This is a genomic window from Pseudoflavitalea rhizosphaerae (genome assembly GCF_003991355.1).
Taxonomy (GTDB): domain Bacteria; phylum Bacteroidota; class Bacteroidia; order Chitinophagales; family Chitinophagaceae; genus Pseudobacter; species Pseudobacter rhizosphaerae.
In genome coordinates this window covers 173,015-403,700 of record NZ_RCSU01000002.1, presented here as the reverse complement: position 1 = coordinate 403,700, position 230,686 = coordinate 173,015, and the positions used below count along the sequence as shown (strand labels likewise).

The following is a 230,686-nucleotide window of genomic DNA, read 5'->3' as shown; positions in this document are numbered from 1 at the left end:
CGCTCAGCAGTCCCTGTGCGGTGGTAAGATGACGGAAACTGAGTGGTTGCGCGAACAACTGGTTCGCACAAAAAAGTAGAAAAAAGGAAAATAATCGCAGGATAGCGGCTCCGCTCATTGCTTAAAAATAAGGAGAAACCGCAAGAATCTACATTCCGGGAGTCGCCTGCATCTGCCGGCGCATTTTCTGGAAGCGTTTAAGTTCTTTTATTCCCCATACTAGCCAGAAAATGGAAATAGCGGGCAGGGCTACAAACGACCACATATTGTAGGCAAATGCTTCCTCAGCCTGGAAGTGAAGCAGGTGCATGCAGCCGCGGGTGAGGCCGCAGGCAGGGCATTCTATGCCAAAGAAGAGCTGGCTGGCGCAAACGGTTTGTCCATGATCGAAGAAATCAGCAGGAAGCAGGATCAATGTAAAGGGCACCAGAATAATGATGGCCAGCTTAACGATAGTATAATAATAACGGAATTTCATGTTGAGGGAATTCTTTGAAAATCGGGGAGCAGTCGCTCGCCTCTGGCTAGTGACTTTTATTTCGTAGCCTCCGGCGACACGATGCTCGCCGGAGGCGAGCAAATATCCGTCACTCGCGGGGACGCGAGCGACTGCTCCCCGATTAAATTCGATAGCCCTTAGGGCGCAACCGGATTACAAAGTAGTTTCGTAATCTTCATACTTCGGTTGCAGGTCTCCGGTAATGATGCGGATCAGATCGATCAGCGCCCAGATCCCGCAGCCACCCAGTGTAAGGAGCTGCACAACGCCCTGCCAGGTGTAACCCAGGTAGAACCTGTGGATACCCAGGCCGCCGAGGAAAAAGCAAAGGATCAGCGCAACCACTTGCGATTTTCCGGCAGTATTGGCGCCAGTGAAGGGAGCATCGGTTTTGGACGTGATCTTCTTACCAAAGAGTTTCAGGCCGATCCTTTCTTTCAGGGTCAGTTTCGCGCCTTTTGCTTCAGTAGCGATCGATTTCAGTTCCTTGTAGGAAACGTTACCATCAGCGGAAGCCAGTTTCAGTGAAGCCATAGCTTTCTGCAGGTTTTCGGGCTTAATGGGTTCTGATTTACCAACAGGAATGGCGGCTGTCAGCAAAACAATGCACAAAGCAGATAACATCAGTAATGATGCATTCTTTACTCGTTTCATGCAAATCTTGGTTTGGGGTTAATGCTTATGCTTACTCTTCAGGATTTTCAGCACACTCCGCCTGACTTTTATGGATTTCGGCGTTGTCCGTCATTTGAATGATGAAAATTGTATGCACCTGGTAAACCCCGAATAAACTCCGGATCTACTTAGCACAAGGGATGTATAACAGGTGGGAATAATCTCAGCGAAGGGTGTTGCTGAGCGTTAGGCGAGTGAAGATTTTTTCATTTGCTAAGGTTTAGGGTTAAGCTGGGCTGGCTTAATACTGGGCTAAATATAGGATAAAATATTTACGCTCATAAATCTTCATTATTTTTTTCATGAGCAACAGCGAGGGTACAGCCATTAATTGCAAATATCGCTGCATTAAAAACGGATATGGATTGTATCAGGATCGAACAGTAATTATTTTACCGTAAAGTTTAGTTTATTGCGTCTGAGCTGTTTATAATTCTGGCACCAGATTAGTCCATTATCCTTCATCCACCGTAACAACAACAGCGCTCTATGCTCAAAAGCTACTTCAGATCGGCCTTCAGAACCATTACCAGGAACAAATTGAGTTCCTTCATCCATGTATTTGGACTGGGACTGGCCATGACAGTAGGCCTGATGATCATGATCAGGTTACAGGATGATCTGTCCTGGGATCAATTCCATCCCAATTCACAACTGATCTACCGTATCACCAGCGAAGTGAGAACAGCAGATGGCCCGGTCTACCTGATGGCCAGTTCGCCCATACCACTTCATGAGGACATAGTGCAGCACTCATCACAAATTAAGGCTGCCGTTAATATCTATCCTGTGCTCAATGGCATGATCAAATCAGAAGGCAGGGAGTTCAGCATCAATGGTGCTTACACCGATCCGTCCTTTTTTACTGTTTTTGGATTTGAGCCGGAAAAAGGTAATATCACTACCGCACTTCAGCAACCCAATTCCATTGTGCTCACTCGGTCCACCGCGGAAAAGTTCTTTGGTGATACAGAGCCGCTGGGCAGGCTGATCAGTACTGCATCCGGACAAACTTTTTCGGTTACAGCAGTTTTGAAAGACCCACCAGGAAAAACACAATTTCCATTCGAAGCCTATGCGTCCATGAATAGTCTCAGTGCCGCCAATCCCGTAGAGATATCGAACTGGTTTGCTTTTCAATCAAGCTACAATTATGTTTTGCTGAAAGATGCAGCTGCTGCCGCCCCGTTCAGGCAACACCTGAATAGTACAGCGGCTATGCTGAACCGTCAGCAATCAGGTTTGCAGATAGCATTTCACCTGCAATCATTTGATGACATAACACCGTCTCACGACCGGTTGCTGAATGAAATGGGCGGAGCCAGTTCCTGGTCCAAGATGATAGCGGAATGTGGCGTTGCTTTGCTGATCTTAATGGCCGCCTGTTTCAACTACACCAATCTCACCATTGCAAGAGCCCTGAAAAAAGCAAAAGAGATCGGCATCAGGAAGATCATCGGCGCCAACCGTGCACAGGTTTTCCTTCAATGTATATCCGAAGCTATGTTACTTTCCCTGTTATCACTTTTGTTTGCCTGGCTGATCGTAAGTTTCGTGGTGAGGTATGCGCCTTTCAACGATGGCTATGAGTTCATCCCATCTGCCTTCAGGTACAATCCGGCAATCATCGGGTATTCATTGGCGTTTGCCCTGTTCACCGGACTGCTGGCAGGAGCTTCGCCAGCCTGGTTGCTTAGCTCTTTTACACCACTGAAAGTGTTGCGCAATTTCGCTTCACTGAAGATCATGGGAAGGACAGGGTTGCAGAAAACGCTGATCGTATTCCAGTACAGCCTTTCGCTGGTGATGATCATCTTCCTGGTTACTTTCTACAGGCAGTTCGATCATATGGCCAAACTGGACCCGGGTTTCAGAGTAAAGGATGTAATGTCTGTTTCCATTTCCGGCAAAAATAATCTGGTGCTTCAGAAAGAGATCAGCTCATTGAGCGGCATCACTTCAGTCTCACTAAGTACCGCCAATCCTGGCGCGCAATTCCGCGGAGCGGCGGGCAGTGCCTGGCATAATGAAAAACAATCTTCTTTTTCCCTGAAATATATTTACACAGATGCGGATTTCATTCCACTGATGCGGCTGAAATTACTGGCGGGAAACAATTTCACTCAATCGGCTGAAAGCGATACGGAAACTGTTGTGATCATCAATGAGGAGGCAGCAAAAGCCATGGGGTTCCAGGATCCCGAAACTGCCATTGGCCAACTATTGCATGTAAACGATAGTGTCCGGTTGAATGTTTGCGGCGTGATCAAAGACTTTTATTTCGAAGGAACCGGCAGGGCCATTACGCCGCTGGCATTGCGATTCAATCCGGGAGCTGCCAATACATTGTTTGCAGTTGCTTCGTCCCAAACCAACAGGCAGCAATTGAAAGCAATGTTGGAAGCAGTTTGGAAAAAGACAGGCGCCGCATCACAACCAATCCGGATCAATTGGCTGGATGAAGAATATGCAGGAAATTATTCGCAGGGCGCAACCATTTCTTTACTGGCGTATCTCTGTTTCATTGCTGTTGTGATTGCCACTTTGGGCTTGCTGGGTATTGTTATCCATACCATTGAAACGAAAAAAAAGGAAATCACTATCCGGAAGATCATCGGGGCAGACCGGAAACAGCTGATCAGGATCCTGTCATCGGGATTCGTAAAGTTATTGTTCATCGCCGGATTGATAGCCATGCCATTGGGATATATATTAGGTTATATGTTCCTCTTCAATTTTGCGGAAAGGGTCGATTTTGGATTCCCGAACGTATTGTTTTGTTTCCTTTTCCTGTTGGGAGCGGGGTTGTTCACCATCATTCCCCATACCTGGGCGGCAGCAGGTAGTGACCCCGTTGAAGGTCTCCGCTCTGAATGAGTATTTCAAAATGGAAATCTATATTCCGAATCGACATACTTTATAGAAAGGGTATCAGGTATCGATGAAGGAGTTGTATGAACTGTTTGTGCCGGGCCATGGTATTTAAGCCGGTAACAGTTTAAAAAAGGGAAAGTCCCCGGGAACGAGGACTACTAACCATACCTGATCGTGTGGTTCCTATGTAAATCTTGAAACAATAGTCTGCTGCAAAAGTAATTGCTGGAGCGTGTCAAATTATAGACCCCGGGGTTCTGATTTTATTCTCTTTTTTATTAAGGTGATGCGCCAAAATAATGCACCTTTGTGCGCATGACCCCGCTCCGTCCTCTGAACCTGCTATGCTGCTGCATAATGCTGCTGTTTTCTATGGCGGCAAAGGCAGATACGCTCATGATCAGGGAGCCACAGCTCAACGGAAGTCATATCGTACTTCTTCCTTATTTCAAAGCCTGGGAGGACCCTCATAAGAGTCCGGATACCACCAATCTCTTTCAGCGTTCCAATTCTTTCAAACCACTCGATCAGCTTCAGCCGGAGAAGCGCACCAGCTTCTACTGGCTGAGTATGGACTTAAAGAATGCAACCAATACCCTGCAAGACCTGACCCTTGCCTTTTCCCACCTCACTTATGTGGACGTGTATCTTTACCAGGGCGGGCAACTTATTCAGCACAGCATCACCGGTCATTTCAGGGAACATAAATTCATCGGACCGGGCGATACCAGGCTGAGTGTACAACTGAACCTGGAACCGTCACAGACCTACCGGCTCATTCTCAAAGTGCATCATTCGAAAGGATACAAACCTGTTTTCAATTTCTACCTGCAGCCCAAATATGACTATATGGAGCAGACGCATCGTAAAGAGATCATCGATGCCTTCTTACATGGCGCAGTTTTACTGTTTTTCATTTATGCATTATTATCGTTTATCGTCAGTCGTTTCAGACCTTATCTCTGGCTGATGTGCTTCATTGCAGGCATTGGTCTTTATGGCGCCTGCTCCGCGGGGTATTTTATCGAATGGTTCTTTCCAAATGATCCGCCTTCAGGCTGGCTGTTCAATACACCTTCGGCGCATCTCGGTAGTTTCGGTATTTATATGCTTTTGCTGGATTTCTGGCAAATGAAAAAACACAATCCGATCCTCTACAGGCTTGGCAATATGCTGATCATTGAAGTGACCCTGCTCACCTGTTTCGGCATTACAGTAAATGCCATCTCCGGTAATTTCAACCTGGTGAACACCATCAACCTTTGCAGCTTCCCTTTGCCGTTTGCTTTCATGTGCGCATCCCTGTGGGTTTGCTGGAAACGACTTACACGTCCGCAGAAATATCTCGGTTACGGACTGTTGCTTTTTTTCCTTGCTGCTGCTTATACCGTAGCAACTTCCGCCATCCTGCACGAGAAAAGTCTGCAGTTTGCTCCTTATGTTTCCAATTTCACCACACTGGCCGTGTTTTTGCTTTTCGCAACCGGACTGAAAGAGGAACTGCGTCAGCATGAGATCGATAAGAACGCAGCGCTTGGTGCGCTTAATGAATTACAGCAACACCAGAAAGCCATGCTGGAGCAGGAAGTGGAAGACCGTACATCCGAGCTCAAGATCTCCAACAGCCGCCTTACGGAACAAACGGCGCTGCTGGCCGACCGTAATACGAAGATCGAAACACTGATCAACGAGATCAATCACCGGGTGAAGAACAACCTGCAAATGTTGTACAGCCTCATCAGCCTGCAGGTGCCCAATATTCCGGACAATGCCAGTCGCGAGATCCTCAAAGGCAATCTCGGCAAGATCAAAGCCATGATGCTGGTGAACCAGAAACTATTCCGGTTTGATGAAGGCTCTTCCGTGAACGTGGAAGATTTCACCATGGAGCTGACGGCTCACCTGAAAAAGATCTACGACAGCAAGAACAGGATCCGCATTATACAGGAAGTGGAAAAAGGAGTGATGCTGCATGGTAAGATCACACTATCTTTCGGCCTGATACTTTCCGAACTGCTGACCAACTCGTTCAAATATGCATTCGCCGATCACGAAAACCCGCAGATCAGTATCCGGGTGGAAACAATGAACAACGAGATCCGGTTCGTGTATGCCGACAATGGCGCTGGAATGGAACTGAACAAGCCGCTTGAGCACCTGACCATGGGCGTTTCCCTGGTACATGACCTCGCCCGGCAAATGAATGGTAAATTGCAGGTGAGTAACCAGGATGGACTCAGGTATGAATTCATAATCCCCGTGTAAACTTTTATGATACGTGTACTGATAATAGAAGATGAGATCATTATTGCCAGGTTCATCGAATTGCAATTGCTGAATAATTTCGATTGCGAAACACGAGTGGCCATTTCCCCGAAAGAAGCCAGGGAAGCCATGCCCGAGATGCAGCCGCACCTACTGCTCTGTGATATCAACCTCTGCGATGAGATCACCGGCATCGAACTGGTAACTGAACTGAAGGATAACTACAGCTTTGAAACCATTTTCATCACTTCGTACCAGAACAAGAATATCATAGAGCAGGCATCGGCCACCAATCCCGCTAATTATATCATCAAGCCGGTGGATGAAGCACAGCTCTTTGCGGGCATTCAGCTGGTGATGACGAAGATCGGCCTCCAGCAACCTGTTGCAAAGGAGAAAGCCAGCCAGGCCATCGGGCAGCTCAACAATACGGAGTTCATGATCCTGCGTGAGATCCGCAACCAGAAAACCACCAAGGAAATTGCGAAGGCATTACACCTTAGCCCATATACCATCAAGAACCATCGTCATAATATCTGCAGGAAACTCAACCTGGAAGAAGGAAATAATGCGTTATTGAAATGGGTGATGCAGCACCAGCATTTACTGAAGTAGAAAAGTGGAAAAAAGAACAAATCCGGAGCATTTGCGCCAACCAGAATTCGATAAGCTTCCGGACCACTGTCAACCGTACTTGAAAATGTTCCTGAAACATCACATTGAAGCTGCCACTCCAACGATCCCGGCACCGCTCTCCGGACCTGTTCACAAATCATTGATCAGCCTTAACCGGCTTTGATCACACTGCAATACTAATAAAGAGAACATGCGTTGTTGTAGACCCCGGGGTTCTGATTTACATTGATAATCATCAATGTTGTTCAAACAATATATTGAGAAAGGGCGCCATTTCTTCTGCGTGCAAAATGTTATCGACCTCCACATGAGTAATGGCCTGCAATGGCATATACGCTACGTCTGCAGTATCGGGGTCCTGCACAATACAGGCGCCTCCGGCAGATTTGATATTCTGCATTCCTTCCTGTCCGTCTGCGTTGGCGCCGGAAAGCAGGATGGCAAGAACAGCAGGTCCGTACACTTCTGCTGCAGATTCGAAAGCGATATCGATACTGGGCCTGCTGTAGTTCACTTTTTCTGAAACGTCAAGTGAAAAAGTAAAATCGGATTCCACCAACAGGTGATAATTGGCAGGAGCTATGTAAATATGATTGGGGAGGATGGGCTCTTTCTCTTCCACTTCGCGAACGGGCCAGCTGGTTTTGGAAGACAGCAGGTCTACCAAAGTTTCATCGTGTGATGGTTTTCGGTGAAGTACTATCACTATAGTAACAGGCAGCTGTAAACGAAGTTCAGGCAGTAACTTCAGGATCACCTGCAGGCTGCCTGCAGATCCGCCGATGATGATCAGCTTGAATGTTCTGTTTAAGAGATCTTTCTCCATATTCTTTCCCTGTTTTCCAGTTGACGGTATTTACGGTAGATACCGGAATATTTCAGGTTCTCTTTTCCGCCGAGCGCCAGGAAGCCAAGCATATCCAAACTATCATCGAACAGATGGAGCGCCCTGTTCTGCAATGGGCGATCGAAATAGATAAGCACATTGCGGCAGAAGATCAGTTGGAATTCATTGAAGGAATGATCGGATACCAGGTTATGCGGCGCCACAACCATTCGCGCTGCAAGCCTTTCATCAAAGCGTGCCCAGTCGTACCGCGCTGAGTAATACTGACTGAAATCCTGTTTGCCGCCACTCTGGATATAGTTTTCAGAATACTGCTTCATGAAGCGAAGCGGGAAGATGCCTTTGCGCAATTTCTCCAGTACGCCGGGATTGAGATCTGTTGCATAGAGCAGGCTCTTGTGCAGGAGATTGGCTTCTTCCAGCATGATGGCCATGGAATACACTTCTTCACCGGTGGAACAGCCGGCATGCCAGATACGGATGAAAGGATGTGTGGCCAGCACGGGCAATACATCTTCACGAATGGATTTATAGAAAGATGGGTCCCGGAACATCTCGGTCACATTCACGGTGATCTCTTCCACAAACCGCCGGAAATAAGTGGCATCTATCAGAACATGCTGGCGGAATGCGGCAAAATCATTGAACTTATCCAACGCAAAAAGCCGGTTCACCCTGCGTTTCAGGGATGCCTTGGAATAGCTGGTGAAATCATATCCATACTTCACCAGCACATCCTGCATCAGCAGGTCTATTTCCGCATCATGTATTTTGTATTCCAAATGGTAAGCCGTTTATTTTGCCGAATCGTATAGCCATACACGCAATAAAGATAACAACTGATCGATATCCACGGGTTTGCTGATATAGTCCGAAGCGCCTGCCTCGATACATTTTTCCCTGTCGCCGATCATTGCTTTGGCAGTAACGGCAATCACGGGCAACTTTTTGAATTTCGGATTGCTCTTGATACGGCGGGTGGATTCGTATCCGTCCATTTCCGGCATCATCATATCCATCAGCACGATATCGGTTTCCGGATGGTCCTGCAATTGCTGCAGCGCTTCCCTGCCATCTGTAGCCGATACCACTTTCATCTGGTAGGTTTCAAGCGCCCTGGTGAGCGAATAGATATTGCGGATATCATCGTCTGCAACCAGTACTGTTTTATTCTTCAGCACCTCCTGTAAGATCCCCAGGTTATTGGATGGTTTGGTTGGGGTATTCTTTTCTTCCACCAGGTGCAGGAACAGGCTCACCTCATCGAGTATGCGCTGGTAGGAGTGGGCTGTTTTGATAACGATACTGTCTGCATATTGCTTGATCTTCACTTCTTCTGCCTTGCTGAGATTGCGACCGGTGAAAATGATGATCGGAATATTTTCCAGTCCTTGCTGTTTCTTCACCTTTTCCAGTGTATCATAGCTGCGTTGGTTGGGAACGCCCATATCCAGGATCACGCAGTTCACTTCCTGTTTCTGCAATGCTTCCACGGAGCTGTTCACGGTATTACGGATCTCAGTGTTCACGGAATAGTTTTCCAGGTAGAAGGCAAGCGCTTTAGCATGTTTCAGGTTCTCTTCCACAATCAGCACCTTGCGCGGATTGTTGTTGAGCATGAATTCGATCCGCTCGAAAATATTCTGCATCTGTTCGTATGCCACGGGCTTATTGATGAAGTCTACAGCGCCTTTGGACAGGCTTTTGTATTTGCCATCGTATGCGCTCATCATATGAACGGGAATATGACGGGAATCGATATTGTTCTTCAGTTCCTCCATTACTTCCCATCCATCTTTGACTGGCAGCTGGATATCCAGCAGGATGCCTGCCGGTTTGAATTTAACGGCCAGGTCAAGGGCTTCATCGCCGCGGACCGCCACCACGCCTTTGTATCCTTTGCGGCGCGTGAATTTGAGCAGGCTCTCTGCAAAATTCGTATCATCTTCCACGATGAGGATCACACGATCTTCGGGGAGGATTTCATTGCGGTCGTCCGGAATGGGATCAGGGATCACTTCGCTGATAAAACGCTGGCGGATCTCTTTCTCTGATGTCAACGGTTTCAGTGTGGGTATTTCCGGGACTGCGCCGGCAGGCAATTCCTCTCCGGTTGTGCTGTGAATAGCGGCAGCAGCTTTTGATACAGGTATATTGATGGTGAATACGCTGCCTTTGCCGGGCTCGCTCTGCAGCTGGATCTCTCCGCCCAGTAACCGCGCCAGCTCGCGACTGATACTGAGCCCCAGCCCGGTTCCGCCGTACTTCCGTCGGGTGGACCCATCGGCCTGGCGGAAGGCTTCAAACACGAGTTGCTGTTTTTCCGGCGCAATGCCGATGCCGGTATCACGAACAGAAAAGGTGATATGATGACTGTTCCTGTCGGTCATGCTTACCTGTAGTTCAACATATCCCTGGGATGTGAATTTGAGTGCATTGGCGATGAGGTTCCTGATGATCTGCTCCACCCGCAGCCTGTCTGTTTCGATGATGCGCTGCGCAAACTCATCAATTGTGGTCCTGAATTCGATGCCTTTCTCTTTAGCGATGGGAGTGAAGAGAGCAGACATATCTTCCAATACATCTTTCACGGGAACATCCGAATAAAGCAATTCCATTTTTCCAGCTTCGATCTTGCTGAGATCGAGGATCTCGTCTATCAGGGCCAGCAGACCCTGTCCCGATCCCTGGATCACGCGGGCATATTCGATCTGTTCACTGTTCAGGTTGTTCTCGTTGTTCTCCGCCATCAGCCTGCTCAGCAGCAGGATGGAGTTGAGAGGCGTTCGCAGCTCGTGGCTCATATTTGCCAGGAATTCGGATTTATAGCGGGTGCTTTGTTCCAGTTCTTCGGCTTTGCGCTGGATCTCGATATTACGCTCGAACACCAACTGGTTCTTTTCTTCGAGTAATCGTGCACGTTCTTCCAGTTCTTCATTCGCTTCCAGTAACTCTTCCTGCTGTACTTTGAGTTCTTCTTCGGAGGCCTGGAGTTTTTCGGTCTGTGCCTCCAGTTCACTGTTGATATTCTCCAGCTCATTGTGCTGTGCCTGTAATTCTTCGGCCTGGCTTTGTGTTTCTTCCAGGAGCTCCTGTAGCCTCTTCCTGTTTTCCACACTGTTGAGCACAGTGCCGATAATATGCGAAATATTTTCGAAGAATGCCATTTCGCTGGTATTGTACTCCCTGATGGAAGCAAGCTCCATCACGCCCATCACTTTTCTTTCATGTAAAAGTGGAATGGCCACGATATTTTTCGGAAGTATCTGACCAGAGGCATAAGACACCAGCATCTGGTCAGCCTGCACATTGCTGATCCGCATCATTTTACTTCCGGAGGCGGCCTGACCTACCAGGCCTTCTCCGATATTGAAAGCGGACCTGCCCTGGCTTTCGTCGAATGCAAATCCCCTGGTGAATTTCAAAGTGGCATCTGCATCAATAATATAGAAAGCGCCCACCTGGCTACCTGTGTATTCTGCCACGAATTCTATGATATTGCGGGTCAATACAGGCAGCTCGTATTCGCCGAGCATTTGTTCGTTGAGACTGGCAATACCTGCCTGTAACCATTCTTTATCGGCCAGTGAATTGAAGGAGGTTTCCAGCGCATGCGCCATATGATTGAGGGATATCGCCAGGCTGCCTAGTGTATCCTGCTGGTCTGTTTCCGTTACACGCACGGAGTAATCGCCGGTAGAAACTTTTTCGGCCACTTCCTGTATGATGTTGATGCGGCGGCTGATCTGCTGGTCTTTTTCCTGTAATGCCAGCTGCAGTTGTGTTGTTCTTTCAAAGTCGCTGCTCACGCGGGCAAAAGAGATCACGGTGAGTATGATGCTCAGGAAAGCGGCTATCACGATGAGAGTAGGGGTGTAGCCTGCAAACCTGTTCATCTTCGCCGTGCGTTCAGATAGCAATTGGTTTTCCCTGTCAACCATTCCTGCAATGATTGCCCTGGCCTGGTCCATATGTTGCTTTCCTTCCTGCAGTTCTTCCGCAGTAGGCTGCTGACCCCGCTGTTTCTTCATGATGAATTTCTGCAGCATGCCCAGTCTTAATACCACAATTTCCTGCAATTGATTCAGGCTGAGTTGTTGCGCATGGTGGTCTATCGTCAGTTTTCTTACATCGGCAATTGCTGCTTTGGCATCATCGATGGCGCCCTGGTAAGGTTGCAGGAAATTATCTTCACCGGTAAGCAGGTAGCCGCGCTGACCGGTTTCTGCATTGATCAGTTGTGTAATTACTTTGTCAAGTCCCCGGATCACCTGGTTTGTATGTTCCACCTGCTCTGCGCTTTTCAGCAGGTTGCGTATGCTCATATAACTGGCCACAGAGCTGATCACGAGCAGCAGGAGGGAGAACCCGAATCCTATGACGAGGTTACGTTTGAAAGAGGAATTCATTGACCGTTGTTTTGTGCTTTATTTTCGGAGAAGGTTTGTGTAACTGGCAATACCACGATGAAGGAACTGCCTTTTCCTTCTTCGCTTTTGGCGGTGACGATGCCGTTATGCTTTTCGATGATCTTTTTTACGATGGCCAGACCGATACCGGTGCCTTCATATTCTTCGCGTGAATGAAGGCGCTGGAAGATAGCGAAGATCTTATCTGCAAAGATCTCGTTGAAGCCGATGCCGTTGTCTGTAACCGTGATCCGGCAATAGTTTCCGGCAGGATCGGCAGGGCTGTCTGCATCCCTTCCTTTCACCAGCGCCGCGGTGATGCGGATGGTTGGTTTTGTGGTTTTACTGGAAAATTTCAGTGCATTGCTGATGATGTTCTGGAGCACCTGTCTGATCTGTGCGGGGATCACTTCCAGTACCGGTATAGGGTCTACTTCAATATCGGCCTGTTTTTCCTGGATCAGCAACTCACTGTCTTCAATGATCTCCCGCAATATTTCATTGATATCGGTGGGCAGAAAATCGGCGGAGATGCTGAGTTTGGAATAATTCAGCACATCGGTGATCAGCATGATCATCCTGTCTGATGAATTGATCAGGCGGTCCATATAATTGATGGCGCCCGGATTATCGGAGAGGAATTTTTGTTTCACGAGATGACTGAACACCTGGATCTTTCGCAGCGGTTCTTTCAGGTCATGTGATGCCACATAGGCGAACTGTTGCAACTCGTGGTTGCTGGCTTCCAGTTCCTGGTTGCTTTGCATCAGTTCCTGTGTTCTTTCCTGCACGCGTTGTTCCAATACCTGGTTCACCATTTTCTGTTCATGGATATCGGTACAGATGCCTACCCATTTCGTTATCCTGTCGTCTTTTTTCACAGGTGTCATAGTGAACAAATGGACGCGGTATTCTTCGGATTTCAATGGCCTGATCCGGATCTCGGTGATGGTTTGAATGCCGGAACTGACGGCTCTTTGAATGTAATCGGCAATGGTTGGGGTACCCGGAGGCGTTTGCGGGAACATGTCCATCCCAAAGGAGAACTGGTGCCAGTAACGGTTCACGAATTCTATATTTCCATTTGCATCTGAAGTGAAGGCGATCTGTGGAATGGACTCCAGCGTGGAGCGTAATTCTTCCACGCTCTCGTGTAACTGGGCCTGCGCCTGCTTTCTCACCTCGATCTCTTCGCGAAGGGTTTTCTGAATTTCATTAAGTTCCCTCGTCTGTTGATGCAGCCTGTAAAAATTCTTCACTTTCAACAGGAGGATATCCGGGTCAAAAGGCTTGGTCACATAATCGATGGCGCCGGAAGTATAACCCCTGGCTATGAACCGTTTTTCTGTATTTACGGCAGAGAGGAAGATGATGGGAATATCGCGGGATTTGCTATAGCCTGTAACTGCTTCTGCAACTTCGAAACCATCCATGCCCGGCATCTGTACATCGAGGATAATAAGGAAATAAGTATTCTTTAAGATCTTGCGCAGGGCATCTTCGCCGGAAGAGGCTGAGTCTACGGCAAAATGGTTTAGTTCCAGGAGTTTCTTAAGAGAGTAAATATTTTCCGGCCTGTCGTCAACAATAAGTATCATAATTACATATCAGCTGATAGATTATGCCAAAAATATTGCAGGCAACAATACCAACGGTGTGGATTGTTATACCCAGCGCGGGGAGGTTTTTCGTCTATAAAAATCATGCCAGGGCTGAAATGCCCGTCAGGGAACGATTGTAGTGAAAAGATAGGTAGCCAGTATTATCAGCAGTACGATGCCCTGCAGGATATTCGTTCTGCCGGCGCCGAAAGATATACTGATGGTGAAAAGTGATAATATCAGCAGCAGGGTGGATTTGGTATCGATGCCCAGGGTGATGGTGAAGCCGGTAAAATAACCCACGATGGCTACAGCGGGAATAGTGAGACCGATAGAAGCGAGTGCAGAACCGAGGGCCAGGTTGAGACTGGTTTGTAGCCTGTTCTTTCTGGCAGCCCTGAGTGCGGCTAGTCCTTCAGGTAAGAGAATAACAGCAGCGATGATGATACCTACCAGGCTTTTAGGAGCGCCGAGGTCTACTACGATACCTTCAATAGCGGGCGATAATTTTTTGCTGAGGATCACTACCACTGCCAGCGCCAGTACCAGCAACAGTAAACTGGTGGTGGCTGTAAAATTGGATGGCGGCGCGGCGTGCACGTTCTCGTCCTCCTCCGAAGCATCTTCCGGTAGAAAATAGTCGCGGTGACGCACAGCCTGCACCATCACAAATCCGAGATACAACACCAGGCTCACGATTGCCACAAAGATCAGCTGGCTGGTGGAGTAAACAGGCCCGAGGGCGCTGGTGGTGTAATTGGGCAGTACAAGTGTTAGGATAGTGATGGCCGATAGTGTCACCAATGCAGCGCTGACCCCCTGTTTCACAAATACCTGTTCCTTGTAGCGGTAACCACCTATCAGCAGGCATAATCCAATAATGCCGGTCAGGATCAGCATGATGGCGGCAAAAACAGTATCGCGCGCCAGCGTGGAGCTTTCCTCTCCGCCTTTGCTAAGCATGATGGTAACTATCAGGGATACTTCTATAACGGTGATGGCTAAGGCCAGGATCAAAGTACCATATGGCTCACCCACTTTATGCGCCACCACTTCCGCGTGATGCACGGCAGACAATACCACACTGATCAGCACCGCGCCCAATATGATATCCATCCAGCCGGAATGTTCTGCACCTACCGCCAAAATAAAAACCAGGCCTATCAATGGGCAGGCTACAGACCACAGGGGTAAAGCCAGTTTCATCGTACGGTATAATAATCCTTGATGAGGCATAATACGGAATTTAAGGTGACAGGAAATGTAGGACAGTAACGGCTTGCAGGACGGGATAAGCCCATTTGTGCAATAATAAACAAAAAAAATTACCTTTTTTACTGTCTTCCCTGTCAACTCTTATTTTCAATTCTGCTCATTTCCCTTCCATAGAAGGATTCCGGCTCCGCTTAAAATTTCATTAAACTGCTTACTATATAGGATCAGCTCCAGATGCCTGTGGGAATATTTTTCTGAACGAAGGAAGAAAAATCGGAAGGCTCCCTGTTCAACGCCTGCTGTACACCTTTGGTGAGGGATGCATTACGTCCGTCGAACAATTCGGTGAAAAGATAGCTTATGAACTGTACATAGTCCGGGGGGAGTCCGAACCCTTCGAGTGTTTTACAGTATTCTTCAATGGATACATCCTGAAAGCGTATGTCCCTGCCTGTTGCTTTGGCTATCTCTGCCGTGATCTCTTTGAAGGTCATCAGTCGGGGACCTGTGAGCTCATACAGCCTGTTGGCATGTTTTGCATCAGTAAAGGCAGCAACAGCCACTTCTGCGATATCATCCGCATCCACGAAAGGCTCTTTCATATCACCTGTGGGGAGGGCCAGCAGTCCTGCCTGCAATGGTTCCTGGAAAACGCTTTCACTGAAATTCTGGAAGAACCAGCTGCAACGGAGGATGGTATGATCGATACCTGATTGTTGAATGATCTCTTCACAGGCCATCGCTTCCGGCTCGCCGCGGCCGGATAATAAGACCAGTTTCTGAATACCGGCTTTGGCTGCCAGTTCCGCCAGGTATCGGATATCGTCTGTTGCGCCTTCAACGGCCAGATCAGGCTGATAAGAAATATACACTGCCTTCATCCCTTCCAGTGCAGGAGCCCAGGTACTGCGATTGGTCCAGTCGAACGAAGGATCGCCGCTTCGCGATCCAACGCGTACTGGTATGCGCAATTCGTTCAGTCTTTGCACGATCCTTTTTCCTGTTCTTCCGTTTCCTCCGATCACGAAAATGGGAGCTGCGATGGCTGTGGTAACGGTTTTGTTCGTATTCATTGCTTTTGATTTTTAACCAAAATTAGCAGCAGGGCAGTCCCTCCCATAGAACAAAACCGACAATCAGCTTACTCAATTCAGGACCTCACCTGCGCCATCACTTTGAGGTAATTCCAGATACTCCAGTGTTCCAGGTATTGTCCGTTCTGCACGCGCACAATTTCCAGCATTTCGATATTGATTCGTTTGTTGGTGGCCGGCATGCCGAAGAATTCACCCACATGCACACCGCTTATTTTTTTGCGCGTGCATATTTTATCGCCTTCACCTACCTGGTCAAGGATATCGATACGGATGTCTGAAAACGCTTTCCAGAGTACATTCTGAAGGAATGCGATCATGCCGTCTGCGGCCGGTGAAACACCGGGAGGAGCTGAATGGTTCACAAAATCCGGCGCCATCAGTGCATCGAATGTTTTCAGGTCTTTACCGGCAATAACTTCCCTGTTGAAGCGGGCTACCACTTCTTTGTTGCTGTTGATTGACATATGTTTCAGTTTTATATTTTTCTGAAGGAATGCAGTTTTTCTGGATTGGTCTGCAGATAGATATTCCGGATATGGTCGTCTTCCGGTTCGATGGAGATCAGGCTTAGTGGTTCGTCTCCGGAACTGGTGAGGACCGAAGGAAGGCCATTCGCCATGATCAGTTGCTGCGAAAATGCAGGAACGTATTGCCGCATTTTGAGTACTACTGAAGCCAGTAGCCTGCTTACATGTTCTTTCCCATGTACTGGTTTGAGTGCGGCTGTGAACCGTCTGCCATTGGCGTGAAGAACGGAGCCCCCGCCATCAGCATAGAGAACGATATCTTCTTTGAGGAGATGGATCAGTTCGTCCATGTGTCCATCTTTGAGTGCTTGCAGGAAATTGTTCAGAACTTTCCCGTGCACTTTCAGGTCTACCTCAAAACGCCGGGTATCGTTGCCTAAATGATCTTTGGCGCGTTTGAAGATCTGCCTGCAGTTTTGTTCTGATTTATCGAATATTTGCGCCAGTTCAAAATAATCGTACGCAAATATTTCCTTCAGCAGGAAGATGGCCCTTTCCTGTGGCGTTAGTTTTTCCAGTAAAACGAGGATACCGATGGAGAGTGCATGCCAGGATTCAATGCCGGCGCTGCCGGAGCGTGTATCGGATTGTTGAAGGGGCTCGGGCAGCCAGATGCCCACATAGGATTCGCGGCGCATTCTTGCGCTGTTGAGGTAGTTGATGCAGAGATTGGTGACTGTTTTCACCAGGTACGACTTCACGAACCGGATATCCGTTTCTTCGGAAGCCATCCATTTCAGGTAGCTGTCCTGTACCAGGTCTTCCGCTGCATCCACACTGCCCAGCATATTGTAGGCGATGGAAAAGAGGAGCGATCTGTATTCCAGGAATATGTCTGTTTTATCGGCCATGATTGCCTTTTAGCATAAGACAAGGTAGGTTTTTTGAATGTGACAGCCGGTGCAAAAAAAGGGACTGACTAAAGGGGCAGAGAGCTGGCAGTCGCTCGCCTCCCGGCGAGTGACTTGTATTTGTTCGCCTCCGGCGAACACCGCGTCGCCAGAGGCGACTAAACAAAACTCACTCGCCAGAGGCGAGCGAGTGGGCACAGCGAAATGAAATGTAACAACGGCGTACTTATCGAAAACATCTTTCTGGTCACTACTATATTCCAGCAATGCAAAGCAGAAAGCGTCTTCTTTCAGGACCATCTTGTGATAGAATATTTTCCCATTTTTATATTCTCCTGAGATTACGTAGAAATCGTTGCCGCTTTTTTTGTACTTGATGCTTGCTTGTTTTGCAGCCTCTTCAAATCATTGCCATACTGTTTGGAAAGCGGGATCACTTCTCCTTCACTGTCGAGGTTCAATCTTCCGAAAACAGTCAATACTACTTCGCCATCCCGGTTGGTAAATTTTCTTCTGTCACCATTTGCTGACTCGTAATGTGGTGAAGTTGCTGATAGGGGAGTGAATATCGATTTCCACAGTTACAGGAATTCCAAAATGTCACTGATCTTTTCCACCTGCCTGAAATTCGGATGCACCACATCCTGGTCATGCACTTCATGCACCCAGGTAGTATGATAGGGAATATGAACGGCATGACCATTCAGTTCCAGCACGGGCAATACATCCGATTTAATGGAATTACCAAGCATCAGGAAATGTTCAGGAGCGCAATCCAGGTGCTTCAGCAGTTTATGATAATCCGGCACTTTCTTGTCGCTCATGATCTCGATATGATGGAAATAGTCCATTAATCCTGATTTCTTCAATTTTCTTTCCTGGTCCAGCAGATCACCTTTGGTAGCCACTACCAGCCTGTATTTCCCTTTCAGGTGTTGCAATACTTCCTGAACTCCATCGAGCATTTCAATATCTTTTTGCAGAAGCTCGTTCCCGAGCCTGATCACTTCGTCCACCATTTTGATGGAAGCCCTTCCTTCAGTGACCCTTGAGATGGTTTCGATCATGCACAGGAGTACGGTTTTGATCCCGAAACCATAAAGCGGAAGCCGCTGCAGTTCTGTTTTATACAATTCCTTTGATACGGAATGGTGTGGGAGATAGTCTTCCAGCAGTCCGCAAAATTTCTTTTCCAGTTCCTGGAAATAAGGTTCATTTACCCACATGGTATCATCTGCATCGAAGGCTATCACTTTTATCTGGTTGTACATTAGTTTTGTTTTCGTGTTGCAAATTTGATTGAAGGTTTCAGGTTTTTGAAGGACATTTGTCCTAATCCGAAAATATGCTCAGGACAAATCCTACATTTCTGCAATTTATTCAAAACCTGTTTGCCTCCAATCAGCATCATGAGGCTTTTGCACTCCGGACCTGGCCTAAAGGCAGTTTATTGCTCAAACAGGGAACAGCCGCAGTGAAGGTATCTGTGATCAGGGAAGGGATCACCAAATGCTATTTCAGTGAGGAGAATGGTAAGGACTTCATTATTGAATTCCTGAGCGAAGGTGAAATACTGGGCGACCTGGAAGCGATCCGCAACAATGCGTGCCTTTGCAATGTGGAAGCGCTTACAAACGTGCAGGTATACTCGATCAATATCGATTATTTCCGTACACTTTTACAGAAAGATCTTATGCTGAACCAGCTATTGCTGGATGCATTGGCTGGGCGGGTGATCAATACCAGCCAGCGATCCTCCCTGCAACAATTGTACACTGTTGATCATGCTGTAAAACGTTTGCTGGAATTGCAGACCAGGCAGCAGCTCGATTTTTCCAAAGAAGATATGGCCGCATACCTGGGCATTACCCTGCGGAGTCTGAACAGGGCGTTGAAGCATATTTCCGAACAGGAATAGTTATTCGCTTTTCAATGATTTTACCGGGCTCATCATGGCAGCTTTCAATGTCTGGAAACTGATCACCACTACTGCAATCACCAGTGCAATCAGCGCTGCCCAGATAAACACCATGGCGCCAATATTGATGCGGTAACTGTATTGTTTCAACCAGCCTTCCAGGAACCAGAGCGCCAGTGGAGAGGCGATCACACAACTGATCAGCACCAGTAAAAGAAAATCCTTCGACAGCAACAGTAATAATTGTGTGAGTGAAGCGCCCAGTACTTTGCGGATCCCGATCTCCCTGGTGCGTTGTTCCGCGATATATGCTGCCAATCCGAACAACCCCAGGCAACTGATGAAAATGGCCAGTGAAGCGAATATAGCCGCCAGCTTACCGATCAGGACTTCCATCCTGAATTTGGCTGCATGGTTCTCATCTGCGAACGAATACTCGAAAGTGAATGCAGGACTGTATTTATTGAAAATGGAACCGAGTTTGCTTATCGCTTCCTGCGTGCTTATTCCCGGTGCGATCCTGAATAGAAGGGCGCCTGCAGCATTGTAGTCTATCATGAACATAGTTGGATCTGCTGAATCGAAAGGAGAGAGCATCAGGGCGTCCTTCACCACACCGGCAATCGTAAGATTGTCGCCCTGCCAGCGGACTACCTGGTTAACGGGGTCCTTTATGCGCATTTTATCGATGGCGGCTTCATTGAAGATCACGCTGAAGGAATCATATTCATTCCTGAATACACGACCTTCTTTCATTTCCATTCCCATTGTTTTGAAGTAATCCGGAGTGGTAATGATCACGCCCATTTCAATTGTTTCCTTTTCTGTTTTTCCAGGCCAATGTTCAACATCGGAGTGCCAGTAAATATCAGTGGCGGGGCTGGATGCCGTTGTCATGGCGGAAACGATGCCAGACTGCAGGGCCTCATTTTTGAAAGCGTTGTAATTGCGTTTCAGATCGGGGTTCATGTCCAATTCCACGAGTCCGGCAAGCTCATAACCATTCGGCCTGTTTTTCGCATAATTGATCTGACGGTAGATCACGATGGTGCCGATGATCAGCGCCACAGAACAACTGAACTGAATCACCACAAGCGTTTTACGGAAAAGAGAGTGGCTGCTTCCCTGTCCTAAACTGCCTTTCAATACTTTCACAGGTTGAAAGGAGGAAAGATAGAAAGCGGGCCTGCTGCCTGCCACCAATGTTGTGATCAAAACCAGGCCAGCCATCAGGCTCCAGAAAACAAGGCTGTTATAGGGGATTTGCAGGCTGGCTTCCGTCAATGCATTGAATGCAGGCAACAACAGGTGCAACAGCAGTAATGCGCAACCGAAAGCAACCAGGATAAGTAAGAATGATTCCAGCAGGAACTGGAACACCAGTTGTTTTTTTGCAGATCCGATCGCTTTTCTCACACCAACTTCCCGCGCTCTTTTTTCAGAACGGGCCGTAGTCAGATTCACGAAATTGATACAGGCGATCAACAATACCAGCGATCCTACCAGCGTGAAGATCCTCACATATTCCAGGAGGCCTTCCGTATCTTTTCCATTTACATAATTCGAATAAAGATGCCAGCGATCCATGGGCTGGAGCGTAACATAAGAGTTTTCTCCATTGATGGATTGCTGTATATGGGTGATCAGTCTGATCTTTGGTGCGAGTTGCGCGTAGGGAATATCTTTTTTCAGTTTTACAAAAACCTGGTAGGCGTTATTGTCGAAATTGGTATGATTGAGCTGGCCTTTGGGGCTGGAAAGTTCCTTGTATTGAAAAGGTACCAGGTAGTGGAATTGAAGGGAAGAATTGGAGGGGATGTCTTTCAGGATCCCCGTCACTTTCAGATCATGCTTATTATCGATGCGCACCATTTTGTTCACGGGGGCTTCATTTCCGAAAAGTGCTTTGGCCGTTGATTCTGTCAAGACGATGGAATAGGGATCGTTCAAAACTGTACCGGCATTTCCTTTCAGTAAGGGAAAACCGAACATCTTCAGGAATTCTGTTCCCACCATGCCGCCCTGCTGGTAGATCTTTTTTTCACCCACCATCAGCCCGTGAGCGCCCATCCAATCAGATTCGGCTACTGCTTCTATTTCATCATAACCGCTGCGAAGGGCATCTGCCAGCCGGAGGGAACTTGTCCGGAAGGTAAGGGTATCCCCGTTGCTGTTGAAGTTCCTTTGCACCCGGTACAATCTTCCATGATCAGGAAGGAACTTGTTATACGAGTACTGATGGTAGACCCATAGACCGATCAGCAGCGTAACGGTCATACCGGCGGCCAGGCCGAACACATTTATGGCGCTGTAAGACTTGTTTTTGAGCAGGTTTCTCCAGGCGGTTTTGAAATAGTTGCGGAACATAAACGGGATTTGTACAGGTATTGAACCAAGCAGCATGCCAGTTGACAAGGGGTTGAAAATAAATAATTTACTGAAAAAGATAAATCCCGCCTGTTCATTTCCGGACAGTTTTTGTCCGGGTATGGACAGCCTGTTTCAGAAAAAATGAAAAATATTTTTGTCCACTTGTCCAGTTTTGCCTTTCCCGCGCATTACTGAAGTATAAAACAATAAAAACTCAGTATTATGGAAAGAATGAATTTATTCGCAAAGGGTGGTAATGTATTGAGAGCATTGAATGGTTTCCATTCTTATCTCTCCAAATCAACCATCGATCCCAAACTGCAGCACCTGATCTATATCCGCGTTTCACAGATCAACGGATGTGCATTTTGCCTCGATATGCATACGAAGGACCTGCGTGTAATGGGTGAAACAGAGCAAAGGATGCTGATGCTGGGCGCCTGGCATGATGCCACTAAACTTTATACACCAAGGGAGCGCGCAGCCCTGGCCTGGGCCGAAGCTGTGACGTTGATCGCGAAAGGCCCTGTTTCGGATGCGGTATATGCTGAAGCAACTGCGCAATTCACGGAACAGGAAATGGCTGAGCTCACTGTTTGTGTGATTGCCATCAACAGTTACAACCGCCTCAATGTGGCATTCCGGACGCCGGCAGGAGATTATCAACCCGGTCAGTTTGCAAGTGCGCAATAATCGGTCAAAAACAAATAATTTCACTTTTCAATTCCAGTAAAAATGAAAGAGTTCGCGCTGTTGTTCAGACAACCGGATTATGATTACAGTAATGTATCGCCTAAAGATTTTGAAGCCATTACCCGCAAATGGCAGGAATGGATCGGTCACCTTCAATCCAGCGAAAAGATGGTGAACATTGGAACAAGACTGGCCAATGAAGGTAAGGTGCTGCGCGCAGGCGGTGTGATCACAGATGGTCCTTTTGTTGAGATCAGGGAAAGGCTTGGCAGCTTTATCATTGTGAGAGCAGCGGACCTGGAAGAAGCCACTACGCTGGCGCATGGTTGTCCTGCCCTGGATGCAGGAGGTAGTGTAGAGATCCGTCCATTATTTGAATATTAAGTGATGCAGCAAAACGGAGATTCATTGAAGCAGTTGTTCCAGCAGGAATTTGCGAAGATGGTGGCTGTGATCAGCAAGCTGTACGGCCTGGAACATATCGAAACAGCAGAAGATATCGTAAGCGATACATTTCTCACCGCATCTGAAAGCTGGGGAACGAAAGGTATGCCTGCCAATCCCTCAGCCTGGCTGTACGCGGTGGCCAAACAGAAAACACTCTACCATTTCAGAAGGAAAAAATTATACGATCAGAAAGTAGCGCCTGCTATCCGTAATGCACAACCGGAAATGGATGCTGCAGAACCTGACTTCTCTCCACAACATATCCGCGATAGCCAGTTGCAGATGCTTTTTGCCATCTGCAACCCGGCTATTGCTGCCGAAGCGCAGATCGGCCTGGCCCTGCGCATACTTTGCGGTTTTGGGATCGATGAAATTGCAGAGGCTTTCTTCTCCAACAAGGAAACCATCAATAAGCGGTTGTTCCGAGCCAAAGAAAAATTGCGCACAGAGAATATCCGCATTGAATTCCCGCCCGATTCGGCCTTGCCGGCAAGACTGGAAAATGTACTGCGCATCATTTACCTGTTGTTCAATGAAGGCTATTATTCAAAAACGAACAATAGTGTTCTGCAGCAGGAACTCTGTGTGGAAGCCATCAGACTCTGCCTGATGCTGACGGAATACGAAAAGACCAATCAGGCGGAAACCAGTGCACTGCTTGCTTTGATGTGCTTCCATGCTTCACGGTTCGAAGCGCGCATTACACCGGATGATGTACTGGTACTCTATGAGCAGCAGGATGAGTCCAAATGGGACCAGGGACTTATCAGGCAGGGCATTCATTTCCTGGAGTTATCTGCCCGCGGGGACCGGATCAGCACCTGGCATATCGAAGCGCGTATCGCTTCCTGGCATTGTATAAAGGAAGACTACCCTCAAAAATGGGAGCAGATCCTGCAGTTGTACGACCAATTGCTGGTAATCAATTTTTCTCCCGGCGTAGCGCTCAACAGGGTATATGCATTGTACAAGGCAAAGGGCAGGGATAAAGCTATCAAAGCCGCACTGGAACTGGATTTGCCACAGCATCATTTCTACTGGTTATTGCTTGGTGAATTGCAGTCAGGCATCGATAATGAACAGGCGCAGGTGTGTTTCAAAAAAGCCCTGACGCTGGCTAAGACTATTCCCGAACAACAAGGGATAAGGGAGAAAATGCGGAAATTATCAGAGAAGTAGTTATTCGTTTGTTGATCACTGTTGCAATGCAAACCTGCATTGACTGGTACACGGTTAGTCCAGCTGTTTTTTCTTCAAAGGCGTGGATCGATTACATGTTGACTTGTTTACATGCAGGTCATAAATCAATTTAATCAAGGCGGAAACCCAGGCAATTGCCCCGTCAGGGGAGGGTGGAAAAAAAATATTGCCAAAAAGTGTAGCCATTTCCCGACGTTTATGTAATTTAGTAGCCAAATGACTACCTAATGGAAAAACGCAGAGATGTATTTCAGGCTATTGCAGATCCCACCAGGCGTGGCATCATAGATCTGTTGAGCAGGCAATCCCTGAACCTGAACAGTATTGCGGAACATTTCGATTCCAGCAGGCCCACTATTTCAGAGCATATCAAGATCCTGCATGAATGCGGGCTTGTCTTTATCACCCAAAAAGGGAGGGAAAGGTTATGCGAAGCGAAACTGGAAGGCCTGAACGAAGTAACGGGATGGATTGAAAATGCCCGCAAGTACTGGACTGAAACCCTGGATTCAATGGAGCAATATCTTAATTCAATACAAACAAAAAAAAATGATCATGTTAGCACAAAAAGAAAACAAACCGGCAGCAAAAGAAAATGAGCTGGAGATTGTCCGCATTCTGGATGCGCCGCGTGAGCTGGTGTACCGGTTGTGGACCACAGCAGAACATCTGGAAAAATGGAATGCGCCTCAGGGATGCAGTATTCATTATTCAAAAATAGATGTAAGGCCCGGAGGTGAATTCCTTTCGGTAGTGAAAAATCCAGCTTATCCGGATTGCTGGGTGAAAGGTGTTTATCTTGAATTACAGTCTCCTGAGCGGATTGCCTACACCATGGAAATGTCGGATGAGCAGGGCAATATCAATCTGCCACAGTACCAGAATGCCGACTGGCCGGCGTCCACCATCGTAACGCTCAGATTTGAGGAGCTGCCGGAAAACAGGACCAGGCTCACCTTACGTCAATCCGTTTCCGAAGCGGCGGCTATGCGTAAAGGCGCTTACCAGGGCTGGCTTTCCAGCTTCGATGTAATGGACCAATACCTGGCTGGTATTACAGGGAAAAAATAAGCCGGTCCATTTCTCCGGACCCGCCAGTGACTGTTTTTCGATAGTTCAAATTATCTGGCAGCTGCATTTTCCAGCAGTATCATAATCTCTTTTTATTATTTTTCCGGGCATGCGCCAACGGAATGGCCGGCAATGTTCAGGTCAACCCTGTATCGACCCGGAGTTGTACGATCTTCGTATGTGCCTTACCGCCATTACACGGCATGGTGGCTTCCGGAAGGGCCCGGAAGAGGAAAGGCCATTGCCTGGTATCCGGCAGGAAATCCGGTCCGAACATCAGTTGTGTTCCATTGGTGGCGGGCCGGAATTTCCAGTGAAAACTGAATGACTGCTTTTTGAAAGGGGGGCTTCGATACTGAAAAACAGGAAGAGGCATTCTTTCCGTGTAATAAAATATTCCAGGAAAAATGGTAAATTGGAATAGTGGAATTTCAATACATGGATATCGATTACAAAAGATCGAAAAAAAAACTCATCAGGGATTGTAACCGGCTACTCTTCACATTTGCCATGCTGTTGGTATTCATGCAGGTGTTTTCCAACAGGGCAGCAAAGCACAATGTGACAATGAAGAACGCCGATACGGTGGCTGTTTACAACAGGAGTTCTGTACACAGCACCTTTGGAATTCTGTCTGCGCTGGAGCCTGGCGAATCATTGCAGGTGTGGTACCAGTTTAGCAGTTGTTTCGGTGGCAAAGGATACAAGTTGGACATCATCAGAAAAGGGAACAGTTTTGTAGCAGAACTCTTCCAATGGGAAAAAACCTTGAAGCAAAGCTTACTTAATATTTACTGGCCCGGCCATTTTATGCAATCCGCGCGATTAGATACCTCCGCCCTGATTGCGTTCAGGGAGTTCGAAGCCAACTGGCCAAAATTCAAATCCGGAGGTTGCTCCAGCTCCAGAATCATTTCTTACACAATCAGGAGCAATTACATGAACACAGAGCTCACAGATGGCAGCTGCGAAAATTATGATTTCGACAAACTGCTTAAAAAAATATTTCACAATTAGATTTACTTTTATAGTTTTGCACCGCATTCCTTTATTATTCACACTTAAATCAAAGGAATCATGACAGCATACTCTTCCATATCATCATCTGCAAAAGCTGCCTGAGCGGCACGCGTTTGAATTTCCTTTTTTTATTCTGAAAGTACGTAAAACCCGCTAAGGGCCTGGGTTCTCATTACCTGTTGTCAGGCAGACCCGAGGTCCGGCAATCCGTATAAACAAAAACCGGTTCATCTCATTTTGCAGGAAGCCGGAAATGAAAAGTAGAATCATGGACAAGATAATCATACAGATATCATCCGGCCGTGGCCCTGTGGAATGTTGCAGGGTTGTAACGCGCATCAAAGAAATAATGCTGGTGCAATCGCGCAAGGCCGGATATGGAACAGAACTGCTGGAAGAAACGGCAGGACCTGTGATCGGAACAAACTATTCCATCACATTACAGTTGCAGGGCAGGGAATTTGAAGGATTCATCCGGGAATGGAGCGGGACCATCAAGTGGATCGCACAGAGCCCTTATCGAAAAAACCATAAACGCAAGAACTGGTTTGCAGGTGTAGCGATCTTTGACGTACAGGAATTGCCGCAATGGAATGAACGCGATGTGAAGTTTGAAACTTGCCGCGCATCCGGACCAGGAGGACAGAACGTAAACAAAGTGGAATCTGCCGTACGCGGTACGCATATACCCAGCGGTATCCAGGTGCTGGCGATGGACAACCGTTCGCAATTGCAGAATAAGAAGCTCTGCCTGGAACGGCTCCGCGCCAGGGTAATGGCCTGGCAGATGGAAAAAATGATCCAGGAACAGCAGTGCCGCTGGCAACTGCACAATGTGCTGGAAAGAGGTAATGAAGTGAAAACGATCACAGATACATTGTGAGCAGCAGCATTTCATTTTTCCTGAAAACAAAAGCCGGATTGAATATCAATAGTATTTCAATCCGGCTTTGTCTATTCCCTGGCAGCATAATTGTGCCGTGTATCAAAAACTAAACATGCAGGGCTAAACCTATTTTCCCTGAACAAATTTCGGCCAACATTGTTGTTGGCGGAACGCATATCCATAACCTGGGCTGAAAGTCCCTCCGGCAGGCATTTTTGCTGCTTACAACCCAATAAAAATATTTATTTGGATAAAATATACCGATTGGTATAATTTTGCGGGGACATTGCATATCATGACAAAAAGTGAACAAACAAAAGCTTTCATCATCGAGACCACTGCGCCCCTTTTCAACAAGAAAGGCTATGCCGGTACTTCACTGTCTGATATCACAAATGCCACACATCTTACCAAAGGCTGTATCTATGGAATCTTCGCCAATAAAGATGCAGTGGCGCTGGCGGCTTTCGATTATAACCTGAACAAGATGAATTCCATTTTTCAAAGCGAAATGGAAAAATGTAATACGGCCAAAGAGAAACTGATGGTCTATGGAAAAGTATACGCAAATTTTAAAGATTATCCTTTTCCATCCGGTGGTTGCCCCATTCTCAATACAGCCACCGAGTCGGACGATACACATCCGGAATTGAGAAAGAGAGTAAGGGCAGCGCTCAATGCCTGGAAAAAAAATCTGACCAGGCTGGTAGAAGAAGGCATTCAGGCAAGAGAGTTCAGCAAACGCACCAACCCGGAGCAGGTGGCCCTCACCATTATCGCCATCATTGAAGGTGGCATGATGATAGCGGGGATCCTCAATAAGCCGGACTACAGGACCAGCATCATGCATTCCATCACAGCATTCATCAATAATTTAGAATAAAATACATCATATCATATGAAAAGGGTAGTTATTACCGGACTGGGAGCTATTACACCACTTGGAAATTCAGTGTCGGAATTCTGGACAAACATCATCGCCGGTAAATCCGGAGCAGGCGCCATCACAAAATTCGACGCCTCCAAATTCAAAACACAATTCGCCTGCGAAGTGAAAGGCTTCATTGCAGAAGAATACATCGAGAAAAAAGAAATCAAAAAATATGACCTGTTCACACAATACGGCATTGCCGCAACAGACCAGGCTATCAAAGATGCAGGTATCGATTTCAGTACCTGGACAGAAACTCAAAGGAACGATGTAGGGGTTATCTGGGCTTCTGGTAATGGTGGTATCGGCACTTTCGAGGAACAGCTCAGGGATTTCCATGCAGGCGATGGCACGCCGCGATTCAATCCTTATTTCATCCCCAAAATGATCGTGGATATCGCAGCGGGCGTGATCTCCATCCGCAATAAACTCTATGGCCCCAACTATTGTACTGTTTCTGCCTGTGCATCTTCCAATACAGCTGTCGTGAATGCATTCGATACCATCAGGTTGGGCAGGGCCAGGATGATGATCACCGGTGGTTCCGAAGCTGCCATCACGCCAAGTGCCATAGGTGGTTTCAATGCAGCGCAGGCATTGTCTAAAAGAAATGATGATCCGCAGACGGCTTCCCGTCCTTTCGATAAAGAGCGCGATGGCTTTGTAATAGGGGAAGGCGCTGGTGCGTTAGTGTTAGAAGAACTGGAACATGCTGTAGCACGCGGCGCACGCATCTATGCCGAGATCGTTGCAGGGGGAATGGCGGCAGATGCCTATCATTTGACCGGCACTGCTCCAGATGGCTACGGCGCAGGCGTAGGAATGGAATACGCTTTCAGGGAAGCAGGCATCGAACCTTCTGCCATCGACTATGTGAATACGCATGCTACTTCAACAGGTCTTGGAGACGTAAGTGAAATGATCGCTATTCAGCGTGTGTTGAAAGGCCACCCCGCCGTGATCAGCGCTACCAAGTCTATGACAGGCCACCTGCTGGGTGCGGCCGGAGCTATCGAAAGTATCATCAGCATCCTGTCTATCAGGGATAGTATCGTTCCTGCCACCATCAATACTACCGTTATCGATGAGGAGATCCCGCAGGACCTGAATATCCTGCTTGGTAAAGCAAAACCAATGGAAGTGAATTATGTGCTGAACAATACTTTCGGGTTTGGAGGACATACTGCCACTACCATTTTCAAAAAGTTCAACGCTTAGGAATACCGGACCCGCGTGGAGTCAGTATTCTTCAAATAGCTTTCATGCCAACGATATTTCGTAAATTATGTGATCTTTCATAAATAATCCATCGGACTATGGTTGAGAACAAAGAACTGAGCATACGGATAAGACAATTGACAGTTGATGATTTTGATGAAGTGGTAGCCATGCAACTGGCCGCTTTCCCATTAATGAAGCCATGGAAAAAAGAACAATGGGAACAATGCGTTACCACTTTTCCTGAAGGACAGATCGGAGTGATACTGAACGAAGACCTGGTGGCTTCCTCCAGCTCACTTATATTGAATTTCGATGAATTCTCCATCAATCATTCCTGGTCAGAGATCACAGGTAATGGAACATTGAGCACACATAACCCGCTTGGGGACACGCTTTATGGCATCGAGATCATGGTTGATCCTGAATACCGGAATATGAAGCTGGCCAGGAGATTGTACGAAGCCAGGAAAAAGCTGGCCCGCGAAATGAACCTCAAGCGCATCGTGGTGGGAGGGCGGCTTCCCAATTATCATCTCTATGCAAATGAAATGGATATCCGGGAATATGTACAGAATGTAATGGACAAAAAGATATTCGACCCTGTGCTTACCACTCAGTTGTCCAATGGTTTTACCCTGAAACGGATCATCAAGGATTACTTGCCGGGAGATAAGGAAAGCGGTGGATTTGCCACTTTCATGGAATGGGTGAACCTGGATTACCAGGCGGAAGGAGAACAACAATTCAACACTTATGTGCGCGTCTGCGCCGTGCAGTATATGATGCGGATGGTGAACAGCTTCGAGGAATTTGCGCAGCATTGCGAATATTTTATCGATGTGGCAGCTGATTACAAAAGTGATTTTGTATTGTTCCCGGAAATGCTAACTATGCAATTGCTTTCCTTTCTGCCGAACAAAAGACCCGGTACGGCCGTCCGGCAATTGTCTGCCTTCACCACTCAATACATCGAATTCTTCCGCCAGATGGCCATTAAATACAATACAAATATTATCGCAGGATCTCACCTGCAAACGGAAGAAGACGAAGAACTGTACAATATTTCTTACCTGTTCCGTAGAGACGGAAGCTTCGATAAGCAATACAAACTTCATATCACGCCGCATGAATTAAAATGGTGGGGCGTGAAACCCGGCGATAAAGTGGAAGTATTTGATACGGATTGTGGTAAGATCGCGATTTCCATTTGTTACGATGTTGAATTCCCTGAGCTGTGCAGGATCGCTACCAGCAAAGGAGCTCAGATCATTTTTGTTCCCTTCAATACGGATGACCGGAGAGCGTATAACCGTGTTCGTTATTGTGCACAGGCAAGGGCCGTGGAAAACCAGGTATACGTGGTACTGGCGGGCGCCGTGGGTAATCTGCCGCAGGTTGATAATTTGGATATCCAGTATGCCCAGAGCGCTATCCTTACTCCATCAGATGTGGAATTCCACCGGGAAGCCATTGCTGCGGAAGCCGAGCCCGGCGATGAAACGCTGATCTACCAGGACCTCGACATGAACCTGATCAAACGCAACAAACTGGCAGGGAATGTACGCACCTGGTTCGATCGCCGTGATGACCTTTACAGGATCCACTATTTTGAAGATGGTAAGGAAAAGTTACTTTGATCATCGATGCTGCTAAATGCTACCATCTTGGAATTCCTGGGAGCCCATACGCTCGCCTCCGGCGAGTGAGCTTTATTCAGTCGCCTCTGGCGATGCGGTGTTCGCCGGAGGCGAACAAATACAAGTCACTCGCCGGGAGGCGAGCGACTGCCAGCTCTCTGACCTTTTTAGTCAGCCCCGGTATTACTGGCCGTGACGCCGCCACTGTTTTTCCCGGATAAGAATAAACGACGACCAAAAACTGCGATTGGGACCGCAATAGTGTGTATTCGAACTCTGAAACCGGCGATTGACACCAGCTATAACAATTCATGTGCAACGGAAGATTTGATTCAAGGGTCAGATCATAAAACCTGTGAGCATATGAAACTTTCCATTTTCCTGCTCTGTGCTTCCGCACTCAGCGTTGCAGCCTGTAAAAAGAGCAAACATGATTCCGGTCAACTTTCGGGACTCTATACAGAAGTAACGCCTGTAGCAGGCAATACAACTTTACATTTCATCTCCGGCGGACGAATGGTGAGGGGGGAGTCCGGCAGCAGTTTCAAAGACACTTCACTGGTTACTTTCCCGGAGAACAAGATCAGGCTTAGATCCCAGAGAGGTGAATATCCGGACATCACACTGGACTTCATGATCATTGATGGCAATACGATCAAGATCGAGTACTTCGGGCCCATGATCCCGGAATCGCCGAAATCATACATGGTACTCCGTAAGTGATCAATAAAAAGCCACAGCAAGTTGCTGCGGCTTCCAGGTTTCTATTTGTGTATTATTATCCTTTTATCTTTCTCGAGTTGAACCAGGGGATCAATGCCAGCACCAGGATAACCGTGGCAATCCCTGAAACCATTCCGGATGCTTTGGAGGTAAGCGCGCTCAGCACAAACAGCAACACGGCGGTGAAAGCCAGTGAGAAAGCAATGATGCGTAAGCCGAATTTGTTTTGTCTTCTCACGGCACTCAGCTCTTCTTCGCTGACGGCAACAGCTTCCTGTTTCCTACGCAGTTTTCGTTGCTGCATGTCTGCATATTCAGTACTGACGGAGCCTTTGGAAGCAGCGTAGAGCTCATAGAGCACCAGCAGGATTGCGGGTAAGAGAACGCCGAGCAGCATTTCATTGCCCCTGCTCAGTTTATAATCGATCACAAATGGAAGGATCATTTTGAAGAGAAGGTTCACCAGCAAGCTTACGATCGTAATTAGCAGTGTAGCCTTTCCCGTTAGTCTTTTTGAGAACAGCGCCCAGATAGGCGGGGCCAGCAACGGGCCTCCGGTAATGGCGCCGATGCTCAGCGTGAATTCCACAATTCCACCGATATAAGGAACTATCAGTGCTATGGCGATCATTCCGAATCCGAATAGCCAGGAAGAAGTGCGTGCCACTTTCATCAGTTTTTTGTCGGATGCGTTGGGATTGATACTGCCTTTATAGATGTCGTTGGTGAATACTGCCGATACTACGTTCAGTGCAGTATTCGCAGATGCAGAAGTGGAAAAATACATTCCTGTAAGTATCAGCCCCATAAGACCTGCAGGTAATACCTGCTTGCATACCATCAGGTAGGCGTTCTCCGTTTCCAGTCCTGTGAGGGTTGGGTTGATGGTTTGGTAAACCATTGGCGGCAGCATCCACAGGATCGGGCTGATCAGGTAAAGTGCAGCAAACAGGAAAGCCACTTTGCCGGCGGATTTCGGGGTATCTACACTGGTGTATCGTTGTACAAAAGTCCAGTTCCCTCCTATATAGAAAATATGATAGATCGCAAAGGCGGCGATGAATCCCCAGGTGTATTCGCCATTCACCACATCGAAGAACCCTTCCGGTTTCTTTGCCATGAAATTGCTGAAGCCACCAGCTTCCTGGAATACGAGAGGAATGATCAGCAGCACAGCAGCCGTGAGGATCACAAATTGCAGGATATCTGTTACCATTACAGCCCACAATCCACCAACGGCCGTATAAGCGATCATGAGAATGCCCAGTACAACTGTTACGGGCACCAGTGGAAAATCGAGTGATGACCCTACCAGTCTCGCAACGGAATACAGCACAGAACCTTTGATGAATAAAGACACCAGCATGAAAATATAGATATAGGATTTCTGCACTTTCTCTCCCAGTCGCTCCCTGATGAATTCGGCAGCGGTAAGATTGCCTGTTGCTTTCCATTTGGGCGCGAGAAAAACACCTGTGATCAGTCCGCCGATACACATCGTCCACTGAATGGTAATAGCCACCCAGCCATACTTGTAGGCGATGGAACCCCAGGCCACAAAAGTACCTGCGGAGAAGAAGCTCATGAAGAGGCTCAGCCCCCCGATACTCCAGGGAACGGCTTCACCACCGGCAAAGAACGACTTCAGATTGCGGCCGGTACCGGAAAACGAGAAACCCACCAGCATGATAAAAACGGAAAAGATCACTATTACGGAAGCATCGATGGCTGAATTCATGTTGCTAATTTAGGCGATTGAATGGCTAATAACATCTCACGGAAAAAATTGCGGCAGGCACATCAGCTGAAGGATGTTCCACTTCAATGGTGAGGCTGCTGGTAGATACCGGTTGTGTTAACCTGATATTGTTCACTGTTTGATAATTCTCTTTTTGTTGATGTACAATGTTTCCCTGATCGTCTTTCACTATATAGTTTCTCACACAGAAAGGCATCACATCTTCCGGATGCCCCATCAGTACAGTTTCCATCGGATGATCATAGTCTGTATCGAATAACAGATCGATAGTGGAAATTTGTTTTTTCTCTTTCCATCTGATGGTCAGGTGCGGATTGGGATCATTGAAATCTGCTACCCAGGCATTGGGGGATGATACCGGCCTGTCTAAACCATTGGCAATATTGCCGGCGCGGAAGAGATCGATTCCGGAAAGATATTTAAACGCGATATTCTCTCCATCAGGTCTTCTTTTGGGGCACCAGAATTCGAATGTATCCACACCCAGGTCCTCAGGCGGCGTTTGTTTTCCAAAATTCGATACTGCCTTGTTGATGGAATTGAAAACGGACAATACACCTGTTACACGTTTAGTGGAAAAATGTAATTGTATGTCCGGGTTTTTCAGGAAGGTCACAAATGCATAAGCTTGTTCTTCCATCACTGCATCGAAGCTGAGATGGATACAGTTTTTCCCGGGATGGATGGGAATTGTTTTCTTTTCAAGCGTTACATCGGGGGTGTGGTTGTATGGTTTGCTGCTGATGCGCAATTCCACTTCCAGTTGAGTGGCTGAATTTCCCTCAGCATGGAAAATGAAATCCTGTACTTTTCCTGCTTTGAGTGGAACCATCTGTGCCGCTGCCGTTTCCAGGCTTTTCAACAGTTTGGATTCAGGAAGTTCCTTCAGCACCAGTTCGCTGGAAGCCGTAATGGAAGCTTGTTTCACCAGGTCTTTTTTATCGTTCAGGAGCAGCCCGGGAATATGGTGGCCGGTCTTCAGTAATTCGGTTTGCAATGCCCCTATATGTTGCCGGTGATAGATTTCTGCCGGAAGTATTTTCTTATCCAGGCAAATAACTGCCGCCATTGCAACCGCCTGTGCAGCATGTGCAGCGGTAGCCATAACGCGCGAAGAACCGAATGCCACATGCGTTGCGCTGATGATCCTTCCGGCGAGGAAAAGGTTTTTGATATTCCTGCTGTAAAGCGAGCGGTAAGGGATCTGGTAGAGCCCCTTGCCATGCCATTGATTACAGCCGGGTTTTTCACTGAAAACGCCATCGGCAGGATGGAGATCGATGCTCCAGCCACCGAATGCTACTGCATCTTCATGGAAGCGTTGCTCCACAATGTCCTGCTGCTTCAGCATATACTCACCTTCGAAGCGGCGGCTTTCTCTTTTTCCGGGGATAGTTCCCACCCATTCGAGCGTAAGGTTTTCCGCTTCAGGAAAATTACCGGAATTCTTTATATAGTTCCAGGCGCCGTATGCCACTTTCCATAATTCCCATTTTATCTTTTCGGTATCGTGTACAGTATCCAGGCGGCCGCCATATTCCAGCCACCAGAGCTTACAACCGTATTCTCGTGTATTGAAATTTTTGAATCTTGGAATTGTGGTAATGTCCTGTAATGCATAGGAGGGGGGGACAAATTTTACAGGCCTGCCCACATCCTTGCTGTAGAAATAGAGGCTATGCCCCAGCAGTTCTCCGTATTCTTTCGATGGCGCGAATTTCTCACCGAACTCATCTTTGCTTTCTGCGCCCATTCTGAAGGCAGCGCCTGCAAGAAATCCAACGATGCCGTCTCCTGATGCATCCACAAAGAGTGGGGCCTTTACAATGTACTCAGTGGAATTCTGGCTGCAAAAGGCTTTCACGGCACTGATCTCATTGGCGGCGGACTTTTCAAGATGATATACTACTGTGTTAAGCAGGAGCGTGATATTGGGTTCAGACTTTACCATATCAAGCATCACTGTGTCAAAAATGAGGGGATTGCCTTCTTTGTTGCGGTACATATTTTCCACCATCAGTTCATCCACCACACCGCCTTCGCGGGCCCACCTGTTGTTATTGCCCATATGCGAGGTTGCCCCGAGCATCCACAACCGGACTTCGCTGCTGGCATTACCGCCGAGCACCGGCCTGTCTTGCAGCAACACCACTTTTACGCCTTTCCGGGCCGCTGTGATGGCTGCGCAAACGCCGGACACGCCGCCGCCTACTATCACCAGCTCTGTTTCCAGTTGTTCTAAAGCCAGTGCTCTCTTTTCTCCACCTTCGCTAAAAATCATATTTCTATTTTTTTCGGTTATTCTTTTAAGTGTTATCTGATCTATTGGATACGAACCGTCTTTCTTAACCTGATGTCCTCTGCCGAAGCAGCCACAATGATCTCATATTCGCCTGCATCGTGCACAAATCCATGTTTCTCCGTACTGTAATACTGGAATGCAGTAGCATCCAGCGTGAGACTGATCGTTTTCTTATCTCCTTTTTTCAGGAATGTTTTGGAGAATGCTTTCAGCTCCTTATAGGGACGCGGGACTTTTGCATTCAATGGCCTTACATATACCTGCGCTACTTCAGCGCCATCGGCTTTTCCTGTATTGGTAAGGGTGAACTGCACCTGTACCCTGGGGTTAGAGGCGGCATCATCATTTTTTACAAGCAGTCCATTGTATTTGAAACGGGTATAAGAGAGGCCGAAACCGAATGGGAACATTGGTTTCACCGGGCCGCGGTCGTAGTGACGATAGCCCATGAAAATCCCTTCCTTATAAGCCACTCGTTTGGTATTGGCAGGATCATAGTAGTAGTTGAACGCAGGATTGTCTTCCCATTTTTTCTCGAAGCTTACAGGTAGTTTGCCACTGGGATTTGTTTTCCCGAACAGGATCTCTGCGATGGCGGTGCCGCCTTCCTGTCCGGCATACCAGGTATGCACAAGCGCAGGGATCTTTGAAATCCATTTTTGCATGTCCACATTTCCACCGGCATTCAGCAGTACGATGGTATTGGGATTTGCTTTGGCGATAGATTGAATGAGACTGTCCTGGAATTGAGGGAGGGCGAATGTTCTGTCGTTGCTTTCGCGTTCACTGCTTTCATTGAATCCGATGCATACGATGGCGGCATCCGCTCCTGATGCTGCACTGATGGCGTCTTCAAAGAGCAGTTTATCCTCTCTCCATGCAAAGCTGATATCCACAGGATGCACGTTGGCAAAGTATTCCAGACGGACCTTGTATTCTTTTCCCGCTTCTAGTTGTACAACAGCTTCACGGGTGGTGATGCCCTGGTCTCTCCATTCGTTGATCACGAGCGCGGTATCTACATAAAGCCTGAAGCCGTCGAATCCGCGAACGGTGAAACGGTAGCCGCTTGTTTTGCCGGGGCGCACCACGCCGGTCCAGCGCATGGAGCAATGATCGAAAGGAATACCCTGGTTTTCCGCCGCGATATGCCAGCCATTGTTGATGCTGACGATGGAGTCAACAACAGTTTTTGCAGGTGTACCGCTCAGTCTGATATTGCTGAAGTATTCGCCTTTCAGTCCTTTTGTTTTGCTGCCAGGCCCAGTATAGAAAACGGATTGCGCCACCATATCCGGCAGGGTGGGCAGGCCGGGGGCGTAAATCGTTTTTACATTTTTCTCTAATTGCTGAATTCCCTGTAATGTAGAAACGGAGTGAAAAGGAAAAGTGTATGAGCTGCCACCCCCTGAAATGTATGCGTTGGCATTGGGGCCGATCACTGCCAGGGTTTTCACTTTTTCACTGTTCAGTGGCAGTACATTTCCTTTGTTCTTCAGCAGTACGATACCTCCCCGGGCCAGTTCCAGTGCGGCTTTGGCTGCATCAGGATTGTCGAGTGGAATATTTTTGTCCAGTTGTACATTATCGAAGAAGCCGAAACGGAAAATGATGCGGAGCATCCTTTTCACTTTATCATCGATGGTGGATTCCTTCACCAGTCCCTGTTGTATAGCCGGGACCAGTTTCTCTTTTGTCATGAAACGTGCGCGTGGCATTTCCAGGTCCAGGCCACCATTGGCGGCGCCAACTGCGTCGTAGGTGGAAGACCAGTCGCTCATCACAAAACCATCGAAGCCCCACATATCCCTCAATATTTTATTATTAAGCTCATCATGCTGTGAGGCGTGTACGCCGTTGATGAGGTTATAGCTGTTCATGATGGAGCCTGCTTTGGCTTCCTGTACAGCAGCTTTAAAAGCGGGAAGGTAGATCTCATGCAAAGTGCGCTCATCTATATCGCTGCTCACGTTATGCCTGTCCCATTCCTGGTTGTTGGCTGCATAATGTTTTACAGTAGCAACTACCTTTTCATCCTGCAATCCTTTCACATAAGCAACGGCCATACGTGCATTGAGGAATGGGTCTTCCGTAAAATATTCGAAGTTCCTGCCACCCATGGGAGCGCGGAGGATGTTCATGCCGGGGGCCAGCAATACATGCACGCCACGTGCCCGGGAATCACGCCCTAACTGTTTTCCCAATTCATATACAAGGGCCGTATCCCAGGTGGCCGCTGATAATACGCTGGCAGGGTAGGCGGTGGATTTTCCATCTTTGTGAGTACCTACGGGGCCATCGGTAAGTTTGATCTCAGGCAGTCCCAGTCTTTCGATCCCGCGAATATAAAATCCCTTGTAGCCGCCGATATAATCGATCTTTTCTTCCAGCGTCATCCTGGAAGCCAGGTCATTTACACGCGATTCCACCGGTGCATTTTTATCCTTGTACACTTGTGCATAGGATGCCGTAAAAGACATCAACAGAACAACAGTAGCTATCCGCTTCATTAGATTGTATTTTGAATCCAGTCTTATTATTTGATGATCTCTCCGCGCAGCAGTATCTTACCCAGGTACAATACAGTTCTGTTGTACTTTTCCGGGTTCTCCGTAATATCCCTGAGTTGTTTTTCACCTAATATTTTTTCCTTGTCGGATTTCAGCCCTGAGATGGTGATGGTAACTGTGTGTTCTCCATCTTCCGTTTCAATGAAATCATATTGCCCGCGATAACGGTTATTGCAAAACGAATTGAACAGGTTCAATACATCGGCGCCTGTATTTTCATTGGCTTTGTAAAGTCTGAATCCCCTGCCTGACACTTCCTGCAGCTTCATTTCCTTTCCGTCCACTTTTACTGAAAGTTGTCCAACTTCAGGGCCACCCACATCGAAGATGCCGAACATCGTTCCTTTGAAACGGAAACTGAATGAGCTTCCTGGTTTTTCTCCTTCCATCACGTAAGGGAACCAGGAGTTGAATTGTTTCAGTGCTGAATGTCCTTCCGTTTTTATCTTCTTCCATCCTTTGCTGAATCTGGCAACTTCAAGCGGGTCAAGCATTTTAGCGTCTTCCCAGTTGCCGGGGATCAGCGCAGCAGGCAGTACATGGTTAAATGCCGTTGCATTGTTAGCGAGTTTTGTAAAGCTTCTTGCAATAGCTGCAGCATAGAGATTACCACCTTCGGTGAAGGGGTGGATACCATCACCGGAGAAAACTATTTTGTCCTGAATTGCCTTTGCATCTCCTTTCCATACCAGTTTATTTTCAGCTTCCAGCATGGCTGCTTCGATGCCCAGGTGAATGGAGGGGATACGATAGTGATCAGCAATTTTTTCCAGCCTCTGCAGGTTTTGGGGTATTGCTCCGGGTTGGAGATATACTTTTGCCTGCGGGTTGAGTACAGTATAGATCAGGCAAATATCCGTTTCGGGATTGTTTCGGATGATCTGGCGAATGATGCCTTCCATGCCTGCTTCATAACCGCCATTCACGGCAAACTCTACAAAAACCAGGTCAGGATCGTGTTTCAGGATCTGTTCGCCAATGCGGCAAGCGCCCAGGTCTGTTCCGGTTCCGGAAACGCCTGCATTCATCCATTTAAAATTAGCCTGCGGAAACTTCGATTGTATGAACTGTGAGGTCTGGATGCGATAGCCGTACAATGCCTGTGTGATGCTGCCGCCGATAAAACCAACAGTAACGGTTTTGCCGGCATTGATCTTTGCAAAGAAATTGGGCAGTCCGTTACGGGCGCTCAGTTCGCGCGCATCATGGAATGCGCTAACTGCAATGCCGGGGATCTTTTGTGCAAACGGATCAAAGAACAATGGAGATGCACCAGCCTGTGAGGCTGCAATCTTTGCACGGTCAGCATCGGATTGACCAAGGGTACAGACACATCCCATTGTAAGGATCAGGGTTAAAATAAACAGGGAACGGATCATGGTCTTTTTACTTTGGATGAATGAATCAGTTTCCTTCCAGCATTACCGTTTCTTCACGCACCTTACCATCGCTGGTCTGCAACTTTATTTTCAGTTCCATTTTTTCATTTGTGCCCATCTTTGGAATGCTCCACTCGAAAGGGTAGGTATTTTTTGTGATGGTTTGTTGCCGGGTTGTAACGCTCACAACAGCGCCATCGATGGGAGCGGTTTCCAGGAATCCATAAATGGAATCCCATCCGAATGGAGAGCGGATCCTGAACATGAACAGCCTGCCCCAGGGCTCACCCAGTTCTATCACTTTCATTCCATTTTTGATGGCTGGAATCTCAGTCTCAGTGCTGGTTTCGGCCAGCGGGAAACTCACTACTGTGATTCCTTTACCGGCAACGGTCAGTGGCAGTTCAAGATCATTCAATACAGCCTTTGCAGGTTTCGATTTTTCGTTTGTATATACTGCAGCAGGTGCATTGGCGGCAACGCCTGCCTCTTTTCCAATTTTCAATGTTACAGGCAAAGTGTTCGCTGATTCACTCAGCAGGGCCACCCAGAATTTGTCTTTGGATACTCCCGTGATATAATTGATCTCCGGAGTATTCACAGCCACCAGTCCGCGTTTCATCCGGAGACGAACATTCTTGTCGTTGTACATGGTCCCTGCTGCGGCGCCATAATGCCTGTTGGTGAACCACACAAATCCATCCTGCTGGCTATATGGAAAACTGATCCTGTTATTGGAACGCTGCACAGCTTCCGTGATCAGGTAATCCCAGCTGAACGAAAGATGGGCAGGAATATGGTGATAATAGATAGAGCTCACATCAGGGCCCTTGTAAGGGAAATCGGCTTTCATGGTGATATCGGTAAAGCCAGTTGCATAATAGCCGGGATAATTGGTGAACCTTCCGATCACCGCATTGCGGGCATATGTAAGGAAGATCTCTCTTTTTGTATATTGGTAAAGTCTCAGCAAATGCGGAGCCCAGCTGCTCATGAAGACGGGGCGCACGGATTTACCGGGTTCGAAATAAGTGAATGGTTGCTCAAAACCAAGCCCTACAGGACTTACAAGGCTTTCGGCAACCTGCTTTTCAGGAGCATCTCCTGCCTTGCGCGGGAAACCAAGCCTGTATCGTTTTTCACCTTTCCACCAAAGGGTGGTATTGCCTTCATATTTGTTTCCCGGGTGAATGGTCATAACGGTGTCCCTCACCTGTGGAAGAGACCTGATGCCGGCAATGGTTTGAAACGCGCTTTGCTCGGCGGCTTTCAGGTATTTTTCGTCCTTCGTTTGTTCATAGAGGTCCAGCAGGTTCCACCAGTATGCATAGAACTGCGAATTGTAGAAAGGACCCTTGGTCATCGGCGTAACAGTATTGTTGAATACTGCCGTGTTGAGGAATTTATCGGCGTTGGCAGTGGCGCTGTTCAGCCATTTGTTTTCACTGGTCAGGCGGTATGCTGCAAGTTCCTGCACCCAGGCAGGAATGTTTACGGAGTATCCGCTTGCGCTCCTTAGTTTTCCCTCAGGCAATGCGATATTGTTGATCCAGGGATTGGCGCCTGCAGTGAACTGGTAAAGTCCTTCGTAATAAGCAGTAGTGAATTGCGAGTTGAAAGGATTCAGGAAAAGTGTTTTCCTGGAATTGTTGTAACCGGTTGGCACAACATTCTTTGCCCAACGGTAACCGCTTCTGCTCAATGTATATTCGATCACTGGTAGTGCACGCTTCAGGTAGAAGTCTTCATCGTTCATGATCACGGCTGTAGACAACATTGTGAGGGGAGAAGGATGCACTACTGTAGCGGCAGTTTTGGGATCGGCTTCAATATCGTAGAACCCTTTGAGTTCATCACTCCATCCTGAGGCGGTATCGTTTCTGATAAGATCTATCATATTGAAAACGGCATCCGTGAGTGAGCCCTGCTGCTGCGTTCTGTAATCCTTTACTTTGAAAACCTGTTCAGATACATATTCCATGGTTTTCTGCCAGTCATTGTAAAAGGAACCGATCACAAAACTCTTTTCAATTTTTTGCCCTGCTTTCAATTTTGAATCTTCCAGCCCAAGTACCGGAGCAAATGCAACAGGTTGTACCATGCCTGCTTCGTTCCTGATGGCGAAGCCTATCGGGGATTTTTCTGGCATGCCCCATTCATTTTTCATCATTGCAGGATCTGCACTGATAAAAGTGGACACTAACCCTGTGGCGCCGGATTTTGTTTCTGCAATAGCAAGCGGTTGCTGCATCATGGCTGATGGCAGCATTATTGCGTTTGGAGATAAACGTTTGTACTGGAACATTGGCGGTAACTGGATATTGGTCACTTTATCCGGCGCTATTCCCTGGAATGCCGCCAGGCCGATACTGTAATAACCAGGATTGGCCACGGTAGCTTCCAGTTTCACGGAAATATGCGCGCTGCTCTTTCCGATGGTCCAGATACCGGTGATGGTGGACCCATCACTGGTCACATATTTTACATCGATCCTGTTACTGTTTATCTTTTTTGCTTCAACAGGGATGGCTTCGCTGAGATCGCCGGCCATGAAGGGGTTCAGCAGGTCTTCCGGCTCCTGTAATTCGATTTTCTTTCCATCATGCTCAATATAGCTGATGGCCCTGGAACCATTCCAGGAAGGGAAGAAATTACCGAAAGTGAGTTCAGGACTTTGAGATGAAAGGAGATACACTTTATGGTCCTCATGAAACCTGTTTACACTTTTCCATTCTCCGTTATCATCTACCATTGTTTTTGCAACGATGCTTTTATTGTTGACGCCGCCGGTAGCAAAACTCAGTTTGATCTTGTTGTTTGAAATTTCAGCGATGGTCTTTGAATCTGCAGGGATCAGCAGGTAAGGCGAAACAGCCGGTGGCTTTGCTTCCACCACCTGCATGGCAACGGGTTTCACCCTTAGCTTTGCCAATTGCGGCAAGTCGATATTGTTTGGATCAAAAGTAGCATCGGTTGTGAGCAGAACTGCATCTACGCGCGCAAAGTTCTTACGCGTATCTTTCAATCGGAGCAAGACCTGTTTTTTCTCCAGCGCTACAGTGCCTGTTTTTTCCCAGGCGAATCCTTGTTTACCGTGTTTGCCTGCTTCCTCCATAGGGTGCTCATCCACCAGCAGACGGCTGAGCCGGGTGCCGGGCTTTTCATTGAAATCCATCGCCCGTACCCAAACTGTATATTGTCCTTTTTCTTTTACATCTATCACGGTAAGTGCATCGGCAGCGCCATGTTTTCCACCGAGGACGCGCAACATGGAATTGCCCATGGTGAGCCCGCTCCTTTCTTCAAACCAACCTCCCCTGAACTGGAATGCCTCTGCTTCCACCAGGTAGTTGGCGGATTGGGCAAATAAAGCCTGACAACAAATGACCAACCAAATGAGTACAATATTCTTCTTCATTATCGATAGGTTATGGCAATCACTTTCAAGCCGTAAGGAGGGAGGCTGATGCTCCATTTTCCTGAATTGCTCAATGGGGTTGCGGGTTTATCTGATTGTACGATCGTTCTTACCAGTTTTATCTTTTTTCCATTTATCACTTTTGCAGGATCCAGGGTGATGTTCACTTCCCGGGCTTCATCATCATTGTTCATCACCAGCAGGAACAGTTTTTTCTTTTTGGTATCGATGGCGGCAAAGTAATCTGTATAGGGATCTTCAATGCTGATCATGCCTTCTTTCAGCAGGAGTGATGCATTGCTTCCGTATATTTTTCCATTTGCAAAACCATATGTCTGGTGAGGACCCACTTTAGGTGTAATGAAACCACGTGGGAATTCTACTTTTCCATTAGAGCGCATTTTTACTTCAGACAACAGGTAATCCGTGATCCATCCGATCTGCCACCAGGCATGGTGTGGATAGGGGCCAGCTCCCTTGTTCATCACATCCCAGTAATAGCTGGCAACGGAAGTGGCTGAATCCACAAATGCATCACGGCCAAGTGCAGCCGCCCTGGCCATATTGAGGAAGAGTGAATCTTTGGTGATCGAGAACAGGCGAACGAACATACCTGCATGGCTGGCCAGCAGTATCGGTCCGCGGTGATTGGCGGAACCGATCACGCCGCCATGTTCAAAACTCAGCCCCACCTGGGATATTTCCCAGTCCTGGCGCGGAATGCCATTCACAGTCTTTTGTTCTGTGGTTGGCATCGGGTGCGTATATACGGAAGCGGTATAAATGGTGGCTACATCGATAGCCGCCTTTTTATATTTTTCTTCTTTTGTGATATCGTAAAGATCGAGGAGGGCCTGGGCGCTCTGTCCGGTTGCAAAATCCGGAACGAAGCGGGCATCTCCGCAGGTGCCGAGAAAGCGGCCGCGTTCAACAGCATTGCTGATATACCAGTCTGCTCCGAGCTTTGCAGCCGCGAGATATTTGGGGTCCTTCAGTATTTGATAGGCCACGATCATACCATAGAAGGTAGGACGCAGGTCTTCCACATCCGTGAAGAGTGGCTGATGGGTTTTATTATCGTAAGCTACCTGCCATTGTCCGTTCGGGCCCATCCACTGCAGGAGTTTATCGGCAGAAATTCTGAGTGCCGAATACAGTGCAGTATCTTTCTTTTCAAACAACAATACATTGCCGATATCGCAGAGCATGTAGAATGTGCTGCCTATAGGTTCGGAATAATCGCCCCATTCTTCGGTGAACTTATTCGATTTGTGAAGATAGTATTGACCTGCTGCTGCACCATGGAAGAAACCTGTATCGGTATGTTGCTGCATCAGTTTGAAATTTCTCGCATAGGGGAGACGGGTAGTAAGCAGTGTTTTGTCATCCGTGATCCTGGCCAGCATCCACATGGCGCCATAATCTGCATTCTTCATGGCATCCTTATCTGATCCGTATACGCCGCCCAGGTAGTCCTGCGCACCGATGGTCATGTTCTTGTATTCATCCAGTCTCCAGAGCGATAAGCTGTCGTTCACCAGGTAACGATGCATTCCCAGCAGCCTGCTGGTGAGTGATTGTTTTGTGCGTTTCAATTGCAGGAAATGATTGAACTGGTATACATCATTCACAGCATGTTTGAAAACAGGATACCAGTTCTCAGGCTGTATGCTGTACCGGAAGCGGAACACGATGCTGTCACCGGCATTCAGCCAGGATTTCTTTTCGCCTAAAACCGGATGATATACAGTTGGCATGAGGTCACCATTGCGGTCCATTACTGACAATCCGAGCAGCCAGTCCGAGTTCGTTTTTTCATTTTTAGCCCAGGGATCACGGCCGGTGCCTGGCTCAGGGATCACGGCCAGGGTGATATTTTCGTTGGTGGTCACCATCGGCGCCAGTGTGGAAGCAGTGCGTTCTCTCACTACCACTGGTCTTTCAGGAATGCCCTGTCCGTATGCAAATGCATTGATGAATTTCTTTTCGATGGCATTGCCCTGGAATACTCCGGGAACGGTGGCCCATTTGAAATTGTTTTTATCCAATGCAGCCAAACTGGGACTGGCCATGGAAAAATGACCAGCCTGTTTTGCCTTGATCCTGATTTCCACTTTTACATCATTTGCAAATACAGGATCAAAACACCAGAAGGATGTGATGACCGCTTTTTCATTTTCCTGTGAGAAGAGGAGACCTTTGTCTGATTGAACAGCAGTGGAAGGATAGAACTGGATAGCTTCTCCGGCTGTGTTCAATTCAACAGGGGAAATGGATTGTTTCCAAACGGGAATGAGGTAACGGTAATGAGCCTCCGGGAAAATGATCTCCTGACCTTTTTCATTCAACAGTTTTTCCGGCGTTAGATCCGGTTTTGCCAGCGAGTAGAGCAGGGTATAGGCGCCGCTGACATTCCCGATCTCCTGCCAGCCCTGTGGGCCTGAAACGGCCAGTTTGCTGAGTTTGAAACCGGATGCGTCTTTTGTCCATTGCAGGTCCAGGCGGTTATTCTTCAATGAAAGCTCCTGCCCGTTGGTGAACACAGGAAAAAAAAGGAGCAACAGGATCTGTATTTGCAAAAGACGCATCATAGGTTATGGGGTAATGGTAAGGGTGAGTTCGTTTACTTTTCTATTTTCTCCGTTGTAGCGAACAGCAGAGGTTTCAAATACTACGCGGTATGTGCCGGGAGTGTTGAATACATACTTGTAGCTGTCCAGTGTTTTACTGATATTCTTCAGCGCAATGCCGGCATCGGGTTGTACTGTTTTTGAATCGAAGGCTTTGGTGATCACCCAGTCCTCATTGTCCGGCTGCGTGGCGTTCCCTCCATACATCAGCAGTTGTGCGGAAGTGATGGTCCAGACTGTTGCGGGGTTTTTGATGCTTACTGCTTTCCATCCCGCAGTGCTCATTACAGCCAGGTTAGTGGATGAACCTTCAGGAGTAACATTGTCAGCACTGAAAGTCCTGATCACCCAACGGTTCTGTCCTTCTGTTTTTTGAGTATCTGTATAACGGAATGCTACGTGCATTACGGAATTTTCATCGTTGCCTTCATAGGGTTTGAGACTGATAACACCGGAATTTACCTGGTCGGCGCCGGCTGACCAGGTGGCCAGATGTGAAATATCCGTCCAGGTTGCTTTCTCCAGGTTCTCCTGGTCTGCAATGCCATTGAAGTTGTTAGACACCATCAGTTGCAGGTTCTGCGCGATAACACCGAAGGATACAAAACTTTTGAATTGTATCTGGAGGTCGTTAGGTGCTTTGGTGCGTTTCCTGTATTCATAATTATGTCCGATCTCCCCGGAATAGAAAATGATATTATCAGGATTGCCTGCAAAGTTGAAAGTTACGGTATCACCGGCTTTGTAGGTGTTGGAGCTGGTGGTGATGCTGAGGTTGGGCTCAGGTGTTTTCACCTTTGCACAGCTTGTGATCAGCAGCGTCAGCAATACGATATATGTGATGGTAAATTTCATGATTTTCGTTTTGGGGTTATGCATCAATACCCTTCGTTTTGTTCAATTTTATCGTTAATGGTGAGCTCTGTAATGGGAATGGGGAAGAGCACATTCCTGGCAGTTGTATTGTTGCCTGCGGAGGCTGCGTATTTCCAGGTGCCCGGCGCATTGGCGGTAATATCCGCTGCCAGGTTTTTCATGGTGAATACATAGGAACCCCAGCGGATCAGGTCGTGCTTGCGGATGCCTTCAAAGCAAAGTTCGCGCAGGCGCTCGTTCTGCAATTCCACAAAGAAATCATCTTTGGTCATGCCTGCAGGAATATCCGCATCGGCATCGGCTACATCCACGGGTTTTCCGAATGCCCTTCTTCTCACCATATTGATGGCATCGTAAGCTTCAGGTGTTGGGCCGTTGAATACTTCGTTCTCTGCTTCGGCCTTCATCAGCAGTACATCCGAATAGCGGACCAGCGGGAAGTTGGTGGAATTATACAATCTTGCTTTCGCTTCGCTCTCATATTCCCTGCGCCATTTGCCGGGATTGCGCTCATAGATCTGCGCATTCGTCCAGTTTGTTTTTACAGTGGAGGAGCCGGATGCAACATAACGGTAAGGCGCAATGCTCCAGTCTCTTCTCAAAGTATCTTTTGTTCCAAAAAGGTTGTAGAGTTTTGCCGTGATCTTCATGGCGCCGCCGGAATAACCGATGGCTTCGCTGGGGCACTCGATACCGTTCTCAACGCCTACTGAGCCCGCCAGGTCATAGTTCCCGATCTTGTTGCCGTACATACCCACTTCCCAGAGACATTCCTTGCTATCATTGATATTCCTGGAATGATTGATGAAGATCTGTTTGAAATCAGGATTGAGCGAATGCAATCCTGAACCGATCACTTTATTGGTATATTCCAGTGCATCATTGTATTTGGATACATCCTTCAGCGGTTCACCTGCCATTTTCAGGAAAACCCTTGCCAATACTGCCTGAACAGCGGTTTTGGATATTCTTTCGTTATGCGTGAAATAAGTGATATCGTTCACCAGGGTCTCGGCCTCTTTCATGTCTTTTACTACCTGCGCATATACGTCTGCGAGAGGCGATCTTGGAAGATTGGCATCCAGCGGAGATTTGGTGGAGTAAAGTTTCAGCGGAACAGGACCGTAGAGATCGGCCAGCAAATAATAGAAATAGGCACGAAGGAAAAGCGCTTCACCTTTGATGGCATTGCGTTGCGTTTCGTCCATTTTTGCTTTGTGCACATTTTCCAAAAGCAGGTTGGCGCGGTTGATGGCTTCGTACATACATTCCCAGATCCTGCCGATATCAAGATCGCCGGCATCGAAGACCATTACGCGGATATTGTTGATGGATATATTCCTGAAGAAGGCTTCATCGCTCACCACCAGGTAGCTGAAGAGGCCGCGGGAATACATCCGCTGGTTCTGATCAATCAGGCGGTTGTAAACACCGTTGAGGGCTTTCATCAGGTCAGCCTCATTGTTATAATAATTTTCGGGAGATACGAAGTCAGGGTCTTTGTCCAGTACTTTACTACAGGAACTTGCGAGGGAGGCAGCTATTGTGAGCAGCAAAACAAATCGTTTCATGTCAATCTTGTTAATCATGATTAAAAGGATGCATTTAAACCGAAGGTGAGTGTCCGGGTCCTGGGATAAGGAGAGAAATCGAACCCGGGAGTGAGTGCGCTGGGCCTGGTATTCACTTCAGGGTCGAGTCCTGAGTAATTTGTCCAGGTAAGCAGGTTCTGCGCTGCCAGGTAGAGACGGAGGGAATTAATCTTCAGTTTTTTGAGTGTTTTTGTATCGATATTGTAGCCAAGTGAAACAGTCTTCAGGCGGAGGTATGATCCATCTTCGATGGTACGCGAAGAATAGTAGGCCGGGCCTTGTCCGCCGATCTTGTACATTTCATTATTCTGGTTTTCCGGCGTCCATCTGTTCTCCACGGATTTGAACATGTTCAGCGAATTCCTCGTAACAGGATCGCCGCCTTCAAACTCGATGCGGTTGGCATTGAGCAGGTCATTTCCATAGCTCCACTGGAAGAAAACGTTGAGGTCCCAGTTCTTATAAGTGAAATTATTGGTGAAACCTCCGGTATGAATGGGATTGGGATTACCGATGATGGTGAGGTCATTGTCATCGATCTTATTATCCCCATTGATGTCTTTGAATTTGATATGCCCCGGCTGGATATTCGCACGGGCGTTTCCGTTATTGGGGATATTGCCTTTCAGCACATAAGTTTCTCCCACTTTATCGAAATCGCTGTATTGGTATATGCCATCGAAGAGCATTCCGTAGTAGAGTGCAATCGGATTACCGGGAATAGCGATATAGGGGAATGCATTATTGAAATTGCCCCAGGTTACACGGGTAGGCAGGCTGCTTTCGCCATCGTTCAGCGCCAGCACTTTGTTTTTGTTGAAGGCGATATTGAAGCTGCTGCTCCAGGAGAAATTCTTGTTTTCTATATTTCTTGTATTCAAAGTAAATTCAACGCCTTCGTTGGATACTTTGCCCACATTCTTGTAACCGGTAAGGAAGCCTTGCGAAGGCGCCAGTGTGGCGTTCAGCAGGAGATCGCTGGTTTCCTTGTAATAATAATCCGTGGTCAGGGTGATCCTGTTGTTGAGAAAACCGAGGTCCAGTCCGATATTGGTCTGCGCTGTGGTTTCCCATTTCAGTTTATCGTTACCGAGATTGATGGGCACCATCCCTTGTCCGGGCACGTTCCCATAACTATAACCGGTAGCAGGATTGATGTTGAGTGAAGACCATGCGGAGAAATCACTCACACGATTGTTGCCGGTAGTACCGTAACCGATGCGCAGTTTACCTTCAGAAAGCCAGTCGAACTGTTTCATGAATTTTTCTTCCGCCAGTCTCCATGCGAAAGCGCCGGAAGGAAAATAAGCCCAGCGATTGTCTTTCGGGAATTTGGAGGAACCATCCGCCCTGAAGGATAATGTGAGCAGGTAACGTGATTTAAAATTGTAATTCACACGACCGAGGTAGGATAACAATCCGCTGGCGGGCGCACCGGTAGGGGAAACGGTAACGGTACCCTGACCGAGTCCCTTGATGCCAAGTGCTTCCGTTGGCACCTGTGTTGCAGTGAAACCGTTCACTGATCCTTTAATGTCCTGCACAGTAAAACCTGCCACCACGTTCAGGCTGTGGTCCCTGTTGAATCTTCGGTTATACGTAAGCGTGTTCTCATTCAAAAGGTTGGTAAGATCGGTATTGGTGATGGAGCCGTTCACGCCCTGGTTATTGCGCGGGTGGCCGCCACGGGTTGATGAGTTGTTGAAGATCTCTCTTTTAATCTGGGTTTTGGTCATTCCACCGGTAACTCTCAGGCTGAGGAACCTGTTGATCTTGTAATTCAGGTAAGAGTTAACGATTAGGGTATTGTTGAAGACGGGGTTGTATTCGTTCCTGGTAGACAAAAGAGGGTTCATGCGGAAGTCAGTTGCGGGGTCCACACCTGGGTCAAAAAGCATGTCTTCCAAATTGGCATTGGCGGCGGAATCGCCGGTGATGGGCCTGTAACCCCAAACGCTGTACATCATGGTAGCGGTTGGACTTGATTGCGATTCTGCTGCAATGGTACCATATCTTTTATACGAAGTATAGTTGATATTCACACCAGCTTTGAATTTGCTGTTGATGGTCTGGTCCAGCGAAAGCCGGCCCTGGTAACGGCGGAAGCCGCTGTTGATGATGATGCCATCCTGGTCTATCAGGGAGCCGGAAATGGAATAGGTTGTTTTATCCGATCCTCCGCGGAGTGCGAGACTATGGCTTTGTACAAAAGCGTCACGGAAGATGAGGTCCTGCCAGTCAGCGCCTTTCACATCTTTATATGACTCGAGTGTTTTTCCATTATTCAAATAAATGGGTCCGTTTACGGAAGGGCTCATTTCGATCTGGTATTTCACAAATTCGTAGGGACTGAGCAGTTCCTGTTTTTTCAGGTTCTGGTGCATGCCCACCCAGGCATCGTAGGTCACCACCGGTGCGCCCACTTTTCCTTTTTTTGTGGTGATGATCACAACTCCGTTGGCGCCACGCGCACCGTAGATGGCGGTGGCCGAAGCGTCTTTCAGGATCTCGATCGATTCGATCTCCTCCGGATTAATGATATTGGCGGAGGCAGTCTCAACCGGGAATCCGTCTATCACGTAGAGCGGGGAATTGTCCTGCGTTACAGAATTGTTGCCGCGGATCACGATATTCATTTCACTGCCCGGCTGTCCATCCGATGAAGACACGTTCACGCCTGCCACGCGGCCGGCCAGCGCTTCCGCGAAAGTGTTCACGGGAGCTTTCTTCATGTCTGCAACATTGGCCTGCGCAACAGCGCCTGTTACATCTTTTTTCTTTACTGTTCCATAACCGATCACCACCACATCTTCCAGGGAAGTAGCGGATTCTTCCAGTTTTGCATTCATCACGGTGAGTGCAATGGGCAACCTGATCTCTTTGGTAAGAAAATTGGTAGCCGAGAAGATCAGCATTACATTGATGGAATCCGGGATCACCAGGTTGTACACGCCGCGCTCATTGGCGATGGCGCCCCAGGATTTTCCCTTTACCTGAACGGAAGCCCCCTCAACAGGCTCGCCTTTGGAATCTGTAACAATACCCGTAACTGTTTTGGAATAGCGCCTGGGACTTTCCTGGGCCGAAGCAAGAGCAACTACCAATACCAGGGAGGAGAGAAGACAGGTAGCTCTGGCAATTTCCGCAAATCGTTTTTTCATATGGGGTCTGCTTTAAAAACCGGATGTACGGACGCAATCAGCAAGGGTACATCGTTGAAATCATTAGACTTTGGTTTGAAAAAAAATTCGAACGATCCATTCATTCGATGGCCATGTACAGGAAAGATTTAGGTTTTAATGAACGTCATTGGATAGAGGCAGTGCGGTCAATGACCAGTTTGAAAGGTCAAATCTTTTGAAGTTTCGGTTCCCAAACAAATAAAATAGGCCCTATTTTCTGTGGGAACATTCCCATTTTGTGGGAATGTTCCCAGGAATTTGGGGAAATGGGAGCTGAATCAGTTTAATTATAACGTAAGTAAGGAATGGTTTAGCACCAGTCTTTATTCAGGCGCAGCATAGTGGTTACAGCCATCAGTACCGGAATTCCTAAGGTGAATAGTAGTATGATAGTAGTGAGATAGTAGTGAAATCATGGATTTTTAAACAGGGAGAGTACTGAGATAGTACTGAGACGGCAGTCAGAAAGTACTGAAGGACCTACTGAAAGCGCTGAAAAAATCTTTTAATCCTTTGCTGTACCCAGCATTCTAAATTCAAATAAACCCGCAGGTGGGTTGGAAATCAATGATTTGAATTGTGGAAAATCATAAATGACTCAATAAACCTATGACTTTCAATTGCTTGTAGTTGCCTGGTTGCTGCCTAATGGCTGATTAGTTGCCTGTGAATGGCTGCCAGATGGCTGCCGGAGTTACCAAAGGGTTATGCGGGGGGGCTGCCGGAGTTACAGAAGATGTACACGGGTATGACTTCAACAGTACCAGGGATACCCTTTGCAACTAAACCCTATATTTGCACCGTCTTTGAAAACCTGTCAGCCCCCTGGTTTTCTAAAATTCACAAAACTTAAGCAGTTCACTATTACTGATTGCTTCAATTAAAGCGATATTGCTTTTCATTGAAGCATTCGTGTATCGATTGTAAATAACTAAACCCCGATATGAAAAAAATTCCCCTGCTTTTGACCCTTACCATGATTTCCATTCTTTCCTTTGCCCAAAAACAAACTATCACCTGGGGCGAGGAATTCAAAATGAAAAAAGGCAGCTCTGACCTTACCGTAATTCACACAGACAAAAGTGGCGTTTACCTCCAGGAAGGACACCTGGCCATGAAATCCTATTTTGTTATCGGCGCTTCTTTCAGGGAATCCGCCACACTCGTGAAGCTGGATAAAAGCCTGAATGAACTTTATCGTACCGATTTCAATAAAGAACTCAAGGGAAAAGAATTCGTGGAATTTTTTCCGTTCCAGGACAAGCTCCTGATCATTGCATCCGAATACAGGAAAAGTGAAAAAACGATGGAGCTCTTCGGTGCCGAGATCGATAAAAATACCGGACTGACAACAGGCACCTGGAAACCGATCACCAGCTTTCAAAAAGACGACAAAAAATCGGAGATCGAATTCAAACTGATCCCCAATACCGATACAACAAAGATCATCCTCGTGAGTACCATCACCGGTAAGGAAAAGAACAGCTTCCTGGTGCAGGAGTTCGACGGTAGCCTGAAAGCGGCTTCCAAACCTGCTACTATCACCAATGAGTTCGAAGCAAAAACCTATCAGTTGGAAGATGTACTGGTAACCACCAATCGCAAAACCATCCTCGTTGGCCGCATAATGGAATACAGGCAAGGAAAAAAGAAAAAAGAGAAATTCCTGGACTTCGTCAATTACAATATCCGTATCTATGACGTTACAGGAAAACAGGAAAATGAGATCAATACCAATATCAAGGATAAATGGCTGTCCAGCACCAAACTGATGATGGGCAGGAACAATGAACTGATCCTTGCCAGCTTCTACAGTAAAGACAGAAAGAGCAAAACTACAGAAGGATTACTGGTGGAACGCATCGATCCTAATACAGCCAAAGTGCTTAGCTCCGCGGAAAAACAGATCAACAATTCCCTGATCACTACTGATAATGGTGAAACAGATAAAGAAGAAGATGATGATAAGGAAAGCAGGGAAGAAAGAAAAGAGAGAGAAAAACTGGCAAAGCTCAAAGATGAAGGTGAATCATTCTCCAGGTACATGAAATTCCAGAATATCTTCTATACCAAGGATAACGGACTGGTGCTGCTGGCAGAGGATTACCATGCATGGACCTACACCAGCGCCTCTACCAGAACCGGCACGAACGGGTTCGGGACCGGCTTCGACTACTATACCAATTATGTTTATGATTGCAGGGATATCATGATGGTAAAGCTGGATGCCTCCAACAATATCAGCTGGCTGCAGATCCTGCCTAAGAATCAACGGGAGTTCTACAGGGTGCCAGGGTCTGCTGGCATTAACTACAATTATTTCTTCGGTGGAGATGTCCGTCCTTTCTACGCTGGTTTCGGCGCTATCCAATCACCCAGCGGTATCCAGATCTTCTTCAATGACCGTCAGAATAATGCAGATGTAACCCAACCCGGGAAAAAAGTGAACCGTCTCATGAACTTCAATAAATCCGATTGCTTTGTAGTTACCCTGGATGAAGTAACGGGCAAGTTCCAGCGAAAATCTTTCTTCACCAACTGGAATATGCCGGTGATTGCCATGCCGCGCCTCGGCTCAGTGATTGGCAGTGAAATGTATCTGGTAGGACGGTACGACAGGTCCCTTGCCAAAACAAGAGTGTCTGTTGGAAGGATCACAACAAAATAAGAAAACAGGAAAACAATACCAGGGGCTGACAAAAAAGCTACCATCTTAGAATTTCAGGGAGCCCACTCGCCCGCCTTCCGGCGAGTTATTCAGTCGCCTCTGGCGACTCAGTGTTCGCCGGAGGCGAACAAATACAAGTCACTCGCCGGGAGGCGAGCGACTGCCAGCTCTCTGACCTTTTTAGTCAGCCCCGCTTTTCAGGGAATTCAATGTTCCGGGGGCAGCCGGCTGATCCGCCGATCTGTTTCGGGCTGGAAAAATGGCTATCTTCGCGGCCTGGTTTCACTATTAAACAAACAGGCTATTTGCCTACATCCGAGCCGTCATGAACATTGAATCAGCGCTGCAACAAATTTTACCAGCAGACAGGATCAAATGCAAACTCATCGATCTCATTTCCTTTGCCGCAGATGCGGGATTCTATTATCTCAAACCGCAGGCAGTTGTGAACCCGGTTTCAGACCAGGAGATCAGGGCGCTTTTCAATTTCTCCCATCAGCATAATATTCCGCTCACTTTCAGAACAGCAGGCACCAGCCTGTCCGGTCAATCCATCACAGATGGCATCCTGGTTGATCTCAGCAAATTCTGGAATTCGATACAGATCGAAGAAGAGGGAGCCCGCGTGCGCGTGCAGCCGGGAATTACGGGCGCTATGGTGAATGCCAGGCTACGCAGGTATGGAAAGAAGATAGGACCTGACCCGGCCAGTATCCAGTCTGCCATGATCGGCGGCATCGTTTCCAACAATGCAAGCGGTATGTGCTGCGGCGTACAGAAAAATGCTTACCACACTATTCAGTATGTAAAATTCATGCTGCCAAATGGACTTTCGTATTCAACTGAACTGTCACAGGACTATGAGCGGTTTGAGAACGAGAATACCAGCCTGGCCGCCTCACTTCGCTCACTACGGGATACTATCCTCAATGACCCCGCTTTATTTGAGCTGATAAGAGAAAAGTATAAAACGAAAAATACTGTCGGCTATTCCGTAAATGCCCTGATCGATTATGAAAAGCCACTGGATATGCTCGCCCACCTGATGGTGGGAGCTGAAGGCACCCTGGGTTTCATTTCAGAAGTGGTATTGCGCACAGTTCCCGACTACCCTGAAAAAAGTACAGCCCTGCTTTGCTTTACCGATATCCAAACAGCCTGCAAAGCCATTGCGCCGCTGATCGAATCCGGGGCGGAAGCAGTGGAACTGATGGACAATGCCTCCCTGCGGTCCGTTGCCCATCTGCCCGGCATTCCTGAAATCCTTGCGGCTTTGCCGCCCACCGGAGTGGCCCTGCTCACGGAATACCAGGCATACACAACCGAAGATATTACTGCAAGCCTGGAAAAGTTCAACAGGATACTCGATGGCTTCCCCTTTGCGATCCCGCCTGCATTCACGAATGACCCTGCCAAACAGGCTTTTTTATGGAAGGTCCGGAAGGGCATGTTCCCGTCTGTTGGAGCAATGCGTCTGAGCGGCACTACCGTGATCCTGGAAGATATTGCCGTGCCTGTGGTCCAGCTCGGTGATGCTATCCTGGACCTGCAACAACTCTTCACCAAATACGGATATCATGATGCCATCATCTTTGGTCATGCCAAAGACGGTAATATCCACTTCGTGGTTACACAAACCTTCAATCTAGCGTCTGAGGTTGAGCGTTATGACCGCTTCATCCGTGAGGTGGTGGAACTGGTGACCGGCAAATACAAAGGTGCACTCAAAGCGGAACATGGTACGGGGCGCAATATGGCGCCATTTGTGGAAACAGAGTGGGGGCCTGCCATCTATGATATCATGAAAACGATCAAGCAGGAAACCGATCCCCGTAACCTGCTGAATCCCGGCGTACTCATCTCTACTAACGGACAGGCGCATATCCAGCACCTGAAAGCTTTGCCGAAAGTGGAAGAGGAAGTGGACAAATGCATAGAGTGCGGCTTTTGCGAAGTGAAATGTCCGAGCCGGGACCTCACCATGACGCCCCGCCGCAGGATCGTGGCAAGAAGACAAATGGCCCTGTACAAGGAAACCGGCCAAACCAAAGAATACAAGGAACTCCTGGACCAATACCAGTACGATGGCCTGGAAACCTGTGCGGTTGACGGACTTTGCGCTGAAGCCTGCCCGGTAGACATCAATACCGGCATGCTGGTGAAACGTTTGCGCAAGGAGAACCACAGCAAACTCGCGAATGCTGTGGCCATGCGCGTGGCAAAGAACTTTGGCGCCACTACTACTGTTGTGGGCGCTGCCGTGAAGTCAGCCACCGTAGTGAACAGGCTGCTGGGAAAGAACGCCATGGTTAATTTGACGAAGGGTATGAAGAAGATAGTATCCTCTTCACCATTATGGAGCAACCAGGTTGCCCCGTCATCTCTTGGCAAAGTACAGAAAGCAACAAGTGGAAAAAAAGACGCAGATACCGTTGTTTATTTCACCACCTGCATCAACCGGAAAATGGGTGGCTCTGTTGCCGGTAAGAAATCGATGGCTGAGATCTTCATGAGCATCGCGGAAAGGTCCGGCCTCAGGATGATCATCCCGGATAATATCAATTCAGCCTGTTGCGGACAGATCTTTTCCTCCAAAGGATTTACTCCTGCATTTGAATTCACGGCCAATCAAACCATAGAAAAGCTGTGGGACTGGACAGAAAAAGGGAAATGGCCTGTAGTACTGGATATCAGTTCCTGCACTTATACCTTGCAGACCTGCCGCCCGCAATTAACGGAAGAGAACAAACGAAAATTCGACGCCATCAGGATCATCGATAGCATCGACCTGATAGCCGATCATATCCTGCCCCGCGTACAACTAAGCAGGAAAAAGAACAATATCGTGTTGCATCCCGTATGCACATTGCAGAAAACAAAACAGGAGTCCAAATTCCTGGCAGTGGCCAAACAACTGGCAAATGATGTTACCGTACCATTGCATGCAGGTTGTTGCGGAATGGCCGGCGACCGCGGTTTTCTCTTCCCCGAACTTACTCGTTCCGCTACAGCGGCGGAAGTGCAGGAAGTGAACCAATGCAGTTATGATGGGTATTACTCCAGTTCCAAAACCTGCGAAATGGCTTTGTCTGAAGCCTCAGGAAAGAATTATGAGTCCATCGTTTATCTTCTTGATGAATGTTTGTAATAGGCGATACCCATTGATTTTTATACTGAAAAAGTGAAAGCGGCGTTAAGAAAGGTCAGAAAATCCCTGTAGTCCATCCGGAAACTGGTAATTACGGGGAATTTCCTACATTTACGCAAAGCAATTGTTTTTTATATGGATAATTACAATCAGCCATCTCAGTATTATCAGTCCCAGGGCAATCAACAGGCCATGCCTCATGCCATTGCCAGGAATTTCCTTGCCAATGTATTCATGTGGATGTTCGTTGGGTTGGGTCTTTCAGCCTTGTTTGCATTATTGTTTATGAATACCCCCAGTCTGTTATTACAGCTGGTGGATTTTGAAACAGGAAAACTGAACATGCTCGGCTGGATCACCATGTTTGCGCCACTCGGATTTGTGCTGCTGATGTCTTTCGCCTTCAACAGGCTTTCTGCCCCCGTGATCACATTATTATTCCTTTTATATTCCGCCATCAATGGGATCAGCTTCAGCTTTATCCTGTTGACCTATACAGCAAACTCCGTTATCGGTTGCTTCGCTTCCGCTGCTGCGATGTTCGGTATCATGGCAGTGATGGGATACACAACTAAAAAGGATCTTACCAGTTTCGGACGACTACTCACCATGGCGCTGATCGGAATTGTGGTGGCGATGCTCATCAATATTTTCCTGAAGAGTGATACCATGGGTTATGTGATCAGCATCATCGGCGTGATGGTGTTCACCGGTCTCACTGCTTACGATGTGCAGAAACTGAAACGTATCGGCGAGGGTGTTGAATTTGAAGGAACACCACAGAGCCAAACAAAGAAGCTCGCCATCATGGGTGCGCTCACGCTCTATCTTGATTTCATCAATATCTTCCTTTTCTTACTGAGATTGTTCGGTGGAAGAAGAGAGTAATAAGTATATTAATTTTTTGTGGACCCTTCAGGCTTACCTGGAGGGTTTTTTTGTGGAGATATTCCGTCAGTATCGAAGTATTACTACAAATGCAAGCTGCTCTTCATTATAACTTACTAACAATGATGGGTACGTTAAATGAATAAATTATATTCGCGAAACCTTTACAAGAAATAACAGGCGCGTCTGCCAGCGTTGTCTATCCCTTCTATATTTTGAACCATTTTTCCGGATTCAAACCTACCTTAATTTATATTTATGAAAAACTCTTTGTGTATGCGGGCCTTTGGCCTGTTTGTACTGCTTTTGGCAAGTACCCATACCCAGGTTGTAGCACAATCTTATCCCGGAGGCGTCAGTGGCGCTGTGGTCTGGCTTAAAGCCGATCAGGGAGTAACTACTTCAGGCAACAATGTAACCACTTGGGTGAATCAGGCAGGAGGCACCAATTTCACCGGTACCGGCAACCCACAGTGGAATGCCAGCCAATTGAACTTCCAGCCAGGCGTTCTCTTCAACGGAAACAACCATGTAACCAGTAACGCCGGTATGCTCACTAACAATGGCGCGTACACGAAATTTGTAGTCTTCAAATATGATGGTGTAACGGCCAATAACCTCATCTCTTCCGGAACAGGAGGCAATCATGCGCTTTTCAGTAGCAATACCAATACGGACCTGATAATACATCATGGCGGCAATATCCTTACTGCCAATAATGTTGTAAACCCATCCAGGTATTACATAGCTACTGCAGGGTTCAGCAGTGGCGCTGCAAATGGTATGTATATCAATGTAGACGGAACTTTGAAAAAGAGCATCACCTCTTCTGCTCCTTACCTGGCAGGTCTCATACAAATCGGCGCACATGGTAACGGCAACCGTCTCACCGGCCGCATTGCAGAAGCCATCATTTACCCCAATGCGTTAACTACAGCCGCCAATGCCACCAGGCAGATACAATCTTATCTCGGGTTGAAATATGGTATTACACTTTCCCATAATTATCTCGCTTCAAATGCCGGCACTGTTTATGATATCAGCAGCTTCGGGAATAATATTGCCGGCCTGGGACGCGACGATAATTCTTCATTGAACCAGAAACAATCTGTAAGCATCAATGGCGGCCACCAGGTGATCATGAGCCTGGGCAGTATTGCCGCTACCAATGCGGCCAATTCCGGCACTATTGCAACAGACAGGCAATTCCTGGTTTGGGGCAATAACAATGGCGCACTCAATACTACTGCTGCACTTAGCGGCTGGACCAATGCCACTACCAGGCTCACACGCATCTGGAAGTTACAGAACACCGGCGCATTTGGTCAGCAGGTGACTGTACATTTTCCCGTTGCAGGCTTGAATGCTTTGCCCGGTAATAGTCCATACCTTATTTATAATACCAGCGCAACCCTGGACGGTGGCGGCACAGAAGTGGCATCCACTGGCACAACAACCATCAATGGTGTTGCATACAGGACCTTCCAGCTTACTTTCCCCAGCACCGGCACATTGTATTTCAGCTTTGCCGCAAAAATTGTGCATCCCGGCGATGTAGCCGGCGCTGCGGTTTGGCTGAGAACGGATGCCGGCCTGAATACTTCCGGCAACAATATTCTTTCCTGGACCAACCAGGTGAATGCTGCCAATAGTTTCAATGCTACCGGTAATCCTCAACTGACGCCGGCCAACGTGAATTTCAATCAGGGCATCCTGTTCAATAACAACAGGCTCAACAGTGCAGGGAACACACTCACCGGTAATAGTCCGTATACCAAATTTGTAGTGTTCAAATACGATGCGGTGAGCGGCAATAATATCGTTTCATCCTCTCCCGGCGGGAACACTGCTTTTTTCGGCGCAAATACTACCACAGATGTGGCGCTATGGCATAATGGAACCATCCTTAACGCCACCAATTCGGTTAATACATCCCGTTATTTTATAGCTACCGGTGGATTTACCAGGAGCCTCACCGGCGGCACCTATATCAATATCGATGGTACGTCCAGGGGTACTACCACTTCAACAGCTGCATACGTTACCGGAGGTACGGAGTTGGGTGGTCATAATGGAGGCGGGTCACCACTGAGCGGCCGGATCGCGGAAGTGATCCTGTTTCCGGCCTCACTCGGGAACAACACGGTAAATACGAGAAAAATAGAAAGCTATCTGGGCCTGAAATATGGTATTACTATCGGTCATGATTACCTGTCGTCCGATGGAACTACCGTCACTTATACAGCAGCAGGTTTCGGCAACAATATCGCCGGTATTGGCCGCGATGATAATACTGCGCTGTACCAGAAGCAGGGCAGGAGCATCAATCCCAATACACCCCAGGTGCTGATGGCCATTGGCGAGTATGCTACATCCAACGCATTGAACAACGGCATTATCCCCGCAGATAAACAATTCCTTGTTTGGGGAAACAATGGCGGAGCCGTTACCAGCACCACGGCACTCACTGGTTGGGCTACTACCAATACCCGCCTCAGTCGTACCTGGAAATTGCTGAATACAGGCGGATTCAACCAGCAGGTAACGGTGTACTTCCCTGTATCAGGACTTAATAACCTGCCCGGCACCAATCCTTACCTTGTGTTCAGTAACAGCGCTAGCCTGACAGGTGGCGGCACAGAGGTGGCAGCCAGTTCTACCGTTACCATCGATGGCGTTGCCTGCAAAGGTTTCAATGTTACATTTCCTACTACCGGTACATTGTATTTCAGCTTTGCTGCCAAAGCAGTGAACCCCGGTAATGTGGCAGGGGCGGCAGTTTGGCTGCGTCCGGATGCAGGCTTGCTCACCACCGGTAACAATGTAACCGGATGGGTGAACCAGTCCAATGCCGGCAACAGTTTTACGGCTACGGCCAATCCACAGCAGACAATCAACAATATCAACTTCCATCCGGGTGTTACTTTTAATGGCAGCAACTATATCACCAGCGCCAACACGGTACTGCCCGCAAATTCGGCCTACACTAAGTTTGTTGTTTTCAAATATGATGCAGCCAACACCAATAATATCCTTTCTTCAGGGGGTACCGGCAACAACGCTTTTTTTGGCAGTAATACGGCTACCGATCTGCATATCTTCCATGCCGGAAATATTCTTTCTGCCACCAATGTGGTAAATACTTCACGTTACTTTATCGGTACCGGGGGCTTCGCTTCCGGCGTGGCAGGCGGCACCTTTATCAATGTGGATGGTACCAACAGGGCTTCCGTGGCCTCCTCCGTGGGTTATGCGAGTTCCACCATGCAGTTGGGCGCACACCAGAATGGCAATAATCTATCAGGGCGTATTGCTGAAGTGATCGTGTATCCATCGGCATTGGCCAGTGGAAGTGTTGATACCCGGAAGATCCAGAGTTATCTCGGTCTTAAGTACGGTATCAACCTCGGGCACAATTACCTGGCTTCTGACGGTACTACCGTTACTTACGATATCGCTTCACACAATAATAATATCGCGGGAATTGGAAGGGATGATGAAGAAGGCCTGAACCAGTTGCAGGGCCGCAGTATCAATACCGGCACACAGCAGGTAGTGATGGCGCTGGGAAGCATCGCCAATTCCAATGCAGAGAACCTGAACAGTTTTGCTGCCGATAAACAGTGGCTGGTATGGGGCGATAACAATGCTGCTATCACCACTACCGTTCCTGTTACCGGGTTCGCAACGGTGAACAACCGCTTCACGAGGATCTGGAAATTGCAGAATACAGGAAATATGAACCAGGAAGTGACTGTTTATTTCCCAACTGCGCAATTGAACCAGCTTACTAACGCAGACAAATACCTGATCTATAATACCAGCGCAACGCTGACTGGTCCGGGCACTGAAGTGCTGGCCAGCGGTACAGCCACCATCGGTGGCATAGCGCATACGGCATTTACGGTAACCTTCCCAACTACCGGAACCATTTACTTCAGTTTCGCCAGCAAAGCGATCTTCCCCGGCGGCGTTACAGGAGCTGCCGTATGGTTAAGATCTGATGCAGGTGTAAACACAACCGGTACTGCTGTTAACAATTGGATCAACCAAACCAATACATCCAATAATTTCACTGCTACCGGTAATATACAGTTGAGCCCCGCTGCTGTGAACTTCAATCCATCCATGATCTATGATGGTAGCAGTTTCCTTTCCAGTGCGGCCAATGTAACTACCAATGCGAATGCCAACTATACGAAATTTGTAGTGTTCAGGGCTGCAGAAGGTGCTGGAGGACGCAACCTGATGTCTGCCTATAGCGGCGCACCGGGTACCGCGTTGTATGCTACAAGCAAAACATTGAGGGTACTGCACAGCGGTAACGCAGTGGCTACAATGACTTTAGGCAGTCTCAATACAGGCAGGCAGTATCTTGGTACGATGGTTTTCAGCAATGGCACTGCCAATGGTACGTTGCTGCGGCAGGATGGTGTTACCGGTGTGGCTGTTACCAGTTCTTTATCGCATAGTATAGACAGGCTGCAGATCGGCGCTTATAACAGCGGTAATCAACTTTCGGCCCAGAGTAATATTGCCGAAGCCGTAATGTACAATACTGCTCTCGATGCGGCCAGTTATGGAAAAGTGGAATCCTATCTCGCTCTCAAATATGGCATCACACTGGGATCTGATTATACTGCCACTGATAACAGTACCGTATATGCGATCAGCGGCTATGGCAATTCCATTGCCGGAATCGGTCGAGATGACAATACCGGTCTGAACCAGCGCCAGAGCCAGAGTGTGAATCCCGGCAGTCAGGTGGTGATGGCGCTGGGAGATGTGGCCGCTACCAATGCCGCCAACAGCAATGTAATCACTTCAGATCTTCAGTTCCTGGTCTGGGGCGACAATAATGCTCCCGGTTTCAACTACAATACGGGCATTAGTCAGAAAAGACTCACCCGCACCTGGAAACTGGAAAACACGAATAACTTCGATCAATCATTAACGGTTTACTATCCCGTAACAGGGTTGAATGGACTGGGACCTGCGCCCATGCTGATCTACGGTTCTGTTGCATCACTCGATGACGGCAGCGCTGCGCAGGTAACTGCCGGCGGCATCGTGGAGATCAATGGTGAATCCTTCCGTTCTTTCCAGATCAGTTTCCCCATTACCGGCACACAGTATTTCTCATTTGCCGGAAGCATCGAACCTGAGATCTGCGGCAATGGCATAGATGATGATCTCGATGGTTATACTGATGATCTGGACGACGCCTGTGCGCCTATTCCCGGCTGTACAGCAGCAGCACCGCCATTAACCAATTTCTCCATTTCACAGGAGTGGCTGAGCACCAATAACGGAGCGCTTGCAGCTTCTGTATCGCCCACTGTGGCAGATCTGGATGGAGACGGCATTCCTGAAATACTCGCGGTAAGAGCAGGCGGCGCCGGCATCACTTATTTCAAGGGCGATGGATCCAATGCCGGCAAGAACTCAGTGGACTATAATATCCAGTTGCCACAAAGGGTGAACCAGTCTACCATGCAACCAGCCGTTGCAGATATAGACCGAGATGGAGCTCCCGAAGTGATTGTGGTTGGCAACGATGCTTACGTATATGTTTTCAACAACATATCGGGTAATGCAAATAGTTACAAATTCAAAAGCACAGATACAGTCACCACTAAATTCAGCAACGGTTCTCCCCGCATAGCCGACATTGATGAAGATGGCATTCCTGAGATCATCGTTGGTTTGGATGTGTTCCAGTTCAACTTTGGTGAGGGCCGCCTGATCAAAGCTGTGGATGGCCCCAACTACCTCACCTCCGGCAACAGTGCCCGGGCCCTGGGTGCGGAATGGGGACAGGACCCGGTTGTGATCGATATCCTTTCTGCCAATCCCGGCAAAGAGATAGTGGCAGGTTCACGTGTGTATGGAGTGGACCTCCATGCAGGCACCATCACCACACTGGCTAACCTCAGCACCATTGCCGGTGCAGGAGTGATCCCGCTAAACGATGATGGCCCAACAGCAGTTGCCGACCTGGATTATGATGGACAGCTGGACATTGCTTATCCCAACGGAACACATATGGTGATCTGGGACCCTGCAGCCGGCACACTCAAAATGAGAGCGCCTTATGCAAATAATGGACAATTATTCAGAGGTGCGCCAACTATCGCCAATGTGTACAATGAGCAGGTGATAGATGGAATGCCAACGGACCTTCCGGAAGTGTTGTTCAATTCCAATCTCCGTATGCATGCTTTCAACCTGAACAAAACTTCAGGTTCTGTATGGAGCCTGGTCACCGCCGATGCTTCCAGTGAAACAGGCGTTACTGCCTTCGATCTGAATGGCGATGGCATTTTGGAAATTATTTATAACGATCAGGATCTGATCCGCGTGGTGAATGGCAATACAGCTACACCATCTAATATCGCTACTTTCAATTCCGGCACTGCCACCTGGATGGAACATCCCGTAGTAGTAGATGCAGACAATGATGGTGCTGCCGAATTCGTTTGTGTGTCCGGAGCGTCCAGCGCCTTCACTGGTAACCTGCGTGTGTTCGGCGCAACCAACGGCACAACCCCCTGGCAGAATACCAGAAAGATCTGGAACGGCCGCGGCTATCGTCCCAAATCCATAAGTGATGATCTTACCATTCCCGTGAAGGAACAAAGCATCATGCTGCAATATCCTTCCGGTTCCGGCAAATACCCGCTGGATGTGTTCAATGCACAGGTAGATCCAAGATTGCTGGACCCCGGTATCATTGCAGCTTCCGATCTTTCCGTGGCGGAACTGGTGGTGCCTGAAAGTGAGAACGATTGCGAGTTCCAGCCTGCAACCACTACACTGATCTTCAGCTTGTCTAATAACGGATCGGCCGCCACTCCTGCAGGAACGCCTATCCGTTTCTATATAGGCGATCCACGTAAAGCAGGCGCAGTAAGGCTTTCCACTACCCGTGAACTGGCAGCCAACCTGCCCGTGGGCAACACCATCAAAGACACGGTAACACTTGATCTGAGCAGTTTCACCGCTCCTTACAGTATCTATGTGGTAAGTAACGATGATGGCTCAGCCACCATTCCATTCACCCTTCCCATAATCGCCGCCAACGCGAAAGAGTGTGAATACAATAATAACATCGATTCTATCGTACTGTCGCCCGTACCTGCCGACTTCGGCAACCTGGGCGCCACCTGGACCGCAGCCAGTGCCAGTATCCGCGCAGTTGATGCAGCATGGCTCGGTATCGATCAACCCAACTCCGAATGTGCAGCTGTTGAAACGGATGGCGCCGATGGCCTCGTAATGACCGCCGGCAATACCGCCGGAAATGGCTCGAGCGCCGCTCCCTGGATCATGAAAGGCATCGACACCAGGGCTGACTTCACCCTCACCGTGAATGGAAGCGGTACTCCCAAGCCGGTATTCTATGCCGTCTGGTACGATGTGGATGGTAATGGCAGCTTCATTGATGATCTGGACCTGTTCACCACCGGTAGTGTAACACATGGCAGCCCGGTTACCACCGATTTCTCCTTTATTGTGCCGCCAGCCATTGGCGCTACCAACGGAGCTATCAGGGTGATCGCCACTGCCGTAGATCCCGGCTTCACCAAAGCAATGAATGGCGAAGGCAGCTTCGTGAACGGAGAGGTGGAAGATTATTTTATCAACTATACGCCACCGTTACCTATCACGTTGAAAGACTTCACTGCAACATCAACCGGTAATTGCTCCGTTCAACTGAAATGGACCACTTCCATGGAAGCCAACAGCAGCCACTTTGAAGTACAGGCATATGACGGAAAGGAATTTGTAACCATCGCTACCGTTCCTTCCAACAATATTGCAACAGGGGCCAGCTATCATTTCATGCATAATGTTACACAGGAAGGTGATGTCAACTACAGGCTGAAGCATTTCGATATCGATGGTAAATACCAGGTCAGCCGCGTTGCCACTGCAAAATCCGTGTGTACCGATATCGCAGTGCGGATGCTGCCCAATCCTGTGGTGGAAACAACTGTGTTCAGCGGATTGAAAGCAGGCGACAGGATACTGATCTATAATGCCGATGGTAAGCTGGTGATGGAAGCGAAAGCAGCAGGGGCCTCATATACCATCAACCTGAAGAAACTGCCAGCCGGTATGTACATGGCGCAGATCATCAGGAATGGCGTATCCATCACTACTGAAAAGGTGATAAAAGTAAATAAGTAATATTCCGTAGCCATGTAGAACAAAGAACCCGCTCAAGAGATTTGAGCGGGTTTTTTTGTTGAGACGGGAAAGAATATTATCAGCCCGGGCTTACAATTGCCGGGCTGATAATTTTTCAGGATCTGGTCCGTATTATTTCTTCTTCTGTTCCATCATTCCCGGGTATACGGTACCGGTAGCTGATTTCAATTCAATGCCCAACAAATAGGCAATGGTAGGCGCCACATCCGTCAAACTCATCACGGGGATCACGCCACCTTTTTTGATGCCGGCGCCACTTGCTACAAAACCTGTTTGTATCTCTGTGAAATCAGGATAATATCCATGCGTACCGCCTTTACCTGTCCTGAATTCTTCTCCGGTTGATGCGCTGTTGAAAGTGATGCCCTGTACGGCGGCCAGCGCCAGCACAGCTTCAGGATCACAACCTGATTTCACCAGCTCAGGTTTTTCTATGATACGGAATTGCTTTTTGTATCCTTCAGGAAGTTCTTCCAGCATTTGACGGACCTGTTGAAGCGTAGCCTTATCATTCGGATTTTTCAGTCGAAGGAAAGCCGCGCCGCCGGTTGGGATGAACCAGGCTTTCCAATCGTCTTTTCCTTTTCCAAGCAATCCTTTTTTAGCCAGCCAAACATTGGGTGCGAAACTGGAATGCGTGTCCACAAATCCATGATCGCCTGTTACGATAATGGCTGTACTGTCTTTGATGCCTGCTTTCTGCAAAGCGTCTGCGAGAATGCCAACGGCATTGTCAGCGCCGGAGATGGTCCTGCGGAGCAGTTCACTTTCGCGGCCTTCTGCATGTTGAGTGCCATCCGTGCAGGGCAGGTGGATGGTGAGCAGGTTGGGCTTGTAAGTGCGGATGATATAACCCGCGATGCGCGCCAGGTTCTGGTCCATACTCGGAGAGCTCAGGTTGTAATCATTGATCTGCATTTTCCCTGTAGCGTTTTCCACTACTTCTTCAAACAATCCTTTTGGCGTGGCGTATTGCGCTGTGGCGCCGCGACGGTCGGAAGGATTCTCCTTATTCCAAATTTCAGGGATATTGTAATCGATGGGAGCGCCAACGGAAACCGGCCAGGATACCGATGCAGACTTCATTCCGGCATTGCGAACTGCTTCCCAGATTGTCTCGGACCGGATCTGTTTGGTTTCGGTGTACCATTGTCCACCTTCACCGCCGGGAGCAGGAATGGTATTGTACAGGATTCCATGTTTGGAAGGCGTTACGCCCGTTACGAGCGTGGTATGTGAAGGGTAAGTAACGGTGGGGAATACACCATTTACGCCCTGCGCATATACACCGGCTTTGGCCATTTGCTGCAGGTGTGGCGTAGCCCAAGCCGGGTCTTTATAAAAATCGGAACGGAACCCATCGATACTGACCAGTATTACATATTTCGCTTTTTGCTGTGCCACAACACTGGAGTAGAAAGCACAGGAAGCAACCAGGAGGGCGATGATCTTATTGCGCATGTTTCGGATTAATTTAAAAATGGAAAAATCTCTTTGGCTGATTTGTTTTGCACCAGCACTTTGTTCATATCGTATTTCATGGTAATGATGCCGGTACCTGCTTCAACACTGAAGTCGTCCATACCACGATTGAGCGGAATGAAGGAGGGAAGCTGCTTTTGAATATGTTCTTCTTTTACATTCGGGTTGTTCAGTTGTTCTGTTTGCGATACAGGGAATTTGATACCGAGATCAGCCATGCGTCGGCCTTCGCTCATGAAGATCTCCTGGCGGAGACGGTAGAGGATGTACATCATTTCATCCTGTGTGGCGGCTGCATCGATGTCTGCATCTGTTACTTTGGTGCCGGACACCGTATACGCGTTCACTTTTCCTGCGTTGCGATTCAAAACATAACCATCCCTTGGTGTATCGTTTTCGTCGAATTTCACCTGAACGGCCGTGAGCGGATAGTCTTTGCGGTTGCCGCCGTTGCGCGTTTCCTTGCTGTCGTCAACAGCAGTAACGGTGCGGAGGTTCACCACTTCGCTGATCATATTCTTCATGGTCTGACGTGCAGTGGGAAAATCGTTTGCCGCGATCTGTGCTTCGGCAAGGATCAGGTAAGCTTCTTCTCCTTTGGCGATGGCGATGGGCTTTTGTTCCGCTGCGGCCACACCGGTATTGAAATACTTGGGATCGAGGAAATCCAGTCGGGGCAGGGGTGCGAAGCGGTTGGGCTGCGCAACGAACATGCCTGTTTGCATTTCATTGCTTACGCCTCCGTTCTGTCCGTCGTACTGCACCTGTAACAACACATTTTTATGCGCAAGCACCTGTGTGGCGAGATTGGAAGCATTCACGGCATCGCCTAACCGATAATAAGTGCGGGCTTTCAGTAAGGTATAAGCGATCTTCCTGCCGGCATCGGGCTCATTGGCAATGGCATCATCCCAGAGGCTGAGCGCTTTTTGCAGGAGTTGCTCCGAGCTGGAAACCTCGCCGAGTGGACTGGTGGGCAGGGCCACAAACATCTCGCCGCTCAACAGGTAGGAATAGGCAAGCGCGAAATACATGATGGCCTTATCTGCTTCCGTAGTTGCAGGATCGGTGGGAACCACTTTCTCCAGTCCATACACCGCCATTTCACGCAGGCGTTGTACTTCCATCTGTGACGTGTTCACGTCCACATCAAAATAATCTATTTGTGGAATATCGAACACTTTGCTGTTCTGTGTATAGTTGTTGAAATAATTATCGGAGATCAGTTCCGCATTCACTACAACAGCATTGGTGGTAGTGGCGAGCTGTCGCTTGATGCCGCCGGCCCAGGTTTTGGCGGCATTTGGCTCACCCAGGAATTTGTCTTCGGTGAGGTAGGGGTTCTTCACGCAGGATGGCAGGGCCAGTGTGGCTGCCAATCCAAAAAACAAAAAATATCGTTTCATAATAAAATGATTTGAGTTGAATGGATCTGCTTAAAAATTGAAGCGAACGGTTCCGATGAATTGACGTGGTGCGGAATACGTAGCATAAGAGATACCGCCGGTGGTGGCGCCGCCCTGCCCCTGTGCCGATCCGCTGATGGTTGCTTCCGGATCGAAAGAGGAAGATGCGAAATTGAGCGGGTTCATGGCAGAGAGCCCAATGGTCAATCCTTTGATCACGCTGCTCTTTGATGCTGATTTGATATTGTACAAGAGACCGATTGTTCTTACTTTGATGAAGTCTGTTTTTTCAATGAACATATTGGTAAAATTGAGCCAGTTCAGGCGGCCATTTTTATCAACTTCCGCCTGTGAGATCTTGCCATTATCGGCTCCGTAATTATAACGGAACTGGGCATCCCAGTTATTGGCGGATGCGCCTGACTGGTAGTCTGCATTGGCAAAAAAGGTGAACTGTTTGTACTGTACATTGATGCCCATGCTGCCGAAGAGATCAGGAATGGTGGTGCCGAGGTAAGACTGTGCCGTGAAAGACTCCAGTGTGCCGTCTTTACCGAATACGCCATAGTTACCACGGATATAACCAACCGGAAAGCCTTCCTGCACCACGGTTTGAATGGTACGGGCACTGAAGCCGTTGATATTGAAAGGAGCCCTTCCGCCTGAACTGAGTACGCGGTTGTATAAGGTGTTCACGGAAAAATTAAGGCTGGCAGTGAGGTCTTTTGTTTTCACAGGAACCAGCACGGTATTGAATTCCCAGCCGCGGTTCAGGATCTTGCCTACATTGTAGTTTTGAGAATTGAACTGACCGGTGGAAGGAGCGGCCGGAACGATGAACAGCGCGTCGTTGGTAACGGAGCGATAGAAACCTGCGGAGAAACGGATACGGTCGTTCAGGAAAGCGAGGTCCATACCAAATTCTGTGGTCTGTGTTTTTTCTGGTTTCAGGGCGCTGTTTCCTGGTTGTCCAAACCATGCGATCTGCTCACCAAGGAAGCCACCGGCATTCATCGTCCTTTTATTTGACCAGGGTGAGGGCAGGTTACCTGCAATACCGAAGTTGGCGCGCAGCCTGGCCGATGAAAGAACGTTCAGTAATGGTTCAAACCATTGTTCTTCACTCAACAGGTAGCTGACACCTGCTTTGGGATAATATTGAATGCCGATCTCATCCCCAAAGGCAGGGTTACCGTCGCCACGCACCCCAAGATCGAGGAAGAGCTTGTTCTTATAGCCGATATTTTCCTGGAGATAAACACCATAGTTGACAAGCTCTCCGTAGTAATCAGTGGCATTCCTGATGGCTGCGGTTGAAATGAAACGCATACCATCACGAAGATTGGTGCCGGAATAACTTACCTGCTGGTCGTCTGTTCTGAAGAACTGGCTGCCCACGGTGGTTACGAGTGAGAAATCGCCCAGCTTCCAGGTATGTTGAGCATTTGCTTCAAGCGTGATGCCCATGTATTTTCGCTCGCTGTTGGTGATGGAGCCCTGGTCAAACACCTGTTTGCCGGTAGTATGTGAAATATAGGCGTTGGTGGAAACCACCTGGTCTTTCATCACGCGATAATCGATACCGCCAGCTACTTTCACTACCAGGTTTTTGAAGGGTGTGTATTTGAACGTTTGTGAAGTGGTGAAGCGGTTCACGCGGATCTGATCGTCCTGTAATCTTTCAGCCTGATCAACATAATTCTTAATTACCTGGAAAGCGGAATCCGTGAGTTCATCCAGTTTGTTGTTGAACCTGGGGCCGGTGATAGCGCTGGCGCCGCTTTCAGCGAACCACAGACCCGTATAGCCGCCCTGGTTACCGTTGCGGTTCCTTTTGTATTGATTGTTCACGAACATGAAAGAACTTTCATACATCACTTTCTTTCCCAGTGGTGCGCGGAAGCCGCTGCTGAAATCGATCTTACGGTTGCGGTTCTGGTTATGCAACATCACACCGCTGCTGTTGAGAAAATTTCCCGAGAAGCTATAACCGAATTTATCACTGCCGCCATTGATGGCCATATGGTATTTCTGGTAGGTCCCTGTTTCGAAGAGCAGGTCTTTGGTGCGATCGAAGAACAGGAAATCATTTGTTGATTTTTCCACTCCGATCTGTGCTTCTGCTGTTATGCTGGTGCCGTTCCTGCTTCCTTTTTTGGTGAAGATCTGGATCACGCCATTGGCGGCATCGGAACCATAAAGCGTGGTGGCTGCGCCGCCGTTGATATATTCCACTCTTTCAATATTGTCCATGGGAATATCCGCGATTGAGCTGATGGCCGCGCCCTGCGTGCTGCCGCCGCCCACAGTGGCTGCCGTATTGAGATTGTCCATCCGCACGCCATCCACGTAAATGATGGGCGTGGAATTCATCATGGCGGAGCTTACGCCACGGGCGCGGATGATGCTGGTGGCGCCTGACTGACCGCCCGTTAACCTGATCTGTGCATTGGGTAGTTTGGATTGCAGCAACTGATCGAAACGGCCGGAAGGGATATTTTCCAGCTCGGAAGATTTGATGGTGGTTACATTGGAACTCAGTCTTCTTTTGCTGATATCTGCGCCCTGGCCTGTTACCACCACTTCATCCAGTTGATTGCTTTTTTGTGTGAGCCTGATGAGCAGTGAGTTCTTTTCACCGGATTTTTTTACCGTGTAGGCTTTGAAAGCGTTGGCTTCGTATCCTACAAAAGAAAAACTGAGATCATATTTATTGCCGGGGATAAGGGATTTGAAAACGAAGATGCCTTTGTCGTTGGTAAGTGCTGTGTACTTTTCTTTTTCGTTGCCCGGAACGCGACGGGCTTCCACGGTTACGCCGGCAAGGAGATCGCCTTTGTCTGACATCACTGTGCCGGAAACTTCCACGCTTTGCTGGCCGAAGCCCTGTAGCGTCATCAGCAGTAGCAGGCAGCAGGATGCTATCCACTGAAGTTGTTTTTTGAAGTGTTGAGCCTGAACTTTCATAACTACATATTTTAATTGAACTGTTAAGCAATAGGGTGGCTGTTGCATGCCGCAGCTGCGGATGCAGGATGTAAAAAGAGAAATGGATAATGCTTATTGGTTGGGGGCTTTCTCTATGGAGAAGCCTCCTGGAACGGTTGTTAGTATCAGGTCGTTCATTTGGGCAATCGCTTGTAAGATCACAGGTAAGGAATCTTTATAGAATATTGTGCCCGTAAAGCCAATTCCGTTGAGGTCTGTGGCCTTATGCCTGATGGATACTTCATGATGCTTCGCCAGTTGGTCCAGTACCTGCTCCAATGGTGTATTATCGAATTCCATTTTTTCTGCCGGAGCAATTACAGGTGGATTGATGCTGATTTCGGTTTTCCTGGTTTCTTCTTTTCCTGAAATGTTCACCAGGCTGGAAGCTGCATCGTAATTCATTTGCTGGCCGGGTAAGAGGTAAACATCGTTCTTCCATCCCGGCAGGGATTTTTTTGTGGCGCGCACCACTACTTTTCCCGTCAGCAACTGCACGCGTACTGCTGCTGCCTTGGTGGTGATCCTGAAAGATGTGCCGAGGGCGGTGGTAGACAGGTTGCCTGTGTACACTGTAAAGGGACGTGATCTGTCTTTTGCAACTTCGAACAGGGCTTCACCTTCCAGGAACAGGTCCCGCTTTGCAGAATCGAATGCTGGTTTGAATTTCAGAGAAGCTGATGGCGCCAGCAAGACTGTGGAGCCGTCCGGCAATTGTAATTTTTGTTTATTGCCTGAATTGTTCTGGTGTTGCTGCCAGGGTTCCTGTGGTGTATTTCCGGTAGTCGTTTTTTCCACTTTCGCCACCTGGCGGATACTTTCTGTGTTTTTCTTTTCTGGTAGGTAAAACCAAATCGAAAATGCAAGAATGATCACTGCGGCTGCCCATGGCATCAATTTGATCACAGCTGGTTTTTGTGCAGGGATATTGTCTTCGATATTCCGGTACATGTCTTCTGCAAAGTAATTGTTCACCGGCCCTTCTTCGGAAGCCTGCATCCAGTCTGGGTAAAACCATTCGTTCAATATTTCAGGATGCTCCGTCAGATACTGGTGCACTTGTTTTGCTTCATCAGCATCACAACGGTTGTTCAGAAATTTTTCAATAATGGTTTTATCGATTGGCATGTAACAAGGTTGAAACTAAATACGTGTGAAGGAAAAGGAATCCCTGCCGGTAACATTAAGATAATATCAGCAGTAGGATGATGCTCCAGATGGTAGTGATCATCGTGCGGATAAAGCGCATGGCTTTCCAGAGATGGTCTTCCACTGTTTTGACAGACACGGAAAGTTTGCCGGCAATCTCCTGGTTAGAGAAGCCGTGCATCATTTTCAGGATGAAAACTTTTTTCCGGATGGGAGGGAGTTTGTCCATTGCCAGCTTGAAATAATTGCTGGCTTCTATCTGAAGCGAAGCGGCTGGCGCTGTATCCGGTAAATCGAATTCTTCAACCGCACTGAAGTATTTTCTATTGGTGGCCATTTTTCTCAGGTGATCTATCCAAACACTGTTGGCCATGGTGAAGAGTTGTACATCCAGCGGATGCTGGTCTGAGAGCGTATTGCGGTGCTGCCATAGCCTGATGAAAAGTTGTTGTGTAAGTTCCGTGGCTGTTTCATGTACAGCGGCGCGTTTCAGGAAATAACGGAAAATCCTGGCGTGGAATTGATCGTACACTGAACGGAACGAGCCTGCATCTATTATCCTGAGATCATTCATTGCTACCTGATAGATGATGGAATGGGTGTATCGTCGTTTCGGGCTGCAAGTTGAGGATAATATGAACGGAAAGAAATTATCTATTTGTTAAGTGGGACTGGTAATGATATATTAACCTGGGAATGGCCGCCACCATCCATTTCCGCATGTCGTAATTCTTCCCGTACTTTACATTTTATAAACCAGCAACAATGGGATATTACATCAGAGTTTTAGGCACACAGGACCCGGACATTCATATGGATGAATTAATGGAAGGACTCGTTTCAGAAGAATTATCTGCCAAATTCGCTTTCGATGAAGGCGAAGAGCCCGGGAAATGGACCGTGATAGACATCCTCAATGAAGAAGGTGATCACCTCGCCCAACTGGAAAGGAATCCCGTACTGCCCGGCGAACTCGGACAAGATGAGCTGGACGAATTCCGGGAATTCATCCTTGAAGACAAGCCGCTTTCTGCAGCACAATGGCTTACTTCTTATTTCGATAAAGTAAAAGTGATCTATGCCATCCAGATGCTGGACGCATCCTTCGAAGAAGGGAATTATGAAATAGTGGCGAATATCAAATCTACTATCTGGAACAAGGTGGGTGGTATTTTACAGGCAGATGATGAGGGCTTTTCCAATGAAGATGGCTACCATATTCTCTGGCAGTTCGCTGATGATGTAACAGGCAACTGGAGTTGCGCCGTGCTGAATGAAAAAGGAGAGTGGGAGCGCTTTGTGATGGACCTGGGCGATAAAACGCAGCGTATAGAATTCCAGGAGGGTAAAGTGCCGAAGAAAGCAAAGCAGATCTGACAGTGACGATCCCATAATGTTGAAAGCCTGGTGAAACTGCTACAAGGTTATTACCTTTACCGTTATGGCCGGCTCTTCCAAAAAAACGAAAGACTCCATCCCTGTTCTCAATATCAGGGAGTTCCTCTCAGACCAGGAGGCCGAGCCCGGTTTCCAATACCACGAGATCTCCGGCGCCCGCAGTATTGAGAAATTTCACAAGCACGATTTTTTTCTTTTTCTACTTTTTGAAAAGGGGAGTGGTACCCATTCTATCGATTTCACAGATCATAAAATAACGGATCACCAGGTGCATATCCTGTTCCCGCACCAGGTTCATAAGTGGAATCTTGGCGCCCGCACAAAAGCGTATCAGCTGATGATCAGTAAAAGGATCTTTGAAACTTTTTCTGCTTCACTTGATCTATCCTTTTTACTCTATCAAAGCCATCCCGTTGTTCAGCTTACACCGAAAGCATTTCATTTATTGTTCTACGAATTCCAGTCCATCCGCATGGACCTGAAACATCGTCCTATCAGTTGGGACCTGATCTATCTGCGCAGTAATATTATTGCTCAGCTGGTGAATCGCGAAGCGGAGCAGAAATTCAAAGACCTGGGCCTGTATCAAAAAACACCTGTGCTGCAACGTTATCTTTCACTGGTAGAACAGCATTTCAGAGAAGAGAAGTCTGTGGCATTCTATGCAGGGTTATTGCATATCACGCCCAATTACCTGAATATTCTTTGCAAGCGGCAATTCCAGGTATCGGCCATGTTCTTCATCCAGAAACGGGTAACGCTGGAGGCTAAACGAATGATCCTGTCAACCGATATGAGCCTGAAGGAAATTGCCTTTGAGCTCGGATTCAAAGACCCTGCCTATTTCTCGAATTTCTTCAGGGCTCAGACAGGATCATCGCCCCGCGGATTCAAGAGGGAGTTATAAATTTTACAAGTATTGGAATGATTTACGCACCCTTCCTCCGCAGTTGCGGCGTAATTTTGAGTCAAACTGAAAGGAATGTACCAACATAATATTTCAAGGAAACATTTTATCAGGAATGCGTCCGCGCTGGTAGCTGGCGGAACAGGATTGATGCTGGGTGGTAATGTGATGGCGGAAGAAGGATCGTCAACACAAAGCACTACAATCCCTGATCAAAAGAACTATACCCTCAAAAATGTAAAACTGGAAACCGGTTTTGAATATGAAGAAGGGGAAGTGATCGGTACCAAAACAGAGCTCTTCCTTATTAAGATCGCAAATGGTAGGATTTCTGCTATTCTTCCGAATGACACTAATGCCAAAGCTGTAGACGCTAAGGAAATGCTGATGTTGCCTGCATTCAGGGATATGCATATCCACCTCGATAAAACTTTCTATGGCGGTCCCTGGCAGGCTCGCAGAAAGAAGAACAGGAGCGTGCGTGATATGATCGAACTGGAACAAAAGATCATACCTGAATTACTGGAAACATCCACTTACCGTGCGGAGAAGCTGATCGAATTGTTGCAATCCAATGGAAGTGATTTCGCCAGAAGTCATGTCAATATCGACCCTACCTCCGGTCTGAATTCACTGAAGAACCTGCAACTGGCCCTGCAAAACAAAAAAGACAGTTTCGGCGCAGAACTGGTGGCATTCCCGCAACATGGGTTATACTACACCGATAGTACCAGCCTTATGCGCGAAGCTGCAAAAATGGACATTGATTTTATCGGCGGCCTCGATCCGCAATCCATCGACGGAGATATACAACGAAGCATCAACTTCACCGTTGACCTGGCCATGGAATTTAATAAGGGGATCGATATCCACCTGCATGAAAGCGGGGAATCAGGATTGAAGACTGTTGAATACCTCATTGAAAGAGTGATGGCCAATCCGCAATTGAAGGGAAGAACCTTTCTTAGTCATTGTTTCGTACTGGCAAGACTGGACAAAACCAAACAGGAATCTATTGCAGACAGTCTCTCAGGTGCAGGCATCGGAATCGTGTCCACTATTCCATTTGGTAATACCATCATGCCAATTCCAACATTGTATAAATATGGGGTTACCGTTTTTACCGGCAACGATAGTATCATCGATCACTGGAATACCTTCGGCTCGGGCAGTGTATTGCAGAAAGCGAACCTGATGGCGCAGCTCTACGGTCATTCCACGGAATTCGATCTGTCGAGAAGCCTGAAACTGGCCACCGCCAACGTTTTGCCACTGGACGATAAGGGCAATCGCCAATGGCCGGTCACCGGAGATAAAGCTAACCTGGTATTCGTTGATGCCAGTTGTTCGGCAGAAGCGGTGAGCAGGATCTCGCCTGTACGTTCATTGGTTCATGAAGGAAAGATCGTTTTCACTCAATAAATTTGCAGCTGAATCCGGCAATGATGATGGCATCCAAACCTGCGCTCTCAAAAAGTACACTCTGGCTGATGACCATCGCCACGGGAATGATAGTAGCCAATAACTACTACAATCAGCCATTGCTCGGGCTGATGGCGAGGGATTTTGGGGTGCCTGAATCCAGGATAAGCAATATTGCCATGCTTACGCAGATCGGTTATGCGATGGGGTTATTGCTGCTGGTGCCGCTGGGCGACAGGCTTGAGCGGCGTCGCCTGATCCTTTGGGATATAGTGGCCATCATCGTGTCGCTTGCAGGTATGATGCTGGCGCCATCCGTTGAGTGGTTGTTTGCTGCAAGCTTCCTGGTGGGTTTCACCAGCATTGCTCCGCAATTGTTTGTCCCGATGGCGGCGGAGCTGGCTCCCAAAGAAAAACAAAGCTCCGCAATCGGGATGGTGATGAGTGGATTGTTGGTAGGTATCCTTTTATCCAGGGTATTGAGCGGATTTGTAGGCGAGTACCTGGGCTGGAAAGCCATGTACGGCATCGCTATAGGGTTCATGCTGGTATTGGGAATCCTGATCTGGCGCAGTCTCCCTGAAGTGCAACCGAATTTCGCAGGGTCCTACGCAGAACTGATGCGGTCGCTGGTTTTCCTTACAAGAACGCAACCCGTACTACGGCTGGCCGCTTTTCGCGGGGCTACTGCCTTTGCAGCTTTCAGCGCATTCTGGATAACCCTTGTTTTTCACCTGGAAGAAGCGCCCTTTCTTGCAGGGCCGTCCGTTGCCGGTTCTTTCGGCATCATTGGCGCAGCGGGAGCGCTGGCGGCTGCTGTGGTGGGCAGGATCGCGGCTAAGACTACACCTGACAGGATCATTCTCTTTGCTATCCTGATCATGCTGTTGAGCTGGGGGATTTTCTATGTGGGTGGTTATACCTATATCGGACTGATCATCGGCATCATTCTTATTGATCTCGGTTTGCAATCGATGCATATCATGAATCAGTCGAGCTTCTTTGCCCTTCGCCTGAACGCAAATAATCGACTGAATACTGTCTATATGGTAAGTTATTTCATCGGCGGCTCCACTGGTACTTTTGTTGGGGCGCAGGCCTGGAAACACTACCATTGGCCGGGCGTTGTAGCTACAGGAACAATGTTTTGCCTGTTAACGCTGCTGGTGCACCTGTGTTTTGCGCCGAAGAAAGCCTGATAATGGAAAACAGGATTGTATTACTGGTGTGTTCAGGATCTGATCGCTATTTGCTTGTATATCAAAAGCTTGTTCTCTGCAAACTGCTAATTTAAAGCCAATTAACACCGGTTTTTCCAACATAATCGGCCCCATATGGCAATTTAATCGTATCTTCAATACAAATATTACCCTCCCTGCACCTATTTTGATTCCTCATTTCAACATTAGTGAAGGTCTGTTCTAAATTAAAGGTGAATATTATTCCGGCAATTTTTGAAGGAAGCGCAAGCGTTCCCCCGGCCACAAAGCCAGAAAATTGGGGAGAGATCAACTATTTCCGGGATCTGATTAGTAAACTAAAAAACCGTTATAATGTCGAATGAGCAAATTGGAAATTTTGTGGAAGAGAAATTCCTGAACGAAACACCGGTATTGATCAAATGTAAGATCAGGGGCGCTTTCAAAGGCCTTTTCGTTCAAACTTCTGATTACAGGGAGCTGAAAGCGAAGAATTTCTGGAGAGTGGTTCCTGAAGCGAACATTGAAAATTTTAAGAGAACAGGCGATGCCAATTTTATTAAGATTTTCAGTGGTTTTGAGTTCACTAAGCTTTCTGCATTGTAATTTCTGTAAAACACATGAGTAGAAACATCATAACTGGAACTGGAGCATATATCCCTACCCATATCCGCAAAAATGAAGATTTCAAAAATTCCGTTTTCCTGAATGAGGATGGCACACCATTCAATAAACGAACGGACCAGATCATTGATAATTTCAAGAAAATAACCGGAATAGAGGAGAGAAGGTACGCAGAGGTTGAGTTCAGCACTTCTGAAATGGCTGCTTTTGCTTCGCAGGCTGCTATAGATGATAGTGGCGTGGATAAAGAGCGTATCAGTCAGATCATCGTTGCTCACAATTACGGTGATCTCAAGCCTGGTACATTCCAGCCGGATACAGTACCTTCCATTGCGTCCAGGGTCAAGCACAAACTGGGGATCAAAAACCCTGAATGTGTTGCTTATGATGTACTCTTCGGTTGCCCCGGATGGTTACAGGGACTGATCCAGGCAGATTGTTTCATCAAAGCCGGCGCCGGCACCATTTTTTTGGTGGTGGGCACGGAAACCCTTTCCAGGATCATTGACCCGTTTGACCGCGACAGCATGATCTTTGCTGATGGAGCAGGGGCCTGCATCCTTGAAAAAAGAACCGATTCGCAGCCACAGCAGGGCATCCTGAGCGCGGCCAGCAGATCGGATTGCCTGGAAGAAGTCGAATACATTAATCTCGGGTCCTCCTATTCGAAGGAGGCCGATGATACCACAGGATACATCAAAATGCAGGGTAGAAAAGTGTACGAATATGCTTTGACCAATGTACCTGCGGCCATGAAAGATTGCCTGGATAAAAGCGGAGCTTCCATTCATGAGCTTAAGATGATTTTTATCCATCAGGCGAATGAAAAAATGGACGAAAGCATATTGAAGGCTTTTTACCAGTTATATGGCATCAGCGAACCGCCTGCCGGCATCATGCCGATGAGCATACAATGGCTGGGAAACAGTTCGGTAGCCACCATCCCAACCTTATTGCACCTGGTAAGGAAGGGCTCGATCGAAGGGCATTCGTTATCGCCCGGGGACCTCATCATGTTCGCTTCTGTTGGCGCAGGAATGAACATCAATGCGGTTTGTTACAGGTATTAACGGGCGCCCGGTTACGCAGTAAGCAGAAGACCGGGATGCAATTACTAAACTTAAATCATTATCATGGCGAAATCAAAGGAAACCTTTACAAAGCGGGAAAAAGAAAAACAACGGATGAAGAAGCAACAGGAGAAGCTGGAGAAGATGAAAGAGCGTAAGAACAATAAAGACCAGAATAAAGGTCTGGACAGTATGATGGCTTACCTGGACGAAAACGGAAATCTTACAGATACTCCGCCTGATCCCCGTAATAAAAAGGTATTCCTGGCGGAAGATATCCAACTCGGCGTTCCTAAAATGGAAGACAACCCCGAAGATGCCTTCCGTACCGGTGTAGTATCATTCTTCAATACCCAGAAAGGGTTTGGATTCATTATCGATTCCGAAACAAAAGAGCGGATCTTTGTGCATTCCAATGATCTGAATATACCAATCAGTGAGAACGACAAAGTTAAGTTTGAAGTGGAGAGAAGCCCCAAAGGCTTTAATGCTGTGAACGTTACGCTTAACAAAGATTAAGTTTGCCAGTGTTATATTTAGTGTATCTTTACACATTCATTTGAGCGTTGCATCAGTATTTGTCATTAATCTGCTAAGTCCGCATTTAATTCCTATACTTCTTGCCTTACTCAGATTTTCATTATTTAAAATTGTACAAATGAACATTTATGTATCAAACCTGTCTTTTAATGTACAGGACGAAGATTTAAGGGAATATTTTGCTGCTTTCGGTGAAGTGAGCTCTGCAAAAGTGATTACAGACAGGGAAACCGGCAGGTCCAGAGGTTTTGGATTTGTTGAAATGCCTGACGATAGCGCAGCACAGAACGCCATCTCCCAACTCGACAACTCAGAAGTTGAAGGTCGTCAGATGCGTGTATCTGAAGCAAAACCTAAACCTGAAAAAAGCTTCAACAAAAGCCCATTCAAAAGCAACAACTACGAAAAGCGTAACAGGTGGTAATTGCTTTTTAGAATATTGGAAAGCCGTTTCGAAAGAGACGGCTTTTTTATTGTGGCTATTCTCAAGCCCTATCATAAGTCATATAACCCGCCAGTATACCCGAAGGAGTGCTTGTTTTATTGTTCAACATTCCGGGATTGGCAAAAACGATCAAATTGTCCTGCAACAGAGAGTGTGGAAAAATGGAAAAAAATAAGTATTTTGAGTGTATGGTATACCGGTAGACCATGTCATTTATGAACTCAACAAATGGAAAAATCAATTGCTTTTGTTGATACCGAGATTGATTCACGGAGCAGAACAATCCTGGATATCGGTTGTGTAATGGACGATGGCCGTTCTTTCCACAATACTTCCATTGCTGCATTGGTGAAATTCCTGGAAGGGGCACAATTTATCTGTGGGCATAATATCATCAGACATGATCTGCAATTCATCAGACCAATGCTTGGGGAAACCCAATTTCCGGAAACCAATATCATCGATACACTTTATATGTCGCCACTCCTGTTTCCGGCCAGACCCTATCATGCCCTGGTAAAAGATGATAAGCTTCAAACTGAAGAGCTGAACAACCCGCTGAATGATTCAATACAGGCTAAAAATCTTTTCTATGATGAAGTAGCTGCATTCAGGCACATACACGAAAAGCTGCAGCAAATCTTCTATCTCTTATTAAATAATAAATCTGAGTTTAAGGCATTTTTCCATTTTTTATCTTATGTCCCTCCAAATGCAGACACCGAACTTCTGATAAGAGAGCAATTCAAAAATGAAATTTGTGAACAGGCCGACCTTACTAAAATAATAGCAGACCATCCAGTTGAACTTTCTTATTGCCTGTCTCTGATCAATGCCAATAATCGTTACTCCATCACGCCTCCATGGGTATTGAAAAATTATCCGGAAGTAGACAGGGTAATGGCAAAATTGAGAAACAAGCCATGTTTGACTGGTTGTGCGTATTGCAATAAAGCGCTGGATATACATCAGGGGTTGAAGCGTTTTTTCAATTTCAGTTCTTTCAGAACTTTCGGAGGGGAGCCCCTGCAGGAAAAAGCAGTGCAAGCCGCTGTTGACAACAAATCACTATTGGCTGTTTTCCCAACCGGTGGTGGTAAATCCATCACATTTCAGTTGCCTGCACTCATGAGTGGGGAAAATGTAAAAGGATTGACTGTCATAATTTCTCCTTTACAATCTTTGATGAAAGATCAGGTGGATAACCTGGAAGCGTCCGGGATAACTGATGCAGTTACGATCAATGGCCTGCTTGATCCTGTGGAGAGGGGTGTATCATTCGAACGCGTGGAAAATGGATCTGCTTCCCTTCTGTATATTTCTCCGGAGTCCCTTCGATCCAGAACCATTGAAAGATTATTGCTGGGCAGAAAAATCATCCGTTTTGTAATTGATGAAGCCCATTGCTTTTCTTCCTGGGGACAGGATTTCAGGGTCGACTATTTGTATATAGGAGATTTCATAAAATCCCTGCAGCAACAAAAAAATAATGGTGAGGAGATCCCTATATCCTGCTTTACCGCTACAGCAAAGCAAAAGGTTATCGAAGATATCAGAGATTATTTCAGGCAAAAACTCTCTGTTGAACTGGAAGTGTTTACATCAAAAGCTTCCAGGACCAACCTGAAGTACAAAGTGATTGAACAAAAAGACGAAGAGGAGAAATACCAGACAGTGAGGGACCTGGTCATTGAGAAAAACTGCCCTGCCATCATTTATGTTTCGAGGACCCGGAAAGCATATAAACTGGCTGAAAGGTTGGTTGGAGATGGCTTTAATGCCAGGCCCTATCATGGACAAATGGAAGCAAAAGAAAAGACGGAAAACCAGAATGCCTTCATAGCCGGAGAAACACAGATAATGGTAGCTACTTCCGCTTTTGGAATGGGTGTTGACAAAAAGGATGTAAAACTGGTAATTCATTTTGAGATCTCGGATTCCCTGGAAAACTATGTTCAGGAAGCCGGAAGAGCCGGAAGGGATGAAAAGCTGGAAGCCGAATGCTTCGCTTTATTCAATGAAGAGGATCTGAATAAACATTTTATTCTCCTGAATCAGACCCGGCTTTCCATTAAAGAGATCCAGCAGATTTGGAAAGCCATCAAGGACCTCACACGGTTCAACAGGAATTCATTTTCCAATTCAGCGTTGGAAATAGCCAGAAAGGCAGGCTGGGATGATAATATAAAGCAAATTGAAACCAGGGTTAAGACGGCTGTTACCGCACTGGAAGACGCCGGTTATGTAAAGCGACAACAGAATGCTCCAAAGGTTTATGCAAACAGCATTAGAGCAAAAAATGCCCAGGAAGCCATCGGGAAAATAAAAAGTTCAACAAGGCTTGACGAAAAGGAGAAATCGACAGCTATCAGGATCATCAAAAAACTGATTTCTAGCAGAAGTAAAAAGCATGGAAATAATGAAACACCGGAGTCACGGATAGATTATATCGGAGATCATTTGGGGATTAAGAATGCTGAAGTTATCAATATTATTACGATACTCCGGCAGGAAAATATACTAAATGATGCAAAAGACCTGACTGCTTTTATCAAGAGGGGGGAAGGAATAAACCGGTCTCTTTCCATCGTTGAAATGTTCAACAGAATAGAAGTTTATTTACTCAATATTCTGGAAGAACAAGAAAAAGCATTCCACATTAAGGAGTTGAATGAAGATGCTGAAAGTAATGGTTGCGAAGAAGTAACTCCCAACAAAATAAAAACGATCCTGAATTTCTGGGCTATGAAGCAATGGATCAGAAAATACAATCAGGAATACACGAAAAATCATGTCCGCGTCATATCACTTCACCCGCCATCCGATCTGCAGAAGAAAATGGAAATAAGGCATAAACTGGCAGGATTCATAGTGAAGTTGCTTTATGACAGATCGAATCAGGGAATAGCAGAACAACCATCATTGGAAAAAGAAATACTGGTTGAATTCTCGGTACTGGAATTGAAAGAAGCTTATGAGAATAGTCCGGACCTGTTTAAAGTTGAAATCACCGTAAAAGATATAGAAGATTGCCTTTTTTACCTGTCAAGGATTGAAGCAATAAAAATTGAAGGGGGCTTTCTTGTTTCTTACAACAGGCTCAATATTGAAAGACTGGAACTGGATAATAAAAAGCGGTATAAGGTGGAAGATTATCAAAAGCTGAACCAATTCTACGAAAACAAGATTCAGCAGATACACATTGTAGGCGAGTATGCAAAAAAGATGATCGGGAATTACAGGGATGCGCTACAGTTTGTTGAAGACTATTTTCAGTTGAACTACTCCTTTTTTCTAAATAAATATTTCAATGGTGAACGTCAAAAGAATATAAATTTCACGCTTACTCCCGCAAAATTCAAACAGTTGTTTGGCACACTTTCACCGGAACAGTTAAAAATTGTGAAGGACACAGGTACCCAATATATGGTGGTGCTGGCCGGGCCCGGAAGCGGTAAAACAAAAGTACTGGTACATAAGCTTGCCTCTTTAATTCTTATGGAGGATGTAAAGCATGAGCAATTACTGATGGTGACCTTCTCACGGGCAGCAACTACAGAATTCAAGAAGCGGCTTCGCCAGCTTATAGGCAATGCCGCACAGTATATCGACATCAAAACTTTTCATTCCTATTGTTTTGATTTGCTTGGAAAAGTTGGAAGCCTGGAAAAATCAGATCGGATACTGAAAACTGCCATTGAAAAGATCAGGAATAATGAAGTTGAAAAAAGCAAGATCACAAAGACAGTGCTGGTAATTGATGAGGCGCAGGATATGGACAATGATGAATTCGAGCTGATAAAATCGCTAATGGAGCATAATGAGGAAATGCGGGTAATTGCTGTTGGAGACGATGATCAGAATATCTATGAGTTCCGTGGCGCAAGCTCCCGGTATCTCAGGCAGTTTATTGAAATGGAAAAAGCTGGCAAAAATGAGCTTATAGTAAATTACAGGTCCAGGAGTAATATTGTTGAATTCGCCAATCAGTTTGTAAAAAAGGTTGAGAACAGGCTAAAGGAGACACCAATAATGGCCAATCAGTCCGATAATGGAAAAGTAAAGATCGTTCGGTATCAAAGCAATAATCTTATTAATCCTGTTGTTCGGGATGTTCTTTCCGCTGAATTGTCCGGATCTGTTTGTGTACTTACAAGAACAAACGAGGAAGCCTTACAGGTTACGGGTTTACTCATAAGGAATGGGATACCATCTAAATTAATTCAAACGAATGATGGATTCAGCCTATTCAATCTCGCAGAAGTCCGCTTTTTCATTTCGCAACTGAATAGCTCCCCTGAAAACTACATAATCCATGATGATATTTGGGCGTCTGCAAAACGGAATCTGAATCAAAGGTTTCAAAAAAGTGAAAGACTGGAATTGTGTAATAATTTGATTATTGATTTCGAAGCAACGAATCCGAAATATAAATACAGGTCTGATCTGGAAGTTTTTATCCGGGAATCTAAAATAGAGGATTTTTACAGCGGTAATGGTGAAACGGTTTTCGTGTCAACTATTCACAAAGCCAAAGGGAAGGAGTTTGACAATGTATTCCTGATGCTCAATAATTTCAACCTGTCAACTGATGAATCCAGGAGGCTGTTGTATGTTGGGTTGACAAGGGCCAGAAAGAACCTGACCATTCATCTGAATTCGGGCTTTCTGGATGATATAAGGGTTGAAGAGCTGGAATGGAAAGAGGACAATGAAGTTTATCTTCCTCCTGCAGGCTTCTCAATGCAACTCACTTACAAAGATGTCTGGCTGGGCTATTTCAAAAATTGCCAGGAAATAATTACTCAATTGGTGAGCGGGGATGAATTGAGTGTGAATGGAACCGATTCTTTGAACGCAAAGGGATATACTGTTTTGAGATTTTCAAGTCAGTTCCAAATGAAAATCGAGACGATGAAGGAGAGGGGATATGAATTAAAAAGCGCAAACGTTAATTTCATTGTTTACTGGCTGGGGGAAAGGGAGGAACAAGAGGTCCTGATAATTTTGCCTGAGCTGTATTTTGAAAAATCGGATTCCACCGGGTACGTAAGCTCCTGATATTACATGAGTATAATGTTACCGGGCAAAGGTAAATCCCGCAGCATCAGCAGCGGCCCTATCCCCACTCAATTGGATTTTGCTTATCTTGCGCTGACCAACCTTTCCTCATTGTCTTAATTCTTTAATTACCAGGCTTTCCCCGCTTAGTGGCAGTAACTGAAATTGAAATACAGGATGAATTTGCTTTGATGCAGCAGTTCCGTGCAGGGAGTGAAGAGGCGTTCACCTCGGTGTACAGGCATCTCTATCGCCGTGTGTTCTGGTTTGCCCGGAAATTTGTACAGGACATCGAAGATGCGCGCGACCTCACCGCTGAAGCCTTCATCCAGGTCTGGCAACAAAACCAGAACTTCAAAGACCTCAACGCTGTTGAAGCCTTTCTCCACGTTACCGTCCGCAATAAATGTTTCAATCTCCTGAAACATCAGCAAATGAAGGCGGGACGCCGGGATGAGCTACTCCGTCAGTTACAGGACCGTGAGCAGGGCGACTTCTTCGAAGAGCTCCTCCAGCTCCAGCTGGTAGGCAGGATCTACGCTGAAGTGAATAAACTTCCCCCGCGCATGAAAGAAATATTCCTCCTTTCTTACCGCGATGGCATGAAACCAGCCGAAATAGCTTCTCTGCTACAAATAAAACCTCAGACCGTGATCAACCAGCGGATCACAGCCGTAAAGCTCCTGCAACTGGCGCTGGGAAAGGATTTTATGCTGTCTGCCATGTTGCTGCTTGGGTGCCGCGACATACTCTGATCAGAGGCATCTTCCAAAAAAATAAGAAAAATGTAAAAATGGACTGGTTGATTTGGTCTGCTCAATTGTTATAGGGGCTTATGACCCATAATCAGCACCTTATTGACCTATTGACCGGGCACCTGCGTGGCGATCTTTCAGCCAATCAGCAGGAGCAGCTTAACCTATGGATCTCTCAATCCGATCGTAACCGCCTCCTTTTTGAATCCATTAATAATGAAGAACAATTACGGGAGATGGTGCTTTTGTACCACCAGGAAGAAACTGAAAACAATGAAGCCATCATCCTGCAAAAGATCAAACAGGGATTGGGCGGCTCCATCGGAATGGCAACCATAAAGGAATTGCCCGCCAGAAGCAGCTGGACCTGGGGCTGGGTTGCAGCCCTGGTGGTGGTTTCAGCAAGCGTGGGTGCTTATCTTTTTCTGAACAAAAATGAAAAACAGGAAACCGTTGCAAAAGATCATCAGGAGATAATTCCCGGAAAAGAGGGAGCCATTCTCACACTGGCCGATGGTACCGAAGTGGTGCTCGACAGCCTGGGTAACGGCGTGGTAGCAACGGAGAACGGCACACAGGTGGTATTGAACAACGGTTCGCTGGCTTATTCACAGGATGCAGGTAAAGCCGCGTCCGTGTACAATCAACTCTCAACGCCTAAAGGCAGACAATTCAGGCTGGTATTGCCAGACGGAACAAAAGTCTGGCTCAATGCAGCCAGTTCCCTTCGTTATCCCACCGTATTTGATGGTAACACGCGCAGGGTAGAGGTTACAGGAGAAGTGTTCTTTGAAGTGGCACAGAACCATCGCCAGCCTTTTTATGTGAATGTGGACCAACAGGCGCAGATCAGGGTGCTGGGCACACAGTTCAATGTGAATGCCTATTCCAATGAAGCCAGCATCAGAACCACGCTGGTGGATGGCGGCATACAAGTGAGGCCCGGTGCAGATTCAGACAGCAGTTCATTTGTAACGCTGAAACCCGGCCAGCAGGCTGAGATCAAACCTGCAGGCAGCAAAACCAGGCTGCAACCCGTTCGATTGATCAACAATCCCAATATCGACAAGGCAATTGCCTGGAAAAACGGCCTCTTCAATTTTGAAGATGCCAGCCTGGAAGAAGTGATGCGGCAGATAGAACGCTGGTACGATATCGATGTAGTTTATGAAGAAGGCATTCCCAATATCACGTTTGGTGGAAAGATGACCAACGATGTTAGTTTATCCGGCTTACTGGAAAGCCTCAAAGAAACAGAAGTGCATTTCCGCATGGAAGGACGCAAACTGATCGTGATGCCTTAAAACGAAAAAACTGTAACGGAACAAATAGAAAAGTAGAAAGATCAAAAAGTAGAAACATAGAAAAGTGGATCGCCCCATAAAGCAAAAACCGAAGGCGCTTGCAACACCTTCGGCAAAGTAGCCGGGTCGATTTAAACGCACGCTAAGCATTTTTTAACCAACCAAACTGTAACAAAAGTATGCCCAAAACTGCTACTTGTGACCAGTGTGACACGTCTTTTTTGTGCACCGGGCCAAAACCCCATGAGAATCGCCTCCGGCACAGCCCCGGAGCCCGCTCCTCTGTACAGGACCCAGGCGTTCCGGCACTGCTCACAGCTTCAATGATTAAAGCTATGAGACTGTTAACCATCTTTCTTTTCGCTTCTTCCCTGACCGTTTCGGCAAACTCTTTCTCACAGAATGTTTCCATTTCTGTGAAGGGGCTTCCCCTGAAACAACTATTTCAGGCCGTGGAGAAACAAACAGGTTTCGTGTTCTTCTACAACAAACAGTTGCTGACAGACACCAAACCGGTGAGCATCGCAGCAGACAATATGCCGCTCAGCGATTTCCTGGAAGCTGCACTGCGGGATCAGCCCCTGAACTTCCGCATCGAAGGAAAGACAATCACGCTCTCACGCAAGATCATTGAAACACCTCTTAGCAATCTTTCCAAAGAACTGTTTGCCCCGGCTGATACCCTCCGCCAGATCAGGGGTGTGGTTTCATCAGAATCCAATGAACCCATTGCAGGCGTAACGGTAATGGTGAAAGGCACAAAGCGCGGCGCGTCCACAGATGCCAAAGGCGCATTCTCCATCATGGCGGATGCAGGGCAGGTACTCGTTTTCACAGCTATCGGTTATGAACAAACGGAAGTACGCATAAAGAACAGTGATCGCATCACCGTTAAAATGGGGCAGGCCGTTTCCTCCATGCAGGACCATGTTGTTACAGGCATCTATCAACGTAAAAAAGAAAGCTTCACCGGCTCATCTTCCACTTTTACGGCAAAGGAACTGAAGATGGTAGGTAACCAGAGCCCGCTGCAAGCCCTCAAAACACTCGATCCTTCCTTTGCCATTGTAGAGAATTCCACTTTTGGCTCCGATCCCAACAGGCTCCCGGATATCGAGATCAGGGGTAAGAGCAGCGTGATCGGCCTCACAGAACAATACGGCACCAACCCCAATCAACCACTGTTCATCCTGGATGGTTTTGAAAGTTCCCTCGCCGTGATCAGCGATATGAGTATGGACCGTATAGAAAGCATTACACTTCTCAAAGATGCTGCCGCAACGGCCATCTACGGATCCAAAGCAGCCAACGGAGTGGTGGTGGTGGAAACAAAACGCCCGGCGCCGGGACGACTTCGCATTTCGTACGACAATTCCACTTATTTCAGTTGGGCAGACCTCAGTGATTACAACCTGATGAATGCCGCGGAAAAACTGGAATTCGAGCGCTGGTCAGGATTTCTCGGCTCCATCGATGCCAACGGAAATTTCGTAACCCCCGATGCTGATGCCAAATACAATAGCAGGCTGTCCGAAGTGAAACGTGGCGTAAATTCTTTCTGGATGAACGAACCCCTTCGCTTTGCCACCAATCAACGGCATTCCATTTTTGCAGAAGGCGGAGACGCCAACCTCCGCTATGGCGTTACACTCAATTATGCCAATAACCAGGGCGTGATGAAAGGGTCTGACAGGAAGATCGCCAGCGGCAATGTGAAACTGATGTACCGCAAGGGAAAACTCTCCGTGAACAATTCATTGACCATCGATGACGTTGATGCCTCAAGGGAATCCATTCCTTTTTCGGCATTCTCCCGCGCCAATCCTTATTTCAGGAAATACAATGAAACGGGTGGCATCGATAAAATACTTGAACAATTTACCTGGGTAGATCTTACCAGCAGCACGCCTGTCAAAAACGAAACATACTACAATCCGCTGTACGATTATCACAACAGGAACGTGAACAAATCCAGGTCGCAGGGATTTACCAATAACTTCGAGATCGAGTGGCGCATCCTCTCTGAACTGAGAGCGCGTGCGCGAGTTGGCATCATTCAGCAGACCCTCAGGGACGAAATATTCAAATCCCCTTTCAATTCCGAATTCGCCAGCACTGACCCGCTTTTACAGGGCACCTATTTCGAGAATAATGAACGGAGAGTGAATTATGATGGCGATTTCAGTCTCACCTATGGCAAGCTCCTGGCTGAAAAGCATATGCTCAATGTAGTGGCCGGTTTACGCGCCACGCAGGTATCCAGTGTTGGCAGTTCCTATGAAGTGCAGGGATTTGTTGGCGACGAATTTCCCAACGCCGCTTTCGCATTCGATTACTCTGAAAGCAAACGCGCGGATTATCTTGAATCAAAGCGCCGCAGCGCCAGTTATTTTCTGAACACAGGCTATGCCTTTGATCAACGCTTCCTGCTGGATGCAACCGTTCGTTCGGATGGCGCTTCCGTATTTGGCGCCAACAGGCAGTTCACCACCATCTGGAGCATGGGCCTGGCCTGGAATATCCATAATGAAAAGTTCTTCCGTGACCGTGCATATGAATGGGTCAACAGCTTCCGCATCCGTGGCTCTATTGGTAATCCCGGCAACCAGAATTTCAGCGATTATGTGAGCATGAGAGTGTACAGGTATAATAACGAAAACAGGAATCCATTCGGACCCAGCGTGATCGTAAGCAATTTCGGCAACCCTTCCCTCAAGTGGCAGAAAACGCTTGACCGCAATATCGGCCTGGACCTGGTCACACTCAAAAACCGCCTCCGTATCAATGCCGATTATTTCGTGAAAACAACTGATCCGCTGCTGGTATTCGTGAATGTGCCTTCTTCTTCCGGCGCCACCAGCGTAACGGATAACCTGGGAGGGCAGGAGCAGAAAGGATTCACGCTTGTTGCCAACTATACTCTGTTACAACAAAAAGACCTCACCTGGATCATCAACCTCAACGGGCGTCATCTCCGCTCTCATTATACCAGTTTCGGTAATGCGCTGAGCAATTTCAATGAGAAGAACAAAGGCGTGAACATGACCCGCTATTATGATGGCGCAAGCCCTTCTGATCTCTGGGCTGTCCGCTCACTGGGCATCGATCCCGCAACAGGAAGGGAGATCTTTCTCACCAAAGACGGGAAACAAACTTTTGTGCATGATTATAAGGACGAAGTTGTTGTAGGCAACAGCGATCCAGACCTGGAAGGTATTATCGGTACTTCCGTGTCTTACAAAGGATTCTTCGCCAATATCAATTTGCGCTATCGTATAGGTGGACAAATATTCATGCAAACGCTTTATGATAAAGTGGAGAACATCGCATATGAGAAGATCGGTTTGAACCAGGACAGGCGTGCATTGACTGACCGCTGGCAGAAGCCCGGCGACAATGCCAAATTCAAGTCTATTTCCGATTCAAGGTCCAACCCCATGTCTTCCCGTTTTGTAGAAGACAATAATATCCTGGCTGGCGAATCCATTTCACTCGGATACGAAAACTCAAAAGCCCGCTGGGTGAAAGCGGTCCACGCATCATCTGTAACCTTCAGGCTTTATATGAACGATATTTTCAGGGTAGCAACGGTAATGAATGAACGAGGTATCGATTATCCGTTCGCCAGATCGATGTCGTTCTCTGTAGGTGTGCGTTTTTAATTGATAACTGCCAAAACGAATTTGAATGAAAATAAAGCTTATTTCCTTTTGTATGATGTTCTCCCTGCTGCTGGGCGCATGTAACAAATGGATCGATGTAAAGCCTTCTGACAGGTTGAATGAAGACCAGCTCTTCTCTACCAGGGAAGGCTACCTGAATGCGTTGAACGGAGTGTATGTGGAGCTTACCAATTCCGCACTGTACGGAGAGAACATGAGTTTCTCCACGCTGGATGTTCTGGCGAATTATTACTTCATGAACATCTCCACGCATCGTTATTACAATACCACCACTTTCGTATATACAGCCGAGAATACTAGAACGGCGATGGACAATATATGGAAGAAGGCATACGAGCTGATCGTCAACTGCAATGTGATCATCGATAAATGTGGGGAGAACAGCAACCCTCTGCTCCCTGCTCCCTACTTCGGTATCGTGAAAGGCGAGGCGCTCGCACTCCGTGCAATGCTGCATTTTGATATGCTGCGGCTGTTCGGCCCCATCTGGTCTGAAGCAGACAAAGGCCGCGCCTGCATCCCTTACAATACTGCCCCTCGGCCAACAGTAACCGATCTGCTGAGCTCAGAAAAGATCATGGAACAGGTATTCAATGATCTTAACGCTGCTGCAGCTTTGCTGAAAGAGAACGATCCGGTTATCACAGAAGGCATTCGCCACGGTGCAAACCCTGTAGGGTCCAACGATTTCTATTTCCGGCAATACCGGCTCAACTATTATGCAGTGAAAGCGCTGATGGCAAGGGCTTATCTCTGGAAGAACGATAAAGAGAATGCAATGAAGGAAGCGATGGAAGTGCTTACTGAAACCCTTACCGGGGATAATCCTGTATTCGGCCTCGGGCCATATGATCCGGCCGCCACGCCCGCAGACTTCGATCATATTTTCATCCCCGAAGTGATGTTCTCTTTGTACAAGATCAACCGTCAGAATATCTATACCAATTTCTTTGCCCCGGACCTTCAGAAAGAGCTGCGGCTCAGTTTCAACAATTATGATGATAACCAGGGCAGGAAAAATGCCTTATACGATGATCTGAATGATTTCCGTCTCAAATCATGGCTCACACTCAGCAATACCAATGGTAATTTCCTGACGCATGTGAAATACGCTGTTTCTACCAACAAGCCGGCTCCCAATGCCATTCCACTCATCAGGTTGAGTGAGTTGATCCTGCTTGCGGCAGAATGCAGTCCCACCCTGGAAGACGGAACGGCCTTTCTTAACATGCTGCGTACCGCCAGGAACTGTGTAAGCCTTGCGCCAACCACCACCACGCAGTTGAAAGATTTCATCACCCGCGAGTTCCGCAAGGAAATGATCGGAGAAGGACAGATGTTCTTTTATTATAAACGGAATGCCATGACCGCCATTCCCAACCATGCCCACCTCACCAATACCAAACAAATGCAGTTGGGCAATTATGTTGTTCCATTGCCTTTGAGTGAAATTTCCGTGAGGGGCAATTAATTACTCTACATTAAAAAACTGATACAATGAAAAAGATGATATTCTGGCCGGCGCTGCTGGCGATTGTATTGCCCTTCGTATCCTGTAAAAAGGAAATGATGGAATACGAGGGAATGGAGGGGATATACTTTGGCGTGAGAAGCGGTCCAACCTGGGCGGCGCCCGCATCCTGGCCTTTTCGTCCATATACCAATGTTGAATTTGTAAAACAACCGGAGGAAGTGCAGGAGATGGAGATCAGCATTGCGGTGAACATTACCGGTCCTGTGAAAGATTATGACCGTCCGTTCAAAGTGGTGGTGAACGCTGATTCCACTACGGCTGTGGCCGGTGTTCATTACCTGCCTTTCGGCGATACCTACAATATACCTGCCAATGCAATTACCGGTTATATCCCCATAACGGTGAAGCGTACCCCGGATATGCTGGATAAGAATATAAGACTTGGGCTTCGTCTTGTTGCCAATGAACATTTCGGGTTATCCTTTCCTGAATGGAAGGCGATTCCCGGCCTGGGTGAAACCACGCTCGGTAACGATACCGCCTTCGATGCATCGCTGCATATGATCAATATCAACGACCTGATGGTGCAACCCGCCGTATGGCGCGGTTCCATCCAGGACGGCAACCGCGAAGCAGGCGTATGGGGAGCGTTCACCAGGAAAAAACTGGAACTGATGTGCGAACTCTTCAATCTGAAATATGAAGACTTCGCTTCCGATGTAACTATGACGCCCGTACTGGTGATACTGATCTCAAATGAGCTTGGACGTTACCTCATCAACCAGTTCAATGCAGGTACGCCTGTGCTGGAAGATGACGGCAGGTTGATGTTTGCCGGATCAGTACCCTGGACTTCCTATATCGGCGTTCCCTACAATCCCTAACTGTTAACAACACAGAAATTGATCATGAAAAAGTTTATCATAATTGCGTTCACTGCTTTGGCAGGCTGCTTGTCGGCCTGTTACAAAGACACCGGCAACTACGATTATAAAGAGATCAACGAGATCACCATCACCGGCCTTGCCAATTCCTATTCAGCCGTCTATGGCATAGATGTGCTGCACATAGAGCCCACTATCAAAATGACACAGGAGATCTCCGATCCTTCAAGACTTTCCTACTATTGGATCCTCGCAAAAGGAACCACCCGGCTGGACACCCTGGGAACCGCACCCATACTCGACTACCCGGTAGATATCACACCCGATGCCTATGTGATCACACTAAGGATCGTAGACAATGAAACAGGCGTTGCCTGGAAAGCAGCGGCCAACCTGAGCATCGGCACACTTTACGGAACTGGTATCATGCTGATGGGAACGGGAGAGAACGGTTTCGCCGATGTTGACATGATCTCCATGGTAAGCGATACACAGGTGGTCCGCGGCATTCTCGCCAACAGCGGGTTGCCTGCATTGCAGGACCCTTTCACCATTGTACATAACGGTGATAAATCAACGAACAATAATTATGGAAGGATATGGGCCATGACCAAAAGCGGCTCTTATTTCCTTGACCGTAAGACCATGAAAGGCACCACGGAAAATAAGTTCGCAAGGATTGTGGCTACCAATGAAGCGCTGGACAAAGAAACATTGACCCCCATGCTTTATGCACCACAGATAAGAGACAGGGCAGGAAGTACCGGCAACGCTTATGCGCGGGCCGTTATGACCAGCGATGGAAATATTTTTACAGCACATACTTTCCTTACCGGTGGTGATTTTTATACCAATGCCATCAACAGGCTGGATGATAATTACGATCACCTGCTGCCTGCTGCCCCTTATTTATGGTACCCCATCGCTAATATGAACGCCGCAATGTGGTACGATACTGAAAATAACCGGTTCCTGAATTATGCAACATTCGGATTCGGCCTGGTGTCTACCATTCCTTCAGATGGAGCAGGAGACCCTTTCCCCTGGGACCAGGCTGCAGTTGGCCGTACGCTTGTATATGGAGAGAATACGCGCAATACCGACGGCGGCTCTACCAATGGTAATTCCTTTGCCATCATGAAAGACGGCTCCGGTAACCATTATATCTACAAATTCTATGCGAGCGGCGCAACGCCTTTTAAGCGGGATATGTATACCGTATTGCCCATCGCTACCAATTTTGCCAATGCGGATCACTATGCTTTCTCTTCAAAACGCACTGTTGTTTTCTATTCGGTGGGCAGTACACTCTATGCCTATGATTACAACACCGGACTTGAAAAATCATACAGTTTCCCTGAGCCCGGCGGTGATGAGATCACCATGCTCAAATTCGACACACAGATAGATCAGACCACCAATGCGCTCTATATCGCAACCTACAATCCTTCAACAAAAGGAAGGCTGCGCCGCTTTATGGTTGGCACCGATCCCAATACCGTTGCCATCACACCTGTTGAAGGGGCAGACTGGGATGGACTGATCAAAATCAAAGACATGAACTGGAGAGCTGTGAACTAACAGCCATCCGTAAAAAATGAAAACAATGATGAAGAAAGTATTGCTTCCAGGTATTATTTCAGTAATCGCTTTTTCCACTTCCGCACAAACACCATTCACTATTCGCGGAACAGTGAAAGATACTTCCCGGAACGGCGAGAAACTTACCATCTCTTATTTCAACGGAGATAAAAAAATATACACAGGTGCTTTGATCAAAAACGGGACATACCAATTTGAAGGAACAGTAAAAGAACCTTCAAAAGCATCACTGAGCATTGGAATACCTAAGGACCAGCGTGGAAAGAATCCCTGGGTGATGTCTGAACAACTGGAATTCTTTATTGAAGGTGGGCCCATCACCATTGATGGGTTGCCGCTGGCAAAAGCAAAATTGAAAGCGCCCGGTAAATCGCAGAAAGATTTCCAGCGCTTTCAGAAAATGCTGCGTCCTTACGAAGAAAAACAATTTGCTGCCTGGAATGATATGCTGCATGCAACGGCAAACCGTGATTCCGTCAACAGGAAAAAGTACAATGATATCAGTGAAAACCTGAAGAAGCAGATAGACAGCATGGAGTTCGTATTCCTGAAAAAATATCCTGCATCGCATGTATCGCTGGGTATCCTGAGGGAGAAGATGAATGCCAAATCACTGGCGGAAGAAAAAGAAAGGTATGCAGCTATGTTCAAAGTACTGGCGGATTCCCTCCAACAAACTATAGTTGGAAAAACGATGGCCAAACAGATCGATAATGCCTTCAAGCTTGGCGTTGGCAAAGACGCCGTGGATTTTGTATTGAAGGATACACTGGGTAATCCTGTCCATTTGTCTTCTTTCCGCGGGAAATATGTACTGCTGGATTTCTGGGCTTCCTGGTGTACGCCCTGCCGTTTCGAGAACCCTAATATTGTGAAAGCATATAATCGTTTCAAGGATAAGAATTTCACCGTGCTGGGCGTATCGCTGGAAAGGCCCGGAGACCGGAAGGCATGGGTGGATGCCATCAATAAAGACGGCCTGCCCTGGAACCATGTGGCAACGCTTACCAAAGAGGAAAGTGATCAGATCTGGAAATTGTATTCTTTGCAGACCATTCCGATGAATTACCTGATCGGCCCTGATGGGAAGATCCTGGCCCTGCACCTGAGAGGAGATGCGTTGGAGAAAAAGCTGGAAGAGATCTTATGAGTTATCGGAGAGCTGGCAGTCGCTCGCCTCCGGCGAGTGACTTATATTTGTTCGCCTCCGGCGAACACTGCGTCGCCGGAGGCGACTAAACAGAAGTCACTCGCCGGAGGCGAGCGACTGCCAGCTCTCCGACCTTTTTAGTCAGCCTCTACCTCTTCAGTTGGTACCTTATTTCGTTTGATTCATCATATCCTCTGTAACATTCAATGCTTCGGCCAGGTAAATATCTTTTTTGAGTTTGTTGAGCCAATGCTGGTACTGCAGATGCTCAAAGGGCAGGAGCGTGTCAGGGTTGATCCAGGGTGGCAGGCTGGATTCCACCTGCAACAAATGATTGGCATCGAGTTCCCTGGCTTTTTTGATGTTTGCTTCCAGTTGGGCAATGGCTTTTGTTTTGGCGGCAAAACCCTGAAGGCTGAGTTCCCAGGGTTCATTTTGCAGCTTTTCCAGTTGCTGCATTTGGGAGCCGATGGATTGCAGGGAAGGGTTGTTGCTGATCCTGTCTTTTGCCTGCTTCACCACCAGGTCATAATTGAAGTTCCATTTTCCCGGTGTATAGTTTTCCACTTTCAGTGTATCGGCAGGTAACGCTGTGGGGTAATCGATCTCACGGATACTGTTATTGCTCATCCTTTGCTGGATCACGATATCCGGCGTAACGCCTTTGAACTGGGTGGAAATACCGCTGATGCGATAGAATTTTTTTTCCGTCAGATGAAGCGATCCGTAATTGATGACCTGTTTATTGTTTTCGTATTTCCCGATCCCGATCGTGGTCTGCGCTGTGCCTTTTCCAAAACTGCTTTCTGTACCGATGAGGATTCCCCTGCGATGGTCCTGAACAGCGGCTGAAAGAATTTCAGAAGCGGAAGCGCTGGACTCGTCCAGCATGATGGTAAGCGGGCCTTTGAAGCGGGGTACGGTATTGGCAGGATTCGACAATCTCTGTTCAGAATATTTCCCTTTCAGGATAGATACATCGCCTCCTCCCATGAGATCGCCCAGCATCCGCTCTGCTTCGCCGGTTGAGCCGCCGGGATTGCCGCGCAGGTCTATGATCAGGGCTTCCGCTTCCTGTCCGTTCAGTTTGTCAAGTTCCCTGAGCAGGTCTGCTTCCACTCCAAAATCGTTCTTGAAAGCAAAGTTGCCGTAGAAAAAGGAAAAATGTACATAGCCTGTCTTTTTACCGTTCCGTTCAAGGATCGCGGATCTCATCTTGTAAGAATTGTATCTCATTTCTTCCCGCGGAATGTTCATTTCTTTTTCTTCCATCGCATCATTGGAGATGATCATGTTCAGGGTTGAGCCTTTCTTACCACTGAGCAGGAATGCAAGTTCCAGCGAACTTTTGCCTGAAACAGGGACCATATTACCCAATGAGTCGCGTATGGCGATGATCCTTTGGTTCACCAGTTCCTGTCCACTTTTTTCTGCTAAACTGCCGGGGATCAATTCACGGATATAATGTTCTGCGTTTTCCTCAGAAGCCGTGAAACCTACGCTGTAATAGGGTTTACCATCGATACCCGGCGGAGCCCGGTTGATATCCGGCATTATGAAGGTGGAGTGCGGGTCCATTTCCATTGTAACGATATTCAGGTACTGGTAGAATTTTTCCGTTATGGACTTTCCAGTGAGCTGCTGACTGAAGCTGCCATCATACTGTTGCCGGATACTGGCCTTGATGCTTGCTTCCAGTGAAGCGGGCAAAGTTTGGTTAATGACTGTGCCCTTTTTTTCTATTGCCTGCTTAGCGGCAAAATATTTTTTCAGGAAATCATATTTCAGCATCTTTCTCCAGCTTTCTTTTCTTTCCTCCGGCCCGGAAGGGAAAGCTTTATGCTTCCTGTTGGGATCGAACATTTCTTTTTTATCGCGTTGCAGGTTGGCTGACAGGATTTTGGGGTACAATAACTGCACTTCGGTTATACGCTTGCGGTAGATATCCATCACAGCATCGAAGAAAGCGGTGGAACCGGTTTTCAATTGTTCATCGATACTTTGTTGATGAGCTGCAAGCTTGTTGAGGTCCGCTTGCAGAAAGAGGATATGATTGGGATCCAGGTAATGGATAAAATTCTTCCAGACAGAGAGGGAATACTGGTTGTTGAGTGGTTTGGGTGCATAATGTTTTGAGATAAGATTAGATACTACAGCATCCTGTATGATCCTTTTATGCTCCGGTTCTTTGGTGATATCAACGGGCTGACAGATGGCCACAGCCGCCGTAAGTAAAAAACCGCACAAGAACAGCGACGGTTTATTGATTCCCCTCATTTTTTCTGTTTATGGTTTAGAAATCTTGCTTTCCGGAAGGAAAGCACATGAAGAAGGGAATAGGGTGAAGGGAAAGTCGAAAAATATTTATAGATTCTGAACGTAAAGGCGTATCCTTTGATCCGGTAGTACCCTGATGAATAGTTTCAGGTAGGCTTTCACAGGCCGGCCTCCCTGCATGGCCGGGCGCCAGGGACCTGTTTTCTCCAGTACTGCAATGATACTGTCGGTAACCATCTTATCGCTTCCTTCCAGTACTTCGAAATGGTTTATCGTTTTGTCGGGACTTACAATTGCACGCAACAAATAAATGGAATCATGGAATACTGCATTCCTGAGCGCTTCCTGCACAAGCGGTTCCAGTTCTTTTATCCCACCCGGGTAACTGATCCGGTTTCTCACTGGCTCAAAATGCCAATCCCAGTCCTGCGAGTCACCCGGGCAATAATAGCGCAGATGGCCAAAAATTGTATCTGTCACCACGCGGAATGATACATACCAGTTTTGCTTGCAAACCCTGGACGATAGTTGTTCCAGGAGTGCTGTTGGAAGCGGGATTTCTCCATATTCTTTTCTGAGGAGGTATTTGTCGCCTTCAAAGCCGATATCGAAATAATGCGATGCGGCCTTTCCTTGCTTGTCTAACGTGAGGGATATGAATTCCTTTCTTTCTGCATCGATATTGATTGCCCTGATGGCAGGATATTGTTGAAAGAAATCATTGTATTCACCGGAGAGAAAAACCGTATCGAACTTTTTGAAGGTTTGAGCCTGAATGCAATTGATCAGAACTCCCATGATTGTTGTGATTAATATAGACCTGATCTTCATGGACAGTAAGATACGTCATCCATTCAAAAAAGAGAAAGTTACTCCTGTGGCTGATTCCTGAGCTTGATGATCCTGCACCAGGCCAGGAATCTAATTAAAGGATAAACCGGATCCAGTTCATGCCAGCGTTTTCCGAAATTGATGGAATTGGGATTCTTGTGGTGATTGTTGTGATAAGATTCTCCCAGCATCAATACATCTACTAAGAGAAGGTTCTGAGAGGTATTCTTCAATCTGAAATTCGTATAACCATATTTGTGGGCATACCAGTTGATGATGGCTCCGTGAAAAGCACCCATGGTGATCACAACTGGCAATAGCAATAACCACCATAAAGTAGGCGATAATAATAGGAATAATATCAGGTAGGCCATGGACCACAAAATGCGCGACAATGGAGAACTGGCAATCTTGTCGAAAGCCAGCCACTCCGGCAGATTATGGGTAAATCTTTCTTCCACCTGCACTTTTCCCTTATGTATCTTATTGTAGATATTACGTGTGCGCAACATCATTTGAAATACATTCTTTGAGAATTCCGGAGAATGCGGGTCCTTTTCTGTGTCTGTATACGCATGGTGCATGCGATGCAGAATGCCATACGTTCTTGGGCTCATATAAGAAGAACCTTGCGTGAGATATGTAAAAATGAAAAACACGCGCTCCCAGAATTTGTTCATCCTGAATGCTCTGTGAGCGGCGTACCTGTGTTGAAAGAATGTCTGGCAGAAAAGTGAAGAGTACCAAATAACGATAAAAAAGATCAGTATCCACATAAAATAGAATTTAAAGATAGATTGCGGATAACTGATAGTGGAGAAGCGGGAACTACAGCACGAGTGATTCGCTGGTCTATTACCTGTAAGGTACGCTAAGTATTGTTAATAAATACCCAACAAGATGAATCCAGGGATTATTAATGCTATCTTCACCGATGCACCTTCTCTTATCAACGATTTCATTTCTTTTTATTGTATAAATGCCTGTTGCAACAGGCTGTTGACTAAATCTATTTTAAATGACAAATACACAGATCGATTCCTTTATCCAAAAAATTGAATTCGACCGTCAGGCGGTTAAGGTAAGTTTTAAGTCGAGGGATCCATTCATTGGCTTCTTTGTGAACACAAGGGATTATGAAGATCTGAAGGGAAAGAATTTCTGGCGTATAATCAGTCAGAGTAATATCAAGAACTATTTGTCTTCCGGCGATGCCAATCTATCCCGCATATTCAGCGGTTTCGAGATCACCAAACTCAAGGTGGTTGAATCGATAGGATAAGCAGGCTCATCTGCATTGCCCAAATAAGTCAATACAATGCGGTTTTAGTTTAGTTGCAATAGCATATTCGATCGTAGTTTGAATCCGCTAACTAAACTTGCCGATATGAAGAAAACTTCTACATTTTTCAGCGGGATTTTGCTCGCTATCTTCCCATTAATTTATACAGTTAACGTTACCGCGCAAACGCCGCTGATCTATCTTGAAAATGGAAAACTGGTCTATACCCCATATGCCAACCAGGGGCAAACAGAAGCTATTAACCGCGTGCCTGATTTCTCCCATTCAGGGTACATGGGCGGTGGTGTAACACTTCCTGCATTGCCGGTTGTTGAATCGGTGGACCCTGCAGAAGGCGATTGCCGTGCATTGATCCAGGCCGCCATCGACCGCGTATCGGCGCTGACGCCCGATGCCAGTGGTTTTCGTGGGGCCATACTGCTGAAGAAAGGGCTTTACCTGGTGGGAGGGTCATTGTATATCCGAAGTTCCGGTGTGGTGCTGCGCGGTGAAGGGAATGGTGTGGATGGAACAGTGCTGAATGCCACCCAAAAATCGCAACACACGCTGATCATCTTGCAGGGAAGCGGCAGCGGTTACGGAGAAGTGGCTGGTACAAAATCGCGTATCACTACCAGTTATGTTCCTGCCGGAGCCAACAGTTTTGATGTAACGGCCGGGCACACATTTGCTGCAGGCGACAAAGTGGTGGTCCAGCGTACACCTAATGAGGCCTGGATCACCTTACTGGATATGGCCCAGTACGGTTGGACGGCTTCGGGATACAAGACTACTTTTGAACGCACCATCACTGCCGTGAATGGCAATACTATTACTGTGGACATCCCCGTGATGGATCCTATGGAGGTCCAATATGGCGGCGGCGAAGTATACAAATCGAATATTGTTGGGCGGATCTCCAACAGCGGCATTGAAAACATGCGACTTGAATCAGATTTCGAAGGCGATAGCGATGAAAACCATGGCTGGAACGGTATCCAGTTGAACAGGGCAGAAAACTGCTGGGTGCGTGATGTGGTAGTGAAATATTTCGGTTATGCTGCCGTCAACCTGTCCAATATGAGCCGCTTCAACACGGTGCAGGATTGCGCTATGATTGATCCGAAATCCGTAACCACGGGAAGCAGGAAATACTCCTTCAATCTTGAAGGCAATGCCACGTCCAATTTTTTCCAGCGTTGCATCACCTGGGGTGGCCGTCACGATTATGTAAGCGGCTCGAAGGTACCCGGGCCGAATGTGTTCCTCGATTGCGTGTCGGAGAATACAAAGGCTGATATCGGCCCACACCATCGCTGGGCAACCGGGCAATTGTACGATAATGTTTATGGTGGACAGATACGCGTGCAGAACCGGAAAGACATGGGCAGCGGCCATGGCTGGGCAGGCGCACAGATCATGTTCTGGAACTGTTTCTCCACGAAGAGCGATATAAAAGTGGAAAGTCCTGCTGGTGCGCGCAACTGGGGCGTGGGCTGTATCGGCAATACGAAATATGGAAATGGATACTGGGAAAGCTGGGGTACGCATGTACAGCCCAGGAGCCTTTATTTGCAGCAACTGGAAGACCGCCTGGGCGCTGCCGCCGTTCAGAACATCGCTACAACCGAACAACTGAACAATACATTGCGCACTGCTTTGATAGCGCGTATCACACAGATATTGAACGAGCCGAAAGTATACATTCCCGAAACGCCCGGAGGCGATCCCACTGCTTTTGATATAACAGATAATGGCGGCGTACTCACCGCGCAGTACGTGAGTAACCGTCCGCTCGAAAATTTCCCCAATATCATAGACAACGATATCAATACCAAGTACTACCAGAACGGAAAGAAAACATTGTGGGTGCAGTACCGTTCCTCTGTACCGGCCATCGTTACCCGCTATACCATCACTTCCGCAAATGATGTTGAGGAGCGGGATCCGAAAGACTGGACGCTGCTGGGCTCCAACAACGGAAGTACCTGGACCACCCTCGATTCCCGCGCCGATGAGGACTTCCCAACGCGCTTGCTTACCCGAAGTTTCGAGATCAGCAATACCCAGGCCTTCACTTATTACAGGCTCCATATCCTCATCAACGGGAACAACAACAATACCCAGTTTGCGGAGTGGGAGCTATGGCAAAGGAAAACACAAACCATTGCATTTGGAGAATTACCGGAACTCACTTACGGCGATGATCCTGCAGAGCTTACCGTGAGTGCAAATTCCGGCCTACCCGTAACGCTGGAAGTAGTTTCCGGCAATGCCACGGTTAATGAAGAAGGTGTACTCACCATATTGGGAGCAGGCAATATCACTATCCGCGCAACACAGGCCGGCGACACTAATTATTTTCCTGCACCGGCAGTTGAGAAAACCATCATGGTGGCAAAGGCTGCGCAGCAGATCAGCTTCCCTGCCATTAGCAGCCAGTTGAGGACAACTGTGTTGCAACCCGCTGCCAGCGCCAGTTCCGACCTGCCGGTTGGTTTTCATGTAGCTTCCGGTCCGGCAACAGTGAATGGCAATAGCATCAGCTTTAATGGTGAAGGTGAAGTGGTGTTGAAAGCTTATCAGCAGGGGAATGAGAACTATCTCGCTGCTGATACAGCGGAGCAACGGTTCATCGTGTATGGCACCGAAACCAAAACGGAGAATTTCCGTTTGGTGATTGCTCCCAATCCAACACGGGGTCCGCTGAACGTTCTGATCCTTAACAGGAAATGGGATGCGCGCTATACTTTCCGGCTCTGTGATCATACAGGCAGGGTGATCAGTTCCTGTATCATTGCCGGTAACAATGTAGCCAGCGTGGCACATTTCAACCTGTTCAATCAACCCAATGGCATGTATTATTTATATGCAACAAATGGACAGGAACAGATCGTGAGGATCATCATTAAGCAATAGAAAAATAGAATAATAGAAACAGGGCCGACCATCACAGGTTGGCCCTTTTACTTTGAGTGTGCCCAGTCGCTCGCCTCCGGCGAGTGACTTCTATTTGTTCGCCTCCGGCGAACACCGCGTCGCCGGAGGCGACTAAACAAAAGTCACTCGCCAGAGGCGAGCGACTGCCAGCTCTCCGCACTTTTTAGTCAGCCGCGTACTGGCCGCACTCTGTATTTTTTTGAATTGCATAATTATTCTACTATTGCAATACCAATCCCCTGCAAACCCTTGTTAACCGCCGGACCATACAACCAAAAGTATCTGCTGGATCTGATAGCCCGTTCAGACCAGCAAGCCTTCACGGAGTTATTCCATTTTTATCGCAACCGCACTTATACTCATGCTCTGGCGCTTGTTCAGTCTTCCGAGCTGGCCGAGGAGATTGTACAGGAAGTGTTCCTGCAACTCTGGATCAAAAGGGAACAAATGCCCTCCATCGATAATATCGAAGCCTACCTGAACACGATGGTTAAACACAGGGCTTTCAGGGCCCTGAAAAATATTGCACGTTACAACAATATCCTCCAGGGATCCGATCAGTCCGAATGGCATTTCAGTCAGCAGTTGCAGGAACTGGTTCAGCAGAAGGAGTTTGCCGCCATTATCAGGGAGGCGGTCGCCGTCTTACCTCCCCGGCAAAAGCTGGCCTGGCAGCTGAACCGGGAGCAACAACTTCCACGGGTAAAGGTGGCTGAGATCATGGGGCTTTCGCCAGAGACGGTGAAAGTGCATCTTGCCCACGCGATGCGGTCTGTGAAAGCCTATTGCCAGGCGCGGATCGAGTTTGCCATCATCTTTCTTCTCCTCCTCGAAAAATAATTTTCGAGAGTACTAACCCTACCTGTTCAGTTCAGGTCTCTTTATTGTATACTCATCTTGCCTTATGGATCAACAAACACCATCGATAGAGTGGTTACTGGGCAGGTTTTTCAGCGGGGCTGCCACTGAAGCTGAGCGCGCGGCGCTTTTTGAACTGTTGCAGCGTCCGGAGAACGACGCCATCCTGAAACAATGGATCAACAAAGTGGAGCCTGCAATGCTGGAGGAACAGTTGTTCCCCGAAGGGTCCGCCGATGCTATGTTGCAGGCCATCTTTCGTGCCGGCGCGGGGTCTGCCTTATTACAGGAAGAAGTACCTGTAGTAAAGAGGATCAGGCCGCTATGGCGCTGGTATGCCGCGGCAATGCTCCTGGTATTAGTGGGAGCAGGATTATGGTTTTTCTGGATTCCCGAACAGGAAAAGAAAAAAAACAAAACTGCTTCTGCAGAAAAAAGCAATCGTTCATCGCAACCAATTCAACCCGGTACTGATAAAGCTGTTTTGATCCTGGATGATGGAAGGGAGGTGCAACTGGACAATAAGGGGAATCAACTGGTGGATGCAGGTTCCGGCACCAGTGTAACGCGCAGCAACGCGATGTTGGATTATACTGAACTGTACAGAAAACAAAAGGCGGCTGGAGTGAGCGCGGCTACATTCCACACCCTGTCAACTCCACGGGGTGGACAATACCAGTTGACCCTGTCCGATGGTTCGTTGGTTTGGTTGAATGCAGCAAGTTCGGTTCGTTTCCCCGTCCGTTTTGGAGATGCAAGGGAGATTGAAGTGTGGGGTGAAGTGTATATCCAAGTAAAGCCAAACAAGAACAAACCTTTTTTCATCCGTACCACAAGCGCAGTAGTGGAGGTGTTGGGCACCAGCATCAACATCAACGCCTATACGAACGAAGAAGCGTCGAAAGTAACACTGGTGAACGGATCGGTAAAGGTTAGCCAGGAAGGTATAAAAGCCGGACCCGGGGTTGTATTGAAGCCTGGCCGGCAGGCGCTGCTCTATCCTGATCAAAAGAACAATATGCAGGTGAAGACAGTGGACGTACAACAACAGATTGCATGGAAAAATGGACAATTCAGTTTCAAGAGCACAGATATAGCTGCCCTGATGAGGCAGATGGAGCGCTGGTACAATGTAGACGTGGTGTATCCTAAAGGCATACCCGCCGACAGGTTCACCGGTAACATTCCCCGCTCCGTAAACCTTAACCAGTTCCTCGAGATTCTCCGGTATAGCGATATAAAAGCTACAGTGGAAGGCAATTCAGTTATCATTAAACCTTAACAGGCATCTGCATAAAAAGAAAGCCGGAAGTGAGGAAGCACTGCCGGCGGGCTTTGGCGGAACCTGCTATTTGCAAATGTGGACACAACTGCTCCGCCAGTAATGGCGGATAGCGATTCTTTAACCAAAACTGAAGCAAAGGTATGCTTTTAAAAATTCCTGTTTTCCATTATTCCGCCAGGGATAACGGAATCACCAAAATGCTGCGGATCATGAAGCTGACTGCTTTTCTCATCCTCTTCTTTTGCATCCATAGCTATGCCGAAAGCTATGGGCAGAAGGTTACGCTCGATGCCAGGAACGATGCGCTGGAAAAAGTGCTTTCCACCATCCGGCAGCAAACGGGCACTCAATTCTTTTTCAATGAAAGATTATTGAAGAAGGCAAGGCCTGTAACGGTCTCGCTGAAAGACGCCAGCCTGATCGAAAGCCTGAACAAGTGTTTCGAAGGACAGCCTTTCAGTTACACCATCGTGCAGAACACCGTGATCATTACGCATAAGCCGGAAGCTCCTGCGAGATTGATCATTATGCCGGAAGAACCAGCGCCCGAGCCCATCACAGGCATCGTTACCGGTCCGAACGGTAAACCTATGCCCGGTGTGTCCGTAATGGTGAAAGGCGAAAAAAACGGAACACTTACAAACCAGGAGGGCAGGTATTCATTGCAGGCAGGCGATCATGCAAAAGTGCTGGTGTTCTCGCATGTGGGAATGATCACCAAAGAAGTGCTCATTGGCAGCAGGAAAGTGATCAGCATTGCACTGGAAGAAGGAAATACCTCCGAAAATGAAATTGTAGTGATCGGGTATGGGACCAGTAAGGCAAAAGATCTTACCGGCTCCGTTGCCCGTGTTACAGATAAAGACCTCGAAGGCGCTCCTCCACATGCCGATATGGCCGCCATGCTGCAGGGCAAGGCCGCCGGTGTGAACGTGATGGTAGCCAATGGCGCGCCAGGCGCACCGGTTGCCATCCAGATCAGGGGCACATCTTCACTTAACGGCAATAACCAACCGCTTTGGGTGATCGATGGCATCCCGCAATACAATGTGAATGGCTCGGACATTGCCACCATCCTCTATGATTTCAATATTCGCGATGTAGAGTCTATCGATATCCTCAAAGATGCATCCGCCACCGCCATCTACGGTTCACGTGCCGCCAGCGGCGTGGTGCTGGTTACTACAAAGAAGGGCTCCAAAACAAAAAGACCGGTGATCGAGTTCTCCACCGATATCGGCATCCAGAAACAAAGCGACCAGTTCCGCATGCTCAATACTGATGAATTCAAGAGCGTGATCAAAAATGCCACCAGCAATTATTTCAGCACACTCGGAACAGGTGTTACCACCGGCGGGATCTCGCTGGTGCTGGATTACGGCCAGATCGTGCCAGGCGCCGAAGTGGATTATGCCTCAACGCCTTTCAAGTCCAACGCCTTCTTCGATGGGAATACAAACTGGTGGAACGAATTATCGCAGGATGCCATCGAATCCAAATATGATGTGTCCATTCGCGGAGGTAACCAGGCATCCAATTATTATATCGCCATTGGGGTAGTGGACCAGCAGGGTATCATCAAAGGAAGTAACAGGAAGGGCTTCACCGGACGTTTCAATTTCGATACACAGATAGGTGAGAAGATCAATACAGGCATCCGAGTCAGTGGCGCCTACTCGAAGCTGAACAATAAAGATGATATGATAGACAAGATCTGGAATTTCCGTCCGGATTTCCCGATGTACGATGAATCCGGAAAGATCTTCGATCCGGGTTACAATGAAGAGAACCCGCTCACCTCTTTGAAGAACAAAAACCTTACCGACAGAAAAAGCGTCAACGCCATGGGCTATGTTGAATTCAAGCCCATCAGGTCATTGACGCTGCGCAGCAGCTATTCTGTGAATTACAATAACAGTATCGCAGATCGTTTCAGTCGTGAAGGCACTGTATACTCCAGTCACAAAGGCCAGGCTACCATTCGCAACAGCGAAACCTCCACTACTGTTTTCGAAAATACGGCAACGTATAGCGGGGTGCTCAATAAGATACATTCACTTTCTGCAGTTGGTGGCTTCATCCTGGAAAATGCGATGTACAAAGACTTCTATGCTGGTGTTCAGAATTTTCCCGATCAGGATATCATGATCAACCTCACCAGCGGCACTACGCCAATGAAACCAACATCCACCTATACTTCCAGTGCACTGGCTTCTGCTATTGCAAGACTGAACTATAAATTCGATAATAAATACCTCGCCACATTCACGTTCAGGAGCGATGGTTCTTCCAGGTTCGGTCCTGATAAGAGATGGGGTTTCTTCCCTTCCGGCGCACTGGCATGGGTGGCTTCCGAAGAGCCTTTCGTTAAGCAGCTCCTGCCGGCATTCTCCTATCTCAAACTGCGATCTTCCTTCGGTAAATCCGGTTCGCAGGTACTCGGCAATAATGATTGGAGAACGCTCTATTCAGCCGCGCAATATAATGAGCAACCCGGAATGACGCCATCGCAGCTCGGCAACAATGATCTGCAATGGGAGACTACCATTTCACTGGATGGCGGTATCGATTTTGCGCTGAACAACGATCGGGTCCGCGGTACGCTTGGCGCTTATGTGAAGGAAACGAAAGACATCATCTATACGCGCAATATTCCATCCAGCAGTGCCTTCACAAGTGTAAAACAGAACGTGGCCAGTATCAGGAACAGGGGTGTGGAATTCGATATCGCTTATGACCTTGTGAAAACGAAGAACACCACATTCACTGTTGGGTTCAATGTTGCACATAACCTGGCAAAGGCATTGAAGATAAACGGCGTGGATTCCGTGATCGAGATTTACTCAGGCAGTGCGCTGGCCATGCGGATCAAGGAAGGAGAACCCATCTCCCAATGGATCGGTTACCAGTGGAGTGGAAGGTACTACCAGTCGATGGAAGAATATAACCTGCTTTCAGGCATCAATCCAAAAACAGGTGCCAAGGTCTGGTACCAGAATGGCTTGAATAGTATCCGTCCGGGCGATCTTCGTTTCGATGATGTCAATGGAGATGGAATTGTGGACTCGAAGGACCGTGTTCCACTCGGCAGCGCACAACCGAAATTCTTCGGTGGCTTCAATACCAATCTCCGTTATAAGAATTTCTCTTTCACCACACAGTTCTCTTTTGCGTATGGGGCTAAACGTTACTGGTATACCAATGCCGCCAACTGGTATGGTGTGGGCCTCTTCCTGAAGAACTATCCTGCATATGTACTGGATTCCTGGACGCCGGAAAACCGTGATGCGGCCTGGCCGCGTATGGCATATGGACAAGGCTCTTCCAATACTTTCAATGATTTCTGGCTGAGCCGTGCAGATTATTTGCGGCTGAACCTGGTGAGAGTGAATTACCGGATCCCGCAACGCGTGTTGAAACTAAAGGTTATCAGCGCCATCGATCTGTCTGTTGCTGCTTCCAATCTCTTCACGCTCACAAACTATAACGGAATCGATCCGCAGGGTAATTTCAGGCTCACCAATGGTGGAGGCGGTATATCAGGTATTGGAAGCGATTATGGGATCTATCCCTCAGTGAAGACTTTCAATTTCGCGGCCAGAATTTCCTTCAACTAAACTGTACACAACATGAAACCTGTATATAAATATCTTCTGTTCGGACTGGTACTGGCCACCAGCGCCAGTTCCTGCAAAAAGTTCCTGAATGAGGAACCGCAATTCCTGCTCACGCCAGAAGGAGCGGTAACGGACGAACCATCTGCGCAGGCAGTGCTCAACGGCGCTTACTCACATATCGGAAAGGATGAGTGGACGGTTCGTTTCTCCAGCGGATTTTCCTCCATGCTGGGAGTGGTGAACGCCAGCAGTAGCGCTTTCAATTTCAATATGATGGCCACAGGCGATAACCAGTTCCTCTGGCAGCAGTTTTACAAAACAGCCAATGGCGCTAATGCAGCGCTGGCTGCCATCGAACCATTATCCGAAGACGTATTTGTTACACCCGGGCGAAAACTGGAGATGCTTGCAGAGGCCCGGGCTATCAGGGCCTTTGCTCACTTTTACACTTTCCTTTATTTCGGAAGATGGTGGGATGCGCCTGAATCCAAATACGGCATCATTTATAAAGACACGCTCTCGGCGCTCAACAATGTGTATGAAGCCAGGCAAACAGTAGGAGAGAGTTATGCGAAGATCCTGGATGATCTGAATTTCGCTATCGAACATGCGCCTGATTACAAAACAGGCATCCGGATGTCACGCCAGCTGGCAAAGGCCCTCAAAGCCAAGCTGTTGCTGTATCGCGGCAGTCAGCAGGATTATCCAGAGGCATTGACCCTGATCACAGACGTGATCAACAATGCGCCGCAGTTCGGCCTGCAACTGGAGCCTTCGCTGACTGAGCTGTATGAGAACAGTTGGGATTCCAAAGAGCTCCTGTTCTGCCGGTACAGGGAGAAAACAGACGATGTTGTAATGGGATACAACTATACTTACGGGTACAACTATGCGATGCTGGGAATTGAAGCGCTGGGCAAGTCCTTTCTCGAAGGCGATCCCCGTTACTTCGAGGCCTGGGGTGATGTGAAATCGCCCATCACCAATAACAACACGTTCAAATGGGCGCCGAAGAAACTCGCCCGCAAAGGCCGCCAGGTAGGAGGGGATAACGATAAATACACTACCTATTTTCTCAGGCTCACTGAACTCTATTTCCTGCAGGCAGAATTGCTGGAAAAAACAGGAAAGCCTCTGGAAGAAGCCATCGAGCCTGTTAATGTGATCAGGAGAAGATCGGAGCTGCTGGATACAACTGTGGCAAGCAGGGACGAATTCTATCCCCTGCTGTTCAAAGAGCTTTTCAAAGAGATACATATAGAGAACGAGGCCGACTGGATGGCATCGCTCCGTTTCATAGATGTGAATACGGGTAAGGCTTTCATCCATTCTTTCAGGAACAATCTGTCTCTGGATGAAAACCGTTTCATCTACCCGCTGCCCACTTCTGAAATGAAGTTCAATCCCAAAATAGTACAGAACCCGGGATACGAGGCGCTTGTATACTAATCCCGAAAAAAAGAGAATTATGCACAAACAATTATTGATCCTATACACGCTGGTGCTGCTGGTTACAGGCTGCAGCAAGAAAAATGAAAAAGCGAACACGGGCCCGTTCTTCTATGCAACCGATATGTTGTTTGAAGACCTGCCGCTGGAACGCTTCAGTCATCAGGTGCCTGATCAGCCCATCAAAACTGGGCCGGCTACATTCAGTATCGTGAAGAATGGAAGCGACTGGACAGGGTTCGCTCTTTCCAATCGCAACTTCAGGAATTATGTAACGGAGGAATCCTCGCTGGATTCCACGAAGTTCAGCGTGTATTCCGGTACTGCGGTGCATGCCGGTGGTAATTTCCTGGTGGTGCATCCCGGTGATGATGGCGCTACCATCAGTTTCGACCGTGCGTTGACGGTAGACAAATTCCTGATTGCCCCCACCACCTTTCTCTACCAGGCCATGATGTATGCGCAGGGAACTACTGTTGGCGGTAAGCCTGTGAAAACATGGGCCACCGGCACAAGGCTGCTCACCACTACAAAAAAGGATTATGTAAAAGTGATCATTAAGGGTATGAACGGCGCCAAAGTAGCCGGCGAAGTAAGTTTCCTGCTGGCAGACCGCTGGTCTGATGATGATAATAAAAGAAGTTTTACGGTGAACGACTGGCTGCCGGTTTCACTGGCAGAACTCGGCCCTGTAACCAGTCTTGTTTTCTATTTCGATTCTTCCGACAAGACTGATGACCTGGTCAACACACCGGCGTATTTCTGTATCGATGGCATCCGTTTCAAAGAAAACATCTATTAACAACATTTGATTATGAAAAAGATATTTCAGATTTCCCTTTTCTTTTTTGCAATTATTACCACCCAGGCCCAGAACCGTAAAGTGGACCTCAAAGAAAACCTTCCTTTCAAAGAAGTGCTGGCAATGGCGAAGCAGCAAAACAAGTTGATCTTCCTGGACTTTGGGTCGCTCACCTGTACACCTTGTATGTATATCAAGAAGATGGTACTCACCATCGACAGCGTGGCTGATTTCATCAATGAACGTTTCGTGAGTGTGGACTATAACGTGGGCGCGGAGAAGAAACGCCTTAGTGATCTTTATGGCGTGGATGCAGAACCTGTTTTGCTGATACTTGATCAGCAGGGAAAACTTATGCATCGTATGGTTGGAAAAATGAACAGCGAAGAGATCATGCAACGTTTCCGCCAGGGCCTGGATACGGAAAACAACCTCGCGGCGCAGGAAAAGAAATATGCGGCAGGCAACCGCGAGCCCGCTTTCCTGCTGACTTATCTCGAAACACTGCGTATTGCAAAGTATACGGATAAGATGAATGCACTGGTGAAGTCTGTACTCGCAGGGCCACTGGAGCAGTTGAAGGAAAAACCTTACTGGGATTTGTTCGTGAAATACAATGATGATCCCGTGAGCAGGGAGATGTTATATGTTTTCGACAACCGGGAAGAGTTCTATAAGCTGTTCACAAAAACTGTTGTGGAGAATAAGATCAATCGTCATTTTTCCGCAAAGGCCAGCTTCTATATTTTTGGACATAAGCCGCCATCAAAAGACAGTTCGTTTTACAAAATGCTGAACTATCTCCGTAAAACAGATTACGAGAAAGCTTCAGAATGGCTGGCCTATCTCACGCCGGCAGAATACAAATTCACCAAATGGGAAAGTATGGCCAAAGCCATCGACAATGCCATTTCCTTCAATATCCTGAAAGGGAGACAAAGGGAAATGTATATGAAGATGATGGCGGAGCAGATCCTTTGGTATTCAGACAATAAAGCCGCATTGCCTTATGCCATCAAATGGATCGATGCGCTGATGCCTGAACTCACCAATCCAGATGTAAAAAAATCGGTAGCTGATACCAGGAAAAGGATCCAAAAAAAGCTTGAGTCTAAAGGATAGTAGTTTCTTTACCATTCAATCAACCAGGAAACCCCGCTTTGTGCGGGGTTTATGGTTTTATGGGAGAGAAGCAATTTCTTTATTCCGGCAAATTATACAGCCTTGCCACTTCGCTGTATTTCATATTCGCAAGATGTGCCGTTGGCATCCCCCCTGGAATGATCACATACCTGAACTGGTGCGCGTTGGCAATGGAAGTGTAAATATTATGATCATTGGTAAATCTGATCCTGATATTACCGGGGGTGACAAGGGCTTCCCAGATATCCATTTGATGACCGCCCTGGATATAAGTGATGGAGATCGGTAACTGACTTACCTGGCTGGTGGGCCAAACGGCGGGGTTATATCCTAACAGTTTCCCGTATACGAGTACAGAGCCGCTGTCTAATATCTTCTGTGTAATGGCCGGAACAACTTTGTTGTATTTGAAGCCCCATACACCGAATACAGTGTCCTTGATATACACATCCGGTTTGAACCATTCCGAGAAGAATACATTGGCGGTGCCGGCAGGGCCTGTGTCGCCTTTTTTGCAACCGGAGCCTGCTGACAACGCCAGCAGCAAGAGCAATGTGGGATAGATGGCAGGTTTCATACGTTCACAATTTTTGGAAAACAAATTTCCATTGCCAGCCACTCCTGTCCTTGTTACAATGAGCAGTTGACGGTTTTGAATGAGCAGGAGGGGCAGTAATACAGTGACGCGAGGCTTTGTCTAAAGAAAGGTTCGATACGATGGATATCGATATTGTTGGGAATGATTGCTGTTGTTTTGGAAATTTTATTATAGTTTGCAGAAACTGTAATCACTATTAGCGACCCCTTGCCGATCCGTCAACCATACGATGAAAAAGAACTGCTTGTTCTCATTGCTGAAGATGATGAAAAAGCCTTCGAGACTATTTTCCTGCATTATGGAGATCTCATACACGCTCATGTACTAACCATCACCAAATCACCAGGAGCCGCGCGGGACCTGGTACAGGATGTGTTCCTGCGCGTATGGTTGTACCGCGATAAATTACCGGAGATCCTTGATTTCAAAACCTGGTTGTTACGTATTGCCTATAACCGTTGTTTCCATTTTTTGCGTCAGCAAAAAGTGCAACATGCGGGCCTGGACACTTATGCCGCCAAATACGGCATAACAGCATCGGAACAAACAGAAACGGAAACCTCCAATATACTCAGCCTGCAACAGGTGGTGCAACAGGCCATCACTGAACTGACGCCCCAGCAGAAAAAAATATACAAAATGAGCAGGGAAGAGGGATTGAAGATCCCCGAGATCGCGGAAAGGCTGGAACTGTCTGCCAGTACCGTGAAAAATACCCTTGTACGCGCATTGCAGGCGTTGAGAAACTCCATTGAAAAATCCCACTATGGCTCCTGGATTTTGCTGATCTGGAAGACCGCCGAAATATTTTTTGATCCTGATAGGTCCTGAATGTTCAGTTGCGGGTCTGTGTATGAAAGGGCTCTGGTGGAATCTTATTCCCGGACCTAAAATAATATGCATTGAACCAGATCGAAAGGATACAATATTTAGCAGACCGTGTGCTGCAACAGGAAGCGAGCCAGGCTGAGCTGGAAGAATTGTCCGGCATCCTGGACATGGGAAACGATAATACTGTACAATTACTGGAGCAACTGATAACGGTACAGCTATCATTAGACCGGCATCCGCTTTCTGAGGACGAGATCAGGCGAATGAGCACCCGCATCCTGCAAATGGATATACCTGAAGATATTCCTGTAGTTGAGATGCGGCGCGTTCCTTTCCTCCGCAAATGGTGGTGGGCGGCGGCTTCCGTGATCTTGTTGCTTGGAATCGGAACCTATCTTTGGGTGAACAAAAACAATAGCAGTGTGGAGGCCGTTGCAAAAAATAAAATACCCATTCAACCTGGCAAATCCGGAGCGGTACTCACCCTGGCAGATGGACAACAGGTATTACTCGATAGTGCAGGTAACGGCGTAATAGCCATTCAGCAAGGGTCAAAAGCTGTAATGCAGGATGGTCAGCTTTCTTACCAGCGATCAGAGGGGAAAACAGCTGCCGTGGAACACAATACCATGAGTACGCCACGCGGCAGACAATTTCGTTTGTCCCTTCCTGATGGTACGCAGGTTTGGCTGAACTCCGCCAGCTCCATCCGCTATCCTACAATATTTACCGGCACAGATAGAAAAGTGGAAATAACGGGCGAAGCATATTTCGAAGTGGCGCAGAAAGCCAGTCAGCCTTTCTTCGTAAAAGCAGCTGACAGGGTAGAAGTGCAGGTGTTGGGCACACACTTCAACATTAATGCCTACGATAATGAAACTGCGCTGAACACCACATTGCTGGAAGGTTCAGTAAAAGTGAACGGCGCCCTTCTCAAACCAGGGCAGCAAGCGAAAATATTAAACAATGGTCCTGCAGGAGCTGTGCAGGTGGAGTATACGGATATTAGTAAAGTGATGGCATGGAAGAATGGCCGCTTCAATTTCGAAGGCGCCACCATTGAAGAGATAATGAGACAAATAGAAAGATGGTACGATGTGGAAGTGGTGTACAAAGGAAAGAAACCCCGTGTTGAATTTGAAGGGAAAATGACGATGGACGTTTCATTGGACGGACTGATCGTACTCATGGAAAAAGCGAATATCCACCTTCGTCTCGAAGGCAGAACACTCACAGTACTTCCTTAGGGAACAATCATACACCTGTCATATGAAAAAAGCAGGGCCGTGTACATGACGGCCAGGGAGTTTATTGCATCAATAAATGCTCCGTAAGACCTTATCCCATTTCTTATTGCCGGGTTCTATCCCGAAACCATCGATTGAAAAGAAAACCGCCACGGATCGCTCCCGTGACGGTTGGAATTCAGTTGATGTAAAATGGTCTTGCAACACATTTTTATTAACCGAACAAGTACGAAAGTATGCAAAAAACTGCTTTTGACTCCGGAACGGCTAAGGCTTTTTCCGATCGTCCGCCTCAGCGGTACCGGGGTCTCACCAAAACCCTGCTGGTAGTGAAACTGATTATCTTATTAACCGTGGTTGCTTTTTTCCAGGTGCAAGCTTCCGGCACTTTCGCTCAAACCGTAACCATTTCCGGTAAAGACCTGACTTTGAAACAGGTATTTGCTGCTATCGAGAAGCAAACAAATTATGTATTGCTGAACACCAAAGGCACGTTGGATGGAACCAATCCCGTTTCATTGACTGTACACAAAATGCCTTTGCGTGAGTTCCTCGATCTTCTTTTGAAAGATGAAAAGTTGGATTATGAGATACAGGGAAAAACAATTTTACTCTCACGGAAAGTAATCCCAACAACCTATATCAAAAAAGTTTTGCCCGGTATGCCGGAACTCTTTCCCGTAACCCCACCGGTGAAAGGTGCCGTTTTTAATGAGAATGGTACGCCTTTAAGCGGCGTAAGCGTTGTTGTGAAAAAAACAAAAAAAGGAACAGTTACCGATGCCTCCGGCAACTTTTCCATCCAGGCCGATAAGGATGATATACTCATCATCTCGTATGTTGGTTATGTAAGCCAGGAAGTGAAGGCAGGTGATAGTCACCGGATCATAAAATTGAAAGTTTCCCATTCCGTACTCGATGAAACACAGATAACCGCCTATGGTAAAACCAGCAGGAGAATGGCTACCGGCAATATCGGGACCATTACAGCAGAAGAGATCGAAAGGCAACCGGTAATGACTGCCCTGGAAGCAATGATCGGGAAAATACCAGGCGTAGAAATCAGGCAAACCTCCGGTAATGCTGCTGCCCCTGTGCAGGTGATCATCAGGGGAAGGAATACACTTAACAACAGTGTTCCGCTTGATCCACTTTATGTAATTGATGGGATGCCCCTGAGTACCGTGAATTCATCGCCCACCACAAGGGAAAGTGGACGAAATGTGGGTGCTGTACAAGCTGGCGCCCCACATATGTTAGGAGCCAATCCATTGCTGGGTATCAATCCGAAAGATATTGAAAGCATCAGTGTTTTGAAAGATGCCGATGCCACCGCTATCTACGGATCCAGGGGCGCCAATGGAGTAATACTGATCACTACCAAAAAAGGAAAGCAAGGACCGGCCCAATTTTCTATCAGTATCAATAACGCCACAAAATTCAACGGGAAGTATCCCCGTTTGATGAATACACAGGAATATCTTAGTGTGAGACGCGAAGCATTGTTGAACGATGGCCTGATGCTGAACCACGAAAATGCCCGTGATCTGAAAACATGGGATACAACAAAATATACTGACTGGCAGCGCATGCTCGTAGGTACAGGATCTGCTACTTCGGTTAACGCCAGTGTAAGTGGAGGAATGGGACAGTCCAACTATTTCCTTTCTGCAGGATATGATACGCAAAAAGAGATCATGAATAACGGAGGGAGAAACCAGCGCGGAAGTTTCAATGCCAGGTTTTCTCATGCCAGCACCAATCAGAAATTCAGGTTTGACTTATCGAACAGGATCAGTCTTAGTAATATATTATCCTACAGCATTGGCTCCATGAGTAACCAGCCCCCGAATGCGCCGGATATCTATGATGCGGATGGGAATTTCAACTTCACACCATACAGACAAGAGAATAACCCGAATGGCTTCCCTTTTGCTGCTTTGAAGAGGCCTTCTAAAAGCAAAACTTTTGAACTGTCGAGCAATCTGAATATATCTTATCAACTGTTGAAAGGATTGACTTTATCTGCGGGCCTGGGGCATAATTTCACCTCCAACGAAAACTCGAATCTCACACCCAAGTCTTCCAATGATCCTGCATTCATCAATGCCTTCTCTTCGGCTATTTATGGTAAGTCAACCAACCAAAGCTTGCAGGTAGAATCACAACTGGGATACAATGGCTATATAGGAAAAGGAAAATTGTCGGCACAGCTTATTGCCAATTTTCAACAATCTGTCAGCAGTGGTGAAACGATAACATCCATTGGCTTCCCCAACGATGCAATGATGAAGAGCCATAATAATGCTCAAACAAATTTCTTTGCTGAAGGGTACCGGGAATACAAATACCTGTCAGGATCTGCCATTGTAAAGTATGAGTGGGACAATAAATACGTGATCAGCCTGAATGCCAGAAGGGACGGGTCTTCCCGCTTCGGACCCGGAAAACAATTTGGCAATTTCGGTTCCATTGGTCTCGCATGGATAGCATCAGATGAGAACTGGATGAAAAAGATCCTTCCGGACTGGTTCAGTTTAGTCAAATTCAGAGCCTCCACCGGAGTAATGGGTTCGGATGGCATCGGAGAGTATGAATACCTTCCCCGATGGTCGAAATCCCGGTCAGTGGAAAATAACAGTCAGCTTCTTTATAACTACAATGGTACTAATGCATTTCATGCCATGAGGCCCTTGAATCAGAATTATCAATGGGAGTCTACCAGGCAAACTGAAATCGGTACACTCCTGGGCTTTTTTCAAAACAGGATCAATGTTGAACTGGCCTATTATTCAAAATATACCGATAACCAGCTGACCAAGTTTCCTATTCCATCTCAAACAGGATTTGCATCAGTGCTGATCAACCATCCGGCCGGTGTAAGAAATTCAGGAGTTGAGATCAGTGCCAGTGCTGAACTGGTTAAAACGAACGACTGGAATCTGCACTTCAATATCAATACCAGCAGGAACCGGAATAAACTCGTAAAGTTCCCGGGCCTGGAAAGCTCTTCATTCAACGGAATCTTCAAGGTAGGGCAATCTCTCGGTACGCGATACTTTCTGCATTATACAGGGGTAGATCCATTGACGGGGAACTACACGTTTGAGGACCATAACAAAGACGGCCTGGTTAACATAGGCGGTGGCAGTTTTCCCACTACTGACCAGGATGATCGTTATGTAGCTATCAATACAGATCTCCAAACGATGGTCGGTTCGGGAATTACACTCAGTTATAAAAGCATTTCAGTAGCCGCCAGTTTTGTATTCGTCGATCAATTGAAGCGCGACCCATCCCTGGATGTGGTGTTAGGAACGATGCAAAATACAATTTTGAGGGACGATGTAAAAAACAATCACTGGACAAAACCAGGAGACCAGGCAAAATATCCGCGATACACTACTGACAGGACCCTCCTGGGAAATATTTCCTCCTCCGATGCTGTGTTTATAGATGGTTCCTATCTGCGAATGACGAACCTCGCCATCTCCTGGGCTTTACCAGCTGACTGGATCAACCGTATTAAAATAAAAGGCGCCACCATTTCATTGCAAACACAAAACCTGTTCACCCTGTCCAACTATCCGGGCATCGATCCGGGCCTTCTCGAAGCCCCCTGGGGAACACCCGTTCCAAGAACGATCAGTACCAATCTTTCATTGACCTTCTAAAATGAAAAAACATGCGAAATAAGTTCTTACACTCATCCATATACGCAGTTATATTTCTCATTATTTTCAGCAGTTGCAACAAACTATTGGAAGTGGCTCCCCCGATCGATTCAATTACCACAGAGGAACTGTTTTCAAGTAATGAACAGGCAGACTGGGCCATTGCAGCTATCTATTCAAAAATGATCAATGGCGATAATCCTACTTCAATTTCGACGGTGTCTGACAGAGGGTTTGCCACAGGATTATCCACTATACTCGGAGCACTTTCAGCAGATGAGTTGACAGTTCCTGCAAATAATTCCAATACGGATTACCATGTTTCTATCAATAAGCTAACACTGTTGAATAGCAACAAAACCCAGGAGATCTGGAACTCGGCTTACAAAATAATTTTCGATGCGAATGCCAGCATGGAAGGTATACAAAATTCAGCGTCGTCTCTGCTCACAGACAGCGCCAGGAAACAACTGACGGGCGAAGCACTGGCCATCCGTTCGCTTTGCTATTTCTACCTGTTGAATTTTTTCGGAGATGTGCCCCTGGTATTGAGCTCCGATTTTAACCAAACCCTTGGTCTGCCAAGATCACCGGTTGCAAAAATTTATGATCAGATCAAAAATGATCTGATCAAAGCAGGTTCCATGTTGAGTGCTGATTTTTCTGCCGGCAAGGGCGAAAGGGTAAGGATCAACAAATGGTTTGCAGAAGCCCTGCTCGCCCGGATCTGTCTTTACACCGGTGCTTACGAACAGACCATCAACAGCGCCACAAAAGTGATTGATCAAACAGCGTTGTTTGGAATTGAAACGGATCTCACCAAAACATTTACTCCGAATAATACCGAAACCATCTTTCAGTTAAAACCCGCTGCAGAAGCAGTTGCACTCAAGAAAGCTACTCCTGAAGGGATCAAACTGTACAATGTTCCCCCTCAAGGCACTCCCTATTCTGCCCGATATGAGATCAGCGCTTCACTGGCAACTGCGTTTGAACCCAATGATCAGAGAAAATCTGTCTGGTTGACGCCAGTCGGCACGGTACTGATACCAGCAAAATATAAAAATGGTCCGGCTGTTCAATATTACAATGTTATCCGCCTGGCCGAACTTCATCTCATCAGGGCCGAAGCCATTATGAAATTTACTCCAGCAAACAAAAGTAATGCGATCAAAGACATCAATATCCTCAGAAGAAGGGCAGGAGTGATTGAACTGGATGAGCAGCTCACCACAGAACAGGTGATCAACGCCATCGCGCATGAGCGTCAGGTAGAATTGTTTCTCGAATGGGGCCACCGGTGGTTCGATCTAAAAAGAACAGGGAAAGCAAATGAGGTGCTCAGTGCTGTTCCCTACAAACAACCCTGGTGGGGCGATTACCAGTTCTTATATCCTGTGCCACCAGCTCAGATCAACCTGAACAGCAACCTGATTCAAAACCCTGAATACAATTCCAGGTAACAGGAACAGACAGCAGTAAACCACTCACTTAACATCAAACGACTTTTATGTTATTTATATATTCAAACAGGAGGCTGCTTGCTTTCTCTTTCCTCTCATTAATTCCGGTCTTTTGGGGATGCCAAAAAAGAACTGTGGAAGAAACTCCTGTGCAGGCAACGCTGCAGATTTTTAACGCACTGGATGATGGCGAAAGTATTTGGATTAACCTGTCCGGAAACCGGCCTGTAAAATTCAATTCCCTGGCTCGCGCAAACAATAAGGAGTACCTATTGAGCAGAAACCTGATCTATTTGAAAGCTTCACCTTCACCCTTCGATATATACACACTGAAAGATACATTGCCGCACCAGCAACCTGTTATCAGTACCACATTATCGTTGAACCCGGGAGCAATCTATTCTCTTTTTCTTCATGGAGAAAAATCATCCGCAGCCTGGTCTTTGTTTAAAGACGACATTCCGCTGATCAACCGGCAAGACAGTACCACCCATGTTCGCATTGCTAATTTCAGTGAAGCACAGGCAATCAGTGTAAATATCAAAGACCATGCGCCCGGTTCATTGGTTCAAAGCCTGCCCTATAAATCTTTGTCTGCATTTATTGAGTTGGAGGCAGATATAACCATTGCTGGTTATACTTTCGAGTTCAGGGATCAGGAAACAGGAGCGTTGCTCTCAACATATACCACTTCCAACTTTCAGGCTGCTGCTGTATCCCCAAGTCAATGGCTTGCCAAATCGAACACACTTGTTTTTTCGGGTAAACCCGCAGGAATCAGTCCCAATAATCAAAAGATCACCCTCATGAATCACAGGTAGTGTATACTTCCTCGGTTTAGTAAAAAAATCACCAAATAACATATGAGCATCGTATTAAAAGTGGAGAAACTCTCCCACAGGTATGCTACTGCCTGGGCTATCCGTGATATCAACTTCGAGATCAGCCAAAATGGAGTGATCGGATTGTTAGGCTCCAATGGAGCCGGCAAATCCACCACCATGAATATCATTTGTGGTGTGTTGAATCAAACAGAAGGAGACGTGTACATCAATGGCATCAATAAAAGAGAAGAGCCCAAACTTGCCAAAAAGCAACTGGGCTTTCTTCCGCAGACAGCGCCGCTGTACACAGATTTTACCGTGAATGAATACCTCACTTATACGGCCGATCTGCGTTTCATTGAAAAAATGCAGGTAAAAAAAGCAGTGGCAGAAGTAATGGACAGAACCGGCATCAGCCATTTCAGTTCGAGGCTTATCAAGAACCTCTCCGGTGGTTACAAGCAGCGCGTAGGAATTGCACAAGCCATCATTCACAAACCCGGCATCGTGATCCTGGATGAGCCCACCACGGGCCTCGATCCCAATCAGATCATCGAAGCCAGGAAACTGATCAGGGAGATTGCGCAGGACCATACCATCTTATTAAGCTCACACGTATTGTCTGAGATCAACCTGCTCTGCCGCGACATCATCATGATCGAAGGCGGCAGGATGGTATTCTCCGATTCCATGGAATCATTCAACAATTATATACAACCCAGTGCAGTACTGGTGAGAATGGAAAACCTGCCGCAGGAATCCGAGTTGCTGAAAATATCCGGCGTTACTAAAGTACAGCTGCTGTCGGATAAACAATGCAGGATCTACTTCAGTGACAACAACTCGATATCGGAGTCCATCATTGCAGCCAGTATGCAGCATAACTGGAAACTCACAGAGATCAACCTGGAAAGGTCCATGCTGGATGATGTGTTCAAACAATTATCACAAAATTCCTAAATCAGGCATCGATGAAAATAATAATGAAGATTGCGAAAGCCGAGTTGAGAACGCTATTCTTTTCTCCGATCGCCTGGTTTGTAGTATGCTTGTTCTATTTCAGTCTGGCGATGGCATTTGGCAAAAGTATGGTAGGATATTCCACTATTCAGGAAGCCATGCTTGAACTGGAATCAAACTGGTTTGGATTTCCCAGAGGACTGAGTGTAGATGTGGCTTCCAATATTGCATTTTTTGTAGAAAAGTATTTCTTTCTTTTTATTCCCCTTCTTACGATGGGGATCGTGAACCGGGAAATGAGCAATGGTACCATCAAATTGCTGTATTCATCTCCCGTTACTACCAGGGAGATCATTACCGGCAAATACCTGGGGATAATGCTCTTCAATATATTATTGATCTTGATCGTGGCCATTTTCATGGTTGCTTCCTGTTTGGCAATTGAGCAACCTGAATATAGTTGGCTACTGATCTCTGTATTACTCGGTTATTTCCTGCTGATAAATACCTATGCAGCCATTGGTCTGTTCATCTCCTGCCTCACTTCCTACCAGATCGTAGCTGCTGTGATCACATTCGCGGTATTTTACCTGCTCTCTGTGGTATCCGGGATCTGGCAGCAATATGATCTGATCCGTGATATTACGTACTACCTGGCCCTGCCGCAAAAAGCAGCTAATTTAATGAGAGGGTTGATCACCAGCAGGGATGTCATCTACTTCATACTGGTAATTGTTCTCTTCCTTGGCTATGCCATGATCAGATTAAGGAATACCCAGCAACCCAAAAGCAGGATGGTAAATGTTCTCCATTATACAACGCTTACCATCATTATCATCACAATAGGATACTTCAGCTCCAGACCTGGTCATATCGCCTATTTAGATGTGACCAACCGCCAAACGAACACCCTTCACCCGGCAGTTTTGGAAACAGTCAGGGAACTGGATGGTTCTCCGCTCACCGTTACATTGTACTCAAACCTGCTCGGCGGGAAGGCCACTACCGTACATGGCATGCCCAGATTACGCAACCGGTATGTATGGGAAGTATGGGAACCCTTTGTGAGGTTCTATCCTAATATCAGGCTCAGGTATGAATACTATTATGATCTGAGAGAGGGCGACAGTGGATATTACAAAAAATATCCGGGTAAAACCCTGGAGGAAATTGCAGCCATCGAAGCTGAAATGCTTGACGTCAGCCTGTCTATGTTCAAAACTCCACCTGAGATCAGAAAGATGATCAACCTGGAGCCTGAATACAAACGCCTGGTGATGCAGCTTGAATACAAAGGAAAAAAAGAATTCCTGAGAACGTATGAGAATCCCGGTAACCCATGGCCATTTCACAATCATTTCGCTGCTGCATTCAAAAGACTGACCAGGAAGGAAGATGTACGGCTGGCTTTTGTAACGGGTCATTATGAAAGAAATCCATTGATACCTGCTTTCAGGGAATATAGCTGGCATACCGGTCTAAAATTAAACACCATGGCGCTGATCAATGAAGGGGTGGATTGCGATACAATTTCACTGAGGCACCAGGATATTCCTTCCAACCTGAACCTCCTGGTAGTGGCAGATCCCAAAACGGATTATCTTCCAGAAGAGCAAAATAAGATCATTCAATACCTCAATAACGGCGGTAACGCTATCTTCTATACAGATACCAGGAAACAGCAAATGCTTGCTCCTATTCTCCAAACCATTGGAGTATATCCTGATGAAGGCATGATTGTCCGACCAGACAAACATGAAAGTCCCCACCTGTTTGAAACGATGCTGAACAAAGCAGGAAATTATCTGGCCAAGGAAGAAGCGATGGAAAAGTTTCAGCGATATGGTTTCGCCACTGCCAAAGTAAAAACTGAAGGTGCTGTAAACCTCAGTTATAAGGAGATCAACGGATTTACCATCGAGCCGATAATAGCACAATCAGGTAATGATAATATTTGGATTGAAAAAGGTTCACTGGTAATGGATTCAGCCACGCCGGTATATTCCGCGGCTGAAGGCGACCTGAGGAAAACAGCATATGTAATTGGGTTGAAATTGTGGCGCAAGATCGGCAATAAAGAACAAAGGATCATTGTTGCCGGTGATGCAGATTTTATGTCGATGTATAGAAGAACGGACCCAGGTATCGGCGTTGCCGCGTATAGCTGGACACTCTATAATAAATATCCCATCTACGACAATTTTCCGTTAGCCGAAGACAGACACCTGATCATTACGCATAAAGAGGCAAAACTGCTAAACATCTTATTTACCTATCTAGGTTCAGGGATATTGTTATCGGCAGCCATCGTTTTGCTGGTTCGCAGGAAAAGAAAATAAGCATCTAACAGTTACCCATAATTCATTCTAACCATGTTTCTTCTAACGGATGATCAAACCATTGAAGACCTGAGGCTATTTGCCAAAAGAGAACGTTCCGGTATCTATGATATCTACAACAATACTTCCACCCGCGGGGGCGAAATGCTGCTGGAGACCATGTTCCGCAATCCCCTGGCAACCCTGGAAGCCATTACGAAACGATCAGCCATCATATCGGATTTTGCAAGATTGAATACTGCATTTCCTTTCAATTCTTCCTTACTGGATAATGTTGAAAAATATATTATGCAGGAAGATTCAAAGGATACACAAAAAATAACACTGGGTGAAAAGGAGATCAGCGCGGGCGTTACTGCATTGATCGAACTCCTCCATACGCTAAAGGATTTCCTGGAGAAAGGGTCGATCATTCGGATACCGGAATTAGCTGAAGAAAGAAATGATATTCTTGAATTGCTCCTGCATGCTGCACTGGAACCCATCTTCCGGGAAAAAACCGGTAGCAGACTGAGTTTCGGAGCCATGACTGCTTTTGATGTGCTGTTGCGTATGAAGGAGCGCGAAAGGATAATGACTTTGCTCCATTTCATATATATGCTGGATGTTTACATATCTGTAGCGCAGGTAGCTACCAAAAGACAATTCGTTTTCCCTATCGCGCATCCCAAAGGCAGCAATGTATTAAAAGTGGAAGGAGTGTATCATCCGGAGCTGAAAAATCCGGTGGCGAATGACCTGCACATGCACGCGGGTAAATCCGTTGTTTTTCTCACGGGAGCGAACATGGCGGGGAAGTCTACCTTTCTCCGTTCATTCAGCACGGCTGTTTACATTGCGCATATGGGATTCCCTGTAGCAGCGAAGGCGCTGGAATTCTCTGTAATGGATGGGGTATTGACCACTATCAATCTGCCGGATAATTTAGGCATTGGCGCCAGTCATTTTTATGCAGAAGTGCTCCGCGTAAAGAAAGTTGCCACCGAGTTGGGCGCCGGTAAATCTTTGTTTGTTCTCTTCGATGAATTGTTCAGGGGAACCAATGTAAAAGATGCCCATGAAGGAACGGTAGCCGTCACCAAAGCTTTTGCCGGAAAACAAAACAGCCTCTTCCTTATTTCATCACATATTGTGGAAGCAGGAGAGGAGCTGAAGCAGCAATCAAATATCGGATTCCATTACCTGCCAACCCGCATGAAAGGTACAGTACCCGAATATACCTATACGTTAGAAGAAGGCATTACCGATGACCGGCATGGTATGATCATCATCCGAAATGAAGGCATTCTCGAAAAATTGAAAAACGGCCGCAGGAACGCCGGTTAAAATTAAAAAAGATGAATTTCACAATAGACAGGCAATCGCTGGACGAGCTGAACCTCCTGGGAAAGTTCAAACAGGGATCCGTGTATTCACTGTTCAACCAGGTGAAAACAAGAGGCGGGGAACAACTGCTGGATCAGATGTTCAAGCATCCGCTGACAGACGAACAACAGATCAATCAGCGGGCTGCCATATTCCGTTTCTTTCAGGAGGCAGACCTGCAATGGGTTTTTGATCCACTGCAGGTTGCGCAGATGCATGAGTACATAGATACCAGCAGCAGTAAAAACAGGATCAGCAATTACGCTGGTATACTGATGAAAAAAACTTTGTCTGCACTCACCCGCGATGAACGGTATAAAAGTCTGATCCAGGGGATGCAGGCAACCATCATGACCCTGAAAAAATGTTTGGGAATAGTGGAGCTGCTGCACACGATGGGAGGACCATTTCAATATCGCAACCAGGAGATCCGGGCCATTGTGCATAATGGCCAGCTGGCTTCCCTGATTGAAACTGATATTTATTCCAATATCTCCGTACGGAAAATTGCAGTATATGATCACCTGCTTAAACATACATTCAATCAGGAGATCACATCAGTGCTGCATTTTATCGCAGAGCTGGATGTAAATATCTCCATCGGCCAGGTTGCCGACAGGCATGGTCTAACATGGGCCAGCGCTCTTCCCAAACAAGCCAATACTTTACAGGCCAGGAATCTCAGGCATCCTTGTATCAACAAGGCTGTGGGTAATGAAATAGGAATGCAGCAGCAATCCAATGTGATCTTTCTCACCGGCGCAAATATGGCCGGCAAATCTACCTGGATGAAAACGATTGGTATCTCGGTATACCTCGCTCATATTGGTTTTCCGGTAGCTGCGGACTGGATGGAATTTTCAATCAGGGAAGGAATTTATTCGAGTATCAACGTAGCTGATAATATCGCCCTGGGGTACAGCCATTTTTATGCGGAAGTGGTGCGCGTAAATACAGCGGCTGATGCTACCTGTACCGGGAAACATCTATTGCTGATGTTCGATGAACTGTTCAAGGGCACTAATGTAAAAGATGCTTACGATGGCACACTGGCTGTGACGGAGGCATTTTCGGAATATTCGAATTGCCTGTTCATCGTCAGCACCCATATCATCGAGGTAGGAGAAGCATTGAAAGGCAGACGGAACATTCAATTCAAATTTATGCCCACCCTGCTGGAAGGCGGGATGCCGAAATATACTTACCGTTTGAAAGACGGCATCACAGAAGACCGGCAGGGTATGATGATCATCAATAATGAAGGCATCATTGAACTGATCGGAACCTGATACATGGCATACCACAACAAACCCAATTAATGATTGTAACAAAATAATCTGATGAAAATAATTTTCAAAATTGCAAGGGCAGAACTTAGAACCCTGTTCTATTCTCCTGTAGCCTGGCTCACCATCGTAGTGTTTTTCGTGATCAGTGGTACGCAGTTTGCCACCCCGCTGATGCATATGGCAGTGACACAGGAACTACAGGAAATCAATAATCCCAACTGGGAAGGCTTTCTTCCCGGGCCCCTCACTTTAAGGATGTTCAGTGAGTCTATTCGGAACATGTATCAGTATCTTTTCCTTTTCATTCCCCTGATCACAATGGATTCGATCAACCGGGAAGTGAATGGAGGTACCATGAAGTTGCTGAACTCTTCACCAGTAGGCATAAGAGAAATTGTGTTGGGCAAATTCCTGGGCCTGACCTTTTTCAACATTGCCTTATTGTTGTCCATTGCGCTGCTGCTTTTCACCGGTTACTTCACCATCCTTCATGCGGAATTCGCGTGGTACTGTTCGATATTGCTGGGCTTCTTTTTGTTGACCAGTGCCTACATGGCAATCGGACTATTTATATCCACCATTACCAATTACCAGATAGTGGCGGGGATTGCCACCTTCGTAGTCTTCATCTTTTTGAATATGGTCGGAAAAATGTTGCAGGAGTACGATTTTATGAGGGATATCACCTGGTTTCTCTCGCTGGCCGGCAGAATCGACTGGATGGTAGCTGGCCTGATCACAACCAGGGAGATTTTATATTTCTCCCTGGTGATCATCCTTTTCATCGGACTGGCCATCATCAAGCTGAAAAGCAAGCAGGAGTCGAAGAAATGGACCGTTTCATGCTCGAGGTATTGCCTGCTGATCTTCGTTGTTTTAACGCTGGGATATTTTTCCGCCAGGCCTGGTTACGTTGGCTACTACGATGTTACCCGGCAAAAATTAAATACGATCGATACAGCCACGCAGCAGGTGCTGAAAGAATTAGACGGTTCCCCGCTTACGGTTACACTGTATACAAACCTGCTCGGGCCGGCTGGCAGCTACGGTATTCCGGTAGCAAGAAATAATTATATATGGGGCTTCTGGGAACAGTATTTTCGCTTTTATCCCAATATCAGATTCAAGTACGAATATTATTATGATTTCAAAAAGGGAGACAGTACTTTCTATAAATCATATCCCAATAAAAGTATTCACCAGATAGCCAAACAATTTGCAAGGATTTTCCAGGTTGATCTGACTGATTTCAGAAAACCAGGAGAGATCGATTCACTGATCAATCTTGATAAGGAAGATGAGATGAGGTTATTGATGGAACTGGAATACAAAGGGAATAAATGTTTATTGAGAACCATCGACGGTGGGCCCTTTCCCAGGCAATTCAATGTATCGGCCAGTATCCGGAAATTGACCAGGGACAATTTTCCAAAAGTATTGTTTACGACCGGCCATTATGAACGTAGCCCCTGGAGAAACGGGGAAAGAGAATATGGTGGCATCACAAATCATCAGGTGGACGAGGCGGCAATGACCAATAATGGAATGGAAGCAGATACCATTTCAATATTGAACAATGATATTCCAACCAATACAAAGATACTGGTGGTTGCTGATCCCAGGTCGGGTCTGGAAGCTGTTGAACAACAGAAGATCCTTCAATACATCGATAATGGAGGAAATGCAATCATCTATGGTGAACCAGGTAAGCAACATATTCTGAACCCTTTGCTCAACCAGATAGGTGTTCACCTGGAAGATGGTATATTGGTAAGTCCGCATCCTACCAGACCAGCGAATGTAGTTTCCGGTTTCCTGAATAAAACAGGCACCAGTTTAGCCAGGGCTCCGGCTATTCAGGATGCGTTGCACCTGTTTGGTGGCATTCGCAGAACTTCTTTTATCACTACATGCGATATCAGCTTCAAAGACACCAATGGCTTCAAGGTTGAGCCGATCTATGAAATGCCAGGCGGCGAAGATGTATGGATGGAAAGGGGCGTGTTTGTGGCGGACTCGGCGAAACCAACTTTTAACAGCGGAGAAGGGGATTACCGGAAAAACAGTTACGTTTTGGGCGTAAAGCTGACGAGGATGATCAATAACAAAGAGCAAAGATTGATAGTGTTGAGTGATGCAGATCTGTCGGCAGGCCACCCCCACGGGATAGTTCTGGGGTTGTACAGTTGGCTCGTATATAATGAATACCCGGTCTATATCAATAATATATATCACAAAGATATCCGGCTTAATATCGGAAAGAATCCGGCAAAAGTCCTTTGGTATATTTACGTGTATGGTATCCCGGGATTATTGCTGCTGACGGGAACTATTATATTAATAAGAAGAAAGAGAAAGTAAAACCTGAAAAACAATGCTCATCAGGAAGGCACTTCAGTAATTGCAGGTGCCTTCTTTTTCTTGGTTTCCAATATGTGTACATAAGGCACTTTAGCCGGGCTCTTATGGACATTCAATGCACCTTTAAATAAAACAGAGCTTTTTTTTCAGATACCCCACCCTTTTCCGCCATTTTAATGTCTTTATAACAGATCGATGTACGAATTGGGTCGTATATTGCGGCCACTTTCAAACTACATCCATGAACGATAAAAACTAGAACCGAACTAAACAGAAAAACAAAAACGCCCTCAATTAAGTATTAGCTATGAAATTTATTTCCAAAACAGGCTTCACAGCCTTGCTGGCTGTGTATGGCCTTAACAGTACTGCCCAGATCAAGGAGCTGCCTGAGCTCAAAAAAGAGGACCTGATCTCCGACTACCGCCTGGCGATGGACATCCTCAAAAAACAACATCCCAACCCTTTCAAGTTCATCGACTCTGCCGATTACGATAGAAAAGTGGACTCCCTGATGAAGCTGGCGGAAAAAGAAGACAATGTTTTTTCCATTCTCCAGTATTCACCCATCCAGCTGGTAAGGGATGTGCATACCAATATGCAGTTCTCTGCAGATAATAACCGTGATATGATCAGCAACCTGCGTTTCTTTCCTTTTCCCGTTGTGATCGAAAGAGGAAAGATCCTGGTGAATATCAAAGGCTCTGAACTGCCTTTCGGTACTGAGATCCTCAGCATCAACAAGCAGTCCGCCAAATCGATCATCGAATCCCTTAGCTCTGCCGCCTACAGCGATGGTTTTATCACTACCGGAACAGACAGGGTAGCTGGAAATTTCCAGACAACTTTCAGTCTGCGCACCCCCTATGCGAAAAGCTATGATATCGAGTATGCAGATGGCAAAAGCAAAGGCTCCAAAAAGATCACGGTGGCTTCTCTGCTGGCTTCTCCCGGCGTGCATGCCAGCAACCAGGCCGTATTGCCTGTGAACCAGCTGGCCCGCTCTTACTGGATCTATGGCAGCTATGACGACGAAAATAAAACAGGAACACTCACCGTGAATTCCTTCAACCTGCAGGAGTCCTATGCCTATAAAGAGTTCAGCTCCTTCTTCAAGGAAGTGAACAAGCGTGGATACAAGAACGTGATCATCGATATCCGCAACAATGGAGGCGGCAACCCTGCCATCTCTGCGCTGCTCTTCTCTTTCATGGCCCCTAAGGCATTCCAGAACGTGTACAATTACAGGACGAAGAATATCGATGTTTTCTATCCCGAGCATGCCACCACGCAGGGCAGGAAGATGAGCGATGAAGATATCCGCAACAACAAACAATTCCTGTATCAGCGTTTTGACCTCGACAGCGCTACAGGCTTCTATGTTGGCAATGCCCGTTTGAAAGAAGGGCAACTGGAGAATTTCCCTCCTGATAAAGATGCGTTCAAAGGAGAGATCTATGTGCTTGCAGGCGGTGGTACTGTTTCCGCAGCTACCTATTTTGCTTCGCTGGTACAGAAGAACAAACGCGGTCTGGTGATCGGTAAAGAAACAGGCAGCGGCGAAAATGCCACTACAGCAGCCTGGTTCCTGACCTATACACTTCCCAAAACAAAATCTGTGCTTACAGTGCCTATGTCTGAATTGTATTTCTTCAATTCTCAAAAAGACAATGGCCGTGGTATTATGCCTGATAAAGAAGTACCGATGGATAAATTCATTACTTACCTGCAGCAAACACAGGACCCTGAATTAAGCTACACCATGGAGCTGATCAAACAGGGTAAATAATAATAATCCGTCTCTCTTGTTGTATTGTTCTTGAATGTTTGAAAAGATGCAAAGGGCAGCGCGTTGCTGCCCTTTTGCTTTATTGTGAAGTCTTCTGATAAAGGGCGTATCTTTGGGGCATCATGACTAATGTTGAATTACTCCAGCAGGAGGCCATCAAAGCCCTGGAAGCAGGGACGCTGAACGATAAACAGAAAGCTTTCATAGAAAGTATTAGAAATTTCGATAAGAAACAATTGAAAAAACTAAACAGCAGCCAGTTCAAATGGCTGAAGGATATCGCTAAGATCCAATCCAGGAATACGGAAGCCAGCGATCCGTTAGCAGATTGAATGAAGTGCCCTTTCGGCATTCGAAAAGTTTTTCCATAAAATCCCGGAATACTGTCAAAAAAGTATATTCTTGCATTTATTAACTCAACCCATGCACATTCGTACCGGAAAACTCATTGTATGCTTCCGGATTTTGGTGGATCATGACCCGAAGCGCTTCTACATACCAGGAATTCGATAACAAAGATCTCTTTGCCCTTGTGGCAGCAGGTGATGAAGCTGCTTTCAGACAACTCTTCAATAAATTCCTTCCTGAGTTAGGCTCCGCCATCAAAAGCGTTGTTCATTCAGACACCGCTACCAAAGATATCATTCAGGAAGTATTCATCCAGATCTGGATCTCCAGGGACAAACTCACGGCAGTGGAACTTCCGCGTAACTGGCTTTTCCAGGTCACTTATTTCTTATCCTACAAATGGCTCAGGAGCCAAAAGAACCAGGAAAAATTGCAATCAGGTTTGAAGGCATCCAATCCAACAGACAATTCAAATACTGTTTGGGAGCAACTTGATTTCAATGAAACCACCCGCCTCATCAGGGAAGCAGTAGTGCTACTGCCTGAAAAAGCCAGGAAGATCTATATACTCAGCCGCGATCAGCATCTTAAAATAAGCGAGATCGCCGCTGCTCTCGGCATTTCCGAACAGACCGTCAAGAACTCATTGACACGTTCACTGGCCAGCATCCGGGAACACCTGCTGGCACACGGAATTTCCATTCCGGTATTTATTCTCTGTTTTTTTTCAAATCAATAGGTACTGCTTTCTTTCACAGGGTACGTATCAGTATAAACCTTTCCTCACTCTTTACTAAACTTTATTCTCTTGGAACACAGGATTGATCTTTTATTGAATAAACTGTCCGGGGATTCGGCAAAAGAAGAAGATTGGAACGAATTGCTGGATGCGATCCGGAATGATCATTCCGGACAGGTGATTGCACGCCTGGAACAGTTTACAAACAGGAAAGCCCACCTGGAAGCCTTTGATCCGGAGACGCCTGAATGGGACGAAGTCTTCAAAAGGGCCGTCGCGGTTGATAAAACAGGGCAAACAAACACCGGCAAACTGACACGGATGCGCTTCTTCCGTTTAACGGCTGTTGCTGCCGTACTGGTAATAGCAGCGCTCTCCGTTCTGTATTTTCTGCTGCCGGAAAATAGACGGACTACAGCGCCGGAAAAACAAATTGCTGTGATCAAACCCGGCTCGGAAGGGGCTGTGCTCACACTGGCCAATGGAACACAGGTAGTGATCGATACGGCAACGAATGGGTTGATCGCCGAGCAGAACGGAAGTGATATACTGGTAGATAATGGAACCATGAGCTATCGCCCGCAGGAAGGAAAGGAGGGACAGGAGGAATTCAATACCATGACCACACCAACGGGAAAACAATTCCAGTTTTCACTGCCCGATGGTACAATGGTTTGGCTCAATGCAGCAAGCTCGATAAAATATCCGACCAACTTCAAAGGCAGTACGAGAACGGTAATGGTAATAGGGGAGGCTTATTTCGATGTGGCGAAAAATCAGCACCAGCCTTTCATTGTGAGCGCAGGCAACAATGCAACCATCGAAGTACTGGGCACTTCCTTTAACGTGAACGCTTATCCGAATGAAGAAAATATCAAGACAACCCTCATCAACGGACTGGTAAAGGTTACTGCCAAAGCCCGTAACCTGCCTTCCGGTAATGCAAGGGAAGCAGTGCTCAAACCGGGCCAGCAGGCTATTGTGGCGCTTTCCGGCAATGGTGTACAGGCAATTACTGTGAACAACGATGTGAATACAGAGAAGGTCACCGCCTGGAAAAAGGGACTTTTCAATTTTGAAGGGTCCGGCCTTGTGGAAGTGATGAAGGAACTGGAAAGATGGTACAATATCGAAGTTGTGTATGAAGGTGCACCACCTGAAATGAAGTTCTACGGAAAGATCGGGAAACAACTTCCGTTGAACGACGTCCTGGAAGTGCTGGATAAATCGAAAGTGAAATTTGTAATCGAAGGAAGAAAACTCATCGTTAAACAATAACCCTTTCATTCACCAAAACAACGCGTATCGATTATTCTTTTTCAATGAAGGCATGATCAATAAAAAAACCGGAAGTGTTTGCTCCACTCCCGGCTACAGTAAAGTTGATCATAATCTGACTGGTATCATTTTATTTCACAACTAACTTGCCCAAAGGTATGACAAAAACTGCTTTTGAGTTCGCTGATCATTTATTCCCTCAACCATTCCGATATCAAACTGGTAAACCGTCTCCGGGAGCGTATAAATGGCAGCGACGATTCACCAAAATTTTAGTCATGAAACTGGCTATATTTTTACTGACTGCCGCTCTCTTCCAGGCTCACGGGAACCTGGTAGCCCAGAATGTGAGCCTCTCCGGAAAATCGATCACCCTGAAACAGGTGTTCGATGCTATCGAGAAACAAACGGATTTCGTTGTTTTTTCCAATGAGAGTTTTCTGAAAAACGCGAAACCTGTCTCTATTACAGTGCACAATGTTCCCGTAACTGAATTACTGGAGCTGGTACTGAAAGACCAGCCGCTGCAATACTCCATCAAGTTCAATACTATTTATCTAAGCCCAAAGGCGGAAGTAATACCAATTGTGCCTGACCTTTTTCAAATTCCAGCGCCCTCGCTGATCATTAAAGGCATACTGCGAAGCAAGGACGGTGAACTGCTGAGTGGCGCCTCCATCCGGGTGAAGCAATCAGGCCATGGCGCCATTACAGACGGCAGGGGAGTATTCCAGGTGAAAACCGATGTAAACGATCCTATTGTACAGATCACAATGGTAGGTTATGAAATGGTGGAAGCCCAACTGATCAAAAAAAGGGAGGGTTATGAAGTTACCAGACTGAAGGGCGGATCGATATCCCTGGATAATACCATACCCGGTACCGTTAGTCTGTATATTGTTATGAAGAAAGCAGAAAGCATCCTGGATGAAACGCAGATCACCGCCTACGGTAAAACCAGCAGAAGACTCGCCACCGGAAATATTGGAACAGTAAGAGCCGATGAGATCGAGCGGCAACCGGTAATGACCGCGCTGGATGCCCTGATCGGCAAAGTGCCGGGCGTGATCATCAACCCTGTTTCGGGCAATGCTGCATCGCCAGTGCAGGTAACCATCCGCGGCAGGAACAGCATCAATCCCAATGCCATCGCCGATCCGCTCTATGTGATCGATGGTATTCCGATGACCACCCTCAATGCTTCACAGTTCACCATGCCACTGACAACGGGATCGGTACAGGCAGGATTCACCAATACCATCGGAGAGAATCCACTGCTCAGTATCAATCCGCGGGATATTGAAAGTATCGATATCCTCAAAGACGCCGATGCCACTGCCATCTACGGATCCAGGGGCGCCAACGGCGTTATCCTCATCACTACCAAAAGAGGAAAGCCAGGCCCTGCACGTTTCAACCTCCGGGTGAACCAGGGTATCAAAATGCTTGAGCGATACCCCAAACTTATGAATACGGAAGAATACCTCGCAGTAAGAAGAGAGGCATTGAAGAATGATGGCATAGTGCCGGACGAATTCAATGCACCTGATCTCAAGCGATGGGACCCTGAGAAGTATACCGACTGGCAGCGAGAGTTTGTGGGAACCGGTTCCGTAACCACTATCGATGCCAGTGTAAGTGGAGGTAATCTGCAGATGAACTACGGCATCATGGCCAATTATACTACACAGAAAGAGATCATGAACAATGGTGGCATAAATGAGCGGGCAGGTTTGAGAACAACTTTCGGCCATTCCAGTCTCGACAGGAAATTCGAATTCTCCATCAGCAATAACCTGGCCATAACCAACGTGAATGCTTTCAATGCAACCGGTTTAGGGACTATGTCGCCCAATGCTCCGGATATTTTCGATTCAAAAGGTGAATTCAATTTCGTTCCCTATCGCGGTCGTACTTCAAGCCAGTTCCCCTCCGCATTTGCCAATCTCAGGAAGCCAAGCGAGAGCAATACCTTCTCCCTGCAAAGCAATATCAACCTGAAATATGAGATCATCAAGGGCCTGAATATTTCTGCCAACGCAGGTTATCAGTTTGCCCAAAACAAGAATGCCAAATATGATCCTGAATCCACTATGGACCCGGCATATTTCGCTTACTCCATGGCTTTCTACGGAAATACTACCAATAAGAACTGGCAAGTAGAACCCCAGTTGCAATACAATACTTTCATCGGTAAAGGAAACCTTTCTGTGCAACTGATCGCGAATATGCAATCAGTGGTCACCAGCAGTGAAAACATCATTGGCATGATGTTCCCCAATGATGCCATGATGAAAAGCTATAACAATGCGCTCAGCAAAACCTTTACTGAAAGATTGAAGGAGTATAAATATATTTCTGCTTCTACTATCATTCGATATGCCTGGGACAATAAGTACATCATCAACCTGAGTGCAAGAAGGGACGGTTCTTCCCGCTTTGGCCCCGGTAAGCAGTTCGGCAATTTCGGTTCCGTGGGAATGGCCTGGATCGCATCCGACGAAAAATGGATGAAGCAATTGCTTCCTTCCTGGATGAGCTTCCTTAAATTCAGAGGCAGCTATGGCATTACCGGAAATGATGCTATCGGCGATTATGAATATCTCTCCAGGTGGGGAAGAGAGCTTCCTGGCGATTTCAGGCAGATTTTCAGCTATAACGGTACGGAAAGCTTCCATGTGATCAGCCCCCTGAACCAGCAATTCCAGTGGGAATCTACCAGTAAATCCGAGCTCGCTCTTCATACCGGCTTCTGGGATAACAGGGTCAATGTTGACTTCGTATACTATAGCAATCTTACCAAAGACCAACTGTCCACCATTCCTACACCTGTGTATACCGGGTTTTCCAAAGCGCTTTCCAACTGGCAGGCTGAGGTCCGCAACAGCGGAATTGAACTGGACCTGAGGGCCAGGTTGATCGATACAAAAGAATGGGGGCTCAACATCAATTTCAATATCGCCCGGAACAGGAATAAATTACTGGATTTCCCCAAGCTTGAAAGCTCATCCTACAATGGAATGATCAGGAAAGGATATTCAACCAGTACAGAGTTTGTACTGAATTACATCGGCATCGACCCAATGACCGGCATGTATACTTTTGAAGACCGGAACAAAGACGGAAGGATAACGGCTACAGGAAACCGTTTCCCGTTATCGGATATTGATGACCGATATATTGCCATTGAAACGCAGCCTAAATATACCGGAGGTTTCGGCATCAATATCAATTACAAGTCGCTTTACCTGTTCACCAGTTTCGAATTCATGAACAGGTACAGGCCTGATCCTTACCTGACCACTACACTGGGGGGTATGACAAATTCCGTTCTTCCTGAAGAGGTGAAGAGCAATCACTGGCGGCAACCAGGAGACCAGGTCAAATACCCGAAATATACATCCGGTGACCTGGGGCCTATCAGGTCTTCCAATGCTTATTATGTGAATGGGGCATTCATGCGCATGACCAATCTGGCGCTTTCCTGGCAATTACCGCAGGCGTGGACCAAAAAAATGAAAATGAAAGATGCACAGCTCGCTATCCAGACGCAGAACCTGTTTACTGTTTCTGCCTATCCGGGCATCGATCCAACCATTGTCAGTGCCTATAATGCTATCCCTATTCCAAGGACAATCTCCACTACCATTTCAATCAATTTCTAAATCAACGGCGATGCTAAAAAGAATCAATCCTTCACATATAGTCATAGCGGCTTCCCTCTTTTTGTTCAGCAGTTGCAAGAAACTACTGGAAGTAGCGCCGCCGATCGATTCACTGACCACCACAGAGATTTTTTCTACCAATAAACAGGCGGAATGGGCCATTGCCAGTATCTATTCCAAAATGATCAATGGCGGTGAGAACTATATACAGATAGCCGATATTGCGGAGCGCAGTTTTTCTGCTGGTCTTTCCACTATCATGGGTGGTCTCTCTGCCGATGAAATGATACCGGCCACCATCGATGCAGGTTCCTCTACGGCTGCCTTTCAAAATAAACTCACCCTCGTTAATAGTGCAAGCTCAGACATACTATGGGCTACTGCCTATAAAGTAGTGTACGATGCAACTGCCGCCATAGAAGGCCTCGAAGCCTCTACCTCCACTTTGCTGGCAGATTCCGTTAAGAAGCAATTGCTGGGCGAAGCCCTGGTATTGAGAGCCTTCAGTTATTTCTACCTGGTGAATTTCTTTGGCGATGTTCCGCTGGTACTTAGCTCTGATTATGTAAAGAATGGTGCCATGCAAAGAACACCTGTTGCCCAGGTATATGAACAGATGAAGACCGATCTCATCAGGGCGAAACCTTTGCTGAACCAGGATTTTTCAGTGGGAAAGAATGAACGCGTGAGAGTGAACCGCTGGGTGGCGGAAGCCCTGCTGGCCCGTGTTTACCTGTATACCGGGGAGCATCAGCTGGCTGCCGGCAGCGCTTCGGAGCTGATCAACCGACCTGCGCAGTTCTATATCGAACCAGACCTCAACAATGTTTTCAAGGCCAACAGCAGTGAAGCCATCTTCCAACTGAAACCCACAACCGAAGTGCCTAATTTTGCCGGCACCACCCCGGAAGCGTTGAAGACCTATCATATATGGACAACCGGAGACATCATACAACCTGAATACCGGATCAGTCAACAGCTCATGAATGCTTTTGAAGCTACCGATAAAAGAAAGCTCCACTGGACAACCGATGCATCCGGTGTATACAGCTCTAACAAGTATAAGCACAATGAAGGCATCACCAGCTATACGGTGATGAGGCTGGCAGAAATGTACCTTATCAGGGCTGAAGCCAGATTGCTTGGCAATGCAGCTGCAAAGAACGATGCCATCGATGATCTGAATGTGTTGAGGGAAAGGGCCGGACTGGGCAAGCTGGATTACCAGTTAAACTCAGACCAGGTAAAAGCAGCCATCGAACAGGAACGCAGGGTGGAGCTCTTCTTCGAATGGGGCCATCGATGGTTCGACCTGAAAAGAACAGGAAAAGCAGCCACCGTATTGCCTGCAATCAGCTACAAACAACCCTGGTGGGGAAATTATCAGCTCCTGTACCCGGTGCCTTCAGAAGAGATCAAATTGAATTCAAAACTTCTGCAGAATCCCGAATATGATGCCAGGTAGAAAATCCCTGTTCATAATTCATTTAAAGAAAAAATCAATGACAATTATCATAGCCCGATATAAAAATACATTCATAGCAGGTTTGCTGCTGTTGTTGGCAACAGCCGGCAGCTCCTGCAAAAAAGATAATCCCGGTGAAGGCAATCCAGCTACCGTTCAACTGTACAATGCGCTCAATGATAAGATACAGTTGTATGTGAACCTGTCAGGAAAACCGCTCGCGTCTTATCGTTCAGGCCTGATGTTGGATAATAAGATCTTCTCCAGGTATAACAACCTGTACCTGCACGAACTTCCCCAAACCCTCAACCTGTTTGCCATTCCCGATACCATGCCGCACAATACGCCACTCGTCAGTGCAAAGCTGGACCTGCAACCAGGAAAGATCTATTCCCTGTTCATCTATGGCGACAAGCTGAGCGCAGGTTACCTGCTGCAGGAAGACCAGTATCCGGTCCTCAACTATACAGACAGTACAAGTTTTATCCGCTTTGCCAATATGAGTGATGGCGCTCCCATCAGCGTGAACCTGAAAGGAGAGCCTGATGGTTCCTTTGTACAGGAACTGCCTTTCAAATCCCTTTCCGGTTTTCAAACACTGCCACTGAGCATGACCATCGGCCGGCAGGAGTTCGAGATCAGGGACAAAAACACCGGCACTATACTGGCCACCTATTTGACACCACCATGGGACTTTGCTTTCCTGAATTATAATTCCTGGGTATTCAAACCTGTAACCCTTGTATTCACAGGGGTTCCGCAGGGAACCGGCAACAACCAGCAATCGATCATCGCTATGCCGCATATAAGCCGATAATTTTCTATCTATCGAATAACTATTTACCGTTAAACATATGAGTACAGTATTGAAAGTGGAGAAACTCTCTCACAGGTATGCTGCTGCCTGGGCTATCCGTGATATCAATTTCGAGATCAGCCAAAATGGAGTTATCGGTTTGCTCGGTTCCAATGGAGCCGGCAAATCAACTACCATGAATATCATCTGCGGCGTATTGAACCAGACTGAAGGTGATGTATACATCAATGGCGTCAATAAAAGAGAGCAACCCAAACTTGCAAAAAAATATTTGGGCTTTCTTCCGCAAACACCGCCATTGTACAGCGATTTTACCGTGAATGAATATCTCACCTATACAGCCGATCTGCGTTTTATAGAAACCAGGCAGGTAAAAAGATCTGTGGCTGAAGTGATGGACAGGGTAGGGATCACTCATTTCAGTTCCAGGCTGATCAAAAATCTTTCCGGTGGATACCGGCAACGCGTGGGCATTGCACAGGCCATCATTCATAAACCCAGTATCGTAATACTGGACGAACCCACCAATGGCCTCGATCCCAACCAGATCATCGAAGCAAGAAAACTCATCAAGGAAATTGCACAGGACCACACCATCTTATTGAGCTCGCATGTGCTTTCCGAGATCAACCTGCTTTGCCGCGATATCATCATGATCGAAAGCGGCAGAATGGTGTTCTCCGATTCAATGGAATCTTTCAACAACTATATCCAACCGGATTCTGTATTGGCAAGATTTGAGAACATGCCTTCCGAAAGCGATCTGCAACAGGTATCCGGTATCAGCAAGGTACAGTTCCTGACAGACAAACAGGTGAGGATCTGGTTCAGCAACAACAACAGTATAACGGAATCGATTATTGCCGCCAGCATGCAAAACAACTGGAGACTGATCGAGATCAATCTCGAAAAATCAATGCTGGATGATGTGTTCAAACAATTGTCTCAACTAGCTTAACTCTGTAGCCACTCATGAAAATCATTAATAAGATCGCCCGTGCCGAGCTGAGAACGCTTTTCTATTCGCCGATCGCCTGGCTGGTGTTGCTGGCGTTCTATATCACAAGCGCCGCCATCGTTACTGTATCGATGGAAAAATTCGCCACCTTCCAGGATGTGGCTGCTCAACTCGATCCCGATTGGAAAGGATTTATTGGCGGTATTGAAGATCATATTTTCAAAATGACCATGTCAAAGATCCTTGACTATATTTTCCTGTTCATTCCTTTACTGACCATGGGGCTCATCAACAGGGAAGTGGTGAATGGGACCAATAAATTGCTGTACTCTTCTCCTGTTACCACCAGGGAAATAGTACTGGGCAAATATCTGGGCATGGTAGTTTTCAATCTGTTCATTATTTGTATACTGGCATTTGTATTGTTTTCCCTTTCTTTCAATATCGATAAATCGGATACGTACAGGGCTTTCTCCATTTTACTGGCATTCTTCCTGTTGATGAATGCCTTTGCAGCCATCGGTCTGTTTCTTTCCAGTCTTACCAATTATCAGATCGTTGCAGCGATCCTCACATTTGCGGTGTTCTTCTTGCTGGCCAGTCTAACCAGGATCGGACAACAGTACAACCTGGTGCGTGAGATCAGCTTCGTGCTTTCACTGGCAGGAAAAGCTACCCTCTTGCTGAACGGTTTGATCACCAGCCGTGATGTGATCTATTTCCTGTTGATCATGGTGCTCTTTGTTGGTTACACGATCATCAAACTGGACAGTACCCGGCAGACGGGCAACAGGGCTAAGCTCATTTCAAGGTATGCTATACTCACCCTGGCGGTTATCCTTGTTGGATATATCAGCGCAAAGCCCAAATGGATCGGTTACCTGGATGTTACAGACAATAAAAAGAACACCATTCATCCTGTGGTGCAGGATGCCATTAAAAGAATGGATGGTTCCGAATTAACTGTTACATTGTATACAAACCTGCTGGGAAGCAATGCCGGGTACGGCTTGCCACAGGCGCGCACCAATTATGCTATGTGGTACTGGGGGCAGTATATCAGGTTCTATCCCAATATCAGGTTGAATTATGAATATTACTACGATGTGATGGATGGCGATAGTACATTCTTCCGCCGCTATCCCGGTAAAACCATTCATGAAATTGCAGCCATCCAGGCGGATATCCTTGGCATCCGTACTTCCATCTTCAAATCTCCCGCTGAAATAAGAAAACAGATCGATCTGGGCGATGAAATGAATTTACTGGTGATGCAACTGGAATACAAAGGAAAGAAAACATTCCTCAGGACCTACAAGGACCCTGCGGTTTGGCCCGACCAGGAACATGTTGCTGCAGCCATTATGCAGCTCACGAGGGAGAAAGTGGTGAAAGTGTATTTTGCGGCCGGGCATTACGAGCGCAACGCATTCAATCATACCGCCTATGATTATTTCATACATACCGCCAGTAAAGAAAGGAGACATAGCCTGATCAATAAAGGAGTGACAGTGGATTCTCTCTCCCTGACAGGCCCGCTTCCAAACATGGATGTACTGGTAGTGGCCAATCCCAAATCTGCATACAGCCAGGCTGAACAGGAGAAGATCATTTCATGGATCGATAAGGGGGGTAATACCATCATCTATACCGAACCTGGCAAGCAGGATATCCTTGCGCCTGTACTGAAAGAGATCGGTATACAGGCTGATAATGGTATTGTGGTTCGTCCCAATAAACACGAAACGCCCATACTCTTCAACGCAAAACTTACCAAAGCCGGTAACTATATCGCAAAGGAAGAGAGTATGCAGCTTTTCCAGGATTATGGCCTCAGAGGCGGACAGGTTATACATGATGGCCTGATCAGCCTCAACTTCTCACCCATGAAGGGATTCACGGCAACGCCCATCATCACATTACCGGGCGATGAAGAAACATGGATTGAGAACGGAAAACTGGTAGTGGACTCGGCTGCTCCACTATTTTCAGCCGCCGAAGGGGATACCAGGAAACCTGAATACATAACTGCGTATGCACTTACCCGTAATATCAACGGAAAAGAACAAAGGATTATCGTGGCAGGGGATGCCGACTTCATGAGTTACCAGCGGATGCTGAACGATCTGTACCATATCGGTCTTGCCACCTATAGCTATACGCTGAATAATGAATATCCTCCTTATGCCAACAAGCCATTGGCAAAGGATCTGCACTTGACCTTAACACCCAACCAGGCGAAGTGGATGTTCAGGATCTATGTGTTCGGGATCTCCGGCGCCATATTGCTGGCAGCTATCCTGTTGCTGGTGCGCAGAAAAAGGAAATAATCAATCAAAAATCAACCGCTCATGTTCCTTCAAACGGACGATCAAACCATCGAGGACCTCAGACTTTTTGCCAAAAGGGAAATAACAGGTATTTACGATATCTACAACAATACTTCCACACGGGGAGGGGAACTGCTGCTGGAACAGATGTTCAGGAATCCATTGTCTGACCTGGAAGCCATCCGGAAGAGGCTGCACATCATTGCTGCATTTGCTTCGGCCGGAACAAAATTCCCTTTTGATGCTGCCCTGCTGGACAGTGTTGAAAAGTATATCTCACACCAGGAAGATCCATCCGCTTCCATGAAAGCTGCGCTAGGTGAAAAGGAGATCAGCAATGGCGTAACAGCTTTCATCAGCCTCCTGCACGCTGTAAGATCATTTCTTGAATATGGTGATATTGTAAGAGTGGAAAAGCTGCAGGAAGAAAGAGCGCAGATGCTGATATTGTTCCGGGAGCCGGCCCTGGAACCTGTTTTCAGGGAGAAGCCAGAGAGCCGACTTTCTTTCGGGGCCATTACTGCCTTCGATATCCTGATACGCATGAAAGAACGGGAGAAAGTAATGAAGGTCTTGAGTTTCGTGTATGACCTGGATGTATTCATCTCCGTGGCTCTGGTAGCCAATAAACGGCGATTCGTTTTTCCCGAAGTACATCCTAAAGGCAGCAATATATTGAAAGTGGAAGGCGTGTACCATCCTGAACTGAAAGATCCTGTGGCGAATGATCTTCATATGCATGCCGGTAAATCTGTGGTTTTTCTTACTGGGGCCAATATGGCGGGGAAGTCTACTTTCCTCCGCGCTTTCAGTACGGCCGTATATGTGGCGCATATGGGGTTCCCCGTGGCAGCAAAGCGGTTGGATTTTTCCGTTATGGATGGCGTATTCACTACCATCAACCTGCCTGATAACCTGGGCATTGGCGCATCGCATTTCTATGCAGAAGTGCTGCGTGTAAGGAAAGTGGCTGCGGAACTGGGAGCCGGTAAATCCTTGTTCGTATTGTTTGATGAGCTTTTCAGGGGAACGAATGTAAAAGATGCACATGAGGGCACTGTTGCCATCACGCATGCATTTGCGGGTAAAAAAACGAGCCTGTTCCTCATTTCATCCCATATAGTGGAAGCGGGCGATGAGCTGAAACAAAAAGCGAATATCGGGTTCCATTATTTGCCTACGAGAATGAAAGGGAACATTCCCGAATATACGTACACGTTGGAAGAAGGGATTACCGATGACCGGCATGGTATGATCATCATTCGCAATGAAGGCATCCTGGAAACCCTGGCCAATGGAAAAAGGAAATGATAATAGTCAGCGTGTAACCAGTCGCTCGCCTCCCGGCGAGTGACTTCTATTCTGTCGCCTCCGGCGACACTGTGTTCGCCGGAGGCGAACAAACAAAAGTCACTCGCCGGGAGGCGAGCGACGGCCACACGCTAATTAAAAATTAAACTATGAGTTTTACAATAGACAGGCAGTCGCAGGAAGAGCTGAACCTGATGGGCAAGTTCCGGCATGGGTCCGTGTACTCTCTGTTCAACCAGGTGAGATCACGCGGAGGAGAGCATTTGCTGGACCAGTTGTTCAAACAACCGCTTACAGATGAGCGGCAGATCAATGAACGTACAGCCATTTTCTCTTTCTTCCAGCAGGCAAAACTGCAATGGGGGTTCGATGCCGCGCAGGTACAACTGATGCAGGAGTATGTCGATGCCACCAGTGATAGCGGGCAACTGTTCACCTATACGAATATCCTGCTGAAGAAAATGTTGGCTTCGCTTACACGCGATGAGCGGTACAAATCTTTGATACAGGGTTTGCAGGCCACCATCGTAACACTGAAGAAATGCATGGGTATGGCAGAATTGCTGCACCAGCAACCTGGCCCATTTCAACAGCGGGCAACTGAGATCAGGTCTTTACTGAACCGGGACGGATTGCTTCAACTGATCGAAACAGATATCTATTCCGCCATTTCTGTAAAGAAGATCGCTGAATACGATTACCTGCTCAAAGGAAAATATAATGAACAGATCCGGGAGGTATTGCAGTTCATTGCAGAACTGGATGTGAATATATCCATTGGCAACCTGGCTGCCAGGCATGGTTTCACCTATGCCAAAGCCCTGCCAAAAGCAAACAATATGTTGAGGGCTGCGGACCTCCGTCATCCCTGCATAGAAAAAGCGGTAGGCAACGATATTTCCATGCAGCCGCATAGCAACGTGATATTCCTGACCGGCGCCAATATGGCCGGTAAATCCACCTGGATGAAAACCATTGGGATCTCTATGTACCTCGCGCATATCGGTTTCCCGGTGGCAGCCGGTTCCATGGAATTTTCTGTGAGGGAAGGAATATACTCCAGCATCAATGTGGCGGATAATATCGCACTTGGTTACAGTCACTTTTATGCGGAGGTGGTGCGTGTAAAGAATGCAGCAGATGCTACTGCTACCGGCAAGCATCTCCTGTTGATGTTTGATGAACTGTTTAAGGGAACGAATGTAAAAGACGCTTTTGATGGCACACTTGCAGTTACAGAGGCATTTTCAGAATACATGAATTGTCTTTTTATCGTGAGTACCCATATCATTGAAGTTGGAGAGGAACTGAAAAACAGGAAGAACATTCAATTCAAGTTCATGCCAACGGTGCTGGAAGGAAGCGTTCCCCGCTACACCTACCAATTGAAAGACGGAATTACCGAAGACAGGCAGGGGATGATGATCATCAGGAATGAGAACATCCTGCAACTGATCGGGAACTGAGGCCGGTATCATTTTTAAAATCATTCGTAATAAAATCGTAATGAAAATCATTTTCAAAATCGCGAGAGCGGAGCTTAGAAATCTTTTTTATTCTCCTGTTGCATGGATCACCATTGTGGTGTTCTATATCGTGTCCGGTGTCAATTTCGTTACACCTTTGATGGAAGCTGCCAGGATACAGGAAGTAAATATCGAGAATGGGGCAGACTGGCACGGATTTTCCGGACCACTGACTTATAAGATGTTTGCCAGTACACTGCAGATGGCAGTTTCTTATATATTCCTGTTCATTCCATTACTCACCATGGGGGTTATCAACAGGGAACAACAGTCGGGAACAATGAAACTATTGAGCTCTTCGCCTGTTGGTATACGTGAGATCGTGCTGGGAAAATTCCTGGGCCTCACCATCTTCAACCTCGTGTTGCTGGCCTCTGTTGCATTCCTGTTGTTCACCGGGTATTTCACTATTCAGCATGCTGAATTCAAATGGTATTTGTCGATGCTACTGGGATTGTTCCTTTACTCAACTTGTTTTATCGCCCTGGGCATCTTCATATCGAGCCTTACCGGTTACCAGATTGTGGCGGGTATTGCCAGCTTTATCGTATTCTTTGCTTTCACCCTGGTGGGAGAGGTCTGGCAACAATACGATGTGTTGAGGGATATCACACTCTTCCTCTCACTGCCGGGAAGGACCGAACTCATGCTCAGTGGCCTGATCAGTACCAGGGAGCTGTTGTATTTCATCCTTATGACCGGACTCTTCCTCGGGCTTACCATGATCAGACTAAAAAGTAAGCAGGAATCGAAAAGCTGGAAGGTTTCCATGTATCGCTATCTCGGTTTTACTGTGCTGATACTGTCAATCGGATATTTCACTTTCAGGCCGGGATATGTGGGCTATCTGGATGTAACCAGCGGCAAGTTCAATACCATCGATACTGCTACGCAACGTGTGCTGAAAGAAATGGACGGTTCGCCACTTACCGTAACGCTGTACACCAATTTGCTTGGCATGGGCGCCGAAGACGGCATGCCTGCCAGCAGGAATAAATATGAGTGGGGATTCTGGGAAAAATTTCGGCGCTTCTATCCCAACATGAAATTCAAATATGTTTACTACTACGATATGAGGAAGCAGGACTCTGCACTCTACAAAGAAACGCCCAATCTGAACATTCACCAGGTGGCAGCGATGCTGGCGAAGATCTACAAAGTGGATACTTCAGACTTCCTGAAGCCCGGAGAAGTGATGAAGCTGGAGGACTTTTCCAGGGAAGATGAACTGAGGTTGAAGATGGTGCTTGAATACAAAGGAAAGAAAACCATATTCAGATCACTGAATGATGGAAACATTACAGAGCCACTCACCGGTGCCATCAGGAGACTTACGCAGGAAAGAACGCCCTCCGTTCTTTTCACAACCGGTCATTATGAGCGTAGTCCCTGGAGAAATGGGGAGCGCGAATATGGTTATCATACCAACAATCAGTTGGAGGACCATGCAATGATCAATGTAGGGATCGATGCTGATACCATTTCATTGCAGGATCGCCCGGTACCGGAACAAACGGATATCCTGGTAGTGGCGGACCCCAAATCGGCATTGACTGCAACAGAGCAGGAACACATCCTGCAATTCATCGATAATGGGGGCAATGTATTTTTTTATGCAGAACCCGGAAAACAGGAAATGCTCAATCCCCTGCTGAAAAAGATCGGGGTACAGGTAGAGAATGGCATCCTTGTAAGCCCCGGAAAAAACCGGCGGGCCGAAGATTTCAACGGCTACATGAATAAACAAGGGAACTATATGGCCAGGGAGCATATGATGCAAGACTACCAGCGGACGGGGGAATATCCTGCATTTGGGCTCATGCGTGGAACCAGTGTACTGAACTTCAGGGATACTGCGGGTTACAGGGCCGAGACTATTATGCTTGCCGAATTTAGAAATGAGACTTGGATCGAGAAAGGCCATTTTGTTTCCGATTCCGCCGCGCCTGTTTATGAGCCATATGCAGGTGATGAAAAAAGAAATGAATATGTGATAGGATTGAGAGCCACACGTAAGATCAACAACAGGGAGCAAAGAATATTTGTAGCAGGAGATGCCGATTTCATGAGCAGGAATAACAGTTCCGGTAAAGGAATACAGTTGGGGATCTATAGCTGGTTACTGTACAATGAATACCCTGTGTATAAAGACAAGAACCATTTCAAAGATGTTTTCGTTTCCATTGGAAGGAGCGCTGCTGAATTGCTCTGGTATGTTTATGTGTACATAATTCCCGGGGCATTATTGATTACAGGAACCATCATACTCATTAGAAGAAAGAGAAAGTAATAGCCATAAACCAATGCCTGACATGAAGCATTGAAACCCGCTCAGAGAGCGGGTTTTTTGATGTTATGATATTGGGTTGGTAAGTAGTTACGGCTTTGCCCAGTCTTTGGCTCCCAGTAAAGGATTCAGTACGATGGAACTGTACTGGTAAGTGAATGACTTATTATCCCTTTTTTCGATGACCGCGTAAGGCAACCACAACTCCTGTGTTTTTTTGAACCCGGAGAAGGCATGCGTAACAGTTCTGTTGAATATTTGGCAGGACTTTCCCGTCAGGCGGTTTTCTTTATCGAATAACAGGGCCGTATAGTTGCCATCGATGGAAACGATGAGGCTGGTCTGATTGTTTTTGTTTTCAGGGGCTGAGAGAATGGAAACCTTACTCAGCGCCGGTTCCTGCAGACTGAATATGGCGGGGGCATAAGTATTCTTCAGTTCTTTGACCCTGTCTGCAGACAGCGTAGTTAGTTTACCGTTAGACCATTCCCAGCCGGTTTGTCCATCTGCCTGCTCGATGCCGATCAACTGTCCCTGTTTCCTGTATTCACAGCGTATCTTTTGCTGCGGGATATCCAGGATGGTGCTGATCTGCAATGCACCATTTCCCAGCGATGATTCCAGTTTTACAGTTTTTATTCCGTCAAGGGATTTGCCGCTATTGGCCTGGTTGGCTTTCTTCAGGAATGCCTGTCCACTGCTTTTACTTTCAGGACTTGTATTGGTTTGAGAATTTTTTGTTTCTTTTTTATTGTAGTTGCCTTTGTTTTCATCGGCATAATAAGTAGTGCCGTTGACAATGATGGATGAAACGGCATCCGATGTAAAGCAACTGTTCACGGTTTTTTCTCCATTCCTGAAATGAAGGGTAAGCACACCCCCTTTGATGGTATAGGTGCCATCAGCTTCTTTTTTCCTGTTGCCATATCCACTTACATTTTCCCCCGAGATATACGTGGAGCTCGCAGCTCCGGAGCTGAAACTGCCATCGGCATTGAACTGGATCCCTTTGTGGGCCCTGTTTCCCACATAAGGAGCATTGGTGCCGGAGCCGATACCACCACTGCCGGAAGTATAACTGAAACTGTAATAACCCGGCGGTACTTTATTGGCTGGTTTTTTTTGAAAGATGCTGGTGCCATTGTACCAGAAGCTGCCATTACCATCGTAGGGGATCGATTCCACTTCGTTTTTGGAATCGATGAGCTTGATGGTCCCGTTTGCGATAGTATATCGTCCTGCAACGTCGGTCTGCCAATCTTTTCCCAGGGTGGTGCAATAAGTGCCATCAGGCCGGAAATATAAAATCACTTCAGTGCTCTCCATACCACCTCCCATCACCGGGCTCGGATCCCAGCGAATTCCCACGAAAGCAGCGTGAATGAATTTTCCGTTCTGGGCAAATGAAGAATGGGTCAGCGAAACAACCAGGAGTAATAAAAGGAAGGTTTTCAAATAAGCGAATTCAAGACAGGTTTTCATGGTCTTTATTGTTGGGATCAATAAGTGGGAACTGATCAAAAACTGGGCCGGTCCCTCAAAATTGCCGGAAAACCGTGAGGCCATAGCTCACGGTTCATTTTATTTTACAGTACATTTTTCTATTTTCTTACTTGTAAGCCATCCTGAGTTTTTCCAGGTCAAGTTTCTTCATCGGCAGGAAAGCCTGTGTAACACGATCGATCTGATCCTGCGTTCCTGCACGCATCATTTCTTCCAGCTCAGTGGGCGTGATCTGCCAGCTCAATCCGCATTTATCTTTTAGCCAGCCGCATTGTTCCGATTCTTTCACTGCAGAAAGTTTTTCCCAGTAATAATCCATCTCTGCCTGATCATCGCAATTCACCATAAAGGATATCGCTTCATTGAACTGGAAGCCGTGTTCATGGGCGCTTTCCATCAACGAAAACCATTTACCTTCCAGTTGAAGATCTGCGTACATAACTGCTCCCTCCTTGTCTGGGGCCATACCTGCCGGGTACTTGTGCATGCTTCCGGCTTTTGAATTCCTGAAAACAGAAAGATAAAAATTGATAGCTTCTTCCGCTTTTCCATAATTCTCTTTTACAAATAAAATGGAAGGAACGATCGGCGGACGCTGTTCGCCTTGAGGATCAGTGAAGATCAGTTGCCAGGACAACCCGTATTTATCCTGTATCCATCCATATCGACTGCTGAAAGGATATTCTCCCAGCTCCATCAAAACCTGGCCGCCTTCAGATAGCTTGCTCCAAAGATTATCGAGAGCTTCCTTTGCGGCCTTGGCGCTATCGGAAGAGTCTTCAAAAAAGAGGGGATCGAAGTTCACCATAAAGGAAACAGAAGGATTGAACTTGAAAAGCGGACCAGCGCTGATGCTCATGAATTCCTGTCCCCAGAGTTCAAAGCTCAGTACATCGCAATCACCGCTGGGGGTATTGTGCAACACATAGGAATCGATTATCCTTGAATTTGGGAAGATCGATGTGTAGAAGTTTGCGGCTTCCTTTGCTTCTTTGTCGAACCATAAATGTGGAATGATCTTTTGCATAAAATGGTTTTTACGGGTGAGTTGAGACGCGGGAAAGAGAGTGTTTTCAAATTTAATACAATGTCTCAAACAGGCTAAAAAATTATGCCAGTGGCTTGCAATATTCCAGAAATGGACAAATTATTCAGTTACTCAAGCAAAAAAGGTGTTTCTACGGATGGTGTAAAGGATTTGAAATTGTACATTTAGTTACGTAGTGCAATACCTGCCTTTTGAAAGCAGTAATTTCTAGTCAGCTTCCTCTTACATGAATGTATTTTCTCTGTTCGGTAAACGGAAAGGCATTTCCTATTTTCCATTCTTTTCAAATTAACAAAGTAAACAGCTGTTCAATGAAATCAGCCAAAACCAGTCTTGTTTATCTGCTTCAACAGGCTTATAAAAATGCATTCCGCGAAAAATACAAATTGAAACCACCTTCAGATGGCCCTGTTGAGGGCGGTATGTCCAGAAAGAAATTCATCAGGAATATTGCATTGAGCGCCCCGGCATTGTTTATTCCGGATCTCCTGAAAGCGGGAACAGGTTTCTTTGATCCGTCCGGCGCCCCTGCAAAAGTGGCCATTGTTGGCGCAGGGATTGCCGGGCTCAATGCCTGCAATATCCTATCAAAGATACCCGGCCTTGAAGTCACTGTTTATGAAGCCGGCAAACGCGCGGGAGGAAGGATCTTTACAGCAAAGAATTTATTGGGAGATGGTATTACCACTGAGTTAGGGGCTGAGTTCATAGACTCCAATCATGAAACGATGTTCGCCCTTGTTCAACAATACCAGCTGGAAACAATGGACTGCGTAAATGATATTAAGGACAATAAACTGGTAGAACATACTTATCATTTCGGAGGTAAATTGAGAAGCGAAGCTGAGATCATTGCGGAATTCAAAAAAATGATCCCGCAATTGCAAAAAGATAAAACGGATATGGAAATCGAAGAACTGGGAAGAGAACTGGATAAATTATCCCTTAAAGATTACCTGGAAAAATTTGACCTGAGGCCATGGTTTTCCAGCCTGCTCTACTGGGCCTTTACTGCCGAGTTCGGTATGGAAGCCGATGAATTGAACTGCCTCAACTTTATCGACCTGATTGGTATCAATGAAAATAAATTCGACATATTCGGAGATAGTGATGAGCGTTATAAGATCAAAGGTGGAAATGAAACACTGATAGAGGCGATGGTCAAAGATCTTGCCGCACAGATAAAGTATTCACACAAGCTCACAAAGATTTCCAAAATAGGAGAAGAGAGTATACTGCATTTCGAGGATGGATCTACTGTTCAGGCTGCTTATGTACTGATCACAATTCCATTTACATTATTGCGGAAAGTTAAGTTTGAATTGAAAAATGAAATGCCGGCGGCGAAAAGGAAAATGATCGATGAGTACGGATATGGTACCAACAGCAAGTTCCTGATGGGCTTCAAAGATAGGACCTGGCGGAGTCATGGCAGATCAGGTTATCTTATCAATGAAACCATTCAAAATGGCTGGGATAACAGCCAGCTTCAGAATAACAATACCGGGGATGGTGGTTATACTGTATTCCTGGGCGGTAAAGAAGGAGAGCAGGTAACAAATTCAGAAATACTGCGGAACAAATTCCTGCGTCATCTTCAAAAGGTGTACAAGGGAATAAAGAAACAATTCAACGGAAAGCAAAGCGTATTTAATTGGTCGCAGTTCCAGTATGCGAAGGGAAGTTATGCATGCATCAGAAAAGGGCAGTGGTATGATATCGATACTACGGAGATGATGGCGCCGGTTGAGAACATTTATTTTGCTGGCGAGCATTGTTGCGAGATGTTCCAGGGATTTATGGAAGGAGGTGCCAGAACAGGAAAGCTGGCTGCAGAAGCCATGCAAAAAGCCATTGCGGAAAAGCTGACTGTAAGGGAATCTGCTACCGTGTGAAACGGAAAGAATGAAATGACTTACCTCATAAGAATATCCACAGATGACTCCTCCCGGCGAGTGAGTTTTGTTCCGTCGCCTTCGGCGACACAGCGCTCGCCGGAGGCGAGCAAATATAAGTCACTCGCCGGGAGGCGAGCGACTGCCAGCTCGCCGCCCTTTTTAGTCAGCCCCATTTAAGTTGATCATTCAGCTAGATCATTACGGCGTTACTGTTGTTCCTGTATCATTCACCCGCTGGATCTGAGTCATCGGCCTCATATCGCCAGAGAAATTATTTCCTGTGATCGCAGTTCCGAAAACAGTATTGATATAAATGCCATAATGTGTTCCGGTCCTGTAATACCCAGGCATATCGCTGATGAACACATTGTTCCTGATACTGCAGTTGGCGGCATTGAAAAGAGAAATGCCATGCTGCGCAAAATTCTTAATCGTATTGTTGGCGATCCGGATATTCGCATGGTCCAGTGAAACCGGAGACATCCTGTCTTCAAATACATTGGGCGCTGCTGAATCGATCTTATTGATGCGCACATTGATAGCCCCTGCATCAGCTCCAAGATTATCGAATGCGCAGTCCCTGATATCATTGTTCGTGATCCAGATATCGCGACTGTAGAGGCCATTGTACCAGAGCGCTGCTTCGTTGTAAAGCGCAACGCCTGCCGATGAACAACTGATGAACTGATTGTTATCCACCATGCCCCTGGAGGACCGGATGATGGCCCCGCGGGCGCGTACAGTGAAACGGTTATTGGTGATCATGAACCGGTCGTTGCGCAGCGTTGCATTGTACAGTTGTACATTTTGTTGTATATCGGAAAGTCCTATATCCACCAGGCTGTCATAATCCGCTGAAGGGATCGCCGGAGTGAACTGGACCCGGTAAGCGCCGCTCTGCAGGAACACTGTATCAACCGTGAAATTGGTGCCCAGCACCTTGCCGGTCTTTGGAATGAAGATGCGGAAGATATGTCCCTTTTTCAGGTTCATGAATTCGTTGTTGGTTACCGTGAGTTCACTGGCGCTGATCTTCGATTTTACAGTGATGCCTTTGTTGTAGAGCGCCACCCCATCATCTGCATTGCCAACAAAAGAACTGTTCTCCACCCAGGGGCCCAAATTGTTGGCCCGGCAATGCACGCCATCTGCATTGGCTGAAACGAAGCGGCTATCGTCTTTGAGTGCGGAATGACAATTGAGCACTTTCATATCGCTTCCATCGAAAGAATAATAGCAGCCGATCGGACTGGTATAATTGATGATGCTGTCGCACACAAAATCGATACAATTGCGGGTACTCATGAGTGATCCTACATTGTCGCGCGCTACGATCGCCAGCACATCGCCAACGGCAAAGTATTTGCCTGATTTGGAACCGGCGCGATAGATATTGTACTCCGGTTGATCGCGGCAGGCAAGCGGCGTGATATCGGCGGGCGTTATTCCATAAGTATTGTTGTCTATTTTTTTCAGGCTACCGGGATCAGCGGTGTCGATCAGGTAGGACCATGACCAATGATCGGTGAAGGATGAATTACCGTAGATCGCCGGATAATATGGGGACGACATACCTTTTACTTTTCTCAGCCGCACATTCACGTTGAGGACTGTGCTGTCCGAGTTGTTCACACTGATCACGTCCAGCAGTGAATGGGGGAGCGGGTCCCAGTCGATCGATAACCTTCTTACCGTTACCCTGTTGGAGTTCTGTATGCGCATGAAGCCAACATGTGCGTTATTCTTTATTACAATTTTCGCATTGTTGCCTTCGATGATAAGATCATTGATATTGGCAGTATCGATGGCAAACAATCCTGTGATATTGCCATCCAGTTCATAAGTGGAGTCGGCCGTGAAAGCGAGGATGGCAGGTGTGTTCATGATCGCTTTGCGCATCGTGTCTTTGATGGCCTGAAGGGATGCATGAGGAGGAATGGTGTATGTCCTGGCGGGGACCGATACCATATACCTGAAAGTATCCGACCAGGCACTGACATCTGCGCCTGCTTCATTCTTCGCTTTCACCCGCCAGTATACATTGCCTGCGGGTAGCTGGCTAACAGGTACAAAACGGGTGATGTTCAGGTTGCTTCTGGTTGTGATGATATTGGTAAAAGCGGGGTCTGTGGCCAATTCTATATCGTAGCTATAACCACCTGCAAAAGCCTGCCAGGTGAAGGAAGGATTGCGAACATAGCCTGTACTGTTGTTTGCAGGGGCTGACAAAGCAGGTTTTCCCTGGGCAAAACTTTTACCGGCACAAAGGCATGCGATCCATATGATGATCAGTGTAGTATTTTTCATGAGAAGGAGCATTGAGGATTAGTAGATGAACTTGCGGGTAATGAGATCTCCTTCATTGGAGATGAAAGTGGCGAAGTAAAGGCCACGGGCATGCGCCGGCAACTGCAACTGGTACCGGTAAATGCCATTGTCCAGTTCCACTTTCCTGGTGCAAACGAGTCGGCCATTCATGTCGTAGATGTTTACCATGCCCTGAACAGGTTTACCAACCGTGATCTCAGCAAGAACTTTCGGGTCTTTCTCTTTGCTCAATACGCGGAATCCTGTTGTACTGTTGTTCATTTTTTGAGCAGCAGGTGCGGGCGCTTCCTGTGGCGCCATGCTGAGGTCGCGGAAAACTTTGTTGCTGTCAGCCTGTACAATGATGATGGGCTTGAGACTGGCGAAATTGCCGTTATGTCCTGTATTGTCAGTGTATTTGATGATCTCACCACCGGCATCATTCCGGCGGAGGGCATAGAGGACCACATCTCCATCTATCACTGTGCCGGTGAGGCCGCGGAATTTATCGCTGGTAACTCCGAGCACTCCGTTGGCGGTCCAGTTACCGGAAACGAGCGAGTACTTTTTCAGCTGGCCGTTATCGGCGATGTACAACACATTCACCGTATCGCTTCCATTGAGCGCCACCATATGGAACTGGAGCGGGTTACCACCGGTGGTAGAATAACCTGGTAGATTGTACATCGTTTGTCCGGTAGTGTTAGGTAGCCCTGATCCCACGCGGGTCATACGGAGATTGGTAGCTGTTGATGTGGCATACAATTGTCCGTCATAGATATTAAGGCATCTACCGGTAGTAGTACTGATCAGTGTATTGCTTGTTCCTGCGCTGCCTGCCGTTGCGTAAACTATTCCTCCATTGCCGCCAGCGGCCCAAACATTACTACCATCAACAACCGCAGAACGGATGGAGACAGTGCTGAATCGATTACTGAATGCTGTGCCTGTATTTACGCCGGAAGCGAAATCGATAATGCCCACCACCCGGTTGACAGTGCTGCTGGTGCTGCTTGTTACGGACGCCGTGCCAGTATCGGCATCATATCCGCCGAGTGCGAGGTACTGACCATCTTCCGATAAGCTGATGAATCCTTCCGAATAATCCGCGGATGCCGGGGGGAGGGTGAGACGCCGGTTACTGCCACTGGCCGTTACCGGTAGTGCGATGCTTCTTATGAATTCACCGCAGGGGTTGTATTCATCCAGGAATACCGGCTGTGCCGTGCCAGCCGCCATGCTTGTGGTTCCTGAGCCAATCCTGACCACTACAATATTTCCGTTGCCGAAAGTTTGTGCATCGGAGCTGAAAGCACAAAGTAAAAGAAGAGAGCATAGAATTGTTCTCATATGGCAAGTGTTTGGTTTGCGTAAATCGTTGTTCGTGCAATCTTTGATTTACCAACCACCTGGCAAAGAAAAACTGGAAGAATATTTTCGTGGGAACATTCCCGTAAGACGGGAACCTTCCCATCACCTGAAAAGGGGATTCTATTGCTTGTTTATTTTTACATTTTTTTCCAGGTTACATAATGTAATCCACGCCATCAGCCCTGCGCCAATGGTGAGGGCTTCTTCATCGGGATTGAAAGTTGCTGTATGAAGTGGAGTCACTTTTTCTGAATCCGGGTATTGCACGCCGAGCCTGTAGAAGCAGGAATCCAGCAGGTGCGAGTAACGCGCAAAGTCTTCCCCTGCCATCCATTTCGGGATATCAACCACCTGCTCCTTACCGAGATAATCTTCTGTCCATTTTCTGGTATCGGCGGTCAATGCTGGTTCATTGAATAATACGGGATAGCCTTCCTTGATATAAAGATCAGCAGTTGCGCCTTTACTGGCAGCGTATGCCGTAACGGTCTGCTTTAGCAGTTCATGTACTTCGCGTCTCCATTTTTCATCCATGGTGCGCAGCGTGCCATCGATGGTTACTTTGTCGGGAATCACATTGTGTACGCCATCGGCAATAAATCTTCCGAACGATAACACAGCCGGCAGTAACGGATTGGTGCGGCGGCTAATGATCTGCTGCAGCAGCACAAGAAGCTCACAGGAAATGATCACAGGATCGATCACCTGGTGCGGCGCAGCGGCGTGACCGCCTTTACCGGTGATGGTGAGATAGAGTTCATCCACGCTGGCCATGTACATGCCTGCATGAAATCCGATCTTCCCGGAAGGCAGTTCCGGCATTACATGCTGGCCGATGACATTCAACGGCCGTGGGTTCTCAAGCACACCATCGTTGATCATCATCAGTGCGCCGCCAGGCGCCAGTTCTTCAGCCGGCTGAAAAATGAATTTCACTTCACCGGAGAATTCCGCTTCCAGGGTTTTCAGGATGCGGAGCGTACCGAGGAGGGATGTCATATGGAAATCGTGGCCGCAGGCATGCATTACTCCCTGGTTGGTGGATTTATAGGATGATTCGTGCAACTCATGAATGGGAAGGGCATCCATATCGGCCCGGAGTGCAAGCACAGGGCCATTTCCAGGCTTCTTACCTTTCAATATTCCGGTGATACCGGTTACGGACATACGTATATGTTCGATCCCCATTGCAGTGAGCTGATTGCTCACATAATCCGCAGTATTGTATTCGTGGTAGGATAATTCCGGATGGGCATGCAGATGCCTTCTTATGGCCACCAGGTCGGGTTTGATGGCTGCCGCCAGTTCTCTTATTTTTTGCGCTAACATCCGTACAAGTTAAGCTGCGGGAGCGGCTTAAAAAAATTGAACATGGAAGCAAAGCTTGACGGGGGTTAGGCGGCGTCCGCCACCTTCCTTCCCGCCGGCCTGAAATACCAACTCACTACGGTCAGCACCAGCAATAACAATGCAGGGAACGTCTCTGTAATTTCCGCCCCACTTGCCAGATGTGAAACTATCGCTCCTGTTGTTGTAAAGAAAAAGCCTGCATAGGCCCATTCCTTCAGTAAAGGAAACTTCGGCATCAATACCACTACCGAACCCAGGAGTTTCCAAACACCCAGGGTCATCAAAAAATAATTCGGGTAACCAAGTTTCAGCATAAGCGCCACTTCTTTTTCTGCCTGCATCAATTGCACGATCCCGGTAGATACCATTCCCAATGCCAGCCATACAGTTGCAATCCAGTAAATGATCTTATTTCTTTTAGACATATCAATTGTTTTAAGTGGTGAAGAACTTATTTGCAGCTATGTGACTGCAAATATATGCGCAGTCATTTAGCTGCGCAAGTATTTCACTGAATATTTTTGGCGCTTTTTCCTTTTTTGGACTGTTTCCACTTTCATGGTAAACAAGCCCGATCATTTGCAGTATTGGATAGAGAAGAAATGCCGCTGTTGTTGTATCTTACTGTCTTCCCCAGAACCGGGCCACCCATGAAGCAAGTTATTGTACCTGTAATACTGATCGTTATCCTCGCTGCTGCGGCTGCTTATGCTGCCATGCCGCGGCATCAGCCCAAACCAGTTGCCAGCAATGGCCATGCGGCTTTCAAATGGGCAGGAGCCTGGCAGCCCAGTCGTAAAAGCGCCGGCGATGGCATTACCAAACTGGATATCAAGATCGGGCAATCAATAACACTCCCCAAGGAATCACTGGCCAATGTGATCTTCAATGTACAGAACAAATTTCCCGGCTCTGCGCCCTGGGCAACCTGGGCCGTGGGGGATCTGAGCAGGATCACGCCGGCATATCCCGGCATCAGCGATGCAACGCATGAAGCCTGGCTCTATTATATGGACAGGCTGGGGGTGCGGGTATTCCTGGAAGTGTTCCCTTTCAAATCAAATCCTAAGAAGGGTATAACGGAAACGGATATACCGGCAGAAATGGAAAGCTGGCTGAAGAAATTCAAACACCATCGCTGTGTGGTGGGCATGGGCATCGAGCTGGAATATTTCGGTAAGGCCACCGATTCTGCAGTGGCCGTTTGGGATGCAAAACTGAAATCGATCAAATCATCTTACCGTCTTTTCCTGCGTCATTACAACGCTGATTACATGCCGCCCACATATCGCGGCAGGGGCGACCTCATTTTCATCAATGATGCTTCCGAAGGCAAACTGGAAGAGCTGAACAAAAGCTTTTCAGACTGGGCCAATCGTTTTGCACCAACCGCCTGCGCTTTTCAACTCGGTTACCCGGCAGATGAAGACGGTATGAACGGCAGCGCAGAACTGGGCTGGTGGCGGCTTACAGACCCCGTGAAGGATTGGGGCGATTCCATTTTACCACTTATAAAAGATCCAAATCAGGAACTGGGATTCATTTGGGTGACTGCTCAATCCGGAAAATCCTACAATGCCAACTGGGACCTTACCCGCGGCGCCAAAATTCCTGCACTTCGAAAAAAATAGAAAGCAGTTTGTGGGCAGGCCGTCGCTCGCCTCTGGCGAGTGACTTGTATTTAGTCGCCTCCGGCAACGCAGTGTTCGCCGGAGGCGAACAAATATCCGTCACTCGCCGGAGGCGAGCGACTGCCGGCTCCCTAAGAAAATGTTAGTGGTTGATTATTTGGTGAGCATTCCTTCGTATAACATCCCATCGCCTGCGGGCAGATCCAGTTGCAATAATTTGCTGATCAGCGGAGCGATATCTACCAGTCCCATTTGCGGGATCACTGCGCCTTTGCGGATGCCTTTACCGAAAGCAACAAAGCCTGTCTGGATCTCCTTGAAATCAGGAAAGAAGCCATGTGTGCCGCCTTTGGAAGGTCTGATGAAATTACCCGTTGCGGCAGGTGTGAACGTGAATCCCTGCTGACCGGTCAGGCCGAAAGCTGCATTGGGATCGGCTCCCGTAGCATCCAGTTCTTCACGGGTCTTGATGATGAAACCACGTTGCTGTGTTGCAGGTAATGACTTCAGCAATTGCAATACTTTTTCTTTGGTGGCTTTGTCGTTTTTGTTGCGAAGCAATAACATGGCGCCGCCGCCCGATGTATGAAAATAGGCTTTCCATTCCTGCGGTTTCTGTGGATCATAAAGACCTGCCTGTGCCAGCAGTGTATTGGGAGCGAAAGCAGAATGTATGTCCACGAATCCATGGTCCCCTGTTACGATGAAGGTTGTTTTACCGGCAATGCCTGCTTTCTGCACGGCTTCACGGATAGTTTTTACGGCGTGGTCAACACCTGCAACGGCTGCGCGTACTTTATCGCCCTCACGGCCCTGCTCATGTTCGAAATGATCTACCATCACCAGGTGCACTGCCAGGAGAGAAGGTTTGTATTGTTGAATGATATAAGCACTCATACGAGCGAGGTTCTCATCGATGTTGAGATAGTGGTCGTCGAAATCTTTCTCATCCAGTTTTCCTGTTGCATTTTGTTCCAGTTCTTCGAACAATCCTTTGGGAATAGCATGTTCACGCATGGCTTTTGCCGTGATCCTGGGTTTGCCTTTTTCAGCAGGAAGGTACCAGTATTCGGGTACATTGTAAGTGGCGGGAGAGCCAACGGAAACAGGCCAGAACACCGATGCGGTAGTCAACCCCTTTGCTTTGGCCAAACCAAATACAGTAGGCACTTTGATGCTGTCGTACTGCCAGTTCCATTTACCTGTAATGCCCAGTGGTTCTGCAGGTGTATTGGAATTGATTCCATGTTTGCCTGGTTTCACTCCTGTGATCATGGTGGTGTGAGAAGGATAGGTAACGGTAGGGAATACGCCATCCACGCCATTTGAATAAGCTCCCTCTGCCATCGCCTGGCGGAGGTTCACCATATTCCAGCTGGGATCTTTATAGAATTCAGGACGAAGGCCATCGATGCTGATCAGTATTACATGCTGTTCCTGCGACTGTGATGCAGTTTGTAGCAGCACCAGGGAACAGAGAGCTAAAAAGGTTTTTTTCATAAAAGGACTGTTGAGTGTAGTGCGAGAAATTACTGTGCTGCCCACTGCAGTAATATGAACTTTAAGTTAGCTTTTTATGGGAGAAAATGGAAAACAGCACTATTTTGCCGGCATGGAAGAATTGTTTTCCAATACATCTGAAGGAATATACCGGGAAGACTGGCTGGGACCGGCAATGCTGTTGGTTTTATTCCTTTGTGTACTCAAAAGAAAACTAACGCCCGGCGCTGCATTCACAGCTTTCCTCCTGGGTTTGATTGTGGTGAAAGGCTCCGGTTTCACCGGTGCTTCACTGCTGATCGCTTTTTTTCTGATGGGCGTACTGGCATCGCGGTTTGGAAAGAAAATAAAGCGAAGCATCAAATCCGGGCAGCCGCATAGCGAAGAAAGGAACATTGCGCAGGTACTGGCCAATGGTGGAATAACCGGTATCTGTTCCATACTGGCTATCGTGGACCCTGCGCACAGTGGATTGTTTGTACTTTTGATTGCGGGCAGCCTGGCTTCTGCGGCTGCCGATACGGTTGCCTCCGAGCTGGGAACTGTACTGGGTAAGCGCTTTGTGAATGTGCTGAATTTCCGTAAAGAGGAGCGTGGGCCCGATGGCGTGATCAGCCTGGAAGGCACCCTGGCAGGCATTGCGGCCGCAACCGTGATTGCCGCTATTTACAGCGCCTTCAGAGGGCTCAGCGCTGACGCTGTTTACATTGTGCTGGCAGGTGTGGCCGGAAATCATATAGACTCCATGCTGGGCGCCACCTTTCAACGCAGAGGCTGGCTCAGCAACAATGAAGTGAATGCCTGCAATACTTTAGCTGGTGCGCTCATAGCATTGGCACTGAAATTGATATTCGGATAACAGGCAACGTTAGTATTTATATATTGATCATAAAACCGTATAGGAAGCGCATGAAAAAACTACTTGGAATTGCATCGGTTGTATTGACCGGATTCTCCGGAATGGCACAGGAAAAAGAAGCGCCTGCACCGGCCACGATCCGTGAAGGCAAACATAAGTTCAGTCTTCAGTGGATCGGATGGGGCGAGCAGTTTGGATCTGTGAACATAAAGAAAGTGAACGACAGTACGTATTCTGTAAAAGGGGAACAACGTTCAGACGACAGCCTTGATTTTGCAAGCATCGATGGCAAGCTCATAATGCTCACGCCGCGCAGGCTTCGTTTTGAAGGTACTATTCTCACCAAAGTCCGGACCTTGAATAATAATGAAGTGTGCAATAAAACAGGCACCTACACATTCTATGCGAGTGGTGTGCGTAAATACTGGCGCCTGCAGGAAATGGACAACTGTGAAGAAGGATCAGCTGTGGATTATGTAGATATCTTCTTTTAGATCTTTTTATTTCGCTTTCGTAAATGCCATCTTCACCGCCAGCCCGGTAAGTACGCTGGCCATAAACCATTTCTGCATTTTCAGCCAGGAAGGGTTTCTATTGAACCAAAGAGACAATCCCGCAGCAGACAGCACTATCATAAAATTTACACTGAAACTGATACTCATCTGCACCAGCGCCAGTTGCAGGCTCTGAGCAAGCACAGCGCCATGTTCCGCTTTTATGAATTGTGGAAAAAAGGAAAGATAGAAAACAGCAATCTTTGGATTCAGCACATTGGTAAGAAAGCCCATGGTGAAGAGCTTGCCCGGCCTATCGGGTTGCAGGTCTGTTCGTGTTTCGAAGATGCTTTTGCCGGAAGGTCTCACGGCCTGGAACGCCAGCCAGAGCAGGTATACCACACCCAGTGTTTTCAACACCAGGAAGGCGTAGGGAATGGCCATGAAAATAGCTGTGAGCCCGAAACTCACCATCAGCGCATGAAAGAGAAAACCCAATACCACACCCACCAGCGATATCAGTCCTGCTTTCCTTCCCTGCGTAATGGAACGGGAGATCAGGTAGAGCATATTCGGACCGGGAGTAATCACCAGCACAAATGCGGCGATGATGAATAACCAGAGTTCGGCAAAAGGGATCATGGCAACTGAATTTGATATTCAAAATTGGTGAATCTCTTTCAACAAAAACAGTATCAGATTTTTCAATTCTGTCTGTATCAGTGCTGCAAAAAGCAACAGCGCGCCGGTTGCCCGGCGCGCTGTTTGTATCACGAAAAATAACCGTCCTTTTATTTTTTCATCACTTTGAATGTCTTCATTTCCACTCCGTTGTTCACCTGTACAAAGTAGTAACCTTTGGCAAAGCTACTGAGGTCAACGGTTTTCCTGCTGCCGTTGCCGCTGAGGCGGGCAGACATTTCCTGTCCGTTTGCGCTGAACACGCGGATCCTTGCATTCTCGTAGCCACCGGGCAGTGTAACCTGTACCAGGTCCGCAGTAACTGTTGGTATTACTTCCAGGATACCGCCGCAATTGTTGCTGAGAGAAACGATATTGCTGAATTCGTATTTGTTATCGATATCAACCAGGCGGAGGCGGTAGAAGAACCTGCCTTCACCGGCTTTATCATCAATATAACTGTAACGGCTAACTGAAGCATTGAAACTGATGGAACCGATTGGCTGGAAATTACGGCCATCAGCGCTTCGTTCTACTTCAAACCTGTGGAAGTTGATGGCATCGGCAGTTGACCAGCTGAGTACCGGTGCACAGTTCACTGATTTTACCATGAAGCTGGTGAGGGTGATAGGAAGTGGGTCTACCACTGTAACTACTATCTCATCGGGGCTGCTGCAACCATCGGGGAAGCTTACAGTAACGCTGTAAGTGCCGGCAGCAGTGATTTCCAGGGTATCGCCTGTGCTGTTATCGTTCCAGAGATAGCTGCTCATGGGTGAACCGAAGAAACCATCGGTTCTGAGAACAAAAGGCAGCTCGTCGGTTGTGATGGTGATATCCGGCCCGAGTCCCAGGATAGGATTGGAACCGGCATAGGGATCGATGGTCCAGTTGGTATTGCCTCCCTGGTCCTGGCTGTGTTCGAAGGCGTGGAAGGGTGCTGCACTGCCCGCTGCAGTGATACCTGAGAGCCGTACATAATCCAGGTTAACGGGATCGCCGTTCACTGTAACTGTGGCATTGGTTGCAGCGGAAATATCTGTAAGGTTACAGGGAGTGCCGCTGCCATACCAGGCGTTCGTAACGGTGGTATTGGTTCCGTTGGCAAATGTGTACTGTCTGCCGGGGGCAAAGATCATTGTACCGATAGTATTACCCGTACCGGTAATATTACCTTTCGATTTGAATTCAAGTGTATCGATGGTGTTGCCTGCTGCGATATTGATATTCGCCAATGGATTGGTATTGGTGAACACAAGTTTGCTCACTGTGGTATTGGTAACACCTACGAAGGCCGGGTTTTGAGTATTTACATTCACTTTATTGTACACGCCGCTATTCACCAGGAATGCAGAGACAGTCATGAATGAATTAGTGGCATTTAGCGTTTTACTGGAGCCGTTATATCTCCATCCACCAGTGAATGTGGTGTTACTGATATCGATGGCGGTAGCATTTGCAGAGCCTTCATCGCTGATGCCCTCAAGAACAAGCGTTCTGTTGGCAACATTCAGGGCGCCGCTTTGTACATTGAAGAAGCTCAGGGGATTGTTGATGTCATCGTTCAACGTCAGGCTGAAGCTGGTGTTCGGTTTATTCACTGTAATATCGAAATTACCCAGTGTGCTTCCGTTGTTGGTAATTGTTGTATTGGTACCTCCCATGAAAACGGCAGTAGCATTCATAGTAACTGCGGGGTTCATCACCAGGTTGCCCCAGATCTCGAAAGTGAATGCTGTGCTTTCATTGAAAACGGGCGCATTGGTGGCGCCTGTCCAATCCATATTATTAGCATATATGTTACCGGCTGTGGTTACGGTACTGCTGCCGGCAGTAAAACTTTGTGCATCGAAGAAAACATCGTCGTTCACGGTTGGAACGCAAGCTCCGCCTGCACCGCCTGACGTGAGGCTCCAGTGGCTGGCATCGTTCCAGTCCCCGCTTCCTCCAACCCAGTACCTGGCTGATCCTGCACTGCTGTTGATAACGAAACCAGAATTACCACCTGCATCTGCGCCAGAAACTGTGATAGGAGTGATGCTGCCTGTAGCTGCAATATTCTGGATATATACATTCGCCAGGTCGGTGGTGGCGGATGGACCGAAGTTCAGCGTTGACAGAACACCATTGATACCGCGCATTTCACCCAATCCTGAACAGGCAGGACTGTTGAAACGCAAATGTGTGTTGATGGTATTGGTTCCTGTGAATCCATAATATTTTGAAGGCGCCAGCAACAGTGTACCGATGGTATTACCGGTTTGTGCGATATTACCTGAACCTTTGAACTCGAGTGTTGTGATAATATTATTGGTCAGGATCCTTGCATTTGAGTTGCTGGCGGTGTTGGTGAATGTAAGTGTTTCGATAGTTACGTTTCTGATATCAAATACATCTTCTGCTGAAGTAAGCGTAACAGTAGGAATTGTAAGACCGGGCCCGGCCACATTAAAATATCTGGCAGAGGTGATACTTAAACCTGCACCATTGCCTATCCAGGTTCTTCCATTACCAGTGAGCGCAAAAGTTTCACGCACATTAATAGTGGCATTGGTCATATCAATGGTCCTGATTCCGTTAACACCACTGTTGAAAAAATTCACATCCAGCGTTCTGCCGGGCATCAGCCATTGTCCGAGTATGAGACGGACATTGGCGGTGGGGTTCACAAAATCATCTGTAAGCGTAACGCCGCCATTGGTGCCTGTCCTGGAAATTTCTATTCCCAGCGTACCCAATCCTGAAGCGTTGGTGGTGAGTGTTGAAGCTGCTGTGCCTTTGAACAGCAGCGATGCATTCATGGTTACGTCAGGATGTAATACTACAGAGCCATACACTTCAAGAGCATAGGTACCGCTTTCATTGAAAATAACAGGACTTGCAATGCCTGTCCAGGTCATATCCTTGCACCATGCATTAGAAGTTGTGGTAACGGTATTGTTACCGGGCGCGAATCCGCTGTTTGCATCAAACACTACATCATCTGCGGAGAATGGGACGCAGTAACCACCCGCGCCGCCGCTGCTGGCAGACCAGTGTGCTTTGTCGTTCCAGTCGCCGGCGCCGCCAACCCAATACAGGGTGGTGCCAGTGAGCGGATTGGTGATATTCCAGTTGGTATTGCTGCCGCCATCTGCGCCCACTACATCGATGGGCAGTGTGATACTGCCTGCTGCCACTATATTGGTGATGTACAGGTTTACGAGATCCAGTACTGCACTGCTGCCGAAAGTAAGCGTTGACGTTTGTCCTGCAGCGCCGGTGAGCTGGCCAAGACCGCTACAGTCGGGTGTATTGAAACTGAACGAGCCGTTGATGGTGTTATCACCATAAGTAAGCAGTGCCTTACCCGAAGCCATGATCAGATCATTGATCACGTTTCCGCCTGCACGGATCAAACCATTGCCTTTGAATTCCAGTGTTTGAATGGTGTTATTGCCGTTAATGCGAACAGTTGCCGGCGCAGAAGCAGGATTGGTAAATGTGAGTTTATTGATGGTGGTATTGTTGATTGCCACATTAGTGCTGGCAATTGAAATATTCACTTCATTGTACGCATAACCATCGGAAAACATTGTATTCGCATTGATAACCGAATTGGTAGTAATGATGGTTTTATTGGTGCCTCTTACATCCCAAACATCAGAGATATTGATTGTAGCATTCGAGATATCGATAGTGGCCGTATTGTTGTTGAAGGCATCCAGTTTCCAGATATAATGCGTATTGCCAGACAGCACGATGGTACCTGCCGCAGCCTGCAGAACAGTCACCTGCAATAATTCAGGAATGCCATCCAGGAAAGTAACACTGGCGCCAGGTTTGTTCACCACCATAGGATTGTACCAGCCAGTGGCATTAACCCGAACTGCGCCATTGCATTGCACGGTAGTATTTTGCGTTCCCAGAAGAAAGATGGATTGCATACCATAAGCAACGGATGGCGCCAACACCAGGTTTCCATAGATATTTATGGCGAAGCCGCCGCCACCACGTCTGAATGAAGCTGTAGCAGTAACACCCGTCCAGCTCATATTATTACAAAAAGCGTCACTGGTAGCAGGTAACGTTACGATATCGCCATTTGCGAGTCCGCTGTTGGCGTCAAAGAAAACGTTATCATTTTGAGAGGGAACAATAGAGTGTTTGGTAGTTCCACCGGATGTAGTTGCCCAGTGGTTGATATCGGTCCAGCTTCCTGCACCACCTACCCAGTAATAATCTACTGCAAATAACGAGGATACTGAACCTGCCAATAGCAGGCAAACGAGTAAAAGTTTCTTCATAAGTTTGATTTTCCTGTGTGTGCAGTAAAAATAGTATAGGGAATAGCTATAATGCGTAGGCGCACTACTATTCGCTTGTAGTATAACTTCGATAATTGTGATTTGATATTTATATTTGAGAAGGAAAACCCCCAAACCTGTCTATATGATCAAAATCCGCTATGTATCAACGTTAGTTTCAGTTATTTTTTTTTCCTGTCAGGCCCCCGGCCCGAAAGAACTTCCCATCCAGGGCACCTGGCAATTGCTTACCGGCACCACCATCACAAAAAATGATACGTTGGTAACAGACTATACAAAAGGCCAGAAGATGATCAAGATCATCAACGAATCTCATTTCTCTTTTCTCCGTCATGATCTCTCCAAAGGGAAAGACACGGCTATCTATGATGGCGGCGGCGGGATCTATTCACTGAAAGATGATAAATACACGGAGCTGCTTGAGTTCTGCAGTTATCGTGAATGGGAGGGAAGAAGTTTTGAATTCACTGTCAGCATCAATAACGATACGCTGATACAGCGTGGCGTGGAGAAACTGGCCGATCTGGGGATCGACAGGTTTATCATCGAGAAATATGTACGCGTGAAATAAAAATAGAATGATAGAAAAATGAAAATCCGGACTGTATCATACAGCCCGGATTTTTTATTGGGAGATCAGGTTGAAAGATCACTTCAATACTGATGCCAGTTTTTCTTCCAGCTCTTTTCCACGCATGTTCTGACCAATGATCACGCCATTGGGGTCCAGCAGCCAGTTCTGAGGAATAGCTTTTACATCATATTGTTCAGCCACTGCATTCTTCCATCCCAACAGGTCGCTTACATGCAGCCAGGGCAGTCCATCTTTTTCGATGGCCTGAACCCAGGCATCTTTCTTATTGTCGAGCGATACGGCGAGGATCTCGAAGTTCTTATCCTTGAATTTTTCGTAAGCAGCTTTCACGTGTGGATTCTCTGCGCGGCAGGGACCGCACCAGCTGGCCCAGAAATCGATCAGCACATATTTTCCGCGGAGCGATGAAAGCGCCACGGACTGGCCGTCCAGGTTATTCTGCGCAAATTCGGGAGCTACTGCTCCCATTGCTGTCTTGTATGATTTCCGGATCTTCTCTTCCAGTTTTTTGCCATCTTCGCTGTTACGGAATGATGCGTTCATCGCATTGAACTGCCCTTCCAGTTTTTTTACATCGCTGATGATGCTTTTGCCGGTGAGTGCATGCCAGCTAACCCAGGAATCGGGATGTGATGCAATGAAAGCTTCCTCTATCGGTCCAAACTCCTTCATTGTTTTGATCAGGTTGGCGTAAGTGGCTTTGTATTCTTCACTTTCCTTATCGCCATTCAGCCTGATCAGTTCTTTGTTGATGGCATCCAGTTTGGCAACTACCGGCTCACGGAGCTTTTGCAGTTCATCGAAATCGCGCTGTGATGCAGAACCCTTGATGGTAGCGGTTTTGAGGCTATCGCCTTTGAGGAGGATAGTGCCTTTGTCCAGGTAAACCTGTCTTCCATCTCGTCCCATCACATCACCACCATAACCGATGCTCAGCATCATCCTGGGGTTGTCGCTGCTTTTCAGCACAACAAGTATTGCTTTTACAGGGCTGCTGATTTTCCCTTTGAAAGCAAATTTTCCTTTGTTGAGTTCAACGGTGTCCGACTGCCGTTTTCCATTGGCTACATACACCATTGCAACTTTGGCGGGTTCTTTCACATCGTTGATCTTGCCATTCAGCTTGAACCCGATCGGGGTTTGAGCTGATGCGATTACCGTAACAAATCCGGTAACAAGGAGCAGGGCGATTTTTTTCATTGTATATTATTGTGTTTTTGCATTCATTCTGCCGGGGCAGCGGGCCATCACACTGCGCATCCTGTTCACCTGGTCCAGGGTAATGGCATTCAGCAGGCTTGGATACCGGCTATCGTCCATTACATTGTCCGCTACATATTTCTCATTGTCCACCCCGAGCTTATAATAGTTCACATAATTACTCTGGTTGGTGGTCATATATTCCCTTGTATCGTAACAATAATCTGAATTGGTGATATTGGCGCGATAGACAGGCACATACAAACCATAGAACTCTCCAACAAACTGGAAGATCTCGATCTTCCTTTCAAAGCCCGGGAAGAAGAGGGTGCGTGGCATGGCGCAAACGGTGTTCACATAGTCGGTAGTGAAATCATCTTCATTGGCGGCAATTCCTGCTACACCGGGAATCAGTTCCTCTCCGGGCTGCGGCGCCAGTTGTTTGGTGGCGCGGGCTGTTCCCATGCTTTGGTTGCTGCCATAAGGTAGTACATGGATATTCAGGAATTCTTTAGGCTTCCAGATCAGCGTGGCTTTATTGTTATTGATATAAGTGATGAAATCATTTCCGTTAAATGTGGTGGCCAAAGGGTTCACTTTTATATTATCGCTGTAAACTACCTTATTAAAGCCGGGTTGGATCATAGTGGCCCCGCTCTGGTTTTGGGTGGCCAGTCTGAACTCAATATTGGCGGAAGCTCCGTTGGGACTGCTGCTCAGTTTATTATTGATAGCGTTATTCATATTTTGGATAGCTGTCTGTAACAAATCATAGGTGACAGGCTGATATGACGACACATCATAGGTCGGGTGTGTGGTATTCAGTTCCCAAACATGGAAAATAACATCTACATACAATTTCTGAGGCAGGGCCGGCTTTGCGCGGAGCGCTACAGACTTTGTTGTTGACCGTTTACCGCCGATCTCCGCATGGAATTTCACGGTATCATAGGGAATGGTGGTGGTGGAATATTCATTCCCCACATCGGTGCCTGATCTTTCCTCTATGATCTTCAGGGAACCTTCGGGCAACTGGTCCAGGATGATCTTTTCCATGGAATCCTTACCTGAAGGCAGTTTCACCAGCCGGAAAGCTTCCACTATGAATTTCAGTTTGGCCTGTCCATCGGCAATCAGCATCTTATCCGTGGCTGAAAGGTAGATAGAGTCTACATCATCCACCAACGGGCTGTACATTTTATAATCGAAGCTGTCCTTTTTGCAGTTGCTTAGCAACAATACAAGCAGGGCCGCAACACATAATAATATCCTGTTCATAATGAGTGTTTCTGTATGTTGAACAAATGCAATTAATATTCAATGGTGATCCAGCCTTCGTTGGGAACGATATTCCTGTTTTGCTGAATTTCAACCAGGGGGATCGGAAGCGCATAGTGATAATCGTTGGGTTCGGCTTTCAGCGAATAGTCCTTCTGGAAGAAGCGCAGCTCCCTGGTGATGGTCTTGCCACCAAAGCGCTTCAGGTCCAGCCAGCGTTTATCAGAATCCCCGAAGAATTCTTTCCTGCGTTCATCGATGATCTCCTGCAACAGTGCATCTCCTGATAATCCATTGGCTGTGCCTGCATTGCGGAAGCTCTTGAACTTGTTCAATGTGATGATGGCTTCACTGGGTTGACTGGTGCGGTATTGTGCTTCTGCCAGCATCAACCAGGCTTCTTCCGGTCTGAACAACGCAAGGTTTCCTCTTTTGGCAGAACCAATGGTAGTACCGTCAGAAGGCCATGCCCAGTTGAGCACTTGCCCTTCCGGACCTACTTTGCCACCTGCTACAGAAGGGTTGGCATTGAAGTAAATGTCGTTGCGGATATCGCCGGGTTTGAAGAGGGCACAGAAATCTGCTTTCAATGGAATATTTTCAGGGCTGAAGAAAGCCAGGTACTGAAAACAACTTCCATAAATAGCGCTTACACCTCCCTGTACGTTGTTCTCCATGCAAACAGCGGGGTAGTCCGGAAGCTTACCCGCCTGTGCCAGGATCATATTGGCGCCTGTTACAGGGATAATGCTTTCAGTATTTTCTGCTGCAATTGCTGCATGCGTTTTCACCTGTTCATAATCGCCTGTTTCTTTTGCGGGTGATTCGGCCTTGTACCAGTACACCTGCGCAGTGAGATGATGTAAAAAGCGACTTTTGAACAGCACATTATAACCTGTCAGCGGCTGTGTTCTTTCCGCCATCTGCATAGCATTGTTCAGGTCTTCCAGGATGGTTTTGTATACATCTGCATGTGATTTTCTGGACATGTCAACAGACAATACTTCTTTTCCTGAATGGAGGTAAACGGGGATACCGAGTGCTGCATTCTTATACTGACCGAAATATTGCAGGAGTTTGAAGAAATAGTAAGCGCGGCTGGCATACAATTCACCCAGCAACTGATCGCGCAGAGCAGGCGTACCATCTTCCACTTCTTCCTCCATCTGGTCTATGAGTGCATTGAAGAAGCCGATGAGCTGATAGTGCTCATTCCAGATCTTTGTTGGGGAATCGTAATCGTTCCATAATAGCCAGTTGGCGTATACTTTTTCCTGTGTCTGGTGAATATTGTTCGATTTCAGATAGGTCTGTGAAAGTGCTACATCGAAATCGATATTATCTGAATACGATTCAAACATCAGGTTGGCGTACACCGGGCACATCGCATTGATGGAAGTAGTGGTGGTGCCGGGTTTAGGGGCTACGCCAAAAGTGGTGACAGACCGGAGGTAGTTGGCCAGCAGGGATTTTACATCCTGTGCTGTGGTAACCGTCCGCTGATTTTTTGGGGCCAGGTCCAGGTATTTCTTACAACCTGTTGACGCCAGCAGGCTGATCACTGTGAGGGCTATGATGAATTTGTTTCTTTTCATTGCAGTCATTTTTTAGAATCCAACGGTTAATGACAAAGCGAAATTCCTGGTATTGGGATATCCGAAAGGCAGGCGGCTTTCAGGATCTGTTCCGCTGTAAGGACTGATGATGAACAGGTTTCCTGCTACCAGCGTGGCTTTCAGGGTTTTCATGGCAGTTCTGCCAATGATGGATTTGGGCGCTCTCCAGCTGAAGCTCATCTCATTGCATTTGATATAATCGCCTTTCTCGATATCGGTACTGATCAGCATCCTGGTATAATTGCTTGCGCTGTTCTTGTAAGCGGGGATATTGGTGATATCGCCTGCCTGACGCCAGCGGTAAGCATTCTCCCTGAGACGGTTTGTCCTGCTGGCGCTGATATCATCAACGCTTCTGCTGGGGCCTTCGCGCCTGTCGCGGAAACTCTCGATCATATTTCCACCTGCATACACGAAGCTGGCAGTGAATTCAAACGCCTTGTAAGTAAGTCGCGTATTGAAACCTCCATAGAAATCCGCATTGTAATGGCCAAGGTAATAGGGGCGATAAGTGGATTTCAGGTCGGCATCGGTGATCCTGCTCAGGTTGATGAGTGCATCTTCATAAGTGGTTTGTACATTGCCGTTCACCACTTTGGTATTGGCTTTTTGGGCATACACGATGAGGTCGCCCGTTTGTTCATCCACGTGAGAGTACTTGTAACCGAACCAGCTGTCTACGGGATAACCCTGGATGTCCAGAGCAGATGAGTCCGAGATATCCGGCACCTGTTTCTGGAAAACATTCGTCAGATTATTGCTCACTTTGGTGAAGTTGCCGCCGATCTCCCATAACCAGTCTTTCGATTTCACTACTTCCATCCGGAAGCTCAGCTCATAGCCTTTGTTGGTAAGATTGCCCACATTCACAGTGGCGGATTGGCGACCTACAGATGGCGGTGTTTTTGTTTGGTCCAGGAGATCGGACACTTCTTCATTGAAGTAGCGAAGTTCTGTATTGAAACGGCCTTTGAAGAATGAAAGTTCCAGGCCCAGGTTGGTTTCTTTTTTCTGTTCCCATTTGATAACTGGGTTACCATAATTGAACAGGTCAGACACAGACGTATTGGCGTACACGTTAGTACTGAGTGTATATGTGTGGAAAGGCAATACACTTCTGTTGATGCTTCCCCTGTAGCCGTAACCGAGTGATACTACCAAACGGCTGAGGATGTCTTCATGATCTTTCAGGAAACTTTCATTGTGTGCATTCCATTTTACACCGGCAGACCAGAGTGGTGAGAACTGGTTATCGGAACCGATGATATCAACACCATCATAACGAACGTTCCCGTTCACTACATAGCGGTTATCATATGCATAAGCGGCAGAGCCGATGAAGCTGGCTGTCCTGTTTTCTCTTGTTCCTGTTCCGCCAAGCGCGTCCAGTCTGAGGTTCATGAAACGGGTATCAGCCACGAGGTCCCAACTGGGATAGCCTGCAATGGCGTATTCCTGTAAATAGATAGGATTGAAATGTCTGAACTGATCGTTCTTCACGGCGCCGAATTCGCTGGCGAAGAAACCCTGTACAAAATGTTTTCCTGCAAAAGTGTTGTTGTACTCGAGTGTGTTGCGAACGGTGTAGTCCAGCGTGCGGCCACTGCTTTCGAGCAGGAAACCCCTGTTATGTTCCGGCAGTACACCCAGAAATCCGGTGCTGGCGCTGTTAAGCCAGTTGCGCACCCAGGAACGGTAAGTGCCCGCAAAGGACTCATCCTTGTCCTGAACAGACGTATAGCTGGCTGCGATATTCCCGGTGTATTTGAAATTGCGCAGGAAAGTATATTCCAGGCTGAACTGACCTCTTATATTACCGTAGGTATTGCTGAGTTTGTTCTCTTTCAGTTCGCGGATAATATTGAAATTGGAATAATACAAAGCAGAAGAGGTACCTACAGTGTATGGGATCTCGCGGTAGGTCATATCTGAAGCGTAGGACCCGTCTTCATTGTACGGCTTTTCGTAAGGATTGGCAAATACAGCGTACTTGAATGGGTCTGTGCCTGCCTGCCCTTCCATATTCTTCTTGATAGTGGCATACACGTTCACCCTGAAAAGCAGATCAGGCGTAACGAAACGTGAGAGCTTCATATTGAGTCCGCCTGTCTGGAATCTGTTTTGGATCAGGCTTCCCTGTGCGTCCTGGTAGTTGAAGCTGGCAAAGTAAGTGGTTTTGTTATTGCCACCGCTGAAGCTGATATTATGGCTCTGGCTCTGCGCTACGCGATAGAGCTGATCGATCCAGCTGGTATTCGTTTTTTCCAGTTCTGCGATCCTGCGTTCAGCTTCTTCGTAAGTGATCACGCCTTTGTCTGCGAGATTGGTGAGCTGGATAACACGGCCGCCTTTTTCATAATTGGGGCGGAAGTCTTCCACGATCGATCTTTCGAATGCGATCTTCTCGGCGGAGTTCATGAAGTTGAATTTGTTCTCCGGACGAAGGGTGATCCCGTATTTACCGGAATAGTTCACATAATCGTTGCCCACTTTTCCATTTTTTGTGGTGATCACGATCACGCCATTGGCGGCCCTGGCGCCGTAAATGGAAGCGGCAGTGGCATCTTTCAGGATAGTGATGCTTTCGATATTCTCAGGAGGGATATTTCCGATACCGTTTGTGATAAGGCTGTTCATACCGCCGGACACTTCACCGGTTTGTAGTGGCATACCGTCCAATACATAGAGTGGCTCTGCGTTTCCGGTAAGTGTATTGATACCACGGATGATGATATTGCCTGTTTCTCCCGGGCGGCCCGACTGGCTTCGTACATACACGCCCGATAGTTTACCTGACAATGCCTTTTCAAAAGTGGTGATGCCTGCATTTTCCAGATCTTTGGCAGTGGCGGTGGAAATGGAACCAACGGTTACTGCTTTCTTCCTGTCCTGGAAACCGCTGACCACCACATCTGTGAGTTCCATGGCGGTTTTCACGAGCGATACATTCACTACCAGGCTCGCGGGAACCGTCACTTGTCTAGTCTGGTAACCAATGAATGAGATCACCAGTACATCGCCGGCATTGGCGGTGAGTTTGAAATTACCATCGGCATCGGTGGTGGCGCCGCGGGTGGTGCCGCGCACCAATACGTTCACGCCGGCCAGTGGCCGGCCTTTGTCGTCCGTGATCTTCCCGCTGGTGGGTGGAGCAGCCGGAGTGGTTACGTAGAGGCGGGGGATGGCCTGTATGGTACGTACGGCCATCATACGGATGAAGATGGTCTGGTTCTCGATGGTGAAATCCAGCGGCTGGTCTTTCAGCGCTTCCTGCAGGAATTGCTGCAGGGGCAGGTTCTCAGCATCGATGGTGATTGGTTTGGCCTGCTGCAGCATATTCGTTTTCCATACCACGAAATAGCCGGTCTGCTTTTCGATGGCTGCGAAAACTTTTTCCAGCGACACTTCCTTACCGGAGTAGGTCACGGTTTGTGAATTGCTGGTTGCACTCACATGCATGCAGAAGGAGAGAAGCATAAATGCGGTCAGTCTCATTACGCGCAAAGTTTGGTGCAGGCTGAAGCGGTGAGACCCTGATAATCCAACGCCAGCAGGCGTTTCAGCAGTTTGGTGCAAAGCAGTTGGATTACAAAGCCATCCCGCAGTCACCCGGGATTTTGCAACATTTAATTGCATACTTTTGTAACAGTTTTGGGTTAACTAATAGATACAAGTCTTGCCGGACTTATTTATGAACGAACTCAGAATGTTGAACTGTTCCGGTCACTACCCGGAGCAGTTTTTTATTTTTACAGATTGCCGCCAGTCAGTCGCTCGCCTCTGGCGAGTGACTTCTAATTGTTCGCCTCTGGCGAACACCGCGTCGCCGGAGGCGACTAAATAAAAGTCACTCGCCAGAGGCGAGCGACTGGGCACACTCCAACTTATGGCGATACAATCAGTTTCTTTCCTTCGATCCTGAAATGCACCTGGTCGTCTTCCAGTCCTTTCAGGATCTGCTGAAGGCTCAGGTTGCGCTGGATCTTTCCCGCGAACGTGATACCCGGTACATTTTTCTCGTATACTACTTCCACATCATACCATCTTGCGATCTGACGTAATCCGGACTGGAGGCTGATCTGGTTGAAATTGAACAATCCATTTTTCCATGCGATGATCTGGTCCGTGTCTACTTCCGCCAGTTTGATGCCTGCATTGTTTTGTCTTGCCTGCATGCCGGGTTTCAGCTCCATACTGCTGTGCTGATCGCGCACTCTCACTTTTCCTTCCAGCAGTGTGATGCGTGTGGCGTCTTCATCTTCATACGCATTTACATTGAAGCTGGTGCCCAGTACTTCCGTGGTGATGCCATTGCTGCGCACTATGAATGGTTTGCCTGCATCCTTTGCCACTTCCAGGTAGGCTTCGCCGGTGATGCTCACTTCACGCGTGTTGCCGGGAAAGGAAACAGGGAAGCGGATAGAGCTCATCGCGTTCAACCAGACCCTGGTGCCATCAGGCAGCGTGAGCTGGAACTGGCGGCCACGGGGCGTTTGCATGGTATTGAAGAGGGGAGTGGAAGAACTGCTGTTCTGTTGCCAGTGCGCATAGCTCAGTTCTCCTTCTTTCAACAAAATATTACTTCCCTGTTCTGCGATGGCCCCGGGTTGCAGGCTGTCCAGCAGGATAGTCCGTCCATCCGCGAGCGTGAGCAACGCGCCTGCTGTGCCGGGAGGAATGTCCCCGCCGGCAGGTTGTTCTGTTTTTTCCTTTGTTGCCAGTGTCTGTGGTTCATTTTGTTTCCGCAACAGGAACCAGGTTCCGATGCCCATCAAAACCAGTACAGCTGCTGCATATCTCCTCCACTTGCCGGTGGAGAGAGAGCGGACAGGCGTTATGCTTTTTTCGTTTTCCAGTTTGGAAAGGATGTTTTGCAGCATCCCTTCATTATGCGGGTCCAGTTGTTGGTGAGTCAACAGCAGTGCTTCATATTGTGCAAGTACTTCCCGGAATGCTTCGGGCGAAAGGCTTTGCAGCCAGTTATTGAATGCATCGCGCTCGGCATCGGTGGCCGTACCGGCAGCAAATTTGGGTAGCCAGTCCTGATAGTTCATAATCGTTGATTACTATAAGGACGACGCCGTGAAAAGATCATGGATGGGAAAATGGAAAAAAATTACAAGGAAATAGATCTATCCATATCGAAGACCATCTCTTTGTTTATGGTTACACCTTAGCTATTGAATAAAGTAGACCTTTTTTATTTTATTGCCTTCGATCTGATATATAGCCGTTGCCTGCACAGGTTTGTCGCCAAAGCCTGATACGCTTTCCTTATCAATGATGGTATTGCCCTGCACGATTCGCTCCAAAATCTCACAGTGCAGGCCCGGCACCCTGGCAAAAAAGCTATAAGCTTTTCGCATGGCATCTTTTCCTTTCGATTCAAGCTTATTGGGGAAGGTATAGAGCTCTACATCTTCTGCATAAGGCTCTAAAAATGCTTCGAGGTCTCTTGCGTTGTAGGCATTGAGCTGGCGTTGCACCAATGCCAATGGTGTTTCCCTAATGATAGAATCGGGATATAACACAGCGCCTTTATTCACTACGATGCTGATCTTCGCCAGGTTGTTCAGGTCTTCCACCGGATTGGCATCCAGCAATACCATGTCTGCGATCTTTCCCGCTGTTATGCTGCCTGTAAGTTTTTCCTTTGATAAAAAGTAGGCCGGGCTGATAGTAGCGGCTTCCAGCACTTTCCAGTTACTGAGCCCTGCTTCCTTCATTTTCTGTAATTCAGTGAGGTAGGAGCCTCCGTGTAATGTGCCGATATTGCCTGCATCGGTGCCGGCTGCAATACGAACACCAGCATCACTTAGTTTTTTGAGGTTTACCAGGCAAATGGAATCCTGTTTCTTGTTTTGTGCAGTATTGTTTTGTATGTAATTTTTGTATTGCTGAATGATTGGATAATTGAGATGTTTGAGATCAAACAGGGAACCCAGGACCATTGGGTTGGAAGTAGTAAACTCGCTGGTAGAAAACCTGTACTGCTGGCCAAACACCTTGCCGTAGTTGTCATACACCACCAGCGTTGGACAGAGTATTGTTTTCTTTTCTTTCAGCAGCTTTACAAAATCATTGGAAATAACTTCATCCTCTACGCTATGTACTAAAAAGTCTGCCCCGTTCTCCACGGACAATTGGGCTGTGATCCTTTCTGTTGCATGTACTGCAACTTTCAAATTATTCTTGTGGGCCTCATTGATCACTGCTTTGATGAGCGGCAAATGTTTGCGGGCAATTTCTTCTTTATTCCCGCCATTAACTATATACCATATCTTAATGAAGTCGGGTTGGTAGGGTAGTTGTTCCTGCACCATTTTTCTGGCTTCCTCTTCGGTTTGAACCAGGCTGAACGGCCGGTCATTTCCAAGCCCTTTATAGATCGGAGGCTCGTAGGTAGTTAACAGGGGCCCGGTCATGTAAACGGATGGTGATAGGGAATCGGCGGTAAATTCTTTTCTTCTTTGAAGCAGGCTGTAAGTGGCTCCCACATCAATTACACTGGTGATGCCATTGAGCAGGTTGCGCTTCATTACATCACTCATATTGGATTTTGAAAAAGCTATCTCTTCTTCGTAACTGCGCTGTTTTCTCAGGTCGATAGCATCTGGTCTTGTATATAATCCGCCGCTTTGAAAGAAATGGATATGTGCATCCGTCATGCCCGGGATCAGGAATTTGCCGTTACCATCGATGATAGTGGCGCCGGTTGGAGGGGCGGTTGTTTTGGTGTTGATCGATTCGATCTTATTACCCTTTATGAGTACGGTAGCGTTGGGAATTAGTTTTTGTTTTTCAACATCAACTATGGTGGTATTGGTGATGATCGTTTGTGCGTTAGCGGTAAATGAGACCGCAGATATAAGAGAAAGCAGGAAGGCAGACAGTTTCAGCATAACCAATTTTTAGATAAAGAAGTTAGTACAAAACCCTTTGCCTGCCTAATATAGAAATAAATGATGAATACTCATACTATCCATCTACCTTGATATTTGATTTAAAAGGAAGCGTTCTGAAGCCTAAAGTTTGATTAAGAACCTGTAATCCGCCTTGTTTTACACACTAGCGGAATTCGCCAGGTGACGTACATCATTCGCCTCAAGGATATTAAACTTACCATCAACTACAGACACCCGGTAAAGACAAGTATTGCTATGGCCGAAATTTGTCATGCAACTGATAGGGGATTCACTGAGCATGCATAACAACACCAGCAATGAACGGCCATGCATGCAGATCAGCACCCGCTTTTCTGATGGCCTGGAAAGTATGATGTCCATCGCTTCCTGCAGGCGTTCGGAAACCTGGTTGGGGCTTTCTCCTTTTTCAAAGGCCAGATCACATTGTCCACTCTGCCAGTTATGGTTCATATCGCGGAATGCGCTCACCCAGTCCTCTTTGCTTTCCTTGCCTTCCCAAATACCAAATGACAGTTCATCAAGTCCGGGCAATTGCTCCCAGGGAAGTCCATCTTCAATGAAATTTCTTACAGTCTGGTGGGTACGTTTCAGTGCGGATGTATACACCTTATCAAAGGGCAGATGCTTATAATACTGGTAAAACGCTTCTCCCTGCTCTCTGCCCAGTGCATTGAGATCGGTATTTACACCTCTGCCCTGTACAATGCCCAATTTGTTATAATCTGTTTCCCCATGTCTGATGATGTACAACTCTTTCTCCATAATTTTCTTCCGTTAAGGCCCGCAATTTACTACAATATGAGAAAACGGAGCCGTAACTAACCAATTCAGGCTTTGTTGGAACCAAATGAGTCATGCAATCAGCAGTTGATCAATGAGGCAATTTCTCCCGGAAATATCCGTACGTCCAGGTACCTGCAATGGCGCTCAATAATACCACTATCACTACCAGCGCACCTGTGCCTATCTGCGCAAACAGCGGACCAGGGCAGGCTCCGGTGAGCGCCCAGCCAAGACCGAAGATCAGGCCACCATAGATCTGTCCTTTATTGAACTTCTTTGGATGGAATTCGATCTTCTCACCATGAATTGTTTTTATATTGAATTTTTTGATCAGCCATACGGAGATCATGCCTACTACTACAGCTGTACCGATCACGCCATACATGTGAAAACTCTGCAGCCGGAACATCTCCTGGATACGGAACCAGCTTATGACTTCCGCTTTGATAAATACCACGCCAAACAACATTCCTACGGCCAGGTATTTGAAATTATACCACCACGGATGTTGTTTTTGGGATTCATTGATGCAAATGGTATCCAGCGATCGCACTTCAAAATCGGTGTTCGACGGATCGACTTTTATATTTGGGGTTGTTGTTTCCATAATTACAATTTTTTTTAAGGGCGGATTATAAATGAAGGATAAATGGAAGTATCAGGTTGGCCATAATAAAACCACCCACCATGAACATGACCGTGGCAACAAGAGATGGCCATTGAAGATCACTCAAACCCATGATGGCATGTCCGGAGGTACAACCACCGGCATAACGGGTGCCGAAACCAACAAGGAAACCGCCGCCAACCAGCATGATCAATCCACGCAGTGAGAACAGGCTACTCCAGGAGAAAAGCTCTTTTGGAAGTAAACTGCTGTTGTCTGTAATCCCATATCCTGCCAGTTCCTGAGCCAGCGCGGGATTTATCTCTACCGGGTTTGGGTTGGGGATCAACTGTGTTGTTAATATAGCGCCCAGCAATATGCCGCCCACAAAAAAGAAATTCCATATTTCCTTTTTCCAGTTGTACTGGAAAAATTTTATTCCAGCAGGGAAGCATGCTGCACAGGCATGGCGCAGATTTGCGGATATGCCAAAGTGTTTGTTCCCCAATATCAGTAAAGCCGGCACAATCAGTCCGATCAAAGCTCCTGCCACATACCAGGGCCAGGGTTGTTGTAATACCTGAAGCATTCGATATATTTTAGTTTGCAAAACTATTATTACCCTAAGGCTCTATCAGTGACTATTATCACTTAGCCGGAAATGGATAATTGACTATCAAAGCAAAGTGAGACATGTTCACCTTGTTAATTACATATTTAAGATTACCGTACGTATTTCCCTTTTCGCCTTTGTAAATATACAAAGCCGACAATTTCAGGTTCCGCAGCATACCTCCACAAACGTAGTCTATTGTTATTTTTGTATGATCATAGGAAGATAAGCCATATTTATTCAATGCATATTGTTTTACATCAGGCATAAAATACCTGCCATATCCGAGTTCCATTGTAATACGTTGTTTAGGGAATTCCTTTTTCACGGTGGCAGAAACAGCCTGCACATCACCGGCGCCCTCATTCCTTTCGCGGTTGAGAAAGGTGAAGAAGGGCTCTGTTCCCCATTCCCGTGGCATAGCGAATCTTCCCCCGCTGCCAATGCGGGTATAGTTCAATAATAAGCGGACCGTTTTACTTTCCCATCCTGTTCTTACCCCGGCGATATTCACTTTATTGCTGCTGAAATAAGTTTTTGCGGGATCAGGATTACCGCCTTCATTTATTATATCCTGCCGTATGTATTGCAGGCTTAGCAGCCATCGGTTGTTTTTGCCGGAAGGGATCTTATAATCGCCCTGCACCAGCATGGTGTTAAACAGATTGTCAGCATATTGTTCCCATACCTGCAGGTGCAGGTTTTCACCAGGCTTAAAATGCACACCCAACAGCGCTATACCTTTCGTTCTTATATTGCCGCCATAATCACCACGGCTTCCATCACTATTGCTTCCCCGGGGATATAGTCCCATTGAGCCTGCAACGCTATACCAGTGCATTGTACCCCTTGGTGCAATGCGGTACAGCCATCCCGCTTCAACTTTCCATTTCTTCAAACGTATATCCGTATATATACCTTCAACGGAATTTGGCTGTATCCGGTTGTCCTGCATATTGATGAACGGTGTATTGAGAAATTGCCTGCCCATTGTGATCCTGTTCTGTTTCCAATGCCAGGATAGGTTCAAAACACTTATCATGGCCAGACCTCTTTTTTCGGAAGGATGCGTTATATCCAGTAAGGTGCTTTCATAGCGGCTGGCTGCACTTGTGACCGGATCTGCTTTTGACAGGTCTGAAGAAAAAACCGGAAAAGTAAAATGAATACCTGCAGCTAAACGAAGCCCTTTGAAACTTCCGGTTTGATAAAGCAGATGTCCGCCTGTTGCAGCTACCTGGTAATCTGTAAGCCCCGGGGCATTGTTGGTCATCAATAGTGCACTGCGGAAGTTTCCCTGTAACCTGCCCTGGCGGATTGAAAAGGCAAGGGTAGTGGTATCTTCTTTTTCCTGTGCAAAGGCTGCTGAGTGGAAAAACAGGATCATCAGGAACAGGCCGTGAGGGCTCCGCATCATCTTTCTACGATTTATTGGATCGATTCATCTTTTGCGCGGTTGCCTGGGAACTGAACAGGAAGATCCTGAGCAGCAACAACCCGCATTGAAAAGCCCCAGCAATACCAGCACTATTCCTGCTATTCCCAATAATAACTCATGACTGATCAAACCATAGATCACTCCGGCAATACCGGTAACCAAACGCACTACGCGCATCAGGTTCCAGTTTGTTGTCAATAATGTTTTCATTGTACCGGTTTTTATTTAATTCCTTTTTTACTGAGCAATGATCTTACCTGTTCCAGGCTGCCTCCATTGTATAACATTCCATAGCCTGCCAGCTGTAACTGATGTACTGCCAGGCCACTCCGGTTGCCACTTCTGCAATAGAAAACGACAGGCTTCTCACCAAGGCCTTTGATCTCATCTTTCTTTGTGGCAATATCTGCCAATGGAATATTCAATGCTCCTTCAATATGCCCCGTTGCAAACTCTTCCGGAGTTCTTACATCAACAAAAGGAGTGGTTGCATCTATCAATTCAGATAGTTTCATAACGATGATTTTTAGAATTCAAAACTACTCCCGTCAACCGGCGCTATAAATGACTGAAGTCACATAGCGTAACAAACAATTCAATCGTCATAAAAAAGGGCACTCCTTTATCAGGAATGCCCATACCATATATGAACCATTGTGACCTTAGATGACTACAGGTTTCTTCTCCAGCATCCATTTATTCATGCCTTCGGAAAAGTTCAGAATATTCTTATATCCTTTTTCTGCCAGTAATGAATAACCGATAGCGGCTCTGTCGCCACCCTGGCAGTGGATCACTACTTTTTTTTCTTTACTGATCTTGTTGAGGTTATTCAGCAGGGTGCCTACAAACACGTGGTCAGCTCCTTTGATATGACCGGCCTGGTATTCTGTAGCGCCACGCAGGTCTACAACCTGTATACCGTTGTTGGCATAAAGGTCTTCAAACTCCTGCAGGCTTATTACCGGCTCCTGTTCCAGTTTACCACCCGCATCTTCCCAGGCAGTAACGTTGGGAATATAACCGTAAATATTATCCAGCCCGATGCGCATCAGTTTCCTGGTAAGGTCATCGAGTTTGTGAGGATCGGCTACCAGTATGAAAGGAGTTTCATAATCGAGGAACCAGCCGGCCCAGGTATTGAAAGAGTTATTGCCCTGTATATTGATGCTGCCGGGAATGAATCCTTTGGCAAAGCTGGCTTTATCTCGTGTGTCTATGAGTTTGTATCCTTTTGCCTGCGCAGCTTTCACCTCATCAATGCTGAGCTGTTTGAGAGCAGGCACTTCGGTAAGCAGGGGCCTGTTCACTTTATTGAGCTTTTTCATCATGGCGAAATATTTTGGAGGCTCCGGTTGATCGGCCAGCAGGTAATTTACAAAGCCTTCTTCATCCTGCTGGAAGCGGAATGCCCAGTTTCTTACCATTTCATAACCGGTAGTGGTAGAAGGAACTGCACCAAGGGCTTTGCCGCATGCAGAACCAGCGCCATGGCCTGGCCATACCTGAACATAAGGAGGTAATGCGCTAAACTTTTTCAATGAAAGGAACATCTGGTGGGCGCCGGCTTCCTGGGTGCCTTTCAGGCCTGCAGCTTTTTCCAACAGGTCTGGCCGGCCAATATCACCAACAAATACAAAGTCGCCGGTAAACAGCATCACCGGTTCATCACTGGCAGGCTTATCCGTAAGCAGGAAGCTGATGCTTTCCGGTGTATGTCCCGGTGTATGCAACACTTCAAATTCCAGGTTACCCAATTGGATCTTGCTGCCTTCCTTCAATCCCACATGGTCAAACTCGTATTGCCATTCTGGTCCGCCTTCATCTGACAGGTACATTTTTGCTCCTGTAATCGCTGCCAGTTCCCGCGATCCTGAAAGGAAGTCCGCATGAATATGCGTTTCCAGAATATGGGTGATGGTCATTTTCTGTTCCTGCGCAATTTGCAGATAGGTGTCTATATCCCTTTTAGGATCGATCACAGCTGCTACTCCGGCTTTCTGACAGCCGATAAAATAACTGCCCTGTGCAAGGCTCTTATCATAAATGTGCTGGAAATACATAATGTTTTGTTTTTCTGTTTACACAAAGATGGTAATAAGGGTATGGTCCATCAGTGATGCTGGTCACACAAGAAAAATAATCAGGGTTTTATCCACTCGAAGGAATTCCGGTGAATGATAACCCATCCGTTCTTTTCCATTTTTTTCATGAGCCTGCTGATCACTTCACGTGAAGAGTTGAGGTCGGCAGCAACTTCCTGGTGGGTAAGCCTGATATGCCTTCCCATTATTTTAACCTGTCCTTCAATGTAGGAAAGCAAGCGCTCATCCATGTTCCTGAAGGCAATATCATTGATGGTCCTGAGCAGCTCTTCATAGCGGGCCCGCCAGGTGCGGATAACAAAGTAATGCCAGCTTTTGTATTTGCCCAGCCATTCGTCCATATACTGGATCGGAATAGAGAGCACTGTTACATCGGTAAGCGCTTTGGCCATTACCTGGCTGTTTTCCTGCCGGTAGGTACATACCATTGAAACGGCGCATGCTTCTCCCGGTTCGATATCATACATGAAGAACTCGTTGCCTTCTTCATCATCCTGGTATAGCTTCACTACGCCTTCCAGGATAAGCATGGTGGCCCTGATGGTTTGTCCTTTGCGCAGCAGGTTAGTGCCGGCAGGTATCTGCCGGACCTCTCCATGTTGTTCCATTTCTTCATATAGTTCATCTTCGAGCCCGGGAAAAATCTGCCTGATGGATAATTGTTCTTGCATGTATTAAAATTACTAATAATAGTATAAGGTCAGGACGCATTATATGTGAAAAAGCCGATGCAGGGGACCACACCGGCTAAAACTACCTTGATCTTGTTACGCTTTGCCCTGAAGGATCTTATGCCAGTATAACCAGGGTAAAACATAGCGCTTCAGCATGTACATAGACCAGCGTTCTTTTGCCTGGTTGAAAGGGAATGTTTCTACAGGTTTGTTATTGTAATCGAATTCCGCCAGCACCAGTTTACCATAACCTGTAAGCAGCGGGCAACTGGTATAACCCTGGTATTGTGCTTCCGGTTGACGGCCTGCCATCACTGCCAGCAAATTTTTTACCAGTACGGGCGCCTGCTTGCGAACTGCAGCGCCTGTTTTACTGGTAGGAAGGCCAGCCACATCTCCCAGGGAAAATACATTGTTGTATTTTACATGCTGCAGCGTATGCTTGTGCACATCCACCCAACCTGCAGCGTTCGCCAATGCACTTTGGCGGATAAAATCAGGCGCACTCTGTGGCGGTGTTACGTGTATCATATCATAGTCAACAATATATTCCTTGTCTTTGTTGGCTTCGCCAATTCCTGTAAAAGTAGCTTTGCGGTGCTCTCCGTCAATTGCTGTAAGCTTTACATGAAAGTTCAGGGAAATATTATTCCGTTCACATACCTTCAAAAGTGTTTGTTCATATTTGGGTACTCCAAACAACCTGGTGCCTCCGCTCCATAATTGTATGTTGGCTTTATTCAGCAAGTGATGCCGGCGGAAATAATCCGCTGCCATGTACATGATCTTTTGAGGAGCGCCGCCGCATTTCACGGGAGTATGCGGGTTAGTGAAGATGGCATTACCACCCCTGAAGTTTTTGATACATTCAAAAGTATAAGGAGCATGGCTGAAACTATAATTAGAGCAGACATTATTCTTCCCAAGTGTTTCCGGCAGTCCTTTGATCTCATGCCAGTTGAGCTGGATGCCAACAGCCACAATCAGGTATTCATAACTGATACGATCGCCGTTGTGCAGCACCAGGGCATTTTGTTCGGGCTGCATTTCAGTTATGCGTTGTTGAATCCATTGAACACCTTTGGGGATCACAGAACTTTCGGTTCTTTCTGTGTCTTTAATATCGAACACTCCGCTCCCCACCAGTGTCCATGCCGGTTGATAATAATGCTTGTCCGAAGGATCGATCACAACTATCTGAAGCGCTGCGTTGCTGCGTTTAAGTTGAGCGGCTACTGAGATTCCGGCATTCCCTCCGCCGGCAATCACCACCTGGTAATGATTTGACATATGGAATAGTTTACAGGCATAGTTACCGTCTTTCGTTCCAGCAGAGAGTGACTTTGATCACACAATCATTTTCCGGGTAGTTTATCCCGGTACGTGATCTATGTCACTGACCAGGGAAGACAGGGGCGGCACCTTTGCCATAAAATGAATACGATGGACCTGCTAGGATATATTGCTTCTTTATTGATCGGTATTTCATTGGGACTGATCGGTGGTGGTGGTTCGATACTGACCATGCCGGTATTGGTGTACCTTTTTGGCGTTTCTCCGGTCACCGCCACTTCCTATTCTTTATTCGTTGTAGGATCAACCAGCCTTGTAGGCGCCGCTCAGCAGTACAGGCGTGGTACTGTGAATATCAGAATGGCGCTTTTATTTGCTGCAACTTCAGTTGTAACAGTCTTCCTCACACGAAAGTGGCTGTTGCCTGCCATCCCTGAGCATATTGCAACGGTACATGGATTTTCCATTACGGAAAGCTGGCTCACAATGGTGCTGTTCGCTATACTGATGCTGGTGTCTTCTGTATTCATGATGCGTGGTAAGGGCGTTCAGGATGCCACTGCAACAGGCAACAAGAAGGTTAGTATCGGTAAGTTGATCTTCTTTGGTACAGCCATCGGACTGGTAACAGGATTACTGGGAGCGGGTGGGGGCTTTCTGCTCATTCCGGCACTGGTGTTATTGCTTCATCTTCCCATGAAAGAGGCTGTTGGCACTTCATTGCTGGTGATTGCCCTGAACTCGCTCATTGGTTTCACCGGGAACCTGCACGACAAAGGAATTGACTGGCTATTACTTGTATCGGTAACAGCATTGGCCATCGCCGGCATTATTTTGGGCAGTTACCTGAACCGGAAAATTCCGGCAGGCAAGTTGAAAAAAGCATTTGGCTGGTTTGTGCTGGCGATGGGGCTTTTTATCCTGGTCAGGGAAATGTCTGCTGCATTTTGACCAATTGAATGGTCATTTTTTGTGAGCACAGGTGTTGAAGCCAAGCAAGGTATACAAGGGACAAAAACCAGCCAGGCTTGTCAGTATAAAGATACCACCCACTACAACCAATATCAGCCCGATGGTTCCGGGCACTATACCCGCGAAATACAAATAGGCAAATATTACAGCTAACAGCAGCCGGATGATCCGGTCTGCATTACCCATATTCTTTTTCATATAAAGTCAGTTTTAGATGCACTATAAATGTAGCGTTGCTGACCTGTGGAAACACGTGACCTTGGTTGGAGGCGGGAATGATTTTAATCATACCGGGTTTTAAGATCAGGCTTATTACATTGATCTATGGCTGGGTATTTTGTCTCATTTTGCCATTTCGTGGATCTTATAACAGGCGTACATTGCAAACAGAAAAACTGCCAGTACAAAAAGAAATGCCCAGAATTTTCCTTTAACGCCAGGCATGATATTCTGTTCCGGCTTATCTGCCAGGTACATGATCTCCAGTTTATCGCCTCTTCTATATTTCCCTCTTTTAGTAGTGAATATTCCCGAAAGTTGTTGACTTGTAATCCCGGGAACATATGCGTAGGTCACATGATCGATTGTGGCGCCCCTGTAATATCTCACGGTTCGTACAGAAGATATTTCTGCGATTGTTCTTACTCCATTCCGAAGAATATGAATGTATCTTTTTCTTTTTATCAAAAACAAAACAAGCGGGAGCGCTCCCGCAGCTAACAACAAAATGTATATGAAGATCATTTACCGGTCTGATTTTTATTGAATAATTTTTCTATTTCTCCTTTACGCAGGGCGATGCGTCCTTTATCCGTTTTGATCATGATGGTTTTGGCGCCAATTACCGGCGTTTTGTATACCGAAACATTCTATTGTATAAGGACTCCACTGCATTGCCCTCGCTGCTGAATTTAATGCTGAAATATGTCTTGAGCTCCGGTCGCTCATCCCACATCATTAAAAGGAATGTGCTGTCTTTATCGTTTACAATATATTCCAGGGAGGCTTTGGCGGGGTCAACGTATTTTACCTGTCCGTAGAGTGTCCATTTCTTATTAGTGGTTTTTTGCTCGGTCAGTTGAGCATTACCAGTAACGGCAACGAATAATAGCAGGTTGAACAGCAGCAGTAGTCTTTTCATTGCGAATGATTATGTAACGGTATTGGCTGAATATAGGCTTTCCACTCCCTGATAAATTTACCGAAATATCTCCATTCGCCCGGTTTGTAGGATCGCCTGTTGCATCTATTTGTTTACAATGACGTGTCAATAGCGAATATGGGTGAGAGGCGGTGGAAAAATAAAATTTGCGCAACCATATAATTGCGTGTATATTAGCAACCAGATAGTTGCAAATAGCCCAATAATGGAAACAAGAAGAGATATTTTTCAGGCAATTGCCGACCCCACAAGACGGGCGATCATTGCCATGATCGCACTGCAGGCAATGACCCCCAATGCCCTTGCCGAACACTTCAATACAAGCAGGCAGGCCGTTTCAAAGCATATTAAGATATTGACAGAGTGCGAACTCGTAAAGCAGGAACAACAGGGCAGGGAGATCTACTATTCGCTCCAGATCAAGAAACTGAAAGAGGTAGATAAATGGTTGGAACAATTCAGAAGACTGTGGGAAACCCAATTCAATCAACTGGATAAAGTATTGGCAACACTTAAAAAACAAAAAAAATGAAAACTGATTTGCAATTTGAGCTTACCGTTGATAAAGCAAAAAAAACGGTGTTCATAACCAGAGAATTTGATGCCGGACTTTCACTGGTATGGGATGCTTTTACCAAACCAGAACTTCTTGACCAGTGGGGTGCGCCAAAGCCCTGGACTGCAAGAACGAAACACATGAATTTTGAAGTGGGCGGCCGTAGGTTCTATGCGATGGTGAGCCCGGAAGGACTGGAGCGTTGGGCTATTCAGCAATATACTTCCATTACGCCGAAGACCAACTTCAAAATGTTCAACACTTTTGCAGATAAGGATGAAAACCCTGAACTCCCGGGTTCGGACTGGGATTTTACTTTTAGCGAAAAAGGGGGGATAACAATTGTGAGTATCAGTATCTATAATGAATCGCTTGAACGTATGGAGAAGATGATTGAAATGGGTTTCAAAGAAGGATATGCAATGGCGATGAAAAACCTGGAAGAACTCCTTGCAGATTTATCGCAACGGAAATAGAAAGAAACAGGGAGTTTGTAGTAAGGGACGATCTTTTTCTTATCAGGCTGGATGAAATGGTGGTAATGGTCGTCCTCTCATCGCTTTCGGAGAGAGGACGACCAGAGAGCCTATCCTTTTATCAACTTGAATGTAACTGTAACCTGCCCATCTTTCAAAATCCTTACCATATAAACTCCTTTCGTGAGATAGCTTATGTTGATCTTTTGTATAGGGTCATTACTGTTGAACTGTTGAATCAACCTGCCACTTATATCCAGTAACTGGATCCTGTTGGAACCCGTAAGCCCCTTGATGGTAACGATATCGCTGGCGGGGTTGGGAGACAGGGTGATAGCGAATGCCTCATTTCCAAAATCTACGAAACGAACGCTGCTATATGCCAGTTTTCCATCGAGATCAATAATTTTCAAGCGGTAAAAATTAGCGCCCGGATATACATTATTATCGGTGAAACGATATTGCCGTTCAGAATTGCTGTTGCCTGCCGCTGCTACTTTACCGATAGTTATCCATTGATTGGAATTGCCTGATAACCGTTCTATTTCATAGGTTTCCGTGTTCAGTTCTTCGGCGGTTTTCCAGCTCAATTTTGCATTGCGTCCTTCCTTGACTGCATCAAAACTGATCAGTGTTACGGGCAACGCAGTCAGGTACGCGATATAGTAGTCCTCTATTTCTCCATTCACAACATTCACTTCGCCGTTTTGCAGTTTGTTGAAACCTGCATCCTGACCAGTAGCTGCCACCCTGATCGCGCCATTGAGCGCGCCGGTATTTGTTCCTCCGTTTAGTATGGTTACTGGCGCTGTGACTGTTACCGGGCTTCCGTGCTGAGTAACGCCTGAGGTGAAAACATCATCTGCATCTGTAAAGTTGCCATTACCATTTGCATCAACCCAAACTGCCCAATATACATTGGCAGGCGAGCCATTACCATTTACAGTGATCTCAAAATCGAAGGTGCCGGAAGGCATGTCTACATCGAAAATAAATGGATCTCCTGTTGTACCGCTGCCCGAAACAGCAGTTCCTCCTGCTTTCTTTACAACCAATCCGCCATTTCGCGCCTGGTTGGTTGCGCATCCTTCATCAGGATAATTGTTGTTATCTCCCAGCCATATCCTGGTGGCGCTTAGATCCAATGAGGGAAGGGTAGCAGATGCCCTGCTCCAGTTTACGGGACTGCTGTCATCGTAAGGCAAATTGCTATAATCCAGTTGTGTTGATTGCGGAGACCAGTCGAGATAATAGTCTTCCACCTCGCCATCTCCTGCCAGCAGGTGGCTGCGTTCATCAACAGTAGTGGTGGCAGTGTTATCGTTCAATACATCAGTTGTCAGCCTCAGTCTTACAAAGCTCCTTATTTGTTCAGCATCGCTCACACAGATTCCCGATGGCGTTAGTTCCGGATTAGTCCAGGTAATATTGATCACCTGTTGTGATGGGGAAGATGGTACGGGAACAACCACTGTTTCATTGCTGGTGAAAGCACCATCGCCGTTCCAATCTATGAACCCGTATAAATAAGCGGTACTGCCGGTATTATTGGTGAGCGGCACCGCTATTGTATAATCTCCGGGGATTTTTTCAGGTAGTGAAACAAACGCGTCTTCATCATTGCCCCTGCTATCGATATTGTCTCCATCTGCATTGTTTTCAACTCCATCAACGGTGACCTGCGGCCCATCATCAGCGTCAGCGGCAAGAGCCCCCAATTTCAGCGGGTTGGATTGCTGCGCATAAGTGATCTCATGTTTTGCACTGTCTTTCAGGTTGTACCTGTTATCCAGGTCGCCGAAATCGAAGGCCTGGATCCCGCACAGAGGGCCGGTAGAGGTGGTTTGATCGAAGTTGTATTCTGAAGGGCTTCCCGTACAACCATTACAGCCATCGGAGCCGCTGGCGGTATGGCCAACATATCCGTAACGATCGCTGCCTTCTTTTGCCATGACGCTGATATGTCCTCCCGCTTCAATATGGGTGATCTTACCTTGTAAAAGGGTTGAGCCATTGCCACTGGTCATAGCAGTTGGGATCATGGTACTTGTTGGCGAAACCGCACCTGAGATGTTACCATTATTGGTTCCGGCATGATAAGCCATTTTATCGGCGGTGATCAGCATGAGACGACCGTAAAAGGCATCATGGTTGTTTGATGAAATTTTGGTTACAACACCAATAGGAGAAGTAACATCCGTTTGGTTTCCGGCTGTTTCAGGCTCTTCATTCTTTTGTGTAATCCTTGTCCAGCCAGGCTGAGCAACAGTATTACCAATGCCCAATTGTCCCGCGTTGTTGTTGCCCAATACGTGCACCACGCCTGCCTGGTCAAGCACATAATATGATGCCGATATGTTACTTCCGTAACCGAGATCGATTTGTTTCACTGGGGTGGAGAGGCCGGCAGGACTTGTCATTTCTGTTGCATAATGCAGGGAAGTGGCAGCAGTGCCGTCTCCTGTAAACATGTTCCGTCCCCATGTATACAACTTCACGCCATCTGTAGCCAATGCCACGGCGCCGGTTGTGCGAACATCCAATATGCCGGTAAGTGGTACGCCAGCGCTTGTTTGCACCAGGTGCCAGCCGGTGCTGGAGTTGTCAGGCAACAGGTTACCGTCTCCCTGAACTGCATTAAATGCATCGGTAGTATTTGCACTGTTTACACTGCTTCTTATCCAAACCTGACCGCCGGTAGTAAGTAAAGCGAGGGAACCATTGTGGCTTGAATAGCTTCCGGCGCCACCAGTGCTATAGTAAGAACTGCCTGCGTCTATCATTTTTACCTGGGCAGGTGAAATGCCCGGAGGCAGACTGATGGGTTGCATGGCGGTACCGCTGGTAACGCTGGCTGCTACAACTCTGCCTTCAGTGCCCCATGCATAAAGTCCGGCTGTAGTTAAAATAAAATATTGCGCCTGGTTATAAGCGAGGGAAGAACCCGTTGTCAACATTCTTACGTCCCCAATAAAGTTAAATCCATTGCTGCCCGATACCAGCAGGGTAGGCGCAGTTAGATTGGTAACGCCATCGCCGTGGGTATTTTCACCAAATATTAAATATCCGCCACTGGCTGGCCTTACAATGGTAGCGTGGAATCCGGCCTGTATCGGATCCATGCTTCCAAGGCCGCCGCACTCTGCAATTGGAAAAATAGTGCCGGTTTCATCAACAGGAATTATGTAATCTTCAACTTCTCCACTGGGTGGCGTCGTACCATATAAACCCGTATTCAATCCATCTCCGATAGAACGTTCATCTACGGCAGGAGTAGCTGCATTGTCAGCCAGTGCCGTTGTGGTGAATCGCAGGCGCATATAGGTAGTAGGTTGCACACTGCCATACGGAGTGGCGGACCAGGTGATGGTGGCTGTTTGTGCGCCCGTAGCAGCGGTTACAGCCACTGAGGCATATTCGCCTGCAGAGAACCTTCCATCGTTGTTAAGGTCTATCCAGCCATGCAGTGTGCCGGTTCCGGTAATGCTTTTGAATACATTTACAGCAATACTATAGGAACCGCCGGGTATCAAAGCGGGTAAACTCATTGTTATGCCATCTTCATCATCACCGTCACCGTTCGGGTTATTGTTATTGGCGCCGGCAGCTACATTTTGTGGGGTTGCTTCCGTGTCATATACTGATCCGATAAATAGAGTGGAGGCAGGTTGGTGACGTGCGGGAATAGTTGCAGCAGCATCATTGTCCTCGTAGGTAGCAGGAACGTCGCCGAAATCATAAGATGGATTTACTTCAAGCCGGTAATCTTCAATTTCTCCTACTCTTGGCCCTGCAAGATATACTGCTGTTGCATCGCCGTCTGCATAAGCGCGTTCATCCACTGAGGTGCCGGCATTGTTGGTGGCCGCTGCATTGATGAACCGTAAACGCATGTACAGGTAAGCTGCATTTACATTGCGGCTTTGCGCGGCGGTCCAGGTAAGCGTTGCAGTGCCATCGATAGTACCGGTTGCAACGTTTGCAAAAGTGGCGGCTTCCGCATCTTCAAAGGTACCGTTGTTGTTGAAGTCGATCCAGCCCATCAGTGAACGTGTGGTCCCAGAGGTATTGGTTACCCTTACAGGCAGTGAAAAAACTGTATTGGGCTTCACTTTATAGAGAGATGGATCGATGCCGTCTTCGTCTGTGCCATCACCGTTAGTGCCGTTGTTATCGGTATTGGCTGCTACATTTTGTGCTGCAGCTTCCACATCAGGGGTGCCGCCTATCTGTAACAGGGCAGAGGAAATATTTCTTGCCGGCAAACCATTTTCATAACTGGCCGGGGCATCACCATAGTCGTAATTGGTGCTTACGGGGATTACAAAATCTTCCACTTCGCCAATGGAAGGCAATGCTGCATATGCTCCGGTACTTAATCCATCGCCGATAGCCCGTTCGTCTACAAGGTCATTATTGGCGCCTGCGGTAAGATCAGCAACAGCGCCAGCAGTGATGCGCAATCGCATATGAAGCTGCGCCGGCGTTGCAGGGTCGGGTATGCCATTGCTTTGGGCTGCGCTCCAGGTGAGCGTTACCGTTTGCGGATTAGCGGATGAGGGGACCGATACGCTCGTATATTCAAGGGCAGTGCCGGTATTTTCAAATCGTCCGTTATTATTGAAATCTATCCAGGCGTGTAAGGTTCGGGCAGAGCCAGTAGTGTTGGTGACTGAAACGTTCAATACATAACCACCACCGCGGGTGATGACGCCGGGAGTGGCTGCGTCTTCATCGTTTACCGCCAATATATTATCTCCATCGGCATTGGCAGAATGCTGTGCTGTGGCTTCGGCATCTGCCGGAAGCTGCCCCAGGTACAATGCCTGGCTGATAGCCTGTCTTGCCGGAACAGCCAGCGGAGTGGGAGTGGTCCTGTCATTGTCATAGCTGGCCGGGTTATCGCCATAGTCAAAATCAGTGATTACCTGCAACTGGTAGTCTTCTATTTCGCCAAGTGCCAAAGTGCCATATGCTCCGGTGGACAGACCATCACCAATGGCGCGTTCATCCACCAGGGTACCGGGCGTTCCTGTTGCATTGTCGGTAACAGAAGCGCCATCGGTAATGCGTAAGCGCATATACAGGTTGTTCGTCAATGCGGGGATGGCGGAAGTTTGTGCAGCCGTCCAGGTGAGTGTTACAGTTTGTTGAGTTGCTGAAGCAGGTACGTTCACGCTGGCATATTCCAGGGCGCCGGCAGTGTTTTCAAACCGGCCGTTGTTATTGAAGTCGATCCAGCCATGCAATGTGCGGGCTGCGCCTGAATTATTGAATACACTTACTTTTACGCTGTATGCAATGCCGTCGTATACGGGTATGAGCTCCAATACGCCGTCTTCATCCGGTCCATCTCCATTGGCGCCGTTGTTGGAAGCTGGTGCAGTAACGGCATTCGCCAGTGGGTTCTCCACATCGGGTATGTTGTTACCAAGTTTGAGGTTAGCTGAAGGCGCCTGCCTTGCAGGAACCGACAATGGAGTAGGAGTGGTCCGGTCATTTTCATAACCAGCGGGCGCATCGCCAAAATCTGCATTATCGGTTACCAGTAACTGGTAGTCTTCAATTTCGCCATCTGCATTTCCTTTACCATAACTTCTCTGGTCCCTTGCTGCGCCAGTAGCTGCGTTGGCTATAGAGGCGGCAGAGAGCCTTAGCCTTACATAGGTTTTCCCGGCAGTGATCACCGCTGGTGTCAGGGTATTGGTTTGTGCTGAAGACCATGTTAATGTCAGCAAAAGTGAGCCCGCAGCAGTATTGGTAAATGTAGCCTGGGTTTGTTCATTTACGTCAAACTCGCCATCACCGTCCAGGTCTATCCATCCGTAAAGGTATTTGGTGCCTGCTGTTAATGTCTGACCAATTGTTACGGGTACCTGCAATACGAATGGCGCGCCCTTTGTAATGGTTTGCGGAGTTGTAACAGCGTCCTCATCAGCGCCGTCTCCGTTGGTTGTATTGTTGTCTGCAGGTGTTGTAACAGATGCAGGAGCCAGTTCAAAATCGATGATATTGCCTAAGGTAAGAACGTAAGACTCGCTACTGTTGGTTTGAGAGGCCGGGTCGCCATTTTCATAAGACGCAGGAGCGTCGCCAAAATCTTTTATGATTGTCAACTGGTAGTCTTCAATTTCTCCGGGGGATACGGTGGTGTATGCACCGGTAGAGATCCCGTCTGCAATGGAGCGTTCATCAACGGCCGTGGTGCCTGTATTATCCCCGATAGCGCCATCCGTATTGGGTTGTAAGAGTCTCAACCGCATGTACACTTTATCTACCGCTATGGAATTAACCTGGGCGGCTGTAAAGGTAATATTGGCGGTTGTGGCGCCGTTGGCTACAGTTACAGCGGTTGCGGCTTCTCCTGCTTCAAATCTTCCATTATTGTTCAGGTCTATCCATGCATATAAAGTTGCAGAAGCGCCTGTGGAATTATTTACCGTTACTGTATAAATATTATTGCTTCCTGTTCTTATGTACAACTGGGTTGCAGCCAGTCCATCTTCTTCTTCACCATCACCGTTGGCGCCATTATTATCTGCAGGTGCAGTTACCGGGGATGGGTTGCTTTCCAGGCCATAAGCATTTCCCAGGAAGAGGTCATCAGTTGTATACTGACGGGCAGGTACAGCCGCTGCTGCATTATTGCTTTCGTAACTGGTTGGCGCATCTCCATAATCCAAATCAGTGGTTACTTCCAACTGGTAATCTTCTACTTCGCCCTCCAGTGGGGTGCCATATACAGCGCCGGATAATCCATCGCCTATACTGCGTTCATCTATTGCGGTTGTTGCTGCGTTATCTGCACCAGCTGTGGCGGTGAGGCGGATGCGCAGGTAAGCGTGACTACCGGTTATCAGGTTGGTTTGTGATCCTCTGAAATAAATGGTTTGATTACTGGTCCCGGCCGCTACCGAACGATACCCCTGCGTGGAGCCGGTAGCTGCGGTGTAGGCTGCTTCCGATAGTTCAAACTGCCCGTTGCCGTTAAAATCGATCCAGGCAATAAGCTGCGATGTGCTGCTTACGGTAACCGGTACGCTAAAAGTAAAGGGAGCTCCTTTTTTAATGACAGGCAAAGCGGTTGCATCCAGACCGTCTTCATCTTCTCCATCTCCGTTGCTGCTATTATTGTCCAATCCTGCATCCACGGAAGCTGCCGCGGTTTCATAATCGATCTGGGCCCCTATGCGGCGGGTGGGCACCGAGATCTGTCTTGCAGCCAGGCTGTTTTCATAGGCAACAGGCAGGTCTCCAAAATCAAATTCGTTTACATCTAACTGGTAGTCTTCCACTTCACCCAGTGATACGGTTGGCGCATTGGCTGAATTGGAAGCAGATGTGGCGCCATTTCCCAGTGCCCGTTCGTCAACAAGGGCATTATTGGCGCCCGAAGTAAAGTCGACAAGAGCTACAGAAGAGATCCTTATCCTCAGGTAGATGTTAGTGGCGCCGGCGTTTATGATATTTGTTTGTGTATTACTCCAGGTGAGTGTGCGGTTGGCTGTTGCTCCAATGGCGATACTGCCGGTAGTTCCTGTTCCGGTGGATGCCAGTTCATCAGGAGTGAATTTTCCGTCGGCATTCAGGTCCAGCCAGGCATACAGGTATCCTGCTGCTGTAGCCGCTGTTGGATTCTTTACCGGGACAGTGATGCTGTATGCTACGTTCTTAATTACGCTGGGTGGTGATGTTAATGCGTCTTCGTCGTCCTGTCCGTTGGCATTATCGCCTGCGCCGTTGTTTTCCTGGGGACTTGTTACGGAAGGCGCTTCTGTTTCAAGGTCAACCAGGTTGCCCAGCACCAGGCCACCATCTGCGTGTATGGCATGCCGTGGTGATCCGGAAAGATCGTTCTCAAAACTAATGGGCAGGTCTCCAAAATCATAGATGCGGGTTACGTCGATCTGGAAGTCTTCTATTTCGCCGGAGGCAACCTGTGCATGATCTGCGGCATTGGTTGTGCTTGCAGCGCCGTTACCAACGCTTCGCTCATCTATTAGCGCGCCACCTGATGCAGCCGTTGTAAAGTCGATAAGAGACCGGTTACTGAGGCGTAATCTAAGGTATAGTTTATCGATGCCATCGGGAATAGAAGCTGATTTAGTGGCCGCCCAGGCGAGCACCTGGGTGCTGCTTCCCGCCGTTGTGATCGTTTTAACTGCGTCTGCGGCTTCCGATAATTCAAATACCCCGTTATTGTTAAAATCGATCCAGCCATACAGATATGAAGTGGTACTGGCCAGATTGTTAACGGGAATGGTTATGCTAAAATATACACCTTTTTTAAGTATTTCTGTACTTACGTCAATGCCATCTTCGTCAGCACCATCGCCGTTAGGTGAGTTGTTATCGTTTGGTGATGTTACGGATGCCGGCGCTGGTTCTTCGTCTGGCTGCGATGCGCCCAATCTTAAACCGGAAAGTGTTTTGTGTACGGCAGGCGCAAAAACGCCGTCTTTGGTATTGTTGAAGGTATTGGGCGCATCACCGTAATCATATTGATTTGTTGTAATGCCCGCCCATGTGGAGGCAACATATATATTGTCCATCTCCAGGGTTGGGGAAGCGCCTGCAGTTCCCTGGTATAGGCCAACCGATGATAACGGGTAGGAGGCAGAGATATCAGCGCCGGTAGCGGCATTGTATTCAACAGATGCAGCGCCGGGTTCTGAAGAAACAGGAGAAGGGTCAACATACAGTTTAACTGCGTCATTAGTACTGCCTGCAACCACTTCGTATTTCAATACTAAGAGATAGTTGGTACCGAATGTTCTGGCTGTGGATTCATATACCGGCGCGCCGGTACCGCGAACAACTCCAAAGTTGAATCCTCCGCTTCCATCTGACCTGATATAAATCTTGCTCCCATAGGTGGCCGGTGAAGTACTGTTGCCTAATATAAAAAAGTAGTCGCCGGTAGCTGCGGCCGAAACATTCACCACCATAGCGGCATAGATTGTTGTATTGCTGGCAGTAAACGTACGGTATACATCCTGCCCTGTATTTCCCAATTGTACTTTGTTACCGATATCGTTGGTAAGGCTTCCGCTGTAACTTAAGTTGCCAGCGGCAACATTGACTACTGGTGTTCCTGAACTGCGAACCGTCCAGTTATTACTGGTAAGTGGAGTGCCACCAGTATAGTTGAAACTTTCTGAGAAGAGAGTTTGTGCAGATATTGGAGCGAGTGCGCAGGACATTATTACAAATATCCAGGCAATTGTTTTTAGCAAAGCCAACTTGATCATGATTGCAGGTTGCGGTTATTAATAGAATATTCAAAAAAATACAATGAATGTTGAAGGTCCTTTCCGGATTACCTGCAACAAAAAGATGAGTTATGGATAGGGGTATGGAAAAGCCACAATCAGTGAAGCCTGCAACCAAATAATCAGGGAAATCTTGTAAAATGATTTACTAACGGAGATGCACATGCAATAATAGATACAAATTATTTAAAACAGTATTCATTAGTTAAATATTTCGCAAGTTTCATGGAATTTTTAATCTGGCTGTATTGCTTTTTGGGAAAATATTGTGGTTCTACTTAGAGGAAGTACTATGGAAATATAAGAACTACTATTTTGTTTATAAGAACTACTATTTTTATATGTAACCTGGCTTTATCCAAACAGCAACTGCCGGAACTGGTAAATAAATACGAAATTGAATTGTGATTTTGAAACAACTTTAATAAACATCTTAACTGTGGGAAGAACGTTATCTAAACTTGAGAAAAGAAAATATGAAATACTGCTGGTTGCATTGCTTCAACATCTTTTCATAGGAATATTTCTTTCCGACATGGATTTCTATACCCGTGTTGTATGGCCCATTAACATGCTTTTACTTGGATTGGGAAGTATATTCCTGTTTATAGGGAAACATAGTTGGCAGCATTGGTTTCGCAACCTGCATTTCATATTGATCCTGCTCTTGCCCATAGGCATTCCTTTCTTCGGACAACTAAGCTGGTACTTTGCTTTCCTCAATATCAACTATGTAATTTTCTTTTGCTTCATATTTCTGGAAGTAATACGTTTCTTGATAAAGCCGGGCTATATCAATACAGATATCATTTCCGCCGCTGCCTGCGGTTACCTGCTGTTAATTGAGATTTCGGTATTCCTGTTACAGTTTTTTGAGAACCAGGACCATAATGCATTTAAAGGCTTAGATTATTCGTCGCCGGCACATACATTTATTGACCTGGTGTATTTCTGCTCTATAACCTTTACCAGCATTGGTTTTGGGGATATTACGCCTAATCTCCCGGTCACCAAACTCATTACGGCATTTATCGGTATTGCAGGACAATTTTATACTGTTGTACTGGTGGGCATTTTGATCAGCAAATTCAGCTCGAAACAATCTAAAGTATGAACATAAGTAGTCACTACAGATTATTGCACTTTATCCCCTGGACAAGGAGGAAGATTTACAAAATGCTGTTATTTAGTATTATCCCGACCTTATTGTTTTACTTGCTTAACTGGACATGGCTTGCCATTCCCTGGGTTCCTGTTGCATTGATCGGCACTGCAACCGCTTTCATATCGGGATTTAAAAATACGCAGACCTACAGCCGGATGTGGGAAGCCAGACAGGTTTACGGCGCTATCATCAATAGTAGTCGCGGTTTTGGCATAATGGTAAAGGATTTTATACGGGCAAATGATAAATCGCTGGAGTCTTCCTTGCATAAAGAAGTTCTTTACAGGCATTTTGCCTGGCTTACGGCTCTGCGTTTTCAACTGAGAGAAACTAAAAGTTGGGAAAATGTAAAAACAAAAAGCTATAACCGGGAGTATCTTAAATACTACAAAGTTCCCGAATGGGAAAGCAGGCTGGACGAGTCTTTGAAACCCTTTCTTGCGGATGAAGAATTGCATTATATTCTTTCTACCAAAAACAGGGCAACACAAATATTGGCAAAACAATCAGCCCGGTTAAAAGAACTGAACCAAAACGAAACAATAAACAACTACAGTTATGTGGCATTGGAAGGCGTACTGAAGGACCTGTACGACCAGCAGGGTAAATGTGAACGCATCAAGAATTTCCCGTATCCCCGCCAATTCTCGAGCATCAACCTGTATTTTACCAATGCGCTGTGCTTTTTGATCCCATTGGGTTTTATTGGAGAGCTGTCAAAACTAACAGATAAGAATGGTGAATGGATGATTTGGCTTACGATACCCCTGAGTGTATTGGTAGGCTGGATATTCCTGGTGCTGGAGCAGATTGGTGAGAGTACAGAAAATCCTTTTGAAGGAAATGCCAACGATATACCTATTACCCAGATCAGCCGGAATATAGAAATCGATTTAAGGGAAATGCTGGGCGAAAAAGATTTGCCGCCAGCCATTCAACCTCAGAATAATATCTTAATGTAAATATGTGATATGAGCGATCAACATTTAAACACAGTAAGGAGTTACTATCCTGATGCGCTGACATCTATAGAAACTGTCAACCGTCTTTTGGATACCATCGAAAGAGAACTAGGGTTAAAGCCCAATCAACTAATGCACGCCGACAGCATGTGCTGCGATGATGTGAATGCAATACAATACCCGCCACGGGCAATGGAAATGCTGGGCCCCTTCCACATGGGTGGACTTAACGGCTATCCCTTTGCAGGCATCACAGGGATGAATGCCTTTGCACATCACGTGCCCGAAGATGGAGCCGTTGTGATATTCTATGCGCCGCATATCGGCATTACAAAAGATGGAACAATAGGTGAGATCAGCCGTATAGGGCAAAGCAAAAATTCCGCATGTTGCGGAGCCGCAAAGGGGGCATTAGGGAATTTGCTTGCAGGAAAGATAATTGAAGGAAATATAAGTTCGCTCGATTTTCAGTTTAACACGATTGAACAGATTTTTGCGCATCACAAGCATAGGATTTTGAACGCTGGCAACCAGATATTTGAAGCCACAGAAGTAATGTACGAAGCTATCGACGACCGTATAGAAGTGCTGGTTAAAGAAACACATTACCCTTGCAAATATGTTCTGCTTGCAGGAGCAATTTTTATCAATGGCGATAAGGATATGGGATCTTTCTGTCAATATAAAAAGTTCGACTGCCTCAATCTTGAAACCGGGGAAAGAAGAAGCCTGATGAAGGCGTATTATGAATAGCTGGTTGATCAAATGTTCGCGGCCAGGTGCATCTTCCCTGATGTACCTGTAATGATCCATGCTCCGCTCAAAATACTTGCGCCTGTAGCTTCAAGCTGGCTATCAATCCTTCAAATACTGTTTAATTTCCTTAATATTCACAGAAGGAATAAAATCCTGGTTTTCATACAACGCAACCACATCATCTGTATTTACCAGGTCCAGTTCGGTAATATAGGTAGATCCTTTGCCGGCTTTCCAGGCGCCTTCCCAGATACAAGCCAGATAATACGCACCATATACAAATATTTCCGCCATAGCTTCCGCGCCAACTTTCTCCCACATTTTTTCTGCAGTGGCGGCATCGCCTATTCCTTGTTGGTCCCGGTATTTATAAACTACATCCACCAGTTTTTTAGGTGGCACCAGCTTAAAGGTCTTCTTCATCATTTCTACGGTAGCACCGGCAGCCTCTTTTCCCTTTGTTATGGGTAGAATGGTTTTAAAATCTGTTTCCTTACTTCGGGTACGCGCCAGCGGCAGGATGTCTCCAATGAACTTATTGATCATGGTAGTTTCAAAAATGGAATGTACATGTTCTCCTTTTTTTGTACCATCAGGCAAAGGTTGTCCATCGAACATGTAAGAGATATGCAGGGGTTGACAGGCATCGCCCACATAGTGAGACAGAATACCCGCCGCAGTTACAAAGCCCGTGCCATCACCCTGTTCCGCGTATTCTTTCATAGCATCGAAGAACTGCCAGATCCGGAAGGGGAGAATCCCTTTGCTCTTATCCATTACTGCTGGATCAGTGTAATAACTCAACCATTCTTCCGGTGTCAGGAACTGCATGTTATCATACTTTCCTTTGCAATAATCCAGTAAGGTTTTGCCGGTAGAATCTTTTTTATCCATGTCTGCAAAATGGTTGGGGCTTTCCTTTCCTCGTTTGATCCCTGTAATCTTGCTTTTCCAGACCAGGTCAGGCACATCTGCCAGTGGCACAAATCCATAGTCCTGTTTCATTCTTTTAAGGCCACTGTCGATGTTTTTGATGTTGAGATCATCATATCCAAACGTGATTACTTCCAGGTTGGCCTGGAGTAGTGATTTCAATTTCTGGTTCTTTACCATCTGGCAGGCCAGGTGTGCGATGGAAAAATGGCCGAGTTTCCCCCAGGTATAATCATTGTCGAGGTTCCAGCCGCGGACGAGATCCACTTCCAATGCCCTGAGCACATTGCTCAGGCAGGTGGCCAGGCCGTAAGCGCCTTTTGTTATACCATTGCCATCTATGAAAGTATGTTGTCCCCATTGCACAGCAATGGGCATGAGTACTTTTGTATTTTCATTTTTGTCGCTATTGGTTTCTTCCGTTTCCAATAACCAGAGTGCACCTGAATCTCCCTGTTTGGTTTCGATCCCGGGCTGACCGCTGCCAGTTCTCGGGCCGATGAGGAAATCCGATGCATATTCATATCCCCCTACAGATTTGAACCGGTAGAATAGTGCGGCAATTTCTCCTTCCATTTTTCCTGAAATAGCGCCGAAGCCCACAACCCGGCTGCCGATCAGTTTCAGGGTGAAGTTTTGGGAATTGAGGTCTGCGAGCTTACCGTATTGGCCTATCTTCTCAAGACCAAATACATCAGTGCGCCACATCTTGATATCATCGATCTCTATCAATCCGATATCCGAATTGATGTACAGGTTTTTGCTGCTCCATTCCGGATATACCGAATCAAAAGACAGATTACCCAGGTGCAAGCCGCTGCTTTTGCCGATAGGCGTGAGCACGCCTTTCAATCGGGTATAGATCACTGTTCCTTCATCTCCGGCAACATGCCTGTTGGTAAGCGCGTAGTATTTGTTTCCATTGGTTACGATACAGGTGATGGTGGCAATCCGCTGCACGCCCTGTGATTCCACTATCAACGGAAATCCACCACTGATCAGGTTATTGGGAAAAGTGATCTCTGTACCTACGGGAATGGTTTCCACTATTCCATCTTTAGGCGCTTCCACAACGCAGATGGGGACAATTTTGCCATCTGGCATATATACATTCTTTGGTACGATCTCATTCAGGTTCTCATACTTACTGAGCTCTTCATCTTTCATCCATTCTTTTACAATCACCAGTATGCATGGCCATGAATACTGCCTTACTTCCGAGTTCTGCAGCGTTTTTGGGCCACGGTTAGGTGTATTTGAAACAGCCGTATAGGTTTTTTCCCAGGGAAGGGGATCGGTCTTCCTGATCCTGTATCGGCCAATAGCAGTGGCAATCACATTTTTCTTATTCAACAGGTGGAAATGAAACATCTCCCTGGCCCTGATCAGGTCTGTGAGGGACAGATCATTAAAATCCCTGTCGGGCGACAACACTTCATTTTTGTTGATGATGAACATAGACGTTGGTTTAATGGATATGAACCAATATAGTAATAAATCGGTGAGGAATTACGCCAGGCATTAACCCTCCAGAGCAGGGAAGCGGCTTGATTAAGAACGAATGCGTAACACAAGTATACTGATTTAATATTTGTTTAGAAAAGGTGTTTTTCTGGTATTTAGATGTCCCGGCCATTGCCGGTAGAACTACACCAACCCGGAGATTGGCGTAGTTCCTAAGGTGGCGTTGCAGCTGAAGCATTCTAATAGGATGCTTTTTTGTTATCTCAAATGTTCTTTGCACAACTCATAATACCTAAGCCTGTCCATAAGCCCATTAAATCCTCCATTGATCCTTTTCACAATCAGTTCCATTTCATCTTTCAATGCTTCATCATTCAATCCTTTGGCGATGGAGAATATCCAGCAGGCTGAGTGCATGCCTGCTTCATGATCCGATCTTAACAACCTTGCCCATTCCTGCTCAGACCTGGTGATATTGAACTTACGGTCCATCCAGCTAGCGAAGCGGATGAAGTTGTCTTTGCCTGTCATTTGTATAGGACCCGAACCACGAAACTCCCATCCGTCCAGTGGCGAAGTATTCCCCATTCTGCCGTTGTACACTTTTGCAGCCAGCAATTTTGGATTATTGGCATAAGGCTGCGCCGATTTGATGGTTTTGAATCGATTGGGCCACACTGCCATCAGCCTGCCGGATGAGTAATTCAGGTTCTCTTCATACCGGCAGAACTCATTGGATTCATGGAGCAGATTGGCAAGGAACTCATGAAGGACCATTGTGCTGATCCCGTACAATGGACAAACTTTATTGATCACCGGAGCAATATCCTTTGCAGCAGGCGCACCGGTTTTCCAGCAGATCCGCTTCAGCGACCCTGCTGAAATCAGCGGCGCATTCATCGTTCATCCATTTGAAATGGATGTGCCCTCCGCAGCTGGTATCGCTTTTTCAGCCAGAAGCCAAGGGTAATGCCCGCACCACCACCGGCCCAGATGTACCAGGGGATACCTGTTCTTTTGGTGAGTCTTCGTTTTTGCACCAGCGTTAGGTCCTCCAGGTTTCCTGTCTGAAATTCCTGAGCGGACGCTGTGGACTCCTGTTCCCGGAGACTATCCCGTGAGGCGGACTGCTGAAAGATGATCGCTTTCTGTTTGCCGCGTTCTCTGATGGTGCGTCTGATTTGCACCACTTTACCGGAGGATGTGTTTCCTGTTACAGCGCTGTCTTTGCCCGGGGTACTATATTCCATCACCTGTTCTTCTATCCATCTATCAAAACCATTACCGGTGCGGGAAATGGCAGACATTTGGGAATACTTTACCCGCGCAGCTTCCTGCGACTGGATTTCTGAGCTGTTACCGGCGCTTACCTGATAGCTTTTGGCAACTGCGTATTGATCTTCTGATACTTTCTGTACGGTCCTGCAGCTATATAGCAACAGGAGCATGGTAGTGAAGAAGAGTGTTTTCATGATCTTACATTTTAGTTTTTGATTGTTGTCTGTACAGCCATCCGAAAATACCGGCCACTATTGCGCCCTGCAACTGGCCGATATAGTAAGTGGCGATTTCCTTGTTCTGTTCCGGCAGTCCTTTGAAGAAGAGCAGGAAGCCAAGGATATTGAGGCTGATGATGCAGGTAACGGCAACGATCACCTGCACCGACACCTTATTGATCTTTTCCCACATCTGAATTGGATTTGGTGAAAAAATGAAAAAAACTACTAACCAAAGCCGAAACCGGTTTACGTAAAATGCTTATACGACAGCACTTTCAGCGTATAATACCTTCATCGGATTGCGTTTGTCTGCTCTCAGGAGGTACATTTTTCCATTCACTTCCTGGTAGTATTCAACAGACATTACCAGCATCAAGGTCAGCTGGGTGTTGGCTGTAACCTGGTTCTCCAGGTTAGCCACTGTTACTTCTGCTTTTTGAATAGGGATGTACTCTGTTTGAGCGATGTTTACATTCACGTCTGCATTGGGTATGTCCAGTTCTGCACCGGCTGTTACCAGCCTGAAGTGGGTGGCGCTCTGATAAGAAGCCAGTTCTTTTACAGGGATAAAAGGCGGAAAAGTGATCACGAACTTTCCGGTGACCCTGTCCACAGTAAAAGTGAAATCCAGGGAAAGAACTGATCTCAGTGAAGCATTCCTGTTGAACTCGAAATCCTTCATGAGGCCAAAATTCCCTTTGGCAACAAGCCTCTGGCCACGATCGTTGATGGAATCGGTTTTCAATACTTCCATCAACTGCTTTTGCAGGCGGCCTGTTAAATGCCTGCCGGGATCTGCGCTCTTGATGAGCGACTGGAAACCGTTCCTGATCAGGCGGGTAGTTTCTGAAACGTTGTTGAACTCTGCGAGGTTCTCCCTGGTGCGTTCAAACGAATTCTGATTTTGGATCCTGGACCTGTTCAGGCTTTTTGAATTACCGGATTGGTTTTGTGCCATAACATTGTTTTTAATGGATGATGAAATGTTTGACCGGTCAACTATGATGATTCCTGGAATGCAGAATGTGGATGCGTTGCCATGAGGCAGATTGAGGTCAGGTACGCGGAAATTACAGGTGGAAAGTAGAGAGATAGTAGTCAGATCCTGTTCAAAACAGGCGGGATAGTACTGAGATAGTACTGAGACAGTACTGAGAAAGTAGTGAGACCTCAGTGTTATTGCAGAATGCTTTTTGTGTTGTTGCCTTGTGCGCATAAAAAAAATCGTTGTGAGCACAAAGCTGCGATGCTCACAACGATCCGTTTTCATAGGTGTATACGACTCGTATACAATTTTTCCGGATTTTTTTTCCGGTTGCTATTGGGGAGCAGCAGTGCTATCCGGAAGATCCAGTTGATCCGCGAAGTTTTGGAGTAAACACGCTTTCATTTTGTCTGTGAATTTGGTGGGCTCCAGTTTTCGCATTTTGATGTGATAGATATAGTCGTAGATATTCCTGAGCTCCACACCGAATGTTTTGCTCATTACCGCTACGATGGTTTTGATATCACATTTACCACCGTTGAAAGCGCGGCTAAGATGCAGTCCATAGATCAGTTCCATGAATGCGCTCTTGCTTTCGCTCCAAACCAATACCGGAGCTTTGGAATCTTTGGGGGCCGGCATTTGGGAGGGGAGCAGCTGATGCAGTTGGTTCAGCAGGTAGTCCTGGAATTGATAATTGGCCAGGAGTTCTGCCATCATAAGATCCCTGGGCGTGTAGAAGCCCGGATCTGTTCCGCAGATAAGGTGTTCGGGAGATGGTTCCACATCCTGTTGCCCACGTACAAAGAATGTGCTGTCAAGATGTGTGCTGTTTGTTCTGTAATAGAAATAGAAATGATGATTGGTTTCAAAAAACTGGTTGATCTGGAGAAGCTTGTTCTCCAGGTAATGTTGTTGTTTTTTGATGTCACCCATTGGCCATGCGTAGTGCAGCCGGTACACCATAGCGTTGAAATAGAACTCACATACAAAGCGGGGTTTGATGTGTTTGAAGAAATGGATCTCCTGATCTTTTGGAATGTTCCGGAAGGTTTTGAGCTGCTTTCTCAGTTGCCTGATATGCTCGATGCATACGGGCAAAGCGGCCTGAGATTGTTGCAGGGGAGAGTTGTGGGAATTGCTTACCTGCGCCAGTTGCTCGTGCAGGTTGGAAAGTAGCTGTTCGGAGAGCTCTAGTAAGGTTCTCATAGATGTAGTCATTTTAAATGAGAAAATTGAATGCTATCTATGCTACCCGTTTTTCAGAAACCTGCTACTATGAATTCAGAACCTTGAGTTGCTGACAGGTATTTGATACAGATGATGTAAAAATACCAGAGTGGTGAAAAAATAAACCGTGGGTTATGTTTAAGGTCGGATTTTTTTTTGAGTAAAAATGAAATTTATTACCTGTTTTTTTAAAATTCCTGTGTGACATAAAGAAGCAAATATGTGCAGAAATAAATACAGGTTAACTTTTACTGAGAATGTTTTGGATTTCATTAACGATGTTGGTTTCAATCAGGGAATTTTGATTGTGTAGGTGAGACCTCATATATGTGGAACTTGTGAAAGCTTGTTTATGTGTTGGAAGATAGCCGTCTGGGCATAGAAGAGGCTCTCGGCCATGAGTTGAAGTTTATACAGTTCATCCAGGTAATCCTCCACTTCGTTTTCGTCTACGGTATTTTCAGCCTTGTGCATAAAGCGAACATAATTGATTCTCAAAGATTGGATCCTTTGTTTGTCAATGGCAGATTCTCTGCAAAACACATTTCGGATTTCAGGTACATAAAATTGCAGGAGGTGAATTTGCCTGTCTATATTATGTGTGCCTAATCGGTACCCGATGCTCGTTTGCATTAGCATACACAGGAATTGTTCTGCAGAGACGTGCATACAGAAAGCAGCTGTGTCGTATTCCCCTGCTTTGAATTGAGTACCTGCCATTTCCCGGAAAGCGAGGCCCCGCCTGTACCAGGAGATCAGCTCCGGGTTATGGTTTGTGGTGTCCTGGCCTACGGGAAGCGCTCCCAGGTTTGAATCTTTATCATAGATAAGCTGTGAGGATTGCATAACTGTAATAGCAAAGCGATTTCCCTGCAGGAGTAAATTAGCAAACTCATTTTTGTTCATAAGGATGATACAGACCGGAATGAAGCCCTGGCATCTTTGTTCAATCTTATCGATGGCTGCATGTCTGTCCATATTTGGGACATCGGCCAGTACGAATAACTGCAATTCTGCAGGATTTTGGAGGAGAAAGCCGGGTTCAGAGAAAATGGTAAAGGCTTGTTTTTCCTTATTGCAGTAGGCGAGCAGTACGATCCTGGAGGCAGGAACTGATTTGGTAATGATGTCTGAAACCTTTTGCAGGAGTGGATTTGATTGCATGTAACAAGTTTTAGATTAAGATTGGATTCGTTGGGCAGGGAGCTTCTGCGGGTTGCAGAAGCTGACAACAAAATATTAATTTCCCTGCTACAACGAACAATTGGAAGAAAAGAAATAATTAGTTGGATGGCTCTGTGGAATTGATCAGGTGTGCGAGCTCAATGAGGTTGCCGATGCGGCGGAGGAAATCGATAAGGAGCCATTTGTCTTGTTTGTCTAAGTCGCCGTAGGATTCCGTGATGGTGGTGTCGCGGAGATCTTCCAGGTCTTTACGGACTTTTTCAAGGGAATCTCCATTGAAGAACTGACGAATGCCAATTGCAGGATTGGCTTGTATTTCCGGTGGAAATGAGATTGTTGGGATCTGTTGATCCGTGGTTTGAATACAGGACATAAAAAAAAGTAGATTTTAACTGGTTAAAAAATACAGTTTGACGTAGCATGTCCTGGTAATGATTTTCCTGAAGAGTGAAGGGTATCTGTGAGGCATACCCGATTGGCATTGGTTAAACTTATTTCTTATGCAAATTTGGATTAATTATATTTGTTAAGAGGGGATTGGATGGTTGTGTATCTGAATAATTTCAACTTTAAAACAACTGAATATGGAGCAGGAATTTACTGTGTTGGAGAATAAGATGGTGGGAAGGAACTTATATAAGATAAGGAAGATAAGAGAGAAGAAAGCTGCTGATGTTGCGGATCATATAGGTATAACTGAAGCTGCTTATACTAAGTATGAAAGAGGGGAGAGTAAGATCACAATTGACTTAATTCAGAAGGTTGCTGAATATTTGAAAGTTGACCCGATAAATTTGATTACATCTTCGACCGGGCATTTTATTGAGATTGGAAGTAATTCACCAGCGGCTGGGATCAATAATTATAATGGGGTTGATGAAAAGCTGATGGTGTTGGTGACGAAACTTATAGAAAATCAGATGGCGATGAATGACAAGATAATGCGGTTGTTGGAAAAGCAGAATCAGTAGCCGCTTTGCTTAGAATGATACTGCTAAAGCAGATTATTACTTCCTTAAATAGTATACAGCCGTATTGATTTAGATAGCCCCGTAATTCTCATGACAGTAGAGGAATTTGTAAAGAACTTTTACCTGGAACGTCAGTATTTGATTGAATCCTATTTTGAATCAGGAAGCAGTGCGGACGTTTCTGCATTAATCAAGGCACTTAACTTTGACGATATACAAACCGAAAGATTACGGCAAATACTAGGTGCAACTTTGCGGGATGCATTTTACACAATATTATTAGGTCTTGACGGAGAAGCAACTATTGGCCGGGATCAAATAAATTACAAACTACTTGACGAGGAAAATAATGAATTGACGGGTGGTGATATTGAAGCATCTGCGTTTGACTATTTCCACAACAATAAGTTTCAGGTAGATAAAGGCGAGGCAGATTTCATTGCGACCTTAACGTATTTGCCTACTGAAGAAGGAGGACGACAATCTCCTGCGTTTTCAGGGTATAGGCCGCATATTAAATTCCCTTTTTCAGAGATGCATACATCCGGACAACAGACTTTCATTGATAGAAAGATTGTTTTCCCAGGCGATACTGTAGAAGCTGAAATAAAAATAATTGCTGTTGAACAGTTTGCTGGAAAACTTACTGAGAAAATGAAATTTGAATTTGGAGAAGGGGAGAGGATTGTAGGAGTGGGGGAGATAAAGCATATTGTGAATTATAAGCTGAGATAGAAATAGCGAAATTAATTTCTTAAGCAATAAACGAAAATTTAAACCATGTAATAATAAAGACGGGATTTATGTTGATGACATGAAATCTACCATTAGTTTTTGAAGTCCCCAATCTGCGAGTTCGAATATTCTTCATAAATACCCACTTGCCTTTTTTCGAAAATAAAAGATTAAGCTTTCTACGCTTTTCGCCCAAATGCACACACTTACCAAGAATATTGACACACTTGTACAATTTTCATATGAGATTAACTTGAATTTGATTTTTTGAATTAGATTAGATGTGGTATTTTAAGTGGACCATTAAACCTTTTTCCGTGAATTGCACGAGCCTCATGTTGTGTTTGTTTCTGCTGACTGTATCCACTATAGTCAGATCGCAAGAGGATGTTTCTTCCGGCAATAAGCTTGCCCAGTTCCCCGCTCGTTTTTTAAGTCAACTTCAACAAAAAACAACTTCCCTCGAAGCCAGGTTGCTCGCTAAATCTCAAAAAGCCCTTCAGCAACTCGCTCAACAAGAAGTACGCCTGAAGAAGAAACTCGCCCGGAAAGATTCGTTACAGGCGGAAGCATTGTTTGGCAATGTAGAAGAAAAGTATGCGCAATTACAAAAGCAATTAATAATACCTATAGACAATGTAAGTAGTACTGGTGAATACTTACCTCATCTTGACACGCTTTCTACTTCCCTGCAATTTCTTACAGCCCACTCCAATCTGTTACCGAATGCCCAGGCATTGTCAGCGCCTGTACAAAATGCGCTACACAGAGTAAACGAGTTGAAGGGGAGGCTGCACACCACAGAGCAGATTCAGCAATACCTGCTTGAACGCCAGGATGTGTTGAACGATCAATTAAAACGATTCGGGTACACTAAAGAATTTCAACGATATCAACAACAAGCCTACTACTATAAGCAGCAAGTTCAGGAGTACAAAAACTTACTGGAAGATCCGTCGAGGTTACAGGAGCAGGCGATTGCTCTGTTGCAAAAGCTTCCTGCTTTCCGGCAGTTCCTCCATGAGCATTCCCTACTCGCCAGTTTGTTCCGGCTTCCTGGCAATTACGCTTCCCAGGTCAGTCTCGCCGGCTTGCAAACCAGGTCGAGTGTACAGGGCATCTTACAAGACCGGATCTCAGCGGGTGGCCCCAATGCCATGGCCAGCTTTCAGCAAAACATACAGGATGCACAAGGTCAACTTGCTCAGCTCAAAGACAAGCTGAACCAATTGGGTGGTGGCGGAGAGCTGGACATGCCTGATTTCAAGCCCAACCATCAAAAGACAAAGACATTCCTGCAACGATTGGAATATGGTACCAACCTGCAAAGCCAACCTTCCAGCAATTGGTTTCCTACTACTACTGACCTTGGTCTGTCCGTAGGCTACAAGCTCAATGATAAAAGCACCATCGGTGTTGGCGCCAGCTATAAGGTCGGATGGGGCCGGGATATCCAACATATTGCGGTTACCCATCAGGGAGTAGGACTTCGTTCTTTTGTTGATGTCAATGTGAAAGGCAGCTTCTATGCTACCGGGGGATTCGAGTATAATTACCAGCAACCTTTCCGCTCGCTCACTGATTTGAACGGCATTGACAAATGGCAGGAAAGTGGTTTGGTGGGCGTGAGTAAGATACTGTCGTTAAAGAGTAAAGTTTTTAAGAAAACACAACTGCAATTATTATGGGATTTTTTGAGTTATCGGCAGACACCGAGATCACAGCCTGTTAAGTTTAGAGTAGGTTATCGATTTTAAATGAACCTTATATACGAAAGCAAGATTAGTCAAGACACAGCCCTTCTTTTCCAAGGGCTTATAACAAGAGCCTGTCATAACTTCCATAAACCGTGTAGAATGACAAAATATCTAATTACCGTATTGTTTTTATTATCGTGTAAGATTGCCAAACCTCAACTTACTCCTGTATCACCTACAAGGCCCACACCGAATGCCGCCGGTATCGGACAATATGGGGAAATGGCTGTTTCCATGTATACGGGCCTTCCTCAAATAGATGTACCGATCTACACCATCAAAACGGATTATATAACGCTTCCCGTTTCGTTAAGCTATAATGCCTCCGGTTTCAGACCGGATATGCACCCTTCCTGGGTGGGATTGAATTGGAACGTGGATGCAGGAGGTGCCATCACGCGCACAGTAAGACACCTGCCGGATGAGTACGAGGTAACAGGTACTGACCCCATCAACATAACAGGTATGGGTTTTTATTACTCACATAATTTGCTGGCAGCCACCAGTTGGTATACGCCTGATGGAAATTTCGTAAGTGGTGGGCTCTTTAAAGATCGTGAGCCCGATGTGTTCAGTTTCAACTTTCTCGGCAAGTCCGGTAAATTCTATTTGGACCATACCGGCAACTGGAAAGTGCAGTCCGATGAATATTTCAAGGTTGTGTTCGATCCTGCCGATTTCAAAACAACCTTCGTACAGCAGAGCTGCAATTGTTATTTTGGATTGTCAAGAAAAACCTTTAACAAGTTTACCCTGATCGATGCCAGGGGCATTCAGTACACATTCGGAACAGATAATGCAATAGAATATTCTGTAGGGATGACTGCAAGAAATGGCTTCAGTTCTGAATATGACTGGCCATCCAATACCATGGCCACCAGTTGGTATCTTGTAAGCATAACGGATCCTGCCGGGGATATGGTTACTTTCCATTACGAAAGAGGCCCTTACCAGTCCTCCCTTAGCTTTTACCAGTTCCAAAATGGCTGTACCAGCGGTGATATTGGTGGAGCAGGATTCATGTCGCGCTGGGGCCTTTACGGAGGCTATAAATCCGGTATCTCAGGTTCTATTACTTCTCCGGTTTATCTCAGGGAGATCAATCATACCAAAAGCAATACAAATATCTATTTTCATACGTCCAAAAGCAATGAGCTCAAATATCCATGGTCATTGTATATGGAGATCCTGAGGAACTCTAATGGCGACCTTCCCGTTAGTTACAACGGCTTTCTTGGCCTGAATATGACAGCCAATATTCCTTATTTCACGGCAAATCCTTCAGAGGCCACACCAACTCCCAGTGAGCCATCAACTAAATTCATCTGGCTCAAACTTGATAGTATAGCAGTCCGGCATGTCAGCTCATTCAATAGCCGCGATCTGCCGAATGTGAGATATTACAACCGTTTAAAAGCCAAATTCAATTATACAGAAAATTCTTTGGAGCGGTTAAGACTGAATTCCGTTGTGTTGACGGGGGATCTCAACTCTGATCCGCAATCTTATCAATTCACCTATGCTGGCGACTGGGTGGCTGGATATGCTGCCGAGATCTCTGATCATTGGGGGTTTGCCAATCGTTACTTTCTGGAAAAAACTCCTTTACAGACATATAAAATGTATGACAATCTGGGACAGATCAGACAGCCAGTAGCTGGTGCTTCCCTGGCGTTCCTTCTCAAAGAGATCCGGTATCCCACTGGTGGCAAATCTGTTTTTACTTTTGAGAATCACGATTATCGCGCCTATGCCTGGTATGAACCGGGCTCTACCGATGTGATGCTGACCCAACAGACGGGCATTGCCGGAGGAGCAAGACTGAAAAAAATCGAGAACTTTGACAATTTCGGAAATAAAACATGGAGGGATTATTTATACGTCACCGATTACAATCCCGCAACAGGTACAGGTTCCGGTTCCAGTGGCATCCTGGTAGGTAAGGCCCGGTACAATTGGACTTTCAATCAGGGAGGCTTTTATGCTATGGTCTCAAGTTCTTCTTCCATCGTTCCAGCTTCTTCCACCTCCTCAGGACGGCATATTGGTTATACATATGTTACAGAGCGCTTCCAGGATGGCTCGTACAAGAACTACACTTTTTCCAACGAAGACCTCGGCTATAAAGATATAGCGCCGGTGTATCAATGGAACTACGACCGGATGCCTAAAGTGCCATTTAACTCTACTGAATTTGAAAGAGGCAAATTGCTGGAGGAAAGAACCTATTCAGCAGCCAATAAACTACTGACCAAAACCCAGACCACCTACAACCGTATCGGGTTCACTACTGACAATTTTGTAAGGGCGGTAATGCTTGATTATTCCATCAATTGCGTTGGCTCAGATGTAGAAACTTTCCCTGCCATGACCTCGTATTATCACTATACGCACTTTTTCAAGCCGGTTAATATCAAGCAATATACTTATGATGAATTCAACCGCGAACTGCTCGTGGAAAAGACGAATGAATACGATACTTACGGCAATATCATTAAGCAAATAGACAGTAAGAGCGATGGAAGCCTACTGGAGACCAGGTATACATATCCTTATAATTATCCTTCCGATCCCTTGCTCACGGAAATGAAGAACCGAAACAGGATATCAGATCCAATTACAGTAGATTCATACAAAGGCACCGCATTCCTGGAAGGGAATAAATTTAATTATGCCTATTTCAATAGCAATAGCCTGATAGCCCTATCTTCTGTACAACGTAGAACGGGTAACGGCAATTATTTCCTGAAGTATGCCATCAATAAATATGACAATAATGGCAATGTGCTGGAAATTGAAAAGCCCGGAGGCCAGAAAGAGTCATTCATATATGCTTATTTTGGAAGATTCCCGGTAGCCTCCATTCAAGGCAAAGACCATGCATCAGCCGCCGCTTTGCTGAATACAGATATCCTTAATTGGCCTGATGGCAATTCACTTCTGGAACAGGAACTGGATAAACTGCGCACTCAACTGCCGGGGGCCCTTGTGCAAACAACTACTTTCAATTTTTATGGTGATGTTGATTCCCAAAAAGATCACGCCGGTAAAAAAAATTCCTATGAATACGATGACAGGGGACGGTTGACCCTTGTCAGGGACCAGGATAATAATATCTTAAAAAGATTCCAGTACAAATACCTGGAGAACCTGAATTATCCCTTTGTCAATACAGAGCAATCCAGAAGAGTATACGCACCAGGCCCATGTCAGACAGGTTATCAGAGCAATGGCGTGAACTATATAGTGCCTGCCGGTAAACATGGATCCTTCCTCAGCGTGACGGATGCTAACCTGAAGGCCAATCAGGAGATCGATGCAGAAGGCCCAGCCTATGCTGCCATACATGCTCCCTGCGTTCCTTACTGGTTGTTTACGCCTTGTTGCACATGGTCCTCTGTTTATTCGGATTTCAGCTATGACCAGGGAACGGTAAATTTCAGGCTTACGCTCATGAAGGCTCCAAGCACCATGGTATATGGGCAAATCGGTCAATTGGATGGCATTTTGTTCATACCTGCTTCAGCCAAGTACCTGAATCTAACAGCTACCAATTCCAACTGGTCTGGAACACTGGTATTCTATCCCGATGGGAAAGTGAATATCATGGGACAAGATTTCACTGACTATATAACCATAATAGGCAGCTATACTTTGGAGTAAACATTATTAGCAACCCATATCTCGAACTGGATATTTTTTTACCAGCAACGCGTGTGGGAGTTTGTGTACAACCTTACTATTAAACCTGAAGAAATGAATACCGGCAGATTATTGCTGATTTTATGCTGGATGATGAGCTCTGTAAATCTCTGCGCTCAGAATCCCCCAGCTCCCTATCCTGCAAATTCAAAGGTTAATTTTATCCGGATCTGGGAGGGGGCCGCACCTGAAACCAATCCTGCCACGCTGGTGACAAGGCCTGTGAGGGATGTCAAACAAACCACACAATATTTCGATGGACTGGGGCGACTTTTGCAAACCGTGACCAAACAAGGTTCCTGGCCAACACGCGGGAGTGCTGCGGATATGGTGAGCCCAGTGGTATATGATCAGTTTGGCCGCGAGCAGTTCAAATACCTTTCTTCACCAGCCAACAATACCGATGGTAATACTTCTGTCTCCGATGGTTTATTTAAACCGAATCCCTTTCAGCAACAGACAGCTTTTTACAGTAATGCCAGTGCAACTGTCAACCCGATTGCCGGGCAGGGAGAGACCTTCTTTTACGGACAAACCGTATTTGAGGCGTCCCCCCTTAACCGCGTATTGGAAACCTTTGCTCCCGGCAACAGTTGGGCCGGCACTGCAGGACAGGCCACTGAGGCAGCCAGAAGATCCATAAAAATCAAATACCGGATCAATACCGCTGCTGATGCAGTACGTATCTGGACCGTTACCGATGTGGCTGGTGGCCTGGGGACCTATGCTTCTGCAGGTGCTTACCCCGCCGGAGAACTTTATAAAAATGTGATGGTGGATGAGCACAACAAGCAGGTGATAGAATTTAAGGATAAGGAGGGAAAAATAATCTGCAAAAAAGTACAACTGACCGCTGCTGACGACAACGGATCGGGAACTGGTTATACAGGTTGGTTATGCACCTACTATCTATACGATGATCTGAGCCAGCTACGCTGTGTTATCCAGCCCAGAGGTGTGGAGCTCTTACAAGCGGGTAATTGGACACTGACAGCAGCTATCGCCAGTGAATACTGCTTCCGCTATGAATATGATGAGCGCGGCCGGATGATCATTAAAAAAGTACCAGGTGCCGGACCCGTATGGATGGTCTATGATGCACGTGACCGTCTTGTGTTGATACAGGATTCTGTGAACCGGGGAGCCGGTACGAAAAAGTGGCTGTATACACAATATGATGCTTTGAACCGTCCTGTTGTTACCGGATTATGGAACAATACCAATGACCGGGCTTATCATAACACGCAGGCTTATAACAGTACAGCCTATCCGAACTTATCGGGTCAAATCTATGAAGAGCTGACCAATGTGTATTACGATGATTATGCCTGGGCTGCTGCTCTGCCTGCCTCATTAAAAGACTTTTCTACCAGTGAGGTAAGTACTTACCTGTTAAGTGTCTCTGCCAACTGGCCTTATCCGCAGGCGGTGCAAATGGCTTCGGCTACCAAAGGATTGGTTACAGGTGGTAAAGTGAAAGTCCTGGGGAGCAGCCCCGCGCAGACCCTCATCACGATAAACTTCTATGATAACAAGGGGCGCGTGATCCAGACCCGCTCACAAAATATCACTAATGGTGTGGATGTGGTCACCACCCAATATAACTGGAGTGGACAGCCATTGGTGATTGTAGAAAAACAGGAGAAATTGGGCGTCAATCCACAAACCCATTTCATTGTCACAAAAATGGACTACGATAGCCTCGGGCGGGTGCTGACGATCAAGAAAACGGTGAACAGCACCATCAATGGTGTTACTATTAGTAAACCCGAACACTTACTGGTAAGCAACGAATACGATGCCCTGGGACAAGTGAGTAAAAAGTCCCTGGGTGCCACCGTACTTGATTCCATGCGTTATGAATACAATATCCGGGGCTGGTTGTTGGGCGTGAACCGAGCCTATGCGAAAGACGCACACCAGGATAATTATTTTGGTTATGACCTGGGCTATGACAAGATGAACAATGGTCTGATTGGTAGCCAGTCTTATACTGCTGCCCAATACAACGGTAACATTACCGGTACGGTCTGGAAAAGTAAGGGCGATGGAGAAAAACGAAAATATGATTACGGGTATGATGCGGCTAATCGACTATTAAAAGCAAATTTTACCCAATATATAGTCGCTGCCTTCAATACCAGTGCGGGATTAGATTTTACAGTCAAAGACCTGAGCTATGATGCCAATGGCAATATTACCGGCATGAGCCAGCGTGGCTGGAAGCTGGGTGGCAGCGCTACAATTGACAGCTTGTTATACACGTACGCTAACAGCAATAAACTTAAAAATGTGATTGAGCGTAACAATGATGAACAGACGAAGCTGGGTGACTTCCGCAGCTCTTCGCTGTATATGGCGGCAATCGGTAGTAAATCCACTTCTGCAGTTGACTATGTCTACGACGGCAATGGAAATATGATCCGTGATCGTAACAAGGATATCGGGGATGCGAATAATAACGGCATTGTCTACAATCACCTGAATCTCCCATCAGTGATCACAGTTCGTTCTACGGGTAGTGCTGTAAAAGGTACCATTACTTATTCTTATGACGCAGCGGGGAACAAGTTGAAAAAGACGGTAGCAGAAACGGGCAAGCCGACCAGGACAACCTTGTATCTGGGCGGTTCTGCATACGACAATGATACGCTGCAATTCCTGGCGCATGAAGAGGGCAGACTTCGGTATGCAAAGCAGTATTACGAGAATGGTAGCAGCAGTTATAAATATTTTTACGATTACTTTCTTAAAGATCATCTGGGCAATGTGCGGATGTTGTTGACCGAACAAAAAGATACGGCTGTCTATATGGCCACAATGGAAGCAGCTTACCGGGCCAAGGAAGATTCGCTGTTTTATAACATACCCCAAACTTCTTATGCCAAGGCATTGATCAGTGGTTATCCTACTGACCCAACGACCAGCCCGAATGATTCAGTAGCACGTGTGAATGGCAGTGGGCGGAAGGTAGGTCCTGCGATGGTGCTCAAGGTGATGAGCGGGGATTCGGTCAACCTTGCGGTGAAATATTTTTATCGGGGCAGTGGTACTGCGGGACCTACCAGTGATCCGTTGAATGACATCCTGAGTGTTTTGGCAGGTGGTATCGTAGGAGCAACGGGAGAACTGAAGGGGACCCTTGTACAATTGAACAATATTGGCACGAGCCCATTGGTAAGTGTGCTCAATAGTTTTAGGACTACAAACAATCCAGCTACCACTGCCAAGCCAAAAGCTTACCTGAACTGGATCCTGTTGGATGAGCAACTCAAATACGTTGGCACAGGTAGTGGGGCCAAAGTAGTGGGCAATGCTGAGAGTCTCTTACCACTGACATCTTTCGTCAAGATTCCCAAAAATGGTTTTTTGTATATTTATGTGAGTAATGAAACGCAGAATTGGGATGTGTTCTTTGATAACCTGAGTGTGCGGCATTTTTCCGGACCCATGTTGGAGGAAACCCATTATTACCCTTTTGGGTTGACAATGGCGGGGATCAGTTCAAAGGCCGTTGGTAAGTTACAAAACAAAAAAGAAAAATTTCAAGGCCAAGAATTCAATGATGCACTTGAAGTTGATTATTATGAATTTAAATGGCGAAATCATGATCCGCAAATTGGAAGGTTTATTCAAATCGATCCTCTGGCAAACGAATATGAATATTATTCAACGTATGCATTTTCCGGAAATCAGGTAACTACTCATATAGAACTTGAAGGATTAGAGCCTGTACGTTACGCAACCCCTCGTGTTAATTATGCACAGAATAGAATGCAATACAGAACGGTTAACAGTTACGTCCCCAATGCTTCACGGTATCGAACATCCAGTACCTATATACCTAACCAACAAGCAGGGTCGGCGGCCAAACCAGCTGATATTTATGAACCATTTGAGCCAGGTACAGGTGCACAACATACAGGGCCTTTTGTTACACGCGACAATAGAGTTGGAAATCTCGCAGTAAAAGGAACCGAAGCTATAGATGATTTAAAAGGACAAATAGAAAGAATTCAAGTAACAAGTGTGCAACAAATAGTAGGCATCTCTGATGTAACTGTTTCCACACAAATTAATATTACTTGGAAAAACAAGGATGCAGAAGCAGCTTATAATAAATTACAAGGAGAATATGATCAAAAAGTGCAGACTATTCGTGATAATAATCAGCTTTCTCCACAACCAGGGCCTGGCGCGACACAGGAAGAGTGGGGTAATTGGGTTAAGGATAGTCAACAGAAACTCCTTAATGTTAAAGCAGGGATTGCATTATTAGGGGAATCGCCTATGCAACAGATTTTTAATAGTACAAAAAAGTCAAATGATTTTGAGAAAACCAAAACAGAGAGGCAAACTATGCCTACTATTAGCCAAGGTTACAGATGAAAAAGATAAAAAATAAGAATAGTAACGATAATAATGAAGACATGCCAAAATGGGTACGCCTAATCTTTATACTGGCCGTTATCTTGTATTTGCTTTGGATATTATTTATCAAGAGCGGGATACCCAGAGATGATTTTCCTTTTTTTAGAAAGTAATATTAAACAAGCACTTTATCAGTGTTTTCATAGATATACAATTGACTCTTATTAAAATCAGATTGGATATTGGGTGTCAAAAATTTAATCCAATCTGGTTTTTTTTCATTGCGTATGTATGCATACAACGCCAATGCGTAACCCCACTCTTGTTGTGTTAAATATCCTTGCTTTGAATAGCCCCATTTGTTACTGGCCGAATAAAACTGGAAAGATGCATTGGCATTAAAAATGCCTAGCCCAAAAAATACAGTAACGAGATCTGTCAAGTATTCGTCATTTTCATTCAACCTATTTTCTCCCAATATTTTGATATGCGCAATCTCATGAGCGAGGGTTGCAATAAGTTTTGTCGGATCCTGTAACTGCCCAATTTCTATTGCAATATTATACTTGCCATGTGGGCCTTTTCCTTCGTAAAATCCAGTAGAATAATTATCGTCTTCAAATTGCTGCCCATAAATAGTATTGCCCATGTCTCCCTTAATTTCTATTAACTGTTCATTGTAAAAATCAATAGAAATGATTTCCGGATTAACATCCATTTGTTTCGCGATAATGGGAAGGATGTCATGAGCGATTTTTTCTGTCCCAATGGATTGTAAAGGAAAGTCGTTTTCAGATGGAATTAGTGTTTTGTCCTCTAAAAGTTTTTTTTCTCCAAATTGATTGATCAGCCAAATTAGAGCATTTTCCATCCAAATTCTGGTCTCTTCGGGAATAGGGCAAGCGTTTTTTTTCTTTTTAAAGAAGCCGAACATTGGTATTCATTTATTAAAAGTTAAACAAAAATACCTGAAGTAAAGAATTTAGCGATGGAAGTGGATTGGAATGGTATGACTATGGTGCGAGGATGTACGATGGCCAGATTGGCAGGTGGCAAGTACCAGATCCGTTAGCAGATAATTATAACAGCTGGTCACCCTATAATTACACATACAATAACCCTATCAGTTTTATCGACCCTGATGGACGATCTGGTGAACCAGTAATTGACCATAAGAATAAAACTATTACTATTAATTCTAAAATTACTTTTTATGGTCTAGGAGGGAAAACGAGCGGGAAAGTTAATTTTGAAGAATCAAAACTACAGTCGCAAACAGCACAATATGCGGCAGATACTAACAAGGCATGGAATGACGCAAACGGGAAAGTCGATATAGGTGGAGTAGAGTATGCCGTGAAATTTAATATTACAGGTGAGTATGCCGGGGATTTGACAGCAGAGCAAGTTGCAGCCAATACGGATATCAGCAATAACTATATTAAACTTATGGATGGAGGAGCGATATCTAACATGGATGAATTGGGTGCCAATACAGGTACTTGGCTTTTGTCTAATCTGCAAGGGGAATCTCCGACAACGGGAGCTCATGAAATGGGGCATGGGATGGGACTTGAGCATCCAGCTAGTGTTGATTTGCGAGGTATGGGACAACCGGGCATCATGTACCCTCGAGGCACATTAACGGATGCCGAGTTTACCTGGGATCCCCCTAATGGGGCCTCTTCATCAGCAGGTACGAATACATTAAATCCCGATAAACGAAAAGTTACGCAAGCCGATATTAATAATTTAGGTCTGAATAAAATAAAATATGATCCAGTTTCAGGTAAGGGTCAAATAGGGAATCTCACAAACAAATTTCATAAATGAGAATACTTTTTTTTGTAGGTATCAGTGTGCTGTTTGCTTCATGTTTTACGATGGCTACATCAAAATCCAACAGCACTAAGTTGGTTTGCCGATGGTGCTTAATAGGAAACCAGTTAAATTATCCTACTTTAACTTTTCAAAATGACTCCTTAGCCGTCTTTGGAAGCCGAGGCGATACTGTTTTTAGATTTAAGTATTACATTAAATCACAAAATTTGTACTTAATTCGTCCTGAGGGCGAAATAGTACAGAATAAAATATTGCACCTTTCAAATGACAGTTTGCGACTTGAATCTTTACTGGAGAATAAGACTGTTCAAGTATATTATAGATGTAAGAACTAGGATTTGAGGATTGGGGTTATCATTCTTATTTAGGCAGAGAACTGGGATTTTTCCCCAAGAAATGCCAAAGCAAACTGGCTTTTATCATTAAAAATCGTGCGAGCTGTGTATTTAACCTTTGTACAATGATTGATATTAGCAAGGAATTGCCAAGGAGATTAAGCAATCCTGTTCCATTTCTGTGATCCAAAAAAATTGGCCGCCACTCCAAAGAGCTGGCGGCTTTCATTTTATGTTGGCTTCGGTTTAGCATGAGCTGGGTTGAAGCAGTGACCTTCTACTGTCACTTTTCTGATATAGAAAGTTGTAACCGTGTTACGGATCTGTTGGCTGCCGGTGAGGTATCACCTGTTACATACGTATGCCCACGGGAGCATACGGATAATTAGTAGTACATCAGCCCCATTATTGTTTTATTATTGAAAAGTCCATTTGAACTATTTCTGGCCCTACATCGCTTCTCAGATGTATGGTGCTGGTGTTAATCCTTTTTAAATTATAGGTAACAGTTTTATACCGGTAATCTTTGTTGCTTCCTAATTTTTTGTGTTTAAGGTGCATGAAAATTTTTATTTGTAATTCGGTGTCGTTAGATTGTATGTCTTCTACCGGAATAATGAAATCCCGGAGGTTATCAAGGGTAATGTTGAATCTGTGCAAACTGTTGCTGGCAACGATATTGTTTTCTGTAGTATTGAAATAATATTGAGACTTCTTACCAAAAGGCTTAATCTCCTGGCTTCCATGCTGTGTGAGTTTGAACACCTGCACTCCTGCAAAACCATAAACATTTCCGAGCGAATGCAAAACTACCGGGCGAATCGAGAACTTTACAGTGCCTTCAGAAGTGGAAGAAGATGTAGTGGGGGAGGTTGATGTATTCGCAGATGGCTGTGTAGCATTGGTAAGGGGAGCATTGCTTTTCACCTGCTTGGTACCGCTCCATTCTCCACCATTGAGGTCCTGGTTCCATCCCCATCTTCCGGTATAACTATTACCTTTGAATTCCCATTCGAAATAACCTTTCTGGCCCTTATTGGTAAAGTTGCCTTTTACTTTTTTTGTTGCAGGATCATAAACAGCATCGATATCACCAACAGTATGGTATTTGCCGGTGATCTTGTTGCCTACCTGTTGCAGTATGATAAAGCCGTGATTGGTGTTCCATTTGCCGCTCCAAACAGCAGTATTGATATTGGTTGGTTGTGTTCTTGATTCCTGTTTTCCTGTCCATTGATGATCCTGGTTGGTTGAATAGGCATTCATTTCTTCGCCATAGCCCCAGGTGCCGGAAAAGCTTTTTTTATCGAAGTTCCAGACCAGTGAAAATTTGCCTGATGCATTGCCATTAAAGAAATAGCCTTCAAAACGGGACCCTTTATCTTTTAGCGTACCAACTATGGTGCCTTTGCCGGCATAATCACCATAAATGATGCCGCCATCAGGATATTCAAACCCGTATTCTTCCATCAACTTGAGCGGCCCGTACTTAGTATTGAAAGTACCTGTCCAGCCGGGTTGAGCCAGCAGGAACCCTGGAAGTAAACAAAGCAGGAGAAAGAGATTTCTTTTCATATTGTCGGTTTTAATGAGTGAATCATTGATTAAAAGGATGCAGGAATTGAAGAATAGCCCGAAGGGTTGAACTGGTAACTGCCTTCTCCGTAACCGGTAATTTCCGCCTTGAAATTATTGCCTTCAATGGCCGCAACCAGGTAGGTAATGCCGTCAACGGCGATAAAACCCAGGTTAAAAAATCCCATCGCATCAAACTTGCCTACAGGCAGGCAGATACCGGGGGCAGGCGCCAGCCAGAAATGAAGCAGGCCTTCTTCTCCTTTTCCGCGGTACTCTACCTGGTCATGAGGAGTGTTCAGGAATTTTTTCTTTTTTCCTGTTTTCCGGAAGTTCTCTTTGAAATACTTTTCGTTGTTAAAATCATTTTTTCCCGGAGCGCCCATACTCAGGCCGATGGGCATATTCATTTTATATTTCCTGCCTTCGGGATCTATAACATAATTGACATATTGGTAATCCCGGAAAAAGGCATCTACGGTCATACCGGCGGCTTCCGGCCCATACAATTTGAGGTATGCTGCATTAGGCATATAAGCTTCTCCTTTCTGCAGGTTGGAAAAAAAATAGGAAGAGCCGGTGAATTCGGGTGAGCTTACCCGGAAGGAGATCCTTTTAGTAGCATTCGGACAAAGCAGGCATCCTTTTTCCCTGAGATATTGTTCCAGGTTAAAATACCGCTTTTTCGGAGCCGTGCCTTTGCCGCCGTATTGCTTGTGCAATTGCCCGATGGTAAGGCTGTCAGTAACGGACACCTCACATCCATCGACTACCAGCAGCGCATTTTTTCCGGCATTGGCAAACAATCCGGGCTTTCCGGATAGCTGGCTGATCCTGCTTCTGCTCAGTTGGATAATAGCTTCTTCACAGCCCTTCCCTTCAAGGCAAATGGCTACCGGCTGAAAGGTTGATTGAGCGTAACAAAAATTGCACAATAAGAGCAGGACGATCAATACTTGCTTCATGACTTAAATGATTATTGGCATTTGGATAAAACAGCTTTCGCCAGTTCAATGGCTACGCTTTTGTTCTTTTCGGTGTCGTTACTTATTTCCGCCCTGATCTCGAATTTTACTCCTTTTTGCAGCACAGCCAGTTCATTGGTAATGCTATTCCAGCTTGCGTTGTCGCCCAGGCCAGCTACCTGTGAATAGGCTTCGGAAACTTCCCTGAATGTATTGAGCAGGGAATTGCCTGCTTTCTTTGTTGTTTCTTTTTCTACTTCCTGCTGTTCACTCTGATCGGTCATATCTTCCAAAGTTTCTTTGGCAACTTCCATTTCGGCGGAGGTAACAGCGCGGTAGCTTTGAGCAAACTGATCTGGCGTCATGGGTTTGATGCTTTGGACTGCAACTATATCCGGCAGTTCCAGTTCTCCCGACAATCCCTTTATTTTACCAATACGCTTGTTCAGGAATTTAAATTGATAGGAGTGGTGTTCCGGCTTCAGCACCTTATTGTATTGCGTTGTCATTACTTCACTGGAAAATCCGGTGGCAGACAGAACCAGTCCGGTAGACAGCAGTTCGTCATATTTTGTCTGATAGCCCAGCAGGCAGGTGTTGTCACCGGCCCTGGCAGGACTGGCGCTGCGACGGGATTCTGCCTGATCGATGGCGCGTTCAAGGTCAATACCTGCATGCTTGTTTTTTGAAGCATTATCGTTTTTGCAGGCACTTGCTAGTACAAGCGATAACAGGAAAAAAGAATAGAATGATTTCATTGTTTTTGTTTTCGTTTAATCACGGATGATCGGTACGTTGGGCCTGGGTTTATCTTCCAGTAATGGAACTTCCGGCCTTTCGTTTTTTTCCGGGGATTCATTAGGGTCCTGCAATGGTCTCAGGAAAGAATATTCCACCGGGATCTTGTTGACGCAGGAAGGTTTGGTGGGCACATTGATGGTGACCACAAACAGGCCCTCGATCTTTTTTTCATGGACCAGCTGTACGTTAAACCGGAGGTTCATGTAGGCATTGCCAAAATATGCGCTATAGAGGTCAGGTCTTTTCTTCGTCCATTTAACGTCCGGACTGTTGAATAAGGTCCGGGCATTGAATGGCCTTTCAAAACGGAGGTTCCCTTTCTTGACGAGGCCCTGTAACATGGATTTGAAAAGGTTGGACGACTGACCATAGCAAACATCCCCGGTAACTGTACCAATCTGAATTTTCCATTCGCCATCCAATGGCTGGAAATAAGGATTGAATAAAGAGAGTTGCGTAAATCCATCACCTCCATAGAACTTGTCCAGCTCACTGCGGCTCATTCCGGTTTCGATATAATGTTCCCATTTGCCGTTTAGTTTTGCATCTACTACTATGGCGTTTTCCGGCAGTCCTTCATGATAGCCTGCTTCAGTACCATATACCACATCATAATCTGAGGGTTCATTGTCTGATAATTGAAAGCTGCATCCCTGGCCCATTTCACAGTTGGCTGTTATGAGCTTCTTTCCTGCCACAGCATAAAAACCCGTTAACAGGAACAGCAGTGGGAAAAGGATATAAGATTTCATTTTTTGCTTTTTTGAAAAGATTCGAAAATCAATCCGGCCAACTGTACCGCCTTGTTGCGGCTGCTGGTTTCCGTTGGTAAATTGGTAGTGATGGTAAAGGCATAACCGCTTACGTACACATGGAGGGCCTGAACGGGTGTTTCCCAGTAACTGAGTTCTCCCACCTTTTCCATTTTATTGAATTGCCGGATCTGCGCCTGGCCTGCCAGGTATTTCGCTTCTGCTATTGCCAGGTCGGGGTCTGTATCTTTATCTTTTGTCAGTTGATCGATTTGCTGTTGCAATGCATCAGCAGATTCGAATTGCATTTGGAAGGCGGCCTTACCGGTTTTCCTGAAAAATGCAATTCCGAGTGAACTGAATGCTTCTGTTGTAAGCTGTTTTTGATCCTGCGTTGTGATGATTCTTTTTTCGCCATTGGGCCAACTGTACAAAACGGCATTGCTGGTATTGTCTTTTCCAATAATTTCCCTGAACTGTTTCAGTTTTTCCGGGGAAACTCCGGCAATACTGGCAACGGAAGCTACAGGCAATGCATCGTTCCGGTCAAAAATGGCGTTCAGTTGTGAGGGGTCGAAACTGTCCGGTACGGGCAGTGCTAACCTTGATCCACAGCCGTAAAACAGGCTGAGCGTCAATAGAAGAAGAAGGAGGCGCATATGGTTATTGTTTAATGAATTCTACCCGGCGGTTCTTTGCTTTACCGGCGGCTGTTGAATTGGGTTCCAGTGGTGTGGCTTCTCCTTTACCCGATGTGATCAGCCGGCTGGCATCGATCTTGAATTCCTTCACCAATGCTGCTTTCACGGCATCTGCTCTTTTTTGGGAGAGAACCAGATTGGCATCGTCATTACCATCGCTGTCTGTATGTCCATTGATCAGGATAGTACCGGAACTGGCCTGAATAGCGGCAGCAGCTTGTTTGAGCGTAGGCCAGGAAGCGGGCATGATACGGGATGAATTGATATCGAAGTAAATGCTGTTCGTAACAAATTTTCCTGTTTTAGCTATTTCAGTGCTGGCCTGCTGTAAGCCGGTTGCCAGACGGACATTGGTAAAATACAGGCCATCGCCCCAAAGATTGCTGGAAAACAATAGTGTGTATTTACCGGTTTGGGGCAGGCCGTTTGGCAGGTCCATGTACCTGGTACCGTCTATATACAAACGAATATGTGATTTGTCCCTGGAGATGGAAATATGTTTGGCCTGTCCTTGCTTCCAGCCGTTCCTGATCTCTTTACTGAAAAGGTTTCGCTCATCCTGCCCATACTCACTGGTGGCGCTGATATACACGATCTCGCTGGAAGGGTGTACGTCCAGTTGTACCTGGGGCTGATCATTGAAATGAATGCTGTATTCTTTCCGGTCTGTGCCTGAACGAACGATGATGGTTTTGAAACCGCCTTCCATTTCGCTCATAGTTTCCAGGTTGGGGTACAGGTCGAATTCGAGGGTGAACTGGTCAGGGAGGTCACGCACCGGAAGCGGAATAATATTCCCTTTTCTGGGGGCCTTGTACCAATTGCCGTTTTGTTCACCGGGAGTGTTGATGCCGGGTGGCATAGCGTCTCCACGGTCCCATTCATTGATTTCCCATTGAGATGCGCCTGTGGTAAAATCTTCAAAGAAGAGGACCTGCTTGCCGGGAACAAAATCCGATCCCTTGTAAACAGTAAAATCGGGTACATCTCCGGCGGCTGGTCCATTGTTGCCCGGCATCATCTCCGGCGATCCGGGAGATTCCTTTTTGTCTTTCTTTTTCTTTTTGAAAATATTGCCGATACCTTTTTCGATTTTGTCGAGTCCTTTTTCGATGGCTTCGGACGATTTGTTTTCGATCCTCTGATTGGTTCTGTTTTTGGCTTCTTCAACTTTACGGTCTATGACCTGAGCCTGCGTTGTTACACCGGCGGCGAGTAGCATTGCTATTGAAAAGGTTGTTTTCATACTAACAGGTTTTGAGTGTTTATTTCCGAATTGCAAACCTCTTCAATTGCTACAATGGTATGTTCAGGGTAAATAACCATTTTAAAAACTCATGGTATTCCGGGAGCCTCCTTCATGAGGTTTTTACCCTATTTTTGAACAAACCTCTATGCATGTTATCCTGTAAGAAAATTTTGCTTTTCGCCCTTCTTTTTAAATTTGGTGTATTGGCTGCGCAGCAAAACGATGCAGCAATCAAGCTGGCATTGAGTCAGCCAGCTGATAGCAGTAAGTTGTCTGAGCTTCTGGCATTATCAGACAGCAGTCTGAAGAAAAACGAGGTTAACACGGGCCTTCAGGCACTTCAGGTTGGCCGTGTATTTTTACAGAAAAGTACAGTCGAAAAAAGATCGCAGTTTTACTGGTTGTTCGCAGAACTTTTGTACAAGCAAAAGAAATATTCCATGATGGAGCAGTATACAGACTCGTTGCTGGCCATTGTGGAGCATGGTACAGACCGGCAATGGTATGTAAAGGCTTTACATCAGAAAGCGGCAGCCAACATTCACCGGGCTCAGCTTACAGATGCGGCTGTATTTGTGAACAAGGCAATCGATATCAGCAAAGCCATCGGGGACCAGTTCCTCGAAGCCAGGGGATACCAGATAATGGGGCAGATTGCTTTCCAGGGAAGGCAAATTCCGGAAGTTAAAAAGCAGTATGCGCGCGCCATAGCCATTTTTGAATCACTTGGGAAAGAAGAGGCTGCTGCTATGCTCTCCTGCAGTATGTCAAGAACATTTGTGGCGGAAAGCTCCATCTACCTGGATACTGCATTTAATTGGAATAACAAGGCAAAACAGATTGCAGCAAAATATCCGATGAACCTGGAGTTGCAATATTTCATCTGGCAAAATGAAGCTGATTATTATGCCAGGGGTGGTGATTTCAAGAAAGCTGATCAGGCTTTTGAAAAGGCGGAACAAGTGGCGAAGCAAATGCCCAGTCATTATAGTTTGGGTGGTTTGCTGCAGGTGAGGAGCTATGCATTATTTAATGCGGGCAAAATGGAAGAATCGTTGAAGTATGCCCACCAATCGAAAGATGTCTTTATCGAAATGGGAGATTTTCCCATGTTGAAAAAATCTTACCAGCTCCTGTATACGATCAATGAGGAAAAAGGAGATTACAAGAGCGCCTATGAAGCATTGAATGAATATGTAGATATTTCTGATTCCATTTTCAACCAGCAATCGATGGCGCAGATCAATGACCTGAATGTGAAATATGAAACCAGTGAAAAGGAAAGGATCATTGCCGGGCAGGAACTGACCATCACCCGCAAGAATGCCAATACAAGAATGTTGCTGATAAGCCTTGTTTCCGTGGCCGCCATTCTATGCCTTTCTCTTTTTCTCTATTTTCAACGCCGTAAAGTGTACCGCCAATCATTGGTGGCATTGAAAAGGGAGCAGGATATTTCCTTGCTGAAAGCGCTCATGACGGGTGAAGAAAAGGAAAGAAACCGGC

General features: G+C 46.7%; 158 protein-coding genes (2 of these 158 cut by a window edge). 83 read left to right on the top strand and 75 right to left on the bottom strand.

Annotation, left to right across the window (positions count from 1 at the left end; all coding sequences use genetic code 11):
• The 3 genes from D9Y29_RS04345 to D9Y29_RS04335 all read right to left on the bottom strand — a co-directional run.
• On the bottom strand, window positions 1-118 hold the beginning of the coding sequence (locus D9Y29_RS04345; RefSeq protein ID WP_127125371.1) for a ligand-binding sensor domain-containing protein. It extends 2,939 nt beyond the left edge of the window; only the first 118 of its 3,057 coding nucleotides appear in the window; the start codon lies at window positions 116-118; the stop codon falls past the left edge of the window.
• A 30-nt stretch (window positions 119-148) separates the two neighbouring features.
• Entirely contained in the window at window positions 149-478 is a 330-nt protein-coding gene (locus D9Y29_RS04340) for a DUF2752 domain-containing protein (RefSeq protein WP_127125369.1), read from the bottom strand.
• Between the two features lie 174 nt (window positions 479-652).
• Window positions 653-1,153, bottom strand: a complete 501-nt coding sequence (locus D9Y29_RS04335; RefSeq protein ID WP_241237848.1) for a TM2 domain-containing protein — start codon at window positions 1,151-1,153, stop codon at window positions 653-655.
• 510 nt (window positions 1,154-1,663) lie between these two features.
• On the opposite strand from D9Y29_RS04335, the gene D9Y29_RS04330 reads away from it, so the two are divergent.
• From D9Y29_RS04330 to D9Y29_RS04320, 3 genes are all read left to right on the top strand, one after another.
• The gene (locus D9Y29_RS04330; RefSeq protein ID WP_127125367.1) at window positions 1,664-4,051 is read left to right on the top strand and encodes an ABC transporter permease; all 2,388 of its coding nucleotides are present in this window, start codon (window positions 1,664-1,666) and stop codon (window positions 4,049-4,051) included.
• 354 nt (window positions 4,052-4,405) lie between these two features.
• Window positions 4,406-6,313: a histidine kinase dimerization/phosphoacceptor domain -containing protein gene (locus tag D9Y29_RS04325; RefSeq protein WP_164735254.1), complete on the top strand. Its 1,908-nt coding sequence runs from the start codon at window positions 4,406-4,408 to the stop codon at window positions 6,311-6,313.
• 6 nt (window positions 6,314-6,319) lie between these two features.
• Window positions 6,320-6,928 carry a response regulator transcription factor gene (locus tag D9Y29_RS04320; RefSeq protein WP_206513712.1) on the top strand — a complete coding sequence of 203 codons (609 nt, stop codon included), beginning with the start codon at window positions 6,320-6,322 and terminating at the stop codon, window positions 6,926-6,928.
• 256 nt (window positions 6,929-7,184) lie between these two features.
• Here the strand turns inward: D9Y29_RS04320 and D9Y29_RS04315 are convergent, their stop codons facing one another.
• The 9 genes from D9Y29_RS04315 to D9Y29_RS04275 form a co-directional block, all read right to left on the bottom strand.
• Window positions 7,185-7,775 carry a chemotaxis protein CheB gene (locus D9Y29_RS04315; RefSeq protein WP_127125363.1) on the bottom strand — a complete coding sequence of 197 codons (591 nt, stop codon included), beginning with the start codon at window positions 7,773-7,775 and terminating at the stop codon, window positions 7,185-7,187.
• Complete coding sequence (locus D9Y29_RS04310) at window positions 7,757-8,578, bottom strand: CheR family methyltransferase (RefSeq protein WP_241237847.1); 822 nt, start codon at window positions 8,576-8,578, stop codon at window positions 7,757-7,759. The genes D9Y29_RS04315 and D9Y29_RS04310 overlap by 19 nt, the downstream gene beginning before the upstream one ends.
• A 12-nt stretch (window positions 8,579-8,590) precedes the next feature.
• Complete coding sequence (locus D9Y29_RS04305) at window positions 8,591-12,205, bottom strand: response regulator (RefSeq protein WP_127125361.1); 3,615 nt, start codon at window positions 12,203-12,205, stop codon at window positions 8,591-8,593.
• Window positions 12,202-13,803 carry a sensor histidine kinase gene (locus D9Y29_RS04300; protein WP_127125359.1) on the bottom strand — a complete coding sequence of 534 codons (1,602 nt, stop codon included), beginning with the start codon at window positions 13,801-13,803 and terminating at the stop codon, window positions 12,202-12,204. Before D9Y29_RS04300 ends, D9Y29_RS04305 begins: the two co-directional genes overlap by 4 nt.
• Window positions 13,804-13,929: 126 nt before the next feature.
• Window positions 13,930-15,042, bottom strand: a complete 1,113-nt coding sequence (locus D9Y29_RS04295) for a calcium:cation antiporter (RefSeq protein WP_241237846.1) — start codon at window positions 15,040-15,042, stop codon at window positions 13,930-13,932.
• Window positions 15,043-15,245: 203 nt separating this feature from the next.
• On the bottom strand, window positions 15,246-16,094 hold the full coding sequence (locus D9Y29_RS04290; RefSeq protein WP_127125357.1) for an NmrA family NAD(P)-binding protein: 849 nt from the start codon (window positions 16,092-16,094) through the stop codon (window positions 15,246-15,248).
• Window positions 16,095-16,171: 77 nt separating this feature from the next.
• Window positions 16,172-16,582, bottom strand: coding sequence for an ester cyclase (locus D9Y29_RS04285; RefSeq protein WP_127125355.1), 411 nt, complete (start codon window positions 16,580-16,582; stop codon window positions 16,172-16,174).
• A gap of 11 nt (window positions 16,583-16,593) precedes the next feature.
• Window positions 16,594-17,496, bottom strand: a complete 903-nt coding sequence (locus tag D9Y29_RS04280; RefSeq protein ID WP_127125353.1) for a sigma-70 family RNA polymerase sigma factor — start codon at window positions 17,494-17,496, stop codon at window positions 16,594-16,596.
• Between the two features lie 581 nt (window positions 17,497-18,077).
• Complete coding sequence (locus D9Y29_RS04275; RefSeq protein ID WP_127125352.1) at window positions 18,078-18,767, bottom strand: HAD family hydrolase; 690 nt, start codon at window positions 18,765-18,767, stop codon at window positions 18,078-18,080.
• Window positions 18,768-18,841: 74 nt separating this feature from the next.
• On the opposite strand from D9Y29_RS04275, the gene D9Y29_RS04270 reads away from it, so the two are divergent.
• The gene (locus D9Y29_RS04270; RefSeq protein WP_127125350.1) at window positions 18,842-19,414 is read left to right on the top strand and encodes a Crp/Fnr family transcriptional regulator; all 573 of its coding nucleotides are present in this window, start codon (window positions 18,842-18,844) and stop codon (window positions 19,412-19,414) included.
• Here the strand turns inward: D9Y29_RS04270 and D9Y29_RS04265 are convergent, their stop codons facing one another.
• The gene (locus tag D9Y29_RS04265; protein ID WP_127125348.1) at window positions 19,415-21,781 is read right to left on the bottom strand and encodes an ABC transporter permease; all 2,367 of its coding nucleotides are present in this window, start codon (window positions 21,779-21,781) and stop codon (window positions 19,415-19,417) included.
• Between the two features lie 225 nt (window positions 21,782-22,006).
• On the opposite strand from D9Y29_RS04265, the gene D9Y29_RS04260 reads away from it, so the two are divergent.
• The 5 genes from D9Y29_RS04260 to D9Y29_RS04240 all read left to right on the top strand — a co-directional run bounded on the left by D9Y29_RS04260 (window position 22,007) and on the right by D9Y29_RS04240 (window position 25,195).
• Window positions 22,007-22,477, top strand: a complete 471-nt coding sequence (locus D9Y29_RS04260; RefSeq protein ID WP_206513711.1) for a carboxymuconolactone decarboxylase family protein — start codon at window positions 22,007-22,009, stop codon at window positions 22,475-22,477.
• Window positions 22,478-22,519: 42 nt separating this feature from the next.
• A complete protein-coding gene (locus D9Y29_RS04255) occupies window positions 22,520-22,861 on the top strand; it encodes a YciI family protein (protein ID WP_127125344.1) in 342 nt (113 codons plus the stop codon).
• 3 nt (window positions 22,862-22,864) lie between these two features.
• Window positions 22,865-24,103: an RNA polymerase sigma factor gene (locus D9Y29_RS04250; RefSeq protein ID WP_127125342.1), complete on the top strand. Its 1,239-nt coding sequence runs from the start codon at window positions 22,865-22,867 to the stop codon at window positions 24,101-24,103.
• Between the two features lie 248 nt (window positions 24,104-24,351).
• Window positions 24,352-24,723 carry an ArsR/SmtB family transcription factor gene (locus tag D9Y29_RS04245; RefSeq protein WP_127125340.1) on the top strand — a complete coding sequence of 124 codons (372 nt, stop codon included), beginning with the start codon at window positions 24,352-24,354 and terminating at the stop codon, window positions 24,721-24,723.
• Window positions 24,680-25,195 carry an SRPBCC family protein gene (locus tag D9Y29_RS04240; protein ID WP_164735253.1) on the top strand — a complete coding sequence of 172 codons (516 nt, stop codon included), beginning with the start codon at window positions 24,680-24,682 and terminating at the stop codon, window positions 25,193-25,195. Before D9Y29_RS04245 ends, D9Y29_RS04240 begins: the two co-directional genes overlap by 44 nt.
• 136 nt (window positions 25,196-25,331) lie before the next feature.
• Here D9Y29_RS04240 and D9Y29_RS04235 read toward each other — a convergent pair whose 3' ends face one another.
• The gene (locus D9Y29_RS04235; protein ID WP_127125336.1) at window positions 25,332-25,571 is read right to left on the bottom strand and encodes a hypothetical protein; all 240 of its coding nucleotides are present in this window, start codon (window positions 25,569-25,571) and stop codon (window positions 25,332-25,334) included.
• A 47-nt stretch (window positions 25,572-25,618) separates the two neighbouring features.
• Here D9Y29_RS04235 and D9Y29_RS04230 point away from each other — a divergent pair, with 47 nt between their 5' ends.
• The 6 genes from D9Y29_RS04230 to D9Y29_RS04205 all read left to right on the top strand — a co-directional run bounded on the left by D9Y29_RS04230 (window position 25,619) and on the right by D9Y29_RS04205 (window position 31,613).
• Window positions 25,619-26,212, top strand: coding sequence for a hypothetical protein (locus tag D9Y29_RS04230; RefSeq protein ID WP_127125334.1), 594 nt, complete (start codon window positions 25,619-25,621; stop codon window positions 26,210-26,212).
• Window positions 26,213-26,483: 271 nt separating this feature from the next.
• Entirely contained in the window at window positions 26,484-27,098 is a 615-nt protein-coding gene (gene prfH / locus D9Y29_RS04225; protein WP_127125332.1) for a peptide chain release factor H, read from the top strand.
• A 298-nt stretch (window positions 27,099-27,396) separates the two neighbouring features.
• On the top strand, window positions 27,397-27,984 hold the full coding sequence (locus tag D9Y29_RS04220) for a TetR/AcrR family transcriptional regulator (RefSeq protein ID WP_127125330.1): 588 nt from the start codon (window positions 27,397-27,399) through the stop codon (window positions 27,982-27,984).
• Between the two features lie 15 nt (window positions 27,985-27,999).
• Window positions 28,000-29,250, top strand: coding sequence for a beta-ketoacyl-ACP synthase II (gene fabF, locus D9Y29_RS04215; protein ID WP_127125328.1), 1,251 nt, complete (start codon window positions 28,000-28,002; stop codon window positions 29,248-29,250).
• 98 nt (window positions 29,251-29,348) lie between these two features.
• Window positions 29,349-30,890 carry a bifunctional GNAT family N-acetyltransferase/carbon-nitrogen hydrolase family protein gene (locus D9Y29_RS04210; protein ID WP_127125326.1) on the top strand — a complete coding sequence of 514 codons (1,542 nt, stop codon included), beginning with the start codon at window positions 29,349-29,351 and terminating at the stop codon, window positions 30,888-30,890.
• Between the two features lie 363 nt (window positions 30,891-31,253).
• On the top strand, window positions 31,254-31,613 hold the full coding sequence (locus tag D9Y29_RS04205) for a hypothetical protein (RefSeq protein ID WP_127125324.1): 360 nt from the start codon (window positions 31,254-31,256) through the stop codon (window positions 31,611-31,613).
• A 55-nt stretch (window positions 31,614-31,668) separates the two neighbouring features.
• On the opposite strand, the gene D9Y29_RS04200 is transcribed toward D9Y29_RS04205, so the two are convergent.
• The 9 genes from D9Y29_RS04200 to D9Y29_RS04160 are packed head-to-tail and all read right to left on the bottom strand — an operon-like array spanning window position 31,669 to window position 51,300.
• Window positions 31,669-33,351, bottom strand: coding sequence for a sodium:solute symporter family protein (locus tag D9Y29_RS04200; protein ID WP_127125322.1), 1,683 nt, complete (start codon window positions 33,349-33,351; stop codon window positions 31,669-31,671).
• Between the two features lie 25 nt (window positions 33,352-33,376).
• Entirely contained in the window at window positions 33,377-35,653 is a 2,277-nt protein-coding gene (locus tag D9Y29_RS04195; protein ID WP_127125320.1) for an FAD-dependent oxidoreductase, read from the bottom strand.
• Window positions 35,654-35,694: 41 nt separating this feature from the next.
• Entirely contained in the window at window positions 35,695-38,184 is a 2,490-nt protein-coding gene (locus D9Y29_RS04190) for a beta-glucosidase (protein WP_127125318.1), read from the bottom strand.
• A 26-nt stretch (window positions 38,185-38,210) separates the two neighbouring features.
• Entirely contained in the window at window positions 38,211-39,623 is a 1,413-nt protein-coding gene (locus D9Y29_RS04185; protein WP_127125316.1) for an SGNH/GDSL hydrolase family protein, read from the bottom strand.
• 25 nt (window positions 39,624-39,648) lie between these two features.
• Entirely contained in the window at window positions 39,649-43,041 is a 3,393-nt protein-coding gene (locus tag D9Y29_RS04180) for a hypothetical protein (RefSeq protein ID WP_127125314.1), read from the bottom strand.
• Entirely contained in the window at window positions 43,041-45,632 is a 2,592-nt protein-coding gene (locus D9Y29_RS04175; RefSeq protein ID WP_206513710.1) for a glycoside hydrolase family protein, read from the bottom strand. Before D9Y29_RS04175 ends, D9Y29_RS04180 begins: the two co-directional genes overlap by 1 nt.
• A 3-nt stretch (window positions 45,633-45,635) precedes the next feature.
• On the bottom strand, window positions 45,636-46,526 hold the full coding sequence (locus D9Y29_RS04170; RefSeq protein WP_164735252.1) for a DUF5017 domain-containing protein: 891 nt from the start codon (window positions 46,524-46,526) through the stop codon (window positions 45,636-45,638).
• 23 nt (window positions 46,527-46,549) lie between these two features.
• Entirely contained in the window at window positions 46,550-48,118 is a 1,569-nt protein-coding gene (locus D9Y29_RS04165) for a RagB/SusD family nutrient uptake outer membrane protein (protein WP_127125310.1), read from the bottom strand.
• A 20-nt stretch (window positions 48,119-48,138) separates the two neighbouring features.
• The gene (locus tag D9Y29_RS04160) at window positions 48,139-51,300 is read right to left on the bottom strand and encodes a SusC/RagA family TonB-linked outer membrane protein (RefSeq protein ID WP_127125308.1); all 3,162 of its coding nucleotides are present in this window, start codon (window positions 51,298-51,300) and stop codon (window positions 48,139-48,141) included.
• A 964-nt stretch (window positions 51,301-52,264) separates the two neighbouring features.
• On the opposite strand from D9Y29_RS04160, the gene D9Y29_RS04155 reads away from it, so the two are divergent.
• The 4 genes from D9Y29_RS04155 to D9Y29_RS04140 all read left to right on the top strand — a co-directional run bounded on the left by D9Y29_RS04155 (window position 52,265) and on the right by D9Y29_RS04140 (window position 66,218).
• Window positions 52,265-53,989 (top strand): hypothetical protein, encoded by a 1,725-nt coding sequence (locus D9Y29_RS04155; RefSeq protein WP_127125306.1) that lies wholly within the window; start codon window positions 52,265-52,267, stop codon window positions 53,987-53,989.
• Between the two features lie 325 nt (window positions 53,990-54,314).
• Complete coding sequence (locus D9Y29_RS04150) at window positions 54,315-57,137, top strand: FAD-binding and (Fe-S)-binding domain-containing protein (RefSeq protein ID WP_127125304.1); 2,823 nt, start codon at window positions 54,315-54,317, stop codon at window positions 57,135-57,137.
• 135 nt (window positions 57,138-57,272) lie between these two features.
• Complete coding sequence (locus D9Y29_RS04145) at window positions 57,273-58,025, top strand: Bax inhibitor-1/YccA family protein (RefSeq protein WP_241237845.1); 753 nt, start codon at window positions 57,273-57,275, stop codon at window positions 58,023-58,025.
• A 258-nt stretch (window positions 58,026-58,283) separates the two neighbouring features.
• Window positions 58,284-66,218, top strand: a complete 7,935-nt coding sequence (locus D9Y29_RS04140) for a T9SS type A sorting domain-containing protein (protein WP_127125302.1) — start codon at window positions 58,284-58,286, stop codon at window positions 66,216-66,218.
• A gap of 132 nt (window positions 66,219-66,350) precedes the next feature.
• Here D9Y29_RS04140 and D9Y29_RS04135 read toward each other — a convergent pair whose 3' ends face one another.
• The 5 genes from D9Y29_RS04135 to D9Y29_RS04115 form a co-directional block, all read right to left on the bottom strand.
• A complete protein-coding gene (locus D9Y29_RS04135) occupies window positions 66,351-67,700 on the bottom strand; it encodes an alkaline phosphatase family protein (protein ID WP_127125300.1) in 1,350 nt (449 codons plus the stop codon).
• An 8-nt stretch (window positions 67,701-67,708) separates the two neighbouring features.
• Entirely contained in the window at window positions 67,709-69,127 is a 1,419-nt protein-coding gene (locus tag D9Y29_RS04130) for a RagB/SusD family nutrient uptake outer membrane protein (protein ID WP_127125298.1), read from the bottom strand.
• A gap of 30 nt (window positions 69,128-69,157) precedes the next feature.
• The gene (locus D9Y29_RS04125; RefSeq protein ID WP_206513709.1) at window positions 69,158-72,094 is read right to left on the bottom strand and encodes a TonB-dependent receptor domain-containing protein; all 2,937 of its coding nucleotides are present in this window, start codon (window positions 72,092-72,094) and stop codon (window positions 69,158-69,160) included.
• Between the two features lie 93 nt (window positions 72,095-72,187).
• Complete coding sequence (locus D9Y29_RS04120) at window positions 72,188-73,243, bottom strand: FecR family protein (RefSeq protein WP_127125294.1); 1,056 nt, start codon at window positions 73,241-73,243, stop codon at window positions 72,188-72,190.
• Between the two features lie 55 nt (window positions 73,244-73,298).
• A complete protein-coding gene (locus D9Y29_RS04115) occupies window positions 73,299-73,838 on the bottom strand; it encodes an RNA polymerase sigma factor (RefSeq protein WP_127125292.1) in 540 nt (179 codons plus the stop codon).
• Between the two features lie 191 nt (window positions 73,839-74,029).
• On the opposite strand from D9Y29_RS04115, the gene D9Y29_RS04110 reads away from it, so the two are divergent.
• The 16 genes from D9Y29_RS04110 to D9Y29_RS04035 all read left to right on the top strand — a co-directional run bounded on the left by D9Y29_RS04110 (window position 74,030) and on the right by D9Y29_RS04035 (window position 96,782).
• On the top strand, window positions 74,030-74,641 hold the full coding sequence (locus tag D9Y29_RS04110) for a hypothetical protein (protein ID WP_127125290.1): 612 nt from the start codon (window positions 74,030-74,032) through the stop codon (window positions 74,639-74,641).
• Between the two features lie 64 nt (window positions 74,642-74,705).
• Complete coding sequence (locus D9Y29_RS04105; RefSeq protein ID WP_127125288.1) at window positions 74,706-75,569, top strand: helix-turn-helix domain-containing protein; 864 nt, start codon at window positions 74,706-74,708, stop codon at window positions 75,567-75,569.
• A 75-nt stretch (window positions 75,570-75,644) separates the two neighbouring features.
• Window positions 75,645-76,991, top strand: a complete 1,347-nt coding sequence (locus D9Y29_RS04100; protein WP_127125286.1) for an amidohydrolase family protein — start codon at window positions 75,645-75,647, stop codon at window positions 76,989-76,991.
• Window positions 76,992-76,993: 2 nt separating this feature from the next.
• Window positions 76,994-78,190, top strand: coding sequence for an MFS transporter (locus D9Y29_RS04095; protein WP_241237844.1), 1,197 nt, complete (start codon window positions 76,994-76,996; stop codon window positions 78,188-78,190).
• 354 nt (window positions 78,191-78,544) lie between these two features.
• Window positions 78,545-78,796, top strand: a complete 252-nt coding sequence (locus D9Y29_RS04090) for a short-chain dehydrogenase (protein ID WP_127125284.1) — start codon at window positions 78,545-78,547, stop codon at window positions 78,794-78,796.
• Window positions 78,797-78,810: 14 nt separating this feature from the next.
• Window positions 78,811-79,884 (top strand): 3-oxoacyl-ACP synthase III family protein, encoded by a 1,074-nt coding sequence (locus tag D9Y29_RS04085; protein WP_127125282.1) that lies wholly within the window; start codon window positions 78,811-78,813, stop codon window positions 79,882-79,884.
• A gap of 63 nt (window positions 79,885-79,947) precedes the next feature.
• The gene (locus D9Y29_RS04080) at window positions 79,948-80,403 is read left to right on the top strand and encodes a cold-shock protein (protein ID WP_127125280.1); all 456 of its coding nucleotides are present in this window, start codon (window positions 79,948-79,950) and stop codon (window positions 80,401-80,403) included.
• A 139-nt stretch (window positions 80,404-80,542) separates the two neighbouring features.
• Window positions 80,543-80,848 carry an RNA recognition motif domain-containing protein gene (locus D9Y29_RS04075; protein WP_127125278.1) on the top strand — a complete coding sequence of 102 codons (306 nt, stop codon included), beginning with the start codon at window positions 80,543-80,545 and terminating at the stop codon, window positions 80,846-80,848.
• 249 nt (window positions 80,849-81,097) lie between these two features.
• The gene (locus D9Y29_RS04070; protein ID WP_127125276.1) at window positions 81,098-85,930 is read left to right on the top strand and encodes a RecQ family ATP-dependent DNA helicase; all 4,833 of its coding nucleotides are present in this window, start codon (window positions 81,098-81,100) and stop codon (window positions 85,928-85,930) included.
• A 191-nt stretch (window positions 85,931-86,121) separates the two neighbouring features.
• Complete coding sequence (locus D9Y29_RS04065) at window positions 86,122-86,685, top strand: sigma-70 family RNA polymerase sigma factor (protein WP_127125274.1); 564 nt, start codon at window positions 86,122-86,124, stop codon at window positions 86,683-86,685.
• A gap of 80 nt (window positions 86,686-86,765) precedes the next feature.
• A complete protein-coding gene (locus tag D9Y29_RS04060; RefSeq protein ID WP_127125272.1) occupies window positions 86,766-87,989 on the top strand; it encodes a FecR family protein in 1,224 nt (407 codons plus the stop codon).
• Window positions 87,990-88,324: 335 nt separating this feature from the next.
• Window positions 88,325-91,651, top strand: a complete 3,327-nt coding sequence (locus D9Y29_RS04055; RefSeq protein WP_206513708.1) for a SusC/RagA family TonB-linked outer membrane protein — start codon at window positions 88,325-88,327, stop codon at window positions 91,649-91,651.
• A gap of 25 nt (window positions 91,652-91,676) precedes the next feature.
• Window positions 91,677-93,143, top strand: a complete 1,467-nt coding sequence (locus tag D9Y29_RS04050) for a RagB/SusD family nutrient uptake outer membrane protein (RefSeq protein WP_127125268.1) — start codon at window positions 91,677-91,679, stop codon at window positions 93,141-93,143.
• 26 nt (window positions 93,144-93,169) lie between these two features.
• Window positions 93,170-94,030 (top strand): DUF4843 domain-containing protein, encoded by an 861-nt coding sequence (locus tag D9Y29_RS04045; RefSeq protein ID WP_127125266.1) that lies wholly within the window; start codon window positions 93,170-93,172, stop codon window positions 94,028-94,030.
• A gap of 24 nt (window positions 94,031-94,054) precedes the next feature.
• Complete coding sequence (locus tag D9Y29_RS04040) at window positions 94,055-95,611, top strand: PKD-like family lipoprotein (protein ID WP_127125264.1); 1,557 nt, start codon at window positions 94,055-94,057, stop codon at window positions 95,609-95,611.
• A 25-nt stretch (window positions 95,612-95,636) separates the two neighbouring features.
• Window positions 95,637-96,782 carry a TlpA disulfide reductase family protein gene (locus D9Y29_RS04035; protein WP_164735251.1) on the top strand — a complete coding sequence of 382 codons (1,146 nt, stop codon included), beginning with the start codon at window positions 95,637-95,639 and terminating at the stop codon, window positions 96,780-96,782.
• Between the two features lie 168 nt (window positions 96,783-96,950).
• Here the strand turns inward: D9Y29_RS04035 and D9Y29_RS04030 are convergent, their stop codons facing one another.
• The 3 genes from D9Y29_RS04030 to D9Y29_RS04020 form a co-directional block, all read right to left on the bottom strand.
• A complete protein-coding gene (locus tag D9Y29_RS04030) occupies window positions 96,951-99,059 on the bottom strand; it encodes a carboxy terminal-processing peptidase (protein WP_127125260.1) in 2,109 nt (702 codons plus the stop codon).
• 87 nt (window positions 99,060-99,146) lie between these two features.
• Complete coding sequence (locus D9Y29_RS04025) at window positions 99,147-99,857, bottom strand: hypothetical protein (protein ID WP_127125257.1); 711 nt, start codon at window positions 99,855-99,857, stop codon at window positions 99,147-99,149.
• 71 nt (window positions 99,858-99,928) lie between these two features.
• Entirely contained in the window at window positions 99,929-100,666 is a 738-nt protein-coding gene (locus D9Y29_RS04020; RefSeq protein WP_127125255.1) for an acyl-CoA desaturase, read from the bottom strand.
• Window positions 100,667-100,908: 242 nt separating this feature from the next.
• Here D9Y29_RS04020 and D9Y29_RS04015 point away from each other — a divergent pair, with 242 nt between their 5' ends.
• The 8 genes from D9Y29_RS04015 to D9Y29_RS03980 all read left to right on the top strand — a co-directional run bounded on the left by D9Y29_RS04015 (window position 100,909) and on the right by D9Y29_RS03980 (window position 113,245).
• The gene (locus tag D9Y29_RS04015; protein WP_127125253.1) at window positions 100,909-101,172 is read left to right on the top strand and encodes a short-chain dehydrogenase; all 264 of its coding nucleotides are present in this window, start codon (window positions 100,909-100,911) and stop codon (window positions 101,170-101,172) included.
• A gap of 105 nt (window positions 101,173-101,277) precedes the next feature.
• Window positions 101,278-104,091, top strand: coding sequence for a discoidin domain-containing protein (locus tag D9Y29_RS04010; protein ID WP_127125251.1), 2,814 nt, complete (start codon window positions 101,278-101,280; stop codon window positions 104,089-104,091).
• Window positions 104,092-104,361: 270 nt separating this feature from the next.
• Window positions 104,362-104,952 (top strand): RNA polymerase sigma factor, encoded by a 591-nt coding sequence (locus D9Y29_RS04005; protein WP_164735250.1) that lies wholly within the window; start codon window positions 104,362-104,364, stop codon window positions 104,950-104,952.
• Between the two features lie 64 nt (window positions 104,953-105,016).
• The gene (locus D9Y29_RS04000) at window positions 105,017-106,252 is read left to right on the top strand and encodes a FecR family protein (protein WP_127125247.1); all 1,236 of its coding nucleotides are present in this window, start codon (window positions 105,017-105,019) and stop codon (window positions 106,250-106,252) included.
• Window positions 106,253-106,395: 143 nt separating this feature from the next.
• Entirely contained in the window at window positions 106,396-109,872 is a 3,477-nt protein-coding gene (locus D9Y29_RS03995) for a TonB-dependent receptor (RefSeq protein WP_127125245.1), read from the top strand.
• A 12-nt stretch (window positions 109,873-109,884) separates the two neighbouring features.
• Window positions 109,885-111,321 (top strand): RagB/SusD family nutrient uptake outer membrane protein, encoded by a 1,437-nt coding sequence (locus tag D9Y29_RS03990; protein WP_127125243.1) that lies wholly within the window; start codon window positions 109,885-109,887, stop codon window positions 111,319-111,321.
• Between the two features lie 19 nt (window positions 111,322-111,340).
• Complete coding sequence (locus D9Y29_RS03985) at window positions 111,341-112,123, top strand: DUF4465 domain-containing protein (RefSeq protein WP_127125241.1); 783 nt, start codon at window positions 111,341-111,343, stop codon at window positions 112,121-112,123.
• Window positions 112,124-112,135: 12 nt separating this feature from the next.
• Complete coding sequence (locus D9Y29_RS03980; protein ID WP_127125239.1) at window positions 112,136-113,245, top strand: thioredoxin family protein; 1,110 nt, start codon at window positions 112,136-112,138, stop codon at window positions 113,243-113,245.
• A 79-nt stretch (window positions 113,246-113,324) separates the two neighbouring features.
• Here the strand turns inward: D9Y29_RS03980 and D9Y29_RS03975 are convergent, their stop codons facing one another.
• On the bottom strand, window positions 113,325-113,843 hold the full coding sequence (locus D9Y29_RS03975) for a hypothetical protein (RefSeq protein ID WP_127125237.1): 519 nt from the start codon (window positions 113,841-113,843) through the stop codon (window positions 113,325-113,327).
• A 228-nt stretch (window positions 113,844-114,071) separates the two neighbouring features.
• Here D9Y29_RS03975 and D9Y29_RS03970 point away from each other — a divergent pair, with 228 nt between their 5' ends.
• The 22 genes from D9Y29_RS03970 to D9Y29_RS03865 all read left to right on the top strand — a co-directional run bounded on the left by D9Y29_RS03970 (window position 114,072) and on the right by D9Y29_RS03865 (window position 148,733).
• Window positions 114,072-114,695 (top strand): RNA polymerase sigma factor, encoded by a 624-nt coding sequence (locus D9Y29_RS03970; protein ID WP_164735249.1) that lies wholly within the window; start codon window positions 114,072-114,074, stop codon window positions 114,693-114,695.
• A 71-nt stretch (window positions 114,696-114,766) separates the two neighbouring features.
• Window positions 114,767-115,942: a FecR family protein gene (locus tag D9Y29_RS03965; RefSeq protein WP_127125233.1), complete on the top strand. Its 1,176-nt coding sequence runs from the start codon at window positions 114,767-114,769 to the stop codon at window positions 115,940-115,942.
• A 236-nt stretch (window positions 115,943-116,178) separates the two neighbouring features.
• Window positions 116,179-119,616 carry a SusC/RagA family TonB-linked outer membrane protein gene (locus D9Y29_RS03960; protein WP_127125231.1) on the top strand — a complete coding sequence of 1,146 codons (3,438 nt, stop codon included), beginning with the start codon at window positions 116,179-116,181 and terminating at the stop codon, window positions 119,614-119,616.
• Window positions 119,617-119,627: 11 nt separating this feature from the next.
• A complete protein-coding gene (locus tag D9Y29_RS03955; protein ID WP_127125229.1) occupies window positions 119,628-121,079 on the top strand; it encodes a RagB/SusD family nutrient uptake outer membrane protein in 1,452 nt (483 codons plus the stop codon).
• A gap of 272 nt (window positions 121,080-121,351) precedes the next feature.
• Window positions 121,352-121,900, top strand: coding sequence for a DUF4397 domain-containing protein (locus tag D9Y29_RS03950; RefSeq protein ID WP_127125227.1), 549 nt, complete (start codon window positions 121,352-121,354; stop codon window positions 121,898-121,900).
• 42 nt (window positions 121,901-121,942) lie between these two features.
• Window positions 121,943-122,863 (top strand): ABC transporter ATP-binding protein, encoded by a 921-nt coding sequence (locus D9Y29_RS03945; RefSeq protein ID WP_127125225.1) that lies wholly within the window; start codon window positions 121,943-121,945, stop codon window positions 122,861-122,863.
• A gap of 11 nt (window positions 122,864-122,874) precedes the next feature.
• On the top strand, window positions 122,875-125,202 hold the full coding sequence (locus D9Y29_RS03940) for an ABC transporter permease subunit (protein ID WP_127125223.1): 2,328 nt from the start codon (window positions 122,875-122,877) through the stop codon (window positions 125,200-125,202).
• Window positions 125,203-125,235: 33 nt separating this feature from the next.
• On the top strand, window positions 125,236-126,528 hold the full coding sequence (locus tag D9Y29_RS03935) for a MutS-related protein (protein ID WP_127125221.1): 1,293 nt from the start codon (window positions 125,236-125,238) through the stop codon (window positions 126,526-126,528).
• Window positions 126,529-126,539: 11 nt separating this feature from the next.
• Window positions 126,540-127,856 carry a MutS-related protein gene (locus D9Y29_RS03930; protein WP_127125219.1) on the top strand — a complete coding sequence of 439 codons (1,317 nt, stop codon included), beginning with the start codon at window positions 126,540-126,542 and terminating at the stop codon, window positions 127,854-127,856.
• 51 nt (window positions 127,857-127,907) lie between these two features.
• Window positions 127,908-130,217, top strand: coding sequence for an ABC transporter permease subunit (locus tag D9Y29_RS03925; protein WP_127125217.1), 2,310 nt, complete (start codon window positions 127,908-127,910; stop codon window positions 130,215-130,217).
• A 307-nt stretch (window positions 130,218-130,524) separates the two neighbouring features.
• Window positions 130,525-132,006 (top strand): S41 family peptidase, encoded by a 1,482-nt coding sequence (locus tag D9Y29_RS03920; protein ID WP_127125215.1) that lies wholly within the window; start codon window positions 130,525-130,527, stop codon window positions 132,004-132,006.
• Window positions 132,007-132,128: 122 nt separating this feature from the next.
• The gene (locus D9Y29_RS03915; protein ID WP_127125213.1) at window positions 132,129-132,338 is read left to right on the top strand and encodes a hypothetical protein; all 210 of its coding nucleotides are present in this window, start codon (window positions 132,129-132,131) and stop codon (window positions 132,336-132,338) included.
• Window positions 132,339-132,481: 143 nt separating this feature from the next.
• Window positions 132,482-133,093 (top strand): RNA polymerase sigma factor, encoded by a 612-nt coding sequence (locus tag D9Y29_RS03910; RefSeq protein WP_127125211.1) that lies wholly within the window; start codon window positions 132,482-132,484, stop codon window positions 133,091-133,093.
• Window positions 133,094-133,162: 69 nt separating this feature from the next.
• Window positions 133,163-134,371 carry a FecR family protein gene (locus D9Y29_RS03905; protein ID WP_127125209.1) on the top strand — a complete coding sequence of 403 codons (1,209 nt, stop codon included), beginning with the start codon at window positions 133,163-133,165 and terminating at the stop codon, window positions 134,369-134,371.
• 278 nt (window positions 134,372-134,649) lie between these two features.
• Window positions 134,650-138,036: a SusC/RagA family TonB-linked outer membrane protein gene (locus tag D9Y29_RS03900; RefSeq protein WP_164735248.1), complete on the top strand. Its 3,387-nt coding sequence runs from the start codon at window positions 134,650-134,652 to the stop codon at window positions 138,034-138,036.
• A gap of 10 nt (window positions 138,037-138,046) precedes the next feature.
• Window positions 138,047-139,501: a RagB/SusD family nutrient uptake outer membrane protein gene (locus D9Y29_RS03895; protein WP_164735247.1), complete on the top strand. Its 1,455-nt coding sequence runs from the start codon at window positions 138,047-138,049 to the stop codon at window positions 139,499-139,501.
• A 37-nt stretch (window positions 139,502-139,538) separates the two neighbouring features.
• Window positions 139,539-140,318, top strand: coding sequence for a DUF4397 domain-containing protein (locus D9Y29_RS03890; protein WP_127125203.1), 780 nt, complete (start codon window positions 139,539-139,541; stop codon window positions 140,316-140,318).
• A 37-nt stretch (window positions 140,319-140,355) separates the two neighbouring features.
• Complete coding sequence (locus D9Y29_RS03885; RefSeq protein WP_127125201.1) at window positions 140,356-141,276, top strand: ABC transporter ATP-binding protein; 921 nt, start codon at window positions 140,356-140,358, stop codon at window positions 141,274-141,276.
• Window positions 141,277-141,290: 14 nt separating this feature from the next.
• Window positions 141,291-143,606, top strand: coding sequence for an ABC transporter permease subunit (locus D9Y29_RS03880; protein ID WP_127125199.1), 2,316 nt, complete (start codon window positions 141,291-141,293; stop codon window positions 143,604-143,606).
• A 21-nt stretch (window positions 143,607-143,627) separates the two neighbouring features.
• The gene (locus D9Y29_RS03875) at window positions 143,628-144,917 is read left to right on the top strand and encodes a MutS-related protein (protein ID WP_127125197.1); all 1,290 of its coding nucleotides are present in this window, start codon (window positions 143,628-143,630) and stop codon (window positions 144,915-144,917) included.
• A 149-nt stretch (window positions 144,918-145,066) separates the two neighbouring features.
• Window positions 145,067-146,383, top strand: coding sequence for a MutS-related protein (locus D9Y29_RS03870; RefSeq protein WP_127125195.1), 1,317 nt, complete (start codon window positions 145,067-145,069; stop codon window positions 146,381-146,383).
• Window positions 146,384-146,423: 40 nt separating this feature from the next.
• Window positions 146,424-148,733 (top strand): ABC transporter permease subunit, encoded by a 2,310-nt coding sequence (locus tag D9Y29_RS03865; protein ID WP_127125193.1) that lies wholly within the window; start codon window positions 146,424-146,426, stop codon window positions 148,731-148,733.
• An 87-nt stretch (window positions 148,734-148,820) separates the two neighbouring features.
• Here the strand turns inward: D9Y29_RS03865 and D9Y29_RS03860 are convergent, their stop codons facing one another.
• Both D9Y29_RS03860 and D9Y29_RS03855 read right to left on the bottom strand, forming a co-directional pair.
• Entirely contained in the window at window positions 148,821-150,212 is a 1,392-nt protein-coding gene (locus D9Y29_RS03860; protein ID WP_127125191.1) for a hypothetical protein, read from the bottom strand.
• A gap of 127 nt (window positions 150,213-150,339) precedes the next feature.
• Window positions 150,340-151,260 carry a VOC family protein gene (locus tag D9Y29_RS03855; RefSeq protein WP_127125189.1) on the bottom strand — a complete coding sequence of 307 codons (921 nt, stop codon included), beginning with the start codon at window positions 151,258-151,260 and terminating at the stop codon, window positions 150,340-150,342.
• A 332-nt stretch (window positions 151,261-151,592) separates the two neighbouring features.
• Between D9Y29_RS03855 and D9Y29_RS03850 the strand changes: the two genes are divergently transcribed.
• Complete coding sequence (locus D9Y29_RS03850) at window positions 151,593-153,176, top strand: flavin monoamine oxidase family protein (protein ID WP_164735246.1); 1,584 nt, start codon at window positions 151,593-151,595, stop codon at window positions 153,174-153,176.
• A 201-nt stretch (window positions 153,177-153,377) separates the two neighbouring features.
• Here D9Y29_RS03850 and D9Y29_RS03845 read toward each other — a convergent pair whose 3' ends face one another.
• From D9Y29_RS03845 to D9Y29_RS03830, 4 genes are all read right to left on the bottom strand, one after another.
• Window positions 153,378-155,486: a right-handed parallel beta-helix repeat-containing protein gene (locus tag D9Y29_RS03845; RefSeq protein WP_164735245.1), complete on the bottom strand. Its 2,109-nt coding sequence runs from the start codon at window positions 155,484-155,486 to the stop codon at window positions 153,378-153,380.
• 18 nt (window positions 155,487-155,504) lie between these two features.
• Window positions 155,505-156,836, bottom strand: coding sequence for a T9SS type A sorting domain-containing protein (locus tag D9Y29_RS03840; RefSeq protein ID WP_127125183.1), 1,332 nt, complete (start codon window positions 156,834-156,836; stop codon window positions 155,505-155,507).
• Window positions 156,837-156,977: 141 nt separating this feature from the next.
• Window positions 156,978-158,186 carry a M20 metallopeptidase family protein gene (locus D9Y29_RS03835; RefSeq protein WP_127125181.1) on the bottom strand — a complete coding sequence of 403 codons (1,209 nt, stop codon included), beginning with the start codon at window positions 158,184-158,186 and terminating at the stop codon, window positions 156,978-156,980.
• Between the two features lie 65 nt (window positions 158,187-158,251).
• The gene (locus tag D9Y29_RS03830; RefSeq protein WP_127125179.1) at window positions 158,252-158,632 is read right to left on the bottom strand and encodes a DoxX family protein; all 381 of its coding nucleotides are present in this window, start codon (window positions 158,630-158,632) and stop codon (window positions 158,252-158,254) included.
• Window positions 158,633-158,857: 225 nt separating this feature from the next.
• Here D9Y29_RS03830 and D9Y29_RS03825 point away from each other — a divergent pair, with 225 nt between their 5' ends.
• Window positions 158,858-159,838 (top strand): hypothetical protein, encoded by a 981-nt coding sequence (locus D9Y29_RS03825; protein WP_127125177.1) that lies wholly within the window; start codon window positions 158,858-158,860, stop codon window positions 159,836-159,838.
• Between the two features lie 153 nt (window positions 159,839-159,991).
• Here the strand turns inward: D9Y29_RS03825 and D9Y29_RS03820 are convergent, their stop codons facing one another.
• Window positions 159,992-161,338, bottom strand: coding sequence for an alkaline phosphatase family protein (locus D9Y29_RS03820; protein ID WP_127125175.1), 1,347 nt, complete (start codon window positions 161,336-161,338; stop codon window positions 159,992-159,994).
• A 76-nt stretch (window positions 161,339-161,414) separates the two neighbouring features.
• Here D9Y29_RS03820 and D9Y29_RS03815 point away from each other — a divergent pair, with 76 nt between their 5' ends.
• Both D9Y29_RS03815 and D9Y29_RS03810 read left to right on the top strand, forming a co-directional pair.
• The gene (locus tag D9Y29_RS03815; RefSeq protein ID WP_127125173.1) at window positions 161,415-162,197 is read left to right on the top strand and encodes a DUF92 domain-containing protein; all 783 of its coding nucleotides are present in this window, start codon (window positions 161,415-161,417) and stop codon (window positions 162,195-162,197) included.
• 50 nt (window positions 162,198-162,247) lie between these two features.
• A complete protein-coding gene (locus D9Y29_RS03810) occupies window positions 162,248-162,691 on the top strand; it encodes a hypothetical protein (protein WP_127125171.1) in 444 nt (147 codons plus the stop codon).
• Between the two features lie 6 nt (window positions 162,692-162,697).
• Here the strand turns inward: D9Y29_RS03810 and D9Y29_RS03805 are convergent, their stop codons facing one another.
• Window positions 162,698-163,333 (bottom strand): LysE family translocator, encoded by a 636-nt coding sequence (locus D9Y29_RS03805; RefSeq protein WP_127125169.1) that lies wholly within the window; start codon window positions 163,331-163,333, stop codon window positions 162,698-162,700.
• A 149-nt stretch (window positions 163,334-163,482) separates the two neighbouring features.
• The gene (locus D9Y29_RS03800; RefSeq protein WP_127125167.1) at window positions 163,483-167,658 is read right to left on the bottom strand and encodes a T9SS type A sorting domain-containing protein; all 4,176 of its coding nucleotides are present in this window, start codon (window positions 167,656-167,658) and stop codon (window positions 163,483-163,485) included.
• A 145-nt stretch (window positions 167,659-167,803) separates the two neighbouring features.
• Here D9Y29_RS03800 and D9Y29_RS03795 point away from each other — a divergent pair, with 145 nt between their 5' ends.
• Window positions 167,804-168,250, top strand: a complete 447-nt coding sequence (locus D9Y29_RS03795; RefSeq protein WP_127125165.1) for a hypothetical protein — start codon at window positions 167,804-167,806, stop codon at window positions 168,248-168,250.
• 78 nt (window positions 168,251-168,328) lie between these two features.
• Here the strand turns inward: D9Y29_RS03795 and D9Y29_RS03790 are convergent, their stop codons facing one another.
• The 15 genes from D9Y29_RS03790 to D9Y29_RS03720 form a co-directional block, all read right to left on the bottom strand.
• Window positions 168,329-169,474 carry a TlpA disulfide reductase family protein gene (locus tag D9Y29_RS03790; RefSeq protein ID WP_127125163.1) on the bottom strand — a complete coding sequence of 382 codons (1,146 nt, stop codon included), beginning with the start codon at window positions 169,472-169,474 and terminating at the stop codon, window positions 168,329-168,331.
• Window positions 169,475-169,480: 6 nt separating this feature from the next.
• Entirely contained in the window at window positions 169,481-170,752 is a 1,272-nt protein-coding gene (locus D9Y29_RS03785; RefSeq protein ID WP_127125161.1) for a hypothetical protein, read from the bottom strand.
• A 32-nt stretch (window positions 170,753-170,784) separates the two neighbouring features.
• Entirely contained in the window at window positions 170,785-172,347 is a 1,563-nt protein-coding gene (locus D9Y29_RS03780) for a RagB/SusD family nutrient uptake outer membrane protein (protein ID WP_164735244.1), read from the bottom strand.
• 12 nt (window positions 172,348-172,359) lie between these two features.
• Window positions 172,360-175,863 (bottom strand): SusC/RagA family TonB-linked outer membrane protein, encoded by a 3,504-nt coding sequence (locus tag D9Y29_RS03775; protein WP_164735243.1) that lies wholly within the window; start codon window positions 175,861-175,863, stop codon window positions 172,360-172,362.
• Between the two features lie 389 nt (window positions 175,864-176,252).
• The gene (locus D9Y29_RS03770) at window positions 176,253-177,422 is read right to left on the bottom strand and encodes a FecR domain-containing protein (RefSeq protein ID WP_127125155.1); all 1,170 of its coding nucleotides are present in this window, start codon (window positions 177,420-177,422) and stop codon (window positions 176,253-176,255) included.
• A gap of 123 nt (window positions 177,423-177,545) precedes the next feature.
• Window positions 177,546-179,270, bottom strand: coding sequence for an amidohydrolase family protein (locus D9Y29_RS03765; RefSeq protein WP_127125153.1), 1,725 nt, complete (start codon window positions 179,268-179,270; stop codon window positions 177,546-177,548).
• Window positions 179,271-179,429: 159 nt separating this feature from the next.
• Window positions 179,430-180,056 (bottom strand): histidine phosphatase family protein, encoded by a 627-nt coding sequence (locus D9Y29_RS03760; protein WP_127125151.1) that lies wholly within the window; start codon window positions 180,054-180,056, stop codon window positions 179,430-179,432.
• Between the two features lie 109 nt (window positions 180,057-180,165).
• Complete coding sequence (locus D9Y29_RS03755) at window positions 180,166-180,684, bottom strand: DUF6691 family protein (protein WP_127125149.1); 519 nt, start codon at window positions 180,682-180,684, stop codon at window positions 180,166-180,168.
• A 25-nt stretch (window positions 180,685-180,709) separates the two neighbouring features.
• Entirely contained in the window at window positions 180,710-181,273 is a 564-nt protein-coding gene (locus D9Y29_RS03750; protein ID WP_127125147.1) for a YeeE/YedE family protein, read from the bottom strand.
• Between the two features lie 58 nt (window positions 181,274-181,331).
• The gene (locus D9Y29_RS03745; RefSeq protein ID WP_127125145.1) at window positions 181,332-182,714 is read right to left on the bottom strand and encodes an OprD family outer membrane porin; all 1,383 of its coding nucleotides are present in this window, start codon (window positions 182,712-182,714) and stop codon (window positions 181,332-181,334) included.
• A 24-nt stretch (window positions 182,715-182,738) separates the two neighbouring features.
• A complete protein-coding gene (locus D9Y29_RS03740) occupies window positions 182,739-182,945 on the bottom strand; it encodes a hypothetical protein (protein ID WP_127125143.1) in 207 nt (68 codons plus the stop codon).
• An 11-nt stretch (window positions 182,946-182,956) separates the two neighbouring features.
• A complete protein-coding gene (locus D9Y29_RS03735; protein ID WP_127125141.1) occupies window positions 182,957-183,250 on the bottom strand; it encodes a rhodanese-like domain-containing protein in 294 nt (97 codons plus the stop codon).
• 147 nt (window positions 183,251-183,397) lie between these two features.
• Window positions 183,398-184,798, bottom strand: a complete 1,401-nt coding sequence (locus D9Y29_RS03730; RefSeq protein WP_127125139.1) for an MBL fold metallo-hydrolase — start codon at window positions 184,796-184,798, stop codon at window positions 183,398-183,400.
• 80 nt (window positions 184,799-184,878) lie between these two features.
• A complete protein-coding gene (locus D9Y29_RS03725) occupies window positions 184,879-185,511 on the bottom strand; it encodes a Crp/Fnr family transcriptional regulator (protein ID WP_127125137.1) in 633 nt (210 codons plus the stop codon).
• 96 nt (window positions 185,512-185,607) lie between these two features.
• Complete coding sequence (locus D9Y29_RS03720) at window positions 185,608-186,804, bottom strand: NAD(P)/FAD-dependent oxidoreductase (RefSeq protein WP_127125135.1); 1,197 nt, start codon at window positions 186,802-186,804, stop codon at window positions 185,608-185,610.
• A gap of 153 nt (window positions 186,805-186,957) precedes the next feature.
• On the opposite strand from D9Y29_RS03720, the gene D9Y29_RS03715 reads away from it, so the two are divergent.
• Window positions 186,958-187,758, top strand: a complete 801-nt coding sequence (locus tag D9Y29_RS03715; RefSeq protein WP_127125133.1) for a sulfite exporter TauE/SafE family protein — start codon at window positions 186,958-186,960, stop codon at window positions 187,756-187,758.
• Between the two features lie 12 nt (window positions 187,759-187,770).
• Here the strand turns inward: D9Y29_RS03715 and D9Y29_RS03710 are convergent, their stop codons facing one another.
• From D9Y29_RS03710 to D9Y29_RS03700, 3 genes are all read right to left on the bottom strand, one after another.
• On the bottom strand, window positions 187,771-187,977 hold the full coding sequence (locus D9Y29_RS03710; protein WP_127125131.1) for a YgaP family membrane protein: 207 nt from the start codon (window positions 187,975-187,977) through the stop codon (window positions 187,771-187,773).
• Between the two features lie 144 nt (window positions 187,978-188,121).
• Window positions 188,122-188,388, bottom strand: coding sequence for a hypothetical protein (locus D9Y29_RS03705; protein WP_127125129.1), 267 nt, complete (start codon window positions 188,386-188,388; stop codon window positions 188,122-188,124).
• 232 nt (window positions 188,389-188,620) lie between these two features.
• Window positions 188,621-188,920: a hypothetical protein gene (locus tag D9Y29_RS03700; protein WP_127125127.1), complete on the bottom strand. Its 300-nt coding sequence runs from the start codon at window positions 188,918-188,920 to the stop codon at window positions 188,621-188,623.
• A 226-nt stretch (window positions 188,921-189,146) separates the two neighbouring features.
• On the opposite strand from D9Y29_RS03700, the gene D9Y29_RS03695 reads away from it, so the two are divergent.
• Window positions 189,147-189,473 carry an ArsR/SmtB family transcription factor gene (locus tag D9Y29_RS03695; RefSeq protein WP_127125125.1) on the top strand — a complete coding sequence of 109 codons (327 nt, stop codon included), beginning with the start codon at window positions 189,147-189,149 and terminating at the stop codon, window positions 189,471-189,473.
• Window positions 189,470-189,973 carry an SRPBCC family protein gene (locus D9Y29_RS03690; protein ID WP_127125123.1) on the top strand — a complete coding sequence of 168 codons (504 nt, stop codon included), beginning with the start codon at window positions 189,470-189,472 and terminating at the stop codon, window positions 189,971-189,973. The genes D9Y29_RS03695 and D9Y29_RS03690 overlap by 4 nt, the downstream gene beginning before the upstream one ends.
• Window positions 189,974-190,083: 110 nt before the next feature.
• Here D9Y29_RS03690 and D9Y29_RS03685 read toward each other — a convergent pair whose 3' ends face one another.
• Window positions 190,084-199,224: a T9SS type A sorting domain-containing protein gene (locus tag D9Y29_RS03685; RefSeq protein ID WP_127125121.1), complete on the bottom strand. Its 9,141-nt coding sequence runs from the start codon at window positions 199,222-199,224 to the stop codon at window positions 190,084-190,086.
• 460 nt (window positions 199,225-199,684) lie between these two features.
• On the opposite strand from D9Y29_RS03685, the gene D9Y29_RS03680 reads away from it, so the two are divergent.
• The 3 genes from D9Y29_RS03680 to D9Y29_RS03670 are packed head-to-tail and all read left to right on the top strand — an operon-like array spanning window position 199,685 to window position 202,125.
• Window positions 199,685-200,359, top strand: coding sequence for a potassium channel family protein (locus D9Y29_RS03680; RefSeq protein WP_206513707.1), 675 nt, complete (start codon window positions 199,685-199,687; stop codon window positions 200,357-200,359).
• Window positions 200,356-201,372: a bestrophin family protein gene (locus D9Y29_RS03675; protein WP_127125119.1), complete on the top strand. Its 1,017-nt coding sequence runs from the start codon at window positions 200,356-200,358 to the stop codon at window positions 201,370-201,372. The genes D9Y29_RS03680 and D9Y29_RS03675 overlap by 4 nt, the downstream gene beginning before the upstream one ends.
• Window positions 201,373-201,381: 9 nt before the next feature.
• The gene (locus D9Y29_RS03670; protein WP_127125117.1) at window positions 201,382-202,125 is read left to right on the top strand and encodes a hypothetical protein; all 744 of its coding nucleotides are present in this window, start codon (window positions 201,382-201,384) and stop codon (window positions 202,123-202,125) included.
• 102 nt (window positions 202,126-202,227) lie between these two features.
• On the opposite strand, the gene D9Y29_RS03665 is transcribed toward D9Y29_RS03670, so the two are convergent.
• The 8 genes from D9Y29_RS03665 to D9Y29_RS03630 all read right to left on the bottom strand — a co-directional run bounded on the left by D9Y29_RS03665 (window position 202,228) and on the right by D9Y29_RS03630 (window position 209,797).
• On the bottom strand, window positions 202,228-203,904 hold the full coding sequence (locus tag D9Y29_RS03665; protein ID WP_478356211.1) for a Nal1-like putative serine protease: 1,677 nt from the start codon (window positions 203,902-203,904) through the stop codon (window positions 202,228-202,230).
• Window positions 203,905-204,783: 879 nt separating this feature from the next.
• The gene (locus tag D9Y29_RS03660; protein WP_127125113.1) at window positions 204,784-205,425 is read right to left on the bottom strand and encodes a glycoside hydrolase family 19 protein; all 642 of its coding nucleotides are present in this window, start codon (window positions 205,423-205,425) and stop codon (window positions 204,784-204,786) included.
• Window positions 205,422-205,997 carry a hypothetical protein gene (locus D9Y29_RS03655; protein ID WP_127125111.1) on the bottom strand — a complete coding sequence of 192 codons (576 nt, stop codon included), beginning with the start codon at window positions 205,995-205,997 and terminating at the stop codon, window positions 205,422-205,424. The genes D9Y29_RS03660 and D9Y29_RS03655 overlap by 4 nt, the downstream gene beginning before the upstream one ends.
• 4 nt (window positions 205,998-206,001) lie before the next feature.
• Complete coding sequence (locus D9Y29_RS03650; RefSeq protein ID WP_127125109.1) at window positions 206,002-206,214, bottom strand: hypothetical protein; 213 nt, start codon at window positions 206,212-206,214, stop codon at window positions 206,002-206,004.
• A gap of 69 nt (window positions 206,215-206,283) precedes the next feature.
• A complete protein-coding gene (locus tag D9Y29_RS03645; protein WP_127125107.1) occupies window positions 206,284-206,982 on the bottom strand; it encodes a hypothetical protein in 699 nt (232 codons plus the stop codon).
• A 360-nt stretch (window positions 206,983-207,342) separates the two neighbouring features.
• Entirely contained in the window at window positions 207,343-208,218 is an 876-nt protein-coding gene (locus D9Y29_RS03640; protein ID WP_164735242.1) for an RteC domain-containing protein, read from the bottom strand.
• 342 nt (window positions 208,219-208,560) lie between these two features.
• On the bottom strand, window positions 208,561-209,403 hold the full coding sequence (locus D9Y29_RS03635) for a HEPN domain-containing protein (protein ID WP_127125103.1): 843 nt from the start codon (window positions 209,401-209,403) through the stop codon (window positions 208,561-208,563).
• A gap of 118 nt (window positions 209,404-209,521) precedes the next feature.
• Entirely contained in the window at window positions 209,522-209,797 is a 276-nt protein-coding gene (locus tag D9Y29_RS03630) for a hypothetical protein (RefSeq protein WP_127125101.1), read from the bottom strand.
• A 211-nt stretch (window positions 209,798-210,008) separates the two neighbouring features.
• On the opposite strand from D9Y29_RS03630, the gene D9Y29_RS03625 reads away from it, so the two are divergent.
• The 5 genes from D9Y29_RS03625 (at window position 210,009) to D9Y29_RS03605 (ending at window position 220,978) form a co-directional block, all read left to right on the top strand.
• On the top strand, window positions 210,009-210,395 hold the full coding sequence (locus D9Y29_RS03625) for a helix-turn-helix domain-containing protein (protein WP_127125099.1): 387 nt from the start codon (window positions 210,009-210,011) through the stop codon (window positions 210,393-210,395).
• 90 nt (window positions 210,396-210,485) lie between these two features.
• Window positions 210,486-211,130, top strand: a complete 645-nt coding sequence (locus D9Y29_RS03620; RefSeq protein ID WP_127125097.1) for an EF-Tu C-terminal domain-related protein — start codon at window positions 210,486-210,488, stop codon at window positions 211,128-211,130.
• Between the two features lie 473 nt (window positions 211,131-211,603).
• On the top strand, window positions 211,604-212,887 hold the full coding sequence (locus D9Y29_RS03615; RefSeq protein ID WP_127125095.1) for a hypothetical protein: 1,284 nt from the start codon (window positions 211,604-211,606) through the stop codon (window positions 212,885-212,887).
• A gap of 99 nt (window positions 212,888-212,986) precedes the next feature.
• The gene (locus tag D9Y29_RS03610) at window positions 212,987-216,550 is read left to right on the top strand and encodes a DUF5977 domain-containing protein (protein ID WP_127125093.1); all 3,564 of its coding nucleotides are present in this window, start codon (window positions 212,987-212,989) and stop codon (window positions 216,548-216,550) included.
• Window positions 216,551-216,643: 93 nt separating this feature from the next.
• Window positions 216,644-220,978 carry a DUF6443 domain-containing protein gene (locus tag D9Y29_RS03605; protein ID WP_127125091.1) on the top strand — a complete coding sequence of 1,445 codons (4,335 nt, stop codon included), beginning with the start codon at window positions 216,644-216,646 and terminating at the stop codon, window positions 220,976-220,978.
• A 157-nt stretch (window positions 220,979-221,135) separates the two neighbouring features.
• On the opposite strand, the gene D9Y29_RS03600 is transcribed toward D9Y29_RS03605, so the two are convergent.
• Window positions 221,136-221,894, bottom strand: a complete 759-nt coding sequence (locus tag D9Y29_RS03600; RefSeq protein WP_127125089.1) for a hypothetical protein — start codon at window positions 221,892-221,894, stop codon at window positions 221,136-221,138.
• Between the two features lie 65 nt (window positions 221,895-221,959).
• On the opposite strand from D9Y29_RS03600, the gene D9Y29_RS03595 reads away from it, so the two are divergent.
• On the top strand, window positions 221,960-222,793 hold the full coding sequence (locus tag D9Y29_RS03595; protein WP_206513706.1) for an RHS repeat-associated core domain-containing protein: 834 nt from the start codon (window positions 221,960-221,962) through the stop codon (window positions 222,791-222,793).
• Between the two features lie 749 nt (window positions 222,794-223,542).
• Here the strand turns inward: D9Y29_RS03595 and D9Y29_RS03590 are convergent.
• The 6 genes from D9Y29_RS03590 to D9Y29_RS03565 are packed head-to-tail and all read right to left on the bottom strand — an operon-like array spanning window position 223,543 to window position 229,177.
• The gene (locus D9Y29_RS03590) at window positions 223,543-224,712 is read right to left on the bottom strand and encodes a hypothetical protein (RefSeq protein WP_127125087.1); all 1,170 of its coding nucleotides are present in this window, start codon (window positions 224,710-224,712) and stop codon (window positions 223,543-223,545) included.
• A 29-nt stretch (window positions 224,713-224,741) separates the two neighbouring features.
• Window positions 224,742-225,677, bottom strand: coding sequence for a hypothetical protein (locus tag D9Y29_RS03585; protein ID WP_127125086.1), 936 nt, complete (start codon window positions 225,675-225,677; stop codon window positions 224,742-224,744).
• Window positions 225,678-225,688: 11 nt separating this feature from the next.
• Window positions 225,689-226,435: a hypothetical protein gene (locus tag D9Y29_RS03580; protein WP_127125085.1), complete on the bottom strand. Its 747-nt coding sequence runs from the start codon at window positions 226,433-226,435 to the stop codon at window positions 225,689-225,691.
• A gap of 15 nt (window positions 226,436-226,450) precedes the next feature.
• Window positions 226,451-227,230, bottom strand: coding sequence for a hypothetical protein (locus tag D9Y29_RS03575; protein ID WP_127125084.1), 780 nt, complete (start codon window positions 227,228-227,230; stop codon window positions 226,451-226,453).
• Window positions 227,227-227,889, bottom strand: a complete 663-nt coding sequence (locus D9Y29_RS03570) for a hypothetical protein (protein ID WP_127125083.1) — start codon at window positions 227,887-227,889, stop codon at window positions 227,227-227,229. The genes D9Y29_RS03575 and D9Y29_RS03570 overlap by 4 nt, the downstream gene beginning before the upstream one ends.
• A 4-nt stretch (window positions 227,890-227,893) precedes the next feature.
• Complete coding sequence (locus tag D9Y29_RS03565; RefSeq protein WP_127125082.1) at window positions 227,894-229,177, bottom strand: OmpA family protein; 1,284 nt, start codon at window positions 229,175-229,177, stop codon at window positions 227,894-227,896.
• A gap of 206 nt (window positions 229,178-229,383) precedes the next feature.
• On the opposite strand from D9Y29_RS03565, the gene D9Y29_RS03560 reads away from it, so the two are divergent.
• A protein-coding gene (locus D9Y29_RS03560; protein ID WP_164735241.1) for a sensor histidine kinase crosses the window boundary here: on the top strand, window positions 229,384-230,686 show its 5' portion. 587 nt of this gene lie beyond the right edge of the window; only the first 1,303 of its 1,890 coding nucleotides appear in the window; it begins with the start codon at window positions 229,384-229,386; its stop codon lies beyond the right edge, outside the window.

Excerpts from the sequence above, each read along its gene's own strand:
- D9Y29_RS04155 (WP_127125306.1), top strand. The coding sequence starts at position 52,265 with ATGAAAAAAATTCCCCTGCTTTTGACCCTTACCATGATTTCCATTCTT.
- D9Y29_RS03760 (WP_127125151.1), bottom strand. The coding sequence starts at position 180,056 with ATGGAGAAAGAGTTGTACATCATCAGACATGGGGAAACAGATTATAAC.
- D9Y29_RS03655 (WP_127125111.1), bottom strand. The coding sequence starts at position 205,997 with ATGAAAACACTCTTCTTCACTACCATGCTCCTGTTGCTATATAGCTGC.
- D9Y29_RS04285 (WP_127125355.1), bottom strand. The coding sequence starts at position 16,582 with ATGTCAATCAACAGCAACAAAGAAGTGGTAGCCCGCTTCAACAGGGAA.
- D9Y29_RS03640 (WP_164735242.1), bottom strand. The coding sequence starts at position 208,218 with ATGAGAACCTTACTAGAGCTCTCCGAACAGCTACTTTCCAACCTGCAC.
- D9Y29_RS03795 (WP_127125165.1), top strand. The coding sequence starts at position 167,804 with ATGATCAAAATCCGCTATGTATCAACGTTAGTTTCAGTTATTTTTTTT.
- D9Y29_RS03580 (WP_127125085.1), bottom strand. The coding sequence starts at position 226,435 with ATGAAATCATTCTATTCTTTTTTCCTGTTATCGCTTGTACTAGCAAGT.
- D9Y29_RS04235 (WP_127125336.1), bottom strand. The coding sequence starts at position 25,571 with ATGCCTCTTCCTGTTTTTCAGTATCGAAGCCCCCCTTTCAAAAAGCAG.
- D9Y29_RS03955 (WP_127125229.1), top strand. The coding sequence starts at position 119,628 with ATGCGAAATAAGTTCTTACACTCATCCATATACGCAGTTATATTTCTC.
- D9Y29_RS04325 (WP_164735254.1), top strand. The coding sequence starts at position 4,406 with ATGCTGCTGTTTTCTATGGCGGCAAAGGCAGATACGCTCATGATCAGG.
- D9Y29_RS04260 (WP_206513711.1), top strand. The coding sequence starts at position 22,007 with ATGGAAAGAATGAATTTATTCGCAAAGGGTGGTAATGTATTGAGAGCA.
- D9Y29_RS04125 (WP_206513709.1), bottom strand. The coding sequence starts at position 72,094 with ATGAAAGTTCAGGCTCAACACTTCAAAAAACAACTTCAGTGGATAGCA.
- D9Y29_RS04015 (WP_127125253.1), top strand. The coding sequence starts at position 100,909 with ATGACAAATACACAGATCGATTCCTTTATCCAAAAAATTGAATTCGAC.
- D9Y29_RS04250 (WP_127125342.1), top strand. The coding sequence starts at position 22,865 with ATGCAGCAAAACGGAGATTCATTGAAGCAGTTGTTCCAGCAGGAATTT.
- D9Y29_RS03635 (WP_127125103.1), bottom strand. The coding sequence starts at position 209,403 with ATGCAATCAAATCCACTCCTGCAAAAGGTTTCAGACATCATTACCAAA.
- D9Y29_RS04240 (WP_164735253.1), top strand. The coding sequence starts at position 24,680 with ATGTTAGCACAAAAAGAAAACAAACCGGCAGCAAAAGAAAATGAGCTG.
- D9Y29_RS03920 (WP_127125215.1), top strand. The coding sequence starts at position 130,525 with ATGAAATTTATTTCCAAAACAGGCTTCACAGCCTTGCTGGCTGTGTAT.
- D9Y29_RS03630 (WP_127125101.1), bottom strand. The coding sequence starts at position 209,797 with ATGTCCTGTATTCAAACCACGGATCAACAGATCCCAACAATCTCATTT.
- D9Y29_RS04105 (WP_127125288.1), top strand. The coding sequence starts at position 74,706 with ATGGCCGGCTCTTCCAAAAAAACGAAAGACTCCATCCCTGTTCTCAAT.
- D9Y29_RS03870 (WP_127125195.1), top strand. The coding sequence starts at position 145,067 with ATGAGTTTTACAATAGACAGGCAGTCGCAGGAAGAGCTGAACCTGATG.
- D9Y29_RS03765 (WP_127125153.1), bottom strand. The coding sequence starts at position 179,270 with ATGCTGAAACTGTCTGCCTTCCTGCTTTCTCTTATATCTGCGGTCTCA.
- D9Y29_RS04140 (WP_127125302.1), top strand. The coding sequence starts at position 58,284 with ATGAAAAACTCTTTGTGTATGCGGGCCTTTGGCCTGTTTGTACTGCTT.
- D9Y29_RS03675 (WP_127125119.1), top strand. The coding sequence starts at position 200,356 with ATGAACATAAGTAGTCACTACAGATTATTGCACTTTATCCCCTGGACA.
- D9Y29_RS04065 (WP_127125274.1), top strand. The coding sequence starts at position 86,122 with ATGCAGCAGTTCCGTGCAGGGAGTGAAGAGGCGTTCACCTCGGTGTAC.
- D9Y29_RS03805 (WP_127125169.1), bottom strand. The coding sequence starts at position 163,333 with ATGATCCCTTTTGCCGAACTCTGGTTATTCATCATCGCCGCATTTGTG.
- D9Y29_RS03815 (WP_127125173.1), top strand. The coding sequence starts at position 161,415 with ATGGGAGAAAATGGAAAACAGCACTATTTTGCCGGCATGGAAGAATTG.
- D9Y29_RS04100 (WP_127125286.1), top strand. The coding sequence starts at position 75,645 with ATGTACCAACATAATATTTCAAGGAAACATTTTATCAGGAATGCGTCC.
- D9Y29_RS04040 (WP_127125264.1), top strand. The coding sequence starts at position 94,055 with ATGAAAAAGTTTATCATAATTGCGTTCACTGCTTTGGCAGGCTGCTTG.
- D9Y29_RS03885 (WP_127125201.1), top strand. The coding sequence starts at position 140,356 with ATGAGTACAGTATTGAAAGTGGAGAAACTCTCTCACAGGTATGCTGCT.
- D9Y29_RS04070 (WP_127125276.1), top strand. The coding sequence starts at position 81,098 with ATGGAAAAATCAATTGCTTTTGTTGATACCGAGATTGATTCACGGAGC.
- D9Y29_RS03855 (WP_127125189.1), bottom strand. The coding sequence starts at position 151,260 with ATGCAAAAGATCATTCCACATTTATGGTTCGACAAAGAAGCAAAGGAA.
- D9Y29_RS03865 (WP_127125193.1), top strand. The coding sequence starts at position 146,424 with ATGAAAATCATTTTCAAAATCGCGAGAGCGGAGCTTAGAAATCTTTTT.
- D9Y29_RS04120 (WP_127125294.1), bottom strand. The coding sequence starts at position 73,243 with ATGCCAATCGATAAAACCATTATTGAAAAATTTCTGAACAACCGTTGT.
- D9Y29_RS03990 (WP_127125243.1), top strand. The coding sequence starts at position 109,885 with ATGAAACCTGTATATAAATATCTTCTGTTCGGACTGGTACTGGCCACC.
- D9Y29_RS03735 (WP_127125141.1), bottom strand. The coding sequence starts at position 183,250 with ATGAAACTATCTGAATTGATAGATGCAACCACTCCTTTTGTTGATGTA.
- D9Y29_RS03985 (WP_127125241.1), top strand. The coding sequence starts at position 111,341 with ATGCACAAACAATTATTGATCCTATACACGCTGGTGCTGCTGGTTACA.
- D9Y29_RS03880 (WP_127125199.1), top strand. The coding sequence starts at position 141,291 with ATGAAAATCATTAATAAGATCGCCCGTGCCGAGCTGAGAACGCTTTTC.
- D9Y29_RS04080 (WP_127125280.1), top strand. The coding sequence starts at position 79,948 with ATGGCGAAATCAAAGGAAACCTTTACAAAGCGGGAAAAAGAAAAACAA.
- D9Y29_RS03650 (WP_127125109.1), bottom strand. The coding sequence starts at position 206,214 with ATGTGGGAAAAGATCAATAAGGTGTCGGTGCAGGTGATCGTTGCCGTT.
- D9Y29_RS04050 (WP_127125268.1), top strand. The coding sequence starts at position 91,677 with ATGAAAATAAAGCTTATTTCCTTTTGTATGATGTTCTCCCTGCTGCTG.
- D9Y29_RS03780 (WP_164735244.1), bottom strand. The coding sequence starts at position 172,347 with ATGAAAAGAAACAAATTCATCATAGCCCTCACAGTGATCAGCCTGCTG.
- D9Y29_RS03830 (WP_127125179.1), bottom strand. The coding sequence starts at position 158,632 with ATGTCTAAAAGAAATAAGATCATTTACTGGATTGCAACTGTATGGCTG.
- D9Y29_RS03590 (WP_127125087.1), bottom strand. The coding sequence starts at position 224,712 with ATGAAAAGAAATCTCTTTCTCCTGCTTTGTTTACTTCCAGGGTTCCTG.
- D9Y29_RS03800 (WP_127125167.1), bottom strand. The coding sequence starts at position 167,658 with ATGAAGAAACTTTTACTCGTTTGCCTGCTATTGGCAGGTTCAGTATCC.
- D9Y29_RS03895 (WP_164735247.1), top strand. The coding sequence starts at position 138,047 with ATGCTAAAAAGAATCAATCCTTCACATATAGTCATAGCGGCTTCCCTC.
- D9Y29_RS04185 (WP_127125316.1), bottom strand. The coding sequence starts at position 39,623 with ATGATCCGTTCCCTGTTTATTTTAACCCTGATCCTTACAATGGGATGT.
- D9Y29_RS04000 (WP_127125247.1), top strand. The coding sequence starts at position 105,017 with ATGGATCAACAAACACCATCGATAGAGTGGTTACTGGGCAGGTTTTTC.
- D9Y29_RS03915 (WP_127125213.1), top strand. The coding sequence starts at position 132,129 with ATGACTAATGTTGAATTACTCCAGCAGGAGGCCATCAAAGCCCTGGAA.
- D9Y29_RS03770 (WP_127125155.1), bottom strand. The coding sequence starts at position 177,422 with ATGAACTATCAGGACTGGCTACCCAAATTTGCTGCCGGTACGGCCACC.
- D9Y29_RS03605 (WP_127125091.1), top strand. The coding sequence starts at position 216,644 with ATGAATACCGGCAGATTATTGCTGATTTTATGCTGGATGATGAGCTCT.
- D9Y29_RS04135 (WP_127125300.1), bottom strand. The coding sequence starts at position 67,700 with ATGCGCAATAAGATCATCGCCCTCCTGGTTGCTTCCTGTGCTTTCTAC.
- D9Y29_RS04160 (WP_127125308.1), bottom strand. The coding sequence starts at position 51,300 with ATGAAAAAACGATTTGCGGAAATTGCCAGAGCTACCTGTCTTCTCTCC.
- D9Y29_RS03645 (WP_127125107.1), bottom strand. The coding sequence starts at position 206,982 with ATGGCACAAAACCAATCCGGTAATTCAAAAAGCCTGAACAGGTCCAGG.
- D9Y29_RS03995 (WP_127125245.1), top strand. The coding sequence starts at position 106,396 with ATGCTTTTAAAAATTCCTGTTTTCCATTATTCCGCCAGGGATAACGGA.
- D9Y29_RS04110 (WP_127125290.1), top strand. The coding sequence starts at position 74,030 with ATGGGATATTACATCAGAGTTTTAGGCACACAGGACCCGGACATTCAT.
- D9Y29_RS04030 (WP_127125260.1), bottom strand. The coding sequence starts at position 99,059 with ATGAGGGGAATCAATAAACCGTCGCTGTTCTTGTGCGGTTTTTTACTT.
- D9Y29_RS04330 (WP_127125367.1), top strand. The coding sequence starts at position 1,664 with ATGCTCAAAAGCTACTTCAGATCGGCCTTCAGAACCATTACCAGGAAC.
- D9Y29_RS03710 (WP_127125131.1), bottom strand. The coding sequence starts at position 187,977 with ATGAAAAAGAATATGGGTAATGCAGACCGGATCATCCGGCTGCTGTTA.
- D9Y29_RS04085 (WP_127125282.1), top strand. The coding sequence starts at position 78,811 with ATGAGTAGAAACATCATAACTGGAACTGGAGCATATATCCCTACCCAT.
- D9Y29_RS03790 (WP_127125163.1), bottom strand. The coding sequence starts at position 169,474 with ATGAAAAAAATCGCCCTGCTCCTTGTTACCGGATTTGTTACGGTAATC.
- D9Y29_RS04295 (WP_241237846.1), bottom strand. The coding sequence starts at position 15,042 with ATGCCTCATCAAGGATTATTATACCGTACGATGAAACTGGCTTTACCC.
- D9Y29_RS04045 (WP_127125266.1), top strand. The coding sequence starts at position 93,170 with ATGAAAAAGATGATATTCTGGCCGGCGCTGCTGGCGATTGTATTGCCC.
- D9Y29_RS03825 (WP_127125177.1), top strand. The coding sequence starts at position 158,858 with ATGAAGCAAGTTATTGTACCTGTAATACTGATCGTTATCCTCGCTGCT.
- D9Y29_RS03875 (WP_127125197.1), top strand. The coding sequence starts at position 143,628 with ATGTTCCTTCAAACGGACGATCAAACCATCGAGGACCTCAGACTTTTT.
- D9Y29_RS03910 (WP_127125211.1), top strand. The coding sequence starts at position 132,482 with ATGACCCGAAGCGCTTCTACATACCAGGAATTCGATAACAAAGATCTC.
- D9Y29_RS04340 (WP_127125369.1), bottom strand. The coding sequence starts at position 478 with ATGAAATTCCGTTATTATTATACTATCGTTAAGCTGGCCATCATTATT.
- D9Y29_RS03690 (WP_127125123.1), top strand. The coding sequence starts at position 189,470 with ATGAAAACTGATTTGCAATTTGAGCTTACCGTTGATAAAGCAAAAAAA.
- D9Y29_RS03670 (WP_127125117.1), top strand. The coding sequence starts at position 201,382 with ATGAGCGATCAACATTTAAACACAGTAAGGAGTTACTATCCTGATGCG.
- D9Y29_RS04190 (WP_127125318.1), bottom strand. The coding sequence starts at position 38,184 with ATGAAGCGGATAGCTACTGTTGTTCTGTTGATGTCTTTTACGGCATCC.
- D9Y29_RS04210 (WP_127125326.1), top strand. The coding sequence starts at position 29,349 with ATGGTTGAGAACAAAGAACTGAGCATACGGATAAGACAATTGACAGTT.
- D9Y29_RS04175 (WP_206513710.1), bottom strand. The coding sequence starts at position 45,632 with ATGATGCGTCTTTTGCAAATACAGATCCTGTTGCTCCTTTTTTTTCCT.
- D9Y29_RS03960 (WP_127125231.1), top strand. The coding sequence starts at position 116,179 with ATGCAAAAAACTGCTTTTGACTCCGGAACGGCTAAGGCTTTTTCCGAT.
- D9Y29_RS04075 (WP_127125278.1), top strand. The coding sequence starts at position 80,543 with ATGAACATTTATGTATCAAACCTGTCTTTTAATGTACAGGACGAAGAT.
- D9Y29_RS04165 (WP_127125310.1), bottom strand. The coding sequence starts at position 48,118 with ATGAAACGATTTGTTTTGCTGCTCACAATAGCTGCCTCCCTCGCAAGT.
- D9Y29_RS04290 (WP_127125357.1), bottom strand. The coding sequence starts at position 16,094 with ATGAATACGAACAAAACCGTTACCACAGCCATCGCAGCTCCCATTTTC.
- D9Y29_RS03850 (WP_164735246.1), top strand. The coding sequence starts at position 151,593 with ATGAAATCAGCCAAAACCAGTCTTGTTTATCTGCTTCAACAGGCTTAT.
- D9Y29_RS03845 (WP_164735245.1), bottom strand. The coding sequence starts at position 155,486 with ATGAAAAATACTACACTGATCATCATATGGATCGCATGCCTTTGTGCC.
- D9Y29_RS03715 (WP_127125133.1), top strand. The coding sequence starts at position 186,958 with ATGGACCTGCTAGGATATATTGCTTCTTTATTGATCGGTATTTCATTG.
- fabF (WP_127125328.1), top strand. The coding sequence starts at position 28,000 with ATGAAAAGGGTAGTTATTACCGGACTGGGAGCTATTACACCACTTGGA.
- D9Y29_RS04335 (WP_241237848.1), bottom strand. The coding sequence starts at position 1,153 with ATGAAACGAGTAAAGAATGCATCATTACTGATGTTATCTGCTTTGTGC.
- D9Y29_RS03570 (WP_127125083.1), bottom strand. The coding sequence starts at position 227,889 with ATGCGCCTCCTTCTTCTTCTATTGACGCTCAGCCTGTTTTACGGCTGT.
- D9Y29_RS03820 (WP_127125175.1), bottom strand. The coding sequence starts at position 161,338 with ATGAAAAAAACCTTTTTAGCTCTCTGTTCCCTGGTGCTGCTACAAACT.
- D9Y29_RS03785 (WP_127125161.1), bottom strand. The coding sequence starts at position 170,752 with ATGAACAGGATATTATTATGTGTTGCGGCCCTGCTTGTATTGTTGCTA.
- D9Y29_RS03585 (WP_127125086.1), bottom strand. The coding sequence starts at position 225,677 with ATGAAGCAAGTATTGATCGTCCTGCTCTTATTGTGCAATTTTTGTTAC.
- D9Y29_RS03930 (WP_127125219.1), top strand. The coding sequence starts at position 126,540 with ATGAATTTCACAATAGACAGGCAATCGCTGGACGAGCTGAACCTCCTG.
- D9Y29_RS04150 (WP_127125304.1), top strand. The coding sequence starts at position 54,315 with ATGAACATTGAATCAGCGCTGCAACAAATTTTACCAGCAGACAGGATC.
- D9Y29_RS04055 (WP_206513708.1), top strand. The coding sequence starts at position 88,325 with ATGAGACTGTTAACCATCTTTCTTTTCGCTTCTTCCCTGACCGTTTCG.
- D9Y29_RS03745 (WP_127125145.1), bottom strand. The coding sequence starts at position 182,714 with ATGATGCGGAGCCCTCACGGCCTGTTCCTGATGATCCTGTTTTTCCAC.
- D9Y29_RS03695 (WP_127125125.1), top strand. The coding sequence starts at position 189,147 with ATGGAAACAAGAAGAGATATTTTTCAGGCAATTGCCGACCCCACAAGA.
- D9Y29_RS04320 (WP_206513712.1), top strand. The coding sequence starts at position 6,320 with ATGATACGTGTACTGATAATAGAAGATGAGATCATTATTGCCAGGTTC.
- D9Y29_RS03940 (WP_127125223.1), top strand. The coding sequence starts at position 122,875 with ATGAAAATAATAATGAAGATTGCGAAAGCCGAGTTGAGAACGCTATTC.
- D9Y29_RS03980 (WP_127125239.1), top strand. The coding sequence starts at position 112,136 with ATGAAAAAGATATTTCAGATTTCCCTTTTCTTTTTTGCAATTATTACC.
- D9Y29_RS03945 (WP_127125225.1), top strand. The coding sequence starts at position 121,943 with ATGAGCATCGTATTAAAAGTGGAGAAACTCTCCCACAGGTATGCTACT.
- D9Y29_RS04300 (WP_127125359.1), bottom strand. The coding sequence starts at position 13,803 with ATGATACTTATTGTTGACGACAGGCCGGAAAATATTTACTCTCTTAAG.
- D9Y29_RS03730 (WP_127125139.1), bottom strand. The coding sequence starts at position 184,798 with ATGTATTTCCAGCACATTTATGATAAGAGCCTTGCACAGGGCAGTTAT.
- D9Y29_RS04200 (WP_127125322.1), bottom strand. The coding sequence starts at position 33,351 with ATGAATTCAGCCATCGATGCTTCCGTAATAGTGATCTTTTCCGTTTTT.
- D9Y29_RS04205 (WP_127125324.1), top strand. The coding sequence starts at position 31,254 with ATGAAACTTTCCATTTTCCTGCTCTGTGCTTCCGCACTCAGCGTTGCA.
- D9Y29_RS03750 (WP_127125147.1), bottom strand. The coding sequence starts at position 181,273 with ATGCTTCAGGTATTACAACAACCCTGGCCCTGGTATGTGGCAGGAGCT.
- D9Y29_RS04305 (WP_127125361.1), bottom strand. The coding sequence starts at position 12,205 with ATGAATTCCTCTTTCAAACGTAACCTCGTCATAGGATTCGGGTTCTCC.
- D9Y29_RS03575 (WP_127125084.1), bottom strand. The coding sequence starts at position 227,230 with ATGAAATCTTATATCCTTTTCCCACTGCTGTTCCTGTTAACGGGTTTT.
- D9Y29_RS04115 (WP_127125292.1), bottom strand. The coding sequence starts at position 73,838 with ATGAATGATCTCAGGATAATAGATGCAGGCTCGTTCCGTTCAGTGTAC.
- prfH (WP_127125332.1), top strand. The coding sequence starts at position 26,484 with ATGGACAAGATAATCATACAGATATCATCCGGCCGTGGCCCTGTGGAA.
- D9Y29_RS04280 (WP_127125353.1), bottom strand. The coding sequence starts at position 17,496 with ATGGCCGATAAAACAGACATATTCCTGGAATACAGATCGCTCCTCTTT.
- D9Y29_RS04180 (WP_127125314.1), bottom strand. The coding sequence starts at position 43,041 with ATGAAGAAGAATATTGTACTCATTTGGTTGGTCATTTGTTGTCAGGCT.
- D9Y29_RS04265 (WP_127125348.1), bottom strand. The coding sequence starts at position 21,781 with ATGTTCCGCAACTATTTCAAAACCGCCTGGAGAAACCTGCTCAAAAAC.
- D9Y29_RS04220 (WP_127125330.1), top strand. The coding sequence starts at position 27,397 with ATGACAAAAAGTGAACAAACAAAAGCTTTCATCATCGAGACCACTGCG.
- D9Y29_RS03890 (WP_127125203.1), top strand. The coding sequence starts at position 139,539 with ATGACAATTATCATAGCCCGATATAAAAATACATTCATAGCAGGTTTG.
- D9Y29_RS03660 (WP_127125113.1), bottom strand. The coding sequence starts at position 205,425 with ATGAATGCGCCGCTGATTTCAGCAGGGTCGCTGAAGCGGATCTGCTGG.
- D9Y29_RS04275 (WP_127125352.1), bottom strand. The coding sequence starts at position 18,767 with ATGTACAACCAGATAAAAGTGATAGCCTTCGATGCAGATGATACCATG.
- D9Y29_RS04315 (WP_127125363.1), bottom strand. The coding sequence starts at position 7,775 with ATGGAGAAAGATCTCTTAAACAGAACATTCAAGCTGATCATCATCGGC.
- D9Y29_RS03610 (WP_127125093.1), top strand. The coding sequence starts at position 212,987 with ATGACAAAATATCTAATTACCGTATTGTTTTTATTATCGTGTAAGATT.
- D9Y29_RS03725 (WP_127125137.1), bottom strand. The coding sequence starts at position 185,511 with ATGCAAGAACAATTATCCATCAGGCAGATTTTTCCCGGGCTCGAAGAT.
- D9Y29_RS03835 (WP_127125181.1), bottom strand. The coding sequence starts at position 158,186 with ATGTTAGCGCAAAAAATAAGAGAACTGGCGGCAGCCATCAAACCCGAC.
- D9Y29_RS04020 (WP_127125255.1), bottom strand. The coding sequence starts at position 100,666 with ATGTGGATACTGATCTTTTTTATCGTTATTTGGTACTCTTCACTTTTC.
- D9Y29_RS03600 (WP_127125089.1), bottom strand. The coding sequence starts at position 221,894 with ATGTTCGGCTTCTTTAAAAAGAAAAAAAACGCTTGCCCTATTCCCGAA.
- D9Y29_RS03720 (WP_127125135.1), bottom strand. The coding sequence starts at position 186,804 with ATGTCAAATCATTACCAGGTGGTGATTGCCGGCGGAGGGAATGCCGGA.
- D9Y29_RS03685 (WP_127125121.1), bottom strand. The coding sequence starts at position 199,224 with ATGATCAAGTTGGCTTTGCTAAAAACAATTGCCTGGATATTTGTAATA.
- D9Y29_RS04170 (WP_164735252.1), bottom strand. The coding sequence starts at position 46,526 with ATGAAATTTACCATCACATATATCGTATTGCTGACGCTGCTGATCACA.
- D9Y29_RS04255 (WP_127125344.1), top strand. The coding sequence starts at position 22,520 with ATGAAAGAGTTCGCGCTGTTGTTCAGACAACCGGATTATGATTACAGT.
- D9Y29_RS03860 (WP_127125191.1), bottom strand. The coding sequence starts at position 150,212 with ATGAAAACCTGTCTTGAATTCGCTTATTTGAAAACCTTCCTTTTATTA.
- D9Y29_RS03755 (WP_127125149.1), bottom strand. The coding sequence starts at position 180,684 with ATGGAAACAACAACCCCAAATATAAAAGTCGATCCGTCGAACACCGAT.
- D9Y29_RS03925 (WP_127125217.1), top strand. The coding sequence starts at position 127,908 with ATGAAAATAATTTTCAAAATTGCAAGGGCAGAACTTAGAACCCTGTTC.
- D9Y29_RS03565 (WP_127125082.1), bottom strand. The coding sequence starts at position 229,177 with ATGAAAACAACCTTTTCAATAGCAATGCTACTCGCCGCCGGTGTAACA.
- D9Y29_RS03935 (WP_127125221.1), top strand. The coding sequence starts at position 125,236 with ATGTTTCTTCTAACGGATGATCAAACCATTGAAGACCTGAGGCTATTT.
- D9Y29_RS03840 (WP_127125183.1), bottom strand. The coding sequence starts at position 156,836 with ATGAGAACAATTCTATGCTCTCTTCTTTTACTTTGTGCTTTCAGCTCC.
- D9Y29_RS03810 (WP_127125171.1), top strand. The coding sequence starts at position 162,248 with ATGAAAAAACTACTTGGAATTGCATCGGTTGTATTGACCGGATTCTCC.
- D9Y29_RS04145 (WP_241237845.1), top strand. The coding sequence starts at position 57,273 with ATGGATAATTACAATCAGCCATCTCAGTATTATCAGTCCCAGGGCAAT.
- D9Y29_RS03740 (WP_127125143.1), bottom strand. The coding sequence starts at position 182,945 with ATGAAAACATTATTGACAACAAACTGGAACCTGATGCGCGTAGTGCGT.
- D9Y29_RS03625 (WP_127125099.1), top strand. The coding sequence starts at position 210,009 with ATGGAGCAGGAATTTACTGTGTTGGAGAATAAGATGGTGGGAAGGAAC.
- D9Y29_RS04025 (WP_127125257.1), bottom strand. The coding sequence starts at position 99,857 with ATGGGAGTTCTGATCAATTGCATTCAGGCTCAAACCTTCAAAAAGTTC.
- D9Y29_RS03900 (WP_164735248.1), top strand. The coding sequence starts at position 134,650 with ATGAAACTGGCTATATTTTTACTGACTGCCGCTCTCTTCCAGGCTCAC.
- D9Y29_RS04090 (WP_127125284.1), top strand. The coding sequence starts at position 78,545 with ATGTCGAATGAGCAAATTGGAAATTTTGTGGAAGAGAAATTCCTGAAC.
- D9Y29_RS03620 (WP_127125097.1), top strand. The coding sequence starts at position 210,486 with ATGACAGTAGAGGAATTTGTAAAGAACTTTTACCTGGAACGTCAGTAT.
- D9Y29_RS04035 (WP_164735251.1), top strand. The coding sequence starts at position 95,637 with ATGATGAAGAAAGTATTGCTTCCAGGTATTATTTCAGTAATCGCTTTT.
- D9Y29_RS04010 (WP_127125251.1), top strand. The coding sequence starts at position 101,278 with ATGAAGAAAACTTCTACATTTTTCAGCGGGATTTTGCTCGCTATCTTC.
- D9Y29_RS04245 (WP_127125340.1), top strand. The coding sequence starts at position 24,352 with ATGGAAAAACGCAGAGATGTATTTCAGGCTATTGCAGATCCCACCAGG.
- D9Y29_RS04195 (WP_127125320.1), bottom strand. The coding sequence starts at position 35,653 with ATGATTTTTAGCGAAGGTGGAGAAAAGAGAGCACTGGCTTTAGAACAA.
- D9Y29_RS03775 (WP_164735243.1), bottom strand. The coding sequence starts at position 175,863 with ATGAGACTGACCGCATTTATGCTTCTCTCCTTCTGCATGCATGTGAGT.
- D9Y29_RS04130 (WP_127125298.1), bottom strand. The coding sequence starts at position 69,127 with ATGAAACGATATTTTTTGTTTTTTGGATTGGCAGCCACACTGGCCCTG.
- D9Y29_RS04270 (WP_127125350.1), top strand. The coding sequence starts at position 18,842 with ATGCTCAGGACAAATCCTACATTTCTGCAATTTATTCAAAACCTGTTT.
- D9Y29_RS03975 (WP_127125237.1), bottom strand. The coding sequence starts at position 113,843 with ATGAAACCTGCCATCTATCCCACATTGCTCTTGCTGCTGGCGTTGTCA.
- D9Y29_RS04060 (WP_127125272.1), top strand. The coding sequence starts at position 86,766 with ATGACCCATAATCAGCACCTTATTGACCTATTGACCGGGCACCTGCGT.
- D9Y29_RS03700 (WP_127125127.1), bottom strand. The coding sequence starts at position 188,920 with ATGAAAAGACTACTGCTGCTGTTCAACCTGCTATTATTCGTTGCCGTT.